Annotated in this window: 216 protein-coding genes, 8 tRNA genes, 1 pseudogene and 1 riboswitch (1 of these 226 cut by a window edge); of the genes and pseudogenes, 91 read left to right on the top strand and 134 right to left on the bottom strand. The window is 41.9% G+C overall.

The window, feature by feature from the left end:
- From B1202_RS09970 to B1202_RS10060, 19 genes and pseudogenes are all read right to left on the bottom strand, one after another.
- A partial coding sequence (locus tag B1202_RS09970) for a GTP-binding protein (protein ID WP_228145157.1) occupies positions 1–331 on the bottom strand: 331 nt, incomplete at its 3' end.
- 154 nt (positions 332–485) lie between these two features.
- Positions 486–560, bottom strand: a tRNA-Thr gene (locus B1202_RS09975).
- Positions 561–583: 23 nt separating this feature from the next.
- Positions 584–659: transfer RNA gene (locus tag B1202_RS09980), tRNA-Gly, on the bottom strand.
- A 38-nt stretch (positions 660–697) separates the two neighbouring features.
- A tRNA-Tyr gene (locus B1202_RS09985) sits at positions 698–781 on the bottom strand.
- A 54-nt stretch (positions 782–835) separates the two neighbouring features.
- Positions 836–911: transfer RNA gene (locus B1202_RS09990), tRNA-Thr, on the bottom strand.
- 98 nt (positions 912–1,009) lie between these two features.
- Positions 1,010–2,503, bottom strand: a complete 1,494-nt coding sequence (gene trpE / locus B1202_RS09995) for an anthranilate synthase component I (protein ID WP_078190666.1) — start codon at positions 2,501–2,503, stop codon at positions 1,010–1,012.
- Positions 2,504–2,620: 117 nt separating this feature from the next.
- Positions 2,621–3,289, bottom strand: a complete 669-nt coding sequence (locus tag B1202_RS10000; RefSeq protein ID WP_078190454.1) for a phosphoglycolate phosphatase — start codon at positions 3,287–3,289, stop codon at positions 2,621–2,623.
- Between the two features lie 77 nt (positions 3,290–3,366).
- Entirely contained in the window at positions 3,367–4,116 is a 750-nt protein-coding gene (locus tag B1202_RS10005) for an FHA domain-containing protein (RefSeq protein ID WP_078190455.1), read from the bottom strand.
- Between the two features lie 77 nt (positions 4,117–4,193).
- Positions 4,194–6,425 (bottom strand): type II secretion system secretin GspD, encoded by a 2,232-nt coding sequence (gspD, locus tag B1202_RS10010; protein ID WP_078190456.1) that lies wholly within the window; start codon positions 6,423–6,425, stop codon positions 4,194–4,196.
- A 42-nt stretch (positions 6,426–6,467) separates the two neighbouring features.
- The gene (locus tag B1202_RS10015) at positions 6,468–7,334 is read right to left on the bottom strand and encodes a type II secretion system protein N (protein ID WP_078190457.1); all 867 of its coding nucleotides are present in this window, start codon (positions 7,332–7,334) and stop codon (positions 6,468–6,470) included.
- Entirely contained in the window at positions 7,334–8,077 is a 744-nt protein-coding gene (gene gspN, locus B1202_RS10020; RefSeq protein WP_078190458.1) for a type II secretion system protein N, read from the bottom strand. The genes B1202_RS10015 and gspN overlap by 1 nt, the downstream gene beginning before the upstream one ends.
- Positions 8,078–8,244: 167 nt before the next feature.
- On the bottom strand, positions 8,245–8,571 hold the full coding sequence (locus B1202_RS10025; RefSeq protein WP_078190459.1) for an H-NS family nucleoid-associated regulatory protein: 327 nt from the start codon (positions 8,569–8,571) through the stop codon (positions 8,245–8,247).
- A gap of 142 nt (positions 8,572–8,713) precedes the next feature.
- Positions 8,714–9,145, bottom strand: a complete 432-nt coding sequence (locus tag B1202_RS10030) for an acyl-CoA thioesterase (RefSeq protein WP_078190460.1) — start codon at positions 9,143–9,145, stop codon at positions 8,714–8,716.
- Between the two features lie 9 nt (positions 9,146–9,154).
- Positions 9,155–10,348, bottom strand: a complete 1,194-nt coding sequence (locus tag B1202_RS10035; RefSeq protein WP_078190461.1) for a hypothetical protein — start codon at positions 10,346–10,348, stop codon at positions 9,155–9,157.
- A 6-nt stretch (positions 10,349–10,354) separates the two neighbouring features.
- A complete protein-coding gene (locus B1202_RS10040) occupies positions 10,355–11,197 on the bottom strand; it encodes a hypothetical protein (protein WP_078190462.1) in 843 nt (280 codons plus the stop codon).
- Positions 11,194–11,973: a uroporphyrinogen-III synthase gene (locus B1202_RS10045; protein WP_078190463.1), complete on the bottom strand. Its 780-nt coding sequence runs from the start codon at positions 11,971–11,973 to the stop codon at positions 11,194–11,196. Before B1202_RS10045 ends, B1202_RS10040 begins: the two co-directional genes overlap by 4 nt.
- Positions 11,974–11,976: 3 nt before the next feature.
- Positions 11,977–12,894, bottom strand: a complete 918-nt coding sequence (gene hemC, locus B1202_RS10050) for a hydroxymethylbilane synthase (protein WP_078190464.1) — start codon at positions 12,892–12,894, stop codon at positions 11,977–11,979.
- Positions 12,895–12,989: 95 nt separating this feature from the next.
- Positions 12,990–13,730 (bottom strand): LytR/AlgR family response regulator transcription factor, encoded by a 741-nt coding sequence (locus B1202_RS10055; protein ID WP_078190465.1) that lies wholly within the window; start codon positions 13,728–13,730, stop codon positions 12,990–12,992.
- A 53-nt stretch (positions 13,731–13,783) separates the two neighbouring features.
- Positions 13,784–14,937: pseudogene (locus B1202_RS10060) on the bottom strand (sensor histidine kinase).
- Here B1202_RS10060 and argH point away from each other — a divergent pair.
- The gene (argH, locus tag B1202_RS10065; protein ID WP_171262638.1) at positions 14,928–16,358 is read left to right on the top strand and encodes an argininosuccinate lyase; all 1,431 of its coding nucleotides are present in this window, start codon (positions 14,928–14,930) and stop codon (positions 16,356–16,358) included. The pseudogene B1202_RS10060 and the gene argH overlap by 10 nt on opposite strands.
- Positions 16,359–16,385: 27 nt before the next feature.
- A complete protein-coding gene (locus B1202_RS10070) occupies positions 16,386–16,655 on the top strand; it encodes an oxidative damage protection protein (protein ID WP_078190466.1) in 270 nt (89 codons plus the stop codon).
- Between the two features lie 662 nt (positions 16,656–17,317).
- Here the strand turns inward: B1202_RS10070 and pgsA are convergent.
- From pgsA to uvrC, 3 genes are all read right to left on the bottom strand, one after another.
- Entirely contained in the window at positions 17,318–17,905 is a 588-nt protein-coding gene (pgsA, locus tag B1202_RS10075) for a CDP-diacylglycerol--glycerol-3-phosphate 3-phosphatidyltransferase (protein WP_078190467.1), read from the bottom strand.
- Positions 17,906–18,009: 104 nt separating this feature from the next.
- The gene (locus B1202_RS10080; protein ID WP_078190668.1) at positions 18,010–18,804 is read right to left on the bottom strand and encodes a thioesterase family protein; all 795 of its coding nucleotides are present in this window, start codon (positions 18,802–18,804) and stop codon (positions 18,010–18,012) included.
- A 136-nt stretch (positions 18,805–18,940) separates the two neighbouring features.
- Entirely contained in the window at positions 18,941–20,740 is a 1,800-nt protein-coding gene (gene uvrC, locus B1202_RS10085) for an excinuclease ABC subunit UvrC (RefSeq protein ID WP_078190669.1), read from the bottom strand.
- A gap of 178 nt (positions 20,741–20,918) precedes the next feature.
- On the opposite strand from uvrC, the gene B1202_RS10090 reads away from it, so the two are divergent.
- Positions 20,919–21,974: an AAA family ATPase gene (locus B1202_RS10090; protein ID WP_078190468.1), complete on the top strand. Its 1,056-nt coding sequence runs from the start codon at positions 20,919–20,921 to the stop codon at positions 21,972–21,974.
- A gap of 49 nt (positions 21,975–22,023) precedes the next feature.
- Here B1202_RS10090 and B1202_RS10095 read toward each other — a convergent pair whose 3' ends face one another.
- The 3 genes from B1202_RS10095 to B1202_RS10105 form a co-directional block, all read right to left on the bottom strand.
- Positions 22,024–22,980, bottom strand: coding sequence for a hypothetical protein (locus B1202_RS10095; RefSeq protein WP_078190469.1), 957 nt, complete (start codon positions 22,978–22,980; stop codon positions 22,024–22,026).
- A 77-nt stretch (positions 22,981–23,057) separates the two neighbouring features.
- A complete protein-coding gene (locus tag B1202_RS10100) occupies positions 23,058–23,477 on the bottom strand; it encodes a PH domain-containing protein (RefSeq protein ID WP_078190470.1) in 420 nt (139 codons plus the stop codon).
- Between the two features lie 181 nt (positions 23,478–23,658).
- Positions 23,659–24,741 carry a diguanylate cyclase domain-containing protein gene (locus B1202_RS10105; RefSeq protein WP_078190471.1) on the bottom strand — a complete coding sequence of 361 codons (1,083 nt, stop codon included), beginning with the start codon at positions 24,739–24,741 and terminating at the stop codon, positions 23,659–23,661.
- Here B1202_RS10105 and B1202_RS16710 point away from each other — a divergent pair.
- Positions 24,740–24,865, top strand: a complete 126-nt coding sequence (locus B1202_RS16710; protein ID WP_265733747.1) for a hypothetical protein — start codon at positions 24,740–24,742, stop codon at positions 24,863–24,865. The genes B1202_RS10105 and B1202_RS16710 overlap by 2 nt on opposite strands.
- Before the next feature lie 256 nt (positions 24,866–25,121).
- Here the strand turns inward: B1202_RS16710 and lpxO are convergent, their stop codons facing one another.
- A complete protein-coding gene (lpxO, locus tag B1202_RS10110) occupies positions 25,122–26,036 on the bottom strand; it encodes a lipid A hydroxylase LpxO (RefSeq protein ID WP_078190472.1) in 915 nt (304 codons plus the stop codon).
- A gap of 473 nt (positions 26,037–26,509) precedes the next feature.
- Here lpxO and fadB point away from each other — a divergent pair, with 473 nt between their 5' ends.
- Both fadB and fadA read left to right on the top strand, forming a co-directional pair.
- Positions 26,510–28,663, top strand: coding sequence for a fatty acid oxidation complex subunit alpha FadB (gene fadB / locus B1202_RS10115; protein ID WP_078190473.1), 2,154 nt, complete (start codon positions 26,510–26,512; stop codon positions 28,661–28,663).
- Between the two features lie 12 nt (positions 28,664–28,675).
- Positions 28,676–29,848 (top strand): acetyl-CoA C-acyltransferase FadA, encoded by a 1,173-nt coding sequence (gene fadA / locus B1202_RS10120; protein WP_078190474.1) that lies wholly within the window; start codon positions 28,676–28,678, stop codon positions 29,846–29,848.
- 49 nt (positions 29,849–29,897) lie between these two features.
- Here fadA and B1202_RS10125 read toward each other — a convergent pair whose 3' ends face one another.
- The 3 genes from B1202_RS10125 to tehB form a co-directional block, all read right to left on the bottom strand.
- Complete coding sequence (locus B1202_RS10125) at positions 29,898–32,672, bottom strand: ATP-dependent helicase (protein WP_078190475.1); 2,775 nt, start codon at positions 32,670–32,672, stop codon at positions 29,898–29,900.
- Positions 32,638–33,879 (bottom strand): DNA cytosine methyltransferase, encoded by a 1,242-nt coding sequence (locus tag B1202_RS10130; protein WP_078190476.1) that lies wholly within the window; start codon positions 33,877–33,879, stop codon positions 32,638–32,640. Before B1202_RS10130 ends, B1202_RS10125 begins: the two co-directional genes overlap by 35 nt.
- A gap of 79 nt (positions 33,880–33,958) precedes the next feature.
- The gene (gene tehB, locus B1202_RS10135) at positions 33,959–34,837 is read right to left on the bottom strand and encodes an SAM-dependent methyltransferase TehB (protein ID WP_078190477.1); all 879 of its coding nucleotides are present in this window, start codon (positions 34,835–34,837) and stop codon (positions 33,959–33,961) included.
- Between the two features lie 296 nt (positions 34,838–35,133).
- Between tehB and B1202_RS10140 the strand changes: the two genes are divergently transcribed.
- Positions 35,134–35,790, top strand: coding sequence for a hypothetical protein (locus B1202_RS10140; RefSeq protein ID WP_078190478.1), 657 nt, complete (start codon positions 35,134–35,136; stop codon positions 35,788–35,790).
- Positions 35,791–35,845: 55 nt separating this feature from the next.
- Here the strand turns inward: B1202_RS10140 and B1202_RS10145 are convergent, their stop codons facing one another.
- The 10 genes from B1202_RS10145 to B1202_RS10190 all read right to left on the bottom strand — a co-directional run bounded on the left by B1202_RS10145 (position 35,846) and on the right by B1202_RS10190 (position 42,677).
- The gene (locus B1202_RS10145; protein WP_078190479.1) at positions 35,846–37,207 is read right to left on the bottom strand and encodes a GGDEF domain-containing protein; all 1,362 of its coding nucleotides are present in this window, start codon (positions 37,205–37,207) and stop codon (positions 35,846–35,848) included.
- 376 nt (positions 37,208–37,583) lie between these two features.
- Complete coding sequence (locus B1202_RS10150; protein WP_078190480.1) at positions 37,584–37,862, bottom strand: hypothetical protein; 279 nt, start codon at positions 37,860–37,862, stop codon at positions 37,584–37,586.
- Positions 37,863–37,941: 79 nt separating this feature from the next.
- Positions 37,942–38,691 carry a hypothetical protein gene (locus tag B1202_RS10155; RefSeq protein WP_078190481.1) on the bottom strand — a complete coding sequence of 250 codons (750 nt, stop codon included), beginning with the start codon at positions 38,689–38,691 and terminating at the stop codon, positions 37,942–37,944.
- A 192-nt stretch (positions 38,692–38,883) separates the two neighbouring features.
- Entirely contained in the window at positions 38,884–39,411 is a 528-nt protein-coding gene (locus tag B1202_RS10160) for a hypothetical protein (protein WP_228145158.1), read from the bottom strand.
- Between the two features lie 193 nt (positions 39,412–39,604).
- Positions 39,605–40,339 (bottom strand): class I SAM-dependent methyltransferase, encoded by a 735-nt coding sequence (locus tag B1202_RS10165; protein WP_078190483.1) that lies wholly within the window; start codon positions 40,337–40,339, stop codon positions 39,605–39,607.
- A gap of 105 nt (positions 40,340–40,444) precedes the next feature.
- Positions 40,445–41,170 carry a hypothetical protein gene (locus B1202_RS10170; RefSeq protein WP_078190484.1) on the bottom strand — a complete coding sequence of 242 codons (726 nt, stop codon included), beginning with the start codon at positions 41,168–41,170 and terminating at the stop codon, positions 40,445–40,447.
- A 30-nt stretch (positions 41,171–41,200) separates the two neighbouring features.
- On the bottom strand, positions 41,201–41,641 hold the full coding sequence (locus tag B1202_RS10175) for a hypothetical protein (protein WP_078190485.1): 441 nt from the start codon (positions 41,639–41,641) through the stop codon (positions 41,201–41,203).
- 152 nt (positions 41,642–41,793) lie between these two features.
- Positions 41,794–41,869 (bottom strand) — tRNA-Phe (locus tag B1202_RS10180).
- Between the two features lie 137 nt (positions 41,870–42,006).
- Positions 42,007–42,082 (bottom strand) — tRNA-Phe (locus B1202_RS10185).
- 205 nt (positions 42,083–42,287) lie between these two features.
- The gene (locus B1202_RS10190) at positions 42,288–42,677 is read right to left on the bottom strand and encodes a GNAT family N-acetyltransferase (RefSeq protein ID WP_078190486.1); all 390 of its coding nucleotides are present in this window, start codon (positions 42,675–42,677) and stop codon (positions 42,288–42,290) included.
- 97 nt (positions 42,678–42,774) lie between these two features.
- Here B1202_RS10190 and hisB point away from each other — a divergent pair, with 97 nt between their 5' ends.
- From hisB to B1202_RS10230, 8 genes are all read left to right on the top strand, one after another.
- Positions 42,775–43,368, top strand: a complete 594-nt coding sequence (gene hisB / locus B1202_RS10195; RefSeq protein WP_078190487.1) for an imidazoleglycerol-phosphate dehydratase HisB — start codon at positions 42,775–42,777, stop codon at positions 43,366–43,368.
- Positions 43,368–43,985 (top strand): imidazole glycerol phosphate synthase subunit HisH, encoded by a 618-nt coding sequence (gene hisH, locus B1202_RS10200; RefSeq protein ID WP_078190488.1) that lies wholly within the window; start codon positions 43,368–43,370, stop codon positions 43,983–43,985. Before hisB ends, hisH begins: the two co-directional genes overlap by 1 nt.
- Before the next feature lie 130 nt (positions 43,986–44,115).
- The gene (locus B1202_RS10205) at positions 44,116–44,625 is read left to right on the top strand and encodes a DUF805 domain-containing protein (RefSeq protein WP_078190489.1); all 510 of its coding nucleotides are present in this window, start codon (positions 44,116–44,118) and stop codon (positions 44,623–44,625) included.
- Between the two features lie 228 nt (positions 44,626–44,853).
- A complete protein-coding gene (locus tag B1202_RS10210; protein ID WP_171262639.1) occupies positions 44,854–45,327 on the top strand; it encodes a DUF805 domain-containing protein in 474 nt (157 codons plus the stop codon).
- A 174-nt stretch (positions 45,328–45,501) separates the two neighbouring features.
- Positions 45,502–46,167, top strand: coding sequence for a 3'-5' exonuclease (locus B1202_RS10215; RefSeq protein ID WP_078190491.1), 666 nt, complete (start codon positions 45,502–45,504; stop codon positions 46,165–46,167).
- 433 nt (positions 46,168–46,600) lie between these two features.
- Entirely contained in the window at positions 46,601–47,365 is a 765-nt protein-coding gene (locus tag B1202_RS10220) for a hypothetical protein (RefSeq protein WP_078190492.1), read from the top strand.
- Between the two features lie 193 nt (positions 47,366–47,558).
- Positions 47,559–48,290, top strand: a complete 732-nt coding sequence (hisA, locus tag B1202_RS10225; protein WP_078190493.1) for a 1-(5-phosphoribosyl)-5-[(5-phosphoribosylamino)methylideneamino]imidazole-4-carboxamide isomerase — start codon at positions 47,559–47,561, stop codon at positions 48,288–48,290.
- A gap of 69 nt (positions 48,291–48,359) precedes the next feature.
- Positions 48,360–49,247 (top strand): DMT family transporter, encoded by an 888-nt coding sequence (locus tag B1202_RS10230; protein WP_078190494.1) that lies wholly within the window; start codon positions 48,360–48,362, stop codon positions 49,245–49,247.
- A 90-nt stretch (positions 49,248–49,337) separates the two neighbouring features.
- Here B1202_RS10230 and B1202_RS10235 read toward each other — a convergent pair whose 3' ends face one another.
- The 3 genes from B1202_RS10235 to B1202_RS10245 are packed head-to-tail and all read right to left on the bottom strand — an operon-like array spanning position 49,338 to position 51,376.
- The gene (locus tag B1202_RS10235) at positions 49,338–49,730 is read right to left on the bottom strand and encodes a DUF4870 family protein (RefSeq protein WP_078190495.1); all 393 of its coding nucleotides are present in this window, start codon (positions 49,728–49,730) and stop codon (positions 49,338–49,340) included.
- 41 nt (positions 49,731–49,771) lie between these two features.
- On the bottom strand, positions 49,772–50,398 hold the full coding sequence (locus tag B1202_RS10240) for a DUF1294 domain-containing protein (RefSeq protein WP_078190496.1): 627 nt from the start codon (positions 50,396–50,398) through the stop codon (positions 49,772–49,774).
- A gap of 27 nt (positions 50,399–50,425) precedes the next feature.
- Positions 50,426–51,376 carry a homoserine kinase gene (locus tag B1202_RS10245; RefSeq protein ID WP_078190497.1) on the bottom strand — a complete coding sequence of 317 codons (951 nt, stop codon included), beginning with the start codon at positions 51,374–51,376 and terminating at the stop codon, positions 50,426–50,428.
- Positions 51,377–51,486: 110 nt separating this feature from the next.
- On the opposite strand from B1202_RS10245, the gene hisF reads away from it, so the two are divergent.
- Positions 51,487–52,248, top strand: coding sequence for an imidazole glycerol phosphate synthase subunit HisF (gene hisF, locus B1202_RS10250; protein WP_320109244.1), 762 nt, complete (start codon positions 51,487–51,489; stop codon positions 52,246–52,248).
- 374 nt (positions 52,249–52,622) lie between these two features.
- On the opposite strand, the gene B1202_RS10255 is transcribed toward hisF, so the two are convergent.
- On the bottom strand, positions 52,623–53,243 hold the full coding sequence (locus B1202_RS10255; RefSeq protein WP_078190499.1) for a hypothetical protein: 621 nt from the start codon (positions 53,241–53,243) through the stop codon (positions 52,623–52,625).
- A gap of 111 nt (positions 53,244–53,354) precedes the next feature.
- Here B1202_RS10255 and B1202_RS10260 point away from each other — a divergent pair, with 111 nt between their 5' ends.
- Together B1202_RS10260 and aqpZ are read left to right on the top strand one after the other, a co-directional pair.
- Positions 53,355–54,365, top strand: a complete 1,011-nt coding sequence (locus B1202_RS10260) for an AraC family transcriptional regulator (protein ID WP_078190500.1) — start codon at positions 53,355–53,357, stop codon at positions 54,363–54,365.
- A gap of 166 nt (positions 54,366–54,531) precedes the next feature.
- Complete coding sequence (aqpZ, locus tag B1202_RS10265) at positions 54,532–55,218, top strand: aquaporin Z (RefSeq protein ID WP_078190501.1); 687 nt, start codon at positions 54,532–54,534, stop codon at positions 55,216–55,218.
- Between the two features lie 97 nt (positions 55,219–55,315).
- Here aqpZ and B1202_RS10270 read toward each other — a convergent pair whose 3' ends face one another.
- Positions 55,316–55,564, bottom strand: a complete 249-nt coding sequence (locus B1202_RS10270; protein WP_078190502.1) for a hypothetical protein — start codon at positions 55,562–55,564, stop codon at positions 55,316–55,318.
- A 117-nt stretch (positions 55,565–55,681) separates the two neighbouring features.
- A complete protein-coding gene (locus tag B1202_RS10275; RefSeq protein WP_078190503.1) occupies positions 55,682–56,770 on the bottom strand; it encodes a DNA/RNA non-specific endonuclease in 1,089 nt (362 codons plus the stop codon).
- A gap of 264 nt (positions 56,771–57,034) precedes the next feature.
- On the opposite strand from B1202_RS10275, the gene B1202_RS16770 reads away from it, so the two are divergent.
- On the top strand, positions 57,035–57,751 hold the full coding sequence (locus B1202_RS16770; RefSeq protein WP_078190504.1) for a hypothetical protein: 717 nt from the start codon (positions 57,035–57,037) through the stop codon (positions 57,749–57,751).
- A 202-nt stretch (positions 57,752–57,953) separates the two neighbouring features.
- Here B1202_RS16770 and B1202_RS10285 read toward each other — a convergent pair whose 3' ends face one another.
- Positions 57,954–59,834, bottom strand: coding sequence for a potassium transporter Kup (locus B1202_RS10285; protein WP_078190505.1), 1,881 nt, complete (start codon positions 59,832–59,834; stop codon positions 57,954–57,956).
- 122 nt (positions 59,835–59,956) lie between these two features.
- Here B1202_RS10285 and B1202_RS10290 point away from each other — a divergent pair.
- From B1202_RS10290 to B1202_RS10320, 6 genes are all read left to right on the top strand, one after another.
- Positions 59,957–60,047 (top strand) — tRNA-Ser (locus tag B1202_RS10290).
- Positions 60,048–60,254: 207 nt separating this feature from the next.
- Positions 60,255–61,532, top strand: a complete 1,278-nt coding sequence (locus B1202_RS10295; protein WP_078190506.1) for a tyrosine-type recombinase/integrase — start codon at positions 60,255–60,257, stop codon at positions 61,530–61,532.
- 5 nt (positions 61,533–61,537) lie between these two features.
- Positions 61,538–62,215, top strand: a complete 678-nt coding sequence (locus B1202_RS10300; protein WP_078190507.1) for a hypothetical protein — start codon at positions 61,538–61,540, stop codon at positions 62,213–62,215.
- A gap of 126 nt (positions 62,216–62,341) precedes the next feature.
- Positions 62,342–62,635, top strand: a complete 294-nt coding sequence (locus B1202_RS10305; protein WP_078190508.1) for a helix-turn-helix transcriptional regulator — start codon at positions 62,342–62,344, stop codon at positions 62,633–62,635.
- A gap of 235 nt (positions 62,636–62,870) precedes the next feature.
- Positions 62,871–63,113: a hypothetical protein gene (locus B1202_RS10315; RefSeq protein ID WP_143221597.1), complete on the top strand. Its 243-nt coding sequence runs from the start codon at positions 62,871–62,873 to the stop codon at positions 63,111–63,113.
- A 329-nt stretch (positions 63,114–63,442) separates the two neighbouring features.
- Positions 63,443–64,423, top strand: a complete 981-nt coding sequence (locus B1202_RS10320; RefSeq protein ID WP_143221598.1) for a hypothetical protein — start codon at positions 63,443–63,445, stop codon at positions 64,421–64,423.
- Between the two features lie 479 nt (positions 64,424–64,902).
- Here B1202_RS10320 and B1202_RS10325 read toward each other — a convergent pair whose 3' ends face one another.
- Positions 64,903–65,169 carry a hypothetical protein gene (locus B1202_RS10325; protein ID WP_143221599.1) on the bottom strand — a complete coding sequence of 89 codons (267 nt, stop codon included), beginning with the start codon at positions 65,167–65,169 and terminating at the stop codon, positions 64,903–64,905.
- A 117-nt stretch (positions 65,170–65,286) separates the two neighbouring features.
- Between B1202_RS10325 and drt3a the strand changes: the two genes are divergently transcribed.
- From drt3a to B1202_RS10345, 4 genes are all read left to right on the top strand, one after another.
- A complete protein-coding gene (drt3a, locus tag B1202_RS10330; RefSeq protein ID WP_078190513.1) occupies positions 65,287–66,528 on the top strand; it encodes an antiviral reverse transcriptase Drt3a in 1,242 nt (413 codons plus the stop codon).
- Complete coding sequence (gene drt3b / locus B1202_RS10335; protein WP_078190514.1) at positions 66,521–68,497, top strand: antiviral reverse transcriptase Drt3b; 1,977 nt, start codon at positions 66,521–66,523, stop codon at positions 68,495–68,497. The genes drt3a and drt3b overlap by 8 nt, the downstream gene beginning before the upstream one ends.
- Before the next feature lie 817 nt (positions 68,498–69,314).
- Positions 69,315–69,542, top strand: a complete 228-nt coding sequence (locus tag B1202_RS10340; protein ID WP_078190515.1) for a hypothetical protein — start codon at positions 69,315–69,317, stop codon at positions 69,540–69,542.
- A gap of 190 nt (positions 69,543–69,732) precedes the next feature.
- Positions 69,733–69,808 (top strand) — tRNA-Thr (locus B1202_RS10345).
- Positions 69,809–69,859: 51 nt separating this feature from the next.
- On the opposite strand, the gene B1202_RS10350 is transcribed toward B1202_RS10345, so the two are convergent.
- From B1202_RS10350 to B1202_RS10360, 3 genes are all read right to left on the bottom strand, one after another.
- Entirely contained in the window at positions 69,860–70,687 is an 828-nt protein-coding gene (locus B1202_RS10350; RefSeq protein WP_078190516.1) for an SAM-dependent methyltransferase, read from the bottom strand.
- Between the two features lies 1 nt (position 70,688).
- Positions 70,689–71,987, bottom strand: a complete 1,299-nt coding sequence (locus B1202_RS10355; protein ID WP_143221600.1) for an FAD-dependent oxidoreductase — start codon at positions 71,985–71,987, stop codon at positions 70,689–70,691.
- Between the two features lie 430 nt (positions 71,988–72,417).
- Positions 72,418–73,296 carry a pirin family protein gene (locus B1202_RS10360; protein WP_078190517.1) on the bottom strand — a complete coding sequence of 293 codons (879 nt, stop codon included), beginning with the start codon at positions 73,294–73,296 and terminating at the stop codon, positions 72,418–72,420.
- Positions 73,297–73,623: 327 nt separating this feature from the next.
- Here B1202_RS10360 and ycaC point away from each other — a divergent pair, with 327 nt between their 5' ends.
- Both ycaC and B1202_RS10370 read left to right on the top strand, forming a co-directional pair.
- On the top strand, positions 73,624–74,250 hold the full coding sequence (gene ycaC / locus B1202_RS10365; RefSeq protein ID WP_078190518.1) for an isochorismate family cysteine hydrolase YcaC: 627 nt from the start codon (positions 73,624–73,626) through the stop codon (positions 74,248–74,250).
- Positions 74,251–74,357: 107 nt separating this feature from the next.
- A complete protein-coding gene (locus B1202_RS10370) occupies positions 74,358–75,281 on the top strand; it encodes a LysR substrate-binding domain-containing protein (RefSeq protein ID WP_078190519.1) in 924 nt (307 codons plus the stop codon).
- Between the two features lie 68 nt (positions 75,282–75,349).
- Here the strand turns inward: B1202_RS10370 and ahpC are convergent, their stop codons facing one another.
- Both ahpC and B1202_RS10380 read right to left on the bottom strand, forming a co-directional pair.
- Positions 75,350–75,913 carry an alkyl hydroperoxide reductase subunit C gene (gene ahpC, locus B1202_RS10375; protein WP_078190520.1) on the bottom strand — a complete coding sequence of 188 codons (564 nt, stop codon included), beginning with the start codon at positions 75,911–75,913 and terminating at the stop codon, positions 75,350–75,352.
- 162 nt (positions 75,914–76,075) lie between these two features.
- Positions 76,076–76,714 carry a TetR/AcrR family transcriptional regulator gene (locus B1202_RS10380; protein ID WP_078190521.1) on the bottom strand — a complete coding sequence of 213 codons (639 nt, stop codon included), beginning with the start codon at positions 76,712–76,714 and terminating at the stop codon, positions 76,076–76,078.
- Between the two features lie 133 nt (positions 76,715–76,847).
- Here B1202_RS10380 and B1202_RS10385 point away from each other — a divergent pair, with 133 nt between their 5' ends.
- A complete protein-coding gene (locus B1202_RS10385; protein WP_078190522.1) occupies positions 76,848–77,312 on the top strand; it encodes a hotdog fold domain-containing protein in 465 nt (154 codons plus the stop codon).
- A 123-nt stretch (positions 77,313–77,435) separates the two neighbouring features.
- Here the strand turns inward: B1202_RS10385 and ssb are convergent, their stop codons facing one another.
- From ssb to B1202_RS10400, 3 genes are all read right to left on the bottom strand, one after another.
- Complete coding sequence (ssb, locus tag B1202_RS10390; protein ID WP_078190523.1) at positions 77,436–78,023, bottom strand: single-stranded DNA-binding protein; 588 nt, start codon at positions 78,021–78,023, stop codon at positions 77,436–77,438.
- 51 nt (positions 78,024–78,074) lie between these two features.
- Positions 78,075–79,439 (bottom strand): MFS transporter, encoded by a 1,365-nt coding sequence (locus tag B1202_RS10395; RefSeq protein WP_078190524.1) that lies wholly within the window; start codon positions 79,437–79,439, stop codon positions 78,075–78,077.
- Between the two features lie 155 nt (positions 79,440–79,594).
- Entirely contained in the window at positions 79,595–80,680 is a 1,086-nt protein-coding gene (locus B1202_RS10400) for a DUF475 domain-containing protein (RefSeq protein ID WP_078190525.1), read from the bottom strand.
- A gap of 207 nt (positions 80,681–80,887) precedes the next feature.
- Between B1202_RS10400 and tenA the strand changes: the two genes are divergently transcribed.
- Entirely contained in the window at positions 80,888–81,553 is a 666-nt protein-coding gene (gene tenA / locus B1202_RS10405; protein ID WP_078190526.1) for a thiaminase II, read from the top strand.
- A 383-nt stretch (positions 81,554–81,936) separates the two neighbouring features.
- Here the strand turns inward: tenA and B1202_RS10410 are convergent, their stop codons facing one another.
- The 3 genes from B1202_RS10410 to B1202_RS10420 all read right to left on the bottom strand — a co-directional run bounded on the left by B1202_RS10410 (position 81,937) and on the right by B1202_RS10420 (position 83,704).
- The gene (locus B1202_RS10410) at positions 81,937–82,659 is read right to left on the bottom strand and encodes a hypothetical protein (protein WP_078190527.1); all 723 of its coding nucleotides are present in this window, start codon (positions 82,657–82,659) and stop codon (positions 81,937–81,939) included.
- A 188-nt stretch (positions 82,660–82,847) separates the two neighbouring features.
- Entirely contained in the window at positions 82,848–83,186 is a 339-nt protein-coding gene (locus B1202_RS10415; RefSeq protein WP_078190528.1) for a GlpM family protein, read from the bottom strand.
- 134 nt (positions 83,187–83,320) lie between these two features.
- Positions 83,321–83,704, bottom strand: a complete 384-nt coding sequence (locus B1202_RS10420) for a hypothetical protein (protein ID WP_078190529.1) — start codon at positions 83,702–83,704, stop codon at positions 83,321–83,323.
- Positions 83,705–83,883: 179 nt separating this feature from the next.
- Here B1202_RS10420 and uvrA point away from each other — a divergent pair, with 179 nt between their 5' ends.
- Positions 83,884–86,715: an excinuclease ABC subunit UvrA gene (gene uvrA, locus B1202_RS10425; protein WP_078190530.1), complete on the top strand. Its 2,832-nt coding sequence runs from the start codon at positions 83,884–83,886 to the stop codon at positions 86,713–86,715.
- A 109-nt stretch (positions 86,716–86,824) separates the two neighbouring features.
- Positions 86,825–88,162, top strand: coding sequence for an anti-phage deoxyguanosine triphosphatase (locus tag B1202_RS10430; RefSeq protein WP_078190531.1), 1,338 nt, complete (start codon positions 86,825–86,827; stop codon positions 88,160–88,162).
- 163 nt (positions 88,163–88,325) lie between these two features.
- On the opposite strand, the gene blaOXA is transcribed toward B1202_RS10430, so the two are convergent.
- Entirely contained in the window at positions 88,326–89,177 is an 852-nt protein-coding gene (gene blaOXA, locus B1202_RS10435; protein WP_143221601.1) for a class D beta-lactamase, read from the bottom strand.
- A gap of 201 nt (positions 89,178–89,378) precedes the next feature.
- Between blaOXA and B1202_RS10440 the strand changes: the two genes are divergently transcribed.
- Entirely contained in the window at positions 89,379–90,188 is an 810-nt protein-coding gene (locus tag B1202_RS10440; RefSeq protein WP_171262640.1) for a toxin-antitoxin system YwqK family antitoxin, read from the top strand.
- Between the two features lie 59 nt (positions 90,189–90,247).
- On the opposite strand, the gene B1202_RS10445 is transcribed toward B1202_RS10440, so the two are convergent.
- Complete coding sequence (locus tag B1202_RS10445; protein WP_078190534.1) at positions 90,248–91,954, bottom strand: sensor domain-containing diguanylate cyclase; 1,707 nt, start codon at positions 91,952–91,954, stop codon at positions 90,248–90,250.
- Between the two features lie 1,099 nt (positions 91,955–93,053).
- Between B1202_RS10445 and omp33-36 the strand changes: the two genes are divergently transcribed.
- A complete protein-coding gene (gene omp33-36, locus B1202_RS10455; protein ID WP_078190536.1) occupies positions 93,054–93,929 on the top strand; it encodes a porin Omp33-36 in 876 nt (291 codons plus the stop codon).
- A 58-nt stretch (positions 93,930–93,987) separates the two neighbouring features.
- Here the strand turns inward: omp33-36 and B1202_RS10460 are convergent, their stop codons facing one another.
- Positions 93,988–94,683, bottom strand: a complete 696-nt coding sequence (locus B1202_RS10460; protein WP_078190537.1) for an ion channel — start codon at positions 94,681–94,683, stop codon at positions 93,988–93,990.
- A gap of 252 nt (positions 94,684–94,935) precedes the next feature.
- Between B1202_RS10460 and B1202_RS10465 the strand changes: the two genes are divergently transcribed.
- The gene (locus B1202_RS10465) at positions 94,936–95,310 is read left to right on the top strand and encodes a hypothetical protein (RefSeq protein ID WP_078190538.1); all 375 of its coding nucleotides are present in this window, start codon (positions 94,936–94,938) and stop codon (positions 95,308–95,310) included.
- Between the two features lie 89 nt (positions 95,311–95,399).
- On the opposite strand, the gene B1202_RS10470 is transcribed toward B1202_RS10465, so the two are convergent.
- A complete protein-coding gene (locus B1202_RS10470; RefSeq protein ID WP_078190539.1) occupies positions 95,400–97,115 on the bottom strand; it encodes a cation acetate symporter in 1,716 nt (571 codons plus the stop codon).
- A 1-nt stretch (position 97,116) separates the two neighbouring features.
- Complete coding sequence (locus B1202_RS10475; RefSeq protein ID WP_078190540.1) at positions 97,117–97,449, bottom strand: DUF485 domain-containing protein; 333 nt, start codon at positions 97,447–97,449, stop codon at positions 97,117–97,119.
- Between the two features lie 181 nt (positions 97,450–97,630).
- Here B1202_RS10475 and B1202_RS10480 point away from each other — a divergent pair, with 181 nt between their 5' ends.
- Complete coding sequence (locus tag B1202_RS10480; RefSeq protein WP_078190541.1) at positions 97,631–101,119, top strand: PAS domain-containing hybrid sensor histidine kinase/response regulator; 3,489 nt, start codon at positions 97,631–97,633, stop codon at positions 101,117–101,119.
- Between the two features lie 429 nt (positions 101,120–101,548).
- Positions 101,549–102,316, top strand: coding sequence for a hypothetical protein (locus tag B1202_RS10485; RefSeq protein WP_078190542.1), 768 nt, complete (start codon positions 101,549–101,551; stop codon positions 102,314–102,316).
- Between the two features lie 135 nt (positions 102,317–102,451).
- On the opposite strand, the gene B1202_RS10490 is transcribed toward B1202_RS10485, so the two are convergent.
- A complete protein-coding gene (locus B1202_RS10490) occupies positions 102,452–103,102 on the bottom strand; it encodes a response regulator (protein ID WP_078190543.1) in 651 nt (216 codons plus the stop codon).
- 374 nt (positions 103,103–103,476) lie between these two features.
- Between B1202_RS10490 and msuE the strand changes: the two genes are divergently transcribed.
- The 4 genes from msuE to B1202_RS10510 all read left to right on the top strand — a co-directional run bounded on the left by msuE (position 103,477) and on the right by B1202_RS10510 (position 108,008).
- Positions 103,477–104,208 carry an FMN reductase gene (msuE, locus tag B1202_RS10495; RefSeq protein WP_078190544.1) on the top strand — a complete coding sequence of 244 codons (732 nt, stop codon included), beginning with the start codon at positions 103,477–103,479 and terminating at the stop codon, positions 104,206–104,208.
- Positions 104,209–104,247: 39 nt separating this feature from the next.
- Positions 104,248–105,354 carry a dimethylsulfone monooxygenase SfnG gene (sfnG, locus tag B1202_RS10500; RefSeq protein WP_078190545.1) on the top strand — a complete coding sequence of 369 codons (1,107 nt, stop codon included), beginning with the start codon at positions 104,248–104,250 and terminating at the stop codon, positions 105,352–105,354.
- 495 nt (positions 105,355–105,849) lie between these two features.
- On the top strand, positions 105,850–107,268 hold the full coding sequence (locus B1202_RS10505; RefSeq protein ID WP_078190546.1) for a cryptochrome/photolyase family protein: 1,419 nt from the start codon (positions 105,850–105,852) through the stop codon (positions 107,266–107,268).
- Between the two features lie 125 nt (positions 107,269–107,393).
- Entirely contained in the window at positions 107,394–108,008 is a 615-nt protein-coding gene (locus B1202_RS10510; protein ID WP_078190547.1) for a riboflavin synthase subunit alpha, read from the top strand.
- Between the two features lie 65 nt (positions 108,009–108,073).
- Here B1202_RS10510 and B1202_RS10515 read toward each other — a convergent pair whose 3' ends face one another.
- Together B1202_RS10515 and acs are read right to left on the bottom strand one after the other, a co-directional pair.
- Positions 108,074–109,252 (bottom strand): acyl-CoA dehydrogenase family protein, encoded by a 1,179-nt coding sequence (locus B1202_RS10515; RefSeq protein ID WP_078190548.1) that lies wholly within the window; start codon positions 109,250–109,252, stop codon positions 108,074–108,076.
- A 304-nt stretch (positions 109,253–109,556) separates the two neighbouring features.
- On the bottom strand, positions 109,557–111,500 hold the full coding sequence (gene acs / locus B1202_RS10520; protein WP_078190549.1) for an acetate--CoA ligase: 1,944 nt from the start codon (positions 111,498–111,500) through the stop codon (positions 109,557–109,559).
- Positions 111,501–111,784: 284 nt separating this feature from the next.
- Between acs and B1202_RS10525 the strand changes: the two genes are divergently transcribed.
- Positions 111,785–112,363, top strand: a complete 579-nt coding sequence (locus tag B1202_RS10525) for a DUF805 domain-containing protein (RefSeq protein WP_078190550.1) — start codon at positions 111,785–111,787, stop codon at positions 112,361–112,363.
- Positions 112,364–112,486: 123 nt separating this feature from the next.
- Complete coding sequence (locus B1202_RS10530; protein WP_078190551.1) at positions 112,487–113,458, top strand: mechanosensitive ion channel family protein; 972 nt, start codon at positions 112,487–112,489, stop codon at positions 113,456–113,458.
- Here B1202_RS10530 and B1202_RS10535 read toward each other — a convergent pair.
- The 5 genes from B1202_RS10535 to prfB form a co-directional block, all read right to left on the bottom strand.
- Positions 113,444–114,154, bottom strand: coding sequence for a 16S rRNA (uracil(1498)-N(3))-methyltransferase (locus B1202_RS10535; protein ID WP_078190552.1), 711 nt, complete (start codon positions 114,152–114,154; stop codon positions 113,444–113,446). The genes B1202_RS10530 and B1202_RS10535 overlap by 15 nt on opposite strands.
- Before the next feature lie 325 nt (positions 114,155–114,479).
- Positions 114,480–115,760 (bottom strand): 3-deoxy-D-manno-octulosonic acid transferase, encoded by a 1,281-nt coding sequence (locus B1202_RS10540; protein ID WP_078190553.1) that lies wholly within the window; start codon positions 115,758–115,760, stop codon positions 114,480–114,482.
- Between the two features lie 87 nt (positions 115,761–115,847).
- Positions 115,848–116,936 carry an alkene reductase gene (locus B1202_RS10545; protein WP_078190554.1) on the bottom strand — a complete coding sequence of 363 codons (1,089 nt, stop codon included), beginning with the start codon at positions 116,934–116,936 and terminating at the stop codon, positions 115,848–115,850.
- A gap of 37 nt (positions 116,937–116,973) precedes the next feature.
- On the bottom strand, positions 116,974–117,273 hold the full coding sequence (locus B1202_RS10550; RefSeq protein ID WP_078190555.1) for an ArsR/SmtB family transcription factor: 300 nt from the start codon (positions 117,271–117,273) through the stop codon (positions 116,974–116,976).
- A gap of 154 nt (positions 117,274–117,427) precedes the next feature.
- Positions 117,428–118,523 (bottom strand): peptide chain release factor 2 gene (gene prfB, locus B1202_RS10555; protein ID WP_111884474.1). Its coding sequence is split into 2 segments (ribosomal slippage): positions 117,428–118,450 and positions 118,452–118,523, totalling 1,095 coding nucleotides; the frame shifts between segments, so codons are not numbered across the junction.
- 181 nt (positions 118,524–118,704) lie between these two features.
- Between prfB and B1202_RS10560 the strand changes: the two genes are divergently transcribed.
- Both B1202_RS10560 and B1202_RS10565 read left to right on the top strand, forming a co-directional pair.
- Positions 118,705–119,523, top strand: coding sequence for a putative porin (locus B1202_RS10560; RefSeq protein WP_078190557.1), 819 nt, complete (start codon positions 118,705–118,707; stop codon positions 119,521–119,523).
- 325 nt (positions 119,524–119,848) lie between these two features.
- Positions 119,849–120,634 (top strand): putative porin, encoded by a 786-nt coding sequence (locus B1202_RS10565; protein WP_078190558.1) that lies wholly within the window; start codon positions 119,849–119,851, stop codon positions 120,632–120,634.
- A 71-nt stretch (positions 120,635–120,705) separates the two neighbouring features.
- Here B1202_RS10565 and recJ read toward each other — a convergent pair whose 3' ends face one another.
- The 7 genes from recJ to B1202_RS10600 form a co-directional block, all read right to left on the bottom strand.
- Positions 120,706–122,409, bottom strand: coding sequence for a single-stranded-DNA-specific exonuclease RecJ (recJ, locus tag B1202_RS10570; protein WP_078190559.1), 1,704 nt, complete (start codon positions 122,407–122,409; stop codon positions 120,706–120,708).
- A complete protein-coding gene (gene pdxH, locus B1202_RS10575; protein WP_078190560.1) occupies positions 122,410–123,066 on the bottom strand; it encodes a pyridoxamine 5'-phosphate oxidase in 657 nt (218 codons plus the stop codon).
- An 18-nt stretch (positions 123,067–123,084) separates the two neighbouring features.
- Positions 123,085–124,416: a phosphoglucosamine mutase gene (gene glmM / locus B1202_RS10580; protein WP_078190561.1), complete on the bottom strand. Its 1,332-nt coding sequence runs from the start codon at positions 124,414–124,416 to the stop codon at positions 123,085–123,087.
- 118 nt (positions 124,417–124,534) lie between these two features.
- Complete coding sequence (gene guaB, locus B1202_RS10585) at positions 124,535–126,001, bottom strand: IMP dehydrogenase (RefSeq protein WP_078190562.1); 1,467 nt, start codon at positions 125,999–126,001, stop codon at positions 124,535–124,537.
- A gap of 219 nt (positions 126,002–126,220) precedes the next feature.
- Entirely contained in the window at positions 126,221–126,586 is a 366-nt protein-coding gene (locus B1202_RS10590; RefSeq protein ID WP_078190563.1) for a YkgJ family cysteine cluster protein, read from the bottom strand.
- A 99-nt stretch (positions 126,587–126,685) separates the two neighbouring features.
- Positions 126,686–127,483 carry an MBL fold metallo-hydrolase gene (locus B1202_RS10595; RefSeq protein ID WP_078190564.1) on the bottom strand — a complete coding sequence of 266 codons (798 nt, stop codon included), beginning with the start codon at positions 127,481–127,483 and terminating at the stop codon, positions 126,686–126,688.
- Positions 127,484–127,678: 195 nt separating this feature from the next.
- Complete coding sequence (locus B1202_RS10600) at positions 127,679–128,257, bottom strand: TMEM165/GDT1 family protein (protein ID WP_078190565.1); 579 nt, start codon at positions 128,255–128,257, stop codon at positions 127,679–127,681.
- A gap of 74 nt (positions 128,258–128,331) precedes the next feature.
- Positions 128,332–128,474, bottom strand: a riboswitch (yybP-ykoY riboswitch).
- A gap of 58 nt (positions 128,475–128,532) precedes the next feature.
- Between B1202_RS10600 and B1202_RS10605 the strand changes: the two genes are divergently transcribed.
- On the top strand, positions 128,533–129,243 hold the full coding sequence (locus tag B1202_RS10605) for a methyltransferase type 11 (RefSeq protein ID WP_143221602.1): 711 nt from the start codon (positions 128,533–128,535) through the stop codon (positions 129,241–129,243).
- 47 nt (positions 129,244–129,290) lie between these two features.
- Here B1202_RS10605 and B1202_RS10610 read toward each other — a convergent pair whose 3' ends face one another.
- The 3 genes from B1202_RS10610 to B1202_RS10620 form a co-directional block, all read right to left on the bottom strand.
- Positions 129,291–131,276, bottom strand: a complete 1,986-nt coding sequence (locus tag B1202_RS10610; protein ID WP_078190567.1) for a 2-oxo acid dehydrogenase subunit E2 — start codon at positions 131,274–131,276, stop codon at positions 129,291–129,293.
- A 2-nt stretch (positions 131,277–131,278) separates the two neighbouring features.
- Positions 131,279–133,981, bottom strand: coding sequence for a pyruvate dehydrogenase (acetyl-transferring), homodimeric type (gene aceE, locus B1202_RS10615; RefSeq protein WP_078190568.1), 2,703 nt, complete (start codon positions 133,979–133,981; stop codon positions 131,279–131,281).
- A 281-nt stretch (positions 133,982–134,262) separates the two neighbouring features.
- Complete coding sequence (locus B1202_RS10620) at positions 134,263–134,958, bottom strand: M23 family metallopeptidase (RefSeq protein ID WP_078190569.1); 696 nt, start codon at positions 134,956–134,958, stop codon at positions 134,263–134,265.
- A 106-nt stretch (positions 134,959–135,064) separates the two neighbouring features.
- Here B1202_RS10620 and B1202_RS10625 point away from each other — a divergent pair, with 106 nt between their 5' ends.
- Positions 135,065–135,505 carry a DciA family protein gene (locus tag B1202_RS10625; RefSeq protein WP_078190570.1) on the top strand — a complete coding sequence of 147 codons (441 nt, stop codon included), beginning with the start codon at positions 135,065–135,067 and terminating at the stop codon, positions 135,503–135,505.
- 97 nt (positions 135,506–135,602) lie between these two features.
- Here B1202_RS10625 and lpxC read toward each other — a convergent pair whose 3' ends face one another.
- The 8 genes from lpxC to gshB form a co-directional block, all read right to left on the bottom strand.
- A complete protein-coding gene (gene lpxC, locus B1202_RS10630) occupies positions 135,603–136,505 on the bottom strand; it encodes a UDP-3-O-acyl-N-acetylglucosamine deacetylase (protein ID WP_078190571.1) in 903 nt (300 codons plus the stop codon).
- Between the two features lie 125 nt (positions 136,506–136,630).
- Entirely contained in the window at positions 136,631–137,821 is a 1,191-nt protein-coding gene (gene ftsZ, locus B1202_RS10635; protein ID WP_078190572.1) for a cell division protein FtsZ, read from the bottom strand.
- Positions 137,822–137,980: 159 nt separating this feature from the next.
- Positions 137,981–139,243 carry a cell division protein FtsA gene (gene ftsA, locus B1202_RS10640; protein WP_078190573.1) on the bottom strand — a complete coding sequence of 421 codons (1,263 nt, stop codon included), beginning with the start codon at positions 139,241–139,243 and terminating at the stop codon, positions 137,981–137,983.
- Positions 139,244–139,311: 68 nt separating this feature from the next.
- Positions 139,312–140,166, bottom strand: a complete 855-nt coding sequence (locus tag B1202_RS10645; RefSeq protein ID WP_078190574.1) for a cell division protein FtsQ/DivIB — start codon at positions 140,164–140,166, stop codon at positions 139,312–139,314.
- A 3-nt stretch (positions 140,167–140,169) separates the two neighbouring features.
- Complete coding sequence (locus B1202_RS10650) at positions 140,170–141,099, bottom strand: D-alanine--D-alanine ligase (protein ID WP_078190575.1); 930 nt, start codon at positions 141,097–141,099, stop codon at positions 140,170–140,172.
- 59 nt (positions 141,100–141,158) lie between these two features.
- A complete protein-coding gene (gene murC / locus B1202_RS10655) occupies positions 141,159–142,607 on the bottom strand; it encodes a UDP-N-acetylmuramate--L-alanine ligase (RefSeq protein WP_078190576.1) in 1,449 nt (482 codons plus the stop codon).
- A gap of 14 nt (positions 142,608–142,621) precedes the next feature.
- On the bottom strand, positions 142,622–143,719 hold the full coding sequence (gene murG / locus B1202_RS10660; protein WP_078190577.1) for an undecaprenyldiphospho-muramoylpentapeptide beta-N-acetylglucosaminyltransferase: 1,098 nt from the start codon (positions 143,717–143,719) through the stop codon (positions 142,622–142,624).
- 301 nt (positions 143,720–144,020) lie between these two features.
- Complete coding sequence (gene gshB, locus B1202_RS10665; protein ID WP_078190578.1) at positions 144,021–144,965, bottom strand: glutathione synthase; 945 nt, start codon at positions 144,963–144,965, stop codon at positions 144,021–144,023.
- A gap of 326 nt (positions 144,966–145,291) precedes the next feature.
- Here gshB and B1202_RS10670 point away from each other — a divergent pair, with 326 nt between their 5' ends.
- Together B1202_RS10670 and B1202_RS10675 are read left to right on the top strand one after the other, a co-directional pair.
- A complete protein-coding gene (locus B1202_RS10670; RefSeq protein ID WP_078190579.1) occupies positions 145,292–146,194 on the top strand; it encodes a GGDEF domain-containing protein in 903 nt (300 codons plus the stop codon).
- 125 nt (positions 146,195–146,319) lie between these two features.
- Positions 146,320–146,517 carry a DUF3565 domain-containing protein gene (locus B1202_RS10675; protein ID WP_078190580.1) on the top strand — a complete coding sequence of 66 codons (198 nt, stop codon included), beginning with the start codon at positions 146,320–146,322 and terminating at the stop codon, positions 146,515–146,517.
- Between the two features lie 52 nt (positions 146,518–146,569).
- Here B1202_RS10675 and B1202_RS10680 read toward each other — a convergent pair whose 3' ends face one another.
- The 4 genes from B1202_RS10680 to pyrE form a co-directional block, all read right to left on the bottom strand.
- Positions 146,570–147,643, bottom strand: coding sequence for a macro domain-containing protein (locus B1202_RS10680; RefSeq protein WP_078190581.1), 1,074 nt, complete (start codon positions 147,641–147,643; stop codon positions 146,570–146,572).
- Positions 147,643–148,287: a DUF4433 domain-containing protein gene (locus B1202_RS10685; protein ID WP_078190582.1), complete on the bottom strand. Its 645-nt coding sequence runs from the start codon at positions 148,285–148,287 to the stop codon at positions 147,643–147,645. Before B1202_RS10685 ends, B1202_RS10680 begins: the two co-directional genes overlap by 1 nt.
- Before the next feature lie 11 nt (positions 148,288–148,298).
- Positions 148,299–148,868 carry a DarT ssDNA thymidine ADP-ribosyltransferase family protein gene (locus B1202_RS10690; protein WP_078190671.1) on the bottom strand — a complete coding sequence of 190 codons (570 nt, stop codon included), beginning with the start codon at positions 148,866–148,868 and terminating at the stop codon, positions 148,299–148,301.
- Between the two features lie 328 nt (positions 148,869–149,196).
- Positions 149,197–149,847, bottom strand: coding sequence for an orotate phosphoribosyltransferase (gene pyrE, locus B1202_RS10695; RefSeq protein ID WP_078190583.1), 651 nt, complete (start codon positions 149,845–149,847; stop codon positions 149,197–149,199).
- 40 nt (positions 149,848–149,887) lie between these two features.
- Here pyrE and B1202_RS10700 point away from each other — a divergent pair, with 40 nt between their 5' ends.
- Complete coding sequence (locus B1202_RS10700; protein ID WP_078190584.1) at positions 149,888–150,706, top strand: exodeoxyribonuclease III; 819 nt, start codon at positions 149,888–149,890, stop codon at positions 150,704–150,706.
- Positions 150,707–151,335: 629 nt separating this feature from the next.
- On the top strand, positions 151,336–151,683 hold the full coding sequence (locus B1202_RS10705) for a Spx/MgsR family RNA polymerase-binding regulatory protein (RefSeq protein WP_078190585.1): 348 nt from the start codon (positions 151,336–151,338) through the stop codon (positions 151,681–151,683).
- A gap of 107 nt (positions 151,684–151,790) precedes the next feature.
- On the opposite strand, the gene B1202_RS10710 is transcribed toward B1202_RS10705, so the two are convergent.
- The gene (locus B1202_RS10710) at positions 151,791–152,228 is read right to left on the bottom strand and encodes a DUF2147 domain-containing protein (RefSeq protein WP_078190586.1); all 438 of its coding nucleotides are present in this window, start codon (positions 152,226–152,228) and stop codon (positions 151,791–151,793) included.
- 155 nt (positions 152,229–152,383) lie between these two features.
- Between B1202_RS10710 and B1202_RS10715 the strand changes: the two genes are divergently transcribed.
- Positions 152,384–153,295 (top strand): alpha/beta hydrolase, encoded by a 912-nt coding sequence (locus B1202_RS10715; protein ID WP_078190587.1) that lies wholly within the window; start codon positions 152,384–152,386, stop codon positions 153,293–153,295.
- A 100-nt stretch (positions 153,296–153,395) separates the two neighbouring features.
- Here B1202_RS10715 and B1202_RS10720 read toward each other — a convergent pair whose 3' ends face one another.
- Positions 153,396–153,965 carry an FMN-dependent NADH-azoreductase gene (locus B1202_RS10720; RefSeq protein ID WP_078190588.1) on the bottom strand — a complete coding sequence of 190 codons (570 nt, stop codon included), beginning with the start codon at positions 153,963–153,965 and terminating at the stop codon, positions 153,396–153,398.
- A 281-nt stretch (positions 153,966–154,246) separates the two neighbouring features.
- On the opposite strand from B1202_RS10720, the gene B1202_RS10725 reads away from it, so the two are divergent.
- On the top strand, positions 154,247–155,413 hold the full coding sequence (locus B1202_RS10725) for a GGDEF domain-containing protein (RefSeq protein ID WP_228145159.1): 1,167 nt from the start codon (positions 154,247–154,249) through the stop codon (positions 155,411–155,413).
- Positions 155,414–155,447: 34 nt separating this feature from the next.
- On the opposite strand, the gene B1202_RS10730 is transcribed toward B1202_RS10725, so the two are convergent.
- From B1202_RS10730 to B1202_RS10750, 5 genes are all read right to left on the bottom strand, one after another.
- Positions 155,448–156,116, bottom strand: coding sequence for a glutathione S-transferase family protein (locus B1202_RS10730; protein ID WP_078190590.1), 669 nt, complete (start codon positions 156,114–156,116; stop codon positions 155,448–155,450).
- A 2-nt stretch (positions 156,117–156,118) separates the two neighbouring features.
- A complete protein-coding gene (gene dsbD / locus B1202_RS10735; RefSeq protein WP_078190591.1) occupies positions 156,119–157,915 on the bottom strand; it encodes a protein-disulfide reductase DsbD in 1,797 nt (598 codons plus the stop codon).
- 54 nt (positions 157,916–157,969) lie between these two features.
- Positions 157,970–158,740, bottom strand: coding sequence for a transporter (locus B1202_RS10740; RefSeq protein ID WP_078190672.1), 771 nt, complete (start codon positions 158,738–158,740; stop codon positions 157,970–157,972).
- 14 nt (positions 158,741–158,754) lie between these two features.
- Entirely contained in the window at positions 158,755–159,297 is a 543-nt protein-coding gene (locus B1202_RS10745) for an ankyrin repeat domain-containing protein (RefSeq protein ID WP_078190592.1), read from the bottom strand.
- Between the two features lie 129 nt (positions 159,298–159,426).
- Entirely contained in the window at positions 159,427–159,792 is a 366-nt protein-coding gene (locus B1202_RS10750) for an HPF/RaiA family ribosome-associated protein (protein ID WP_078190593.1), read from the bottom strand.
- 495 nt (positions 159,793–160,287) lie between these two features.
- On the opposite strand from B1202_RS10750, the gene B1202_RS10755 reads away from it, so the two are divergent.
- Positions 160,288–161,025, top strand: a complete 738-nt coding sequence (locus B1202_RS10755) for an outer membrane protein OmpK (protein ID WP_078190594.1) — start codon at positions 160,288–160,290, stop codon at positions 161,023–161,025.
- Between the two features lie 101 nt (positions 161,026–161,126).
- The gene (locus B1202_RS10760; RefSeq protein ID WP_078190595.1) at positions 161,127–161,627 is read left to right on the top strand and encodes a GNAT family N-acetyltransferase; all 501 of its coding nucleotides are present in this window, start codon (positions 161,127–161,129) and stop codon (positions 161,625–161,627) included.
- A gap of 17 nt (positions 161,628–161,644) precedes the next feature.
- Here B1202_RS10760 and B1202_RS10765 read toward each other — a convergent pair whose 3' ends face one another.
- The 8 genes from B1202_RS10765 to B1202_RS10800 form a co-directional block, all read right to left on the bottom strand.
- Entirely contained in the window at positions 161,645–162,127 is a 483-nt protein-coding gene (locus tag B1202_RS10765) for a DUF1877 family protein (protein WP_078190596.1), read from the bottom strand.
- Between the two features lie 354 nt (positions 162,128–162,481).
- Positions 162,482–163,180, bottom strand: a complete 699-nt coding sequence (urtE, locus tag B1202_RS10770; RefSeq protein WP_068532840.1) for an urea ABC transporter ATP-binding subunit UrtE — start codon at positions 163,178–163,180, stop codon at positions 162,482–162,484.
- Between the two features lie 10 nt (positions 163,181–163,190).
- Positions 163,191–164,012 (bottom strand): urea ABC transporter ATP-binding protein UrtD, encoded by an 822-nt coding sequence (gene urtD, locus B1202_RS10775; protein WP_068532837.1) that lies wholly within the window; start codon positions 164,010–164,012, stop codon positions 163,191–163,193.
- Positions 164,009–165,082, bottom strand: coding sequence for an urea ABC transporter permease subunit UrtC (urtC, locus tag B1202_RS10780; protein WP_078190597.1), 1,074 nt, complete (start codon positions 165,080–165,082; stop codon positions 164,009–164,011). Before urtC ends, urtD begins: the two co-directional genes overlap by 4 nt.
- A 4-nt stretch (positions 165,083–165,086) precedes the next feature.
- Positions 165,087–166,721 (bottom strand): urea ABC transporter permease subunit UrtB, encoded by a 1,635-nt coding sequence (urtB, locus tag B1202_RS10785; protein ID WP_078190598.1) that lies wholly within the window; start codon positions 166,719–166,721, stop codon positions 165,087–165,089.
- A 95-nt stretch (positions 166,722–166,816) separates the two neighbouring features.
- Positions 166,817–168,103, bottom strand: a complete 1,287-nt coding sequence (urtA, locus tag B1202_RS10790; RefSeq protein ID WP_078190599.1) for an urea ABC transporter substrate-binding protein — start codon at positions 168,101–168,103, stop codon at positions 166,817–166,819.
- 374 nt (positions 168,104–168,477) lie between these two features.
- Positions 168,478–170,358 carry a DNA topoisomerase IV subunit B gene (gene parE / locus B1202_RS10795; protein ID WP_078190600.1) on the bottom strand — a complete coding sequence of 627 codons (1,881 nt, stop codon included), beginning with the start codon at positions 170,356–170,358 and terminating at the stop codon, positions 168,478–168,480.
- A gap of 188 nt (positions 170,359–170,546) precedes the next feature.
- Positions 170,547–171,146 carry a YqiA/YcfP family alpha/beta fold hydrolase gene (locus B1202_RS10800; protein WP_078190673.1) on the bottom strand — a complete coding sequence of 200 codons (600 nt, stop codon included), beginning with the start codon at positions 171,144–171,146 and terminating at the stop codon, positions 170,547–170,549.
- Positions 171,147–171,389: 243 nt separating this feature from the next.
- Between B1202_RS10800 and B1202_RS10805 the strand changes: the two genes are divergently transcribed.
- On the top strand, positions 171,390–172,721 hold the full coding sequence (locus B1202_RS10805; RefSeq protein WP_078190601.1) for an alpha/beta hydrolase: 1,332 nt from the start codon (positions 171,390–171,392) through the stop codon (positions 172,719–172,721).
- A 63-nt stretch (positions 172,722–172,784) separates the two neighbouring features.
- On the opposite strand, the gene B1202_RS10810 is transcribed toward B1202_RS10805, so the two are convergent.
- Together B1202_RS10810 and gshA are read right to left on the bottom strand one after the other, a co-directional pair.
- The gene (locus B1202_RS10810) at positions 172,785–173,312 is read right to left on the bottom strand and encodes a disulfide bond formation protein B (protein WP_078190602.1); all 528 of its coding nucleotides are present in this window, start codon (positions 173,310–173,312) and stop codon (positions 172,785–172,787) included.
- Between the two features lie 20 nt (positions 173,313–173,332).
- Complete coding sequence (gshA, locus tag B1202_RS10815) at positions 173,333–174,910, bottom strand: glutamate--cysteine ligase (RefSeq protein WP_078190603.1); 1,578 nt, start codon at positions 174,908–174,910, stop codon at positions 173,333–173,335.
- A 210-nt stretch (positions 174,911–175,120) separates the two neighbouring features.
- Between gshA and B1202_RS10820 the strand changes: the two genes are divergently transcribed.
- The 4 genes from B1202_RS10820 (at position 175,121) to B1202_RS10835 (ending at position 178,318) form a co-directional block, all read left to right on the top strand.
- Positions 175,121–175,660 (top strand): DUF924 family protein, encoded by a 540-nt coding sequence (locus B1202_RS10820; protein ID WP_078190604.1) that lies wholly within the window; start codon positions 175,121–175,123, stop codon positions 175,658–175,660.
- A 60-nt stretch (positions 175,661–175,720) separates the two neighbouring features.
- The gene (locus B1202_RS10825; protein ID WP_078190605.1) at positions 175,721–176,278 is read left to right on the top strand and encodes a CC0125/CC1285 family lipoprotein; all 558 of its coding nucleotides are present in this window, start codon (positions 175,721–175,723) and stop codon (positions 176,276–176,278) included.
- Positions 176,279–176,304: 26 nt separating this feature from the next.
- The gene (locus tag B1202_RS10830) at positions 176,305–177,615 is read left to right on the top strand and encodes a DUF445 domain-containing protein (RefSeq protein ID WP_078190606.1); all 1,311 of its coding nucleotides are present in this window, start codon (positions 176,305–176,307) and stop codon (positions 177,613–177,615) included.
- Between the two features lie 109 nt (positions 177,616–177,724).
- Positions 177,725–178,318 carry a hypothetical protein gene (locus B1202_RS10835; RefSeq protein ID WP_078190607.1) on the top strand — a complete coding sequence of 198 codons (594 nt, stop codon included), beginning with the start codon at positions 177,725–177,727 and terminating at the stop codon, positions 178,316–178,318.
- A gap of 59 nt (positions 178,319–178,377) precedes the next feature.
- Here the strand turns inward: B1202_RS10835 and B1202_RS10840 are convergent, their stop codons facing one another.
- A complete protein-coding gene (locus tag B1202_RS10840; protein WP_372491143.1) occupies positions 178,378–178,665 on the bottom strand; it encodes a DUF2798 domain-containing protein in 288 nt (95 codons plus the stop codon).
- A gap of 177 nt (positions 178,666–178,842) precedes the next feature.
- On the opposite strand from B1202_RS10840, the gene argS reads away from it, so the two are divergent.
- Positions 178,843–180,633, top strand: coding sequence for an arginine--tRNA ligase (gene argS / locus B1202_RS10845; protein ID WP_078190674.1), 1,791 nt, complete (start codon positions 178,843–178,845; stop codon positions 180,631–180,633).
- Between the two features lie 244 nt (positions 180,634–180,877).
- Positions 180,878–181,477, top strand: coding sequence for an SPOR domain-containing protein (locus tag B1202_RS10850; protein ID WP_078190609.1), 600 nt, complete (start codon positions 180,878–180,880; stop codon positions 181,475–181,477).
- A 144-nt stretch (positions 181,478–181,621) separates the two neighbouring features.
- Here the strand turns inward: B1202_RS10850 and asd are convergent, their stop codons facing one another.
- From asd to B1202_RS10875, 5 genes are all read right to left on the bottom strand, one after another.
- Positions 181,622–182,473, bottom strand: coding sequence for an archaetidylserine decarboxylase (gene asd / locus B1202_RS10855; protein WP_078190610.1), 852 nt, complete (start codon positions 182,471–182,473; stop codon positions 181,622–181,624).
- Complete coding sequence (locus tag B1202_RS10860) at positions 182,470–183,318, bottom strand: sulfurtransferase (RefSeq protein WP_078190675.1); 849 nt, start codon at positions 183,316–183,318, stop codon at positions 182,470–182,472. The genes asd and B1202_RS10860 overlap by 4 nt, the downstream gene beginning before the upstream one ends.
- A gap of 152 nt (positions 183,319–183,470) precedes the next feature.
- Positions 183,471–184,679, bottom strand: a complete 1,209-nt coding sequence (pncB, locus tag B1202_RS10865) for a nicotinate phosphoribosyltransferase (protein ID WP_078190611.1) — start codon at positions 184,677–184,679, stop codon at positions 183,471–183,473.
- 146 nt (positions 184,680–184,825) lie between these two features.
- Positions 184,826–185,326, bottom strand: coding sequence for an ankyrin repeat domain-containing protein (locus B1202_RS10870; RefSeq protein WP_078190612.1), 501 nt, complete (start codon positions 185,324–185,326; stop codon positions 184,826–184,828).
- A gap of 182 nt (positions 185,327–185,508) precedes the next feature.
- Positions 185,509–187,026, bottom strand: coding sequence for a catalase (locus B1202_RS10875; protein ID WP_078190613.1), 1,518 nt, complete (start codon positions 187,024–187,026; stop codon positions 185,509–185,511).
- Positions 187,027–187,255: 229 nt separating this feature from the next.
- Between B1202_RS10875 and dtd the strand changes: the two genes are divergently transcribed.
- Positions 187,256–187,696, top strand: coding sequence for a D-aminoacyl-tRNA deacylase (gene dtd / locus B1202_RS10880; protein ID WP_078190614.1), 441 nt, complete (start codon positions 187,256–187,258; stop codon positions 187,694–187,696).
- A gap of 84 nt (positions 187,697–187,780) precedes the next feature.
- On the opposite strand, the gene B1202_RS10885 is transcribed toward dtd, so the two are convergent.
- The 3 genes from B1202_RS10885 to serB form a co-directional block, all read right to left on the bottom strand.
- Entirely contained in the window at positions 187,781–188,260 is a 480-nt protein-coding gene (locus B1202_RS10885; RefSeq protein ID WP_078190615.1) for an SCP2 sterol-binding domain-containing protein, read from the bottom strand.
- Between the two features lie 156 nt (positions 188,261–188,416).
- Positions 188,417–188,749, bottom strand: coding sequence for an AciT family ciprofloxacin tolerance protein (gene aciT, locus B1202_RS10890; RefSeq protein WP_078190616.1), 333 nt, complete (start codon positions 188,747–188,749; stop codon positions 188,417–188,419).
- 414 nt (positions 188,750–189,163) lie between these two features.
- Complete coding sequence (serB, locus tag B1202_RS10895; RefSeq protein ID WP_078190617.1) at positions 189,164–190,384, bottom strand: phosphoserine phosphatase SerB; 1,221 nt, start codon at positions 190,382–190,384, stop codon at positions 189,164–189,166.
- Between the two features lie 77 nt (positions 190,385–190,461).
- On the opposite strand from serB, the gene B1202_RS10900 reads away from it, so the two are divergent.
- The gene (locus B1202_RS10900) at positions 190,462–191,718 is read left to right on the top strand and encodes a hypothetical protein (protein WP_078190618.1); all 1,257 of its coding nucleotides are present in this window, start codon (positions 190,462–190,464) and stop codon (positions 191,716–191,718) included.
- A gap of 49 nt (positions 191,719–191,767) precedes the next feature.
- Here B1202_RS10900 and ppk1 read toward each other — a convergent pair whose 3' ends face one another.
- The 5 genes from ppk1 to mhpT form a co-directional block, all read right to left on the bottom strand.
- Positions 191,768–193,831 carry a polyphosphate kinase 1 gene (gene ppk1, locus B1202_RS10905; protein WP_078190619.1) on the bottom strand — a complete coding sequence of 688 codons (2,064 nt, stop codon included), beginning with the start codon at positions 193,829–193,831 and terminating at the stop codon, positions 191,768–191,770.
- A 207-nt stretch (positions 193,832–194,038) separates the two neighbouring features.
- Positions 194,039–195,007: a bile acid:sodium symporter family protein gene (locus B1202_RS10910; protein ID WP_078190620.1), complete on the bottom strand. Its 969-nt coding sequence runs from the start codon at positions 195,005–195,007 to the stop codon at positions 194,039–194,041.
- 73 nt (positions 195,008–195,080) lie between these two features.
- The gene (gene pncA / locus B1202_RS10915) at positions 195,081–195,731 is read right to left on the bottom strand and encodes a bifunctional nicotinamidase/pyrazinamidase (RefSeq protein WP_078190621.1); all 651 of its coding nucleotides are present in this window, start codon (positions 195,729–195,731) and stop codon (positions 195,081–195,083) included.
- A gap of 70 nt (positions 195,732–195,801) precedes the next feature.
- A complete protein-coding gene (locus tag B1202_RS10920) occupies positions 195,802–196,191 on the bottom strand; it encodes a hypothetical protein (protein ID WP_078190622.1) in 390 nt (129 codons plus the stop codon).
- 150 nt (positions 196,192–196,341) lie between these two features.
- Positions 196,342–197,553, bottom strand: a complete 1,212-nt coding sequence (gene mhpT, locus B1202_RS10925; protein ID WP_078190623.1) for a 3-(3-hydroxy-phenyl)propionate transporter MhpT — start codon at positions 197,551–197,553, stop codon at positions 196,342–196,344.
- Positions 197,554–198,277: 724 nt separating this feature from the next.
- Here mhpT and dapA point away from each other — a divergent pair.
- From dapA to purC, 3 genes are read left to right on the top strand one after another with little or no spacing between them, the layout of a single operon-like run.
- Positions 198,278–199,177 (top strand): 4-hydroxy-tetrahydrodipicolinate synthase, encoded by a 900-nt coding sequence (gene dapA / locus B1202_RS10930; RefSeq protein WP_078190624.1) that lies wholly within the window; start codon positions 198,278–198,280, stop codon positions 199,175–199,177.
- Positions 199,178–199,192: 15 nt separating this feature from the next.
- On the top strand, positions 199,193–199,798 hold the full coding sequence (locus tag B1202_RS10935) for a lipoprotein-34 precursor (NlpB) (RefSeq protein WP_078190625.1): 606 nt from the start codon (positions 199,193–199,195) through the stop codon (positions 199,796–199,798).
- A gap of 36 nt (positions 199,799–199,834) precedes the next feature.
- Positions 199,835–200,554: a phosphoribosylaminoimidazolesuccinocarboxamide synthase gene (purC, locus tag B1202_RS10940; RefSeq protein ID WP_078190626.1), complete on the top strand. Its 720-nt coding sequence runs from the start codon at positions 199,835–199,837 to the stop codon at positions 200,552–200,554.
- 335 nt (positions 200,555–200,889) lie between these two features.
- Here the strand turns inward: purC and B1202_RS10945 are convergent, their stop codons facing one another.
- Complete coding sequence (locus tag B1202_RS10945; RefSeq protein ID WP_078190627.1) at positions 200,890–202,164, bottom strand: replication-associated recombination protein A; 1,275 nt, start codon at positions 202,162–202,164, stop codon at positions 200,890–200,892.
- Between the two features lie 252 nt (positions 202,165–202,416).
- Between B1202_RS10945 and B1202_RS10950 the strand changes: the two genes are divergently transcribed.
- A complete protein-coding gene (locus B1202_RS10950) occupies positions 202,417–204,213 on the top strand; it encodes an EAL and GGDEF domain-containing protein (protein WP_078190628.1) in 1,797 nt (598 codons plus the stop codon).
- 20 nt (positions 204,214–204,233) lie between these two features.
- Positions 204,234–204,710 (top strand): DUF523 domain-containing protein, encoded by a 477-nt coding sequence (locus B1202_RS10955; RefSeq protein WP_078190629.1) that lies wholly within the window; start codon positions 204,234–204,236, stop codon positions 204,708–204,710.
- Between the two features lie 27 nt (positions 204,711–204,737).
- On the opposite strand, the gene B1202_RS10960 is transcribed toward B1202_RS10955, so the two are convergent.
- On the bottom strand, positions 204,738–205,190 hold the full coding sequence (locus B1202_RS10960; RefSeq protein WP_078190676.1) for a YcgN family cysteine cluster protein: 453 nt from the start codon (positions 205,188–205,190) through the stop codon (positions 204,738–204,740).
- A 167-nt stretch (positions 205,191–205,357) separates the two neighbouring features.
- On the opposite strand from B1202_RS10960, the gene B1202_RS10965 reads away from it, so the two are divergent.
- Positions 205,358–205,516 carry a DUF1328 domain-containing protein gene (locus B1202_RS10965; RefSeq protein WP_005006601.1) on the top strand — a complete coding sequence of 53 codons (159 nt, stop codon included), beginning with the start codon at positions 205,358–205,360 and terminating at the stop codon, positions 205,514–205,516.
- 177 nt (positions 205,517–205,693) lie between these two features.
- On the opposite strand, the gene murJ is transcribed toward B1202_RS10965, so the two are convergent.
- Positions 205,694–207,235: a murein biosynthesis integral membrane protein MurJ gene (gene murJ / locus B1202_RS10970; RefSeq protein WP_078190630.1), complete on the bottom strand. Its 1,542-nt coding sequence runs from the start codon at positions 207,233–207,235 to the stop codon at positions 205,694–205,696.
- An 86-nt stretch (positions 207,236–207,321) separates the two neighbouring features.
- Positions 207,322–207,894 carry a 1,6-anhydro-N-acetylmuramyl-L-alanine amidase AmpD gene (gene ampD / locus B1202_RS10975; RefSeq protein WP_078190631.1) on the bottom strand — a complete coding sequence of 191 codons (573 nt, stop codon included), beginning with the start codon at positions 207,892–207,894 and terminating at the stop codon, positions 207,322–207,324.
- Positions 207,895–208,093: 199 nt separating this feature from the next.
- On the opposite strand from ampD, the gene nadC reads away from it, so the two are divergent.
- The gene (gene nadC, locus B1202_RS10980) at positions 208,094–208,939 is read left to right on the top strand and encodes a carboxylating nicotinate-nucleotide diphosphorylase (RefSeq protein ID WP_078190632.1); all 846 of its coding nucleotides are present in this window, start codon (positions 208,094–208,096) and stop codon (positions 208,937–208,939) included.
- Positions 208,940–209,012: 73 nt separating this feature from the next.
- Here nadC and B1202_RS10985 read toward each other — a convergent pair whose 3' ends face one another.
- Entirely contained in the window at positions 209,013–209,255 is a 243-nt protein-coding gene (locus B1202_RS10985) for a hypothetical protein (protein WP_078190633.1), read from the bottom strand.
- 150 nt (positions 209,256–209,405) lie between these two features.
- Entirely contained in the window at positions 209,406–210,122 is a 717-nt protein-coding gene (gene rph, locus B1202_RS10990) for a ribonuclease PH (RefSeq protein WP_078190634.1), read from the bottom strand.
- A gap of 176 nt (positions 210,123–210,298) precedes the next feature.
- Here rph and B1202_RS10995 point away from each other — a divergent pair, with 176 nt between their 5' ends.
- Entirely contained in the window at positions 210,299–210,976 is a 678-nt protein-coding gene (locus B1202_RS10995; RefSeq protein WP_078190635.1) for a TetR family transcriptional regulator, read from the top strand.
- A gap of 59 nt (positions 210,977–211,035) precedes the next feature.
- Here B1202_RS10995 and B1202_RS11000 read toward each other — a convergent pair whose 3' ends face one another.
- A complete protein-coding gene (locus tag B1202_RS11000) occupies positions 211,036–211,653 on the bottom strand; it encodes a thiol:disulfide interchange protein DsbA/DsbL (protein WP_078190636.1) in 618 nt (205 codons plus the stop codon).
- 182 nt (positions 211,654–211,835) lie between these two features.
- On the opposite strand from B1202_RS11000, the gene ubiG reads away from it, so the two are divergent.
- The 14 genes from ubiG (at position 211,836) to B1202_RS11065 (ending at position 223,980) form a co-directional block, all read left to right on the top strand.
- The gene (gene ubiG / locus B1202_RS11005) at positions 211,836–212,546 is read left to right on the top strand and encodes a bifunctional 2-polyprenyl-6-hydroxyphenol methylase/3-demethylubiquinol 3-O-methyltransferase UbiG (RefSeq protein ID WP_078190637.1); all 711 of its coding nucleotides are present in this window, start codon (positions 211,836–211,838) and stop codon (positions 212,544–212,546) included.
- Positions 212,546–213,244, top strand: a complete 699-nt coding sequence (locus B1202_RS11010) for an HAD family hydrolase (protein ID WP_078190638.1) — start codon at positions 212,546–212,548, stop codon at positions 213,242–213,244. The genes ubiG and B1202_RS11010 overlap by 1 nt, the downstream gene beginning before the upstream one ends.
- Positions 213,245–213,280: 36 nt before the next feature.
- A complete protein-coding gene (locus B1202_RS11015; protein WP_078190639.1) occupies positions 213,281–214,030 on the top strand; it encodes a YciK family oxidoreductase in 750 nt (249 codons plus the stop codon).
- 170 nt (positions 214,031–214,200) lie between these two features.
- A complete protein-coding gene (locus B1202_RS11020; protein WP_078190640.1) occupies positions 214,201–214,620 on the top strand; it encodes a hypothetical protein in 420 nt (139 codons plus the stop codon).
- Positions 214,621–214,839: 219 nt separating this feature from the next.
- Positions 214,840–214,995 carry a hypothetical protein gene (locus tag B1202_RS16455; protein WP_168379727.1) on the top strand — a complete coding sequence of 52 codons (156 nt, stop codon included), beginning with the start codon at positions 214,840–214,842 and terminating at the stop codon, positions 214,993–214,995.
- Positions 214,996–215,305: 310 nt separating this feature from the next.
- Positions 215,306–215,716, top strand: a complete 411-nt coding sequence (locus B1202_RS11025; protein ID WP_078190641.1) for an RcnB family protein — start codon at positions 215,306–215,308, stop codon at positions 215,714–215,716.
- Between the two features lie 243 nt (positions 215,717–215,959).
- Positions 215,960–216,370 carry an RcnB family protein gene (locus tag B1202_RS11030; protein WP_078190642.1) on the top strand — a complete coding sequence of 137 codons (411 nt, stop codon included), beginning with the start codon at positions 215,960–215,962 and terminating at the stop codon, positions 216,368–216,370.
- Positions 216,371–216,501: 131 nt separating this feature from the next.
- Positions 216,502–217,854 carry an amino-acid N-acetyltransferase gene (gene argA / locus B1202_RS11035; RefSeq protein ID WP_078190643.1) on the top strand — a complete coding sequence of 451 codons (1,353 nt, stop codon included), beginning with the start codon at positions 216,502–216,504 and terminating at the stop codon, positions 217,852–217,854.
- A 338-nt stretch (positions 217,855–218,192) separates the two neighbouring features.
- Entirely contained in the window at positions 218,193–219,155 is a 963-nt protein-coding gene (locus B1202_RS11040) for a sulfonate ABC transporter substrate-binding protein (protein ID WP_078190644.1), read from the top strand.
- 26 nt (positions 219,156–219,181) lie between these two features.
- Positions 219,182–220,171 (top strand): aliphatic sulfonate ABC transporter substrate-binding protein, encoded by a 990-nt coding sequence (locus B1202_RS11045; RefSeq protein ID WP_078190645.1) that lies wholly within the window; start codon positions 219,182–219,184, stop codon positions 220,169–220,171.
- Positions 220,172–220,204: 33 nt separating this feature from the next.
- Complete coding sequence (ssuD, locus tag B1202_RS11050) at positions 220,205–221,380, top strand: FMNH2-dependent alkanesulfonate monooxygenase (protein ID WP_078190646.1); 1,176 nt, start codon at positions 220,205–220,207, stop codon at positions 221,378–221,380.
- On the top strand, positions 221,380–222,195 hold the full coding sequence (ssuC, locus tag B1202_RS11055) for an aliphatic sulfonate ABC transporter permease SsuC (RefSeq protein WP_078190647.1): 816 nt from the start codon (positions 221,380–221,382) through the stop codon (positions 222,193–222,195). Before ssuD ends, ssuC begins: the two co-directional genes overlap by 1 nt.
- 10 nt (positions 222,196–222,205) lie before the next feature.
- Positions 222,206–223,012, top strand: a complete 807-nt coding sequence (locus B1202_RS11060; RefSeq protein WP_078190648.1) for an ABC transporter ATP-binding protein — start codon at positions 222,206–222,208, stop codon at positions 223,010–223,012.
- Positions 223,013–223,359: 347 nt separating this feature from the next.
- Complete coding sequence (locus B1202_RS11065; RefSeq protein WP_078190649.1) at positions 223,360–223,980, top strand: TetR/AcrR family transcriptional regulator; 621 nt, start codon at positions 223,360–223,362, stop codon at positions 223,978–223,980.
- A gap of 69 nt (positions 223,981–224,049) precedes the next feature.
- On the opposite strand, the gene B1202_RS11070 is transcribed toward B1202_RS11065, so the two are convergent.
- The 3 genes from B1202_RS11070 to B1202_RS11080 form a co-directional block, all read right to left on the bottom strand.
- Positions 224,050–224,616, bottom strand: coding sequence for a 5'-nucleosidase (locus tag B1202_RS11070; protein WP_078190650.1), 567 nt, complete (start codon positions 224,614–224,616; stop codon positions 224,050–224,052).
- A 118-nt stretch (positions 224,617–224,734) separates the two neighbouring features.
- Positions 224,735–225,811, bottom strand: a complete 1,077-nt coding sequence (locus B1202_RS11075) for an aromatic ring-hydroxylating dioxygenase subunit alpha (RefSeq protein ID WP_078190651.1) — start codon at positions 225,809–225,811, stop codon at positions 224,735–224,737.
- 259 nt (positions 225,812–226,070) lie between these two features.
- Positions 226,071–227,219, bottom strand: coding sequence for a TDT family transporter (locus tag B1202_RS11080; protein ID WP_078190652.1), 1,149 nt, complete (start codon positions 227,217–227,219; stop codon positions 226,071–226,073).
- 208 nt (positions 227,220–227,427) lie between these two features.
- Here B1202_RS11080 and ribF point away from each other — a divergent pair, with 208 nt between their 5' ends.
- Positions 227,428–228,429 (top strand): riboflavin biosynthesis protein RibF, encoded by a 1,002-nt coding sequence (gene ribF / locus B1202_RS11085; protein ID WP_078190653.1) that lies wholly within the window; start codon positions 227,428–227,430, stop codon positions 228,427–228,429.
- Between the two features lie 63 nt (positions 228,430–228,492).
- Positions 228,493–230,686, top strand: partial view of an isoleucine--tRNA ligase gene (ileS, locus tag B1202_RS11090; protein WP_078190654.1) — the 5' portion only. 653 nt of this gene lie beyond the right edge of the window; the window shows 2,194 of its 2,847 coding nt (coding positions 1–2,194); the start codon lies at positions 228,493–228,495; its stop codon lies beyond the right edge, outside the window.

Raw genomic sequence — 230,686 nt, forward strand, 5'->3', positions numbered from 1 at the left:
CGTCAGTCGCAGCACATACAAGGATCGCACCATCCATTTGCGCAGCACCAGTAATCATGTTTTTAACATAATCGGCGTGACCTGGGCAGTCTACGTGAGCGTAGTGACGGATTGGAGAATCGTATTCTACGTGTGAAGTATTAATTGTAATACCACGTGCTTTTTCTTCTGGTGCAGAGTCGATTGCAGCGTAATCTTTCGCTTCACCGCCGAATTTTTTTGCACATACAGTTGCAATTGCAGCTGTTAAAGTCGTTTTACCATGGTCAACGTGACCGATTGTGCCCACGTTAACGTGTGGCTTATTACGTTCAAACTTAGCCTTAGCCATGCTTTTCTTCCTCGTTTACGTCGAACACAATTCTGAGTAAAACCCAGCTCCGACATATCGCCTAAAAAAATAAACACCCAATACTTGAAAAGCAGACTAAAAAGCCTGCTTCTGGAATCTTGTGCAACATTTAAAGTTGCTAAACTGTAAAATCTGGAGCTCTTATCGAGATTTGAACTCGAGACCTCTCCCTTACCAAGGGAGTGCTCTACCACTGAGCTATAAGAGCAAATATAAGCACTTCAATAGATATGGAGCGGGAGACGAGGGTCGAACTCGCGACATGTAGCTTGGAAGGCTACCGCTCTACCAACTGAGCTACTCCCGCACGATGTTGGTACAAACCACTTATTGAAGTCTTAAAATTGGTGGTGAGGGAAGGATTCGAACCTTCGAAACTTTCGTAGCGGAGTTACAGTCCGCCCCCTTTGACCGCTCGGGAACCTCACCATTTTACACTTACTTCAGTGTCGTTCCTTCTACTCACTCTCAAACTTTCTAAGATGGTGCCGGCACACGGATTCGAACTGTGGACCTACTGATTACAAGTCAGTTGCTCTACCAACTGAGCTATGCCGGCGTTTCTTAGTGTTTCGTACGTTTCGTATCGGAACGGTGTGCAGTTTAGCAAATCTTGAAATCCTTGCAAGTGTTTTTTCTAAAAAAAACGTGAAAAACTCATAAAATCAATCCATTTGATGATAATTCAACCGCTTTGATCACTGCGCGAGCTTTTATTTGGGTTTCATTCCACTCTGATTCAGGATTTGAGTCATAAACTACCCCTGCTCCAGCTTGAACATAGACCTTATTTTCTCGAATTACACAGGTACGAATCGCAATCGACATGTCCATTTCGCCATGCCAGCCTAAATAACCAACAGCACCACCAAAAATTCCACGTTTTACTGGTTCAACTTCGTCAATAATTTCCATAGCACGGATTTTTGGTGCGCCTGAAAGCGTGCCCGCAGGGAATGTTGCCTTAAAAACATCCAAAGCATCGACATCATCACGCACTTCACCTTGTACATTTGACACAATGTGCATGACATGCGAATAACGCTCGATCACCATTTGATCAGTCACGTGAACTTTACCGATTTTAGAAACGCGTCCGACATCATTTCGACCCAAATCGATCAACATCAAATGCTCTGCAATTTCTTTTTCATCAGATAGCAAATCTTTTTCAAGTGCTAAATCTTCTTCTTTGGTTTTACCCCGTGGTCGCGTTCCCGCCAAAGGACGAACTGTTGCTACACCATTTTCTAAACGGGACAAAATTTCAGGTGATGAACCGACAATATGAAAAGGAATGTCATTTTCAAGTGTTTGCCCTTGCACCAAGAACAAATATGGAGATGGATTGAGGTGACGTAGTGCACGATAGACCTGCAAAGGCTCACCATCGAAATCAGACACCATACGATGGCCCGGGACAACTTGCATCACATCACCGGCTTTAATGTACTCTTTTACTTTTGCAATAGAGTCAATAAAGTTGTCATGTCCAGTGATGGATTCAAACTGTGGTGCAGTATGCTTATTTGCTTTGAGTGCAATTGGGGTTGCTAAAAGTTCTTCCAGCTCATCCAATTGTTGCTGCGCCTTGGCGTAGGCCTCAACATCATTTACATCGGCATGCACAATTAAGAATAAGGTATCTTTGAGGTTATCAAAGACAATGACGGTTTTAGACAGCATCATCCAAATATCTGGAATCCCGACTGGGTCAGCTTCTGGAACGTTATTGAGCTTCGGCTCGATATAACGCACAGCGTCATAACCAAAGTATCCAACCAATCCGCCGGTAAAGCTTGGTAATGCAGGCAAATCTTGCTGTGTAGGCACTTTATATTGTGCTTGGAAGTCACGGATGTATTGAAATGGGTCTGCACATTGTTGTTTTTCAATCGAGCCATCAACATGTTGAACGGTCAACTGCCCTTCATTACACGAAAATACGGTGGACTCACCCAAACCAATAATGGAGTAACGCGCCCAGTTTTCACCACCCTCTACAGATTCAAATAAATAGGCTTGTTTATGTTGTTTTAATCGCGCAAAGACAGATAGCGGAGTTTCTGTATCTGCCAAGCGTTGACGATAGACTGGAATCAAGTTATATCCAGCAGCTTTCAGTTGTTCAAATTGAGTTTGTGTAGTCATCTCGGTTTCTCTATATTTCGCGTGGTCAATTTCAGTTAATTTCTTCTCATGCTGATTGAGTGACGCCATCGAAAACCTACACACTTGCTCATTTTCACTTCCTTAACCCTACTTATTTCAACCCAATAATTCTTTTAAGTTATCAACCACGTGCTGCGGCTGACAATCTCGAATATTTTCACCATGATTATAGCCATAGCTGACCACAATACAATCAATACCCGCACGACGTGCTGCCTCTACATCATTAACAGAATCACCTACCATCAAAATTTGCTGTTTTGGCAAGGCATAATGTTCCGCACAATACTCTAGCTGCTTGGGATGTGGTTTACGCTCTTCAAAACGATCTCCACCTATCACATCATCAAAGTAATCATGCATACCCAGTGCCTGCACAATACTGCGTGCCGGTTGCTCTGGTTTATTAGTCACACAAATCAGAATTTTCTGCTCTGCTTTTGCCCAATCCAAGAACGCTAGAATGCCATCAAAGGGCTGCGTCAAGACACAAGGATCGGCATTGTAAATCTTTAGAAAAGTTTCCAGTAAAAGATGGTGCTGCGCGGCATCCACCTTTCCGGTCAAGTATTCAAGTACGCTATGACAAAATAATGAAGTCCCTTTCCCAATCCAGTTTCGCACCTGCTCTTCTGTGACCAAAGGTAATTGCAATGCATTTAGACTCATATTCATCGCACGATGTAAGTCAGATGCTGAATCGACTAGCGTTCCATCCAGATCAAATAAAATCATTTGGCGTTCTGCTAAACGAACTTCAAACATAATGTCCCTCTATTGTTTTGTAAATTTTCCCCATAAAAAAGGCATGCCCATGCATGCCTTTTGAGGAATGTCTCGGTTTATTTAAACAACACCCATGCAATAATTGCAAGAATGATTAAAACAATGACCGAGATTAAGCCTACAGATGCATTTTTTTGCGCTTCACGTTCTTGCTCTACACAAGCTGCTGGAATTTCTACATCACATGCCTCATTTTTCGGAGCAGCAGTAATGTCAATTCCCTCAGGAATTGGCGCAGGTTTAGGCACACCCACATTGGTCGGCATACCATCACGAGTCAATTGAACTGAGCCATCACGCTCTTTCAACTCTGGCATCCCTTGATCATTCATTTGTTGTGCTGCAGTTTTAACGATAGGCTCTTGTGTCTCAGTTTCAGACGTTTTAACGACAGGTTCTTGTGCCGCAGTTTCAGAAACCGCAACAGCTTCAGACGGCTGCTGAACAGGTGTAATTTCTTCTGTTTGCAACGCTTCAACGCTTTGTTCAATATCCGCAGGGATCTCCACGGCTTTAGCCGGAGCCAATAAACTAAACTTCACACTGGCAAACTGCACAATATCACCTTCTTTTAAAAGTGATTCACCAGTCAAACGGACATCATTAATAAACGTCCCATTGGATGAATTGAGATCTTGCAACCAGAGTGCCTGATCTTTCAGTACAAAGGCAGCATGTTTACGCGATACATCAGATTCTTGTAAAACAATATCTGCTTGTTGATGACGACCCACCAACATATCTCGCTCAATACTAATTTCTTGTCCTGTTAAATCACCAGAAATTGCTTGAATTTTCCAAGTCATGAAGTTAATTCTCTATTGCTCGTTTTTTTCATCATAGCATGCTGTGGTTTCAAAGCTAAACCACCCTGCTGTCTCACCTAAGGTGTGCCCGCCACTTTGCCATTCGGTACGGTAATGGTTTGGCGCTTTACTGCAGGCTCAATGGCTACTGGCGTGGAGACCACTGCCGCTGGCTGTGTGGTTTGTGGTGCTGTCGGTACCGTCTTATACACAGGGGCTGGTGCTGCACCCTTTGAAACAGGTATGCGCTGCTGATACACATCGTCCACATTTTCAGGTAGTTTCGCAAAATTACCGTCATTATCCAATGCCAGTTGCAGACTATAGAGCTGACTGTAGCGCTGCTGAGACATTTTCTTCACATCGGCAGAATTTCCAACAATGGTCGGATGAATAAAGATCAGTAAATTGCGTTTACTGTTAGATTTTCCTTCCGAGCTAAAGAGTTTACCGAGTACAGGAATAGCCCCTAGCCCCGGAACCGATTGACGCCCATGCAATGTATTGTCAGAGATCAAACCACCCAACACAATCGTTTGTCCATGCTCTGCCAAGATCGAGGTTTTAATCGCACGTTTAGTCGTAACCAAGTCCGAAGCTTGACCTTTATTGTCTTTTACATCAGAAACTTCTTGCTCGACCTCTAAACGCACCGAACCACCGTCGCCAATATGCGGTACAACTTTTAAGGTAACACCGACATCTTTACGCTCAATCGATGTGTATGGATTAGCTGTGCCACCATTGGTGGTGACCGAACCTGTCACAAATGGAACGTTTTCACCCACCACAATATAGGCTTCTTCGTTATCCATCGTCACAATAGACGGTGTAGATAATAAATTGGATTTGGTTTTTTCTTTTAGGGCCTGAATCATCGCACCATAGAGTTTGCGTGAACCATCACTACCTTCACGATAATCACCAAGGACCAAAGAAGTACCCGCACTCACCGCGCTACCTGCACCCGCAGCACCGCCAGTTAAATAACCTGCGGCAATATTTTTTAAACTAGAACCAAAGTTATCAAAGTTAATTAAGCCGATACCACTACTGATATCTCCCAATGCCCATTGCACACCGAGCTGATCGGTATCCGTGCCTTCAACTTCAATAATCGCCGCTTCGATCAGCACTTGCTGTCGACGAATATCAAGCTGCTGAATCGCAGATTCAATTTCTCGCATAAGCTGCGGATCTGCTTTTACAATCAGTGCATTTTGAGTGGCATCAGCAATAATACTCACGCCGTTGGCATTAAAGCTTGAGATACCGTTTTGCGTATTATTGGAAGAGTTATTACTGTTAAGGTTAATGCCTGAACTGGTGTTATTTTGTGAACTGAATGACTGTGAATTTGAACTGTTATTATCATTCATTAAACCGTTCATCGTGCTGCTATTTGAGCTATTCGATGAATTCGTACTCGAAACGGCCTGCCCCGTGACCAAGCCTTGTAAGATTTCCGACAAGTTTTTGGCACTTGCATACTTTAGACGAAAAACTTTCAATCCACCCAATCGATCTGCCGCAGGCACATCTAAGGTTTCAATAATTTTACGAATACGCTTACGTGTCGCTGTATCACCTTTAATGATAATACGATTGGTTCGATTGTCCGCAATAATACGAATTCGTGACCCTTTCGGGTCTTTTGAAGCGCCGGTCGAACTCATCGACTCTAACAGCCCAATCATTTCTTCGGCCTGACTCGATTGCAGCGTCACGGCTTCGATATCATTTTGACCCGTTCCATCTAAATTACGAATAATCGTTTCGAGCTGGTAAATATTACTTGCACGGTCTGAGACGATCAGCGCATTAGTCCCTGCCACTGCCGACAAATGTGCAAATTGTGGCATCAGTGGACGTAGGGCTGGAATTAAGTCATTCGCATTGGTGTTATCAAGCCAAATTACTCGGGTGACAATTTGGTCTCCAGACGCACGGTGGCGCGCATCATAAGGAATGCCCGAGCTTTTTACATTACTGTCTGGAACCAGTTTAATGGTGTTGCCCGATGGAATCGCCACCACGCCATTGACATTCAATACACCGAGAAACAGGTCATAGACTTCATTTTTATTTAAAGGCTTATTGGAAATAACCGTTACATTTCCTCGTACCCGTGGATCAACTGCAAAATTCTTCCCCGTGATATCTGCAACTTCATTAATGAAGGCTGTAAGATCTGCATCACGTAAATTGATTTTCCATGTTTGTGCATAACTTGCTGTGCTGACCATAGCAACCAAGGGCACCATGGCATAGGTAGCTAAAGTTGAACGGTTATTATTAAATAAAGCCATATACGCCTGTGTTTCCTAACCCTATAAAGTGATGAGACATCACTAAAAATCCTGTTGTATGGTCATCACCTGATCACCACGTTTGACTTCAAGTTTCACCTGCCCTTCACGGCGGGCTTGTTCTAATAATTGCGCCTCAGATTGCCCTGCACCGACCGCCTGCCCATTTAAAGACATGATGCGGTCACCCGGTTGCAAACCCAATTTATTTCTCAAGGCAGCAGGTGTTCGGTTTGAAACCTCAAACCCACCATTACCTGATGGATTTACCCCCATTTCCTGCATATATTGTTCACGATTTTCAGTCATGCGTTGTACGGCCTGACCAATCGCGGACTGCGTTGTGCTTTGCCCCGAATTTGCAGGATCAGTTGTATTTTGCATGCTGTTATTCTGCAAAGATCCGCCTGAGGTTGCATTGGCTGTAGGGACAATCGGTTGATCTAATCCGTTTTCAATGCCTTGGAAGGCCAATTCACGCCGTGCACCATTGCCCTGCGTTAAAATCACCTTATCCCAGTACACTTCAGCCAGTTGATATGATGAACCTTGAATGGTTTCTCCAACCAAATAGCGATCTGAACTCTCATTGACCTTAATCACTGCCGACGAGTAGCGACTTGGCTGTCCAACCACCACACCTTGCAACACCATATTTAACTGCGCGTCAGCTGCTGAACTGCGATTTTCCTGAAACAAGGCAAAGGAGCTAATATTAGGAACTTGCGTTTGCTGTGAACCCAATTCAACTCGGTCTAACTGCATGGCTTGTGGCGGTGCAATCAATAACCAAAATAAAGCGGCTAACTTCCAGCACAGGTACAAAATTATTAAAGCCAAGACCACAGGTGCAAGTCGATCTGTTTGCTTCCAATTGATCTCACGGATTTTGTCTAAATAGTCAGCCATCAGTTCACCCCACTCAATAGGGGTTGACGCGAACTAATCACATACGTATCTAATCCAGCTTTACCTTCATAGGAAGCAACATTCATCAAAAAGCGCTGGGTTAATTGCACATCCAACATGAGGTCTGGCTCAAGTGACAAATTCATCATTTTTTGTTCACGTTGATCTCGAACATCAATCGACAATTTGCCATTATCATCTTTTAATTGGGCCAACATGGCAGGTACATTCATTGACTCTTGACGCTGTGCAAAGCTAAAAGATAAATCCCCGCCTGCCCACTGCATCTCGCCTGATGACTGACTAAATCCCTGTTGTGGCTTATATTTAAACTGCACATCTTTTAATTGAATGGCATTCGTTGGCCATTGCCAATCGGCAAAACTTTTTAAGGTTTCAGGGGCAATTTGACCCTCTAAGTTTTTGATGCTGATACTTTTGCCAAAACCATAACCCATCACACCTTGCAGTTTGGTATTGCCACTATGAATTTCAACATTTGCACCCAAGCGCACTAAAATCAAGTCCCACGGGCGCGTGTTCCAGTTTAACGAGCCTTTCAAATTTCCTCGTGTCCAATCTGCTTGCCCGTGCCAAATATTGCCACTGACGTTATGTAGCATTTGGTTATTTTTATAAAACTTTGTAATGAGCCACGCTGCTGGCACTTGCAGCATAACGAAAATTAAAAAACTGATCGCAGCAAAAATGAGCCACCGAATATTATTAGTTTTATTGATCATCCCACCACAACCGATCCATCAATTTTTTTCCATCATTTAAACATTTTTCTTTATAGACACATTATGCATACTTTTTCTGCATAGCCAATTCAAAGAGATAAAAAAACCAGGCATTTGCCTGGTTTAATTATCCTGAACTCAGGATATGACGATTTCATGAATTGTTCTTAAATTAAGAAGTCTTCTAGTTTCGCGCCTTTTTCTAACTCAGCCACTAACCAACGTGGTTGTTTACCACGACCAGTCCACGTGTCATCTGCATTAGTTTTGCTACGGTAACGTGGCTCAACAGCTTTACGAGTTGATTTTTTACGTTTGCTTGAACCAAATTCAAGGATTTGTTCAACGCTTAAATCTAAATTTTCTGCAATTTCAACAATACGGTTGTACGCATCTTCAATCGCTTGATCTTTTTTAGATGCAATCAGTGCTTCAGCTTCTACTTGAAGCTTCTTTAACTCTTCAACTGATAAATTACTAATATCAGGCATAATCTTTAACTCCGAAATTTCATTTTAATAATGCTTATGAAAACTCGCTCATAATATTATAATAAAATTTTTATTCAATAAATAATTTTCATTTTACTACAATATTTTAACACGACTCCTTAAAATATATAAAGTTAAATTGTATTTAAATATTATTTCCCACTGAATTTTCTAAGGCTTTTATTTTGGTTTTAATATTTTCTGGAATTGAGGTTTTTTGTAGGGTAGTTTTATCCACGCACACAATAACCGCATCGCCTGTTGCAACGATTTTTTGTTGCTGTTCACTCCATAATATATAACTCATACGAAAAGCACTGTTTCTTAATTCTTCAACGCGCGTTGCCACTTTTAAAATATCAGGATAAACCACTGGGCTTAAATATTTGCACTGGCTTGAAGCAACAACCGTAACCACAGACTGATTAAATATATCCAACTGATCTAAATAACCAATCCGCGCACTTTCCATATAACGATAATAATGCACGTTATTTACATGACCAAAAGCATCCATATCCCCCCAAGCTACGTGTTGAGTATGAATCAATGAATATTGAGCTAAATTTTCTTGCATATTATGTCCTTATATTCTAATTTCCATAAAATTAGCATTATTTTCAAATATTAAATTTAATTGTTTGGTCAAATCTTCCTGCTGATTTAAAGCTGACTTGATGCGTAAATAACTCATTAATACATCATCTGGATATAATTCTAATAATGCATCTGCCTCAGCTTGGCGTGCTGTCGCTTGGTAAATATTCCATTTTGCAAAACTAAAAACAGGTAGTGCAGGATACTTTTCTTCCCAACGTTGAATCTGCTGTTCTACAGCCACATAATCAGGGTTTTGCTTCAGCATTTTTTGCTGGAACCACAAAAAGAACACTTCTTTGTTAAATTGCTGTTCCAGCAAATGAATAGCCAATTGCTCATGTTCCTGACTCATCTCTGGCATACGAGACAAGACTTTCAACCATAGCACTTTGACCGCATATTTACGCTCTGTAATTTGATCTTGCAAATCCAAATAACGCTGCTTTAAATACTGTAAGTCATCGACATCAGCTTGATCAAATGCAGATAATAATTGTTCCAACCAAGCTTGTTTTGTCAGCTCATCTAAATGTCCATAACGTGTCGAACGCAAATACAACCAAGGAAACTGCAACGCAAACATGCCCCATAGCGCGGTTAAGCGCTGCTCATAGGCAGTGCTGACTTTTTGCAACCATGGCGATAATTCATGTTGATTCAAAAATTCGAGATGCGTTAAAGCCTTTTCACCCTCTTGCTGGGATAAATAAATCTCAATCCGTTGCAATTCTGCAAGCTCAAAAGCCATTGGGTTGGTCTGAGTTAATGCATTTAATGCTGTTTCATATTGTTGCTGAATCCAATATAAACGCGCATCGATCACCCCTTTTAATAATCCAGACTCAGTAAAAGCTTGCTGAATAAAGTTTTTTTGATCTTGCGCAGCATTTAAAAGCCAAATGACAGCCAATTGCTCATAGGGATGTAATTTATTAAAACTAAAGACCGTTTCAGATTTACGCTGCTCTCGACTTAAATAGCGTTTAACCGCATACCAAAGCATTTGCACGATCAAACTCAGTAGTGCCAGCAATAATGCTAAAAACCAAATATTGGATTGAACTTGCCATTCACGCCAGTATAAATAGACATAGCCTGCACCATGTCCAAAACTCAGCAAACTAATAATGGCAACAACCAATAAGCTAATAAATAAATAGGCCAATAAAATATGTTTCATAGTCGATTATCCTATGAGTGCCCGAGTATTTAATAGCGGTACAGAAATAACCGGAATGTCCTTTAATTGTTCTAAACGTTGGCGTATCGGTTTTAATGAAGCATCTGGCAATTGCTGCATAATTTGCATAATTTCAGTGATTTCTTGTTGAAATTGAGGATATTGTCCTTGATTTAAAACCTGCTGAGCCAAAATTAAACGCAACTGCATTTCTTTTAATACCAAGCTACGCTGCATTAATACGGGACTCGGTTGCTCGACCGATTCGACTTGAATCCATTTTTGCCAAAAAGAAAGACCTTTTTGCTGCTCTTTTGAACTGTATGGCTTTAATATTTCTTTTTCTAACAATTGATCAATCGATTGCAGGGTATTTTTCACTTTATCAGATTGCAACTGACGCTCTGTCACATATTGCTTTAAGGTCTCACGGTCTTTTTGAATCACCTGATGCAAACTCATACGCAATGCAGGTGCCAAGCTCAACTGATCTAATTGTTGGTCTAATTGGTTTAATTTTTCCAAAGCGACAGCAAATTGTTGTTGCTGCATGGCAAATTCAACCAAATCAAGTTGCTGACCCACCACCACCATTGGCTCTATACTATGGGTTGCCTCTGCAGTAATCGAAGCATTCGATGTCGTTGCAGCCGACATCTCGGTCGTTGTGCCACTCAACTGACGTTTCAAAGCCACGACCTGATCATTCAAACCTGCATTGCGCTGTTGCAATAAAGTTTGTTGTTGCATCAGTTCGGTTTGTTGAGCATTGACCTGAAATAGGTCAAAACTGAGTTTAGCCAACCAAAGTACGGCGACAATGACCACAACGACAAACAACTTCTTCATGTATTTCCCTGCACGACTTGCACATGCTGCAATATGTGTGTCGCGTTTAAATCTTCGAGTTGAATAATTTTAAAATCTTTGTTCAGTGTTATACGACTTTGCTCAAGTAGCTCGAACAACCTTACACCTAAAACTAAAAAATGTGCATGACTCAGCACTGATAAATGCGACTGAATCAAGTCAAGCCAATTGAGCCAACTGGCCTCACTGGTGATCAACATACAATATGGAGATGACAACTGATGTTCAGAAATGAGTGTTTTTACTTTTTGAGTGGTCTCTTCCGGTAGATGCCGTTCGTATAGCACAAAATTGAGAACCTGAATGCCACGTGCTAGCAACTGCTGCATCATAAATTGACGACCGCCTTCACCGCGCCAAAATGCAACGCAAGCCCCAGTCTCCAATTGTTCTAAATGGCTTAAGGTGAGCATTCCCTCCGAGGTTTCCACCTGCGGTACGACACTGTGAATGCCATAATCAGCTAGCTTTGCTGCGGTTGCGTCACCGACTGCAACCCATTGAATATGTTCAAGCTGATCAAGTGAAATGCCTGCCTTACGCAAACCTTGCATACCAAAGGTGACCGCAGAGGGGCTCACTACAACCAATACATCCGCAGCACTCAACTGGGCGTAGCACGCTGCCAATGCTTCTGACCATGCCCGCGGCTTGAGCTCAAGTAATGGAAGCTCAGCCACAGCAACACCCGCAGAGCGCAGCGTCAAGCTAAGCTGCGCTGCACGATCTAACGGACGTGTATTGATAAAAAGCATGTATTAATACAGTGCCTTTAAAATGTCACCTGCACCTTGGGCTAACAAGTCTTGGGCCAATTTGACACCCAACTGTTCAGCCTGTTCGGGAAGGCCTACTTGCTGTGCTTTCAACAAGATTTGACCGTCAACGCTACCGACACGACCTTCCAAATGAATCTGACCATTTTCTAAGGTTGCATAACCTGCAATCGGTACTTGGCAGCCACCTTCTAGATATGCATTAAAAGCACGTTCTGCGCGTACACAGGCATTGGTCTCTGCGTGCATTAAGGGCAAAATTAAATCCAATACAGTTTGATCTTGGCTACGACATTCTAGGCCCAATGCACCTTGTCCAACTGCAGGTAAACTCACAACAGGCTCAAGAGTATGACGAATACGCTCTGCTAAACCCAGACGCTTCAGCCCTGCACTCGCCAAAATAATCGCATCATAGTTGCCCGCATCAAGTTTAGATAAACGCGTACCCACATTGCCACGCAGATCAATAATCTCAAGGTCTGGACGTTGTTTTAAAATTTGGCATTTGCGGCGCAAGCTCGATGTCCCCACCTTCGCACCCTGTGGTAAATCATCAAAACTATTATAGGTATTTGAAACGAAAGCATCTAATGGGTCTTCACGTTCACAAATCACGGCCAAGCTTAAACCTTCAGGCAAAGCCATTGGCACATCTTTCATCGAATGAACTGCCAAGTCTGCACGACCATCCAACAATGCCGCTTCTAATTCTTTTACAAATAATCCTTTCCCCCCAATTTTGGCTAAAGGGGTATCTAGAATCTTGTCACCTTGGGTCACAAAGGTCACCAACTCAACTTTCAAATTTGCATGAAGTGCTTCTAAGCGTGCACGAATATGTTCCGCCTGCCAAAGTGCAAGCGGGCTTTGTCGAGTTGCGATCTTAAGGATATTCATAAATTTTAAAATACAGTCTATAGGGCTATTATTCTAAACTTAACTTGCTCAGTTGAAAATGCAAGCTTAATTCGCAATGTGCTTTGACCCTTGCCCTATAATTTTTGTATTCGCTCACGTAAATTTGGTAAATGTCGACGGCTGACCGCCAAACGCTCTTCTAAATCTCGACAACGTACCTGATATTGCCCTGAGCTTACGACTTCCAAACCATCTAAAAAGCTCACAGACACCAAGGCATTGCGATGAATGCGTATAAAGCGATCACCAAATTCATGCTCTAAATCTTTCAGCGTTTCATCAATGAGTACGCTGCCGTTTTTGTGCCGAACAGTGACATATTTCTGATCCGCAAGAAAATAGTAAATATTTTCCACAGGTACCAGCTCTACACCACGATAGGTCTTTGCCGCGATTTGATGGCGGCTGATTTTAATTTCGTCCATATTTTCTTTTTGTTTTATCGTGCTCAATTGAGCTTGGGTTAATTTAGTTAAATGATCTAAAACCTGCTGCAATTCCTGTTGCATAACCGGTTTTAGTAAATATCCCTCTGCATTCGACTTAAATGCATCAAGTGCATGATGATCATATGCAGTACAAAAAATAATAGCAGGCATGGGGTCTAATTCACGCAACAATTTCGCGCAAGTCAATCCATCCATTTCAGGCATTTGTATATCTAGTAAGATGACATCAGGCTCGAGGCTTTGAGCCAAGTCAATCGCTTGTTGACCATGTGAGGCTTTCGCAACCACCTGATGTCCAAGTTGAGTGACTAAACGTGACAATCGCTCTACTGCTAGAGGCTCATCATCACAGATCAGGATGTCCATTTCTCCTCCTTATCTCGTTAACGTCATTTATTTTTATTGGTCAACTGAGATTTCTATTTATATTGATATTGCACCACAGTCGTATACATTCCCTCGCCTGCGTAGGTTTGAAAAGTGACATGCTGACCATAATATGCCTCAAGTCGCTGTTTCACGTTTTCGATGGCAATACCATTCCCCTGACGTAATTTAATTGTATCCTGTGTATAAGGATTTGTAATAACGATATTAATTTGATTTTGTAATATTTCAATCAATATATTTATCGTACTCTTTGTCAAAATCTTTTCGACTCCATGAAAAATACTATTTTCTAACAAAGGTTGTAAAGTTAATAGTGGAATTTGTACTTGAGCGTATTGGTCAATATCAGCCAGTTTCCACTCCACATTGAGCCGATCACCCAATCTCATTTGTTCGATGGCCAAATAACGCTGACACAGATCGATCTCATCTTTGAGACTCACCAGCTTCAACTCTTGAAAACTCGCCCGGAATAATCGAGATAAATTCAGCAGCATTTGCTCCGCTTTATCCGGATCAATCGCAATCAAGCTAATCACATTGTTTAAACTATTAAATAGAAAATGTGGATGAATCCGAGCTTGCATCGCCTGAATGCGTGAGTTTAATTCACTATGATGTTGTCGCCCCCACTGTTCTCTTAAATATAAATATCGAAAACAAAATGCCCCAAGTAAAACCCCATAGCTCAGATTTAAAACCACACCAGCAGTTAAAACATCTGCACTCAAGCCAGTTAAACTGAAATTTTCACCAAAATAGATCAAGACATTTAAAATTAAGGTGGTGAACAACACCAAAGCTTGCAATAAAACAAACCCGCTAAACATGAGCATTTTCATGCTTAAACCACGCGTCTTACTTTGCAAAAGCTCTGAAAATGCAGCAAATGCCAATAAAATCCAGTTAATAAACAACACATGCTGCATGACACTGGAAAAACTTAAAGCATGCCACGATTGAGCTTGGGCCAAGGCCAAGACCAAAGCCACAATATTGCCCGCAAGAAACAGCTCCCACAGATAGTGCCAACGGCCCATTTTTCCTGAAAATACAGAAATTGTCATAGGCCCAAACCTTGTCTAAAAGTTTGATCAACTTGCCCTTCGGCAACTGGGTTCGAATTTGCTATACTCTTGCTCAGTTCTATGCTTTTTATCTTATTGAGCCGACATGACCACATCTTCTAATTCCTCAAATCCGTCACAAGCCCAAACTTCAGGCATGTGGGGCGGTCGTTTTTCCGAAGCTACTGACGCTTTTGTTGCTGAATTTACAGCATCTGTACAGTTTGACCAACGCTTTTATAAACAAGATATTGCAGGTTCAATTGCACATGCAACCATGCTTGCAAAAGTTGGCGTTCTAACTGAACAAGAGCGTGACGATATCATTAATGGCTTAAATACCATTAAAGCAGAAATTGAAGCGGGTAACTTCGAATGGCGCATTGACCTAGAAGATGTGCACATGAATATTGAGTCACGTTTGACTCAACGTATCGGTATTACAGGTAAAAAATTACACACCGGTCGTAGCCGTAATGACCAAGTTGCAACCGATATCCGTCTATATGTTCGCGACGAAATCGATGCGATTTTAGAATTATTGCAAAAATTACAAAAAGGCATCTTGGGCTTAGCGGCGAAAAATACCAATACCATCATGCCGGGCTTCACGCATTTGCAAACTGCACAGCCGGTAACTTTCGGCCACCACTTAATGGCGTGGTTTGAAATGTTGGTTCGTGACTCAGAGCGTTTAATTGACTGCCGTAAACGTACCAACCGCATGCCTTTAGGTTCTGCTGCACTTGCAGGAACAACCTACCCAATCGACCGTGCATTCACTGCAGAATTACTAGGTTTTGAAGCTGTCGCTGAAAACTCTTTAGACGCTGTCTCTGACCGTGATTTTGGTATTGAATTCAATGCTGCAGCATCACTCATCATGATGCACTTATCACGTATGTCAGAAGAAATGATTCTTTGGACATCGGCTCAGTTCAAATTTGTAAACATTCCTGACCGTTTTTGCACCGGCTCTTCAATCATGCCTCAAAAGAAAAACCCAGACGTTCCTGAGTTGATCCGTGGTAAAACTGGCCGTGTATATGGTGACTTGATGAGCCTATTGACCCTGATGAAAGGTCAACCATTGGCATACAACAAAGACAACCAAGAAGATAAAGAACCACTATTCGATGCAATCGATACTGTTCGTGGCTCACTCATGGCATTTGCCGACATGATCCCTGCACTAGTGCCAAACATTGACATCATGCGTGAAGCAGCACTTCGTGGCTTCTCAACTGCAACTGACCTTGCCGACTACCTCGTTAAAAATGGCGTGGCATTCCGTGATGCACATGAGATTGTGGGTAAAGCAGTTGCACTCGGTGTTCAAGAAGGCAAAGACCTTTCAGAATTAACCCTTGAGCAACTTCAACAGTTCTCTGACTTGATTCAAGCGGATGTCTTCGAAAAAGCATTAACACTTGAAGCATCTGTCAATGCACGTAACCACATTGGTGGTACTGCACCTGCTCAAGTTGAAGCAGCAATTGAACGCGCACACGCACGTTTAGAAAAACTTTACGCATAACTTTTTCAAGTTAAATGGAGTATTGATATGTCTCGACAAGTTTTTTGCCGTAAATATCAGGCTGAAATGGAAGGTTTAGACTTTGCACCATTCCCAGGTGCAAAGGGACAAGAATTGTTTGATACGGTATCTAAACAAGCTTGGCAAGAATGGCTAAAACACCAAACTACGTTGATCAATGAAAAACGTTTAAACGTGTTTGAAGCTGACGCGAAAAAGTTCCTTGAAGAGCAACGTGAAAAATTCTTCAGCAATGATGAATCTTTAGAAAAAGCCGAAGGCCTAAAGCCTGAGTAAAACTTAAAGCGTTGCTTTAAATTTTACGCAAGACAAGCGAAGCGCGCAGCTTCAAATCTCAAAAAGGAGTCTAAAAAGGCTCCTTTTTTTGTGCTTCGGAGCACTGCTATTTTCGCAAAACAAAGATGACGTCTGTGTAAGCTTTCATTCAGAAATGATCTTCATCATTGCTGGAAAATCTTTTATCCATTGATCAATTTTATTTAAACTTAAATAAATGAATTTATTATTTAAATAATGTTAAATGTATTTTTATCATCACATATATCGATTATTATTGTTTAAATCCAAACAAAACCTACCAAAGTTATTATCCAATTTGTATCAAAAATTCTTAATGTAAATTTGTGATACATTTCTCAATAAAACACAACATTACACTACAAGAAACTCCATGTATTTCTAAATCTGCTTTCCTATAATAGCAATCAAGGAGATGGAAACATCTTCCATAATAGCGATAAGTAACCCCGATTTTCCTTCCCAGATTTCCCCCAAAATCTGGGAATTTTTTTATCCAAAATTTGCGCTAACTTCTCACATTTAACTTCAAGCTCCAATCAAATGAAGCGCTGTTAAAACTAGACAAACCCTCAATTTTTTCTAAAAGCTCGGCAATAAAAAAGCCCCGATAACGGAGCTTTTAATAACTAACTTTTAAATCAAGGTTGTTTTAAATACGGCCATGCGGCTTTCAAATATATAAACATCGACCATAACGTTAAAACAACAGCTGTATAGAGCAATCCATACGCCAACATTTCTAGGGGTTGCCAATTCAGCAAGAACACTGAAATCGCAATCATCTGAAATGCTGTTTTATATTTACCAACGGTTGAAACCGCAACACTGGTACGTGCGCCTAATTCAGCCATCCACTCACGTAGCGCAGACACTGTAATTTCACGTGAAATAATCACAATCGCTGCAAAGGCCATCGAAATGGTTGGTTGCCATTGCACCAAGACGATCAAGGCTGTTGCGACCATCAGTTTATCTGCAACAGGATCGAGAAAACGTCCAAATGCTGAAGTCTGATTTAAACTTCTCGCAAGATAGCCATCAAACCAGTCAGTGACAGCTGCGATCACAAAAATAGCGGTCAGCAATATATGACGTGACATGCTTGCAGCATGCTCACCCACGCCCATTGCAGGTGGCCAATACGCCACCAACAAAAACACAGGAATTAAAGCAATTCGTGCCAATGTTAAAATATTAGGAATATTCAGGATTCGACCTGTTGTCATAGACACCCCAGTTTTCCCCTCATGCACGATGAAAATGCAGAATAATTTGAGGATTTATCCATCGTTAGTTGCACTCACTTTATACGAAATGCCCCGCAGTGTCACTAGGCAAACACCGTAACAGTCTGACGCGCAATCGCAATCAACTGGTCATTTTCATCCCATAAATGAGCATATTCCGTGGCGTAGCCATCCGCTGCATAGTCGGTAAATACTTTATATTTAAACCAATTATGCAAGCTTGATTGCAAGGGATGCACATAGGTTAATGTCCATGTTAAAGAACTCGCAGGCGCCATGGTTTTGTACATAGGCAGCACGCCGGGCGGCCACATATCCATCGAGACCAGTAAATCAGCGACGGTCATCTTACGGTTATCATGGCGTTCTGGATTAAAACGCATCCAACCACTAAAGTCAGGCTTTTTGCTTGCAGTACACGGATACTGCCCATCTACCCAGGCCAAATCCATTTGCTGAAAACACTGTGGTGCAAGTGGATGATGTTCGGCGATCTTTAAACTGCTCACTTCAGGGAAATCGGGTGCTTGACGTTCCTGATTGACGGCAATAGTTGATTCACGTGGAACACCAAAACTCGCCAACAAAATGCTTTGTACGGCATCATCTTGCCAAAGTCGAACTTCGATGGTGGTGACGGATTTGCCCTGTCTTAAAATTTCAGCACTTAAACGCACGGGAGCCAATTGTACTGGCCCAACAAAGGTCACATTACAACTGAGTAAACGTCGCTGCGGATCGGCAATGGTAGCAACGGCTTTGTGCATCATCATGCCAGCCACTAAGCCGCCATAGATCGTACGCCCTTGTAACCATCCTTCTGGAATTTCAACCCATTCATTGTGTTCAATATGTTGATACAACTGTGCGAGTGACATCATCATCCCTGATCATATTTTTGATTTTTATATCATTGTATAAAAATCGAATGATGTGAATGATCAGTGACTCATGCGTCAATGAGCATTTTGGCAAATTCAGAATTGACCCGTCAGCGATTGGGCTTAGTTCGCTCTATTCATGCAGGATTTTATAAATGGTGCGCGCCATCACATCGCCTAAGCCCGGTACAAGTTTTAAATCATTTTCAGAAGCTTTTAACACCCCTTGAATGCCACCGAAATGGGTCAAAAGATCCCGACGACGTTTTGGCCCTAAGCCCGGAATCACCTCAAGCACCGATGAACCACGTTTTTTATCTCGTTTTGCTCGGTGTTTGGTAATGGCAAAGCGGTGGGCTTCATCACGAACCTGTTGAATCAAATGTAGAGCTTTATGGTCTTCGGGCAATTGGATTTTTTCACCATCGGTAAAGTGCAATGTTTCCAGACCTGGTTTACGCCCCTCACCTTTGGACACCCCGACCATAAAGGCATCAAGCTCGAGTTCCTGCATGACTTCCATCGCCATGTGTAATTGACCTTTGCCTCCGTCAATTAATAGCAAATCGGGCAACATATGCTTTTTATAGCGGCGGGTCAGCGCTTGACGCATGGCAGCATAATCATCGCCTTCGGTAATGTCATTGATGGAAAATTGGCGATAGTCGCGCTTTCTTGCACCGCCCGCATCAAAGACCACACAAGACGCGATGGTTGCCTCCCCCATAGTATGAGAAATATCAAAACACTCAATACTGTCAATCGGCCGCCCAACGACTTGCTCTAACTGATGAAAGCGTTCATTCAATTCAAAATGGTCAGCCAATTTACCTTTAATCGCATGTTGTACATTCATCTGTGCCAATTCTTGCCACTCTGCACGGGTTTCACGCACTTTATGTTTGATTTGAATCCGCTTTTCAAAGTGCTGGTACAACGCATCTTCCATGTCTTTGCGATCTGGAATGTCGACATTGATGATGAGTTCCGCAGGGATTTCATCTGCCACCTGAAAGTAAAAATTGGCAATAAAATCTGAGAGCATTTGCCCCAAATCATCACCCAACATGTCAGGAAAATAACTCTTTCCGCCGAGCATTTTGCCATTGCGCACATGCATGATTTGCACACAGGTCACACCGGCTTGATAAGCAATGGCAATGATATCTGCCTCACCTTTGACTTTATAAATCGCTTGCTGGGTTTGTACATCACGTAGCAGTGCCATACGATCACGATAAAACACCGCCTTTTCAAACTCCAAAGCTTCGGCAGCAGCTTCCATTTTCCCAATCAGCTCTTGATTGAGCTCTTTGGTGTCGCCTTGTAAGAACCGAATCGAGTTATTGACATCTTCTTTATAGTCTTCGGGTGAGATCAAACCCACACAAGGCGCGGAACAGCGTTTAATTTGGTATTGCAAACATGGTCGTTTGCGCTGTGAAAAATAGCTATTTTCACACTGACGCACATTAAACAGTTTTTGCAGCACCACCAAAGTATCACGCGCGTTATAAGCACTCGGATAAGGCCCGAAAAACTTACCGGCCTGATGCTTCGCTTTGCCTCGCCCTGCGGCAATTCGTGGATAGGGTTTATCGGCTGAAATAAAGATATAGACATAAGATTTGTCGTCTCGCAGCATGATGTTATACGGCGGACGATGGAGCTTAATCAGGTTTTGTTCGAGCAATAAGGCTTCCGTTTCAGAACGCACCACCAAACTTTCAATATCATAAATACGGGCGACCAAGGCTTGCGTCTTGGGATGCTCAATGGTTTTGACAAAATAACTCGACACACGATTTTTTAAATTCTTTGCTTTACCCACATACAGCAACTCACCGTCTTTACCCAACATGCGGTAAACACCGGGTAGAGTCGTCATATTGGCAAGAATTTTTTCAATATGTACGCGTGCGTTTTCGTTCACTTTTGCCTTGTTCCGTCTTCGATATTGCTCTTTGACATGATGTGATGCTTTTACCTGCATTTTCAAGCAATCCAGCAAATTTATTGTTGCTCATAACAATGATCTGATTGCTAAAAGCTATTAATGCAAAATTCTAAATTTGCTATGCTCAAAACATCCCGCTTTAGGAACATGATGCATGACGAACGCCAATCCCGCCATCCATGTCGTACACCCGACAACTTCGACGCATAGCACTGCTGAAAAAAACCGTTTGATGGGTAAGCCGCGTTTTCATTTTGAACCGCATGACGTTATGCAACGCTTAAAGCAACGGATCATTGGACAAGAAGCAGCATTAGACGAAATTGAAAAAATGCTGCATGTGGTCAAGGCTGATTTTTCCAGTCCAGAACGTCCACTCTCCGTAACATTAATGCTTGGACCGACAGGTGTTGGTAAAACCGAAACCGTGCGTTTAATCAGTGAAGTGATTTATGGCCGACCTGATGCCTTTTGCCGCATTGATATGAACACGCTCGCACAGGAACATTATGCGGCTGCCATTACCGGTGCGCCTCCGGGCTATGTCGGCTCGAAAGAAGGCCATAGTTTATTTGATGAGGTTGCCATTGCAGGTAGTCATACCCGTCCGGGCATCGTGCTTTTTGATGAACTGGAAAAAGCGTCAACCGAAGTTCTTCGCGGGCTAATGAATGTGCTTGATAGCGGAAAGTTAACCTTAACCTCGGGTACAAAAACCATCGACTTTCGTAATTGTATGATCTTTATGACCAGCAATGTCGGTGCACAAGCGGCACAGCAATATCTAGATAAGTTAAATTTTTTACCCGAAAAAATACAGAAGGTTTGTCTCAAGCGCGTGCCGGTCAGCAGCATTATTGAAAAAGTCATGCAACGTAAATTCGACCCTGAATTTATTAACCGTATTGACCGTGTACTACAATATCAACCTGTTCAAGATGATGCTTTACCTCGTTTGGTCGAAATTGAGCTGGAAAAACTCAATCAACGCCTACAGCATCAAAAACGCAGCATCAAACTCACAGATGCAGCCAAAGCACATTTTTATCAGAACCATGATATTCGTTATGGCGCACGGCATTTAGCACGAAAAATGCGGGTTGAACTTGAACCTATTTTGGCGGTGTATTTTTTAAATCATCCGATGCAAGCGACCTTGTCTTTAGATCGTCAACATGGACAATTCGTGATTCAACCACACGAGTCATAAGTCAAAAAGCACGCTTTTGCGTGCTTTTTATATGATGCAAGAACATGAATTAAGATATAGCGTTATATCGCTGTATCGCAGCAATTGCGATGTCATTGTAATATTTACAGTTATTGCCGATATAGGTCGAAATAGCCAATCGATGTTGATACGCTTCAGAAGCTGGATCAAATTGCTGTGCACGTTTTAAATAAGCCGCAGCATCTTTACTTTGCTCAAAGACCTCACCATCGACCATTTCGGCCTCAAACATCATCCCTTGGTAATTCACCACCACAATACTATTAACGACTCCATATTTATCCAGTATTTGCACCTTCGTCCATGGATAGGCATTCCACTTTCCTGATGTCACCCGTGTCGTGTAGCCATAGGATTTTGCATCTTTTTTCCAGCTTTCAATCAACTGCGGCATATAGCTATATGCAATATCTTTAAAACCACTATGCGTGAACCAAATATAGGGTTTGGTTGGGACGCTTTTCTCTAAGTGATAACACGCTGAACCGGGTGGAAATGTTTGTTCAACACCAGCATTGACATAAAGTGAGGCGATTTTTTCATTTGCATAAATAGGGGTTCCATTCATGGCTTTAAAAAAACCTTGAAACCCCGGATAAACACCATCAAAAATGGATATACCCGATAAATTCGTTTTCTTTAAATATTCAGTTCGAGCGACATTGGGAGCATCACTGAAGTATAAAGTCAGTTCATTGATTGCCCGAGTGTCTCCTTTGACTTTCATGTCTGTATATAAGCTTTGTTGTGTGAGCAAATATTCTCCCCAGCCCACATCTGTCATATAACTTCGAGTCGGTTCATTGTTGAAATAAGAAAAAGATCGGTAATTTTCAAAGTCAAAATTAAATGAATAATAACTCTGGCTCACCACCGCAGGTTCAGGCTTTGGTTCTTCCTTAACAGAAGAATCACCACCTCCACCCCCACAGGCAGTGAGATAGATTGAAAAGATTGCGATGCTGAGTTTATATTTAACGTCCATTTATATGTTCTATCTTGTTATTCATTTTTTATGATTCAACATCTTAACTTGAACGTTATATCACCACAACATCAACTTTAGGCTTCAACCTGTGTTTGCTGCAATGCCTTTGTAAATACCTGTTGATCTTTGGGTGAAACCATGACGAATTTGCGTTGTCCATTCTGTATATATTCAATTTTTAAACGTTTAATGGAAAGCGCAGGTGCCGCAGACAAATCCTGACTTGCACTGATGCGTTGGATATCCTGCAAAGGAATCTGCCAACGTAGAAACATGCTACGGATATTTAATTCTGTAGCGGAAATTTGATAACGTGTATTGAATATTGGCCACCACAGCAGTAACACCGTCAAAATATACACCGCAGTATGAAGAGGATATTGCTGCATCGTGCCTTTGGCCTGCATGGTGAGTAATAATTGAATGAGTAAACCGCTCATACAAACAATAAACGCCACCACCCACCAATCTTTTTTTGAACGAAAAACTTGCATCTTATCCCCCATCAACTGCTTTTATTCTATACAAGATTTTGAAGGATGCATCTGCTATTTCAGCTTTATTTTTTGCAGGAAATAAGCGTATTTATCACATTATTTTCAAGAATATGGATATCCATTTCGCTCAAGTGTCGCTATTCATCAATTGTCATTTTTGGCGTTCTTTACACTCGGGTCACGCTTCTTTCGACATGGGTTGTTCCTGCAAACGTTTATAGTTCTTTTTCTCTTGATACATTTTTGCATCGGCTTGTTGTACCAAACTCATGGCATCTACATAGCCTTGCTGATGGTCTGTTTGACACAATCCAATACTTAAACTTAAGCCCGCTTCCATTTCAGCCACTGCTTCTAATAAACGCGGGATAAAACTCCCTTCCACATGCTTTTCACTGCAACCGGGCAAAACCAAACAAAATTCATCGCCGCCATAGCGGAAGCAATGATCATCTAAACGTGCAACCGACTTTATGGCCGCAGCAACCGTTTGTAGTACTTGGTCTCCACGTGGATGACCTTGTTCATCATTGATCTTTTTAAAATCATTGATATCAATAAACACCACTGTCACAGGTTCATGATTACGCTGTGCAGTATATAAAATACTGGTCAATAAGGTCGATAAATGCCGGACATTTAACAGTCCTGTTAATGGGTCGCGCTGTGAAAGTTCTTCCATTTCTTGTGCACGAAACTCTAGCGCATGCGCATACTGTTCCATTTTTTCACGGGAGATCTTCACCTCATTAATCAAACTCCACACATAAGTTTCCACCACCAATGTAGTGTCGAACATAAAGAGTTTTTCCAAGGTGTTAATAATCCGCTGATATTGTTCGGTATCATTAAATGTACGCTGAATTAAGCGAAACAACATGGTCTTTAGGGTATGCACCGCAGAGAGATACAATTTCGGCTCTACACCTATACGCTTATGAACCAAACCAATCCGTAAACGGTTATTCACATAAGCGCTGTCATAGCGCCCAGAAAATAAGTCCAATAAATACTGATGCTGCGCGCGTTGCAAACGCTTCAAGGTATCAAGGTCACCAATCAAGGTGGCAATTTCAGGAATTGAGGTCTGATTTTCATAAAATTCCTCGACCATACTGTCGAGGATCGGCGCCACAATTCCACCAATCGAAGCCAGTTCCGCCAGCTCTAAATCAGTCAAGCCAAGCAACTGTTTACGTCGTTCTATATCTTGCATCGAAATATGCATTTGATGCATCAATGTTTGGTTGGTTGCTTTCATGAATCGGATCCCCTTCCCGCCAAATCTCCCCCTTCAGGTGTTTACACTGGGTTTCTATGCCGTAGCTCTTCATGCCTGCATGCAAAGCTTCCACCGTTCACCTTTGGGTTTTGGCTATCATTGATGATGACACTTTTCTTTCAGCTCAACGGTTTTGCATGGGCTTAAGTTCGGACGTCAACATCATATTCCTCGTCTATTGGCTCATTTTTTCTGGCTTATTCTGGTTCTGGCTTATTTTGGCTAACACTATTTCTGCTTTTGGCTGATTTGCTCTGCATGATTATTTTTATTCTGCTTGCACGATAACTGATATTTCGCTGACTGTCAGCATAAAAAAACGCCCCTAAGGGCGCATTTTTTCAATATTTATTCTACTTTTAAAATAAATATGGGCGTACAAAAATCAGGAAGAACAGCCCCAACATCAGGAACCACTTTAAAAAGTAATACAGTGAACGATTGGTTTTTTTCAAGGCTTTGGCTTTTATACGAATTTGATAGACATAGCCAAATACTTTATTTAGACCACCCGTTTTATCACCACTTTCATTGGGTGAACTCGCAGCAGTCATGACATTTTTACCAAACCAATGGTTAAAAGCTTCCATCCACTTTGACTTTAATGGCCGTTCAACGTCTGCAAAGAAAATGATCCGGTTCTGATCCGTTTTATTTTCAGCATAGTGAATATAGGTTTCATCAAACACCACACTCTCGCCGTCACGCCATGAGTACCGCTGACCATCGACATCAATAAAACAACGGTCGTCATTGGGCGTCAGTAAGCCCAAGTGATAACGCAATGAACCGGCATAGGGATCACGATGACGAACTAAACGACTGTCAGGCGCCAACTCAGTAAACATCGCGGCTTTAATCGTGGGTAAATTTTTTAACAAGGCCGTAGTTTTTGGGCAAAGTTCAGCAGCCGAAGGATGGGCTGAGTCATACCATTTTAAATAAAAGCGTTTCCAACCTGTTTTAAAAAACGAGTTAAATCCAAGGTCATCATAAGTACTCGATGCTTTGATGCCACCTTTTTCATATAAGGCCTTGGCTTCATCACGAATCATTTCCCAGTTTTCATCTAAGACTTTTAAATCTTTAAAATGCTGCGTGTCGATATAGGGTTGGCTCGGCACTTTTGAAAACATGTACATGAGAAAATTGATCGGTGCGAGCAATGTCGAATGATCAAAAAACTGACGATAAAATGAATGACGGACTTTACCGCGTTGCTGGATATAAAACGCAGAAATGACAAAGACCGCCAGGATAATCCACTTAATCATATGAGGACCTGGTGCTAATAAGCATTGTGCTTAATGAAAAATTAACTTTTTTGAGAACGCGGCGATTATAGCATAGTGCTCAGTGACGCCTAAATAAGCAGCATAGAACACTGTGTCTCAGCAAAGATGGATGACAATGGTAAAAGTGAATTGACCATTCTGCCGAAAAATACACTTGCTTTTTTCTTGAATTTTTCTTTCGCATCTCAATCTATAGCTTACATTTATAAAAAAATGTGAACTGAAACATAAGCTTCAACATATTTAATTAGAGCGATAGCGTTTAAAGGCAGATCCGAAGGCTATTTCCAAAAGAAATTTTGATGACCCTAGCGTCACGGCTTGATACAACTTGTTATGTTCTTTTTAGATATAGTTATCGTAAGATTAGCGAGGCATAAAGTGTACGCAGGAACCGCGTACTCGCTTCACAACATCAACTTAGAAGTCCTCCAAAATAAAGGAGATCAGGCATGATCCACGCTGGCAATGCCATTACCGTCCAAATGCTTTCGGACGGAATTGCAGAATTCCGCTTTGACTTACAAGGTGAGTCGGTCAACAAATTTAACCGCGCAACAATTGAAGATTTTAAAGCTGCAATTGACGCTGTTAAAGCAAACGGTGACATCAAAGGTTTAATCGTTACTTCAGGTAAATCTACATTTATCGTGGGTGCAGATATCACTGAATTCGGTGAAAACTTCGCTCAAGGCGAACAAGCGATTGTGGATTGGGCATTGCCTGTTCACGACATCTTCAATGCGTTTGAAGATCTAAACGTTCCTAAAGTTGCTGCAATCAATGGTATGGCATTGGGCGGCGGTTTTGAAATGTGCTTAGTGTGTGACTATCGTGTGATGTCAGAAGCTGCACAAGTTGGCCTTCCAGAAATCAAACTGGGTATCTACCCTGGTTTTGGTGGTACGGTTCGTTTAAGCCGTGTGATTGGTATCGACAATGCGGTTGAATGGATGGCAATGGCTGCACCGAAAAAGCCAGCTGCTGCGCTTAAAGACGGTGCTGTTGATGCGGTTGTTGCTGCAGACAAACTACAAGACGCTGCAATTGACCTTGTGAAACAAGCAATTGCTGGCCGTGTAGACTGGAAAGCAAAACGCCAAGAAAAATTAGATCCTGTTAAATTGAACATGCTTGAACAAATGATGGCATTCAATACAGCGAAAGGTGCAGTTCTTGCAAAAGCAAATCCTGCTCAATACCCAGCGCCAAAACTTCTTTTAGACTCATTACAAGCAGGTGCAAGCCTTCCACGTGATGAAGCATTGAAAATCGAAGCGCAAGGTTTTGCTAAAGCGGCTGTAACTCCACAAGCAGGTGCGTTAATTGGTTTATTCCTTAACGACCAAATTGTGAAGAAAACTTCGAAGAAATATGAAAAAGGTGCTCACCCTGTCAACCAAGCCGCTGTATTAGGCGCGGGTATCATGGGTGGTGGTATTGCTTACCAAGCGGCAAGCAAAGGCACACCAATCATCATGAAAGACATTGGTAACCCACAACTTGCTTTAGGTATGAAAGAAGCCAATGGCTTACTGACTAAACAAGTTGAACGTAAGAAAATGAAGCCTGCTCAAATGGGTGAAACTCTTGCGCGCATCCGTCCAACTTTAAGCTATGACGAGTTTAAAGAAGTGGACATCGTGATTGAAGCAGTAACAGAGAACCCGAAAGTAAAAGGTATCGTACTTGCTGAAACTGAGAAGAATGTTCGTGACAACACGATCATTGCTTCAAACACATCAACCATTTCAATCACTCGTTTGGCTGAAAACCTACAACGTCCTGAAAACTTTGTTGGTATGCACTTCTTTAACCCAGTTCACATGATGCCATTGGTTGAAGTGATCCGTGGTGAGAAGACGTCTGCTGAAGCGATTGCAACCACTGTAGTTCTTGCTCAGAAAATGGGTAAAACACCAATCGTGGTCAATGACTGCCCGGGCTTCTTGGTAAACCGCGTATTGTTCCCTTACTTCGGTGCATTTGACCTTCTACTGAAAGACGGTGCTGACTTCCAGCAAGTTGATAAAGTGATGGAAAAATTCGGCTGGCCAATGGGTCCTGCTTACCTCATCGACGTTGTGGGTATCGACACAGGCGTTCACGGTGCGGAAGTAATGGCGGAAGGTTTCCCTGACCGCATGAAGCCAGACTACAAAGGCGCAACTTTAACCATGTACGAAAACAAACGTCTTGGTCAAAAGAACGACGTTGGTTTCTACAAATACGAACTTGACCGTAAAGGTAAGAAAGCCAAAGTGGTTGATCCAGTGGCATACGAACTTGTGGCTTCTGTTGCAACTGCGGAAAAACGTGAATTTGATGCTCAAGAAATCATTGACCGTATGATGCTGACGTTCTGTAACGAAACTGTTCGTTGCCTAGAAGACAACATCGTAGCGACTGCTGCTGAAGCAGATATGGCGATGATCATGGGTGTAGGTTTCCCTCCATTCCGTGGTGGTCCATGCCGTTACATCGACCAAACAGGTGTCGCTGAATACGTAGCGCTTTGCGACAAATATGCGTATTTAGGTAAGGCTTATGAAGCGCCACAAATGTTGCGTGACATGGCTGCTAACAACAAAAAATTCTACGGTTAAGGAGCAACGTGAATGGCTACTTTAAATCCACGTGACGTTGTCATCGTTGATGGCGTACGTTCAGCAATGGGTAAAACCAAAAATGGTATGTTCCGTAACGTACGTGCTGACAGCTTATCTGCTGAATTAGTACGCGCGCTTGTTGCTCGTAACCAGTTTGATACCAATGAAGTTGAAGACGTAATCTGGGGCTGTGTAAACCAAACCCTAGAGCAAGGTATGAACATTGGTCGTAACATTGCATTGTTAGCAGACCTACCACGTACTGTTGCAGGTCAAACGGTTAACCGTCTTTGTGGTTCTTCTATGCAAGCAATCCACACAGCGGCTGCGCAAATTGCATCCAACCAAGGTGATATCTTCATCATTGGTGGTGTAGAGCACATGGGTCACGTTGGCATGATGCACGGCATCGACATCAACCCAGAAGCGTCTAAGCACTATGCAAAAGCGTCTAACATGATGGGCTTAACGGCTGAAATGTTAGGTCGTATGAACGGTATTTCGCGTGAAGAACAAGATGCGTTTGGTGTTGAATCACACCGCCGTGCTTGGGCTGCAACACAAGAAGGTCGTTTCAAAAATGAAATCGTGGGCGTTGAAGGCCACGATGCAAATGGTTTCAAAATCCTGTGCGATATCGATGAAGTGATTCGTCCTGATGCAAACCTTGAAGCGTTCCAATCGTTACGTCCAGTATTCGATCCGAAAGGCGGTACGGTAACAGCTGCGACATCTTCAGCTTTGTCTGATGGTGCTTCTGCAATGTTGCTGATGTCTGCTGAACGTGCTCAAGCTTTAGGTCTTAAGCCACGTGCTGTGATTCGTTCTATGGCAGTTGCAGGCTGTGACGCTGCGATCATGGGTTATGGTCCTGTACCAGCAACTCAAAAAGCGCTTAAACGTGCTGGCTTGTCAATTGCTGATATTCAAACGTTTGAATTGAACGAAGCGTTCGCAGCACAAGGTTTGTCTGTTCTTAAAGGCTTAGGCATTTATGACCAACAAGACCGTGTGAACTTGAACGGTGGTGCAATTGCATTGGGTCACCCATTGGGTTGTTCTGGTGCGCGTATTACTACAACGTTGTTGAACGTAATGGAACAGCAAGATACACAAATCGGTCTTGCGACGATGTGTATCGGTCTTGGGCAAGGTATCGCGACGATTATCGAACGTGTTTAAGTTTTAAACACATAACCAAAAGAAAACCCCGCTTATTGCGGGGTTTCTTTTATTGTATTGCACTACAAACACAAGATGGATCTGTACATACCTTATTTAAATCATCATTTTTAATTTTAAAACCTGCCTGAGTTATCTCATATTGAGCATTAATCAATAATTGATCATCAATCAGAGTGTTGATAGGAGTTTGTGTTTCCAAATCATAGATTTGTGTAAAGTCCGCCTTTTTGCCTGTTAATTCTTTATAGCCAATAGCATACAGAATTAACTGTTTTTGAATAATCTCTTGTTTTAAAAGACGATCTATTACATTCCCTGAATCTAATTTAGATTTAAAATCGACAATATAAATTTTTTCGTTATACGCATCATCTTTCTGAATAACTAGATCAATACGCCCACTAACAATAAGACCTTCTGCTAAATCAAAAACAATATCTTTTTCTGCAAATTCAATTTTTTCAAAATTATTATAGTTTTGATCATAATAATCATGAAGAATATTCAAGGCTCTCAGTCTCATAGCCTCTTTTGTCTTAGGAATAGCATATGGGAAATTAATATGTTTTTCTAAAATAGTAGATATTTCTTCTCTAGTTGGTTTGATTCCATCAATAGCCTTTTTATGGATTTCCATCAAACTATCATGTAAGGATTTACCAAAGCCAATTCTAGCTTCTAAAGGCTCTTTAAACCCATAACATGTATAATATTTAAATGCATAAGGACACTTAAAATAAGATTCTAAAATAGAGAAGTTTAAGATCATAGCATCCAACTCAAGTCGATCTTTCAACTCTGCTTGTTCTCTAGCTTTAAAATCATAAGTTGTAGTAGAAAAAATATACTGATTTTGTCTTAATAACTGAACGAAAGTGGATGGTTTTTTATCATGATTACTTGATTCAGATGGAGAGCATGAGACAAATAAGAATTTTTTAGATCTTGTAATAGCTACATAAAGAAGTCTTAACTCATCTTCTAATGTTCCTTCATATCTTTCATAATTTTTAATAACACTAGTATCAATTAGATGAGATACTTTGACTCCACCAGCCTTTTTACTCGGAAAATAATTGGTATTCAAACGAGGTATATACACAACTGGCCACTCTAGCCCCTTAGACTGATGAATAGAAGTAATTGTGACAGCATTAATTGCTATATTTGTTTTATTTAACCATCCTTCTGGATAAATATCTTTTGCTGTATATTTAAGAAAATTTAAGAAGCCTTTGAGTTTAAATACTGGATCATCTTTAAAATTAATTGTCTCAAAATCTTGAATTATTTGAGAAAACATTCCTAAGTTATAAAATGCTACCTCCCCTTTAGGGATGTTATTTACTTTATATTCACCAAAACTGCTTTCTTTTAGATCTATATTTTCTCTAAAATTTTTAAATATTCTTTGTAAATTAAAATATTCATACCAATCACCTGATTTAGGCACACTTTTTATTAATTCAGCAACTCCATATTTAATTTTATCTAAGTCTAAATAGGGGCATAATTTTATCCAATAATTTTCAAGCTCTTGTATTACTACCGTATCATTCGGATTTAAAAGAGTTTCAAAAATTTTAACACAACATATCACTTCTTCTTGTTCAAAGAGCTGATTAACTCCAGTTACAACAAATGGTATTCCAGCCTCATTTAAAGTATTCGCAATCTCTGTTGCTGGTTTCCATTTTCTTAATAATATACAGATATCACCATAATCTATTCCTCTAGATTCACTATCAGATTTATCTTTAAACTCACTCCCTATTAATGATTGTATATTTTGTATTAAATATTGATTCTCTTTTTTTCTACTTGAAAACTCATTTATTTGAAGATCACCCTCCTCATAGAATTGATGGCTAGAATGAATCATATTTTTAGACAACCGATTTTCTATTTTATCAGTCACTATTGATGCTAATCCCAATATACCTTGAGAACTTCTAAAATTATCGTCCAAACAAATTGTTAAAACTTCACCATATTTTTCATACTTCTCTTTAAATTCTAAAATATTTGCAACATTGCTTCCACGCCACTGATATATAGTTTGATCGTCATCACCTACAACACATATGTTTGCACCTAAGCTACATATATTCTCAATAATCATTTCTTGTAAGTGATTTACATCTTGATATTCATCTACAATAAGGTATTTAATTTTGTCCCTGATTTTTTTTCTTACGTCATCTTTCCCTAATTCTTTATAAAAACTTGTAAGTATCATTCCAAAATCTAAATAATTATTTTCCTTTAATACTCTCTCATAATCTTTTACTACTTCTAATAAATTTTTATCAATAACAGCATTTTCAACAAAATCTGCTTCTCGGAACATCGATATCATCGATAAAAAAATACTGGTATCTGTGAAGATCTTTAAAGGTCTAATCCCTTTAGAAGTAGTGCTATTGAGTCTATTAATACCTATTTTATTAAAATTTTTATCAACAAATATTTTAAGTTTTATATCATCTAATATTTCATATTTCTGGAATCCATAAACTTCATCTTTCAAAAAGTGTAGACACCAAGAGTGTATAGTTCCAATATATAGTTCAGCCATCCCCTGTATAGAACCTAATTGATCTCTTGATAACTTAAGTACTCTATTTTTTAGTTCAGCAGCTGCTTTCTCCGTATATGTAAAAGCTACTATCTCTGAGGGTCTTGTATTATTTCGTAATAAATTTACTATACGCTGAGCTATAGTTTGTGTCTTTCCCGAACCTGCTACTGCTATAATATGTAAATGTTTATTTATATCTATAGTTTCAATAGCTTCCGTCTGGGCTTTTGTGAAATTCATCTAATTTTCCTTCAGTAAATAATTCTAAATTTTTTCGTATTTCTAATGCAATTGCTTTCGCTAATAATGGTGGTACAGCATTACCTACTAATGTGTATTGAGGTGTTTCCTGCTTTCTTAGAATCCCACCCGTCGTTCTTTTTCCTAAAAACTCAAAACTGTCATCAAAAGACTGTAAACGCGCTAATTCACGAACCGTCAAAATTCTATTCTTGGAGTAATGAACCATATCATCAGGTAAGGTTAACACCGTTGGAGATGGTTCATTTGGTAGCATACGGCGACAATTATGTTTGCGAGTCTTATAACGCTCTTGTTGTTCTTCAGATAAATTATTATATATTTTTTTAAAATCATCGCCTGGGGAAAGTAATCCAAATCTTTCCATTACAAGCGAAGTATGTTTGCTTGTTTCATGATTAGCCAATTTCTTACTTTTGACTTTTTTTCCTTTTGAATTAAGAGTACGCCCAGCTTTTGAATCAATTTGATAATTAGACTCTGCTTGATTTTTATACTCTTCAATTTTTGAACCAATTTCTATATGCTCTAAATCAGAAAGAGCATCTCTAGCAGTGATTTTTTGAGATTTTAAAGGTTCAGGATGCACCAGTTGTATGTTGATATCATCACGTGTCCCTAAAAAGATCACACGCTTTCTTCGTTGTGGGACACCATAATCACTTGCATCTAGAGTTTTAATAACAACATTTTCGTAACCAATTTCTGCAAACTCTTTCAAAAGAACCTTAGTTACTAATTCATTTTCATAACTTTGAGTTTGACCTTGATATACAGAAAATTTTGCAGACAAAATACCTGTGACATTTTCCATCACAAAATACTTAGGCTGTACTTGTTTTAGAATACTAATATAACTACGAACAAGCTGATTTCTTAAATCATCAGGGTTTCTTTTTCCTGCCATACTAAACCCCTGGCAAGGCGGCCCACCACAAATAACATCTATATTAAAAAAATCTTTTCCTAAAAATTCTCTTAATTTTTTTTCTTCAGCTAGTTCTTGTACATCACCACAAAAATAATCAAGTTTGTAACCCAACTGTTCTCTATGACGATATTCATATGTCAATGCAGCTTGAGGACTTCTATCCGATGCAAAAGGGATGTCAAAGCCAGCTTGAAGAAAACCTTCAGCCATTCCCCCTGCACCCGAAAACAAATCTAAGACCTGATAACGCTTCATAGATAAAATTTATAAAATAACCCAGCCTAATTCTATCGAATATAACCTAGGTTATATATATTTCATAAAAAATATAATGCTACTCAATTATCCTCTGCGCCAGCAAAGTCGCAAAATGCTGTTTAATCCGCTTCCCTTCTGCATCCACCCGATGTAACTCCCCGACATTTTCATTGTATTTCACAATGTTCCAGCCTTCATACAACGCACTTAACTCCCCTGCTTTAAAGCTAAATGGAAAGTCAGGCTGCGCAGGCAGATCAGGCGTATCCATCGCACAGACAATCAAATTATAGCCATTGATATTTGTAGCTTGCTGCATCTGTTGAATCAGAGCCTTGACTGTCTTGGCCTCTAAAAACATCATCACCACGGTACAGCAAATAAAGTCGTATGTTCCTGTAATGCTTGGGTCAGCGTTTAGATCACGCTGCTGTACATGAATATTTTCAATGCCTTCCGCAGCGATCACCTCTTGCAGCTTATGCAAACTGTGTGGATTGACATCCCAAGCATCCACCTCAAAACGCTGCTCAGACAACTGACTTAAATACAGCGAATTACGCCCCTGCCCACAGCCGACATCCAAAGCTCGACCACCTTGCAAGTATGGTGTTGCTGCCAAAATCTCTGAATGTGTTGGGCTGAGTTGATACTTCTTATAAAAATAGTCCTGTGCTAAGCAATAAAAACTCAACTGACATTGCACATCGTCACTCGCAGAGACAATCTTGTGCCACGCCTGCGGTTCTATAAACGGTGGTGGCTGGTCTGGACTAAATACATGCATCGAAAGGACATTTCCAGACGCATCTAGCATGGCAAAGTTCACTTCACCTTGTAGTACGGTAAGTTTTGCCCATGTGCCTGCTTTGGTATTGTGCTGTTGTTTAAAACCTTGCGGAATCGACTGCTGTGTCCACACAGGGAGCTGTTTATAACAAATAAGCTGCTGCATCTGACGTTATCCCTCATGTGACGCTATTTTATGCCATACCTATGGCGGAAATGTATATTCACCATAACGGCTTTAATAGTGATTTTAAATTAGCTTTGAATTGAAAATTTCGAATGCTGTGCAATGCTCGCTGTTTTTGTTTGTTTTTCTGCGTTACACCATGTTATCCGTTTGTAACATTGGTGGAATATTCACACAATCAAATCCCTTACTCTGTGCCGTGTAACCTAAGCGCTGTTGATAAGGCATAAAATTTACAATGCCTTATTTTAACTAAGTTTTATAGAGTGATGACTATGAACGCGATCAAAACTACTTTAGCTGTTGCTTTAGTTGCTGCTACAACTTCTGCTATGGCAACTACTGCTGTAGAACAAAAACCTGCGACTGCTGTTGAAGCTGTAAAAGCTCAAGCTGCACAAGCGAAAACTGCAACTGTAGCTGCTGCTCAAGCAACTAAAGATGCTGCTAAAACTCAAGTGGCTGTTGCAGAAAAAGCAACTCAAACTAAAACTTTAACAGTGAAAGAAACCACTAAAGCAAAAACTGCTGACATGAAAAAAGCAGTTGTAGAAAAAGCAGCAGCAACTAAAGAAACTGCAGTTGTAGAAAAAGCAGCAGCAACTAAAGAAACTGCAGTTGCAGCAAAAGATGCAACTGTAGCAAAAACTGTAGCGGCTAAAGACGCTGTTGTTACGAACACTGTTGCAGCAAAAGACGCGACTGTAGCAAAAACTGTAGCAACTAAAGACGCTGTTGTTGCAAAAACAGTTGAAGCAAAAGATGCAGCTGTAGAAAAAGCAACTGATGCAAAAGAAACTGTTGAAACTAAAACTGAAGAAGTAAAAGCTGAAGCGAAAAAAGACTGCGCTAAAAAATGTGCAGAGAAAAAAGCTGAAGCAGCAAAAGCTGAGAAAAAAGGTTTCTTTTCTTGGTTCAAAAAAGCAGCTTAATCGTTGATTAAATGCTAAAAAAAGATGCCTTCACGGCATCTTTTTTTATGCCCATTTAGACTGCAATACTGCTTTCTGCCAACGGAATAATCTTCTGATAAACAAACTGATTTTTCCCTTGTGATTTCGCCTGATATAGGCAGGCATCGACATGCTGTAAAGTCGTGGAGTAATTGGACAAACTCAACTGTTGAAACTCGGCCAAGCCCATACTAAAGCTGACATCTAGCCTTAATTGATCTTTTCGAAACGGCACATGTTCGCAGCGTTCCAAAATCGTTTCACACAACATTTTACCCTGTTCCAAATCGGCACCTTCGAGCAGAATTAAAAATTCTTCACCACCCCAACGACTAATAAAACTCGCGCGTGGACTACAATTTTTTAAGATTTTTGCCAAATGCACCAAAACACTGTCCCCCATTTGGTGTCCATATTGGTCATTAATTTTTTTAAAATTATCGACATCGAGCAAAATGACACAGCCTTTATCAACCGCACCCTCTATAAATATTTGTTCTTTAAAAGCATGGCGATTTTTCAGCCCCGTCAACTCATCGCAAAAACTTACACGTTGCAAAGCCAAATACAGGCGTTTATTTCGTGCATACAGCTCACAAATAAACAGAAAAATGATCAAATAAATACCCAATGCTAAACGATAAGAACTGATCCGCGAGAGCATATGTACCTGTGCATCCGACCAATATTCCCCAGCCAATGGCATGGCACCAAACCAGCCACAGATCAACGTCATTAAGCCAATCAGCCAGCAAAAGGTTTTGAGGTCGTATTTAATTGCGTAATAACACATCAATAAAGGCAAGACCATGCAGGCATAGAAGATCTGATCATTTGAGATCACATATTGGACGGCCAGCGCCACGATCAGATAGCCATAATCCATCCACGGCACATTCATCCAGCGCTGAACACCAAATAATAAACACACCACAGCCAAACTTGTTGCAAATTGCTCTAGAAAATAATCAACAAAGGCAAAGTACTGGTTATCCATCTGAAAGCACGCCACGAACAATAGACTGCCTGCAAAAGCACCCACGATACTCGGAACAGTTAGCATCAGGGTTCGCTTAAAGCGGCGTTTTTTTAAATGGCTCAGCGCTAAATAGGCTTTAATAAATACCCAAATCTGAAATGCCGAAATCGCACACAGGAGAAATTTATCTTCTAAGATTTTGGCAGGATCGACCATCAGCGAAGCCACAAAGATCGCACTAAAAGCATAGAGCACGATCAGTAAATCGTGGCTTAAATGCTTCCGCATTAAAATCATGCCATAGGCCGCGAATGCATTTACCACCCAAACAGGGCTAATGAATAATTCATAGGTATAGCCTATCGACACCAATGAAACCGCACATATGGCAAGCCATAGCAGTATTAATTTTTTCATACGCTAAAAAAATCGTCTCTAAAAATGGCGATAAACCTTTCATTCAAAGCCAATCGGTCTAAGGTTAGAATGTTTGCAAGTTCAATACAGCTCAGCTTCTTATGAGTTATGGGCTGCTGGCTAAAAATTTATGTTTAAATTTTCGGCGTATTTTAAGTGATTTAAGTCACACTATTGGTTGATAGTTGTATTAAATTTGCAATTTAAACAATCGAAGACTGTTTTAAAGCCAATGTTTTTTGCGTTATTCATGCTAGTTCGGAACTCAGTTCCCAAAATGATGCTCGATAGCAACAAAAAAGCCATCCGCTAAAGGATGGCTTTCAATTGCATAACATGTCTCGAAGCTGTGCTGAATAATTTGAATGAAAAGGACTTATTTTAATATTTGTAATTGTTCCATCAACCAAGCCATGTATTTATCTTGATCCATAAAGTCAGGTGCCGTCCCTGTATCCAAACTATAAAATTGTTGATTAAATTCAATCACAATCTGTTCAGTCAGATGCCAATCTTCAATCATGCGAAAATACTGACTGAAGAAAAAACGGTTCTTGCCCCAATTGTTTAAACTTTCCAAACGTGGATATTGGCGGTTCGCGATAAAGTCGATATAGACCTGCTGAATATCATCAAAAATCTGAATAGCTCGCATGAGCATGGACCTCTATATGATGTAAAACCCTGCTATAAGCCACTTTATCGCGCAAATTTGAAAGAGTGATGACAGTCAGTTAAAGCTTTTGTTTCAACTCTGAACGGTTCTTTTGGCGGATCTCATCCATTTGCGCATTGAGCGCTAACATCTCTGTATAAAGCTGATTAAACTGCTTTAAAGGCGCATCTTCATAGAACATAAATAATTTATTTTTCTTTTCCCATTTATTGGCTTTCAGCACAGCAAAGATCTCATCAGCCTTCGCCAAGCTTTGCTTTTCTAACTCAAATAAAGCATGCGACTCATCACTATCACGACTGTCTCTTAAACTCTGGGCAATTTGCTGACGAAACACCTGTTTGACCGCCAACTGTTTGGCCTGTGCTAAACCATTTTCCTCTTGCTGTGTGGTTTTTTGTTCATAAGCATCGACCACAGCATGCACCTGTTGCAGCATTTGCTCAGTCTCTTGATATTGGTTTTTTTTATCTTGCAACAAGCGATCGATGTCGAGAAATTTATCCCAATTCAGTGCTTTAAGATCACGAATATATTGATTCCGCGCTTCTGCACGCTGCAGCATTTGGCTCAAAATAAAATCCGACATGATTTTATAATCACCCGTTAGCCGTGCATCTGTCACATTGAGTTGTATCGGCTCTTCCCAGTGCTGAGCTTGCTGAAAAATTTGCTCGGTTTTTTCACGCAAAACCGTTTCATAGGTCGAGAGTTGCACAGCTTCTTTTTGCTGTACTGAATATTGATAAAACATCCATCCAAAGACCAATACCGTAGCACTGGCCAAGACAACAAAGATACGCGGCATAATGAGCTCCGAATGCCCTTTTATTCAGTTTAACCAAAAGTTTGAAGATTGACGATAAAATAGCCATGCTTTTTAAGAAGGCTATTTGAAAACATCAATGTAAATAGACTTAAATTGCGCATATCATCAAAACGAAAATTCATGGATAAAACATGAATTTTCGCCTTCAATTTACTGTAGAGATGTATTCGATTATGGGGTCTTAATCGGATTGGTATTTAACTGACGGTCAATATTTCCGAGATTGATCTGCTCACGACTGATTTGCACATTGGTCGCATTACGGTCTATCCCAAAGGGTTGCAACATAATATATAAACCATTGCGTGGGTCAGAAGACTGCAAACCTGCGGCAATATCTAAAACATGCTGCTGCATCAAAGGTGATAAATTCGACATATCAGGCACGGCTGTCGCAGGCAAGACATCTACATTTGACACGATTGTTGCATCAACACCTTTGTTTTGCGTATCGCGCTCAAGTTGCATCACCCGTTGCTGTAAGGCTTTACGGCGATCCACCTGCTCTTGATACTCAACAATGCCCGTCTCTGCACGCATTTCACGCTCTGCCATAATGGTTAAAGCAGGCATCTGAATGGCTTGTTGTTCGGTATCCTCAGCTTTTGTAGTGGCTTTTTCCGCAGCCAAAGTATTCATAGCCGTCATTGCTGCACTAACAAAAACCAAAACGGAAACAGATTTAGGGAGATTCATCATGTTCATTCCGAGAGATTTAAAAATAGAAAATTGAAAAAATTTACACTGCCTTTATTGTACAACAATTAATCAATTCACTAGATTTAACCCCGACAAACGGCAGGATAGTACAGCTAGTTTAAACCTCACGTTGCTCATTCCAGATTTGAGATATCAACCTATGCCGATCTGCTTTGCCGCTGCTTTTTCTTTTTTATACGGTCCCGATTCTTAACAGCACAGGAAATGACAAAGCAAACTCTTGCTGCGGATGACGGCTAAAGAAATCGTGCAAAGCTGCACACGGTTGAAGTGTCGGGTGTTGCTGTTGATAGTGTTTAAGCCCAGACCATGTTTGCAGATAGTCTAAAATTTGCTGTGAACGCCACCTGTAATTTAAAAACAGCTGAGGTGTCGCTAACTCCTGAAATGGAAACGGAATACTGCGATATTCTTCGTCGATGTAACGACGTTCAGCATCCCAATAGCCCTTTAACGTGACAAAATACAGATCATGTAAAAGCTGGTTCAATTCCGCGTGTTCAAATTGAATCAGACCATAGCCCACAATGGCAATGTGACCTTGAGGTTTCAAAACGCGTCGTACTTCTGCATAAAAGGCAGTAAAATCAAACCAATGAATCGCTTGCGCGACTGTGATTAAATCTACTGAATGGTCTGCAAGCGGACAATGTTCTGCGCTGGCTTGCTCATAACGCACATTGTCTAAATTGGGTGCTTGGGCCAATTGTTCGGTACTCAGATCTGTCGCTAAAACCTGTTGAAAATAGGGTGCCAAACCTTTGGTAAATTGACCTGAACCTGCACCGCAGTCCCATGCCAGTTCACGCAGGGCAACATGCTGCAAGATGCTATCGACGACTTCAGCAGAATAACTTGGACGTGCTTGTTGATACAGCGCACTCCCTGTAGAGAAAAGGTCTTTCATTGTAGGAATTCATTGGTTGTTTTTTATCAGTTTAATCGAATTTTTAGGGTAGGAAGCTAGCACTTAAGTCATAGCTTCAGCGATAAAATTTGAGCTTCAAAATATTTACTCAATCACATGCTGTATATAAAAACTGGTCTGTGCAATCGGGCTTAATTGATCATTCATTTGATAATATTTCACATCATAATGACCAGTTTTCCATCCAGTCATAGGATAGAAACTCACCCAGTTTTGTTGCTGTTGCTCACTAACTTTGCGTGGCGTAAAGAGCAGCACTTCACCGCTATCACGATGCGTCCAACGCACCATGACTTGCATATTGTTTGGAACTTTACCCATGGTATCAAAATGTGCATACAACGGCTGTGTGACATAGATTTCACGAGGTAAAACTTGATCTACATTTGTCTGTGATTGATCTGTCACATAGGCCTGCCCAGCCAATCGCTGCTGCGGATCATTTTTAGCTTGCAGAAACTCGTCTAACATCTGCTGCGCAAATTGTTGCTTATTTTGAATCCCTGTAAAACTGTAATTGGGAAATGCCTGCTGTAAATATCGCCCCAATTGTTGATCTGAAGTCTGCTGAATAATGCTCTTTAGCTGACGATGTTGGCCTTTGAGTTGTTGCTGTATATCTTTAGAATGAGGCTGATCCGAGGCATCTTGATCTAAAGCCAAGAGTGCCACAGGATTATTCGTCGCCAAAGAGACACGCGAGTGCTCAGGTGGCGGCGACGTCAAGCTTGGTTGGTCATTCCACGATGCCGCAATATAGCCCAGTGCAAAACAGAGCAGTCCAAGCGCCGCATATTGAAGTCGCTTCAACTGTCACTCCACGAACCTATGTTCATTTGATTAAAAGCCACAGCGGAGCACTTCTGTGCCGACAATATACTCACCAGAGCTCATCGTCGTACCCGTATTAATCACCTGATTTAAGCTAAAGTTAGATCCAACTTTTAATTTAAGCAGACCATTATCACATGCTGCAGTTATTCTGCTGCCCGATTTCATATTGGATACACAGCCCGTTTTGGTCACGGCAAAAATTGTTTGCCCTGCGGAAATACTGGTGCTGCATGATGCTGTGATTATTTTATCGAGCGATGATTCACAAGAAGAACAATTGCCATTATCACAAAGCGCTGCTGCATTTTCACTTTTACATTCATAGGTCACACCATTTTGAATAATGGTTTTAGAATAGGAAGAATCGACATTACTGCCGCCCCCGCCACCACATGCGCTTAGCAAGACACTCATGCCGATCAAAACAGGAAATAATATTTTTTTCATAACCTTAACCCTTATTTTTTAATAATTTTCTAATAGCCATTGGGCTCATCATCTGGCATCGATTGTATCAGTTAAACTGTGCGAAATATCAACAACTAAAAAACAACAGGCAAAAAAAAACCTCAAACAATGGTTTGAGGTTTTTTCGAATATGGTGGCGAGACCCAGGATCGAACTGGGGACACACGGATTTTCAATCCGTTGCTCTACCTACTGAGCTATCACGCCGATGCGGTGTATTAAGCCGTATCTCAGTTAATTAGTCAATCATATTTATAAAAATATTTTTCGTGTGCATATTTTTTAGGCAAAAAAAATCCCTGATGGGATCAGGGATTGATAAACTGAAAAATCAGTTTTGAATATGGTGGCGAGACCCAGGATCGAACTGGGGACACACGGATTTTCAATCCGTTGCTCTACCTACTGAGCTATCACGCCGATGGGGCGTATTAAACAATTTCAGTCTCATGGCGTCAAGCATCTGTTGCGCTTTTTTGTGCAAATGTTTATTTTTAAATCAATATTTCACATTATTTGCTTATTTTTTGAGTGATTTCAAATTTCCACAGCTGAAATCACTGTGACGACGATGTATTTATCCAACAAAAAAGCAGCTCAATGGCTGCTTTCAATTGGGGACAGGTTATTCAGCCGCAGTAATTTTTCCAATGTGTGCCAAACAGCGGTGGATCGCGCCACAACCTGGTTCAAAAGTTTTCACCCCTTTTTCTTCTTCCATACGGGTGGCCTCACTGACCAAACGTTCTGCAACACCACGCCCACGATTTGCAGGGTGTACCACAATATATTCAAGGGTTTTGCTTTCACCTTGGCCTGTACACCAAATCGCGCCAATCAATTTTGTATTAAATTCTGCAGTATAAACTAAGGTATACTGAGCTAAGTTCTGCTCAAGTTGTTCAATCGCATCGGAACCGTCGCTAAACTCAGGGCTGGTGTCATACAGTCGCTCAAGCTGGCTGCGCACTTCATCATTTTCCAAAGAAGTATAGGCATGTACGGTAATAGGCATTGATAAACCCTCCTGAGCAATCTAATATGCGGTGACTTTTCGTCACAGCGAAAATATTTTTACATCAATCATTTTGACGTATTTGAGGAACGTGTCTATGACAGATCGTATCAGTGAAGTGGTAAGAAACACCAACGAAACCAAAATTCGAGTTCGTGTGAATCTTGATGGTACTGGTCAAGGCACTTTAAACACTGGTGTTCCATTTTTAGATCATATGATTGATCAAATCAAGCGACATGGTCTGTTTGATATTGATATTCATTGTGATGGCGATCTTGAAATTGACGATCATCATACCGTAGAAGACTGTGGGATTACACTTGGCCAAGCCTTTGCTCAAGCACTGGGCAATAAAAAAGGCTTACGTCGCTACGGTCACTTCTATGCGCCGCTGGATGAATCACTGAGTCGTGTCGTGGTAGATTTATCAGGCCGTCCGGGTCTTTGGATGGATATTCCATTCACTCGCGCGCGCATCGGGACTTTTGATGTGGATCTTTTCTCTGAATTTTTCCAAGGTTTTGTGAACCATGCGTTAATGACGCTGCACATCGACAACCTAAAAGGTAAAAACAGCCACCACCAAATTGAAAGCGTATTTAAAGCCTTTGCCCGTGCATTACGCATGGCGTGTGAAGTTGACCCTCGTGCCGAAAATACTGTTGCGTCTACCAAAGGAACATTGTAATGACCCGTATTGCCCTTCTTGACTATGGCATGGGAAATCTTCACTCAGCAGCAAAAGCCCTCGAACACGTGGGCGCAACTGTTGATGTCACTAATGATCCTAAGCTGATTGCACAAGCAGATAAAATTGTGTTCCCCGGTGTGGGGGCAATGCGTGACTGTATGCAAGGCATGCATGATGCAGGCATTGATGAAGTAGTCCGTAAAGCAGCATTTAATAAACCTGTGCTTGCGATCTGTGTCGGCATGCAAGCCCTAATGCAGCATTCCGAAGAAAATGGCGGTGCAGATGCATTGGGTATTTTTGAAGGTTCAGTTAAACGCTTCCCTGATGTAGAGGGATTAAAAGTGCCGCACATGGGCTGGAACCAAGTGCATCAGGCAGACCCTAGCCACCCGATGTGGAAAAACATTGAGCAAGATGCACGTTTCTATTTCGTACATAGCTTCTATGTAGAGCCGCAAGATTCAAGCATTGTCGCTGCAACATGTGACTATGGTTTGAAATTTTGTACCGCAATTCACAAGGAAAACTTGTTTGCGACACAATTTCACCCAGAAAAAAGTCATACAGCTGGCCTGCAATTGCTAAAAAACTTTGTGGAATGGGATATCTAAAATACCTTCCTCTCAGAAAAGCCCGCTCCTTGCGGGCTTTTTTGTACTGTTTATTTTTCATCCTTTTATTTTCTACATATTCATTTTAGAATTTGCCTACTTATAAAAATACCAAAGCCTAGGAATAATAATGAATACCTTCACATCTGACTCACCGACCCAAGCCAGTGGTCGCTTTAGCCGTCGTGCATATCTTGCATGGAATATACTGCTCGGCATTATTTTTACGTTAATTGCTGTTGTGGTCGGCCTGCTCATACCCGGTGCGCAAAATGCGCTGATTGAGGGTGCTATGTCGACGCCACTCATGATTATTTTCTTTATCATGTATGCCATCGTTATTTATTACAGCGTCATTTTCTTAATCCGTCGTTTACATGACAGAGACCATTCAGGATGGCTTGCACTGCTGATCTTAGTTCCTGTAGTGAATATATTGTTTGCGCTCTATGTGTTATTTGCACCGGGTAATAGCGGTAGTAATAGCTTTGGACAACCACGCCCGACCAAAGGCTGGGAAACCGTGCTGGCTGTTTTGTATATCGTGGTATTTATAGTCGGGATACTTGCTGCGATCATGATTCCGTCTTACCAAAACTATGTGATCCGCTCTCAACAAGCCACGATTCAACAACAATAATCATAAATCATTAGATGCCGCCTATATCACTCTAAACAGCAATACATCTGCTCAAACAAGCTCACACAAGTGGGCTTTTTTTGTACTTTACCTTTATAATCAACGCGCTTTTTTGGTTCAGGATCAAATCCTGTACTTTTTCACATTTTTATGTCTTTTTTAGCTCAATTTTTGCGGTTAAAAATGAATGATAACAATACTTTTTACGATAATTTAAGATCATTTAATATGAATAATTCACCCAATATAAACTCTGGTTGGAACCGTGACGGTCGTTTTAATCGCATGTCATTTATCGGTTGGAATGTCTTCTATGGCCTCATACTGAGCATATTGATGCTACTGATCGTCAGCATGATGCCCAATACCCTCAATGCCCTAATAGCTCACGCTGAAAATCCAATGACGCAAGTGATTGGATTTATCCTAAATGTTTTCATGCTGATCCCTTTGATGATTTTTTCAGTGCGTCGTCTGCATGACTTTAATCTCTCAGGCTGGTTTGCACTCTTAGAGTTGATTCCGTTGCTCAATATCGTCATGTGCATTGCGCTGATGCTCATCCCGGGGTCTGCAAATGCCAATCAATATGGCGAGCCGCGTGCATCCAAAACATGGGAAGTGGTCCTCGCCTTTCTCTTTATCGGTTTATTCTTACTGATCTTGGTAAATGTATTATTTACTGCGCGTTTTCTGTTTTAAGTCACTGTCTTTAAGCCTCTTGGTCACTGTGTTTAAGTGCCCTCGTCACTGTCATAGCAACGCGCTATGACAGGCAGATGAGTCAAAGGCTCATGCTCAACGCCACATCTCGGTATTTGCATTTCCCTACTAAACGCTCTAGGCTGCAACAACAAGCCTTTGAATTGAATCACAATGACTAATGCTCTACTGACACCTATTTTGCCAACTAAAGAACAGATTAAAAATTTTCCATTGTTCCAAAATTTAGTGCCAGAGCAGATCCATGTCATTCACAATGCAGAACAATGCCAACACTGGGCCGATGAATTACAGACGACTGCCTTATTCGGTTTCGACTCTGAATCTAAGCCGACTTTTCGTAAAGGTGAAGTCTCTACTGGCCCACATTTAATCCAACTCGCGACGGCGCAACAGGCCTGGTTGTTTCAAATGAACGAATGCACTTGGGATTTTTTAAGACCAATCTTGAGTAATCGTGATCAAATTAAAGTAGGTTTTGGCTTAAAAAATGATGCGCATTTATTTCGTAAAAAAGGCATCGAACTGAATAGTGTCTTGGAACTCTCCAAGTGCTTTGCTTCTTTTGGCTTAAGCCAACCCGTCGGTTTAAAAAATGCCATGGCACTGCTTTTTCGTGTGAATTTTCCAAAATCTAAATCGGTCAGTACCTCGAATTGGGCCAAAAAGCGCTTAAATCCAGAACAAATTCGTTATGCCGCTGCCGATGCCTATGCCCCTGTTTTGGTCTTTGAAGAATTATTACAACGCGGCTTATTACCTAAAACCATTCCCAATACCTCCCTCAAACTAAGAATTCGTCCGCACATGAAATTATAAACCCTTAATTATTTTAATGATTTAAATTATATTCAGCGATGTAACCGCTCTGTAACTGGATATTGCCCCAATCTATGGCATGACCAAGTGCAAAGATCGGCTGAAGAGTGCCAATGAATTTGCAGTTTATTTGCGCTAAAGATTTGAACAGTACCTTATTGCTTTAAAAATAGTCACAGCACAGCCTAAAAACAATAAAATTGCACCTTTTAAGTACATTTATATCTTTGATTTAACTCGTTTTAATTACATTAATATACATTTATATTTTTGTTCAGTTAAGGTTTTGATCTCTCTGGGTTTTCTAGCAGAATTACATGATTTATCTCATTCTTTCTATACTTTCATAATTTGTTTTCATCAATCTCCTTTTGCTAAAACAAGTCTGCCAAATACATAACACATCATAATTTAAAAACTTGGAGAACCTGACATGTTGAACTTATTTACAGGAAAAATCAGCGGCGTACTCAGCCTGACTTTACAAGGGATCAGTAAAGCAGTTGGACTGGTTTTAAATACTGTTTTGGATACAGTAGACAGCGTATTAGAGACCGTAAGTAGCTTAACCGCGCCCTTAACGGATGCACTGACTGAGCTTCCGCTCATTGGTGGGACCATCGAAAAAGTACTCGCAGTTGAAAATCAGTTGGTCGGCACCTTAGGCGAAGGCTTACATGCGGTAGCCGATCAACTGGCGACGGGTGATCTTCTTGGTGGGGTGCAAACCACTCTCAATGGCGTAACTGGTGTGGTCGGTCAAACCGTGACGGAAGTTGCGGGTTTAGTTGATCATCTCAGTGGGGTTGCTGCACCAATCACAGCCGCACTTTCTGACTTGCCATTGCTGGGCGGTCTATTGGATGCAGTAGGCGAAACTACGGGTAATTTAACTGGCTTGTTGGCTGAAACGGGCGACTATGTAGCCAGTATTGATCCTACCGAATTATTAACAGCCGTCCTGAATGATCCATTAGCAAGTGTGGGTGGTGTCGTGCAAGATGTTTCAGGCACTTTAGATGCCTTACTGGATGACATTGCACCGATTACATCGATTGCCGCTGAACTTCCTGTGGTGGGTGATCTTGTTCAAGTCGTCGGTGAAAGTACCACAGCCCTCAATCAAGGCTTATACGATGTCGGTAGCTTACTTCAATCCGTAAACAGCGATTTATTACAAACAACCACTTATGTTTAATGACTAAAAACACTAATACACAGCGCATTTTTATAGACCAAGAATAAAATCCAAACCTCTATTTGCACTAGCCTGACCTATGTCAGGCTTTTTTAATTCATCAATTCTGATATTAGCATTTAGTGAATAGCCGTTTATTTGATAAGATTAGGCACAAATTCATTCTTAATTTGATTGAGCAAGGAGCGAAAGCATGCTGATCATCCCTGCAATTGACCTGAAAGATGGCAAATGTGTCCGTTTAAAACAAGGTCGTATGGAAGACGATACCGTATTTTCTGACGATCCAGTGGCAACTGCACAGCATTGGGTAAATGAAGGCGCGCGTCGCTTACATTTGGTAGATTTAAACGGTGCTTTCGCTGGTACACCTATTCATAAGCCTGTGGTTGAAGCGATTGCTAAAGCACAGCCTGAATTGCCAATTCAAATTGGTGGTGGTATCCGCTCTCTTGAAACCATTGAACATTACCTTGATGCAGGCGTATCGTTTGTCATCATTGGTACAAAAGCAGTAAAAGAGCCTGAATTTGTTGAAGAAGCGTGCAAAAAATTTGCAGGCCATATCATTGTCGGTATCGATGCCATGAATGGCATGGTGGCAACTGATGGTTGGGCAAATGTCACTGACGTGAAAGCTACTGATTTGGCAAAACGCTTTGCAGATGCTGGCGTATCGAGCATCGTCTACACCGACATCGCACGTGATGGCATGATGCAAGGTGTGAACGTTGAACAAACCGTTAACCTTGCAACGTATTCAGGCTTACCTGTTATTGCATCAGGTGGCGTGACCAACCTTGACGACGTGCGTAACTTAAAAGGCCAACCGGGCATTTTAGGTGCGATTACCGGTCGTGCAATTTATGAAGGCACATTGAACCTTCGTGAAGCTCAGTTACTGCTTGATCAACAAAGCTTGTAATATACCCGAGCAGAAAAGAGGTCTTCGGGCCTCTTTTTTTATTTCTCCTCTTTGAATATTCAAATACACATGCCAACCGTCCAATCTGCTTGGAAAGCCAAGTTTCCGCAGCTCGCACTCATCCTGATTACCATGATTTGGGGTGCCAGTTTTATCACCGTGCAATACGGTTTAAATTTCAGCAGTCCCGTGCTGTTTGTCGGTCTGCGTTTTGCCGCAGCGACTCTGGCTGTGAGTCTGTTATCGCTCAAATATCTTAGACATTTTTCTCAATACGATGTCATTGCGGGCGCAAGTATTGGCGCTGTGATTGCGATTGGCTATACGACACAAACGGTCGGCTTACAAAGTATCAGCAGCAGCGAATCGGCTTTTTTAACTGCGCTGTATGTACCGCTGGTTCCGATTTTTATGTGGCTCAGTTTTCGGCATAAACCACATGTGATGACATGGCTGGGTGTAAGTTTGGCTTTTGTCGGTTTGGTCTTTTTAACTGGTAATGGTTTTGGCGCTATTCAGCTCAATTTTGGGCAAATCATTACGCTGCTCGGGTCGATTGCCATTGCTTTTGAAATTATCTTGATCAGCTATTTTGCACCCCGCGTCAATCTGCGCAGAGTGACGGTTCTACAGTTGGCATTTGCCTCTCTGTTCTGTTTTTGCTTTGCCCCACTGGTGGGTGAAACCACTTTGCCAAAATTTGAATGGCCATTAATCGCTGTACTCTGCGGATTGGGGCTAGCCAGCGCCGTAATTCAACTGGTGATGAACTGGGCGCAGCGCATGGTTGATCCTGCACAGGCAGCAATCATCTATGCAGGTGAACCAGTTTGGGCCGCGATCATTGGGCGACTTGCTGGTGAACGCTTAACACCGCTCGCCCTTATTGGCGGGCTTTGCGTGGTTCTCGGTGTGATTGTGAGTGAATGGCGGCCGAAATGGTTAAAGAAACGCTAATTTCTGCATCCTCTATTAGATCAAAAAAGCGACTCATACGGTCGCTTTTTTGATACCAAGATTTTTATGCCAAAAAGTTCTGAACTCGCATTAGTCATACATCGGTCGGTTGTCATTGACACGGATTAAACCTTTAATCGCGCGGTACACAATCCATAACCAAGACAGTCCGATCACCGTGACGCAGAAGGTACTTGCTCCCAGTGCCACCCCTGCAAAGGCATTGGCATTATTGCCAGTAAAGAACAGAAAAATAAAAGGCACGAAAGCAATGATGTTCCAAATGAGATACCACCAAAACGTACGAATCTGCCAAGTAAAATGGCTTTCAAAAATCGTGCCGCGAACATCACTGCGTTTGACGTAATTGATAATCAACGCGAGGACCGCAAGCAAGCCGGCAGAAAAAATCGCCACAATATAAAGAATATACAAAATAATCGTGAGCAGGCGGTTTGGATCTTTATCAATGGAATAATTCATTTCGCTCTCCGTCATGATGATTTTGCGGATCGTTCCACCTACTAAATATGCAGGATATTAAATGGTGAAATTAGCCATAAAATCAGTAGTATGTTAAAGGCTATGGTACAGAAATATATTTTTCGAAACGGTTGTTTTTGTGTTTTATGCCGCAAACGTTGCTGAGCGAGCCATGCCGCCGGCCACCCACCTAAAAAAGACAAAAGATGCAGTGTATTTTCTGGCACGCGTCGGTTCCCCATTTGCGCAGCTTCTTTATCCTGCGCATAGAACCAATAGGTCAGGACATTAATAATACTCACAAAAAGCAGCACCATGCCACTGAGTAAACCAGCCACAGACAAGCCCGCCAAGGCGAGGATATACATGATGCACAAGATTTGCATCGGCTCTGCCTGACGCGGCATCTGCACCACATTTTTTTTATTGGGGCGTTGTGCAGCTTTGGTTTGTGAGGCTTTTAAATAATGCACTTGCTGCGCACGAAAGCGTCCGCGTTCGTCTAAGATCACAGCATAATCCAACGCGCAGCCCACGATTGGTCGTGGGCCGGGACGGGAAAAGTCTTTGATGTGCAAAAATACGCGATCTTTGGTGCTATCGTTCGGTTGAATGAAGCCGTAGCCCTTATCATCAAACCATTCTACTAAGCGTCCTTGATCACGCATGCTTTTCCCTCTCGTTGTTTTTAAAATTTATGCTGTGACGAATTTTAATCGTTCAATCAGCATATTACGCATTTCAGCAGGGTTTTTCTGCAAAATATCATCCCCTGTACGGCCTTCGGCCGCATTTTTCTGTGCCACCTGTAGACGCATCATCCAGAAGCGACCCGCTGCCATCGCCAAATATAACTCTAGGCATGATTTTTCATCTGCTGTTAATGGGCGCACGCTTTCATAGGCATTTAAAAAGGCAATGGCTTTGTCTTCATTCAAATGTACATCCGGATATTCCGTACAGAAGTCATTTAAAGTAATAGCAATATCAAATAAGAGTTCGTCTTTATTTAACTCATAAAAGTCTAAAATACCGTTGAGTTGATCGCCTTCAAATAGGGTATTGTCACGGAACAGGTCCGAATGAATAAAACCGATAGGACGATTTGGATACATCGCTGTTAAGATGTCATATAAGCCCAACAGATTGTTAAGCAACATGGTATCGGCTTCATTTAATGTTGGACGAATATCCCGTGAAACTTGTAACCAATAAGCATGATCACGATATTCTGCACGTTCCAAAGGGAAATCTTGTAAAGCCACATGCATTTTCGCTTGGGCTACAGCAATCGCCTCTGCTTGCGCTAAATTCGCAGGCATGGGATGTTGACCTTGCATGCGTGGCGCAATCTGTGCAGGTTTATCCTTTAAACTATGAATCGCTTTACCTGAATGATTCAGCGGTACAGGCACAGCTAGACCCGCCTGCCCCAAGTGTTCGAGTACAGGAACCAGCTCCCCTGCACCTTGCTCGTCCATCTCTTCAAAAACGGTTAATACATACTGCGTGCCATTTTCGCAAACAATAAAATAGTTGGTATTTTGAATACCGCCTTGAATCGGAATCAGGTCAATCACCTCCAGTCCATAAGGTGCTGCAAAATCCTGAACTTCCTTTAAAGTCAAAGTGGTATAAACCGACATAGAAAACCTGCGAAAAAACTTACATATTTTTGATAGAATAACCGCTCCGACTACTAAGGTGTAGCATCTAAGTCGCGAAGTTTCATAATCGGCTGTTATTTTTGGAAAAAATTATGCTTGCTAAACGTATTATTCCTTGCCTCGACGTGGACAACGGTCGTGTAGTGAAAGGTGTTCAATTTCTTGATATTCGTGATGCAGGCGATCCAGTTGAAGTTGCACGCCGTTATAACGAACAAGGTGCGGACGAAATTACCTTCTTAGACATTACCGCAACCTCAAATGGTCGTGATACTACTTACCGTACGGTAGAGCGTATGGCTGAGTCTGTATTTGTGCCATTAACAGTCGGTGGTGGCGTGCGTAAAGTAGAAGATATCCGCCTGTTATTAAATGCCGGTGCGGACAAAGTTTCGATTAACTCTGCGGCTATTTATAACCCTGAATTTGTACAAGAAGCCTCTCAGCGTTTTGGCGCACAGTGTATTGTGGTTGCTATTGATGCGAAAAAAACCGGCGATAATAAATGGGAAATTTTCACCCACGGTGGTCGTAAAGAAACCGGTATCGATGCCATCGAATGGGCAGTAAAAATGGCGGACTTCGGTGCAGGTGAATTACTCATCACATCTATGGATGCTGATGGAACCAAAGCTGGTTATGACATTGAACTGATGCGTAACATCAATGACCGTGTGACCATTCCAACCATTGCTTCTGGTGGTGTCGGTAATCTCCAACATTTGGCCGATGGTATTTTAAAAGGTGGCGCAGATGCAGTGCTTGCGGCCTCTATTTTCCACTTTGGTCAACACACCATTCCTGAAGCGAAAAAATATCTAGCAGAACAAGGCATTGAAATGCGTCTTTAATTGATTCATTTTCAATGAAGATTGAAAAAGAGCGATGATTCGCTCTTTTTTTGTTTTAATGTTTTTGATGCAACAACATGGAGTTACAGCAGAGCATCGCCCATGCAATTCATTTACTATAGTCATAAAAAAAGGAGCCTTGTCGGCTCCTATAAACCAAGAAAAACTACAGCACTTGGTCTGATACTTAAAACAAATGAAAAAATATACATAGCAACTTCATCAATCAACTCGTCGTGTACAAGCCTTTTGATGATTTAAATATAGGGCATTTGCACTGCATTTGATTGACAGTAGATTCATAATTTATTGACAAATTGCGACAGCCTAATTGGGTAAAAAATCTTGTTGTCAAAACGCACAGCGCATTCGCATTAGACCGTTTCAAGAAGTGCAACTGGCTTTTCACGCTCAGCGACCCACTTTGCAGGAAATACCCGATTGATCCAGTGCGACAATGGCTTGGCAATCGCTGTCGGCAGTAGCACACCCAATGGGTTTTGTTCCTGTAATTTCGCCGAGGAAATCACCCGAGTCCCTAAAATATAATCAAACCACGGCTTAGTCACACACCAATTGGCATCCTGATTTGAGTTCATATGGTGGTCATAGTGCCATGGAATCTTTTTCATCGCCCACTCTGGCTCAAGATGTGCGCGACGATGGATATAATAATAATTCCCTGCGCAATACAGCACAGACAAACTCATTCCTTTGGAAATGGGATAAAACAGCGGGACAAATACCGCTGAAACTGCCACCAGTGACAATATTTCATTTTTCGTGCGCCAGTTCTGTACACCTTCAACATAGCCATGATCATGAAAATCTGTTTTTCGAACTTCACGATGATGTTCCCAATGTGATTTCATGCTTTTCGGTACTGGACTAAAACGTGGCTTACCTGAGCGATGTGTCCCATGCAAAACATATTTATGTGCGAACCATTCAAAGGCATTGGCGACGACCAACCCTGCAATAAAACCTTTTAACATGACCAATATCTCCTTTTATTAGCTCCACTATAGGTAATGAAAAGGGCTAGATATTGACCGTTTTTTTTAATATTATTGACAAAACACGACAAAATTTAGAATTAAAAAAATATGCAACAACTCAAGGACTATACAGGATCGGTCTATGGAGGACTGGGCCATTTGCTCTATGCTTATCACCAAGCTCAAGGCATTGCTATTCCTGAAAAACTGAATAAAGTTCAAAACTTAGAGCGTTTTGATTATGCCGTTTGGCGTGATTTATTGATGGATTTAGATCAAAAGATCCAAAAGCCAGCGCTGGGTTTAGAAATTGCAGAACATGTGCAACCCAAACATATTGGCATCATTGCGTATATTGCCCTGTCCTGTGAAAACTTGGGCGAAGCGCTGCTCCGCTACCATGATTTTCATCGCTTAATCTTCGATGGCAGTCCCTTGCTAATTGATATTCAAAATGATTTTTTCTCCATCGGTTGGAATGATTTACCCATGAATATGGCCAATCAATTGACCGATGAAATTGCGATTGCCTTAATGCTGCAGTTTCTAAAATTATTCATGCGTTTTGAAGATATCAATTTACACGAAGTGCATTTTCATAATCCTGCACCGAAAAATGTCGCTCAATATGAACAATATTTTCGCTGTAAAGTTCGATTTTCCCAAGAAAAGTCGAAGGTTATTGTTCCCATTCAAGAACTGTCTCGCCCTTTTTCCCAAGGCGATCAGACCTTACAAAAACTGTTAATGCAACAGGCACAGTCTTTATTAGAAAAGCTGCCGAATACCACGCAAATCGACCAACGCTTACAGCAAGCCATTTTAATGGGTTTGCAAAAAAATCAGTTCCAAATTGAACATGTCGCTACGCAACTCAATCTGTCCGTCCGACAATTACAACGCCATTTACAACAACAAGGCAGCACCTATCAGCAACGCATGCAGGAGGTCCGCTGCATGATGGCTGAAGAATTTTTAAGAGACCCGCATTTAAGTTTGCAGGAAATTGCGCTACTGCTGGGTTATTCAGAACAGAGTGCGTTTCAACGCGCTTTTAAACAATGGCGAAATTTAACCCCACAGCAATGGCGCTTATCGCAAATTGAAGCAGTAAGTTAAAAATGTGACACAGTTATCATTTTATATATTGTGATTTTCAGCAAAATCCATTAAATCTATGCATATTCGATAAATGAATAAAACAACACTTCACAACTAGATTGCACTCATGCTGAGTGAAAGATTGAAAATCTATTCCAAATGACAAAAACAAATGGAGTTTTAAATGAATAAATATTTAGCAGAACTGATCGGTACGTTTTGGCTGGTCTTTGGTGGTTGTGGTAGTGCGGTCTTGGCTGCGGCCTTTCCTGAACTTGGCATTGGCTTCGCTGGCGTGGCACTGGCCTTCGGTTTAACCGTATTAACGGCTGCTTATGCGCTAGGTCATATCTCAGGGGGACATTTTAACCCTGCCGTGAGTATTGGCTTGTGGGCTGGTGGTCGTTTTGAAGCAAAAGAACTGGCACCCTATATTATTTCTCAATTACTGGGTGCAACCCTCGCCGCATTTATTCTATTCATCATTGTACAAGGTCAGGCCGGATTTACAGGAGTCGGCGGTTTTGCCACCAATGGCTATGGTGAATTATCTCCGGGCAAATACTCTATGCTCTCAGCCTTAATCATTGAGATTGTGCTGACTGCTGGCTTTTTGATTGTGATCATGGGAGCAACGGATAAACGTGCCCCTGCTGGATTTGCTCCAATTGCGATCGGTCTTGCGCTTACATTGATCCATCTCATCAGCATTCCCGTCACCAATACTTCAGTCAACCCAGCGCGTAGTATGGGTGTAGCATTCTTTGCTGAAACTGCTGCGCTATCACAAGTTTGGCTGTTTTGGGTAGCCCCTATCATTGGCGCGGTGATTGGTGCTGTCATCTATAAACTGATGGCAAAAGACGCATAAATAGAAGAAGACACCATAAAAAAGCTCACAATCTGTGAGCTTTTTTTCATTCTTCTTGAATTGAGCATTGCTTCCTTCGACGGCCGATGACACAGCATTAAAGAAATGGATTTGCCACTTCGTTGTCTTCACCGCCCTGCGCTATTTTTTCAGCTAAGTTGGTTTCTGCCTCAAGCGTGGTCACCACATCATTGAAAAATGCCTGTAAAGCTTTCGCTGCAGCTAAACCTGCTTGGTCTTTCGTCACCTGTAAGTTGCCATAAATATTAATTCGATCTTGGCCATTTTCTAGTGTTAAGTCATGAATTGCATGCGACGCTGTGTCATTTTCAAATGCTTTGAACATGATGGATATCCTTCTTTTTTGTTGTAGTGATGCAGCAATAGAAATACGTGAAAAAGATTTCAACTGCAAGCAATGATCCTCTTCATCGCTCGCAGTTCAGCGCTATTATCTGCTCGATTATTTCAAAATCTGTAGCAGATATTGCAGAATTTCTTCAATCAATTGTTTGACCAAGGCATCTTGATTGTTGTCATTTCCACTACTTGCCATGGATGTCTCGCCCACTGAACCACCACTCGATTTAAAGTCTTTTTGCAAGCTTAAAATCTTGTCTTCTGCGACATCTGCAGCACACTGGCTTTCAGCATCCCAATGCAAATAAGCGATGTCTTGATTTGCTTTGACTTGGGTGGCTTTGAGCGGCAAACGGTAGGTATTCCGCTTTTGGTCTTCGGTTAATTCTGGAAAGAAATTAATTCCAGTCAGTTCTTCTAGCGCACAAATACTCATGACTTTGACTGTCGGTGCGGTATCACGCAAGGTATTGTCCGCATAGTACACGCCTGCAACACCTTTTTTCGGCAAATAGATCGCCTTATAAGTGGCGGTCGGCACAATGACCCCTTGCCCGATGGTTTTTAATTTTTTCGCACTGTATACCGGCCCCGTCACCACATAGACATCTTGCTTTTGTTTGGTCACTATCGCCCGTGTGGCTTCTTCTAACTCGCGCCACACTTGCTGATTATTTTTTGGGGCTTGCGGCACCATATTGGCCAAAGAAAAACTGTCTAACTGTGCAGCTTTATTGGGCATATCTGCATTGGGTGCCATGTGTCCACGGTCATAGCCTGAAGATTTATAGTCTGACAGCAAAGCCCGATATTCAGACGGCACGCGAGTCTCTTCATGAAAGTTATCTTCACGCGGAATTTTTTGACTCAGCCGTGTGGGGGTTAATGCTTCTGCAACCCAAAGCGGTGTCTTGGATATCCCTGAATACATGACATTAAAGCCATTAAAACACATTGGGAAACTGTTTTTATGTAGGCTTTCACGGACCAAATAAGGCGGTACTTCACGGTAAAACTGGTCCAAACAGGCGCTATTTGAAGTGCTGCTCATGGATACAAGTTGTTGAATTTTTTCTTGCCCGAAAGCAATTGCAAAGCTCCCTGTTGCCACCAGACCTAACAGCACTTTTATGCCATTTTGCCCAAATAACTGTGAAAGCGGATTTGCTGAATTGCGTTTCTTTTTGACCATGACTTACAACAATGACTTCTAAAAAGGACTATTTTTCCGCAGCTTAGCAAGGGTACAAATTTTAGTACACTTTTCTTTTTTAATTTGCTTAACAATCACACAAATATTGTTTAACAAAGCAGCAGTTGATGTAACTTTATGTCGCAGTTGTACAGGTCTTTATAGGAAGTCATGAAGCAGTTGCGTATGTTTCATTGAATTCGCCTCAAGAATTATGACAAGGTAAAAATACGAAAAATTGCGATAAAAATATACGGAGTGATTATGCATTCTAAAATTTTAGGTTTAGGTTTAATTTCAGGTTTAATGAGCGCAGCAGCATTTGCAGAGCCACCGATTCAACCCGGTGACACTTTAGAAAGTTTGTCTAAAGTCAAAATTGTGACCACTGTGAATGGTCAACCCGGTTCCATTCAGGACTTGGTATCAAGTGGTCAAGTTCAATTGCTTGAAGCTCCTGCCGGACAAGTCAATGCCGCTGCAACAGAACAGCCCTTAAATCCTGAACAGGCTCAGGCAAACCAAATCGATCCGAATGCCCCTGCAGTCCCTGCAAATGCTGAACAAGCGGCGACTGAAGCGGAAAATGCACTCGCAAATGAACAGCAAAGTGTAGCTGCTGCGCCTACAGAGCAGTCTGTGCCAACTGAACAAACGGCAGTGGCCAATCCACCCGAAGCCGCTATAACTGAAGCACCTGTGGAAACAGCACAGCAAGCTCCTGAAGCCGTGGCAACGGATGCCAATGCGGCACCCGTCATTGCCTCTTCTGCAGAAGCACCTGTCAATGCCGATAGCGCATCGGCTGCATTACCTGAAGCGCCTCAAGCACAACAGGATGCATTTATGGCAGCACCTGAAACTCAAAGTGCAAATCCTGCAGATGCATCAATTCAAGCCAACCCAGAAGCACCTGTTGCTGACGAAGCCATCCAAGCTGCGCCTGAAGCCTCTGCAGATGTAGACGCGACAATCAACTAATCAGCGTATTTTCAAGGATGAAATAGCGCAACATCTTCATTCTGTTGCTTTGCTCGCATACTCCTCCCAGGAAAAAGCAACAGAATGATCTCTATGTCTTTGGACTAGAAAAGTTCAATCATCACAGATAAAAAAAGCCAGAATTGATCTGGCTTTTTCGTGTCTAACTTTTAAATCTATGCCTAAAAGTTCAATCTAGGTCTTAAATTTCAATCTGACTTCCCAACTCCACCACACGGTTGGTTGGAATTTGATAAAAGTCGCTGACTGGACTGGTATTTCGCTGCATAGAAATAAACAGCTTTTCTCGCCATGGCGCCATGCCTTCACCCAAGGTATGAATAATGCGGTCTCGGGAAATAAAGAAACTGATTTGCATTAAATCAAATTCAAAGCCCAACTCACGATACGCATGCTCCAAAGCCGCAGGAATATTCGGCTGGTCTTTAAACCCATAAAACATCGTGATTCGATAGAATCGTTCATCTAATTTTTCCGTGATCACCCGCTCATTTTCAGGTACAAACGGTACATCTCGGGTATTGACCGTGACCATAATATTGCGTTCATGCAGGACTTTATTGTGCTTGATATTATGTAACATAGCATGAGGCACGATCTCAGGCGTTCCAGTTAAGAATACCGCATCGCCTGGCACGAACTTGGTTTCACTGCCCATGCTGACACTGCGAATAAACAGGTCAATAGGCAAGGCATCTTTACCGAGTCGATTGAGCACCAATGCCCGACCATCTTTCCACGTCATTAAAATCGTAAATAATACCGCACCAATCAGGATTGGAACCCAACCACCCGCTGCAATTTTTAATGATGTCGATGCAACAAAGATCAAATCAATCAATAAAAATGGCACTGCAAATATTGCCACTTTCCAAACGGGCCAACGCCATAAACCATAAGCCAAAACTGAGATCAAAATCGTACCGCAAAGCATCGTCATGGTCACAGCTACGCCATACGCACTGGCCAAATTCGCACTGTTTTCAAACAGCAAAATCAAGATCAGCACCGAGATAAACAATGCCCAGTTAATAAATGGCAAATAAATCTGACCACGTTCAACTTCAGAGGTATGTTTTACTGTCAAACGCGGCAAATAACGCAATTGAATCGCCTGATTGACCATAGAGAATACCCCTGTGATCACCGCTTGCGAGGCAATCACCGCGGCCGCTGTCGCCAATGCAATCATTGGATACAGTGCCCATTCAGGAATCAGCATATAGAATGGATTGGCTAAAGCTTCTGGATTACGCAGTAGCAAGGCACCTTGGCCTGCATAGTTCAACAGCAAGCACGGCATCACCACAATAAACCATGCCAAGCGGATTGGGAGTCGGCCAAAATGCCCCATATCGGCATAGATTGCCTCACCACCTGTCATCGTTAAGATGACCGCACCCATGGTCAAGAATGCAACATAGGGCTGCTGTACTACAAAATTGAAAGCCCAATGCGGACTGATCATGGTCAACACAAATGGCGTTTGCGAAATACTCCATAGTCCAAAACCACCAATGGATAAAAACCACATAAGCGTCAAGGGACCAAAGAATTTACCCATCGTGCCTGTGCCATGGCGTTGCACTAAAAATAGCCCCGCCAAAATACCGATCGATAAGGGTTGCAGCCATTGGTTAAACATCGGCGTCGCAATACTTAAACCTTCAATCGCGGATAACACGGAGATTGCAGGAGTAATGATCCCATCACCAAAGAACAAAGATGCCCCAATAAAGCCAAGGGCGATCAGGTAGATTTTTTTGTTTTCGGCAATTCGTGTGGTTCGCAGATTCAAGGCCAACAGCGACATAATACCGCCCTCGCCATTGTTATCTGCGCGCATGATGATGCTGACGTATTTAAAACTAATCGTCAGCATGATGCACCAGAAAATCAGGGACAGAATACCCAGCACAGACGCTTCGCTAATCGCCAAGTGTGCTGTGAGGAAACATTGGCGCAGCGCATATAACGGGCTCGTCCCAATGTCTCCGAATACTACGCCCAAAGCTGCCAAGGTGATGGCAGGCAATGCGGCTTTTTGTGCAGTACTTTGCATATAATTGTCTTCAATTTAGACAGGATTTTTGCGAATCATAGCACCGCTCAAGATGTTTTTGTCTAATTCAATTGTTTCTCTTGGCAGAATATATTTTTTTCGCTATTATCCACCGCGCAAAAGGTGAAGTGTCCGAGTGGCTGAAGGAGCACGCCTGGAAAGTGTGTAAACGTTTATAGCGTTTCGAGGGTTCGAATCCCTCTTTCACCGCCAAAATTGATTTCTACGGGACTGTACCGTAGTGCGAAAGGCTTGAATCTAAAGGGTTCAAGCCTTTTTTTACGCCTATACACTACGGTGCAATCTAATAGTATCCCGACATCTTTGTCGGTACTTTTGACGGTATCTGCTCGCAGATGACTATAATAAGGAGTGAGTCAGGTTTTTCCTGAAATTTATACCGTCAAATGAGGCTCACAATTGGCTAAGCAATCCAATAAACTAACCGCTAAATCCGTTAAGAATCTAGCTTACGATCCTGATAGCAGTAATAAGCATGCTGATGGTGGCGGACTATATCTTTTCATTCATAAAAATGGCTCAAAATATTGGCGTTTGGATTATCGCCGTCCAATCAGTCAAAAACGAAATACTTTAGCTTTAGGTGTCTATGATGAAATCACCCTAGAGAAAGCACGCCTCAAACGTGATGAAGTCAAACGTATGCTGTCGGATGGTATTGATCCTGCTCAGGAACGAAATAGCCATCGGAACGAGCTTAAAGCAAAACTTGAGAATACTTTTGAAAAGTTTGCGACAGAATGGCTCAAGATTCGTGAACTTGAAAGCAAAGTAGATCGGGAAACAGTCCGTAAACTCAATCGTGATATCTTGCCTTTTATTGGCAAACTAGCTGTAACGGATTTAACTGTAGAACAACTTGAGCGTGACGTGACTAATAGCCTTGTTGAGCGCGGTGCACTCGAGTCGGCTCGCCGTGTTAAATCTATTATGGGTATGGTCTTAAAACTTCCATTTAAACGCCGTCTAATTACGTATAACCCAGCCTATGATATTACCCTACCCAGGCCTATTAAAGGTAATCATAATGCCGTAGTAAGCGAATCAGAGCTTAAAACACTGCTCCAAAAGATTTGGCGATATCATGCGGAGAGTCCTCGTGCACGTTTAAGAACAGAGCTTGCATTGAAGCTTTCAGCATATATCTATCAACGTCCAAATGAGATCCGTGAATTGTTATGGGATCATGTCGATTTTGAAAATCAGCGTCTTTGCTTTCGTGCATCCAAAACTCACCAAGAACATATTGTCCCCCTCTCTCGTCAGGCTTTTGACATTTTGAAACAGCTTGAAGATATGCGGATAACCTCAGCATTTGTCTTTCCGAGTGTGAAGTCACCTCATGAAAGCATGAGTGAAGATACGATTCGTCAAGCACTCAATAGACTTGGATATAAAGGCAAGCACACTGCGCATGGCTTCCGAGCAACTGCGCGCACAATCTTAGGTGAAGAGCTTGAATATCGAGTAGATATTATTGAGCATCAATTAGCACATACGGTACGTGATCCTAATGGTACTGCTTACAACCGTACTAAGTTTTTACGCCGTAGACGTGAGCTGATGCAGTTATGGGCTGACTATTTGGACACTTTACGTCAAGGTGGTGATGTATCTGTGTTTAAACCTGATTACGATGACAATGTAATTAAATTCACTAAATCTAATGTAGCTTGATTTTCATGAAATATTTAACTCTAAATGAAACCCGCCAAAAATTGACAGAATATGGTCTTAAATTTGATGATTTTATAGATTTATACGAGTCCAGAGATCTTAAAATTTATCTAAAACATAGTGGTTTTATTATCAAAAATTCTGTTGACGCAAATTCTAAGGTAATTAATGGTTATTATTTGGACTCGATAAAACCCTTTAGGGGAATCGTTGAACCTTTAGATGACTTAACCAATCAAGATATAGTTTCTTCACTATTGGACAATCCAAATTCTATCATCTATGCAACCATAGATAATGATACCTACACCCTGCTAAGAACCTTTCCAACAGACATGGAACCATGTCTGTTGGAATCCTATGCCCAATTCTATACTGCATCAAATTTTTTGATCGAGGTAGAACAGTTCGATAAATTATTTAGCTTTAAAGGCTCAATGGAACTAAGGACAGAAAAATCTTTAATTTTAGAAAATCAAAAGTTATTACGAATCATAGGGGGTATGCTGGCAGGTATTAAACATTCTGATAGATATAAAGACTTAAAGCAGAACAAATTATACGAACTGATGGCTCAAGCTATTGACACTCAAAAGTTAGGATTAAGTGATGATACTGTGAAGCCTATTTTCTCAGATGCAAATAAAGCTATTAGTAAATATTTAATTAAAAACAACAAATAATCAATAATTTAAAAGAAAAAGCATCCTAATTAGAATTATTAAAATCCTAATTAGGATGCTTCTACATTCAGGCTTTTCTATCCTTTCTCACACAACGAGACACTATCAAACGTTGTGGAGAAACACATGACAAACCCTCAAATCACTAGTACTCATTTTCATGCTGATCCTGAGTTCCTTCTTACTATCTTTGATCTATCAAGTACGGCTGAAAGAAAAGAGAGAATTTACAAAGATCGAAAAGGTCATACTCGTATCATCAAAGCAAGACCACCAAAAAAAGGAATTTTACCAATGGGCGAAAGTACTATTTGGGAAAAAGTACGTCGCGGTGAATTCCCTCAACCGATCAAAATTTCATCAAGAATCACTTGCTGGCGTAAATCAGACATTGTCGAGTGGCTTAAGTCAAAACAGTAATGCAAAACGCACTATATACAACTTGGGAAGCCGCAAGGTTTTTAGCCCAATGGCTACCCTTACGCTCTCAAAAAGCTTGGTATCGGTATTTGATGATTAATCCATCTAAGTACCGCTCTCAAGATGGATACAAGCTTAACGTCCAAGTCATCAACGGCGAACGACGATACACACAAGCCACATTAGTGGCATTCATAACGGCTCATTTCAAATGAGCCAAAATAAAGGAAAAAACATGAACAATGCAATGCCCCCAAAACACTCTAAAGAGCTGTTAAAACTCAAACAGGAGATTATCGAAGATACGATTCATAATCTTTTAACAGAGAATGATGGAACATTTGATCTTAATACTGATCAGGGAATCAATGTAGCTGTCGATTATATGATTGATTACCTAATGATTAATCGGATCGAGGTAAATTCGATTGATCTGAAAGAAAAGCTCATTCGATGCTTACCTAAGAGTAAAGCCTAATGAATTTAACAATTCTTAGCACTGAGCTATTTGCAGATATTTTACGACACAGTGAAATTCTAGAAGTAGATGAAAAAAGCCCTTCTACAACCGAATACACAATCATTTATAAGGGATTAAAAACCTTATTGATCGATACTGCTGTCGAAAAATATCTAGTCGAGTAATCCACTCAGCATGTGCATTGTAACGATGCACATGCCCTCCTTGAACGAATTAGAAATACTGGTATGCACTCAGACTCTCCACGGGACAATAGTCCGAACTCTGTCACCACGACCTCTAGTATTCATGATCTAAATAATCTTCTAGAGCATTATCAATCTAAGTTGAATGACGCCGTAGAAGAAGCAGAAAATCAAGATACTATCGAAAAGGGTAATATTCATAACTATGAATTTGATCGCAAGAAATTGAAGCCAAGAACGCTTAACTTCACAAATGGTACATCCATTCATGTGAAACAAAGCCTAATCAAAATCACATCCCAAATTGATTTTATGAATGTGAGTTTCGATACCACTAAGGCGACTCAAAGAAGCTATATCAAAAAGTTTCTTACGGAAAAAATGGGGAAGAAGCATTTTATTACTCAAGAATATAGCGATAACGTTACGGCGAATACCGATAACTTAGCTTCATGCACGTTTAACATTCGCATTCATGATGTGAACAATAAAAAGTGCATTCATAAAATCGTCCATGCTCTTAAGAAGAATTACGGTGCATATAATTTTAGAATTAAGTGTATTGAGCTTGCGCATGACTTTTATAATGCACCACCTGAATTCTTAACCGCTCTATTCAAATCAATTCAGTTTGATGCAGATGCACATAGCATTCGAGTTTTTAGGCTAAAGGGTGAAAATCAGACTATCCCTTATGAGCCAATTAGATTTAAGAACTTATTACTTCAAGGCTTCAACATTGGAGTCAATGACTATCGTAAGGATGATGTTTACTATCATTTTTACTTTAAGAAAACGGATTATAACAAACGTCCCCTTCCTCATGAAGAATGGCGTTTGAGAGCGGAGGTCAGATTAAGCAACCTTAATCATGCTCTAGAGGATTTAAGCAATTTAGTTAAAAGTGGTTTCAAGAAGCTCACTTTTACTCAATTAGCCGACACAGCGACAACTGAGCAAAGAAAGTTTTACTCGCTTTATATCCGCCCATACGGACAAAAGCTCTCTTCACCGATTCTCAAAAACGGTCATTATCGAGATTTCAAAAACTTTATTTGTACAAATCAAAATCTGAATGAGCGGTTACGAGAGTCGGTAAAGAACTTGTCAAATAAGTTCTAGAGTCGCAAATTTCGGATGGGTTTTGAATGACAACCGCCGTGCTTAACGCTAGTAACCGCCTTAGCTACGGCGGTTTTTTTCTATTTAGCTCTGTCTAATAACATATAGGTATTAATTAATGTAATGTATAAACTCCATTACATTAAATGAAAGAAAATAGTCTTAAGTTTACTCTGGCTTCTCTAGATTGCTTTTCCAAGGAAATACTCCAGCTTTATTAAGTAAAACTGATTATGAGTACGGATACCGTTGTTCTTAAAAGCTAGTCTCTATCTAGTGAAATGATCTCGCTAGGTGCATTAAAATGAGCGAAGTCCTAGGAAAAATGTGATTCACTCTATATAGACCATTCATAAATCTTGTACAGATTCAAAAGGTCTTATACTTCTCCACTAAGTTTCGGAAAGTTAACTATAACTTCTCTTTTTTTAATGAGTATTTATGATTCATTTGATAGATTGATGTGTAGATGCTAATTACTAATCTTTCTCATGAGTAAAGTAGTTTCTACAACCTTTTAAAAGCTCATCATTAATATTCATTTCCGGATCATCGGCTTCATCATCGCAGTTGTCAGCTGAATTTAACTCATTAACCTTTGCATATAGATACCCATTGCAGAGTTCTGTGCCCTCTTCATAGCCACATCTGGGATCTATGTTTCTTGTTTCACCAATGCGGATGACTAATAAACCTATACCGAAGATTAGATAGGATATAAAAATTGCTATTTTTTGAAGATTCATGTTTATCACCTTTATAATTTTTATATCTTCAAGAAGGTCTAAAGAGATATATTTTTCAACTAAATATATCAAATTACAATATAATTTATTTTATATCTCTAATGATAATGAATTCAAATGGTATACGATCATTCCTATTCAAAAGATAATTTGAGTAAATATTTTTTAAACTCAGAAATTGCTAAATTTCCAGCAGCTCAAAGGAATCAGCAAAGAGAAACTATATCTAATAAAGCTTATCAAGATGTTCAAAGGCATTTGAGGAATGTTAACCTTCTCCGTAAAGTTACTATTAACAATAAAAGTGCTTATACAATCAATTTGTTAGAACACAATTTGATAGTAAGAAAGCTACATCAAAATTTGAGAAAGTCTTTTTATTACAGTGCACCCAATAGACATACTATTATTAAAAATTTACTTAGTTTGCTTAGAGAAGCAACGCCTTACAATGTATACAGATTAGATATACAAAGTTTTTTTGAGTCAGTAGATAAAAATACACTTTTTGAACATTTAGATAATAATTATTTCTTATGTGCTTACAGTAAAAAAATCCTGAAAGAGCTGTTTAAACAATTTGAAAGTTTAGGAGGAAGTGGGATTCCCAGAGGCTTATCAATCAGCAATATCTTATCTGATATCTATATGCAGTCTTTTGATCAGGCTATAAGCAAAAACAATGTAGTGTTTTACTATCGAAGATATGTAGATGACATCATCATCATCACTAGCGGCAAAGAAGATAAGGACTCTTTTCTTCCCCATCTTTCTTCAGAGCTTCCTAAAGGTCTAATATTTAATAGTGATGATAAATTTCAATTTATATCTATAAGTAAAAACATTAATAACAACTCCCTCCCTTTAAATTATAGATTTGATTATTTAGGGTATAGCTTTTCTATAGAAAACAATCATTCTAAAGATAAAAATAGGGCAATTAAAATTGATATAGCAGACAATAAAATTAAAAAAATAAAAACAAAAATTATTCGTGCTTTTATAGCATTTTCAAAAGATCAGAATTTCGAAATTCTAACAGAAAGATTATTATTCCTATCTACTAATTTCAGTATATATGACAGAAACAAAGGTAGAAAAAAACTCTCTGGAATATATTACAATTATCCAGAACTTAGTGAAAACAATGAAAGCCTATTAGAGTTAGATGAATATCTAAGAACTTTAATCTTATCTAAAGCGACTTTTAAACATTTAAATATATCAAGTAAATTATCTAAAAATCAAAAGAGAAAGTTACTAAGTTTAAGTTTCTTTAAGTCCCATACTAATAGAAGTTTTAATTATTTTAGCGGCCAACGGATTAAAGTATTAAAGGAGTGCTGGAAAAATGTTTAAAAAAAATCATTTTAAAATTAAGAGAAATGATTACTATAGAGTACTCACCACGGAAGTTTTACCTTATGAAACCCCGCTAATCTTTAATAATTTTGGTCTTTATAATTTTGTTAAATTTGACTTTAAATCTCCTACTGCTATTGAATTACAAAAAAGATTAATAAACGGACTAAAAAAGTCTAATACACATACAATCCCTTTATCATATAAAATTAAAAAGAATTCCCATGAATTTAGAAAATTAAAGTTAATTCATCCTTTATCTCAAATACAAGTAGTAAAATTTTATGAAAAATATGAAAACTTGATACTACATTATTGTGAAGCTAGTCCCATTACGATTAGATCACCCAATAGAATCGCTACGTCCTTCTATAAAAAAAACCTTTTAGAAGATATTAATAAGTATAGAAGCAACCAAATTTTAACTTCAAAAACAGAGGAAATTTCCAAACATTCACCATCCTTTTTTTCATATAGAGGCTTCAATAGACTCTATAAGTTCTTTGAATCTAGAAAATTTTTTAATATAGAGGAAAAATATTCAGAGTTCTGTAGTGTAGATATATCTAAATGCTTTGATTCAATCTATACCCATAGCATATCTTGGGCGGTAAAAAACAAAGAGTTTACTAAGGAAAACGTTACTATTAAAACGACATTTCCTAATGAGTTTGATTCATTAATGCAGAGAATGAATCACAATGAGACTAATGGAATAGTAATCGGACCCGAACTAAGTAGAATATTTGCTGAGATAATCTTACAAAAAGTTGATATTCAGGTAATAGAAAAATTAGAAGAAAAATATAAATTAGTATACGGAAATCAGTATACTATAAAGCGTTATGTAGATGACTTTTTTATATTTTCGATAAATAAAGATATTCAAAATAAGATAGTCATATGCTTGTCTGATGTTTTATTAAATTTTAACTTACATCTGAATAAATCAAAAACAGAATATCTTTCACGACCATTCATAACTAGAAAATCTAAACTAGTATATTCTATAAGAAATATTGTTAATGAATTTTTTGATAGCTTCTTAGAATATGAGAACCCTAAGACCTTAAAACCTAAGAGAGTGATAAATACTTGGAAACTAACCAGAAGCTTTATTCAGTCAATACAATATCAATGTAATACAAATGGAATTTCTTATGATGATATTTCAGCTTATATAATATCCTCAATAAATGAAAGGATAAAAAAATTAACTAATAACAAAAATTTAGAAGGAAATACTAAAAACTTTTTAGATGCTCTTGAAGTATTGATTGATATTCAGTTCTTTTTATTTAGTATAAGTCCATCAACTAATAGCTCCTACAAAATATCAACTTCACTAATTCTAGCTATCAGATTTGTCAAAGATAAAATTAATGATAGATATGAGCATATTTCTAAATTTATATATGACCATGTTTATAGATATTTAAAAAATATGGAAGATGAAAATCCTCATATAGTTGATGATTATTTTCCTATAGAAGCTATAAATATTATTTTGGCTTCTACGGAGTTGAGTCATGAATTCATGCTTCCAGAAGATTTAACTTTTAAATTTTTCAATATTACTAATGGAGATCACTTAAATTATTTACATGTAATTTCTGCTCTTTATTATTCTGGAAAGTATTCGGCACTACAACAAAGGAAAAAAGATATTTTATGTGCCATTGAGAAGTATCTGTCAGATTTGTCTGATTTCTCTACTAACACCAATAAAGCATATTTATTTTTTGATTCATTATTTCATCCTGATTTTAAAAAAACTGTAAAAACTTCTTGGCTTAAACAGGTACTTGCTTCTTTAGACAAGGATAATCCAGCTCATCCACTCACTCAAAAATCTATTATTGATCAATTTTATAATGAGATATCAAGTCATATCTGGCATGTTGACTGGCATCACCTTGATTTGCTTAGTTATCTTCAAAAGAAAGACTTGAGACAAGCATATTAAGTATATAAGATTACCAGTGGAGATAGAGTAGTTCGTCCTCCTCTGGAGACACAGAGCAATCTGTTAACCAGCATACTTCTTACGATTAACCTCGTGAGAACTTCAGATATCAAAGTGACTAACCTCGCAAGGGTTAGTCAGTTTAATATTTGAGCAACTTCGGTTGCACACACTCAGTGACAACACTCTATCTCCACCTTCTTTGTATCGCTACTCTTATAAACATCTAGCTGTATTTCAATTTGCTAAACAAATAAGCTCTCTTATTTAAACTCTCAATTTCATAATGATGTCGGTATAAATGTCGGTACATTTACAGCCCTGATTTTTTATGTTTCAATAATTCATATATTTAGATATTGAACCTGACGGACTCTTTCACCGCCAGAATAAACTGCAATGCCAAGCATAATGAAGGTCTAAATTGATAAAATTTAGGCCTTTTTTAATTTTATTGTCCTCAATATTAAATATTTCCCCCTAATTGATCTTTAAACTGTTTGGCTCAATAACTTCACAGTATTTGAGTCCTGATTGATGGATTTAAATCACACGTTTTTTTCCTAATGCACGACTTATGGATTTTTTATTGACAGCAATAAGGACACGTTTATTTACAAATACAAATTTTATATTCTAAAGACAATTACTTAAGCCTATGCTAAAAATAAATCATTCTCTCAATATAGGTGCTATTCAAAAAATTATTCATTAATTTAAACATCATAGAACTGAAACGCGATTGTGGTACTTTTAACTTGATCAACGAAAAACTTAAAAAACACCTTTCATATATCACTGCTATTCCGGAGAGAACATGAATAACAGCCAGAACTATGTTAAGCAGATCAAGAACGCCAAACGTGGTGGCTATACCCCAACCCTTGCCAAAGACATCAATAAACATAAAATTCAAAAAGCACAGCGTCTGATTGACGAATGGCGAAAGCTTGCCAATGAACTCCGCCCACAAATGCAACTTGAGATGGCATATACACTTGAGGAATGCGCACAGGATCTAGACCAAATTTTAAGAATGAAATAGCACGCAACGTCCACCCATCCTATTTTCTCGCCCACATCTTGTGGGCGAAACATTGCCTAATTTTATTTCTCTGGTTTTTAGTGCCAAACATCGGTTGAATGCTGAATAAATCAAACGTATAAATTACATTCGATTTGCTGTTTTTTTAACTTGCACCACTTCAAAAAATCTGTAGAATGCATTCCACAACGCCGGCATAGCTCAGTTGGTAGAGCAACTGACTTGTAATCAGTAGGTCCACAGTTCGAATCCGTGTGCCGGCACCATTTCTTAGCCTCGCTTTTTAGTGAGGCTTTGATGTTTTTAGAGCCTCTGTTTTATGGCTTCCTCGCGCTAATCTGCACATAACGAATCAGCCCGTCTCGATACAACTTCTCGCACAATTTTGCCGTCATCTTGATTTTGAATTGATCCACATGACTCAGGCTCATCTGACTTTGTTGTTCTTGAATATAATCAGCAAAACCCTGAAATACGAATTCACTGATATCTTCAATCTGGATATTTTCGAAACCAGCCTGTTGCAATTGTTGTTGTAAATTTTGCTTTGAATTTAAATTTTTCAAATTCACATCTGCTGCTTTCAACAGACTTTGATATTTCAGTCGCTGTAATGAATTTAAATTCAAAAACGCATCGGATAACATTAAATAGTGAAAAGCAAAGCGTCCTTTTGAATTCAAAACATCAATGACCGATAAAAGCAATAAATTCAAATCACTATGATAAGCCGCATCAACACACAACACGGCATCCATAGCGTTTTGTGGATAAATATTTTTTAAATTCAAAAATGAATCTTGCTGGATTTTGATTTTTGAATTTAAATTTTTTTGGATTTTTTCCACACATGCGGTTTGCAATTCGACTGCGGATAAGTTTTGAATTTGAAAATGTTCCATCCAAAAAACCAAGCTCGCACCCTGCCCACAACCGAGGTCTAAAACACGATCTGTAGATTTTAATTGAATGGATTCGGCAAGATGGAAAGCGAGTTTTTGACAGGCTGCAGGATAGGATGATTTTGCATCATCCCAATAGCCCAAATTACTCCAAGCAAGTTCCGCATCATCTCCGAGTAGTCGACTGTTAATCGCATATTTATGGCTAGGGATGTGCTGACGAATTGCTTGAAGCCATTTCATGTTAGTAACCGAGTTGAGGGGCAACCTCCACTTTAGGTTTTAAACCTACAAACGGCAATGGTGCACCAAAAATTTCTGCAATATGCATAGCAGACGTTACCGCAGACTCTAAAATCGGCAGACCATCGCAAGACCATGAACCACAGAAGAAGACTTTACGCTCAGGAGATAAATGTCGTTGCTGCAACTCTTTATTTAGCGCCACGGTATGTGAATCCACCACTGCACGTGTCAAACTGACCGAAGAAATCACTTTTTTAGGATCAATCGGAGTCACTGGCTGCCAAGTTTGGAACACAGGGGTTTTACCCACCAAGCTCGGTTCAATGGAGTTGAGCCATACGGTAAATTGCTGTCGGGTAAATTTACGGTCCATCATATAACTCAGTACAGACCAATCTTTACGCTTCGGCGGCATCACTGTTTGATCGGTGTGAATCACCAATTGACCTTGCTCAAATTTAAATTTCTTTAAAAGCTCAATATCATCAGCAAACTGGGTTGAATCTAAAAATTCTTCCGTTTTGGTGGTTGGTGTCGCGACTACCACGCGATCGAATAGATGATGTGCTCCGGCCTCAGTTTCCACCAAGACTTTATCGTCTTGCTCGTGCACTTTGGTAATTGCCGTACCACTTTGAATATTTAAACCTTCAATCAGTTTATCAACCAACGCAGGTGTACCACCTTGAATACGCAACAAGGCATCACCATTGGTCAATTGACGCAAGAAAATCAATAGTGGTTTCGCAGGCCATTCGCCAATCGTTTTCGGGTTACAAGTGCAAATGGTATACAACACAGGCATTACCGCACCATGCCAAAATACTTCTTCAATTTCATTTTTATTAATGAATTCGGCAAGCGTGATGTCCTGATTTTTTGATTTAAAAAATCGAGTGATCGCGGCTTTGAGTTGCAACATCCCTTTGACTAAACGCCAGCCATATTGTTGTAAGCCTTTACGGTTATTAATAATTGGGAAATTACCAATACGGCTACGACTGGTGGTCAACCACGTTTCTGTACGATCTTCAAATAGCCAACTGCATGCCATATAGGTACGGACAGGGAAAGTTTTAATCCCTAAATGGGTCGCCAAACTTAAGGTATTTTTCCAAAGATGTGGATTCATCACACGCAAAGGGGCATCGATCAAGCCGCCTTCAAACTCAGTGCTGTGGCTATCCATACCACGACCAGGCAGAGCTTCGAAAATTGTAATGTTATGCCCTGCGTCTTTAAGAATTCTTGCGGTAGCCAGCCCAGCCATGCCACTACCGATGACTGCAATTTCCAATTTTCTTTTCCATCTATAAAACACAGTTTAAAAGTATGACTGATCAGAAGTTAAAAATAGCTATTAAAAAATACCAGATTCGCACTTTTTGTATGGATTTCAGTACAGCCGTTTTTAAGTTAAATTTACAAATATTTACAGTCAAAAAGTACACAATTTAAGCTTTGTTTTTTAAACATATTTTTCTTTAAAATTTTAATTACCCTATAAAACCAAACAATTAAATTAACCATTTTTATAACTTTCGGTTTACTTTAAAGCCAAGTCTCGCTAAGATGCGCCACATAATAAAGTGATAAATTCATCACAATTTATAAAAAGTAAAATGATATTTAAATCATGACAACTATAAATACTACAGCGCTCAATAAAAAAGCCTCTGACTATTCAGAGGCTTTTTTTTCGGCTATTTCAACGGCATGATTTTCACTTAAGCTTCATGCGCCAGTGCAATTTCACCAAATTTCCCGTTATTGAAATCATCAAAGGCTTGAATGATTTCAGCTTTACTATTCATCACAAATGGGCCATAACCTTGAATCGGCTCATTTAGTGGCTCACCGCTAAGTAACAGAAATTGTGTGTCCTGCAACGCTTGTAGCTGAATGGCGATATCATCTTTGGCAAACATGACCATCGAACTGTCTTGAACTTTATGACTTTCATTCACTACAACCTCACCCTTCAAGACCACCAAAATGGTGTTATGCCCTTCAGGTACATGTAAGGTGGTTTCATATTGAGCTTTCAACTCACCATCCCAGACATTCACTGGACTAAAGGTCTGTGCTGGCCCAAGGTGACCACCCATTTCACCGGCAATCACCCGAATATGCCCTGCACCTTCATCCATGTCTATGCGAGGAATATCTTGGCGTGTGATCGCTTGATAACGAGGCTGAGTCATTTTGTCTTTTGCCGGTAAATTCACCCACAATTGAACCATCTCAAAAAGACCACCTGCTTGAGCAAATTCAGGTGAATGAAATTCTTCATGCACCAGACCCGACCCTGCGGTCATCCATTGCACATCGCCCGTTTGAATTGTGCCGCCACCACCACTTGAGTCTTTATGAGTCACTTCACCGCTGTAGGCGATAGTCACGGTTTCAAAACCACGATGTGGATGTGAACCCACTCCATGCTGTGCAGTGGTGGGATCAAACTGATAAGGTGCCGCATAATCCAAAAGCAAAAATGGGCTAATCGCCTGACCTAGACGATCATAGGAAAATAAGCTTTTGACTGGAAAACCATCGCCCACCCAGTGCATTTGCTGATTACGATAAACACCAATTACTTTTTTCATTTCTTAGCTCCTATATTCATACGATAGGATGAACATAGCGCTTATTTTAAGCTTTGAAATACTTGATGACCATCTTCCAGATAGCATTCTATATCTCAAATATAGAACAATATTCAGTAATACAGCCTGCACCTCACTCAAAACCAAGCATTAATTCAGAAATCCTAAGGTTTAAGTCATATTTAACGCTGAATTATCCCAATTTTATGATTGAGCTTCTCATTTAAACCCATTTTATTATCCCATTTTTACAACTATCCTAAATCTAGTTAACACGCAGATTTCATCTGATCCTGCGTACTTGCAAACAGGAAAGAGGACAATAAAATGGGCAAACCTTACGTTCGTTTAGACAAAGACAATGCCGCAGTACTTTTAGTTGACCACCAAACAGGTTTACTTTCATTGGTTCGCGACATTGATCCAGATAAATTTAAAAATAATGTGCTCGCACTGGCTGCAGCCGCTAAATATTTTAATCTTCCAACGATTCTCACCACCAGTTTTGAACAGGGTCCAAACGGTCCATTGGTTCCAGAACTAAAAGAAATGTTCCCTGACGCACCTTATATTGCACGCCCAGGTCAAATTAATGCTTGGGACAATGAATACTTTGTGAAAGCCGTCAAAGCAACCGGCAAAAAACAATTGATTATTGCTGGTGTGGTGACTGAGGTTTGTGTTGCATTCCCAACCTTGTCTGCTTTAGAAGAAGACTTTGATGTCTTTGTAGTGACCGATGCTTCAGGTACTTTCAACCATTTAACCCGCGATTCGGCTTGGGAACGTATGACGCAAGCGGGTGCACAGCTCATGACGTGGTTTGGTACCGCGTGTGAATTACACCGTGACTGGCGTAATGATATTGAAGGTTTAGGTGCGCTTTTCGGCAACCATATTCCAGACTACCGCAACCTCATCAACAGCTATACGCAAAATACTGAAAAGAAATAATCCTTCAGTAGTAAAAAGCGGCTTCGAGCCGCTTTTTTTATACCTCATGTATAAATTGACGTATGATGATTTGAATTGAAATAATTTTTCACTGCATAAGGTGATCCATGCATTCATTTGATGATTATTACTACTTTTACTTGGTGGTGAAACATGGCGGTTTTAGCGCTGCAAGTGAAGCATCGAATATTACAAAATCAAAATTAAGCCGACGCATTTTAGATCTTGAAGCCAAATATAATGTCACCCTTATTCAGCGTTCTACCCGACACTTTAAGGTCACAACATTAGGCCAAGAATTGTATGAAGAATGCATAAAAGTGATCGAACAAGTTGAATGTGCACATCAGGTGCTCCTGAAGCAAAAAAGTGAGCTTGAAGGCTTGGTTAAAATTAGTTGTCCACCGGTCATGATGGAACATCAAATTCGCCCCTTGTTAAATCAATTTTTAAAAGATCACCCCAAAGTTCAGGTTGAACTCGAGCTGTCTAGCCGCCGTGTAGATGTCTTGCATGACGACATTGATTTAGCGATTCGTACCAATTTTAGTAAGAATGAAGACTCGAGCATTATTGTACGTGACGTGATTAAAACCGTGCATTGCTTAGTGATTAGTCCTGAACTTTTACAAGGACGCGAGTTAAAGCATATTACGGAATTGACAGAATTTCCGAGTATCGTTTTAGGTACACAGAAAAACCGCTATCAATGGCATTTGCATCATACCGGACAACAAGAGCAGATTGAAATTGCCTTACAACCTCGGATTAAAAGCAATGACTTAGCCGGTGCTTATTATGCAGTACTGGATGGTTTAGGCATTGCAGACTTACCGTATTTAACCGTGCAAGCAGATATTGAGGCAGGTCGTCTAATTCACCTCTTCCCCGAATGGTGCTCAAATGTCGGTACAGTACAATTGGTATATGCTTCCCGTAAAGGTCAGCGCCTAGTCATGGAAAGATTAATTGACTATTTAGTCGATGGAATTCGAGACTATGCTCCAGAACATGATGGCTATTTAGTTTAATGTTCTTGACCACAAAAAAAGCCAGAACTGAGTTCTGGCTTTTTTAAATCTACGGTTGGATCACCAAATTAGATTTTACCCACTAGGTCGATCGATGGTGCAAGCGTCGCTTCACCTTCTTTCCATTTTGCAGGACATACTTCACCTGGGTGTGCATGTACATATTGAGCAGCTTTTACTTTACGCATCAATTCAGAAGCATCACGGCCGATACCACCTGCGTTGATTTCAACGATTTGGATTTTACCTTCAGGGTCGATCACGAAAGTACCACGGTCAGCAAGACCATCCGCTTCAATTAAAACATCAAAGTTTTTCGCAAGTGTCCAAGTTGGATCGCCAACCATTGGGTATTCGATTTTCTTAATTTCTTCAGAAGAATCGTGCCAAGCTTTATGCGTGAAGTGTGTATCAGTAGATACTGAATAAATTTCTACGCCCATTTTCTTGAACTCAGCATAGTGATCAGCAAGATCGCCTAATTCTGTTGGACATACAAAAGTAAAGTCAGCAGGATAGAAGAACACCACAGACCATTTACCGTAGAAGTCTTTTTCTGAAACTTCAATAAATTGACCGTCTTGGTAAGCGGTAGCGTTAAATGGTTTTACTTCAGTATTAATTAAACTCATTTGATATTCCTCTAACTCATTTCAGGGATTGCTTATCTGTTGAAGCTAGAATACGAAATATCAAACCATAGGTAAAACCGAACTTTTTTATAAAAACTATCGGATTTTTAGATTTGTTATTTAAATCAATCTTTGCCTTTCCATCGTGCAAACCTATCAAGTTCAATGAGAGCAAGGATTTATATCCATACAGAGGGTCTGCCAAGCAGCCTGTGTAAACTGTTGTTTATAGTGTGATGGTGGCGTTTTTACTTTATGTGATAACCATGCCCGACAATAATTTTCTGTTGCTCCCAAGACCAATGACATCATTAATTCTTTGGGTAAATGCTCGATCAAATGCCAATCGGGTTGTGCGGTCAACCAATCCAGCAGTGCGCTATTGCGTTGCAGATTATGTTGTTTTAACTCGGCTTGTAGCGTTTCCTTACGCATACTAAACCCTGCCGCATACAAGAATCCTGCAAAATCTGGATACGCTTCTACCCAGTCGATATACGAGCACAAAATGGCTTGAATGCCTTCCTGCAGCGATTGGGCCTGTGTCAAGGCATCTGCCCTTTTCGCAAATTGATCTTGCAACGCCGCAAAATACAATGCTGCCACTAAACCATCTTTATTTTTAAAATGATGGTAAATCGCGCCAACACTGGTCTCTGCGCGGTCTCGCACATGTTCAATCGTCGTCGTTTCAATCCCTTGCTCTAAAAAACATGCAAGGGCTTCTCCTAAGATCTGCCGTTTAAGTTCCGCTCGGCGACCACTGTAAATTCGTTGCAATAATGCTTGATTTGACGACATCGATACCTTCCCTTTGCTCGGGTCATTTTAAAACAATGTTGGCTTCTTTTAATAGCTGTGACGTCATTTACGCCATTAACAGAATATTATTCTGTATTAGAATTATATTCTGAATAATGAAGGATAATTAAGCATGAGCCAAGCATTAAAATTATGGAAGACCTTCCAAAACAAACCCGCAGGGAAATGGACTTTTTCTAAATTGCTGTGTTTGAAAGCACCGTATTTCAGTAGCATTTCGCCTGTTTTTGATGAATTAAAGCCCCAATACTGTGAACTACATATTAAAAAACAGCGCAGCGTGCTGAATCATATTGGCACTGTCCACGCGATTGCCATGTGTAATATGGCTGAATTGGCTGGCGGAACCATGACCGATGTGACCGTTCCGAGCAGCCATCGTTGGATTCCCAAAGGCATGACTGTGGAATATTTGAAAAAAGCTGATACAGATTTAACGGCCATTGCCACGCCTGTCGATGCCAATTTTACGTGGAATGCAGGGAGTGATTATTTGGTGAATGTCGTGGTGAACAACACACGTAATGAAGTGGTTTTTAAAGCCGTAATTACCATGTGGGTATCAGCAAAAAAATAAGTCATCGACTCAATTGCAGCATGAAACTGATCTTTCAAAATGAGACATGCGAAAAAAAGCCCTCAAGATTGAGGGCTTTTTTTGATGATGATCTACCGTTTTAAACGCTGTGTTTAAGGTTTATTAGAACGGTAAGTCGTCATCTAAATCTGCTGCAGCTGGAGCCGGTGTCGGTGCAGGCTGTTGTTTTGGCGCAAAACCACCTGGGTTGTTGTTGCCATAGCTATTGCCTTGAGCCGGTTGGTTATTGCCATAACCGCCTTGGTTTGAGTTATTACCGTAGCCACCTTGGTTTTGGTTATTGTTATAACCACCTTGTTGGTTATTAAAACGAGGCTGACCAAAATCGCCGCCTTGACCTTGTTCGCCTTGTTGGCGGTTATTGTCAAGCATTTGCATTTGTTCACCACGAATTTCAGTCGTGTAACGCTCTTGACCGCCTTGATCTGTCCACTGACGAGTACGTAATGAACCTTCAATATAAACTTTAGAACCTTTGCGCAAATATTGCTGTGCAATTTCACCTAAACGGTTATGCAACACAATACGGTGCCATTCTGTTTGCTCTTTACGCTCACCTGTATTTTTATCAGTCCATGAATCACTCGTTGCAATTGAGAACTGAGTGAGAGAACCACCATTTGGGAAAGTTTTTGTTTCAGGGTCACGACCTAAAGTACCAACTAAAATGACCTTATTTACACCACGCATCAGACGTATTCTTCCTATTTGTTTCTATTATTTACTTTATAAGAGTTATGCTTAAATGGCTACCTCTTTCCCTAACAAGTGCGTTAAATGTTGTCGCGCAGATTCATCCATCTGCTGCTTATCCACTTTTACATAAGCCACTTGCTGGTCAGACATCACCACAACTTCTTCAATACCACGAATTGCTAAAAGCTGAGAAGTCCATTCATCCGTTTCTTTATCTTCAGGCAAACTAAACACCATAGACGATAAATAACGCGGCTGAGCCAATCCAAAACTAATAATTAACCATAAAATGGCTAGACCTGTCAGGATGCCCCATCCCATTGCCGTATCATTTAGCAACAAAAGCTGCCCGCCAATCATACCACCAAAAAATGCCCCCAGAAACTGACTGCTGGCGTTCACGCCCATGACTGTCGCTTTAGACTGAATTGGGGCTGCTTTTGATAACCATGACGGTAATAATGCTTCCATCACATTAAATGCAATAAAGAATAATCCTAAGCCAGTAAGCAGAATATATTTAGATTCGAAACCAAAAATTAAGATACCCAATCCTAGAATAATGCCACCAATGGCGGTCAAGAAAATGCCGCGCATTTTGCGATATTTTTCCGCCAAAATAATACTCGGAAAGGCAAAAAACAGGCTTACAACCAAAAGCGGCAAATACACCAGACCATGTGAATGCAAGGGAATATTGGCGAAGTCAATCAACTGAGACGGTACATAAATAAACATCGCGGTGAGTAGTAAATGCAATGCAAAGACTGAAACGTGCAAACGATTTAGATCAGGCATTTTCAGCACTTGCTTCAACTGAGTCAGATAACCTTGTTGGAAATTTCGGTGATGACGTGTCACTTTCGGCACCAACAACAACATCGCAATCGCCGCAAGTCCCATGATGGTGGTCACCCAAAATAAGCCCGAGATGCCAACTAAACCTGTGAGCCAAGGTCCAAGGCTAAAGGCCACCACAAAGGACAGACCGATACTCATCCCCATCATCGCCATAGCTTTGGTTCGCTGTTCTTCACGTGTGACATCGGCTAACAAAGCCATCACTACCGCAGACACAGCGCCACCACCGGCAATCGCACGCCCGATAATTACGCCATAGATACTATCGGACATCGCCGCAATTGCACCGCCTAAAGCGAACAACAGCAGCCCGATCACCACCAACGGTTTACGGCTATAACGGTCTGCGATCAGACTAAATGGGATCTGTAAAATCGCTTGGGTCAACCCATAGACACCCACCGCCAAACCAATGAGTGCCGGTGTTGCCCCTGCATATTGCTGACCTGCCACTGAGAAAACAGGAATAATCATGAACAGCCCCAGCATACGTAAGGCGAAAATACTACTCAAAGCAAAAGTTGAGCGTCGTTCAAGAGCATTCATCATAGCTGGTTAAAAATTCATTAATCTTGGAATGGGATTATAGGACATTCAGCTTAAAGCGAAGCAGGATTTTTATTGATTTTAAATATCCTGATGATTGGACAAATAAAAAGCGCAGCTGATGCTGCGCTTTTTGGGAGATATTAGGCAAGTTTAAATTAGCCTAGACTTTCTTGGCGCTTTTTATATTGAATTGAGGCAATCACCGCCCAAACAATAAATGCTACACCAATCAGACCCGTTACCACTTCTGGTACATGCAGACCTGTGCCACTCGCCAACATAATGAAGGCCAAAGCACCAATCGCATAATGCGCACCATGTTCAAGGAAGATATAAGCATCTAAGGTGCCTTTATCTACTAAGTAAATGGTCATCGAACGCACGAACATTGCACCAATAGCAAGACCGAGCATAATGATCACGACATCAGAGGTAATCGCAAATGCACCAATCACACCATCAAAACTGAATGAGGCATCGAGTACTTCAAGGTAAAGGAAACCACCAAAACCTGCTTTGATCACGCCTGTCGGTACGCCATTTGCATCATGTCCAACCGCATTACCGTTTTCATCGACTTCAGGTTCGCCACCCAATAAATGACTCAGTACTTGGACACCGATATACACCACGATCCCCCAGATACCCGCCATTACAACCGCTAGACGAGAGGCTTCAGCCACGTTTGCTGCCATTACCAATAATGCAATTAGAGCAATAAACACGGACATTGCAGGAACGTTTGCAAGATTGGCCAAACGGCGCTCTAGCCAACGGAACCAATGGGTATCTTTCCCTTCATCTAAGAAGAAGTTCAGGAATACCAACAATAAGAAAGCACCACCAAAGGCCGCAATTTCTGCATGATGTGCCATCAATTTAGCTGAATACTGAATTGGATCATTCAACGCCATTTGAACCACTTCCATTGCGCCCATGTCTGCAGTTACAGCCACGATCACAATTGGGAAAATCAGACGCATACCAAAGACAGCAATCACGATCCCGACGGTTAAGAAAATCATTTTCCAAAAATGATCCCAACCGCGGAGTACAGATGCATTGACAACGGCATTGTCAAAAGACAAAGACACTTCCATCACCGCTAAAATGGCAGTGATGGTCAGCGCTGTCAGCATGGCTTGCACGCCTGCATTTGGGCCATGATTCAGACCCCAATATGCAGAAATAGCAAGACACACGATCGTAAAGACGATTGAGAAACCAAAATGTTTCATCATGATAGATCGACCTATTCATTCAATAAGATTTCAAAATGAGGGAATACCCAGTTTGAAGCTAAGTTTATGGCGCAATTATGCCGCTTTTCAGGGTTGAAACCAAAAATTATTCGTTACATTTTGAATAAACACTCTAAGATGGAGGCTCTCAATTACATCGCATCATGGTGTAGACCCGTCTTTCATTTTTAACGACAGGAATGTTCAATGCGTTTTTCTGAAGAAGTTTGGCAACGTAATACCGCGTTATATCAGCAGATACTCCATCTACCGTTTAATCAGGAGTTGGCTCAGGGCAGCTTAAGCCGCGATGCCTTTTGCCACTATGTCATTCAGGATGCCCATTATTTATTGGCCTACGGTCGTGCGCTTGCGGTATGTGCAGCCAAGGCATTTGATGCCGACGATGTGATTCAGTTTTCTGAAGCCGCCAAAATTGCCATCGTGGTGGAACGCAGTCTGCACAATGACTTTATGCAAGGTTTCAACATCAGCAAAGAACAGTTTGAAAATACCCCACTAACCCTTGCCTGCCATCATTACACTTCGTTTCTAACAGCGACAGCATGGTCAGAAAGTTACCCTGTGGTCCTTGCCTCACTCCTGCCTTGCTTTTGGATCTATGCGGAAGTCGGCAAAGCCATTGTCAGCCAATCTGTGCCAAATAACCCTTACCAAGCATGGATCGATACCTACTCAGGTGAAGACTTCAATACTGCTGTGCAAAACGTGATTCAAACCATTGATCGAGTGGCAGCCCGCTGCGATGCAGATACACTTGAAAAAATGCATGCCGCCTACACGAACGGCGCAAAATTAGAATGGATGTTCTGGGACAGCGCGTATCAACAGCGGACATGGCCCGTTGAATAAGCTATTGATTTAAGCTCTGATGTTACGCCCGTAAAAGTAATTTCGCATTTTTAATATGCTTTTTAAGTCTATTCGATGGAATCTTACATCCAGAGTTTGAATAAAGGGATCAGCCTTCGGCTGGAGGTACTTTTGTTTCGGCAAAAGTACCCAAAACCATTGTCATCCGCAAAACTCGTTCACTAGCGTCAAATTATTCAAAGTATCGCAAAAACATTTGTGATTAGAAGTCGTCCTGTCTCAAACACTTGCGGATGACTTTACCGCGTATCGTTCTTTTATTTGAATCAAATTGCGCTTCTGATTTTACTGCATAACATCAGTTAAATTTTTATACGGTTGGATTCGGTGTTTAGAATGACCTTGCACGATCATTTAAGGCATTAGCGTTTAAAACGATACCATCCGAGGAAAATCCCCATCGCGATAATCACCAAGAAGATCGCAAAACGTGCTTCACGCAATTCACTGCGCGCTGCTTTGCGTTCCTGCATTTCTTCTGAATGAAATTGTGATTTGATCATCGGATCAAGTTGAGCAATGGCCAATAAATCTTTGGGCTTTTCACCTTTACCTAAAATCAAATACAGCCCTTTCACCTGCATTTCATTGAGTTTGCCCAGTTCAATATTCAGTTGGGTAGCTTGTGCATTATAGTCAGGCACCCAATCTTCTACGCGGGCATATACATGGGCACGACTGGTATCAAAGAGTGATGCATCCTGCACTTTCTTGCCCGTTTGATCTTCCAGTTGCTCACTCAGATCGGAAAACTGGGACAATACATAGTCTTTTTTCTGTGCCAACTGCACGCCGTCAAAAGCATACTCTTGTATTTTTTGTGCAGGATTATTTTTCAATAATAAGCCTTGGGGAACGACTTTAAAGTCCAATACGGTATTGTCAGGGACTTGGTTGGTTTGTAGCACCATATATACCACAGACCATAGTTGTTCATTTTGCGCGACCGCAGGCACGCTCACGCTATAACGCTGCTCTGCTGCCGGGTCAATAAACTGTTCAAACGCGAGGATTTGACTGTCTTCAGCCCATAGGATTTGGCTTGAAAACATGAGGCAGATGATCACCCAAAATTGTTTTAACATTATTTGCTCTTATCATGATTATTTGCTGTTCTGTCAGAATTATAATTAATTATTCAAATACTTACATTTAAAATCACACATTTAACGATTGGAAATTCATCATAATTTTAGCCAAATCTATTGTTTTATAAATGATCTAAATCACATAAAAAATTGATCTGAATCAGCGCCTATATTGGCTTTGATACTTACTGAAAACTCTGCCATGCATAAATCAAAACAGCCGCAGCAAGTACCCAACTCAACGTTGCTACACTCAAACATGCCGTTAAGCTCATACGTGTTGCGAGCAGATACACCATCAATAAATAAATGAAATATGGGATGAGAGACCAGAGTCCAAACAACGCTGTTTTTTGTAATGCGGCTGCACCCTGATCATTTGCCACAATCACATGAGCAATCAGTGCAAAAGTCGGAAACAATGGGACCAGCCCTGCAATATAAAACGCCTTACTTTTAGACAGCAAAGCAATTAATACCACAACAAAGGCACCCATTAAGCTTTTGAGAAATAAGGACAACATGGTATTCAACAGTTTCGCGAAAACTGCATTTTACGCCTTTTCTGTAATAGTCCTGAGATTTTTCAATGCATTTTTATGCGCATGGCACAGGAGATTTAAACGATGAACTTAAAACAGTCATAGCGCTTTTATCTTTATGCACCTTTACACCACAGGCTAGATGTAAAGCGCGCTTTTTGTTGCTCAGCCATGTGCTTAAACTGCGCTTGAACTTTTAAATCTTCAGCGCTCATCAAATGTTGATTGTTTTCGACAATCGCCAAAACCAAATCAAACTGTTGAGGAATTTTTTCGCAAGCCAGCTGCTTTTTTTCAGCGTCTGTTTTGGCCTGACCTAATTTCGCAATATACAGATCAATTTTTTCACTTTCGGTATTCAGCGCCAAAGTTGCTTGTTCTAAGCTGTCATATTTTTGCGCTTTCGGTGTTTGGTTCGGGGTACATGCACTCAAAAACACACTACACATCAATAAACCCACCACACCTAATGTTGGATTGAGATGAAGTTGCCATTTCATGTTAAAAGTCCTAGATTGCTGATTTGCGGATGTTTCAGGGCATCGGCACAGCCAGCTATATTTTGATTCGGCCATTTTTCTCACAAAGTCACGCATAAATCTAGGTTTAAATTACACTTGAACATTTTTCATGCGCTATCATATATAGGTTTTTCGATGAATCTTTTAGGACCCCTTGCATGAGCCAAAGCCATATCCGTATTCGAGGCGCACGTACCCATAACTTAAAAAATGTGTCACTCGATATTCCACGCGACAAGTTTGTGGTCATTACGGGTCTTTCTGGTTCAGGGAAGTCCTCTTTGGCTTTTGATACCTTGTATGCTGAAGGTCAACGTCGCTATGTTGAGTCCTTATCTGCCTATGCGCGTCAATTCCTTTCGCAAATGGAAAAGCCCGAAGTCGACTCGATTGAAGGCTTGAGTCCCGCGATTGCCATCGAACAAAAATCAACCAGCCATAACCCACGCTCGACGGTGGGAACGATCACCGAAATTTACGACTATTTACGTCTACTCTATGCCCGTGTTGGCACACCATACTGTCCTGAACATGACCTCCCGATGGTGGCTCAGACTGTGTCTGAAATGGTCGATACCGTCAAAGGTCTAGAAGAAGGTACGGCGCTTATGTTGCTTGCCCCTGTGGTCCGTGACCGTAAGGGTGAATACACCAACTTATTTGAACAATTACAAGGTCAGGGTTTCGTTCGTGCCCGTGTCGATGGTGAAGTCATTGATATCGACACACCACCCGAATTAGACAAAAAGAAAAAGCACACCATTGAAGTGGTGGTCGACCGTTTTAAGGTGCGTGATGATCTTGGCAACCGGATTGCAGAAAGTTTTGAAACCGCTTTACGCATGGGCGGTGATATTGCCATTTTGTCGTGGATGAAAGGTGAACAAGAAGACCGCGTATTTTCAGCCAAACACTCCTGCCCTGAATGTGAACGTGCCGTTGGTGAACTGGAACCGCGTCTATTTTCCTTCAATAATCCATTCGGTGCCTGCCCTGTTTGTGATGGTTTAGGCACACGCAGCCATTTTAGTGCTGACAAATTGATTCCCAATAATGAAGTTTCGATTAGCCAAGGGGCAATCCGTGGTTGGGACCGTCAACGTCCGTATTACTACAGCATGATTCAAAAAGTCGCCGATCATTTTGGTTACTCACTAGATACACCGTGGAATGAACTCAATGCCGACACCAAAAAGAAATTTCTATATGGGACAGGTAAAGAAAAAGTTGACCTGAGTTATATCGATGAACGTGGTCGTTCGCACAAACGTGTACAAGCGTTTGAAGGGATTTTGCCGCACCTAGAACGTCGCTACCGTGAAACCGAATCCAACTATGTACGTGAAGATTTAGCACAGTATTTGTCAAATGCCGCTTGTGATGCTTGTGATGGTTCTCGTCTGAATGAAATCTCACGTAATGTGAAAATTTTAGATAAGACCATCGCCCAGATCACTAAGATGTCAATTGGCGATGCTGAAAGCTATTATCAAGATCTCAACTTAAGCGGTGCCAAAGGCGAAATTGCCGACAAGATTTTCAAAGAAATCCGTGAACGTTTGCACTTCCTCGTCTCTGTAGGTTTGAACTATTTAAGCTTATCGCGCTCGGCAGAAACACTTTCGGGCGGTGAAGCCCAGCGTATCCGTTTGGCCTCACAAATTGGTGCAGGCCTTATGGGCGTGATGTATGTCCTCGATGAACCGTCAATTGGTCTACATCAGCGTGATAATGACCGCTTGCTTGAAACCTTAGTTCGCCTACGTGACCTTGGTAATACCGTGCTCGTCGTTGAGCATGATGAAGATGCCATTCGAGCGGCTGACCATATTATTGATATTGGTCCGGGTGCAGGTGTGCATGGCGGTCATGTGATTGCCGAAGGAACTTATGATGAAATTTTGGCAAACCCTGACTCGCTGACAGGTCAGTATTTATCAGGCAAGTTAAAAATCGAAGTTCCAAAACAACGTGTACAGCCACCGAAACCTGAAGAACAAATCAAGTTAATGGGTGCTGCGGGTCATAACCTGAAAAATGTCGACCTGACCATTCCTTTAGGGGTGATGACCTGTGTAACGGGTGTGTCGGGTTCAGGTAAATCGACACTGATTAACCGGACATTATTGCCGCTTGCAGCAACTCAATTGAACGGTGCAACCACACTGACTGCGGAAAAATTTGACTCAATTGATGGCTTACAGTTCCTCGATAAAGTCGTCGATATTGACCAAAGCCCAATTGGTCGTACACCACGTTCAAACCCTGCAACTTACACCGGTTTGTTCACCCCTATTCGTGAACTGTTTGCACAAACTCCTGAAGCCAAAGCACGTGGTTATGCCGCAGGTCGTTTCTCGTTTAACGTGAAAGGTGGTCGCTGTGAAGCCTGCGAAGGTGACGGTATGATTAAAGTGGCGATGCATTTCTTACCCGATATGTATGTGCCTTGTGATGCCTGCCATGGCAAGCGCTATAACCGCGAAACGTTAGAAGTTGGTTATAAAGGTCGTAACATTTCAGATGTCTTAGAAATGACGGTTGAAGATGCGATGCATTTCTTTGATGCTATTCCTGTGATTCACCGTCGTTTGGAAACCTTGAACCAAGTGGGCTTGGGCTACATCCGTTTGGGTCAGTCTGCAACCACACTTTCAGGTGGTGAAGCGCAGCGTGTGAAATTGGCACGTGAGTTGGCAAAACGCGATACAGGCAAAACCTTGTACGTGCTTGATGAACCGACGACAGGTCTACACTTCCATGATATTGCCAAATTGCTCGACATCCTGCATGAGCTACGTAATAAGGGCAATACCATCGTGGTGATTGAGCATAACTTGGATGTGATTAAGACTGCCGATTGGATTGTGGACTTAGGCCCTGAAGGTGGTGCAGGTGGCGGTATGATTATTGCCGAAGGTACACCTGAATTTGTTGCGAAGAATAAAGTGTCGCATACAGCGAAGTTCTTAAAGCCGATGTTGAAGTAAACAAATAACTCCCTCTTGAAAAAGAGGGAACCTACCTCATTATCATAAACTTCAGGTTGAAAAACCTTTAAAAAACAAATTTTTACTTTATGATAAAAAGAGGTATTTGATGCTAGATCATCAGTTATTAGAAACGCGTGTAAATCATACCGAAACACAAGATAATGATTGGAACTCCCACTCTAGAGATATCGCATATCAAATTGACCGTGCTCGTATTATTCACTCAGCTTCATTTAGACGTTTACAAGCAAAAACCCAAATTTTAGGTATTGGAGACAGTGATTTTTATCGTACTCGACTAACTCACTCTCTTGAAGTAGCTCAGTTAGGCTTTGGAATTACTGAAAGTTTAAAAAGTAGATACAAAAGTAACCCAGAATATCTAGATCTAATACCATCTCAAAATGTGATTGAAAGTATCTGTTTAGCTCATGATATTGGTCATCCAGCTTTTGGCCATGGTGGAGAAGTAGCATTAAATTATTGTATGACAAAGGATGGTGGCTTTGAGGGTAATGGACAAACGCTGAGAATTGTTTCTAAATTAGCCGAATATACACCAGAAAATGGAATGAATTTAACAAGACGCACTTTGTTGGGTTTAATTAAATATCCCGTTCCATATTCTAAATTTAATAAAATATATCCACCCACAGAAAATAATAAAAATTTACATACACCTCTACAGCTCAGTGAATACCATCCACCTAAATGTATATTGGATACTGAAGCAGATCTATTTACATCATGGGTTGCTTCAATTTTCACTAAAGACGACTTAGAAAAATTCATGACCATTAACCCGGAGAAACCTAATAAACCCCTTTATACGTCCTTTGATTCTTCTATTATGGAACTAGCTGATGATATTTCATATGGTATTCATGATCTTGAAGATGCTGTAGCTTTACGCTTAGTTACTGAGTCCCAATGGAAGAACCAAGTGCTTTCTCAGATAAGTGAACTAAATATTGAACTTACTCATCATATTGAACAAATATCAAGTTTATTATTTGGAGCAAATAATAAGGAGCGTAAGCATGCTATTAGCAAATTAGTGCGTTATTTTCTAAAGAAAGCCCAAATTCATAAAAAAAATCTCTTTCAACACCCTTTATTAGATTTTACAGCAACTCTTGAAACTGAAGATGATGTTAAAGCTCTCGGAATCATCCAAAAATTCGTAGTCGACAATGTAATTAAACAACCTGAAATTCAAATTCTGGATTATAAGGGCCAAAAAATTGTCGTAGAGTTATTTGAAGTATTATCAAATAATCCAAAACAACTTTTACCAAAATCCACCTTTGAACAATATGAAAAGTCGGAAAATAAAAATAGAGTGATATGCGACTATATTTCAGGTATGACAGATGCATATGCTGCAAGACTGTATCACAAACTATTTACACCAAACATGGGATCTGTCTTTGATCGACTGTAATCAATAAAATTATTTACATGACGGCGACATGGATGTGCCCTCAGTCAAACAAAAGCATTTTGCCTACTTTTGTGCTTTCAAAAGTAGGAATCTCCTACGCAATGGAAACTCAAACCCAATGCAAAGTGAGGACATGCAAACTCAAAACTCAAAACTCATATAATTAGCGTAAATAATGAAACACACCTAACTTATCCAACACATCCAAAGTTAACTGCTTACGCTCCGCCACATCATCCCCTGCTACCATCTGCAAATTCAAACTAAACGCCGTGATCTTGCCATGACCATCATCTACCCAACCGGTATACCAACCGACTTGAGGTTCCACATCCATGCCCCAACCACTCTTGGCATACAATTTTGCATCGCCACGACTCTCAATATAAAGCATGTCTTTGACTTGCCTTTGCACCGTGACATCAAACGGTAATTTCTCTGTCGCAAGCTGATATGCAAATTTGGCTTCTTGTTCAGGCGTAATCTTTAACGGCCCAACCAACCAAAAATAATCCACCTGTTTGCCAATATTGGCATTGCCAAAACCGACCCGTTTGACTTCTTGTTGCATTAACGCCAAGTCTATTCGCCTTGCCAGTTCCTGATATACAGGAACCGCAGACGCTTGCATGGCTTCACCCAAAGTCAGGTCTTTTTCCCATGATGGGAAAGCACGTTTTTCACCTTTCCATTTAAAAACTTCAGTGGCTGTCGCCTTCTGATGCTGCAAACCAATTAATGCATTTAACATTTTAAAAGTAGATGCGGGAATGTATTCTGTCTGGGCGCGCTGTAAGTCATTGCCATAATGGCTCATGCGCTGACCATCAAATGTGACAAATACCGCCTGTGTCTGTGCTTGATTAAATAAAGACGGAATCTCACTCACCCGTGAACTTTCTAAATTGGCTTGAGCCGTCTGTTTTAAGTGTTGAGATGAATCCAACATGCCTTCATTTGTTGTACATGCTGACAAACTCAGGACAGTCATCAACGATAGATATATTTTTTTCATTGCACTATTTTTATGGTGTTTAAAGTCCATAGTATAAGATGAAGTTCAAACCTGAATTGTTTACTTTTCAACAGTCTTGTATCTGTCGAAAACTCAGCATATCGACTATTTATTTTTAAACAAAACATCCTTATGATGACGCCTATCGTGGACTCAACAACGAATATTTTTAACTTTTTAAAATATAAAAGCATACTAACAATGAATAAATTTATCTTAAGTTTCAGTCTCTTATTATGTCCAATATATAGCTTTGCCGATGGCTATCTGAATGAATACATGGTGCTGTTTGTCTCACAAGAAGACCCCGATCTTAGCCCATGGAAAGATAAGCCACAGTGTAAAGCCCTCAGTACCCCGACTTCACACAAAGGGATCTATGAAAATCAATATGTCTATGCCAATGGCAATGCCCTGACCACCATCTTTCTGAGCAACAGCAAAATTAAAAATGGTGAATGTGAACATTTAATTCACTTTCCAGATGGCATTCAAGGCTCAGGCGTATTTGAAAGTTTCTTCCCCAACGGCAAACCCCGTAGCCGCATTGCCTATAAAAATGGAGAGTACGAGGGCAAACTTGAGTTTTGGTTTGCCAATGGGATAAAAGAACAAGAAAGTAGCATCATCAATGGTGAATCTCAGGGGGATTACAAAATTTGGCATCCAAATGGGCAACTGGCTTTTTCTCAAAATTATAAAAATGGGATCGAAAATGGCCTGCGCCAACGCTGGTACAGTAATGGTAAACCATGGACCTATGCCAATTTTCAAAACAATAAACTGATTGGTGAGCTGAAAATGTGGTTTGAAAACGGCAAACTAGAACGCCAAGGTTATTATCGGAATGGCGTTCGTCATAACAGTTATAAAATTTGGTATGACAATGGGCAACCTGAAGCGGTGCTTCAGTACGATTTAGGCAAAATTACCCAAGCCCAGTGTTGGAATGAAGACGGCAGTCAAATGAACCAACAAGCCTGCAATAAATTATATAAAGATGAAGATTAATTCATTTTTCTGGCTAACTATATGAATCTATCAAGATATTTATGAATACCAAGCTGCGTTTAGGCTGAAACACGATCACGCCCCGCAGCTTTGGCTTTAAACAATGCTTGGTCTGCGCGCTCTAATAAATCGATCCAGCTTTTGGCACCCACAGCAACACCAATACTCACCGTCACGATGAGATCGGCTTCGTCTTCTGCCAAATTGAAATTCACATGCTGAATATCATGCCGTATAGTTTCAGCAATGTGCTGGGCTTTGAGCATATCAATCCCCTCGATCAGGACTAAAAACTCATCTCCACCATATCGCACCACCAAGTCAGATGAACGAATATGTTGGCGTAATTGATTGGCAACATGTTGAATCACCAAATCGCCAACAATATGCCCATAACGATCATTCACCTGTTTAAAGTGATCGATATCAATCACGATCAGTGCTGTATGTAAAAAACCTGAATTTTGGCTATCACGAAATTTAATATATTCATCTAAAGCAAAACGATTGGCAACATTGGTGAGTGAGTCCGTATTGGCAATATGTTTAAGCTGAAACTCAAAGGCATCACGTTGTTCTAGCATATTTTCAATATGCTGAATGGCGTCAAATAAACTGAGATAACCTAATTTGGTGGGCTCAATCACGCCTTGATCAATTTGTCGGTGCCGAGCCAATTTAAATAACTGATTACGTGCACGAATTAAAGGTTCAAACACCCATTTCTTGGCATAGAACATCGTTAATACAGCGGTCAGTAATGACACGAGCGAGAGAAAGAGTGTAAAGATTAATTTATTTCGTGCTTCACGTCGTTCGTCCGCAGCCACTTTTAGACTGTAATCTAAAATATAACTTTGCAATTCCACCACTGTGACAAATTTATCCACCATTGCATCAGTGAGCTGAGTGCCATCCATGTGATAACGCTGATGTTGAAGACTTTTTTGCGCCAAACCGTCGATAATCGGTAAACCTTTATCTAAAAATTCCGTCCGTACCGCATGATGTAACTGTTTAAACTCGGGTGTTTTGTCATGTTCGGACTGCACGACATTGATCAATTCCCACAGATAGCGTGTTTGACGCTGGGTTTGTAAAGTCCGCGCTAGATTTTGCTCTGGAATTTCCTGTTGAAACGATACCGCAGCCATAATGTTTGATGCGACTCGTCCCGCCTGATCACGTAATTCTGCTAGTAATAAAATCAGCGTGTAATAATTCGATACACGGGTATCTTTACCATGTGAATGATTGACCAATTTCTGCAAGGCAATATAGCTTTGATCCCAAGCTTGGAACATCGCCAAAATGGCATGATCCAATTTTTTAGCTTCACGCTGTTGTGTCGGCAGCGCAATATATTGATCGACCGTTTTGCGACCCTGCAACAAATACGGATATAAATTGGACTCTAACTGCTGGGCGATCGGTGCAAAGCCCGCTTCTTTTAAAACCTTCAGTGTGTCTTGATATTGCTGATCGACGCCTTGACGATATTCAGCCAACTCAATAATTTTTTGCTCGCGCTGTTCACCTTGACTCGACATTGCACTGTTGGCTGGCGCACGTTCACGGGAAATTTGGTTGGTTAAATCTGCCACCATTTTCAGCATCTGAATTTCTTTCAGCGCTTCGGCACTTTTGAGGTAGTTTTGATTGCTGCTCACAATCAATGGAACACTAATAAATACGATAGACAAGACGATTACTAGCATCGCAAGTTGCAAGCGCTTACTAATATGCTCTGTTCGTAATGTTTCCATCTATTTTATGCCCCACACTTGTTGCATACCCCAACCCACTTCTCAACTAAACGCGGGAATATTTAAATTAATGATCAATAATTTATTAATTTGTAAAGTGAACATTTATACCTCTAAATTCTATACAAATGTGTTTAACCTGTCACATTTTTATCACTTTAAAACGAGATAATTCGCTAAAAAAACAGCAACATATTTGAAAGGAATAAATTTTTTTATGAACTTGCTTAAATAAATATTTACAATTGCAATAAATTGGTGCAGAATGCACCGTATTAGGGCACGCTAGATTTCTTCCTCAGCAGAATATTTTAGTTTCCCGAAAATTTTGGCTAAAAAATCCTGATTTTCCATGAAAATCAGGATTTTTTTTGTCTGTGCCTACAGAACTCGATGATAAATCCAATAATATATGCACCATAAAAGGGCATTTATTTTTATTCCATGTCCGTTTTATCTATAATCTTTGCGGTAAAGTTCCACTTTTAGACAAAAAAAAGCCCAACCTTGGGGAAAGCTGGGCGAATAAAAAACAAATGATGGAGAATCAGGGTCAAAGTCACACTTTTAAACTGTGTGACGACTCGATTGGCAAATTATGAATCAAATAAAATCTGATGTAAAGCCAAGTATTTCACAAGGATATTAAATTTATCACTAAGATATTCATTTAAGTGAAGTAGACCTCAGATTTAAAACAAAAACGTCCATTTACTATGCAAATAAACAGTTTTTGCCCAACAATTCAGCAGTCAAAGCCGCAATTTATCGCTTCAAATACGTGAAAAGCGTTAGAATTTGCCCTTCGTATTAAATGTTATTTTAGATAAAAATAAATATATTGATTGTTATTTTAGATCGAAAAGTTGTTTAATTTTTCAAGCCTATTTTTTCGATTACGACTTTAGTCAAACTTATTTGATTGTTCTCAATGATTTTTTTTCAGTGACTTATTAGTTAGAGTAAAAACTGAATTTCCTATTATGAAATAAAGATCTGAGTCAGAGACTGAATAATAACCTTTAGGATCATTGACTTAATATATTGTTACAATACAATGCTCAACGTTTAATCCATTTGTAACAACTGGTAGAAAATCATGAAAAAACTCGGTTTAGCCACTGCTTTATTATTAGCCATGACCGGTGCTCAAGCTTACCAATTTGAAGTTCAAGGCCAAGCAGAATACATCGACACAACTGCAAATGACAAAGATTTCATTGGTGGTGTTCAAGGTACTTACTACTTCAAAAATGTTGACTCTACAAAAGGTCCTTTAGCAGAAGCTGCATTCTTAAACCAAGCTTCTAACGTATCTGTTGCTTACAACTACGGTGAAGTTGGTTCAAAAGGTACTGACGTAATTGCTCATAACTTTGGTGCTAAAGCTGAAGCTTATGTTCCAACTAAAGTTGTTCCTGTATATGCAAGCGCGTCTTACAGCCACACTATTCTTGACAGCAAAAACCAAAAATTCGCTGACAACAATGGCGACCGTTATGCATTAGAAGTTGGTGCGCTTCCAACTCAAAACTTCTTAGTTGCTGTTGGTTACACTAGCGTTGCTGACCAAGCTGCTGTTGACGCGTTCAACGTTATGGGTAACGGTGTTGCTAAAGCTGCTGCAGAAGCTGCGACTATTGGTCAAGACCAAGACGCAATCACTGCACGTGCTAAATATGTTGGCGCAATCGACGACACTAACATGGCAATTGGTTTCGAATCAGGCATCATCTACGGTGATGACACTGCGTACCAATTCAAAACTGATCTTTTCGTAACTCCTAAATTAAGCGTTGGTGCTTCTTACGCTGAATCTAGCTTTGCTGGTACTCCAGACTCAGCTTGGGGCGCGAACGTAAACTACTTCATCACTCCTGCTGTTGCAGTTGGTGCTAGCTATGTAAATGCTAATGCTGAAGAAGTTGCGCTTGACACTCAAACTGTTGGCGTAAACGCTAAATTCCGTTTCTAATTCATATTAGATACTGAATACCAAAAAGGACGCATTTGCGTCCTTTTTTATTCTGCCATTATTTGTCTTTGGGCTCATGGCGTTCCGGTAAATGGGCAATATATTGCAAAGCAATTAAGCGTGAAACGATGAGAGCCAAATACATCACCCCGCAGAACATTTGAAGCATCGCCAACACCCGTGCTGGCGCACTCACAGGCATGAGATCTGACAAGCCCGTGGCAGACTGCAAACTAAAACTTAAAAATAATAAATCTAACCACGACTGCATGCCCGGCTCTGCAGGGTTCACAAAACTATCCGGATAAATCAGCTGACAAATACTATAGAGAAAGGCAAAACCCCATGCGATGAGGGTAAATACTGCCCCTGCTGCAAAAAGTTCATCTTTGGTTAAATAGCGATCGGCAAACATATAGCGCAATACACCATAGGCTGCACTAAAATACGCGCAGGCTTCAAAAGCATGCGCAATAATTTGAATATTCGGATGATTTACACCGAGCATAATCAAAGTAGAAAACAATACGGCGCAGCCAACAAAACTTAGCCCAAGAATCGTAAACATCGGAGTTTGGCGAATCACTTTGGCAATGATCAACAGCACCAACACCCCAAGCACCCAAATCAGCGCACGAAAAGACAGGCTTTCTCGGGTAATCGCGGTTAATACCAAGATCAGAAACTGCACCAATAACAGCCATGCTGAGGGTAAAAGTCTAAAGCTTTTCCAAAAATCCACGAATCCTTGCATTATTTTCAATCTCAATATTTTTATCATGTGCTGAAATGATCGATCTGAAGCATCATCAACTGATTGATTTTAAATTAGCATGAAGTGAGTTTTTTATACTGCAAAGATTTGTTGAGCGTGACCTGAAAAACATCACATATGCATACTGTTCTGCCTCAGTTTTTTGATCACCCTTGAAACTCAAAAAGCCTATTGTAAGTTTCAGTTTTCAGGCGCACATTTAAAGGAATCTCCTGCGTGGTAGATTTCATTATGAAAAAACATCTCGTATTTGCGCCCCTCTGTCTGCTCATGCTCTCTGCCTGCACACAAAACAGTCCACTCCTCAAAGGCCATGAAAATTATGTGGGGACTTGGCAAAACAACCACAGTGAATTAGTGATCAAAGCGTCGGGCGAAGTCACGTATCATCATCAAGAACATACCGAAAAAAGTATTGCCAACCAAACCTTCAGTGGTGCTGAACAGTCAAGAATAAAAGCCCATTTGAGCAGTTTTGGTGATCAGAGCTTTAGCATCGGTCAGGATGATTTCTCTCAACAATTCACAATTCAGCGCTCACCTTATCAAGATGATCAGGGCCATTGGAAAATGTCGGTCAATGGAGAAAGTTATACACGCAAATAAGACAGAGATTTGTCCATGACCCACTGCTCCATAGAATTTACTCAGATATAAAAAAAGCCCCTTGTTTGGGGCTTTTTAGGCTATTCAGATTAGTGATCTGAAGCACCTGAGATACCAATACCAGTTTGTGAACGTACATACTGTGCATCAAATGCTTTACGTTCTGCTTGCGCACGTGCTGAATTATCAGTCACAGAGAACAACCAGCAGCAGATGAATGCCAATGGCATTGCAAAGATTGCAGGACCATTGAATGGGTTAACTGGTGTTTCAGAGATTGCAAATGTATCTACCCAAACTGCTTTAGACAATACAATGAGAATCACCGCAGTTGCTAGACCAACCACACCACCAATCACCGCACCACGCGTCGTTAAACCTTTCCAGAACATCGACAATACAAGCACTGGGAAGTTTGCACACGCTGCTACAGAGAATGCCAAACCAACCATGAATGCAACGTTTTGTTTCTCGAACAAGATACCTAAAATCATCGCGAAGATCGCAAGACCTAAAGTCGCGATTTTAGACATACGAAGTTCAGATTCTGGCGTTGTTTGACCTTTCTTGAATACGTTTGCATACAAGTCATGTGAAATTGCTGAAGCACCTGACAATGTCAGACCTGCAACAACTGCAAGAATCGTTGCGAATGCTACCGCTGAAATGAAGCCCATGAACAAGTCGCCGCCCAATGCATCAGATAAATGCACCGCAGCCATGTTGTTACCACCAACAAGCTCTAGCTTGCCAGTTACCGCCATTTTCGCTACATCAAGGAATTGTGGGTTATTTGAAACGTAAAGGATCGCACCAAAACCAATGATGAAAGTCAGTAGGTAGAAGTAACCAATGAAACCTGTTGCTACAACCACTGATTTACGCGCTTCTTTGGCATCTTTTACTGTGAAGAAACGCATTAAGATGTGTGGTAGACCTGCTGTACCGAACATCAATGCAAGACCTAGAGAGATCGCATCAATTGGGTTCGCAGCCAATTTACCAGGCCCCATAATGTTTGCAGCTTCAGTTAAAGATACATCATGTACTTTAGAGAAAACTTGGATCGATTGATTGAACATTTCAGAGAAGCTGAAGCCCACGCCTTTCATGACCATAAATGCCATGAAGGTTGCGCCAGAAAGTAGCATCACTGCTTTAATGATCTGTACCCAAGTCGTTGCCAACATACCACCGAAGATTACATACGCCATCATCAGTAGACCAACGATCACAACCGCAATGTTGTAGTTCAAACCGAATAATAGTTTGATCAACTGACCTGCACCTACCATCTGTGCGATTAGGTAGAACGCTACAACCACCAGCGAGCTTACTGCTGCAAGTGTACGGACAGGTTTCTCAGCAAGACGGAATGACACCACGTCAGATAAGTTGAACTTACCTAAGTTACGCAGACGTTCAGCCACCAAGAACAGTACGATTGGCCAACCCACCATGAAGCCTAATGAATACAGCAAGCCGTCAAAGCCAGAGCTGAATACCATTGCGGAAATACCGAGGAACGATGCTGCTGACATGTAGTCACCGGCAATCGCTAAACCATTTTGGAAACCCGAAATACCACCACCGGCAGTATAGAAGTCTGCAGTGTTCGTGGTTTGCTTCGCTGCCCATTTGGTAATAAACAAGGTCAAGCCAACAAAGATTGCGAACATGATAATCGCATGCCAGTTGGTCGCTTGTTGCTGTGCTTCACCTAAGTCAGGTCCTGCCATTGCCATGCTTGACATGAGCAGAGCGGGAGCCGCCAGTGCTGTTGCTTTCAATGAATTCCATTTCATCTTAGTGAAGTCCTTTTTCTTGAGTAATTGCTTCTACTTCACGCATTGCTTCTTCGTTTAATGCATCTAATTTATTATTTGCAATGTACGAATACACACCACAGAGCAGGAATGACAATACAATAATGCTCAAACCTAATGGCATACCAATCGTGGTCACACCACCACTCACGGATTGCATCAAGAACTCTTTGTTATAGCCCACAAGTAGCATGAAGCCGACATAGACCACCAACATGATGATCGTCAAAGTCCAGCTCAATTTACTTTTACGGCTAACCATTTCCTTAAATTTTGGATTCTGTAGAATTTGTTCTACCTGTCTCTCATCCATAATGTTCTCCTTACGCCGAACCTTGGCGCGCAATTTTCTAATTCGAATTATTTCGAAGCTAAACTTACCAATGTTCCTTATCTCTTGTAATTTAGACTTTGGTCGTTAAATTTTGAGCAATAACCTCCCTAAGCCTGTGGATGCGTTATCATTAAGCGAGAATTAATATGCTGCAGGCTCTATGAATAGTTGGCTTATCGTCGGGGTATTGGCCCTTTACATCGCATTACTCTTTGTATGTGCATTCTTTGGTGAAAAGCATGCCAGCAGGCTCAGTACTCGCGGCAGAATGCTTCTCTTTAGTCTAACTTTAGGGGTTTACTGTTCATCTTGGACGTTTTATGGCGCAACAGGTGCCGCGGTTCGTGAGGGCATTATTTTCCTGCCAATCTATCTGGGGCCACTGCTATTTGTTGCGCTCGGCTATGATATTTGGCGACGTTTAGGCCGTGTCCGTCAGCATCATGCCATTTCATCGATTGCCGACTTTGTAGCAGCACGATATGGTAAAAGTGGCCCCTTAGCGTCATTGGTCACGATCCTTGCCGTGATTGCCATTATTCCCTATTTAGCCTTGCAGCTACGTGCGATTGCGCTAAGTGCAACGGTCATTTTAGAACCGACCGCTGGTCTGACCGGTACCACCAATAGTGTGTTGTTTTTGACTGGTGTTTTGGCGATTTTGGCCATGATGTTTGGGACACGACAAATTGCCAATACAGAACAGCATGGCGGCTTAATGTTGGCTGTGGCATTTGAGTCTTTCGTCAAGCTGTTTGCACTACTTGCAGTCGCATTTTTCTTTGTTTTTGAATCACCTGAAAACATGGCGCAAATCAGCCATGACATCAACACCACCTTTAAAGATGTTCAGCTCAAAGGTGTGCCAGAAAGCTTCTGGATTCAAACTTTATTGGCTGCATTAGCGATTATTTGTCTACCACGTCAGTTCCATGTCGCGGTGGTTGAACTGCGAGATGAAAAGCATATCCGTGGTGCTCGTCGTTGGTTTGCCATTTATCTGATTTTAACCATTATTGCGATCATCCCGATTGCCAGTTGGGCGCTGCATGCAGCACCTGCCTACTTGGCAATCCCCGATGTTGCTGTGCTCTCACTGCCTTTAAGTTATAACCAAGACTGGTTGACCTTACTTGCCTTTCTCGGTGGTTTTTCAGCATCGACAGGTATGCTGTTGGTGTCGTCAGTGGCTTTGTCGATTATGCTCAGTAATGACTTGATCATGCCTGCACTGTGGCGTACACGCTTATTGTCACGTCATGACAAACGCCTACCACTCGTACTGAAATTTACACGTCGTGTGTGTATTTTAGCGGTCATGTTATTGGGCTTCTTGTTCTTCCATTTCTTCAATGACATTGACCAATTATCGGTCTTTGGCCTATTGGCCTTCAGTGCTGTGGCACAGTTTGCACCGGCATTAATTGGTGGTTTGTATTGGCGTGGCGGAAGTAAGCAAGGCGTATATGCAGGTCTGTTGGTCGGTTTCGGCATGTGGGCTTATACCCTGCTATTGCCAACCGTATTGCGTAGCCTGCCTGAACAATTTAAAACATTTACCGAAAATCTTTTAAGTCAGGGACCTCTCGGCTTGAGTTGGTTACGTCCTGAAGCCCTGTTAGGGTTTGAGTCTTTCGATCCCCTTACCCATGGCGTAGTTTGGGCACTTGGATTAAATATCACCCTCTATATTTGGATTTCCCGCGTCTTCCGCCCAAGCGTTGCCGAGCAAATTCAGGCCGAAAGTTTCTTTTATTATGAAACCAAACCGCTCCCGGCTCAAAGCACATCAAACGACATCAGCTATATTCACCATGATGTGGCACGCTTAAAAGTTGGTGATCTAATTACCTTGGCAAAACGCATCACCGGTGAAGGTCCAACCATGCGTGCCTTCAACCAATTTTGCGCACAAAACAATGTCGTTTTGAATGAAAATAGCAGCGCCAACGGCATGTGGTGGCGTTTTACCGAACAGTATCTTGCAGGCACCATTGGTGCGGCATCTGCCCGTACCTTACTCACCACAGCCATGGTCAATAATGGTTTAGCACTCGGTCAGGTCGCCAATATTCTTGACCAAGCGTCACAGTGGCAGCGCTTTAACCAAAATCTGATCATGACCATGATCGACCATATGACCCAAGGTGTGTCCGTGGTTGATGAAAACATGTGTTTGGTGGCATGGAATAATCAATACCTCAAACTGTTCGATTATCCAAAAGACATTGTCTATGTCGGTTGTCCAATTTCAGACTTGATTCGTTATAACGCTGAACGCGGCGAATGTGGTCCTGGTTCAGTCGAAGAACATGTGCGTAAACGTATGCATTGGATGCAAGTCGGCAGCGCACACGAATTTGAACGGATTCGTAAAGATGGTCGTGTAATTCAGATGCGCGGTAACCCGATCGAAGGCGGTGGTTTCGTCACGACCTTTGCCGATATTACCGCATTCCGTGAAAATGAAGCCTTGCTTGAAGGGCGTGTACAAGACCGTACCCAACAGTTGGCAGATGCCCTGTCCGAACAACAATTGGCACGTGAGCAAGCCGATAAAGCCAATATGTCGAAAAGCCGCTTCATTGCTGCTGCAAGCCATGACTTATTGCAACCGATGCATGCTGCGCGCCTGTTTAGTACCGCCCTCGAGCAAAGCGTACAAAATGACGATGATCGTAAAACGCTTCAGCAACTTGATCGTGCGCTGCATGGTGCGGAAAGTATGCTCTCTGCCCTCTTGGACATTGCTCGACTCGAAGGCGGAACGATCCAACCGAAACGTCAGCCTTATCCACTACATGACTTACTCAGCGATCTTGAACTGCAATTTAAATCGATTGCAGCACAGCGTAATATCAAACTGACCGTACATGATGCTCAGTTCTGGATTGACACCGACCCACAGTGGATTCGTCGCATTATTCAAAACTTCGTCAGCAATGCCTTACGCTATACGGCGCGTGGTCGTGTTGTGGTGGGTGTGCTACGTTCAGCACGTCCGGGACATATTCGTATTGGCGTTTGGGATACAGGTCCTGGGATCGCGGAAGAACAGCGCATTAAGTTGTTCCAAGAGTTTGAACGCTGTGGACACACCTCTCCATGGGGTGAACAGGGTCTGGGCTTAGGTTTAGCCATCGTGCAACGCATGACCAGCCTACTCGACTACCCAGTACATGTGTTCTCAGAACTTGGTCATGGTTCGTGCTTTATGATTGAAGTCCCTGTGGTCGCTGCGCCAAAAGTGGTCGCTGCACCGACTCAAGCCGTTCCGCTGAAAACCAAAGCCTATAAGATTCTGTGCTTAGACAATGATGAAACGATTTTGGAAGGGATGTCGACCTTACTGACCAAATGGGGCTATCAAGTCTTTAAAGCCACTGAACCTGAACAGGCCATGGAATTGATTCAACAAGAAAATATTCAAGTTTGGTTGGTTGACCAACACTTGAATAACAACAAGATCGGTCTCGACTTTATTTTAGATAACCGTCAGGAAAATGTCCCTGTGGCGCTGATTACCGCAGATTCTGATCCTGAACTACCGCAACGTCTAAAAGAGTTAAACATCGTCTTACTGAAAAAACCATTGAAACCGGCTTCACTGCGTTCATGGTTATCTGGTTTGAAAATTTCAAATCAGTAGCGCTGTTACAGGACATCGCTCTGTAAAAAATAGCCCATTTCAGTCACATGAAATGGGCTTTTGTTTACCTTGCTCTTACTTAAACTTACCGAACTTGCAAAAAAATTTGTCTCAGCGGCAAGATCATTCAAAATAACCCCGATATTTCGTCTATTTATTAGCCAGAAATATCAAATTTTGATTGCCTATGGCAAAAGATATCGAATGCGTGAGTGAACACTTGTACACTTAGTTACAATTAAAAATCTATTTGATTTAAATAAGATTTTTATAACCAAAAATAAAAACTAAAACTTTAGTCGTATATTTAGCTGTCGCCGTTCGTTTTAAAAATATTCATAAGAAGTTGATCAGTTTCAAGCCAATTCAAGAAGCATCATAACTCAACACTTGAGAAGCTGATCTCCCCCGCATATTAGGAGTGATCTTGTGAATATTTCAGAAACAATGCCGCATGGTTTTGATCAAAATCTACAGTTTCATCGTCAGTATGGTGCCAATGCCATTTTGCCAGAGATCGACTGGCGTCAATTATTTAAGTTCAGCAAGTTAAGTGATGTGCAAGTCGAAGCGCTGGAAACGCTCTATCACAGTGCCGTTCCTCTCGCTTTACAAGTGTTTGACGAACTGAATTTTGATGTCTTTGCGCCGAATGCCTACAAACCCCAAGGTCTTGGCTTATTTGATCGACTGGCAGAACAAGAAGATCTACTGCTGCAAAATTTAGAAGCCGAATCCAATGGCTTAGGTTTGGACACCCGTCATCAGATTTGGAGCATGCTACTGCGTGGTGGTGCGGTCTTGGTGTTTAAAGCGTGGCTCGGTAAAGTCAAAACCGACCAAAACCAGCTAGATAAAACACAGTTTGATGAGTTATCCGATTTACTGTTTATTAAAACAGCGCCATTTGAATTGGCACAACGTTTAAATGTCGATGCCAACTCCAAGCAAGACCATATCTTCCTGATGTATGACAATGATGTTTATCTGGACCGTTTTAACAGTTTAGAAACTGCAGCTCTATTTGTTGATTTGGGTGTTTATGATGCTGCTTTTCTGAGTTTACGTGATGACCGTGTCGCGGATTATCTCAAAGCGCGCGGCTATGTGTCCGATGAACAAATTGATGAACTGCAATGTGCGCTCAACCCTTTGTACTGTACGGATTTGACGCCTAAGCAAGACTATATTGCTTAAGTTATTGTTGGATTGATTTGTCGCTTTTAATAACCGCACGGCATTTAAAGCGAAATGATCCAGCACCAGCATTAGTACTTAAACAGCATAAAAAAAGACCTCCATTGTGGAGGTCTTTTTTTTTTGAAAAAATCCTTAGATTTTCTTTTCTTCAATATTCAATGCATTAATTGCCAATACAGCTTGAGTTCGGTTTTGTACGCCCAACTTACGGAAAATCGCCGTTACATGCGCTTTAATAGTTGCTTCAGACACATCCAACTCATAGGCAATTTGTTTGTTCAGCAAACCTTCCGCCACCATCATTAACACGCGGAATTGTTGCGGTGTTAAAGACTGAATACGTTCTGCCAATGCTGTTTCATCTGCAGCACGTGGGTCAAAGTTCATGTTGGCAGGTAAATTTGGTGGTAACCAAATCTCGCCTTCTAAGACTTGACGAATCGCTTCACCAATGTGGCTTGGATGTGCAGATTTTGGAATATAACCCATCGCACCATGTGCAATCGCACGTTGGATAATCGACGCTTCTTCATGCGCAGAGACCACAATGATTGGAATCGATGGATATTGTGCGCGAATATGCACCAAGGCAGAAAAGCCTGAAGCACCCGGCAAGTTTAAATCCAATAACACAAGATCAGGCTCAGGGCCATTTTCAAGACGTTCATAGCATTCATTGACTGCTGCAGTCTCATGAATTTGCGCCTGAGGCAAACTATAACGAACCGCCTGAATTAAAGCATGACGAAACAGCGGGTGATCATCAACGATTAAAATATTCATAAGCAACGTGAGAGATCTTGTGCACAATGACCCTATTCTAACCACACATGCTATGTGAAGGATATGCAAGAACTTATTTTTTTGCATTTAAAATGTAGATTTTCACCTAAAATGCGTCTTTTTTCGCATTTTCTATAAATCTTTAAATCTAATCATATTTTCATATAAATTTTATCAACACAGTAAAAATGCTTATATCTAAGCATTATATGTTGAAATATCAACAGTTTAAAATTTGAAATTTCACGAATCTTGAGGTTTTCCCAACATATCTAAAAATCAGATAACTTTTCTGATTTTCGTTATTTTACAGTGATCCACCCATCGGGATTAATAAAAGGCATTCCGAGAAACCACACTTTTAGGTTTAAAAAATGTCTCAAGTTAATCTACAAAAACCCCTGAATATTGTTGCTGTGTCAGGTGGTCTAAACAATCCATCTAAAACTGAAGCTTTGGTACAAGCCATTGTTGATGAGCTCGGTGATGCAACTCCAATCAATGTGCATTTTATTAAGTTTAGCGAAATTGGCAATTTATTAGGTGGGGCGATTTACCGTAACCAATTGCCACAACGTGTACAAGATGACCTTGCTGCCGTTGAAGCTGCTGATGCGCTGATTGTTGGAACGCCAGTTTACCGTGCTTCATTTACAGGCCTGTTTAAACACTTCTTTGACTTTGTCGAACAAACTGCATTGGTGGATGTACCTGTCTTGCTTGCAGCTTCAGGTGGTTCTGAACGCCACGCTTTAGTGCTTGAACATCAACTGCGTCCATTGTTCAGTTTCTTCCAAGCGCAAACATTACCGATTGGGGTCTATGCAACAGATCGTGATTTCACCCCTGAATACACCATTCATAGTGAATTACTCCGTGACCGCATTACTTTAGCTGTAGCACGTGCGCTGCCGATTTTGGAATGGGCTCCAGCCAAAGGTCAGCGTGCTGAAGTGGTGAAAGCCAAGTCTCAACAAGCCAACCAAAACTTGGGCATTAATAAGCAAATCGAGCAAGAAGAAGTCCTTCCTTCTGCAGCCGTTCCAAGTTTGGATGCTGCTGAAGCTCGACTGCATAGTAAAAAGCCAAAAACGCAAGTGGCCTAAACACCACAGCATAACAATTCGATCCCGAGGGTTTGCAAAATGTCAGTACAAGAAAAAAACATTACATTTGCGTATTGGGTACCAAACGTCAGTGGTGGTTTGGTGGTCAGTAATATTGAACAGCGTACCGATTGGAGCTATGACTATAACGTGCGTTTGGCACAAGCTGCAGAAAAAAGTGGCTTTGATTATGCGCTGACTCAAATTCGTTTTACCGCAGGCTATAACGCGGAAAATCAACACGAATCTGTCAGTTTCAGTCATGGTATTTTAGCCAAAACCGAAAAGCTCAAAGTCATTGCAGCGATTTTACCCGGCCCTTGGAAACCGGCTCTGGCTGCAAAACAATTGGCGACCATCGATCATCTTACCAATGGCCGTATTGCGATTAATGTTGTGAGTGGTTGGTTCCGTGGAGAGTTTGATGCGATTGGTGAAGAATGGCCCGAGCATGATCAACGCTATGCGCGCTCTGAAGAATTCATTCGTAGCCTAAAAGGTGTTTGGACGCAGGATAACTTTAGTTTTGATGGTAAATACTATCAATTTAAAGACTACACCCTATCTCCAAAACCGGTGCAAAAACCGCATATCGAAATCTTCCAAGGCGGCAGCTCACGTGCAGCACGTGACATGGCATCACGTGTTTCCGACTGGTACTTCACCAACGGCAATACCCCTGCTGAATTGAAAAAGCAGATCGACGATATTCGTGAAAAAGCCAAAGCCAATAACCATCAGGTCAAAATCGGCGTCAATGCCTTCATCATTGCCCGAGATACGGAGGAAGAAGCCCAAGCGGTGCTTCAAGCGATTATCGACAATGCCAATACCGAAGCGGTCAATGCCTTTGGCGATGCAACTCGTGAAGCAGGTGCATCCACCAAAGAAGGCGAAGGAAACTGGGCAAAATCTACTTTTGAAGATTTGGTTCAATATAACGACGGCTTTAAAACCAATCTGATTGGCACGCCACAACAAATTGCTGAACGCATTGTGGAACTCAAAAGTGTAGGCGTCGATTTGGTTCTCTCAGGTTTTCTCCACTTCATTGAAGAAGTGGAATACTTTGGCGAAAAAGTGTTGCCACTGGTTCGTGAACTGGAAGCTCAACAGCAGCAAGTTGTGCAGGCTAAATCAGCATAATTGTTGATGCAGTCACAGCTCATATAATCAGCATAATAATCACAACCGGCTCACTTCACTTTCCTCCCCTAAGGCTCGGCTTAGGGGATTTTTTATCGCCAGTCCAATTTAAAGACATGCTCTGTTTCTACAAAACGAACGGATCTGTAAACAAAGAAAAAGCCCGACATCCTGTCGGGCTTTTTCTATATGGATACTTAAGCATGACTCCTGTCTTGCTTCACAGTCCTGATGGTGAACACTTTGTTATTGTTTTATGTTCCGGAACGTCCTGTTCCTGTATGAGTTCATCTTAGGTAAAATTTAAAAGTGCGCCTAGCGTCAAAAACTTCGTTGCTTGTACGCTTAAGCTGACAGGATTGTGCGCAATCGGTTAACTTAAACCATAGATATTATATGGTTTTTTATAAAAATCGATATTTTTTAGATGATTTTATCACCAATAGACACCCCGTATTTCCTGTAATATTTCCAACAAAACAAGAGGCAATAAACATGCAACTGGTTTGGTTTCGACAAGATTTAAGGCGACATGACCATAGTGCTCTGTGGCAGGCGACACAGTCTGGTCCGACGGTTGCCTTTATTGCGCTTTCTCCTGAACAATGGACAAGGCATGATGATGCCCCCATTAAAATCCATCGCTATCTTGCCCAACTAGAACTTTTGCGACAACAATTGGCTGAACTAAATATTCCACTGATTATTCAGCATATTCCCGATTGGTCAGACATCGCTACTGAGCTTTTAACCTTATGTACTCAGCTCAATGTACACACGGTTCATGCACATATTGAACACGGTGTGAATGAACTCCAACGCGATCATCAAGTACAACAGTTATTAGAACAGCAGCAGATCTCTGTCGAGCTGTACCATGACCGCACCCTGTTTCCTGTTGGCAGTATTCGCAATCAATCTGGACATCCTTATCAGGTTTTCGGTGCATTTAAGAAAAATTGCTACGAGAAACTGACCATCAGTGTGCCCAGTTGTTATCCTGCGATCGAAGCCCAAACGGCTCTCGCCCCGCATCAGCTATGGCAAAATGAATTTGATCTGCGTCCTTTTTATCCCGCAGGGCTGTTAGCTGCTCAGATCGAGCTTTGGCCGATTGGGGAAGATCATGCACAGCAATGCTTAGATGAATTCATAGAACAACATCTGCGTCGTTATGCTGATGATCGGGACTATCCAGCGCTCAATGGAACCAGTCGAATTGGCTTGTATCTCAACTTGGGCATCTTGTCTATTCGCCAATGTCTGCAAGCCCTGTTTCGTGAACAAGGTGGCTATTTCCAGATCGACCACAGAGGGCAACAAACGTGGCTCGATGAACTGCTTTGGCGTGAATTTTATCAGCACATTTTATTTGACTACCCGCAGGTTTCTCAGCGCCAGCCGTTTCAAACCAAAACCTTAAAAATAAAATGGCGCCATGCACCACAAGACTTGGCTGCATGGCAGCAAGGTCAGACAGGCATTCCAATTGTCGATGCAGGAATGCGTCAACTACGGGCTACGGGTTGGATGCATAATCGGGTGCGGATGATTTGTGCCATGTTCCTCAGCAAAAATCTACTGATCGATTGGCGGTTGGGGGAGCAATGGTTTATGCAGCACCTTGTCGATGGTGACTTAGCGGCCAATAATGGCGGTTGGCAATGGTGCGCCTCGACGGGTACAGATGCTGTACCTTATTTTCGGATTTTCAACCCGATCAACCAATCTCAGAAATTTGATCCGAACGGGGATTATTTACGTCAATGGCTACCTGAACTGGCAGATTTGGATGCCAAACAAATTCACCAACCCTTTGCCAAAAATCCTCAACAGGAATTGAACTACCCTCAACCGATCGTCGATTTAAAGCAGTCTCGCTTAGCTGCAATTGAAACTTTCCGAGCATTGTAGGCCATTGCCAAGATCGAACTGCTAGTGATCAAAATGCTGTACTGAAATGGTCACTCTAAGGCATAGCCGAGCGGTCGTTTTGTCCCTACAATACAGAAAACGCAAATCATTTTAGAGACGCTCACATGTATACAGGCATCGTGCAAGGTTTAGAAAAAGTCTTAGACATTCGTCAAGGCAATGGCTTCACAACCTTAGTGATTTCAAATCATCAGGATTTTTTTCATGATGTCTTTATCGGGGCAAGTGTGGCGATTAATGGCGTATGTTTAACGGCCACACAAATTGATTTGGCAGCCAACCAAGTACATTTTGATGTCTCAGATTTGACCAATCAACTCACCACACTAAAAGCTCTCAAGGCCGGTGATGAGGTCAATGTCGAACGCTCAGCCAAAGTTGGGGCAGAAAATGGTGGTCACAATCTATATGGTCATATCGAAGGCACAGCCACGATCAAAAACTTAGAACATCGTGGGGAAACCTTTCATCTCGATATTCACATTCCGGCAGGCAATATTAAATATTTCTTTCTCAAAGGTTTTATTGGACTCAATGGTTGCAGTTTGACTGTGAACCGTGTTGATCGTGCCAACAGTGAAATTTCAATCGATCTTATTCCTGAAACACTGCGCCTCACTACATGGAAAGATGTTCAAGTCGGTGATGCCGTGAATTATGAAATTGATCAAACGACGCGAACCTTAGTCGATACCTTAGAAAATATTCATCAGCGTTAAATCGACTGACAGCACATTGCAAAAAGCCTCCCTTTCGGAGGCTTTTTGCAATGTGCATTATACGTTTAAGAATAAAAACTTGGGTCTGGCACTTTGGCTGTGAGCACCCATTCACCAACTTCCTGATATTTATAATCAATCGGATCATGTAAGGTTTGGGTACGCACATTGCGCCAGAAGCGGTCTAAATTCAATTTGGCCGTCGTGGCACGTGCGCCCATCACTTGGAAAATATTTTGCGTAATGTACAGCGAGCTATTGGTGGCTGCGATTTTGGCTGTTGCAATCGCAATAGAGACTTCTCCACGTTGTTCCGCCGTCAAAGCTTCACCAATCTCCCAAGCCCCTTGCAAACGTTGAACCGCTTTATCTGCCAATAAACGTACACTTTCTAATTGCACATAAAACTCAGCAAAATGCTTTTGAATGAAAGGGTCATTCACTGCATTTTCAGCCAATGATTTTGACCACGCTTTTTGGTTTTGAACCGTCTGTTTTGCTGTTTCAAAAGCCCCTTCTGCCACCCCCAAAAACATATGCACAAAGATCAACTGTGCAATCAACGGACGCAAACTTGAATACGGCGTACTCAAAGGTCCTGGGTTCAGTAGTAATTCATCTTTGGAAATTTTGACCTGTTCGAAATGGCTGCTTCCACTGTCGGTTTGACGTTGTCCCATATTGTCCCAATCGCCGAGAAAACTAACGCCTTCACGTGCTGTAGGAATCACCCCGATCAATAATTTTCCATCTTCATTGAAGCCAGAACACAGCAAAATGTCTGAATCCATAGAACCCGAACAGAAGCTTTTATCGCCATGAAAGACGTATTCGTGTTCAGACAGTTGCGTCGCTGTCGTACGACGGTCTAAGGGGTTTAAGGTGTTGCCCCAAAATAAATGCTCACGTGCAGTCTGTTCAAACCACGGGCCATATTGCTCGGGCTGCGCGAACAACTGTACGGTTGCAATCAATAAATGATGAAAACCATAAACATGCGCCAATGAGCTATCCACTTGAGCAATGCTTTGAATGGTTTTAAAAATCGTCTGCCAATCTGCACCCTGTCCACCGTATTGCTGTCCAATGGACAGTGCAAGCAAACCACTTTGACGAATCAAATCACGTTCAGCTTTGGGATTTCCCCCCTGCTTATCGCGCTGAGCAGCCGTCGTGGCAAATTCTGCCGCCAGTTTTTGGGCAATATCGATCGGATCTTGAGTCAATGGAGTTGAAGCGTTCATATGTCTATCTGATTATTCTGTTACCGTTTTAGCTTAACAAAGCGCAGGCATTCAGCTTATCTCAATGCCTGCAGTCTATATCTGTAAAATCTATATCTTATGAAATCTAAGTCACCAACATTCAGGCGACTCATGGCTTGGTCTTTGTTATCCATCGTATGTACGATGGATAAAATGCATCATGAACGTCACCTCATCCTAATCAACATTTCTAGGGGAAAGGACGTTAAATATTGCCTTAATAACCCATCGCATGAGCGATAGTGAACTTTCATCAGAACCCTACCACTCACGCTCAAGTTGCTTATGCCTTCGGATAAACCGTCGCAATCAAATGTTCAACCACTTGAGGCTCTGCCAAGGTCGAAGTGTCGCCTAAAGAGTCCAGCTCATTGGCCGCAATTTTTCTTAAAATACGGCGCATGATTTTACCAGAACGGGTTTTTGGTAAGGCTGGCGCCCAATGCAGTGCATCTGGCGTTGCCACTGGTCCAAGGACTTTTCGTACCCAAGCCACCAGTTCCTGACGTAACTCATCCGTCTCAGCTGTCCCTGCTTGTAGGGTGACAAAGGCGCAAATCCCCTGTCCTTTAATATCATGCGGCATACCCACCACCGCAGACTCTGCCACAGCATCATGCGCAACCAACGCACTTTCAATTTCAGCCGTTCCTAATCGATGCCCTGAAACGTTCAAGACGTCATCCACACGGCCCGTAATCCAATAGTAGCCAGACTCATCACGACGTGCGCCATCACCTGTAAAATACGTCCCCGGATAAGTAGAGAAATAGGCTTCAATAAAGCGCTCAGGATCACCCCAAATGGTTCGCATTTGTCCCGGCCAAGAATCCTTAATCACCAAGTTGCCTTCTACGGCACCTTCAAGTTCATTGCCTTCAGCATCGACAATCGCAGGTTGTACACCAAAGAATGGACGCGTCGCCGAACCCGGTTTTAAATCAGTTGCTCCCGGCAATGGCGTAATCATGAAACCACCCGTTTCTGTTTGCCACCATGTATCCACCACTGGGCAGCGGCTTTCACCTACCACGGTGTAGTACCAATTCCATGCCTCTGGGTTAATCGGTTCACCCACCGAACCCAGTAAACGCAAACTACTGCGGTCACTTTCTCGGACAAAGGCATCACCTTCTCGCATCATGGCGCGAATCGCAGTCGGTGCCGTATATAAAATAGTGACATTATGTTTATCGACAATATGTCCCGTGCGTGCCCAACTTGGATATTGCGGCACCCCTTCAAACATTACGGTCGTAGTACCATTCGACAATGGGCCATACAATACATATGAATGCCCAGTGATCCATCCGACATCTGCGGTACACCAAAACACATCATCTTGTTTTAAGTCAAAAACTTCACGAAAAGTACAATTCACATAGGTCAAATAGCCACCCGTGGTGTGCAATACGCCTTTCGGTTTTCCAGTTGAACCTGATGTATACAAAATAAACAGCGGGTCTTCGGCATTCATGGGTTCAGGTGGGCAGATATCATTAACCGACATGATTTCCATGTGATACCACAAATCACGATCCGCTTTCATTTCGATCGGGTTACCAGTACGGTGCACCACAATGACATTTTGAACCGAAGATGTGCCTTCGATGTCGAGTGCAAGGTCGACATTTTCTTTGAGTGGAATGGGCTTACCACCACGCATCCCACAATCCGCAGTAATCACGACTTTCGCCTGACTATCATCAATACGACTAGCCAATGAGTCTGGTGAGAACCCGCCAAAAACCACGCAGTGTACTGCACCAATTCGGGTACAGGCCAACATCGCAATTGCCGCTTCGGGTACCATTGGCATATACAGCACCACACGGTCGCCTTTACCCACGCCATGTTTTTTCAGCACATTGGCAAAACGGCAAGTTTCATCATGCAGTTCTTCAAAAGAAATGATTTTATGCCGTGAAGGATGATCACCTTCCCAAATAATGGCCGGTTTATGTGGATGTTCTTTTAAATGTCGATCGAGGCAGTTGGCACTGACATTCAGTTCACCGTCAGCAAACCACTCGATCTTGAAATCATCTTGCTTAAAATTGGTATTTTTAACTTGGGTAAACGGTTTGATCCAATCGATCTTTTGCGCTTGCTCTGCCCAAAACTCATCTGGTTGTTCAATCGATTTTTGATAACGCTCAAAGTACTCCGACTCATTGATGCGCGCGGTTTTTTTGAAACTTTCAGGTACTGGATAGATCTCTTTCATATTGTATTTTCCTTGATCTGATTCATCTCATCACGAGATGCCATGCCACATTTCTACTTTTATAATTTCTGCATCACAGCAGTATGACGATTAATTTTTAATCGCAGCAATCATGCTTTGGTCGTATTATTCTTTCCCATTTAAAGCATATTTTTGAGCAAAATTTCAACAAAAACATGTTTCAATTCAGTATCTGATCAGTTCATTTGAACCTATAATGCAAAGGTAATTTTACTCAGCATTCCGCTTTTTTATTCTTCCATACACGTTGAGTTGACCCAAGCATGAATACCAATGACTCTTCTTTCTTTTCCCGTCAGACGACCACTACATCGGACAATCCCCTGAAACCAGATGGACGTTTTGGTCGACTGAGCATGATTGGTTGGTATGGCTTTCTCAACATCATCAGCTTTTTTGCCTTGATCGCTTTAAGCCTTGCCGTGGGTATTTTCAACATCAATACCATGGCGTTAAATGAGCAATTTGTTGGCATATTTACTGGGGCATCTGGCCTCGCCTATTTGGCGATTATGATTCTCTACATTTATTTTTATTGTGTCTTTGTCGTACGTCGGCTGCATGACCTCAATAAAGCCGGTTGGTTGCTACTATTATTATTTATCCCCGTGATCAATCTATTTTTTATCCTGTATTTATTATTGGCCTCAGGCACACCGACCATAAATCAATACGGCGCGCCACGCCCTGCTGCGGTTTGGGAAAAAATTCTGGCATGGTTGATGATTTTAATCAGTGTCTTGTCGCTCTTGGCTACAGGTAGTATCACGTCTTATATGATGGGTAGCGGAGAAATTGAATCGCCAACAGAAATCATTCAACAAAGTACTGAATATTTCTAAACCACTGACCGAATTTGAGCCTGTCTGAATTTTGATACATCTGTTCGCAAGCCTGTAAATGAGGGTTATTTTCGCCACTAATTTCAGGCAAAATAGCGAAAAATCTGAACATTTGGAAAACTCGTGGCTGAAAAAGAAAATGCCTTGAGTGATGTCACTCAAGGCACGACTCAACTTTTGCAAGAGGCAACAGAAAAAACCGCACAAACCGTGCTGGAACATACCTCTAAATATAATGACGCATACTCAACGATCGATAAATTTGTCGATGGATTTTGGGAACGCCTGCCATATATTTGTATCGCATTAATTGTTTTTACGATCTTCTATCTACTGTCTAAACTCTTTAGATTCTTTGTTCGTAAAGCGCTCACTGACCGTTCTTATTCAAAACAAAATCTAGTTTTGGTCCTGAACCGTGTGGGTAGCTCAGCCATTATGTTCTTCGGTTTCCTGATTGCCATGGTCATTGCGATCCCAGGGTTCACACCAGGTCAGCTCATGAGTGCCTTGGGGATTGGTTCGGTTGCAATCGGTTTCGCGTTTAAAGATATTTTCCAGAACTTACTGTCGGGTATTTTGATTCTCCTCGGCGAACCGTTCAAAATCGGCGATGACATTATTGTGTCAGGAATGGAAGGTACAGTTGAAGATATTCAGATCCGCGCAACCTTCCTGCGTTCTCCCGATGGTCGTCGTATCGTGATTCCAAACGCGACGGTTTACACCAGTGCGGTAACGGTGAATACCGCTTATCAACGTCGTCGTTGTGAATTTGTGGTGGGTATTGGTTATGAAGATGATATTCAAAAAGCTAAAAACATTGTTTTGGCTATTTTGGACAAAGACCCAACCATCTTGAGCCAACCTGCGTTTACCGTAAACGTGAATGCTTTGGCTGATTTCTCGGTCAATCTGAATGTCCGTTGGTGGGTAGATACCACAGAAACCACCACTGCGAACTCAATCAGTGAAGTGCAAGAACACGTTATCCAAGCATTCAATCAAAATGGTATTTCAATTCCTTACCCTGTACAGGAAGTGAAAGTTTACCGTGGTGATCAAGCTGAGGCAGAAGCTTCAACAGCTAAATAATCGCCCTAAAACGTACGGAATCACTGTTTCTGTACGGATAATTCGGTTGCCTAAGCTGACTGCTTGGCAGCCGTTTTTTATGAGTAAATCCACCTCATAAGGGATAAATCCACCTTCAGGACCAATGATGATCGTACATCCATGTTGAATCCCTGTAGGCATCACATCTTCGACATAAGGATGCGCCACATAAGCGGGATAGTCCGATGAAATCATGCTCGGTAAAACATCCTCCACAAAGGGTTTAAAACGCTTATACAGTTCAATTTTGGGCGCAATGGTGTCACCTGCCTGCTCCAAACCCAACGTCACATAGTGATCGAGCTGCTGTAAAAATGGGGTCTGCCAATAGCTTTTATCCACGCGATAACTGTGCAGCAAAATGATTTTTTCTACGCCTAAGGTGACGGCATCCATGATCAGACGGCGCAACACTTTCGGACGAGGCATCGCCACAATTAAAGTCACCGGATGCTTTGCAGGTACTTCTTCTTCTTGTAAGGGTTTAAGTTGAATGCCGTTATCCGTAATACTGACGATTTGGGTTAAATAACGCTTTCCTTCCCGAATCCCGACTTTGAGGGTATCGCCCACTTGTACATCGACATGGGTTTTTAAATGCTCAACTTGGCGTTTAGCACTGATATTCCACAGCTCAGATTCAGTTTGACGTGGGTCAAGCAGGACGATGTTCATAAAAATTCTCTTACCCAGCTCAATGGGATACGTGAAAACGTCATCCACAACTGTTCGAGGCAACACTCAATATAATCACTCAAGTTGCAGCGATTATTTGTTAGACATAAAAATGCAACGCGTTTTGTCGGTGAGGTGCATTGCACCGCAAGATGGTTTCCTTGCGAAGCTTCGCCTCCCATTATGCCGAATGAGAAACAACGTTTCGTAAGAGTACCTCCAGCCGAAGTCTAACCCCTTTCTTCAAACCTTAGATGTAAGACCCCATCGAGCCTATTCATTCATCTATTTAAAACAACAACCAATTTAAATCATGGTTGAAAAATCAAAGGTATTGATCAATCACCTGAATATGCTTTTGCAGCGACCCAGTATTCTTTTGCATAATCAGCTGCGCTGCATCATTTAAAGCCTGCGCTTTCGCAGTATTTTGAATGATCTCAACCAATGCTCTTGCCGCCTGCTCAAAATCCTGCACAACCACAACCGCATGGGCCGCTACAAATTCATCCACAATGGTTTGGAAATTAAAATAATGCTGACCTAATACTGTCGGGACATGCAGCGCGATAGGCTCCAAAATATTATGTCCACCGCCCGGTTCATTTAAAGAACCGCCGACAAAACACGCCTGACTCAGTGCCAGCCATAGCCATAATTCGCCCATACTATCCGCCAAATATACTTGCGTTTCAGGCTGAATCGTTTGCTTTAAACTGCGGCGCTGTGTACGTAAATTCAGTTTCTGCGCTTCTACAAAAACCTCATCAAAGCGTTCAGGATGACGTGGTACGACGATACATAACAGCTCAGGCTGTTGTTGCAAAATCGGCTGCAGTGCTGCGAGCAGCTTTTGTTCTTCTGGTGCATGCGTACTGGCAATGGTAATGATTTTACGGCCTTGCAAATCCCAATCTTTTCGTAACTGCGCTGCTTGTTGCACAAAGCTATTGGGCGCATGAATATCAAACTTGATACTTCCCACGACCTGACTGGTATGCTGGTTTGCACCCAACTCAATAAATCGCGCTAAAGTTGCCTGATCTTGCGCCAATAATTGTTTCAAACTCTTTAGCATCGGCTGCGTCAAACTCGGGACTTTGCTATAACCCTTCGCCGATTTTTCAGATAATCTGGCATTAATCAATAAACACGGAACCTTGGCCTGATCGGCTTCAATCATCAAATTTGGCCAGAGTTCTGTTTCGACCAGAGCCAACATTTTCGGTTGATATTTTTCGATAAAACGACGGACTAATTTTTTTTGATCTGCTGGCAGATACACTGCCTGAAACAGCGATTCATACGGTGCTTTTAAAAATAATTGTTTCGCACGCGCTTGTCCGGTTTTGGTGGTATTGGTGACTAAGACTGGATGGCCTGCTTTGAGATAATGTTCAATCAGCGGCTGCGCAGCGTTGGTTTCTCCTACGGAAACCACATGAAACCAAATTGCATTACGGTTTTTAACTGGCTGAAATGGCCCAAAGCGCTCAAGACACTCTTGCTGATATAGTTGGAGATCTTCAGCACGTTTTTTGATGCGCCATTGATATAGCGGCTTAATCAGCGCCAAAGCTGCGTTATACCAAAAAGGAGTAGTCAAATTATTACGCTCAAAAACGGTTTGAATCGGCAGAATATATCAGAGCATTATCCACATGTTAATGGATAATGCGTATTCAAGTGTCGATTAATACGTTGAACGTCCTGAACCAAATTTATTTTTCATGCTTGGATAATCAATATAGCCTTCGGCAACATCTGTTCCAATCATATTTTCCAACTGCAATTCATTTAGTGCAGCATTCGCTAGCAAACGTTCAAACAAATCTGGATTGGCAATATAGGCTTTACCAAAAGACACCGCATCGGCTTTACCTGAGGCCAATAAATCAACGGCATCTTCACGGCTTAAACGCATATTGGCAATGTACGGCACACCATTTGAGCGCTGTTTCAGATAGTCACTAATACTGTCATCCGCCAGATATTCACGGGTAAAGAAGAATGCGATCTTCCGCTGCCCCAACTGCTCTAAGGCATAGCCAAAGGTTTCACGTGGATCATGATCGCCCATGTCGTGTTCATCACCACGCGGCGCAAGATGCACACCTACACGACCTGCCCCCCACACTTCGATCAGCGCATCCACTACTTCAAGCAATAAACGTGCGCGGTTTTCGACAGAGCCACCATACTCATCTTCACGTAGATTGGTTTTGCTTTGTAGGAATTGATCGATCAAATAACCATTGGCCGCATGCAATTCCACACCATCAAAACCGGCTTCTTTGGCTTTGATTGCAGACTGTTTGTATTGCTCAACAATGCTTTTGATTTCTGCAATCTCTAAAGGACGTGGCACGACATATTCGCGTTTTGGACGAAGCAGACTGACATAACCTGCCTGTTGTACCGCACTGGCAGACACTGGTGTATCACCATCCAACAGATCGGGATGTGAGACACGTCCGACATGCCACAATTGCGCCACAATTAAACCTTGCTGTTCATGTACGGCTTGGGTCACCAGTTTCCAGCCTTGAACTTGAGCATCGGTAAATAAACCCGGCGTCTGCAAATAACCATTAGCTGCTTCTGAGATCACCGTTGCTTCTGAAATGATTAATCCAGCACTTGCACGCTGTGCATAGTATTCAGCCATCATCGGCGTTGGAACACGGTCAGTGGTCGCACGACTACGGGTCAGTGGCGCCATCACAACGCGATTTTTGAGGTGTAAATCACCCAAAATGAGAGGAGTATTGAGTTCAGCCATATATGTCTCGCCTCACACTTCAAATGCGAAATACGATTTAAAGTGAGTTTTGCAGATAATCGATATATTGCTGAATGAGTTCTTCATTGCGTGAGAAATACGACCATTGACCATATTTCTCGGCTTGAATTAAGCCCGCCTGTTGTAACACAGACAAATGATTAGACATCGTAGACTGCGAAACATTACCGAGTTTTTCGATATTGCCAGCGCATACACCACGATTAAAGCCGCCACATTGTTCTTCTGACAAAAACTGTTCTGGTGTTTTCAACCATTCCAAGATTTGACGTCGAGTCGGATTGGCAAGTGCTTTAAAAATTAAATCAATATCCATAATTTAAACGGGTTTAATTAAATAAAAATTTGGACAACAAAGTTCTATTCAGCATCTTGAATACACTATATCGTATTTTTTCGATTTTTATATCGATTTTTTTAGATATATTGATCAAAAACAGATAGAACTTTGTTTTCTATATAAATTTAAATTACAAACCTTGTTTGAGGCTGGCTTCAATAAACTTATCTAAATCACCATCAAGTACTGCACCGGTGTTTGAACTTTCCACACTAGTACGTAAGTCTTTAATGCGCGAGTCATCTAAAACGTATGAACGAATTTGGCTGCCCCAACCGATATCGGACTTGGTGTCTTCCAACGCTTGTGCCGCATCATTACGTTTTTGCATTTCAAGTTCGTACAATTTTGCACGTAACTGTTTCCATGCATGGTCACGGTTGGCATGCTGTGAACGTTGGTTCTGACATGCCACCACAATCCCTGTTGGAGCGTGAGTTAAACGTACCGCAGAGTCTGTTTTGTTAATGTGCTGACCACCGGCACCAGATGCACGATAAGTATCAGTACGTACATCAGCTGGATTGATTTCAATTTCAATATTGTCATCAATTTCAGGCGATACAAAAACCGCTGAGAATGAAGTATGACGACGGTTACCTGAGTCAAAAGGTGACTTACGGACTAAACGGTGTACGCCAGATTCTGTACGTAACCAACCATATGCATACTCACCTTCTACACGGATCGTTGCAGACTTGATCCCTGCCACATCACCATCAGACTCTTCCATCACTTCAGCTTTAAAGCCATGACGTTCAATCCAACGTAGATACATACGTAGTAACATCGATGCCCAGTCCTGTGCTTCAGTACCGCCAGAACCTGCTTGAATTTCGACATAGCATGGGTTCGGGTCCATCGGATTACTGAACATACGACGGAATTCTAATTTCGCAAGTTCTGCTTCCGCTGAAGTTAACTCTGCTTGCACATCTGCAAGTAAGCTTTCTTCTTCTGCTTCAACCGCAAGATCCAACATCGCTTGGGCATCTTCTAGTTGAGTTGACAGCCCTTCGAGCACGTTAATGACGTTTTCGAGTTCACCTTTTTCTTTTGCCATTGCTTGCGCACGGCTTTGATCATTCCAAATTGCTGGGTCTTCCAGCTCACGTAGAACCTCTTCTAAACGCTCTTTTTTCAGATCGTAGTCAAAGATACCCCCGTAATGTTTGACCACGGTCGTTTAAGTCTTTTAGCTGTAATAGATACGGATTAATTTCCACGTGAATTACTCTCAATCAAAAAATTTGGCTTAAATAGCCGCCTATTATATCACAGAGCATTTGCACAGTTTCAGCCAGATTGATCATCCAAATCATTGACTTCAATGCACATAATATGAACAATACGCTCGCATTACTATTTATTACATTTTTTTTACAACAATAATGTTTCGAGGGTTTTATGAAAAAGACATTACTTGCACTAGGATTAGCTGTTATCACTTCATCAACTTTTGCTTATGACGGCCAAGTTGATGGCGGTTTTACTTATACAGATTGGGATAATGATATTATTGATACTGATAATACATTCAATCTTACAGGTACTTTGTATTTTGACTCAGTACAAACTGGTAATGGTCCATTAAATGAAGCTGCTTTTCTAGGTCATAACAGCAATGCCTATCTTGGGTATTCATATAACACTATGGAAAGTAATGAAATTTTTGGTTACAAAGCTGAATCTGATGCTCACAACTTAACTGCAGGCATTGAATATTTTGTCGATCAATTCTACCTCAATGGTGAAATCGGTTTCGGTCAATACAATGAAAAAGCAACAGAATATGGTCAAACTCTTTATGATGAAGACTACGATGTGACTACTTACCGTGCATTAGTGGGTTATCTTCCTGTTTCTAACCTTTTACTTGCTGTTGGTATTGATGGCTATCAAGGCGACAATGATGAAGACGAAGACAACCGTTTTGCTGTAAAAGCAAAATATGTTGCGCCTTTGAACAATGGTCAATACATCAACCTTGAAGCAGATGGTGCTTTTGGTGACATTGATTCTGCAACGATTGGTGCAGACTACTACTTCGACCAAGCATTTAGCGTGGGTGCAGCTTATAACATCGTTGATAACGGTGAAGAAGATACAGATTACTTCGCTATTCGTTCAAAGTACTTCCTTAACCCGAACCTAGCAATCGGTGGTCAAGTTGGTTTTGGCGATGACGTTCAAGCGTTCAACATCAATGCAACTTTACGTTTCTAATTTCGTTTGAATTAAAAATGTGCATAAAAAAGCGCCTCAATTTTGAGGTGCTTTTTTCTTTTGGATGTAATATTTACTTTAAAAAAAGTCGAGTTATTGACCAAATAATCTACAAATTCATAATATCTACACAGTTTTAATAAAACAAAACATTAATAATAATTATATATTTTTCAATATGTTAAATTATTAAAATTACATAAAATTACCGAATACACAGTTCTGCAACTTTGCAGCGATTGACCATCTTTAAAAATTCTCTAGACTAAAACTTGTAACAAAAAATGTATTAAATTTAGCCAAACAATTTAGAGGGGTAGTTTCCATGAAAAAACTCGCAATTGCTTCAGCACTTCTTTCTGCACTTGCTATTACAGGTACAGCTCATGCTTATCAAGCAGAAGTAGGCGCTTCAGCTGGTTACATCGACCCAGATAATGGAAGCTCTGGCAGTGAATTTGGTGTAAACGGTACTTATTACTTCAACCCTGTTCAAACTCGTAACGCTCCTCTTGCAGAAGCTGCATTCTTAAACCGTGCAAGTAACGTAAATGCACATGCAACTTTCGCTGACCGTGGTGATGTTGACGACAATACTTATGGCGTTGGTATCGAATACTTCGTACCAAACTCAGATTTCTATGTATCTGGTGATGTAAGCCGTAATAATGTCGAAGTTGACACTCCATTCGGCACAGTAGACAACGATACAACTTACTACGGCGCTGAAGTTGGTTATCTTCCTGCACCAGGCTTCTTAGTTGCAGTTGGTGTGAAAGGTTGGGATAACGATGAAGATGACGGCGTAGATCCAACTTTACGTGCTAAATACGTAACAACTTTAAGCAATGGTAAAGACATCAACCTTGAAGCGAGTGCAGCATTCGGTGATCTAGATGAATTCAATCTAGCAGCGGACTACTTCATCGATAAAACATTCAGTGTTGGTGCTGACTACTACAACAACGATGTCACTGATCGTAATGAAGTAGGGATCAATGCACGTAAATTCTTCAACCAACAAGTAAGCCTTGAAGGTCGTGTTGGTTTCGGTGAAGTTGGCAACAATGACTACAATTCATTTGGTGTAGCAGCGAAATACCGCTTCTAATCCATTGAAGTCAAAACCATAAAAAAAACCGCTCTTCTGAGCGGTTTTTTATTTGCCTGTAAAAATAGAATTTATTGAGCCAAGTGTAAAACTCTCAATTGAACACTGACATTTCCTCTAAATTCATTTTTATCGAGTTCGTAGACCAAGCGGATTTGATCTTGCATAGGATTAAATTCATACTTTTCTGCCGCATTAAATGCAATTGCGTCCACCATTAAGCCATTCTCTAAAGCAAGTTTTAATTTCAGATGCACATCTTTCAACCAACGATAATCTAAAATTTTAAATAGACCTTCATAGACCGGTGCAGGAAATTTTTGTCCCCATGGGCTTAAATTTTGCAGAAGATCAACGGTTTCGACATTAATGGCTGAATCAGGCAATTCACCATCTGTCCAAATAGTGGCCTGAAATAAACTTTCATCTTGCGCAGCGATCAGTGCCTCAAAGGCAGTTTTAAATTCAGAAAAATGCTGCTTTTGAATGGTTAGTCCTGCCGCGGCAGCATGCCCGCCAAAATGACTCACCAAATGCGGATGTAATTCAGCAATACGCTCAATACTGTCTCGAATATGAATACCTTCAATCGAACGCGCAGAACCTTTGATATGTACGCCATCTTCATCTGCAGCAAAGACGATTGCAGGTCTATGGAATTGTTCTTTTAAACGCCCTGCAACAATCCCAATCACCCCTTGATGCCAATGCTGTTCAAACATGATCAAGGCTGCAGGTAGGTTATCCTGATCAAGCTGAATATATTCTAACTCAGCCAAAGCTTCTTGTTTAATCTGCCCTTCGACTTGGCGTCTTTCGATATTGAGTTGATTCAACTGCTGCGCAATCGGATAAGCGGTACTTAAATCCGCCGCAATCAAACACTCAATCCCAATATCCATGGTCTCCATACGCCCAGCAGCATTGAGTCGCGGGCCGACCACAAAGCCCAAGTCTGGTGCTTTTAACTGTGCGGGATCACGGCCGGCGATATCCAATAATGCACTGATCCCTGGACGACATAGTCCTTGCTGAATCCGCTTCAAACCAGCATCGATCAAGATCCGATTATTCAGATCTAGACTTGCAACATCGGCATAAGTGCCTAAAGCCACCAAGTCCAAATATTGGCTGAGGTTGGCTGTGGATTTAGCATTTTTTTTACGCATACTGGCCAAATTTGCCAACACATAAAATGCAACACCTACGCCAGCCAAGGCTTTACTTGGAAATTCACATCCCAACTGATTCGGATTTACCACCGCTTCTGCTTGCGGTGTTTCTTTCGTGGTCAGGTGATGGTCGGTAATGATCACCTGCATACCATGCGCCTGTGCCTGCGCTACACCAGCATGGCTCGAAATACCATTATCAACTGTAATCAACACATCTGGGGTAAAGCTCACGAAGGCCAAATCGGCAATGGCGGGTGTCAGGCCATAACCATACTTAAAACGATCTGGAACCAGATATTCAACATCCGCGCCCATATCACGCAGTGCCAAGACCATCAATGCAGTACTGGTCGCACCATCGGCATCATAGTCGCCCACAATGACGATTTTTTTATGTGCATCAATGGCTTGGTCGATCAACTCTATGGCTTGCTGCATGCCTTTTAAGGTCGGGGCATGTAAATGCTTGAGCTTCAATTCCAGCTCTTGTGCGGAAGAAACCCCGCGACGTGCCAATAAGTCAGCAATAAACGGCGCAACGCCCTGAAGATATTCAGGGCGTGTCAAATAGGGTCGTTGTTGAATTAAAAGTTTAGACATTTATGGCATCAGTCGCTGTAGAACCCATTGACCACCCTGTTGTTCATAACTCAAACGGTCATGTAAACGATTCGGACGGCCTTGCCAAAATTCATAATAATCCGGAACTAAACGATAGCCACCCCAAAACTCAGGTTTCGCCAATACGTCTTTGCTTTCCACTTGATCATGCAAATTTTGGAATCGCTGTTGTAATTCTTCACGACTGGCGATAACACCACTTTGTGGAGTGCTAATGTGTGCTGCGATTTGGCTGTCACGCGGTCGCTTATGGTAATAATCCGTCGACTCTTCGAGAGATATCTTTTCCACACGACCACTGACCCGAATTTGACGTTCCTGCTCTTGCCAATAAAACAATAATTCTGCATAAGGATTATCGAGCAGATCATTGCCTTTTTGACTGTCATAGTTGGTGTAGAAGTCATAACCTGCATGGGTCGCACCGCGCAACAAGACCGTCCGCACGTGCGGACGACCTTGGGCATTTGCCGTAGCCAAAGACATAGCATAGGGTTCATGCAGTTGTGCTGCTAAGGCATGGTTAAACCATAATAAAAACTGCTCATGTGGATCACGGTTCACCTGATCTTCATGCAACTCACCTTTTTGATAAGTTAAACGCAGTTCACTTAAGTCCTTAATCACATCATTCATGCAATTTCCCCTCTTCATTTAAGCTGCATTGGCACGAACAGCATCGGCCAAATGATTTGCCAATGCGGTGACTTCTTCAAGGTCATTACCTTCAACCATGACACGAATCACCGGCTCTGTGCCTGATTTACGAATCAAGATGCGACCACGCCCTTTAAGCTGAGCTTCAGCTTTTTCAAACTCGCTCACCAGTGCAGGTACAGCGTAGGGATCAAACATCGCAGCCAAGCGAACATTTACCAGAACGTTAGGTAATAACTCAAAACCTTCCACCAATTCATGCAAAGCTTTACCTTGCTCAACCATCACCGTTAACACCTGAAGTGAAGCAATGATCGCATCACCTGTGGTGCTCTTGTCCAAAGTCAAGATATGACCTGATGGCTCACCGCCCGTTACCCAACCCTTTTCTTCTAGGCCTTGTAATACATAGCGGTCACCAACTTTGGCACGAAGCAAGGGCACATTGGCTTGATCTAAAGCAATTTCAAGCGCCATATTGCTCATCACAGTACCCACGATACCCGCAGGTTTTTGACTCGCTTGAGTGGCTAAAATATACAGAATATGGTCACCAGTAATTTGCTGACCGTTTTTATCGACCATAATCACGCGGTCGGCATCACCATCAAAGGCAATCCCTAAATCGGCCTGATGTTCAACAACGGCTTTTTGTAAAAACTCAGGATGCGTCGAACCACAATCTTTATTGATGTTCAACCCATCCGGTTCGTTAAACAGCGCAATCACTTTTGCACCCAGTTCACGATATACCGATGGACCGACGCTATAGGCTGCACCATTGGCACAGTCCACCACAATTTTTAAGCCTGTCAGGTCAAAATGGTACGGAAAAGTTGATTTACAAAACTCGATATAACGACCATTGGCATCTTTTACACGCACACTTTTACCTAAGTTTGCAGGGTCTTCGATCACCAAGTCATTTTCAAGTTCTTTGTTAATGGCTTCTTGAATTTCATCCGGCAATTTTTTACCTTCGCTCGAGAAGAACTTAATGCCATTATCAAAATACGGATTATGCGACGCCGAGATCACGATGCCTAAGCTGGCATGTAATGCACGGGTTAAATGGGCAATTGCAGGTGTAGGTAATGGACCCAACAAATGAACATAAACACCTGCTGCGTTTAAACCGGCTTGTAATGCTGACTCTAAAATATAGCCCGATAATCGGGTATCTTTACCTAGTACAACGATGGGCTTTGCTTTTTTACTGTATTGTTTTAATACTTTACCTGCGGCAAATCCTAGTTTTAATGCAAATTCAGGGGTAATAGGCAATTCACCGAATTTGCCACGAATGCCATCTGTACCAAAATAACTCATGTTGTACTCACTTCTTAATGGTGATCTTAATCATCACTTTTTACTGCAAATACTTTACACCAAAAACAAAAAGGCCGTCATATTAATGACGGCCTTTTCGGCTAAAAGCTACTAAATATCAACCAACACGGTAGTTTGGTGCTTCTTTAGTAATAGTCACGTCATGTACGTGAGATTCAGACATACCTGCCGCAGTAATTTTGACAAACTGTGCATTTTTACGTAAGTCATCAATCACCGCAGAACCGGTATAACCCATAGATGAACGTAAACCACCCATCATTTGATGAACGATATTACCCATTGGGCCTTTGTACGGTACGCGACCTTCAATACCTTCTGGTACCAGTTTTTCAGCGCCGGCTTTTGAGTCTTGGAAATAACGGTCAGCAGAACCTGTTGCACCTGCCATCGCACCCAATGAACCCATACCACGATAAGCTTTGTAATAACGACCTTGGAAGAATTCAACTTCGCCCGGTGCTTCTTCCGTACCCGCCATCAATGAACCTACCATGATGGTACTCGCGCCTGCACCAATCGCTTTTGCCATATCACCAGAGAAACGGATACCACCGTCTGCGATCAATGGAATTTGATCTTTTAGTGCATTGGCAACGCTGTCAATCGCAGAGATTTGTGGCATACCAATACCAGCAACGATACGTGTAGTACAGATTGAACCTGGGCCAATACCCACTTTCACTGCATCTGCGCCAGCATCTAATAATGCAAGAGCTGCATCACCAGTCGCGATGTTACCGCCAATCACTTGAACTTGTGGATAGTTGGCTTTAACCCAACGTACACGTTCAATTACACCTGCAGAGTGACCATGTGCTGTATCAACAACAATCGCATCAACACCCGCTTCTACCAATGCTTCTACACGGCTTGGTGTTTCTGCACCTGTACCAACTGCAGCACCAACGCGTAAACGACCCAAGTCATCTTTGCAGCTGTTTGGATAGTTTTCAGCTTTACGGAAATCAGTAACCGTGATTAAACCTTTCAGTTCGTTGTTGTCATTTACAACAAGGACTTTTTCAATACGGTGCTTTTGAAGTAATGCTTGGATGTTTTCTTTTGATTCGTTTTCACGAACAGTTACCAAACGATCATGACCTGTCATGATGTTACTAACAGGTTGCTCAAGATTGGTTTCAAAACGAGTGTCACGACCAGTAACAATACCCACCACTTGACCGTCTTTCACCACTGGTACACCGCTGATGTTATTTGCTTGAGTTAAAGCAATCAGCTCACGTACAGTCGTTTCTGGTGTAACGGTAATTGGGTCTTTCACCATACCTGCTTCAAATTTTTTCACGCGGCGAACTTCTGCAGCTTGTGCAGCAATATCCATGTTTTTATGCAGGATACCGATACCACCGTTTTGCGCCATTGCAATTGCCATACGTGATTCAGTCACAGTATCCATCGCAGCAGAAACAAGTGGAATATTCAAATTGATGCCACGTGTGAAACGTGTCTTAAGAGAGACATCTTTTGGGAGAACAGTAGAATAGGCAGGGAGTAATAAGACATCATCAAAGGTTAGGGCTTCTTGAACGATGGTCAACATAACAGTCTCGCTGGTAATTTCCGTGAGCCATTATATACAAATTTCCGTTCAATTTTCATTTTAATTGCGGCAATTCTTTACGGAGTTTTCAATATTAACCATCGAATATGCTGTTTTCAGCAAGAATACTCTGAGGGTTAGTCAGCATCCTGTGCAATATAGGCAGAATCCGAAGACTCTACCGCTTAATTTCAATAAATTTATTCTGGAACTAAAGCCTTAACTGACTTGATCGAAATCTTCATCATTTTCAGCGTCATGCAGTGGAATACTGATCAATGGAATCATTTGATGCGCGATGCGTGCTTTATTACATTGCTCATCAGCTATCTGCACACTTTTACATGTGGAACTGCGCGCCTCGTACACCCTACAACTCACTGCTTGCCCAATTTCCCCACCCAAAGCGATACAACGAGACTGTGTTTGATTGGTGCCCGCCATACATGAATACACGGCGTTAACCGGCTCAGTATAATGTTCGGGCATATTCAGCCCTTCTGCCCAATAAAAAGAAACGCGATAGTGGGCACAACATGCTCCACAGGTTAAACATGCATCCTGAGTCGGTATTTGAGACAACATTTTTATCTATTCTCGTCATCTAAAAGCTTATTTTATGGACAAAAAATATTAAAAAATGTTATCTGCAAACTCAATTATTTTTTCTGAATTTTCAAGTCATTATACTGGGCAAGTAAAGACTGTTTCATCCATTAAATCGACACCACATTGCAAGGTTTCGATCCAATCTAAGAATTGGTTGATCTGTTCTTTACCAATAAATGGCGTGCCGTGCTGCGGTACGATCATTTCCACATCCATCGTCCGTACCATATTGACCCAAAGACGGATCACTTTGTTTGAACACATATAGCGCTGATGGAAGCCTTTCATTTTAGGAATATGAGCGGCAAAATTTTCTAAAGGTTTAGAGGCATCATCCACCATAGATGCGCCCATATCCCCTGAGAATAAAATTTTGGCAATCGGGTCATAAAATTGGAAGTTACCAACCGAATGTAGGAAATGTGCAGGAACAGCCACCAAATGACTGTTGCCTAATGGAATCACCTGACCATGATCTGGCAGTTCGATCAGACGATCCAACCAGTTGCCTTTCATCCGGTCACTCATAAATGCAGAGTTTAAATGCGGTAAGAAACGCGCCCACAGCTTAGATGCCACCACTTTGGCGTCGGTATAAACCAACCAACGTGGCATCGAGGTAATAATGTCTGGGTCCTGATGCGAGGCCATCACATAGTCAAGATTGGTCAAACGCGTATATTTATTCAGTTCCATAGTCAGTGGGACATAGGTCAAGTCACCACCCGGATCAAGCACTGCTGCGCGCTCATTATCCAAAATCAGGAACTGGTTCGCCTGTACGCCCTCGCCTTTTACCAAACTGGTAAAGCTAATACATTTATGCTTTCCATCATCATAAAGTACCTGTGATGTTGTGCGTTCGAAAGCCATTCCCATTCCCCAAATTTTTTATCAAAAAATATATATTCTATAGGTGAATAACATATATTTATTTAGGGAAACTTACAATAAATATTCAGTCAATATTATCTGAAATATCAGTGAATTGGGTCTCATTTATTGGCAAATAATCCTGAGTTTTTAACTCAGGATTTCATGTATTTTTTAATATGGTGAGATTGCTATTTAAAATAAATAGTGTTGTGCCAACGCAGCCAAACCAATCACCAAGAATACCAAGGCGCCAATTTTATGAATCAGTGAAATCGGTAGTTTTTCAGCTAGCTTGTTCCCAATAAATACCGCAGGCGCATTAACCAACATGATGCCTAGTGTCGTCCCTAATGTGACCCAGCCAATACTGTCAAAGCGTGCAGCCAGTGCGACTGTGGCAATTTGGGTTTTATCTCCAATTTCAGCCAAGAAGAACAAAACGAAAGTGGCACCAAAAACCCCATATTTTTGCCATTTATTGATACTTTCAGATTCATCATCCAATTGATCGGGGATCAACATCCACACCGCCATAGCAATAAAGCCCAGAGAAACGATCCACAATAAAACGGTTGGGCTTAAAACAGTGGTAATCCATTGACCCAACACAGCAGAAACCCCGTGGTTCACCACAGTCGCTAGGAAAATTGCAATTAAAATCGGAACGGGTTTACGAAAACGTGCAGCAAGCAGTAAGGCAAGTAATTGTGTTTTATCGCCCATTTCCGACAGGGCAACAACAGCAAGGGAAATGAAGAAAGCGGTTAACATGGTGCATTTCTCTGGCTAGCAATAACATATACCGATGACTTATCCCTCCTGCTAGCCAATGTGCAGAGTGATAAATCAAAGGTCTTGCCAACAAAAGAAAGCTACGAAGAGCTCATTTGGTTCTTTGCTATGATGACCATGCTCGTTTTAGAGCAAATATGTTGACCATCACCTTTTTACTTTGCGTAAAAAGCGGCTACTCCCCAATGAAGTAATGCTATTCTAGCGAGGAATGCATGTTTTCGCAATTTTAATTTTCGATGACTCAGTTTGATATGCAAAACAATAATCAAAAATTTCAAGAATTTATTCAACACTATATGCATGTGCAGGATGTATTGATCATTGCAGGTGGTCCATCTCAGCTCAATTTCGACTTAACCACCATTCACCCTTCAAAAAAGCTGCTGATCATTTGCTGTAATCAAAGTTTTCTTCAACTTCCTCAGGCTCAGATTGCCCATCATTCAGACTATGCATGGTGGTTACAGTATCAACCCATGCTTAATGCATCCTTTCAAGGTAACATCATTAGCGGATGTGGTTTAGGTCACAACCGACCATATCCTGAACATGAAGTGATCAACCTCAAAACCGTTCGCATCGACACGCAAACAGAGTTATTTCATTCACCGCACTTTGTTTATGGTAATAATTGCGGCCTTCAAGCCTATTCACTCGCACATCTCTTTCAACCACAGCGTATTTGGCTGATGGGCTATGACTTTCAGCACCAACAGGGCCAAACACATGCGTATCAGCATCAACATGCGCAAGAACTGGAGCATTATGAAAAGTTTTGGGGCTTATTTTTAAAAGACTTCCAACGTTTTGAACATTTAAGACATAAGCTTTGGTCGACGGCGCACCCACATCGTACGCTTCCACTCACCTATAACCTCAATGCAAACTCAGCATTAAAGCTCTACCCCTCACCCATTGAGCTTCCTGACTGGCTTTGTCAGCCCACCACCACGACGCCATAAAAAAAACCCTGCCAAAGCAGGGTTTTTTGAAACTTAAGCGGGTCAGATTAGATCAATAAAGTTCGAATATCTTTGAGCAGCTTCGTCAGCTTATTGGCAAAACGTGCAGCGTCCGCTCCATTAATCACACGGTGATCGTATGACAATGACAGCGGCAGCATTAGGCGTGGATCAAAGCCTTCACCATTCCATACCGGCTGCATGCTTGCAGGTGAAATACCTAAAATCGCCACCTGAGGCCAGTTGACCAACGGTGTAAATGCCGTACCACCAATTGAACCTAGACTGGTAATGGTAAAGTTCGCACCTTGTAGATCTTTCGGCGACAGTTTTTTGTCACGTGCTTTTTGACTCAGTTCACCCAGCTCAATTGCAATCTGCTTAATCGATTTTTGATCTGGGTTACGCAGTACAGGCACGGTCAAACCATCAGGCGTGGCAACGGCAATCCCCATGTGGATTTCATTGCGTAACAATACTGACTTGCCATCATCAGACAAATGACCTGCAAATTCACGCTCTTCTTTCAACAAGTAAGCCACTGCTTTGATGATGAAAGCCATAATGGTTAAGCCAATACCTTCTTTCTTAAAGTTGGCTTTTAAATCATTACGCCAAGCTTCAAGATCGGTAATATCCGCAGCATCGAACTGCGTTACTTGCGGGATAAAGTTGTTTAAAGACAATTGCGGGATCGACACTTGCTGTAAACGTGTCAAAACTTTTTCTTCGACACCACCAAAAGCATCAAAACTTGGCAGCTTTGGCAAACCTGAAACCTGTGCCACAGCTTGTGCTGCAGGTGCAGCTTGCGGAGTGGTCAAACGGGTTTTTACATAAGCGAATAAATCTTCTTTCATTAAACGCTCATGCGGGCCAGATGCTTTGACTTCTGCCAAAACCACACCTAATTCACGTGCAAGCTTACGAACGGCCGGACCTGCATACACTTTGGCATTGGCAGCATTTTGCTCTTTGGTGAGTTTATCTGCGCCTTGTGGTTGCGGTGCTGCGGCTTCAACTTTGCTTTCAACTTTTGGAGCAACTGTCGTAGGCTGTGCTACAGTTGGAGTAGGTTTCGCTGCTGGCGCGGGTGCTGCAACAGCTTGACCTTCGGCTTCAATCGTCACTAAAGCGACGCCTTCAGAAACACTTTGCCCTAACTGAACATGAATCGCGGTGATTTTACCCGCGGTAGAGCTTGGCACTTCTACCGTTGCTTTGTCTGATTCCACCACGATGATGCTTTGGTCTTTTTCAACCACATCACCCACAGCGACTAAAATTTCAGCCACCGCTGCTTTATCAACACCTAAATCAGGCACTGTAATTTCAACAGGTCCAGACGCTGTAGCTGTAGAAGGTACAGATGCAGACTCTGCGACAACAGGTGCAGCAACAGGCTGTGCAGTTTGTTGCACAGCAGCCGATGCAACCGCAGCAGATGAAGCCGCCGTTTTCACCGTTAAAATCACTACGCCTTCTTTCACTACATCGCCAGCACTGATCGTGATCGATTCAACACGGCCTGATACAGTACTTGGGACTTCGACTGTCGCTTTGTCTGATTCCACCACGATAATGCTTTGATCGACATCAATCTCATCACCAACAGAGACCAAAATCTCACTCACCGTAGCTTTCTCTACGCCAATATCAGGGACTTGCACATCGATACTTTGCGACTGAGGAGCATTGGCTGCAACAGGTACTGCTGCAGCTTGTTCTGCTTCCACAACCGGAGTTGGTTCTGCTGCTTGGTCTTCCGTTGCATTTTGTACTGGCTCAGCGGTAGCAGCACTTTGACCTTCTGCTTCTAACTCGATCAGCACAGCACCTTCAGCAACACTGTCACCCAGATTAACTGCAATGCTTTTCACCACGCCTGCCGAAGTGCTTGGCACCTCAACAGAGGCTTTATCAGACTCTAACAACACAATGCTGTCATCGACGCTAATGGTGTCGCCGACTTTTACTAAAATCTCAGCGACCGTTGCTTTATCTACACCAATATCAGGAGTCGTAATTTGCATGATTAGTTCTCCTCTTTGTAGTCAGCCACAGCATGCAGTTCCGGCGTTTCCTGCGGAGCCCATGCCACTGGACGGTCAGTATCTAGCTCAAAGCTTGAGATGGCATCTTTAACCAAACGTGCATCAACTTCGCCTTCATCCGCGAGTTTTTTCAATGTTGCTACCACAATATGTGCGGCATCGACACCAAAGTAGCTACGTAAGTTGCCACGTGTATCTGAACGACCATAACCATCTGTACCTAATGCAACGAATGGACGATTGTCTGGAAGATAAGCACGGATTTGTTCGCTATACGCACGCATGTGATCGGTTGCCGATACCACAATACCGTCTTTTTCACGAAGTAATTGAGAGACCCAAGCTTCTTTCGTATCTTCAGCCAACGGATGTAAGCGGTTGTATTCTTCACACGCCATACCATCACGAGCTAATTCGTTAAAGCTAGTGACGCTCCACACGTTTGAATGAATTTGATATTCATCACGAAGAATTTTCGCTGCTTTGATTACTTCGCGCAGAATCACACCTGAACCCATCAACTGAACCGTTGCTTTCTCATCTTCTTCGAAGAGATACATACCACGTTTAATGCCTTCTTCAGCACCTTCAGGAATAGCAGGGTGTTCGTAGTTTTCATTCATTACTGTTAAATAATAGAACACGCGCTCTTGGTTCACGTACATGCGTTTTAAACCATCATGTACGATTACTGCCAACTCATAACCAAAACATGGGTCATAAGAAATACAGTTTGGAATCGTATTTGCCAAGATATGTGAATGACCATCTTGGTGCTGTAAACCTTCACCGTTCAGTGTTGTACGACCCGCAGTTGCACCGAGCAAGAAGCCTTGCGCCTGCGCATCACCTGCAGCCCATGCAATATCGCCAATACGTTGGAAACCAAACATCGAGTAGTACATATACATCGGAATCATTGGCAAGTTATTGGTTGAATAACTGGTTCCTAACGCAGCCCACGCACTCATCGCACCTGCTTCGTTAATCCCTTCTTGTAACATGTGACCATCTTTGGCTTCACGATAATGCATTAATTGTTCTTGGTCTTCAGGGGTATATTTTTGACCATGCGCAGCATAGATACCCAACTGACGGAACATACCTTCTAAACCAAAAGTACGCGCCTCATCTGGCACGATTGGCACGACACGGTCTTTAATGGCTTTTTCTTTCAATAACGATGAAATCAAACGTACCATCAACATGGTCGTCGATTGCTCTTTACCGCCACTGCCTTTCAGCACCGCATCAAACACAGACAATTCAGGAATCGCCAGCTGCTCACTTTCTTTACGACGTGCCGGCAAATAACCACCCAATGCCTCACGACGCGCCTTCATGTATTTCAATTCAGGCGAGTTTTCGCTCGGACGATAGAATGGCACTTCTTCAAGCTGTTCATCGGTAAATGGCAAGTTGAAACGGTTACGCACGTATTTCAACGATTCAAGCTGCATTTTCTTGATTTGATGCGTCTTGTTGACTGCTTCAATCTCTTCAGACAAACCATAGCCTTTCACTGTTTTCGCTAGGATTACAGTAGGCTGACCATTGGCCTTCATCGCTTCTGCATAAGCCGCATAGACTTTGTATGGGTCATGACCACCACGGTTCAGGTTATCAATATCTTCATCACTTAAGTTGCGAACCAACTCTTCAGCTTCAGGATATTTACCAAAGAAATGCGCACGCGTATACGCACCACCTTTCACTTGATAGCGCTGGAAGTCACCATCAACCGCTTCTTCCATCACAGCTTTTAAAGCACCTGTATCATCTTTTGCCAGTAGCGGATCCCAATGACGACCCCATACCACTTTAATTACCCGCCAACCTGCACCACGGAACAATGATTCAAGTTCTTGAATAATTTTACCGTTACCACGAACTGGGCCATCTAGACGCTGTAAATTACAGTTCACGACCCAAATCAGGTTGTCGAGCTTTTCACGGCCTGCAAGTGAAATGGCACCTGTACTTTCAGGCTCATCCATCTCACCATCACCGAGGTAAGCCCAAACTTTACGGTTTTCTTCTTTGATCAGGCCACGGTTCATCAAGTACTTTTGGATGTGTGCTTGATAGATCGACATGATTGGGCCTAGACCCATCGATACGGTTGGGAACTGCCAATAATCTGGCATCAAATATGGATGTGGGTATGAAGGCAAACCTTTACCGCCAACTTCACGGCGGAAATTATTTAAGTGTTCTTCAGTCAGACGACCTTCTAAGAACGAACGTGCATAGATACCCGGTGCACAGTGACCTTGATAATAGATCATGTCACCGCCAAAGCTATCGCTATTGGCACGGAAGAAGTGGTTAAAACCCACGTCATATAAAGTTGCAGATGATGCAAAACTTGCCAAGTGACCACCTAAGTCATCACCTGTTTTATTGGCACGCAGTACCATCGCTAAGGCATTCCAGCGGATCAGCGCACGAATACGGCGCTCCATATCCGAATCACCCGGCATAGGCGGTTGTTCTTCAACTGAAATGGTATTTAAGTAAGGAGTATTTAGTCGCTGAATGGGAACGTGCTTAGCAATCGCTTGTTGATAGAGTTTTTCAAGCAAAAATGCAGCGCGGTCAGTTCCCATGTGCTGTAAAACTGAATCAAATGCGTCCTGCCATTCTTGGGTTTCTTGCGCATCTGTATCGCCATAAAACGCCATACTTCACCTATCCTATGTGCTAAATATATGGCTCTATTAGTACCATATTTTGGCTAGGCTCAGTTATCGCCACAGATGAATACGAAATAGCTCTATTATTTATTTACTAAATACTTATTGATTAACAATTACACAAATTTACATTTTTGGGTCAATTTTCGCCATATTTCATACAGACAATATTTTTTAGAATGATAATTTTATAGTTATTAGCGATAAATAAAAAAGCCATTGTCTGTAGAGGTTCAGACAATGGCTTCGTATACAGATGTTATATGCGCTTATGGCAACATCGCTAAATACGTCGATGGGTTTTTACGTTGACCATCTTTCACTACTTCGTAATGCAAATGTGGGCCAGTACAACGACCAGTACAACCAACGTTAGCAATATGCTCACCCGCAGCAACACGGTCGCCTACACGTGCAATTAAGCGTGATGCATGTGCATAACGTGTCAGGTAACCATTACCATGGTTGATTTCAACATATTGGCCATAACCTGTGCCCCAACCTGATTTGGTTACAATGCCAGGGCCTGTTGCATAAATAGGTGTGCCACTTGCCGCAGAAAGATCTAAACCTGAATGATTTTCTGCACGACCACCCATGGTACGACCACCATAGTTTGAACTCACACGCTTCATGTCTGGAAGTGGGTGGGCAATTAACCATGAATATGGATTATTTGAACTTGCTGAATAGTTTTTAGAGGAAGTGCTTGAACCGTATTTTTTTGCGATTGTCGCATTGTTGAGTTCAATTGATTTTTCACGAATTTGAACATTCAACTTGGTTTCCGCTGGAACATCAATATCATTGCTTTCAGAGTAAGCACCTTGAGACAAAGTGCGAGTTAACTGTTCAATACGATCTGATGATGAGTCTGCTTGATTTAATTCAACTAAATCTGCAAAAGCGACTGAAGCGGCCGAAGCTGCCAATGAAAACGCCAATAAAATACGTCGTAAATGCATAAAAAACCTCTATAAACTGTTCTCTTTTGTTCCTTGTGTGATTTCGTCCTTGATATCAGCCGAAAGGAGCGCATAAGATTAAGACATAAACATGTAGGAAATATGTATGTCAGAACCTGTCAACGTCTTTCAACCAACAAGAAAACACATAAAAACAGGAAACTTGTCGTTTCTCTCAACGCAAGTTGCTGTATGGCAGAAACTTACGAAAATTGTTCAACCGCTATTGCCCCAACCGGATCAATGGCAAGTTGTTTGTTATATAAATGGTGTACTTATATTAACTGGAGAAAATCAGGCACTGATTAGTCAGTTGGCCTATTTGCAAAAGCAATATATTGCACATTTATCACAAATATACGAATTCAAGGATTTGCACAAGATTCAAGTCCGTCTGAGAACTCCGTCTCCAACGCCCCATTCCCCTGAAAAAATTTCAAGAACCCTCAGTACAGAAACTCAGGATTTACTCCGTAATGCTGCTGACTTTGTGAGCGACCCTAAGCTTAGCCAAGCAATGCTGCGTTTGGCAAGCAATAAAAAGTAACTACCCAGTTGTAACTGACAAATTTGAAAGCTCAGAATGTGACAGACTTAACACTTACAAATGATACAATATAACATCACCATTATAAGACAATGACTTATGTCACATTCACATAACTAATTGGGCAATCATTAATGTCATCAAATGTTACAATTTCATAGCTGTCTGGATCACTTTTGACATTGCGTAATAACTGATTATTTAATGCATGACCTGACTTATAGGCATCATATTTCGCAATAATTTGATGACCGAGCAAATATAAATCACCCACAGCATCTAATATTTTGTGACGAACAAACTCATCCGAGAAGCGTAAGCCCTCTTCATTGACCACACCATTATCATCTACGCCAATGGCATTTTCGAGACTCGCCCCCAAAGCTAAATTATTGGCTTTGAGGTAATCCAAATCTTTCATAAAGCCAAAAGTCCGCGCTTCACTGACTTCATAGACAAATGTTTCGGTTGAAAAGTCGATGGTTGCCGATTGAAATTCTTTCTTAAATGCAGGATGGTCAAAATCAATCGTAAAATTTAATTGGAAACCATCATGCGGTTGAAAGGCAGCACGTTTATCATCAATCAGTGCTTCAACAGGTTTAAGTATTTTTATGAATTTTTTAGGTGCATTTTGTTCTTGTAGTTCACCTTGCATAAGTAAATAAATGAACGGTCCCGCACTCCCATCCATAATAGGCACTTCAGACGCCGACACTTCCACGATCAGGTTATCAATCCCTAAACCCGCAATCGCACTCATAATGTGCTCAATTGTGCCCACCTTGGCGTTTTCTTGCACCAAGTTAGAACACATGAATGCTTCTTGAATCAGCATAGCATCAGCTGGAATATCAATCGGTGGATTTAAGTCTATACGACGAAACACAATGCCCCCATCGGCATGATGTGGCACAAAGTTAATCATCACTTTTTGCCCACTATGCAGTCCGATGCCACTCGCTTTCACGATGCGTTTCAGGGTACGTTGTTTCAACATGTGTCTTCTATCATCAGTTCACAAAACCGCTATACGTTAGCATATTTAGCCATTGATAAAAAACAAAAAGGTAGCTGATCAGCTACCTTTTGTAATCAATAGACATTTAAGTCATTGAATTTGTTTTATTTACGTTGCTGATTTTTCAAGTAGTCTTGAATACTCATTGGCGTAGGACGTGAATTCGATGCTGACGCCGCCGCAGCCGCCGGAGCTACTGCTTCATTGTGCTGACGTTGAATCGCTGGTACATCATCTTCATCTACAGGAGCTTGTGCAGAAGCGACTGTACGCGTTGCTTGTGCAACTGGGCGTTTCACAGGCTCAGCAGAATCGGCAGAATTACGGGTTAAACCCGTTGCAATCACCGTTACGCTGATTTCATCACGTGCATCTGGATCAAATACCGTACCGTAGAACACTTGACCTTCATCAAGATCCACAATTTGGTTCACTACATCTGTGATTTCTTCAATTTCACCGAAGGTTACGTCATCGCCACCTGTTACGTTAATCAAAATGCCTTTTGCATTCATGATGGTCACGTTATCTAACAATGGGCTGCGGATCGCTTGTTCAGCAGCTTGACGTGCACGGTTTTCACCACGGCCTGAACCTGCACCCATCATGGCATAACCACGTGTACTCATCGCAGTTTTCAAATCGGCGAAGTCAAGGTTGATATGACCAGGACGCACCACAAGATCGAAGATACTACGTACAGCATTTAACAGTACGTCGTCTGCTTTTTTGTAAGCATCTTTCATCGAGATATCACGGAACACTTTTAGCAGGCGTTGGTTCGGAATAATAATCAGAGAATCAACATGTTGCTCAAGTGCTTCGATACCTTTCTCAGCAGATTGCTGACGACGTTTACCTTCAAAGTTAAACGGAGTCGTCACCACACCTACCGTTAAGATACCCATTTCTTTGGCAATTTCAGCAACAACTGGCGCAGCACCTGTACCTGTACCACCACCCATACCTGCAGTCACGAACACCATGTCCGTTCCTTCAAGGTGTTGGCGAATCAACTCACGGCTTTCTTCAGCAGCAGTTTGACCCACTTGTGGATTTGCACCTGCACCCAAACCACGGGTACTTTGCTCACCCAGTTGGATTTTAAATTGTGCATTCATGCGATCGAGTGCTTGTTTGTCTGTATTGGCACAAACAAATTTCACACCCTCGATATCTGATTCCAACATGTGTTGCACAGCGTTACCGCCAGCACCACCTACACCGAATACTGTGAAACGGGCTTGACCGTTGCTGTCGCTTTGATCATCTTCTAAAAATTCAAATGAGGCCATGCCTAAAAAATTCCTAATTCATAATTGGCAGACACTTCAGCCCGTATACTGCCTTGATCTTAATAAAAATTGTTTTTTAGAATGCTGTCCAAGTTCCAGCTTGTCAAGTACAAGCAATAATCCGTACAACTTCCCAACAATATTCCCAAATATTTCAACTTAAAAGATCGACTTCAAGGTGTCATTGAAGCCCGACCATGCACGTTTTACCCGATTCAATACTGAAAGTTTTTCCGTATCTTCTGGCTCAACGATCGTATCTTGTGTTTCGCTTTGACTGAAAATTAACAGACCTGCGGCAGTCGCGTATTGTGAACGACGTAAAGCGGCTTGCTGTTGATCATCGGCATACACTTGCATAGGTGGATTACCTAAATGTGCAGAGACACCTAAAATCCGACGTGCAAATGTCACCATCCCTTCAATTTGGCAGGCATCACCTGTGAGTACAACACCATGGTATAAACCATGAATCGCACCATGATCGACCAATTCATTACGCACTTGATTAAAGATTTCTTCATAGCGCGCAATAATAATTTCGGTCAGTTCAATTCGGCTAATGGTTTGTGGACCATCAATCCCTTGGAACTGAATCATACTTTCAGGTTTAACCACTTTCAGGTCAACACAACCATACAACAGCTTAATGCGTTCCGCTTCTTCTGTTGTTGTTTGCAATACAGCAGCAATATCACGTGTTACATGCTCACCGCCACGTTGCAAGGTGTGTGTCATCGCCAAGCGACCATCTAAATACACCGCGATATTGGTCGTACCTGCACCAATATCAACCAAGCACACACCATATTCTTTTTCATCTTTAAGCAAGCTGGCTTCAGCTGTTGCTAATGATGAAATGACCATGCGTTCAACACCAATATTGGCGCCTTTTAATGCACGATCCAAATTCTGCATGGTGCTGATGGGCAACATCATCAAATGATAATGCCCTGTCATACTCCGTGCTGACATGCGAATCGGGTTTAATACCCACTCAGGTTCATCATCTAGTTCAAAACCTAAAGGTACAGCACTCACCAAATAGTGGTCAGACGTTAAATGACTGGCTTTGGCCAGTTCTAATGCACGCACCACTTCATTGGTGGTAATCGCATGGTCATTATTTTCAATTGGAGTGCGACCAGAGGCATAAAAACTTTTTAGTTCAGCACTTGGAATGGAAATCCACGCAGAATGTACACGACATTCCGCCATATCTTCCGCTTCCTGCACTGCATTTTTAATTGCGGTAACAACTTTATCGAGACTGACAATTTTCCCTTTATTCATGCCGCGGTTACGAGCGGTCGCCATCCCTACCACTTGGATATTGTCTGGCGCGTGTACCTTACCAATCAAAACTGAAACTTTGTGTGTCCCAATGTCAATCGCAACAACCGAGGGAACAGCTTCATTCATTATTTACTACTACCATTCACATGTTTGTTTAATTTATGGCTTAAAGCCTCTACTTATAAAGCCGATCATTATGGCTTTACCGGCGCTGCATTCGCAATGCCTATGTCATCACTGGTTACAACAAACTGACCATTTACCGACTTTGCTGGCACAGAGTTTTTCCATTGAATCGCTAAACCATTTCGGTAGCGCAAATCGATGGCAGAAATTCGTGGCCAAACAGGTTTTAAGTCACTGTGTGCTAGATAACTTAAACGCTGCAACTTACTCATGGTCTGATCTTGATCGACAATCACGCGTAAGCCTGAATCAAACTGCATAAACCAAGTCATTCGTTCGGTTAAATATAATTCTTTTAAACGAATGCCAACAGGTATAAATAATTGATTAATTTCATTATAGCGACGCATCATCATTTTGGACTGACTCGTCGGCCCATGCAATAACGGCAAATTCTGATGATTGGTCGGGGTTAATTCGGCAAATACATCACCACTGTCGCTTAACAGTCGCCCAGTTCCCCAACGTGCAATCGCCTGACGCGGCATCACCCGTACACGAATTGCATTTGGCCAAGCACGCGATACCACCACGCGATCGACCCAAGAGATTTCTAAAGTACGGTCACGAATGACACGTAAATCAGAGGTAAAATAATTTTGAGTCATCATCGGTGAAACGTATGACATCACTTGTTGTTTTTCTTGGGCGCTACGCACACCCACCACATCAAGTTCAGCCACACGTGCATCCGTCATGACTTTATATAGCCCCCAAATTCCTGCAATCAAAACCACACATGCAATAAACAACAACAGCCATCCACCCACATTGGTAAGCTTTTCCTTACGTGTCGGTGGTTTGTCATGTATCGATGTCGTTGCTGCACGTTTACGGCGCATAGACGCAGGAAGTTGAGCCATAATTTAGTGTGCCGCACCTGTTAGGGTTTGTTCCAAAATTGCGACACAAAGATCATCAAAACTAAAACCTACGGCATTGGCTGCTTTTGGCACTAGAGAATGACTGGTCATACCCGGAACGGTATTTACCTCAAGTAACCAGAAGTTTCCTTCTGCATCTTGCATCGCGTCAATACGACCCCAACCACTCGCACCTACCGCTTGGAAAGCGCGTAAAGATAAAGCTTGTAGACGCTTTTCTTCATCTTCAGTCAAGCCACATGGAATACCATATTGCACATCGTTACGGTTATATTTCGCTTCGTAATCGTAAAAAGCCACATCTGCAGGCGGCTCTAAACGAATCACAGGTAATGCCTGACCATTTAAAATCACAATGGTAAATTCACGTCCGGTAATCCATTTTTCAGCCATCACGACGGCATCATGCTGGGTCGCTTTTGCAATTGCGGTTGCAAAGTCTTCAATTTTTTCAACTTTGCTCATACCAATGCTTGAGCCTTCATGCACCGGCTTGATGATAAATGGCAAACCAATTGAATCTACAATTTCTTGTAAATCTGAATCTTTGCTGACAATACGATAAGGTGCTGTCGGTAGTTCTGAACCTTGCCAAACTTGTTTAGTTTTGACTTTATCCATACCAATCGCCGAGCCTTGAACGCCCGTTCCAGTGTACGGAATGTTTAACCATTCTAAAGTACCCTGAATTTGACCATCTTCACCACCACGGCCATGAAGGACGATAAATGCACGGTCATAAGCCACCAACTCAGTTACACTGCGTTGCTGCGGATCGAATGCTTCGGCATTTACACCCGAACGCACCAATGCTTCAAGTACAGCTTTACCACTATCGAGAGAAACCTCACGTTCGGCAGATTTCCCACCTAATAACACGGCAACTTTGCCGAATTTTGAAGCATTTGACACGTTTATATCCTTAAACTTTTATCTACGGTCTAAACAAACTTTGGATCACCCAGCGGTAATCATTTTACATAGAGATTGTTTTGAGCAAGTTCGATTGAGATTGCTCCAACATTACCTGCGCCCTGTGTTAATAACAAGTCATTTGCTTGTAACACTTTTTTCATTACTGCTTGTAAGTTGCCTTCTACTGGATCGATGAGAATCGGCTCAACCTCACCACGTAGACGAATGCTTCGAGCCAATGCACGGCTATCCGCACCCACAATTGGCTTTTCACCCGCAGGATAAACTTCTAATAACAACAATTGATCGACTTGTGACAAGACATCGACGAAGTCATCAAAACAGTCACGCGTACGACTAAAACGGTGTGGCTGGAACATCATCACCAAACGACGATCTGGATGACTTGCACGTGCCGCTTTAATGGTCGCTTCCACTTCTTTTGGATGGTGACCATAGTCATCGACCAATTTCACCAAGCCATCTTCAACTTCAAATTCGCCTTGTACTTGGAAACGACGACCTACGCCACTGAAGCTTTCTAAGGCACGCGCAATCGCAGCATCAGAAACGCCTTCATCCGTTGCAATACCAATCGCTGCCAAGGCATTTAAGATATTATGAAGACCCGGCAAGTTAATGGTTAAACGTAACGGCTCACGGTCTTTACGCAAAACGGTAAAGTGTGATTGCATGCCTTCTTGAGCCACATCAACAGCACGAATATCGTTGTCTTCATTGAAACCATAAGTCACGACAGGACGACCAATACGCGGCATAATTTCACGGATGTTGGCATCATCACCACACATCACAGCTAAACCGTAAAATGGAAGACGCTGTAAAAATTGTACGAAGGTATCTTTCAATACATCGAAACTACCGCCATAGGTATCCATATGGTCAGCATCGATATTGGTGACAATCGTTGCCATCGGCTGTAAATGCAGGAATGACGCATCTGATTCGTCCGCTTCAGCTACGATATAACGGCTTGCACCCAATGCAGCATTCACACCGGTACGATTCAACAAACCACCAATGACATAAGTTGGATCCAGATTTTCTTCTGCCAACATGCAGGTCACCAGACTGGTTGTCGTGGTTTTACCATGCGTCCCAGCAACGGCAATACCATGACGGTAACGCATTAATTCACCCAACATTTCTGCACGACGTACAACAGGTGTACGGGTTTCAATCGCCGCTTTCACTTCTGGGTTTTCAGAATCAATGGCTGTCGATACCACGATGACATTGGCGCCTTGAATATTTTCAGCAGCATGACCGATGAAAACTTGAATGCCGTTTTCTTCAAGCTGAGCCGTGGTTTTCGACGCTTTAATATCTGAACCTGAAACTTTATAGCCTTGGTTTTTCAATACTTCGGCAATACCGCACATGCCCGCACCACCAATCCCAATAAAATGGATGTGTTTAATACGGCGCATTTCTGGCACTTTAATGAGCTTTTTCGCTTGATCGGCAGGCGTTGATGGAGACATAGATTACTCGAATTTTACAAATCTTGAATTAAACCAACCACGTGCTGTGTCGCATCGGGTTGTGCCTGTTGTCGAGCCTTAACCGCCATTTCCATAAGTCGTTGGCGATTCATCAGCGGCTTCAACAACGCTGTTAAACTTTCTGCGGTCATGTCCGCTTGTGGGCAAATTTTTGCGGCATTGATATTGGCCAAGAATCCGGCATTTGCAGTTTGATGGTCATCCACTGCACTTGGCAGAGGAACAAACACGGCTGCTACACCCGCTGTCGCAATTTCGGTGACGGTTAGCGCACCAGCACGGCAGATAATTAAATCCGCTGCAGAATAGGCTGCTGCCATATCTTCAATAAACGGCTGAACGTCAACTTGCATATGTTCAGGTGCATTTGCATAACGAGCCAATGTGCTTTCAGCATTATTTTGACCACACTGGTGATATACACTGAGGGGCTGTTCTAATTGCTGCAAGGCAGCCGGCACACATTCATTTAAGGCACGTGCGCCCAATGAGCCACCCACAATTAAAACCCGTAATGGCAACCCAGCTTTTTCACGCTCTTGGTAACGCCATGACGGATTTAAAATTTCTGTAATTTCTTTACGCACAGGATTCCCTGTGGTCACGATTTTATCTTGTGCAGGAAAGGTATTTGGAAATGCCTGACAAACAATTTTGGCTACACGTGACAACTGCGTATTGGTAAAACCTGCCACCGCATTTTGTTCATGGATAATGACCGGAATGCCCAATGCACGAGCCGCCAAGCCACCCGGCCCAGCCACATACCCCCCAAAGCCTGCAACTGCATCCACTTTGAGTTGTTTCATATAACGCATGGCACTCAAAGTGGCTTTGAGAATTTTAAACGGTGCCATCAGCTTACGCACGACTCCATTGCCGCGCACGCCTTGGATATCAATTTGATAAATTGGAATATTATGATTTTTAAGCAGGCGATTTTCCATGCCTGTTGGCGTTGCAAGCCAAGAAACTTCACAACCTTGTTGTTGCAACTCTTTGGCAACAGCGAGCGCTGGAAAGACGTGACCACCGGTTCCGGCAGCCATCATCATGACATGTTTCGGCTTTACTTGCGTTACTTCGGTCACTGTCTAATTCTTCAATTCTAAAAGAGGCTAATGATATTCGATTTTAAGCAAACAATTGTAATCACAAACGCATGACCGTGAAAGGTAATTTACTTTTTTTCAACAGGCGTATGATTGTTTTTTTCTACTATTTTAAAAGTTTAAACTAGTTTTATTATTAATCTATGAGAATTGAAAAAAAATCAGACAATTTTTCACTTTAATTGCATTCACTTACAGTTTTTTTGCTTTTTAAGCTCCCCTCCCCTTAGCGCAGGACAAAAAAGAGCCCGTTAAGGACTCTTTTAAATCTAGTGCAAAATTAAGCTTTTAAACCTGCCTCAAGGACATCAAATAAATCATCGGCAATCGAGGTACCAAATTGCGCATCAATTTCACGTACGCAGGTTGGACTGGTGACATTGATTTCAGTCACGTAATTACCAATCACATCCAAACCAACAAACACTAAACCTTTTTCACGAAGAAATGGCCCGACTTTGGCTGCAATGGCTTTATCATTTTCAGTCAATGGACGTGCTTCGCCCAAACCACCTGCCGCCAAGTTGCCACGCACTTCACCATTTTGCGGAATACGCGCCAAACAATACGGTACGGGTTCGCCATTGATCATCAAGATGCGCTTGTCGCCATCCACAATTTCTGGGATGTATCGCTGCGCCATAATCGGCTGTGTGCCGTTATTGGTCAGGATTTCAATAGTTGAACCAATGTTTACGCCATCTTGGTATAAACGGAAAATGCCCATACCGCCCATACCGTCTAATGGTTTCACGATCACATCGCCATGTTCTTGTAAAAATTCACGAATCAGACTTTGCTGTGAAGTCACCAAGGTTGGTACTTGAAGTTCAGGGAATTGCGTCGCAAACAATTTTTCATTGCAGTCACGTAGACTTTGTGGCTTGTTAATAATCCATGCGCCTTCGCGTTCAGCCTGTTCCAAAATATAGGTGGTGTAGACAAAGTTCATGTCAAACGGCGGATCTTTACGCATCAAAACCACATCATAAGCAGCAATTGATTCTTTTTGCTTTTCGCCGAGTTCATAATAGTGATTGTAGTCTTCAAAAACTTTTAGCGGTGAAATCAAACCAAAGGCTTTGCCTTGATCGATATATAAATCTTGCTGTAATGCATAGCCTAGCTCATGTCCACGACGTGCTGCTGCCCATAGCATCGCCATTGAGGTATCTTTTTTTAGGTTTACATTTTCGATGGGATCCATCACAACAAGTACACGCATTATTCAGTGCTCTGTTCATTATCAATTTATGAATGAGTATAGCCGAGATTTTTCTTTTGTTTATTCTGATTTTGCATGTGTATGTATATTCGTGTGATGCAGACGATAATTCAAAACATTTCTATCATCGGCCTTATCTCAATAAAGGAAATAAGCCGTGAAAGCATTATGGCGTTAGACCTGCGTAAATCGATACCAAACAATCGAGACAGATATTCATCACACCTACATCTCACTCATCACTATTTTTGGTGAAAAAAAACGTGCTTTTTATTTTTTTTTAGCTATTGTGTTAATTATTGTAAATAAAGAAATAGAATTAATTAATGATCAACATTGAGCAGATGGCTATCATTCTTGATGCTTTGCCAGACCCTGCTTTTATCATATCGCGTAGTGGAAAATACGTTGCGGTTTTTGGTGGACGCGATAATCGCTATTACCACGATGGTTCCGGTCTTGTTGGTACCTATATTTCAGATGTGATCAAGCCAGATAAAGCCAACTTGTTTATGCAACTGATCGACCAAGCTCTAACATCAGGAAATCTACTCATCGAAGAGTATGAACTGAGCAATAGGGATGTAAAAGGTCTGCCCGATTATGGTCCTGAAGAGCCCATTTGGTTTGAAGTACGCATCCAAGCCCTCAGTTTTTCGGTAGATGAAGAAGACGTTGTACTTTGGGTCGCAAGTAATATTTCAGCGCGTCACAACTTGGAAATCAAGCTGAAAGAACTCAGCCATACAGATCAGTTAACCGGTCTTTTCAACCGAAGAAAATTAGAGCATGACTTAGCATTACATTATGAGTCATACCGACGGCATTCCATACAGACCTCGATCTTGATGTTCGATCTTGATAACCTCAAAAAAATCAACGACAGCAAAGGCCATCATGTCGGTGATGAGGCAATCCGAGCAGTCGCAGATATTCTTCGTTTAACGCTGCGCAAGACTGATTGCGCCTGCCGCTTAGGTGGAGATGAATTTGTAGTCGCCTTGCCCAACACGGGCTGCGAGCAGGCCATTCAGTTTGCCAAACGGATTCATGAACATTCCAGAAAAGAGTTAAGCCGGTTTTCAATAGATAACGCGCATGTCACCGTGAGCATAGGAGTGACAACCATCACGCCTGAAGATTGTTCCTACGAAGATACAATTAAGCGTGCTGATCTAGCGCTGTATAAAGCCAAACATGGCGGGAAAAATAGAATTGTTGCGGCCTAAGCGTGCGGCAGAAATAAACCAAATTTCACAGTCTATTTTGCAATTTGATATTCAAGCCGTTGTGATTGCTCAACATGAGCTCTCTTCCCTTTTCGGCATCATTTTAATTTAGATAGGTGTTAGATATGCAGCAAGCTATTGTTGATTTTGCCTTGGATGATGAAAATCATTGGTATGCCATTTTAGCTTGTGGCCATACACAGCATGTCCGACATGATCCGCCTTGGCAAAACCGTCCTTGGGTTTTGACGGAGCAAGGACGGAAAGAAAAGTTAGGGGTAATGTTGGAATGTAAGAAGTGTGATGAAGAGAGTTTCGTATAAGAGATTTTATGTTAAATGAGTAGTAAATAAGTGATCTACTACTCATATTTAATTAACTACTTAGTTGTGAGGACTGCAAGCGCTCTAATGCAAAATTAATACTATTATCATCAAACAGACTAAGCTTTCGATCTGCCCATTTCTTTCCAGCAGGCCATTTAGATATATGTCTTCTAACGCTTTCTACAGTTGGTTCACTATCCATTTCATGTAGTATCCAATCAACTGTTGCTAGAAGTTCTAATCCAAATGGAGACTCAAAACCATCTATTAAGTCTGAAGCTTGATTTAGAATTGGTAAATATTCCTTTGCTTCAGTTTTTAAATAAATAGAAATATTTTCCACTTTTTCTTGTTTAAACCAAATTACATCGAGAGGTTTACAATCTGGTATCCGTTTTTCAGATGTCAAATAACTTCCATCGAGAGAATTCAATAAGTGATTGAGATTATAAGCATAAGGACCATAATTTTTAGCTTCAAAATTTAATTTAAGACCATTTTCTAGTTCATTTTTTTCAATGAATCTTTGAAGAAACCAAGCCAATTTTTGGATTTCTAATAAGCTACAATCCATTCCCAAGGCCCAGTAACGTCTTATCAATTCAGATATCATAGCTCGAGCAGGTGTAAGCTTCTGTACACCCATAGATTTAGCTACATTTTGATATTCAACACTTGGCTCGTAGATTAAGATATTAACGTCATTTAAGTCACCTAAAGCTTCTTCAATTTTAGGTTTAACATCTGCCCAGTTAAGTCCACCATTACCTGCACCAAGAGGAGGAATCGCAATTGATCTAACCTTATTTTTAATTAGAAAATGACGTAATTCAATTAAGCCTTCTTCAATCCATTCAATTTTGGAATTTGCTTTCCAATGTTGTTTTGTTGGAAAGTTGACGATCCAACGTGGGCCGACTAATTCTTGTGGCTCAGTAATAAACATTTTCCCAGTTTTTACAGCACCTACTTTACATGCTTTAGCATAGGCATCCATATTTTGTGGAAATCGCTCTTTAAACATTAGAGCTATACCTTTACCCATTACACCTACTGTATTAACGGTGTTAACTAATGCATCAGCAGGAGCTTCTAGTAAATTGCCTGTAGTATACGTGATCATTAGAAGTACCAATTTGGATTAGCATAGATAGGAATATTTATATTTCTTTCAGACATTAAATCTTTAAGAGATGATTTCACTTGTTCATTATAACATAGCACTCCTTGTAGAGCTGTTAGAGGGCAATGCTGATGAATTAAGGCTTCCGCTTGATAACGTTCGAACTTTAAAGGATCATTTTGGTCACGTTTAAAATCTCTATTCTGCAATAGAGGCCAATCTATTTGATCCAAATCATTTAAATTATTATAAAAATTTGCCCACTGATAGTAAGCATGCATGTTAGAGAAAACAAAATTAAGCCCTAATGTCTGAATATGATGAAGTGACGATACTAAAATTACGATCTCTTCATTGGGACGTTGAGGAACTCCACGGCCCGTTTTTATATTTAATAACATTGGTGAAAAAGGGGTGAAATAGAAAGGGATATAATCGTTCAAAAACCCGAATGGAGAAATTGGTACAGGGTGTGTTGCCCTTCTATCAATAAGCCCCTGATTTCCGATAGATGTTAAGGTTGGTGCATTTGTATGACTTCGACAATATAGGCCATTATCTAAAATGGAGGCCATATTAGAAATATGAACTATACGCCAAATAAGGGCCTTTTTTGCATTAAGTGCTTTACTATGATCCTTCATGTTTATCTCTTTCACACAAACATTTTAGGATTAATATTTACGTGGCAGTCTATACTTTTTGCTTGTAACATTTTTGTTACACGTATAGCAGATTTTTGGTCCTTAACGTAAATAGAAAAGAAAGAGTGAGCAGAAACTACGGTAGGTGATAGGCATTCAGCCATACAAACATTCCTACTATGGTTGTCACTATAATCTCGTTTATCCATAGCATCCCAATCAATTGCAGCAATTCCATCTATATAGTTTAGCAATTCAACTTTTGCTAATGATAGAGGATGCTTAGGAATAATAGACCAGTTATTAGCCTCAGCTAAACTTCTATGAATCGCAATTAAAATAAAAATTTTAGCAGGATTAGATTGTTGAACAGCACCATCAAAAGGGCTTCTCGCGAAAAAATGAAAAGGTACATAGTTTTGAAGATTAGCTTTTTCTCGTGAGCCAATAATTTCATGATCAGCAACATCTGCAAAGCTTGTTAAATTACTTCTCGGTTGAAGTCCTCTACTAAGAATGGATGGTAAATTATCAATATCAGTTAAATGATAGATAAATTTTTGATCTTTGATTGAAGTCATGTTTAATTTTAAGAAATTAGTATTGTTTATCATTTTAAATCAAATGGTTAAAAAAACTAAGAGATTTATCCTTTAGTTATTCTAAAATTAACATAATACACCTTATACGAAATGCTGTTTTTTATTTATTATAATTCAATGTGTTAATTGATATCATAAAGCCGAACTCAGCTGAGTTCGGCTTTTTTAATGATTTTCACGTTCCACGCATTACATTTGATCAATATTCCACGTTAGTGTTTAGCTTGACTAAACACTGCTATGCTCAAAAACAAATGAAACAATAGGCTTCCGCTTCCTTTTTAACAACCTTAAAATCTAAAAAATCTTAGATCCCATACTTCACACGGTACGCTTCCATTTTCGCTAAAGCTTCAGTTTCACCTTTAGCCTCTAAGAAAGTCATCAAATCTTTCATGGTAATTAAGGCATGAACTGGGATTTCGAGTTCTTTTTGTACTTCTTGAATAGCAGACAAGTCGCCTTGACCTTTTTCTTGGCGGTCTAGTGCAACCAATACGCCCGCAATTTGCGCGCCAGCATTTTTCAAAATAGTCACCACTTCACGAATTGCTGTACCCGCAGTGATCACATCATCAATAATCCAGACTTTTTTACCTTCAACAGACGCACCAACCAATACACCGCCTTCACCATGGTCTTTCGCTTCTTTACGGTTAAAGCCCCAAGGTACGCTCACACCATGGTTTTGTGACAATGCCACAGCAGTTGCAGCTACAAATGGAATACCTTTATAAGCTGGGCCAAAGACCACTTCCACGTTATCGCATTCTGTTAATTTTGCTGCATAGCCAGAAGCCAATAATGATAAGGCTTCACCATCATTCAGTAGACCTGCATTAAAAAAATAAGGACTCACACGACCCGATTTTAAAGTAAACTCACCAAATTTAAGCACACCACGTGATAATGCGAGTTCGATAAAAGCTTGTGGATTAAATGCCGCTTGCGCTGTCATGAGGTGCTCCATTTTTTTAAGTTTGAGGTTAAACCTGAGCATGATACCAAAGAGTAGCTATCCAAGTGATCAAAAAATTCTTCGTGTCGTTTCAATTAATGTGAATGGTCTACGTTCGGCAGAAAAGAAAGGCATCTTTGACTGGATTTCCCAATCCGATGCAGACGTCATTTGTATGCAAGAAAGCCGCATTACCCATGAACAATGGACCGATAAATTTAAACCCGAAGGTTGGTTTACACACCTTTTCCCTGCAGAGCGCCCAGGCTACGCAGGTACAGCCATTTATAGCCGCTTGCCCTTTGTTTCGGTGACGGATGGTTTAGGTTTTGAATTAGCAGACACTCAAGGCCGCTTTATTTCTGCTGAGTTCGATTTAGGACTTGGACAAACTGCGCATATTTGCTCGCTCTACCTGCCTTCAGGTTCATCGGGTGAAGAAGCTCAGGCGCGCAAAGACCTATTTTTAGGCGAATATCAACAAATTTTGAAGCAATGGCGTGCTGAAAATAAGTCAGTGATTGTTTGCGGTGACTACAACATCGTACACAAACGTATTGATATTAAAAATTGGTCTGGGAACCAAAAGGCTTCAGGCTGCTTACCACATGAACGTGCATGGCTCGATCATATTTATGATGAACTTGGCTATGTCGACACCTTCCGAGAGGTACGCAAAGAAGCCGAGCTTTACTCTTGGTGGTCTAACCGCGGACAAGCGCGTGCCAAAAATGTGGGTTGGCGTATCGACTACCATGCATGTTCTCCTGACTGGAAAGAACGTACTGTAAATGCTTGGGTATTTAAAGATGAGTGGTTTAGCGACCATGCCCCAGTGATTATTGACTATAAAATTTAAGCTTTTATCAATTAATTGAGTGAACGATTGTTTACTCAATTAGAGGTTATTTCTCACATTACATGACGAATTTGTGGATTTATCTCACAACTCGAACGTAGCATTATGGTCGCACGGCAAAGGGACATGTCAGGATGACACAAAAGGATTGGACGCCGAAGGAAGTATAAAAACAAACTAAATGATTTAGCTTGTTTTCAAGGATGTGACAATGGACGTTGGACTGAGACCCGCATGATCAGGATGATTAAATGCGGGTTTTCTCTTATCTAGTCCCCACATCTATAGACTCAAACATCCCCCAAATAAAACAGCTAAAAATTCGATCTGCACAGCAATTTCTTATTCTCGCTTTATTTCTACTTCTGACTGTGCAACCTTAGGCTAAATTTTCTTGTTATCGCAGCGCTTTCTTTTCTGATTCGTTTTGTTCTGTAGGCTATTCTAAAACGCTAAAATGTCGTTTTGATGACAATACCTCATATATACAGCATGCGACTTTTACAGCAAAACATTTATTTCTCAATCCACATCACGATCGGGCTTTGAGCATTGATGAATTAGCCTGTAGGATAATGCTGAATTGTATTTTTTATCTTATTGTTTTGAATAATTGAGGACACCTGTTCATGCTTAAAATTTATGGCATCAAAAACTGCAATACCATGAAAAAAGCTTTCGACTTGCTCAACGAATTTGGCCTGACCTACGAATTTCATGACTATAAAAAACAAGCGATTGATGCTGAAACCGTAAAAAAATGGCTCGATGCAAAAGGTGCTGATGTGATTCTCAACAAAAAAGGCACCACATGGAAAAAACTCAGTGAAGAAGAGCAACAGACAGCCTTAGCCAGTGAAGAAAATTTAATTCAGTGCTTAACTGCGCATAGCAGCATGATTAAACGCCCAGTACTCGATACAGGTAGCGATTTATTGGTTGGCTTTGATGAAAACGCTTACCGTGCATTGAAATAAATTTTTTCATCACACTCCTCATGCACTGCCCTTGTTCCATGTTGACTCAGCAAGCAGTCATAAAAAAAGCCTGACATCGTCAGGCTTTTTGTTGGAATCACGTCAAATTAGTTGGCGCGGATCCATGTTTGGTTACGACCTAAAGCAGCAACACCAATAAAGCCTCGAAGCTCTAATTTTTTGCCACCATCAGCCAATTGACCTTTTAACTTGTAAGTTTTACCTGATTGAGGATCCAAAATTGAACCGCTCTCATAGCTTGTACCACCAACATTTTTAAGACCGGTCACAATACGCAAGCCTTTTAATGATTTGTTGTGATATGGGCCTTCACATTTTTTACATGCATTCTCTTCACCTGGTGTCAATACTGACTGAATGCTCGCTGAAAGCGTACCATTTTTTTGCTCAGTGAATTTTACAATCGCTTTTGGCTGCTTGGTTTTATCATCAATGGTTTTCCAAGTTGTACCATTTAGCGGGTCTGCAGCATTTGCAAATGCGGCTAAACTCATCAATCCTAATGCTAGTGCAATTTTTTTCATTTTTGTTTATTTCCCTGGTCTGATATAGACGACATTAGTATCCAAAAGTCACAACAATTTATCAATTTTTGTATGTGACCGTTTAGTGTAACCTTGTAATTTGTGTTGGTAAATATGCTCACACGATTCCAAAAATAGAAAAAGATGGAAAGACAATGAAGATATCGCCACTGACGAAACAACTGATTACAGAAAGCATTTTAAAAACCACAATTCGTGGACCGAGCCAGTTCAATTTACCACCCAATACTTTACGTTTTGCTTTGGAACAAATGTGTCGTGCATTTCCCCAAAACCCGGATGTACAAATTCGTCCAATTCGCTTAGCCGGCTTAAAAGCCGAAGAAATCAAACCGCAACAGGCATCGACCCAATTAATTTTTCATATTCATGGGGGCGCATTTTTCTTGGGTTCGATGAACACACATCGGGCGTTTCTGACTCAAGTTGCCGCACGCACGCAAATGCAAGTGTTACATTTGGATTATCCTTTATCCCCAGAAGCACAGTTTCCTGAAGCACTCGATGCCCTTTTTGATGTGTATGCCGTGTTATTAGATCAAGGGGTTCAAGCCAAAGATATTATTTTATCAGGCGACTCTTGTGGCGCAAACTTGGCGCTTGCCTTAGCCCTTAAAATTCAACAGGAACAACTTCCACAAGTCAGTGGTTTGGTGTTGATGTCACCGTTTTTAGACCTGACGCTGAGCAGTGAGTCCCTACGCTATAACCGTAAGCATGATGCGCTGTTAAGCATAGAAGCCCTCGAAACAGGCATTGATTATTATGTACCACGCTCGGTCGATCGAGCTGATCCATTGGTCTCGCCTTTTTTTGCCGAGCTCAAAGGACTGCCTCCGATTCATATTCAAGTGGGTTCTAAAGAAATTTTATTGGATGATGCGCAGCGCTTTAAAGTCAAAGCAGAAGAAGCCGGCCTAGATGTCGAATTTAAGCTGTACACTGGCATGTGGCATAACTTCCAAATGTTTAGCCCATGGTTTGAAGAAGGACAGCGTGCGCTGAGTGATTTAGCTGATTTTGCACACCGACTGGATCAAGACTAATCCCTGAAAACCAATTCCTGAAAACTGATCCCTGAAACTAATCAAAGTCACCATAAAAAAAGGTCAGCAGATGCTGACCTAAGAGGGAAATGTCAATCTATTAAATGGCTTGAATTTGAGCCTGAGCTGTCGCCATTGCTTGTGCTTTCATATCAGGCCCCATATTGACACCTTCGGCACGAATCACATCAATATCGCTGACACCTGTAAAATTAAACACGGCTTTTAATAAACCTTCTTGATAATCTACAGGGCTGTTATCGCCATACACACCGCCACGACTGCTGGCAATATAAACTTTTTTGTCACCTGCCAAGCCCACTGGACCTTGTTCTGTATATTTAAAAGTACGACCTGCAACACTGATACGGTCAATCCATGCTTTCAAAGTTGATGGCAAACCGAAGTTATACATAGCAGCACCAACCACAACCACATCGGCATCTAAATACTGTTGTAACAACTGCTCGCCTAAAGCCGATTGTTCTGCATTTTGACCCATCAAAATTTCACTGCTGAGATGTGGAATCTGCTGTACTGCTAAATCGAGATGTTGAACCTGTGCCGCATCACCATGTTTTTGCTGTAGCTGTTGTACAATTTCAGCGCTGAGTTGACGTGAAACTGAAGCGTCGCCCATGATGCTTGAATCAATATGCAGAATTTTCATGACTAAAACCTAAAGCTGTTGTTATTAACTTGAGCCTAGTGTAATCACTTTTCATAAATAGAATAATCCCGATTCTTATGACACTATGTTTTATTTTTAGAACAATCTTTTTGAACTCGCAAAAAATATAAAATTACTGAGCGGTTCTTGACCGTTATCAAGTGTAAATTTTCATGCTAATGTAAGCCTATAAAATGATATCTATATAAACTTTAAGAAAAAAACTGATAACTCGAACAGGGCAATGACACAGGATGACGGTGAAATCAAGCATACGTGACATGATCCTCCGCAATAGAATCGCCCAGTATTTACTGGAAGATGAAGTGGTGATGAATTGGAGTATCCTGAAAAAGTGTATGCTCATGCTGATGCTTGGCTCAGCCATTCATCTGCTTTGGATCATTTGGAAATTTTATGTTTATGTCACGCCAGAACTTTGGCAGTGGGTTAACCTTGATCTCATCCACTCTCAATTGTGGACCAACATCGTCTTTTTTTGCTTAATGGTGCTGCTGATTTGGCCTTGCTATGCTGGAAAAGATAATCCCAAGATTCAGCTAATTTTACCTTATCTTTCGGTCGGCTTATTCGTCATTTCTTTATGTCGTGACGGTTATTTAATTGGCGTTATGAGCCCCGCTACCATGATCTCCTACGTGAGCCTTGTGACCGTTGGATTGGTGCTATTTACACGAAAAATCGTCTATAGCATGCTGATTCCAGCCACGATTTTTTTATCCATTTGTATGTATTTAAGCATCCGCGGCATTATCCCCTATGCCCCGATTTTTCAACCTCATGCCTATGGCTATCAAAATAGTTTTTGGCTCTTCTCAATGATCTTTTTCATTGTTCCTATTTTATTAACCTGTTTGGCTTTATTTGAAATTTTACTCAGCCAATGGCGTCACCGAGAGCATCTGATTCAAAAACTTAGTCAAGTCGACCCGCTGACCAATTTATTTAATCGACGCAGTATCAATCAGTGTTTGGAACAGCTCGATAGTGCTAAAACAGATACATATGCACTGGTCTTATTGGACTTAGACCATTTCAAACGCATCAATGATGAATACGGACACGATAAAGGCGATGAAACCTTGATTCTCGTCAGCCAAGTATTAAACCAACATTTACGCGGTAGTGATGTAGTTGGGCGTTTTGGCGGGGAAGAGTTTATTTTGGTGTTAAAAAATTCCAACTTAGAACAAGCGATATTCATTGCAGAGCGCTGTCGAAAAGCCATTGAGCAGCTTGAAATTTGGGGGCATGACGGTCAGTCGATTCATGTGACAGCCAGTTTTGGCATTGCGATTTCTACGCCAGAATTGGTACCGCAACAATTGCTGACCCATGCAGATCAGGCGCTATACGCAGCTAAAGCAGGCGGTCGTAACATGGTGATGGCCTACACTGAGCAACAAAGCTTTAGCCATTTGGTTTAAAACTTTTATACAGATCAGATGCGGCGTTGAGCTTTTAACGTGGATACTGTTCCATACGACGGACTGGCTGTTCCAGTTGAGCAGCCGTGATCCATGCCACCACAGAAGGATGCTGCAAAATCTTTTGCATATAACGCTGTGTGTTGTCACTTACAGGTAACTGAAAGGTCTGTAAACGTGTCACCACGGGTGTAAAAAATGCATCGGCAATACTAAATTCACCGCATAGAAAGCCATCCACCGCAGCACGATTCGACCAAATCTGTTCGATTCGCGCTACTTCAGCACGTAATACAGCATGTTCAGACCATAATCTCTGACCATGACGACCATAATCCGGCTGAAGATTCATACTGCATAAGCTACGCAATTGCATAAAACTACTGTGCATTTCCGCGCAAATACTCCGTGCCCATGCACGTTGTGTGGGATCTTTGGGCCACAGTGGAAGCTCTTGAAACTGCTCTGCCAAATATTCACAAATCGCCAATGAGTCCCAAATCATCACAGCGTCATGTTGCAGTAGGGGCACCTTGCCATTGGCATGTAGGGCTAACATTTGCTGCTTGAACGCTCCGCCATCTGCTTCTTCAGAAAAAGGGATCAAGATCTCTTGAAAGGGTAAATTAAACGCGTGTAACACCAACCACGGTCGCATAGACCACGTCGAATAGTTTTTATTGGCAATATATAATTGCATCATTTTTATTCTCCACGCGATTTAAATTTTTCCAATTGCGCTAACAATTCTTTCTCGCTAAAAGCACCCGTCAAGCGTAGTCCACGTATCTCTTGATGCGCTGTATCTAAAAATAAATAGGTTGGTGGCCCTAAAATATCCCATTGATTGAGCAGAACTTGATGGGTTGCATCATACTGACTCAAATCCAACTTAATTAAATAATACGGTGCCAAAGCCTGTTGTACTGCTGTCGATTTTAAAACTTTATGTTCAATCGGCTGACAGGCCACACACCAATCGGCATAGACATCAATAATCGCGGATTGACCTTGAGGAATTTCACTTAATAACCGTTGAAACTCTTCCGCTGTATGTGCCACATGCCAAGCACTTTGTTGTAGATTTTCTTCGACTAAAAAACGTTGGCTATGTTGATATTGACTGTACACAATATAAGGTACGGCTGCACAGAACACCAAGATATACAACCATTTGAGCTGAGTACTGCGCCATAAAATGCGCCAAAGCACATAAGCGCTAAACACCAGACCCAGAGCAAGGGATAACCACTGTAACCAAGCTTCACTGATCAATGGTCGAATAAAATACAAAGCCAATGCCAACATAATGAAAGCAAAGAGCACCTTGATTTGATTCATCCACAAACCCGCTTTAGGCAATACCCGTGAGCCAAGGACACTGGCCAACAATAGCGGGGTACCCATGCCAAAGCCGAGAGTGAATAACAATAATGCACCTTGCCACTGACTTTGGGTTTGCGAAATAAATAATAATGCGCCTGCCAACGGTGCTGTCATACAAGGACCGACCAGCAATGCTGAAATCATCCCCATGACCCCAGCGCCAACGAGACTACCGCCCTTTTGCATCGACTGCGCTTGGTCTAAGCGATTGACCCAACTGCGTGGCAATTTCAGCTCAAATAAACCAAATAAATTCAGGGCAAAAACCACAAAGAGCACGCTAAAGGCAATTAAAGTCGAGGGTTGTTGCAACCAACGCTGGAAATTCAAACCTGCAGACGACGCCACCAAGCCAAGAATGGCATACACCATCGCCATACTGGTGACAAAAGTCAGTGCAATCATCCACGCTTTTAAACCTCGGCTGTCGCGAACAATCAGTGAGGTTAAAATCGGCAGCATTGGCAATGAACAAGGGGTAAAAGCCAGCAAAAAGCCCAGGCCAAAAAACAGCAAAAGTCCATAAAATATAGAGCTTTGTGCTAATTTTTCAGACCACATTTGGTCACTTGCGGTATAGCGTTCAGAAGCCAATGCAGCATTCTCTGCCCTTTGCTGATCTAAACGATTCGCCGTGGGCTGTTCGGCATTATTTTCTGCTGCGAAGTCGAGTAAGCGTTTATTTGGACTGGCAAGATTTTGCTGTGTGACCAAGCCAGAAGCATCCGTTTCAAAGCTGATGCTCTGTGGTGGATAACACACCCGATCCTTGGCACAGCCTTGCCAACTGACTTGATAGGTCTGCAGTTTTTGAATCGGAATTTTAAAACTCAACTGTTGGTAATACACCTGCGTATGACCATAGTTATCGTCTTTTAAATCCTCAGCAGCAGGCAAATCCAAAGCTAAAACTTGATTGCCCTGCTTCACCTCTATTTTGTGCTGATACAGATAATAATGCGCTGGAATATCCCAACTCAGCTCCGCCTGATCTGCACGATCAGAGACAACCGAGAAAGGAAAAGCATCTTCAGCTGAAAGTAATGCATCCTGAGCAGAGACGCCCATACTGAACGACAGCACAGCCGCTGCCGCAACATAAGTCCATTGTTTCATTCAGCTGAATTCATCCTCAGTCTGTATTAATACGTTTTAAAATTTAGGGTTCTTTTAGAACAGGTAAGATACGCCCAAACCTGACTGATAATTTTTATGACCGCCAGTGAGTTCTAGACCGACGCTCGCATCCAACTGCATACGATCCGAAACGGCATATGTCAGACCTGATGCCAAAGACACTTCCTGATCGGTACTCTCTGCTTTGCGATAAACCAGCTCAGAGAAACCCGATAAATTACCCGCTATTTGATATTCCAATCCAGGAATAGCACTCACAGCCCAATCACCATCTTGAACTTCGTAACGCATGGTCATTGAAGTCCCAATTGTATCGCTATAATCATAAGCCACAGCGGAAGTCAGACTATAAATATCGTCCTCAGCACTAAAACCTTCATTGCCTGTCGCAATAATCGCTTCAGCAAGAATGGCCATCGACAACTTCTCATCATTCAAATCAATGGCTTTTTTCAGGCCAATGCTGACATCACCCAAACCATCGTCTTCAACTGAGCGACCCGCAACTTTGGTTTTAGACCATGTAGGACCTTGCCAACCCAATTGCAATTCCAAATCTTTTGCCAAACCAGTACGGAATAACATGTCTGCATTTAAAGTGGTGTTTTTTACTTTTTCACCATTTTCATCACGACTTTCACTATAGCTCGCTGCTGGCAAACTTTGTTCCCATGCCAAACGACCTACAGGGGTAATGCCTGTGCCCATACCCGCGCCCGGACGGTCAAATGAAAAATCCGCCGCAAATGCAGACAGGCTCAAACTGGATAATGTTGCAATGCTTAAAACTTTAAATACAGTCATGTTTTTACTCACAATTATGCTAATTCTTTGGTCATTTTTGCGCCATGGCTACGCAAAAGCTCCAAGGTTTGTTTTTCTTCTTCCAATGCTTCTGACCAATTTACCGCGTCAAAATCACAGTCAAAAAATAATTCACTAATCGACGATAAAATGGTTAAACCATCGCTATCAATCATATTTGGATTCACTTTTTCATCCAATAAGCGCTGTACCGCAGGGACACATGCTGCACTCGCGGCGTCCCATAATGGACCATAAATTTCTTCAGCATCCCATAAATGCACATTGGCTTTGGCTTGAATCAGCGCTTCCAAGATTTGCATATGTACATCTAAATGTTGTGTTTTCTGTTCTGCTGTTAAGGGTTGGCCTGCTTCATACGCTTCGCAAACCATTTCCCACCATTTAAACAAACCATCAGACCATACAGAAACCGCAGGTCCTTTTTCAAAGTCGATAAAATTTGGATTAAGACCATCTGCCAACAGGCGTTGCACCTGTGCAAGATCTTGTTCTTCTAACGCTTGCACAAAAAGCTGTTGTTGCGCTGTTAACATCTGGAAAACTCACTTCAATTTATTTTGATCTATTATGCCGAATAAAGCTGCGTTTGTTTGAATTTCATGTAAAACAAAATATAAAACACACAAAAAAAGCCCCGCAGGGCTTTTTTTAAATTTTGAGACTTATTCGTCGTCTACGCTGTCATCCGCTTCAGCAAAAGCAGGTTGCGTACTGCGTGGGTTCTCTTTCTTTTCGAATACATGTTCAAGACTACGTTTAAGTCGATCAATTGCACCGTGAATAGCTGTATCTACATTATGACCACGATGGTTGACCACGACAGGCTTCAAACCTGCTGGACGCGCTTCAATCATACATTTAATGTCGTCGCTGCCGCCCTTATCCCCATTTTCATCACTTAAATGCACCGAAAAGTGGGTAATGCGTTCACTATGGCGCTGAAATTCTTCATTAAGTTCTGCACGAACGTATGTAATTAGTCGATCACTGTTTATAATGTTTTTATCTGTACGGATTTCAATGTTCATAATATCATCCTCATATCTATCTGTATTAGCTATAAAAATTTGTGCAAAACTTATTATCTTGGCACGTTACATTTGCTGTAAATGTTACAGCAATGACCATCTTCAACTTTGTATGGAACGTCGTCCTCCACATTGAATGATGAACACTTTAGAGTCTGCAGATCCGTGTCCTTATACTTCGAATATCGGTCTTAAGTTAGAATTTTGCAAGTGCTATTTTGATATTTTTTTAATATCCATACAAAAAGTAAGACTTTATTGTAGATTTGCATTGTTTTAATTGATTTGGGTCATATTTTTGTGCATTTCCTCGACGTCCACCTTCTATTTGCACAATTCCATTCAAACTCAAAATCTCGCTTTTACCATCATCGATCATTCACAGCGTATTTCCCCTTCAAATTACAAAACAATTTTGCCGTTGAGTAAAATTTGGCTTTATTTTTGCTTAATAATCTGTATGCTTTCAGTGCTTCTCGGGGGAGATATTTTTTAATGAAACTTACACAAATCGTTGCATCATGTGCATTAGCATCTGCTGCTGCTTTCACTCAAGCTTCACCTATCGTATGGCAAGATTTCAGCTTAACTGGCTTATATGGTGAAAACTATGAAGTTGGTACTGAAGACCGTACAACGATCACAGCCGAATATGCAGCTAAATTGAAATATTCAGATGTATTCTTCTTCGTTGACCAACAATTGGATGGTAACGATGATCAATCAACTTATGCAGAATTAGCGCCACGTTTAAGCTTAGGTGAAGTTTCTGGTAAAGACCTTTCTATGGGTCCAATCAAAGACGTTCTTATTGCAACGACTTGGGAACATAATGCGGGTTACGATCACCACAACTCTGAATTTAACAACTTCTTGTACGGTGTAGGTTTCTCTCTCGATATTCCATATACACAATATGCGAATGTGAACTTCTATAAAGCGGCAAACGACAAGACTAAAGATGATTATCAAATGACGATCACTTATGCAGTGCCGTTCAAACTAGGTTCAGAAGAGTTTTTAGCAGATGCCTTCCTTGACTGGTCAACTGCTGAAGCAGACCATGCAAGTGAATTAAACTGGACATCTCAATACAAATGGAATGTGGGTAAACACATTTCACCAAAAACTAAGTTATATGTTGGTATCGAACATTCAGTTTGGAACAACAAATTTGGTATTAAAGGCGTAGACCAAAACGATGTCAGCGCATTGGTGAAATACCACTTCTAAGTTCGACTCAGAACACTATGAAGAAAAAAGCAAGGTTCATGACCTTGCTTTTTTTATGCCTAAGTTTTTAAATTGACTTTATTTTTATCAGAAATTTGCGCATGTCTTTTCTCATTCGACCTGCAATTCCACAAGACTTAGCGGCCATTCTCGCAATATATAATCATGAAGTTCTCAACGGCTTTGCGACATGGAATGATCAAGCTTATACCCTTGACTCTTTTCAACAGAAATTGCTGGAATTCCAAAAGCAAAATTTTCCATTTGTGGTGATTGAAGATCAGGATCAACAGCAAATCGCCGGTTATGCTGACTATGGTTCTTTCCGTCATTTTGCTGGCTATCGACATACTGTTGAGCATTCTGTCTATATTGACCCAAACTATGCTCGACAGGGTCTTGGTCAGCAACTATTGGAGCACCTAATTCAGCATGCCAAAAGCCAAAATATACATGTGATGATTGCAGGCATTGATCACGGCAATAGCGCCTCGATTGCCCTGCACAAAAAATTAGGCTTTAAGCAAACAGGTTATATGCCTGAAGTGGGACAAAAATTTGGTGAATGGCGTGATCTGGTCCTGATGCAACTTCAGTTATAGCCCGTGTTGAGCTGTGTTTATGGTAATTTATCCAAACGAATACCATCTTGTATCACACTCAGCACCGATAAATTATGACGCACCGCATCACGATAAAGATCTTGTAACTGTAAAAAAAGCAGTTTTAATTCGGCCAATTTAAGCTCTTGCTCAGGTGCGGTTTCTGCAATCGTGACCAAATAACGTTTTTTGATTTCATCCACGCTTAACTGTTGTAATGCCTGATGGATTTCTGCAACGCGAACTACAGTATTGTAATGCACTGCAAGGCTCAGTCCCGGTCGTCGCTCTGACAATGGATGTTCTGCCTGAATGGCATAACTCAGTGCCGCAGCTGAGTCACTGTTCACACTTAATAATGGATTCAACTCTTGCCATGCCTCCCCTAAAAAAAAGGAGTGTTGTACAAAGGGTGAATCCAAGACATCTTGAGGGGTTTCTGCTTCTAAAATCAGTGTTTCCAAATCATTCGGTGGGATCAAATATAATATCGCGTCCATATTCTTATCTTCTTGTTATGTCGTACATTTAGATTAATGTAATCCACACAAAAATAAAGCAGATATTTTGTATATTCGGCCGCATTTGATCGAATACTGATGGATTCCAATTCGCCTTTTACCCAAGTTTCAGTACTGCGCTTAGCATCATTTAAGCACTAGATGCTGAAGCTTCAAATAACGATGCTGAGAACAACTTAAGCTTATGGCTTAAAACAAATTTTTTTTGAAGCCCCTCGTTTTTTTGATGCCACTGCCATGACCAGCAACGATTTTTTGATCGTAGTAAATTGAATGAAAAGAGTAACGAGCTTGATTCATACAAGCCCGCCACACATCGCAGTCAACTAAATGTTAAATCGCCACCAGTTCCCGAATGCCCTTTTCAGGCATTTCACTACCTACACCTTGCGCAATCACTTGCCCCCGCGCCATCACGGTATATTCATCTGCCAGTTCTTCTGCAAAATCATAAAACTGCTCAACCAAAACAATCGCCATTTCTCCGCCATCGGCTAACTGACGAATCACACGGCCAATGTCTTTAATAATCGAGGGCTGAATGCCTTCGGTCGGTTCATCTAAAATCAATACCCGTGGTTCGGAAGCGAGCGCACGGGCAATCGCCAATTGTTGCTGCTGACCACCAGATAAATCTCCACCTCGTCGATGTTTCATTTCATCCAATACGGGGAAAATCTCATAGAGATGTTCTGGCACTTTTCGGGTCTTAGCGCCCTTAAATTTTGCCATCCCAATCAGAATATTTTCTTCAACGGTCAAGGTCGAGAAAATATCCCGCCCTTGCGGTACATAAGCTAAGCCTTCACGTACACGTTGCTCTGGACTCAGCTTAGATATGTCTTTGCCATCCAGTAAGATCTGCCCTGACTTGATCGGTAAAATGCCCATTAAACATTTTAAGAGGGTGGTTTTACCCACACCATTTCGCCCGAGCACCACCGAACATGCGCCCACAGGAGCGGCAAATGTCACATCTCTTAAAATATGACTGCCGCCATAGAACTGATTGACGTCTTTGACTTCTAACATGGTCTGCTCCTTAACGTCCGAGATATTTTTCAATGACATCTTCATTGGCTTGAACTTCGGCCAATGTACCCTCTGCCAAAATCGCACCTTGCGCCAATACGGTGACTTTTTCACTGATGGTGTCAATAAAGCTCATGTCATGTTCAACCACGATAAGGGTATGGTTCTTTTTCAACTCTAAACACAGCTCAGCAGTGCGCTCTGTTTCAGCATCGGTCATCCCTGCTACGGGTTCATCTAGCAGAATCAACTTTGGACGCTGCATCAGTAGCATGCCTATTTCTAACCACTGCTTTTGACCATGTGACAACAGCCCTGCCGGTTTATGGATTAATTCTTCTAAGCGGATTTGTGCTAAAGATTCGTCCAAGGCGTTTTGCGCATCTGGATCGAGTTTGCTGAAAAAACTCTTTTTCACCCGTTTATCTTTCGGTGCTGCCAATAACAGGTTTTCCATCACAGTAAAATTTTCAAATACAGTAGGCTTTTGAAACTTACGACCGATTCCGGCTTCAGCTATTTGCTCCGTGCTCATTTTTGCCAAATCATAGGTTTGCCCAAAAAAAGCCGAACCTTCTGTTGGGCGAGTTTTCCCCGTAATCACATCCATCAGCGTGGTTTTGCCTGCACCATTGGGACCAATGATGCAGCGAAGTTCACCCTCTTTGATATATAACGACAAATCATTTAATGCGCGGAAAGAATCAAACCAAACGCTGACTTTTTCCAAATACAGGGCAATCCCGTGACTGAAATCCGCACCCTGCTCCTTCGGTCGTCCATAGCCTTCAGCGGCATGGCCGCCATGCGGTTGAACCCATTGATCATTCATTCGCTGCGCTCCTTTTTAAACCGCTCTAATAGCCCAATCACGCCTTTTGGCAGGAATATCGTTACCACAATAAATAGCGCACCTAAAATCAATAGCCATGCCTCTGGATAAGCCACCGTGAAATAGGTCTTCACCCCATTAATTAAACCTGCACCCAAAATTGGGCCAATCAGCGTACCGCGCCCCCCTGCAGCCACCCACACCGCCATTTCAATCGAATTGACAGGGTTCATCTCACTCGGGTTAATAATGCCGACTTGAGGGACATACAGAGCGCCTGCAATCCCTGCGATCACTGCGGACAAGACCCATGCAGAGAGCTTGTACCATAAGGTGCGGTAACCCAAATATTGCAAACGGTTTTCACTGTCACGAATTGCACCAAGTACACGACCATAGGGTTTATTCATCAGGTGACGTAAACCGACAAAACAGATAAGCAAAGTCAGTGCCGTGAGGAAACACAGGGTTGCACGCATTGGTGCAGCGGTAATATCCATGCCTAAGATGGTTTTAAAACCGGTAAAGCCGTTGTTACCGCCAAAGCCTGTTTCATTGCGGAAAAACAGTAGCGCCGCAGCAAAGGTCATGGCTTGGGTAATAATTGAAAAATACACGCCTTTAATTTTGGAGCGGAAGGCAAAGAAGCCAAAAATGAAGGCAATCAGTCCCGGGACTAAAACCACCAAAGCCAATGCCCACACGATATGTTCAGTGCCCATCCAGTACCACGGTAGCTCAGTCCAACTCAAAAAGCGCATAAAGTCGGGTAAGCCATCGCCTGCCGCTTCACGCATGAGATACATACCGAAGGCATAGCCGCCCAAGGCAAAGTACAGACCATGCCCCAAACTTAAAATCCCGGCATAGCCCCAAACCAAATCTAAAGCCAATGCCACCAAGGCAAGACACATAATCTTGCCAATGAGCGTGACCCAATACGCTGATAAATGCAGTGCTGAATCGGCGGGTAATACATGTAACCAAGGTAAAATCAGTAAAATGGCAAAGCACACGGCAATCGCCATACCGCTATAAGGTTTATCCGATAATAACGAAGTGATTTTCATGCGCTTACTCCACAAAACGGCCTTTGATGGCAAACAAACCTTGTGGACGTTTTTGAATAAACAAAATCACAAGAACCAGTAGAATAATTTTCGCTAAGACCGCACCCATGCCGATTTCCAACACTGTGCCACTGACACCTAGACCTAAGGCCGCCAATACTGCGCCCCATACTTGGCCAACACCGCCAACCACAACCACCAAGAACGCATCGATAATATAGTTTTGACCTAGATCAGGACCGACATTTCCGACTTGTGCTAAGGCACAGCCTGCAAGACCTGCAAGACCCGAACCTAAGCCAAAAGCCATCATGTCAATGCGGCTAGAACGGATACCTACGGCCTGTGCCATTTGACGGTTTTGCGTCACGGCACGAACAAATAAACCAAAACGGGTTTTATTCAGCAAGTAAACCAGCAACAACAGTACCGCAACGGTAAAGCCAATAATGGCAATGCGGTTATAAGGCAGCATCAGGCTCGGTGTCACAGCGATCCCTCCTGACAGCCAAGAAATATTTGACACCTCGACATTCTGCGCACCAAAAACCATGCGCACCACTTGCATTAAAATTAAGCTCACACCAAAGGTGGCTAATAGTGTTTCCAATTGACGGCCATACAAGGGACGAATAACAGTACGTTCAATCAACATGCCGATCAAAGCGCTTACAATAAATGCGGCAGGAATCGCGGCAATGAGGTACCAATCGACATAGCTACTGAGATAACTCTTAAACAGGCTTTGCACCACATACGTGGTATAGGCCCCGATCATAATCAGTTCACCATGCGCCATGTTAATTACGCCTAGCAGACCATAAGTGATGGCTAGTCCCAACGCTGCAAGCAGTAAAATACTGGCCGTGCTGAGACCTGAAAAGACATGTCCAGTCCATTCACTGGCCTGAATACGGGTTTTAATATTGCTCTTGGCTTCTGTCAGTGCAGCTTTTAACTCGGGATGCAGATTGGCTTGTTGTAATTCCTGCTCCACCATTGCCAACACATCGGGACGGTTAGAATCTTGCAGCACTTTAGCCGCCTGTATTTTTTGTAATACATCGGGGTTTTGATAATCCAAGCGTGCTTTGAGCTGCGCTAAACGGGCTTTAACTTTGTTATTTTTTTCATTTAAATACAATTGATTAATATTTTTAACATCCAACTCAGCCAAGTTATTTTCTAAAATATCGATCGCATCTAAACGCTGGTTTAAATCATCCGATTGAAGCTTTTCTTTCGCTTGCGCAAAAGTTAAGGCTTTACGAAGGGTATTCACCAAGGTGACTTGGGATAAATCGGCAGGCCAATCCGTCACGGTTTGCAAATCCGGATAGCTCAATAATTTTTCGTCAGTTTCTAAAATATAGGTTTGACCACTTTGACCACTATATAACTGGTCTTTTTCGACCAATGCAGCCAACTGATCTAAGGATTCAATATCGCCCGGCCATTGATTCAATAAACTGCGTCGCTCGGTAAAACTCCCGCGAACAAATTGCTGAATGGCGTCGCCTTGCTGCACAGATTGCACCGTAGGCACCACATCCGCTGCTGTTTCTGCATGCACGATTTGCAGACAAAATAATTGGCTCAGGAATAGAAAAAGGATCGGGAAATTGCGTAATTTTTTCATCTTATAAGCATCCCTATTGAGTAATAGAACAACCCCATCTAGGGATCACATCAAAACATGCCCACTACACAATGGCAGCAGGCATTCGGATTGAATTATTTCGGGATGTACGGGCTCCATGGCTCTGCAGCAATGGTTTTTGCCGTTTTGTGTACCACATCAAACTGACCATCGGCACGGATCTGACCAATCATGACTGGTTTATGCAAATGATGGTTCGACGCATCCATTTGCAAGGTATAGCCCGATGGCGCTTTAAATTCTTGGCCGGCCATAGCTTCACGCACTTTATCGACATCTGTGCTTCCTGCTTTTTCTACCGCTTGTTTCCACATATTGATGCCGACATAGGTAGCTTCCATCGGGTCATTGGTCACAAATTTATCGGCATTTGGCAGTTTGTACTCCACCGCATACTGCTTCATTTTGTTGGTGAATTCAGTATTCACTGGATTTTTCACTGACATGAAGTAGTTCCACGACGCTAAGTGTCCGACCAGCGGCTTGGTATCGATACCGCGTAATTCCTCTTCACCTACAGAGAAGGCCATCACTGGAATATCCGCAGCTTTGATGCCTTGGTTGCCCAATTCACGATAGAACGGCACATTTGAATCGCCGTTAATGGTCGAGATCACAGCAGTCTTTTTCCCTGCCGCAAACTTCTTCACATTGCCCACAATGGTTTGATAGTTGCTATGACCAAATGGGGTATATTCTTCCATGATGTCTGCATCGGCAATGCCTTTCGACTTCAAGAATGCACGTAAGATTTTGTTGGTGGTACGTGGGTAAACATAGTCTGTGCCCAATAGTACAAAGCGTTCTGCCTTACCACCCTCTTCACTCATCAGATATTCAACAGCAGGAATCGCTTGCTGATTCGGTGCTGCACCTGTGTAGAAAATATTTTTAGACTGTTCCTGACCTTCATACTGAACAGGGTAGAACAATAAGCCATTTAATTCTTCAACCACGGGTAAAACCGACTTACGAGATACCGACGTCCAGCAACCAAAAATCACGGCTACTTTGTCTTGGGTAATCAACTGACGGGTTTTTTCCGCAAATAATGGCCAGTCCGATGCTGGATCAACCACCACAGGTTCTAATTTTTTGCCCAAGACCCCACCATTGGCATTAATTTCATTAATCGCCATCAAGGCCGTATCTTTCAGAGAAGTTTCTGAGATCGCCATCGTGCCTGACAGCGAATGTAAGATCCCAACTTTAATGGTGTCACCACTTGCTGCAGCGGCTTTTGGTTCAGATGCAGCGCTTTCTGTTTTTTCTTCTGTAGGTTTTGAACAGCCCGTTAAAGCAATCGCCCCAGTCATCGTTGCCGCTAAAATACTTTTAGCAAATACATTGCGTTGAAACATTATTCACACTCCCAACCTAAGCTTGTATGTCACATTTTTAAAATGCATTTGTTGTCTTTCATCACAACAGAGCAATTCAATAACTGTGCCAAGCCTTATTTTTTATTTTAATTGAGTGCTTTTATTTATTTTTAAATGTTATTTTTCATATAGTTACAATCATAAAATTTGCTTTTAATTTTTTATGGGTCGATTCAAAAATCGTAAAATCACCGCAAAGATGCATACAAACTTGTATCCAACATTTGACCTATAATTGAACAATTTTGCGACGTTTTTCAAAAAACACGGTGTTTTGGCACACAAATCATGCAGCTTTTCCTAAATTTGAAGCAAAAAAAAACCACTTGCGTGGTTTTTTCCTTGTTGCAATTTTAAACCGCTAAATCGGCCAAATTACCCTTCTGTTCCAACCAATGTTTACGGTCTGAAGAGCGCTTCTTCGCCAATAATTTGTCGAGTAAACCTGAAGTAAACTGTACGTCATCCAAGTCCAGTTGCACTAAACGACGTGTATCGGGATCCATAGTCGTTTCACGCAGCTGACTCGCGTTCATCTCGCCCAATCCTTTAAATCGTGTGATTTGAGGATTTTTGGTTTTACATTTCTTTAAGATGCTTTCTAGTTCATCTTCATCCAAGGCATAGTGCACATCTTTATTGTCATCTATACGGAACAGCGGTGGCATCGCCACAAACAGATGTCCTTCCTCAACCAAAGTATGGAAATGTTTGACGAACAATGCACAGAGTAAAGTCGCAATGTGCAAACCATCTGAGTCGGCATCGGCCAAGATACAAATCTTGCCATAACGTAGTTCTGATAAATCATCACTGCCCGGATCTACACCAATCGCAATCGCAATATCATGTACTTCTTGCGATGCTAAGACTTCATCAGAAGACACTTCCCAAGTATTTAAAATTTTACCGCGGATCGGCATGATCGCTTGGAAGTTCTTATCACGTGCTTGCTTGGCAGAACCACCTGCAGAATCCCCTTCCACAATAAACAGTTCTGATTCTTCGAGGGTATGGCCCACACAGTCGGCCAATTTACCCGGTAAAGCTGGACCTGAAACGATCTTTTTACGTTCCACTTTTTTCGCAGCTTTTAAACGGCGACCAGCCTTAGCAATCACCATTTCAGCCAGTTGCATGGCAATATCGGAGTTTTGATTCAGCCACAGTGCAAAAGCATCTTTGGCAATATTTAACACCACACCAGAGGCTTCACGGCTTGAAAGTCGTTCTTTGGTTTGACCCGAAAATTGTGGCTCTTGGAATTTCAAAGACAGAATAAAGTTGACACCATCCCATACATCTTCGGCAGACAGTTTCATATTCCGTGGCAATAAATTCCGTAATTCACAGAATTCACGAATCGCATCTGTCACACCTGAACGTAAGCCGTTGACATGGGTACCGCCTTGCGCGGTCGGGATGAGATTGACATACGACTCTTGAATGGACTCACCGCCTTCCACATTCCAACAAATCGCAAACTCAGCGCTGGCACGCTCTGCCTCACCAGTCGCCACAAATGCAGGAGCAGGAACGATATCACGGTCTTGCAGTTCATCCATCAAATAGTCAACCAGACCATTTTCAAACTGCCATTCAATTTTTTCGTTATTGATTTGATCGACATAAATGATTTGTAGACCGGCTGCCAATACTGCTTTAGCTTTTAAATTATGTTTAAGCGCTTTTAAGGCAAATTTAGGTGAGTCAAAATATTTCGCTTCAGGCCAAAAATGCACAGTCGTTCCTGTCGCACGTTTGGCACATTTACCTTCTAAAACCTCCAGTGGCGCAACTGGTTCACCGTGTTCAAAGGCCATTTTATACAGGTTGCCATGACGTTGAACTTCTACCTCAACACGGTTGGACAATGCATTGACGACAGAAATCCCTACACCATGCAAACCACCTGAAAATTGATAATTGTCTGTGCTGAATTTACCGCCGGCATGTAGTTTGGTCAGAATGATTTCAATCCCGCTTTGACCATACTCAGGATGGATGTCAACTGGCATCCCACGACCATTATCTTCAACTGACAATGAGCCATCTTTATACACTGTCACGGTAATTTTATTGGCATGTCCTGCAAGCGCTTCATCGACGGCGTTATCTATCACTTCCTGCGCCAAATGGTTTGGTCGTGTAGTGTCTGTATACATCCCCGGACGACGACGTACCGGATCTAGGCCAGATAAAACTTCAAGTGATTGAGCCGTATATTGCGTCACGTTGCAAAATTCCCTGCTTTTTTGGTTAAAACATTTCTTCAAGCGCTACAGTATATGCTTTTTTATTAAAATGCATATCTCTTGCGATCAGCCGCCATTTTCTTAAACAATTTAAACGTCAAATGATGTCGTAACTGCCCATTTTTTGTATGTTAGATCTAGCTGGTCAGCATTTGTATTGGATCATTTTATTTAGGCATATTTTTGACAGCATCGGACAAAAACTGCAAGAGCATCGGTATTTTTTCTGCAAAATCATCCATGCCATGTGTTCCACCCACCTCAGTGATCAGCATGGCCATGCCGGCTTGAGTCGCACTATAAAAATCAGCGGCATCTCGATAATCCAAGGTTTCATCACCTTGTTGGAGCAAGACCAACAGTTGATCTGCGTTCTCAACCTTAGATACAGCCAAAGCCTGCATTTGATTGAGCTGTGCATCATCTAAGCACCACGTTTCCGTCACCTGATAAGGCAATGCTGTCTCGCCAAATAAATCGCGAAATAATTGCCATGGATAGACCGCAGGATTGATGAGCACCGCAGGAATGTGATGGCGCGCCATCCACTGCGTCGCATAAAAGCCACCTAAACTACTCCCCACCAAAACCACATCATCCAAACCTTCAATCAGCTCTGACATCTGCTGCATCACCTGTAACGGTGGCATATTCAAATCTGGCAAATGTACGTGCACACCAATTAAGTCTGCGCAATAGCGCCGCAATATCTGTCCTTTCACTGAATTTGAGTTACTTTGAAAACCATGCAAATACACAATATTCATCATTTTGATTCCAAATTGATCTTTAAATTGCTTTAAAAGTGGCATATAAGTGTTAACTGCGTCACATTTTATAAATTTGAATTTTTAGTAAAATTGTCAGACAAAAGGCATTCACCGACTGGTCTGTTATCGGTATTGTAAAAGCTGTTCGTGAGAATTTTATAAAATAAACAATGAAACTTCAGGCTATTCCAGTAATAAATACAATCGAGGGATAGCATTGAATGTAAGGATAGGAACATTATGCCTAGCTTAACACCATTGCATGAAACCTATTGTAAATGGGATCGCACACCACCCAGTCAAGCTGATGTTCTGGAAGGTTTGGCACAGCTCGTGACAATGCGTTTTAGTGATGTCGTGCATGACTTGATCAAAAACATTCAACGTGAAATTTTAATCAGTATTTTTGGAATGAGCGAACAAGGCTCGAAAGCCTTTCATAAGCAGCCGACCATTGCACGGATTTATGAATTTTCTTACAACACCTTTTTCAATTATGGCAATTATTTACTCGCACCTACGCTGCGTAGCATTATTGAAAAATTCCCACGCTTACACGACAAACCCCTCACCCCGTCTTTACATTTTTTAGTGGGCGCGCTGAATGGGGTCTTGGGCGACTATTTACTGAAATATCACAACCCGATGGCCTTACCGATGGTGGTTTACGACCATTATGGTGCGGTACAAAAAGGTGAATTAACTGGTCGTATTACCCTGTTGATTCATGGGCTCTGCATGAATCATCTGTCATGGTCGACAGCCAAATATGGCGGCATCGGTGAGAAATTACTGTCACAACGTGACCACAACACCATGCTGTATTTAAATTACAACACGGGTCGTCGTATTTCGACCAATGGCCGTAGCCTTGCCAATACATTAGAAGATTTGGTCCGCCGCAACCCGGGTATTACCAGTATCGACTTAATTGGTCATAGTATGGGGGGCTTAGTGTCCCGTAGTGCCATTTTTTATGGCAAACAAAATATGTATCAATGGATTCATCAAGTTGAAAATCTAGTCTGCTTGGGCTCACCACATCATGGTGCGGTACTTGAACGTGTCGGATTTCATCTGCAAGATCAATTGGGACGTTTCCCCTTGGTCAAAATCGTGGGGCACGTGGTGAATATTCGCAGTAACGGCATTTTAGATTTGCGCTATGGCAGCGTGCGTGATGATGATTGGGAACATAATGATGTCCGCATTGGGTTCATGGATGACAACCGTAAGCCTGCCCCGATTCCATCACATATCAATACCTACCTCGTGGCAGGAACCATCGAATATGAACATCGTCGCAATAAAACGCGACATGTAATTGGAGATTACTTGGTCAGTGTAAAAAGTGCATTGGGGGAACACCCAAATGCACGTTATCAGCTTAAAGTGCCAGATTCACATAAAGCGATTTTTTATGGCCTGAACCATTTTGAAATTCAGCATCATCCGCAAGTGGCCGAGCAAATCGTGCATTGGTTCTATCCAAACAATGACGATAAAGCTTGTGATCATATCTATGAATTTATGATGGACTTGGAAAGTATGGAAGGCATTGCCCTAACGTAAAATTTCCACCATGTGTATGCGTAAAAAAGCCCTCAACTGAGGGCTTTTTTATATATCACTGAATTAGAATTTATCACGTAAACGTGGCACTGGTTTGCTTGGGTATTTACGCAATAACTGCCAAAGACTGAGCAAAGTTAAGACCGCAAAAAACACCAATGACCAAACCGGTAAGGATTGCCCCAAGAACGTCCAATCTACTTTGGCGCACTCACCAGAGCCGGTCAGTACTTGTTCAAAGACTGATTTTAAGGGCAGCGTTTCTACCCAATAATCCAGTCCCGGGCCACAGCTAGGTACTTTGTCTGGCGGTAAATTTTGCAGCCAAATATGACGCGCAGCCACCCCAGCAGACCATAGAATTGATAGTGTCCCCAACAATGCGTAAATGCGTTTACCCCAATTCGATGCTGGATTGTGAATCAACGCAATCAATGAAATAATGCCGAGTCCAATCAAACCAATACGTTGGAATACGCACAACGGACAAGGTTCTAAGCCTTGTACATGTTCTAAAAACAGCGCAAAAGACATACCGATCACGCTGGCTAAAAACAACAAACCACTCACGAAGCGGAAACTCCATTTCATGGTAAATCCTCTTAAATTTTTTATCTAAAGTTTTTCAAATATTCTTCAAAACTCAAGGTGCAGTCTTGCTCAAGTTGAGCCTGTTTTTCTAAAGACTGCTCAGCAGCTTGTGCAAAGTATGCTGCAGTTTCAGGGCTCAAGACATGCTGCTCATACACTTCAGCATGTTGTAAGGCCATAAAGCTACCAAAGCCCCAAGTTCCACCTTGTTCTAAAGTATCGCTAATCATACGTGCCGACAATGTTTCATCGACTTCATCGATGCGTGATTGCATCACAGCCATTGCCTGAGTGTAAATATCTGTATTGTAAGAATCATCCAGCAATTCAGCCAACGGTTGCATCGCAGCGACATGTGTACGACACCATGTTTCAATTGGAACCGCTTGGCCTTGCTGTAAAATCACTGCGTTTGGCGCACGACCACGGTTTACCACTTCCGCCTGATTTTTCTCAATTTCATTTTGTTCGGCATCTAACAATGCTGGGCTGTCTTGCAATAAACAGTATAAAGCCACCACTTCGAGCAAGCCTGCCGTGTCTTCATTGATCCCAATCGGGCTATAAGGATTGACGTCTACCGCGCGTAATTCAACATAACCTACGCCACGATTTTGCAGGGCTTCAGATGGTGTTTCACCATCCTGTGGCACTTGTTTCGGACGAACCAAACTGTAGTATTCATTTTCAATTTGCAACACATGGTCATTAATTTGAATCGGTTCACCCTGTTCATCATTTAAACCTAAATGACTAAATGCGGCATACGGGGTATGTACCGCTTTTTGCAAACCTTCCAAATACGCCTGAATGTCGTTGTAGTGAATCCCTAACTGTTTTTGTGCTGAATTTTGATAGCCAAAATTTCCCATACGCAGCGCCGTTGCATAAGGTAAAAATAACGTGCCTTTTAAGAGTGGTAACAGCTGGTGTTCACGTCCAGTCATAAAACATTTACACACCGACGGGCTCGCCCCAACCAAAAACATCACCAATGGCGTTAAACGAATAAAATTACGGATCAGGCCAAAATAACGATGACTGCGATAATCCTGTAAGCTCAATGCTTTGAGAGCATCGTCAGTTTCGTGCTGTTGCAGTGCTTCAAAGAAATGATCTGGGAAGGATAAATTATAATGCACCCCTGAAATGGTCTGCATTCGGCGACCATAGCGCACCCCTAAACCACGACGGTACAAGGTTTTAAAGCGCCCAATATTCGAGCTGCCATATTGCGCTAAACGAATACTGTCTTCGTCTTTATCCAACATGCATGGCATCGACAACGGCCAAAGTTTTTCACCATGTTCCAAATGCGTATGCGCAACAGCATGAATATCTTGCAGATAATTCAACGCCTCGGTAATGGTTTCTTTTGGCGGTGTGATAAATTCCATTAAAGCTTCAGAATAGTCTGTCGTAATATGCGGATGAGTCAAAGCCGCACCCAAAGCTTGGGGATGGTCGGCCTGAGACAAGAAACCGTTGCTTTGCATACGTAAGCTTTCACGCTCAATACCGCGCAACATTCCTTTAATCAGCGAAGAATCTACCCAAGTCGGTAAAATGTCTTGAGAGGTCGATTCGGGTTGACTCATTGCTATCTCGCTTAAATGGAAGAAACTACTAAAATAAAATCATCAGTTTATATCAGTATAACGCGATTTGAAGTGGGCATATGACCCACTGTATAGTTTTGAGACAAACCGTGATTTTATTTTGGCAATTTTTTATCACAAACTTACTCTATATGACATTTGAAATTTGTGATTTTATAAACAAATATATGCTAATAATGCTTAAAACTTATGAATTATCAAGATATTCTCGAATTTTGGTTTAACCCAGAAAATCAGCCTAATTGGTTCGCTAAAAGCAATAATTTTGATGTTTTAATCGAAAAAAAGTTTAAAGACATCCATCAAGCGGCCAGTCAAGCAGAACTGTGGCAATGGCGTACTACTGCCGAAGGTCGATTGGCTGAAATTATTGTTTTAGATCAATTTTCTCGAAATTTATTCCGTGACTCTGGCTTGGCTTTTGCCCAAGATGCACTGGCTTTGGCGCTTGCACAAGAAGCTATCGCGCAGGGTTTAGATCTACAATTAAGCCCTGAACAGCGCTCATTTTTATATATGCCCTTTATGCATAGCGAATCGACAAAAATCCATCAAAGCGCGTTAAAATTATTTGAGCAACTGGGCAATCCGATCAACTTAGAATTTGAAAAAAAGCATAAAGTGATTATTGATCGATTTGGACGTTACCCGCATCGCAATGCGGTATTGGGCAGAACATCCACAGCAGAGGAATTGGAATTTTTAACCCAACCCAATTCTAGCTTTTAATTGACGGCTTTTGGCCAGTATCTCCCCCTTGCCATGAACCGACTGAACAGGAGTATGCGCATGAACAAACTCATTATTGCAGCAGCCTTGACCGCAGCACTGGGCTTCACCGGCTGTGCAAGCACCCCATCGAAGCCTTTAACCTTCGAACAATTGGGTCGTTATGCTGCAACGCCATTAAATGCTCAAAGCTATCGGATTAGCTTCCAAGCTAGACCCAATATGAGCTATGGCACTGCCGAAGAAATCACCTTGGTTAAAGCTGCTCAAACCACCCTACACAATGGCTTTCAATATTTTAAAGTCATGGATGACCCGAGTAATCGGAGTCAAAAACCGCCGCGCCAAGCAGTGATTTACCCAGACCCTATGCCTTATCCATATGGCTATTACCGTCGCCATCCCGGCTTTTGGCCAGGCCCGTTTTATGACGTTCCACAGGTGGTCACACTCGATCCAACTCAAGTTTCCTACAGTATTACTTGTTATAAAGATCGTGCCAAAGCCCCTCAGGATGCCTTTGATGCTCGCTTGATTTTGCAGTCACTCGGGGCTAAATATGGTTTAGACAGCCAAGGAAATCCTTTGCCTGTAGCCGCTGAGCCTACCACCAAATAAGTCAACCTATAGAGACCCGATCATTGATGAACCCAACTGAACAGCCCGCTGTTTCGCCCAGTCTGCAACGCAGTAAACGCTTCGCCACCATTGCTTTGGTGGTGGCGGTGCTGGCGTGGATTGCATTGATGATCGCAGCTAAATTGCTGCCCGAATACGTCTGGCTTATTCATATTTTAATGCTTTCAGCAGAAGCTGGCGTGGTTGGTGGTTTGGCAGACTGGTATGCGATAACCGTCTTATTTCGCAATCCTTTTGGTCGGATTCCGATTCCCAAATTTTTACGTGATCACACAGAAATTATTCCACGCAATAAAGCACGCATTGCCGAGTCGATGGGCCGCTTTGTTCAGGAAAATTTTCTTTCACCACAAGTGGTTGAAAAAAGCTTAGAGGAAACGGATCTCTCTCTTGCCGTCGGGAAATGGTTGGCCAATCCGCACAATAATGCGCAAGTGACCCAAGTCATTCAGCAAACGGTCCCGAAAATTTTCGAATTTGTCGGTCAGGAACAAATTGGACGCTTTATCCAAAATAACAGCGTGCAATGGGTGCGCAATACGCAAGTCAACCATCTTGCCAGTGAAATGCTGCGAGCAGTTTTAGAAAATGATTTCCATCAAGATGTCCTGCAACGTGGACTAGATTTAGCCCATGATTGGATGTTACAGCACCCTGAACAAACCCGTGATTTATCACGTCAGTTGTTTAAAGAACTCGGTGTTTGGAAGCTCGCCAAAGGTGCAAGCTGGATTGGTATTGATGTACAGCAGCGAACCATTGATTCACTGGTCAGTCGTGTCGAGTCAATGCTTGCTGACCATGAACATCCGTGGCGCCGTAAAATCGAAGACATGGCACAGCAGCTTATGCAGCAACTGGCGGACAATCAGAGTGTTGCCAGCCAACGCCTGAACAGCACCAAAGATGCCATGCTCGATAGTCCACAAATGTTGAATTTTATCAGTGGTGCAGTGGTGATTTTATGCGACGCGATTCGTTCTGATTTAGAAAAACCCGACTCTGGGATTGCACAAAACCTACGTGTCGCCATTCAACAAGTGGGCGAAAATATTGTCTCTAACGTCGCTGTACGCCAATTGCTGAATGAAAAAATGAGTGATATTGCCATCAATCTCTCCGACCAATACAGCGAAAAAGTCATTCGGTTTATCAGTGAGCGTATACACGAATGGGACTCACGTGAAATGATCGATAAGATCGAAAACGAAGTCGGTGGCGACCTGCATATGATCCGAGTCAATGGTGTCGTGGTCGGCGGTTTTATTGGCCTAGCACTGGGGATTATTCGTGCCTGTGTAGAATGGCTGCTTTAGCTGCCCGCTAAAGACCTCATCACAGGAGATGATAGGCCGCAGGTTTGAGCTTTATGCGTAGAACCGTTAAACTTTGCCGATCCTAAAATTTAATAGAACAATAAAATCTATGCATTTACCTGCCATCTATACACTACCTTTCATTCTGATCATCAGTAGCTTAAGCGCTTGCCAGACCATTTCCAAAACCAGCAGTACAGTCAGCGACAAAGTGATGGGGATGCTCGGTAAAGAAAAAGCCCCTGAAATCGATAAAAAAGGCACGGTCGATATCAGCAAAAGTACCCAACAACAGTTAGAAACCCTACTGACCAATATGCCGAAAAATCAGTGGGTCTATATTGAAAATGATCAACAAGGTACATCTACCCTCAAAAATAAATCGGCAGACAGTTTCACCTTGAGCCTCAAATTGAATTGCAAAATCAGCACTCAGCGCCCAACGTTCAGTTTAAGCAATGCAGATGGCCAAGATATTCTAAAAGCCCATGACACGAATGTGGGACAAATTCAAATTCTGCTCGACAATAAAAACTTTGGAAATCCGTTTGAGACAGCCAATCAGCAAAAGTTTCAAAACTTTAAAACCGCTATCGCTCAAGCCAAAGTCATTAAAGTGTTTAATGCCTCAAAACTCTATACCTTCCAAAACAACAAAGCCGAGTTACTCTCTAAAGCGGTGAGTTGTCGCGATAGCCTATAAATATTCGGGGCGAAATGCAGTAAGTCACCGTTTGACTCAGCTGTGACTTACATGCAGGCTTATTTTGCAGGTGGCTGTGGCCCTGACATATCGACCAACAAGCCTGTAAATTTTCGAACAAACGGCAATAAAATCAGCACAATGGGGAAAGCAATTGCCCAAGAAATCATCCAATTATGCAGCCATAGGGTAAGAAAACCCTCAAACCAACCTAAATTTCTGAGCATATTAATAAACGAAATAATGCCGCTCATGAGACAGGACAAAATAAACGGCACGATAATCAGCGCCCAACGTGCAGCTAACTTCGGCACATTGCCAAAAATTTTAGGGGTGGGTTGTGACATGTCCATATACTCGAGCAGTGATCCTGAATCGCTAAACCACTTATATCGTTTTACTTCGATATAAGCAATGCTTCACTTTTATCGAATATTTTTTATTCGCAACAAATGGGTTCACCTAAAGAGCCTGAAATTTGCTATATTTACCGTTTTTCTGCGACATTTATTTTTCGACTGATTATGAATACGGCAATACAAGCAGCGCTCGATCATGCAGTGCAATCCCTTCAAGCTGAAGGTGTACTCCCAACTGACTGGAACAATACTAGCAATTTGACCCGAACCAAAGACCGAAGCCACGGTGATTTTGCGTCAAACATTGCCATGATTGCCTCTAAAGCTGCAGGTATGAAGCCGCGTGATTTAGCCGAAAAAATTCTGGCGAATCTTCCAGAAGTCGCAGATATCAGCAAAGCAGAAATTGCAGGTCCTGGCTTTATTAACTTCTTTTTAAATGCTGACCAACGTTTTGCTGTCTTAGACCAAATTCAAGCTCAGAAAGATCAGTTCGGTCGTACACAGGCCAATGCTGAAAAACGTGTTCAAGTGGAATTCGTTTCAGCCAACCCTACATCTAGCCTACACGTTGGTCATGGTCGTGGCGCAGCTTACGGTATGACCGTTGCCAATCTTCTTGAAGCAACAGGTGCCAAAGTTGACCGTGAATACTATGTCAACGATGCTGGCCGTCAAATGGATATCTTGGCGACATCGACTTACTTGCGTTATTTAGAATTGACCGGTCAACAACTGGTCTTCCCTAAAAATGCATACCAAGGCGACTACGTTAAAGAAATCGCACAAAGCATTATCGACAAAGATGGCGATGCTTATGTACGCCCTGTTGCCGACATCTACAAAGATGTTCCTGAAGATGTGCAATATGCTGCTGAACTCGATAGCGAAGGCAATAAAGTCGTTGTTTCAGGCGATAAAGAAAAACACATTGATGGCCTAATTCATAATTCACAAAACCATTTGGCTGCGGGTTACCGTGTGTTCCATCAAGCTGCGCTGAAAGCCATTCTTGATGACATTAAAGATGACCTCGGTGAGTTTGGCGTGACTTTCAATCAATGGTTCAGCGAAGCAACCTTGACTGAAAAAATTGATGAAGCATTACAAATGCTCGATCAACGTGGTTTCTTATACGAAAAAGATGGCAACATCTGGTTCAAATCAACTGAATTTGGTGATGAAAAAGACCGTGTTGTAAAACGTCGTAATGGTCAAACTACGTACTTCGCATCTGACATTGCTTATCACTTAAATAAACTGCAACGCGGCTATACCGATATCGTGGATATCTGGGGTTCAGACCACCACGGTTATATCGCACGTGTGAAAGCAGCGATTGATGCGCTTGGCTATGATTCTAAAAAATTGACTGTGCTATTGGTTCAATTTGTGAGCCTATGGCGTGGCGGCGAGATGGTTCAAATGTCATCTCGTTCAGGTCAATTCGTGACTTTACGCGACTTACGTAAAGAAGTGGGCAACGATGCTGCTCGTTTCTACTACGTCATGCGTAAATCAGAACAACACATTGACTTCGACTTAGACCTTGCTGTATCTCAAAGCAAAGACAATGCGGTGTACTACATCCAATACGCACACGCACGTATCTGCCGTATGCTCGAAAAAGCGGCTGCGACAGACGTTCAATTCTCTGCTGAAGCTGCACGTCAATTTGCAGCTAAACTTGAGTTAGAAGCTGAAACTGAAGTTCTTGCTAAACTTGCAGCTTATCCTGAAATTGTGGTTCGTGCAGCAAACAGCTATGAACCACATCAAGTGGGTAACTACTTGAAAGAATTAGCGGCGTTGTTCCATGGTTGGTACAACGAAAATAAAGTCTTGGGTGATGATGCAGAACTGACTCAAGCGCGCTTATTACTGTCTGTAAACGTACAGCAAGTTTTACGCAATGGTCTTGAATTATTGGGTGTGAGTGCACCTGAATCAATGTAAGCCATTCTTAGCATACGTTAGAATCCGTCCATGTATGACCATATACATTGACGCCTATACAGGCTCTTTATGAGCCTGTATTTTCATGGATATTCAGTCTTCTTTTAATGAAAAATTGAAGATGTTGAAATTGTGAAAATTAAACATAAACAGCATGACAGTCATGTAATATATAATAATCAGAACTTGGTTTTGGGTCAGTTCCCACTAGGTTCGTAACAATTACAATTAAAGAGGTTTCCTCGTGTTTGGAAAAACGCAACGCGGTGTATCAGAGCGGCCGAATCAGCCTAAAAAACCATTGATTCCTGCATGGTTAGGTACACTTGTGATCATTTTAATCGTGTTGAGTTTCTTGGTGGCCTTGATGTTATGGAAGCCATGGGAGCCGGTAAAACCGAAAGGTCAAATTACCTCTGAACACTACCAAGAAGAAACCAATAAAGATTACCGTTTTTATGATCTGTTGCCTCAGCAACAAGTCACCCCGATTCCAGATCAAGCTGTGCCTGAAACAGATACCAAAGAAACCGTGGTGATCGTTGAAGCACCTGAAACGGCTACCACTACACCGCCTGAGCCGGGCATTGAGGCCACAGAAACGACACCAGCTGCTGCAAGCTATATTTTGCAAGTGCGTAGCTATGATGACCCTGACCAAGCTGATGCCCGTCGTGCAGAAATTATTTTAAATGGCTTATCTGCCGATGTGATCCAAAGTAATGAAAATGGCAAAGTTTGGTATCGCGTCGTGTCTGGTCCCTATGATTCACAAGAAGCTGCCGTGATTGCACAGCAAACTTTGCGTCATAGCAGTATCGACTCGATTGTCGTAAAACGCTAAATTTTGAACTTAAAAAAAGCGCCTGATGGCGCTTTTTTTATTCCTTCCTTTAATAAAGGGAGTTTAGAAGGGATTCTTTTTTGAATAAATCAGCTTAGCTCAAAAACCTCTCCCTACCCCTATCCTAAAAGGAAAGGGAATTGCTTAAATGGTATGTCCTAAAGCTTCACCCATTACCACAGTAGAGTTGGCTTTAAAGGTCGCATCCCATTGCATTTTGTTTTCTTCAAACAATACAACCGCTGTTGAACCTAAATAGAAACGGCCCAATTCTGCACCTTTTTCTAAGAATAAATCGTGTTGATTCAGTTCCAAACGCCCTGTCGGTTTAACTTTACCTGTAGCCACGGTTTCAATACCTGCCACGATCATTGCACCCACCAGTACAACCGCCATACGACCAACTTCTGTATCAAATAAGCAGACCATGCGTTCATTACGAGCGAATAAACCCGGAATATTTTCAGCAGTGGTTTGGTTTACAGAGAATAATTCACCCGGTACATACAAGGTTTCTGTCAATGTCCCTGCAAATGGCATATGTACACGGTGGTAGTCTTTTGGAGACAAATAAACCGTAGCAAACTGACCATTTTTAAACGGCTCAGCCAATTGTGGATCGGCAATTAGGTTTTCAACAGTGAACTTCTGCCCTTTGGCCTGAAATACATCACCATTTTCAATTTTACCCAGTTGTGAAATCGCACCATCTGCGGGTGAAACAACACTGGATGGATCTGCATCGACTGCACGCACGCCTTCTTTTAAAGAGCGAGTGAAAAATTCATTGAATGATTTAAATTTTAGAGCATTGCTTTGCTCAGCAATCGACATGTCGATGCCATACTGCGCTTTAAATGCGGTAATCACGGCATTTTTCACCACAGGGTTTTCGCTTGCAGCCAATTTACCGACGATACGTGATAATTTGTGCTGTGGAACAACACGCTGAGCTTGAATAAAAATTTGTTTTTTTAACTGAGATGTAAGGCTCAAGACGGCAACTCTCCGGTGATCACAGGACTATCGAGTCGGTTGCCCCACTCGCTCCACGCACCATCATAAGCTTGAATATTCCAACCGAGTAAACGTCCCAGTATATAAGCTAGGCCCGACCGATGATGGGACTGACAATACACCACCACAGGTTCGTTTAAATTGAATCCCAATTGTTCTAAGCGTTGTTGTGTGCGTTCTAAAGGATGCAATTTTAAATGATTTTCTCGGTTAAGGGCAGTACTCCATTCAAAATGAAGTGCCCCCGGAATGTGACCGCCGCGTCGCGCTGCTAAACGTAAGCCTGTATATTCATCTTCGGTACGGCAGTCCCACACTTGGATCTGCTCCTGCTGCACACGAGCCAATAGCTCTTCATAGTCGGTTTGATACTGAGCACGCGCCTCTGCACTGACTTCAACCAATGGGCTCACGGGTTCAAATTGCTCAATTTCAGACGAGGTCGGTAAGCCTGCCCCAAGCCAAGCATGGATGCCGCCATTGAGTAGACTGGTATGTTCAAAACCGAGGCAATGTAAGTTCCAAATCAGTCGGCCAGCCCATGCCCCACCTTCATCGTCATACACCACCACATGATGTTCTGGACTGATATTCAGATAGCGAATGAGCTGTTCTAAGCCAGCTTGGTCAGGTAATAGTCCCATCGCTTGTTCTTCTTGGCGCACCAACAATTTTGGCTGGACATGCAGTGCATGTGGAATATGCAACTGGTCATAAACCGAACGACGACTCAAATCGACGATCCGTAGTTTTTCATTGCCCAGATGTGGAACCAATTCTTCCGCTTCAATCAGCAGACCAAAATTCAGTGTAGATGCTGTCATCGTTGTTCGTGTTGTATTTTGTGCGATTAAATTCGATCTTAGCATAAGTCATTTTCACTATTATTCTGAATTTTTGCATTCCTTTAGCAATATTTTAGATAATAAAAAACCGGATCTCAGATCCGGTTGTTGATACATCGCGACATTCGCAATTATTTGGCATCTTCTGGGATGTCAAACACCTGACGTAGATACGCCAAGAAAGTATCGTTATCCGTCATGGTTTTACCCGGACTATCTGAGATTTTTGCCACGGATTGACCATTACATTCCACCAGTTTCAGTACGATATTCAGCGCAGTTTGCCCCATATCATTGGTCAAGTTGGTACCAATACCAAAGCTGACTTGGAAACGGTCTTTGAAGTAATTATGCAGATCCCAGGCTTTTTCGATATTTAGACCATCACTAAAGGTCAGCATTTTACTTTTGCTATCGACTTTAAGCTTTTTGTAATGTGCATAGGCTTTATCGCCCCATTCATACGGGTCGCCACTGTCATGACGTAAACCGTCGAATAATTTAGCAAAGTACAAATCGAAGTCACGTAAGAACGCATCCATACCAACCACGTCAGTCAAAGCTATCCCAAGGTCACCACGGTATTCTTGAACCCAAGTTTCCAGTGCCGCTTTTTGAAAGTCACGTAATCGAACATCGAGCGCTTGGAACGCCTGCAAGAATTCATGTGCCATAGTACCGATCGGAATAATATTCAAATCTTTGGCAATCAGGACATTACTTGTGCCACGGAAAATATTTGGAACGGCTTGATAAAATTCAGCAATCACATGTTTTTGCCATTCGTAGCTATAACGACGGCGTGTCCCAAAATCAGAGACTAAGAATGGTGGATCTTTTGGATTTTGTGCCGCTTCGTATTGTTTTAACAGCGCAATTTTATGTTGAAGACGACGCTCACCTTCAACCAATATCTCTGGGGTACGAATACGTTGGAAATACAGTTCATTGACGATCGCCAAGACAAAGATTTCAAACATCATCGCTTGAACCATTGGGCCTTCTACCCAAATATCTAAACGACCTTCTTCATCAATGCCGGCTTTAATAAAACGACGTTTGAGCTGGAATAATTCAAGATAATCAACAAAATCGCTTTTAATAAAACGTAAACTGCGTAAATACTGCAATTCATCTTCTTTAAACTTCAACTGACACAGCATGTCGAGTTGCGTGTTTAAATCATCCAAAATTTCGACCAGTGGATAGGCTGTATCATCCAAGTTACGGCAGCGAAAGTGATACACACTATGGGTTTGCGGAAATTTGTGTAACACCACCTGAAGCATGGTGAATTTATACAGATCTGTGTCTAATAAGGATTGGATGATTGGAGACATAAAGACTTTCAGTTTTTATCAACTCTTTGCATTAAAGCATACTTTATTGATAAAAAGCCGATTGATTTAGTGGAATAACTTATAAATCACCACGATTCATCGACTTTTTTCAATTTTTTTGCTAAAGCTGAGCGCGATCAAGCTCACTATTTTTTGAGCAACTGTCGATATTTTTCTTCTTGACCAAATTCACGTGCAAACTGCTCTGCAGTCTTTTGCCCCGTTTTTTTGGCATTGGCATCACAGTCCACTTGGCGTAATTGCTTTGCAATCGCCCATTCCAATTTAAACATGGCACCCATCAATGCAGTATTGCCTTTATTGTCCCGTGCGCAGCGGTCTGCACCATGTTCCAGCAAACGAGTCACAATATTTTGATGACCATAATAGGTCGCCATCATTAGTGGTGTAAAACCCGAGGCATTGCGTACATCGACTGGAAAACCATGCTTGAGAAACTCATTGATGACTTCTTCATTGCCGGTTTTGGCTGCGGCAAAGAAGATCGCAATCAATTCCTGTTGTGAGGTCATCTGATCGCTTGCAGACGCTTTAGCGGGGGAGATATCTTCCGCGATTGCCACGTTTGCGAATGCGGAACCAAACGCAAGAAGACTGGCTAAAGTCAAATGCTGCATAACTTTCATGATGAACTCCAACAGAAATCGAATGTAGAATTGAATTGGAAATAATTCATTTCATTAAAAATAAATATTTAAGGAGTGCCTATGAAACTCCCCCTAGGGTGCAGGAAAGGTATGGAGCTTCATAGGACTTTTTTGAGGTAACGTTCTAGACCCTAGTTACCAATCCTTCAGACTGATCGAAATTAGTCTTTCAGTTGTGCTGCTTTGGCTTTTACAGTTGCAAGGTTACCGTTTACTGCTTTGGTCATACGCATACCGTAATCTGCATCTGCTTTGTAGAAGTAAGACAACATGATGTGCTTGGTCTCAGAATCTTTTACGTTGCCAAGATCCGCAGCCAAATTCATGATTAAATCGTCTTTTTCTTTAGCAGTGTATGAACGGTAAAGCTCACCCGCTTGCTTGAAGTTTTGCTCTTTGGTACCGATCTGTTGAACTGTGCCTGTCAGCGGTGTTTGAACTGCACGTGCTTTCTCAGTTGCAGCTTTAGGCTCTTTACGGCTTGGCTCGTAGTTCACGTCAGAATCACGCTCGCTAACATTCATGTAGCCATCTTGGTTGTTGTTGTTAACAGCAACAAGCGGACGGTTTACTGGAATTTGCTGGTGGTTCGCGCCTAAACGGTACATTTGAGTATCTGAGTAAGAGAAGATACGACCTTGTAATAGACGGTCTTCTGAAGGCTCGATACCTGGAACTAAGTTACCTGGAGCCAATGCCACTTGTTCAGTTTCATTGAAGAAGTTTTTCGGCATACGGTTCAGCGTTAAAGTCCCCACTTTGGTTTCTTTCACTAGATCTGTAGGCCAGATTTTTGTTGGATCAAGCGGGTCAAAATCAAAGCTGTTTAAATCTTTAGGATCTAACACTTGGATATAAAGATCCCATTTCGGGAATTTACCAGCGTTGATGTTGTTATAAAGATCGTTAGTCAAGTGGTTGAAATCTTTACCTTGTTGCTCAGCAGCTTCTTTAACGTTCAGACCTTTCACGCCTTGTTTAGAGCGGAAGTTGAATTTAACGTATTTGTATTCGCCTTTGTCGTTATAAAGCTTATACGCATGTACACCAAAGCCGTCTTGTTCGCGGTAGCTGGTAGGCACACCTTGGTTACCATACACATAAGTCAACATGTTGGTTGCCCATGGCTGGCTAGACAAGAAGTCAAATACGCGGTTTGCGTCTTGAACGTTGTTGATTGGGCTAGGCTTCATCGCATGGATGAAGTCTGGGAATTTGATCGCATCACGGATGAAGAATACTGGAGTTTGGTTACCCACTAAGTCCCAGTTGCCTTCTTGTGTATAGAACTTGATCGCAAAACCGTGCGGGTCACGTAAAGTTTCTGGAGAACCTTTACCGTGAATTACAGTCGAGAAACGTAAGAAAACTGGAGTCTTGGTACCTGCTTTGAACAATGAAGCAATGGTTAGATCAGATAAATCTTTAGTTGCAACGAATTCACCATAAGCACCTGTACCACGGGCATGTACCACACGCTCAGGAATACGCTCACGACCAAAACGTTGTAATTTTTGAACCAATTGTACGTCTTGAAGTAGAACTGAACCATTAGGACCCGCAGTAATCGAGTTTTGGTTATCGCCTACTGGTGCACCATTGTCTTTGGTTAATGGCGCTGCTTGAGTCGCCGCTGTTGCTGTTGCTAACATCGCAACCAATAAAGAACGCTTAAACATCGTCTTAATCTCTCTGTTAAATACCTTTCCTGCCCCGCAAAGATACTGGCATTCAATAAATAGATAAAACAGATTATTTTTATAAATTCAATCGTATTATTAGATTTATAAAAAATATACAGTTCATTTTCAAATATTTGAGCACAAAATTTCCTACACATCGCCTCGAAAGAATGCTGTCTTTGCTACAATTCCTGCCCTATGTTCAATTTTCTACTCGGAAGAAGTTATGCGGGCCTTGTTACAACGTGTTTTAGAAGCCAAAGTGGTGGTCGATGGTGAGATCACGGGTGAAATTAATCACGGTATTTTGGTGTTTTTAGGACTTGGCAAAGCTGACGATTTAGAAAAAGGCAAAAAGCTGATCGATAAGATCTTGAAATACCGCTTTTTTGATGATGAACAAGGCAAGATGGGCTGGAATGTCAGTCAAGCCGGCGGCGGTATCCTCTTGGTGTCTCAATTTACCCTGATGGCGCAAACGCAAAAAGGCCTGCGCCCCGATTTTGGCCCTGCCATGCCGCCAAGCGATGCCAAAGCACTGTATGAACAGTTGGTCGATTACACCACGAGCCAATATGACCATGTACAAACAGGCATCTTTGCTGCCGACATGAAAGTGCATTTGGTCAATGACGGTCCAGTGACCTTTAATTTAGAAGTTGAATAACCACTGAAGCATTAAAAAAAGCCCTCAAAAGAGGGCTTTTTTTTAAATCCTCCCCGCTAAAGGAGGGAAAGCAAGGCGTAAATCTTACTTACCTGTTTTTTCTTTAATAAACGCACGTGCGATTTTAATTTTTTCTTTAACAGGTTTTGGAAGTTTAGGTGGAATTAATTTCGCCACTTGGTTAAACCACACCAATAGACCAAAATCACCTTCCATTTTAATACTGCCATTTTGCATACCGGTCATAAATGCTGTTGGGTCACCTTTCATCAAGGTTTTTACGCCCTGTTCGCTGTCCGCAAATTGCAAAATAAAGTCTGCTTTTTCAGCATCGCCTGAAACAGTATCAATCTGTCCATTATTTACAATAATTTGACGTGCAACACCCAAATCTGTACCGATTTGAATGCGGAATTGACGTTCATGAACCAATTCAATGAATTTAGGGCTAGTACGTGCAAGCTGTTTCATACGAAGCGCTAAACCTGCCACGAGTAAATCAAGTGGATCCGTACTGACATCAACTAAAGGTAGTTTTACGACAGGAATTGATGATAGTTTCATGACTTAAAGCCTATTGTAATTGTTGGAAAATTGACTGGCTTCATCCTACCATAACTTGGCTTTTGAGAAGTAAGGCTTTGTATCTCAAATCGGACTAATGCGTTCATAAAAAAATGCGCCCTTAGGCGCATTTTCATTGAAATTTTGTTCTGGCACTTATCGGCTCGAACATTGCTGTTCTTCATCATATACAGGCGTGTGCTCTATACATTGGCGCTTTGCCATCGCACGCTCTGCACGGCGGTCTTCACGTAACAATACTAAAGTGAATACCACCATTGCGGCCATTAATGCCGTTAAATAACTATAGGTCACTGATAATTCAAACATGGTTTGTGTGCCAAATCGAATCACTTCAATGAGTCCCCACACCAGCATCCCCGCCAGCATAAAACTTAACCAGCGACGATAAGGCGAGAAGAAAACAGCAATCACAGCCGCCGATACCAAGCTCAGGCCAACGATTGTTGCTAAATTCGCTGTTAACATAAAAACCTCCGTCATTTGACAGCTGACATCTCTTGTCCTACAGGATGCTGAGCCATCTCACTACTGTATCTTCAGTAAATAGATTTGGTCGATCTCAATCTCTTGCAAGCATTATGCTGAGTTTTTTGCATAAAAAAAGTCTCGTTTTTTGTCCATGCGACACACCTTGTCGCAACATTATTTTGTCATTACATTTTTTCTTTTTAAAGAATTTCTAGAACAATGATGGCATCTCGTTTCGAGTGTCATTACAAAAAAAACAGCTGGTTTTAGGCTAAAAAAATTAATTTTTCGAATGCTGTTAATCGTTGTTTTTATCGACAATTTTCTTCTACCGTTCATCGGATGAGCTGAATTCTTGGCATAAAAAAACGCAGCCTTTTGGCTACGTTTTTTAGTATGACTTAAATGGTTTTAAGCACGATTTAAATCTTTATCATGCACACCAAGCAGGTAAAGAACACCATCTAGACCCACGCTTGAAATGGCTTGATTGGCATTTTGACGAACCAAAGGTTTCGCACGGAAGGCAACGCCTAAGCCGGCTAAAGACAACATAGGTAAGTCATTCGCACCATCACCGACAGCAATGGCTTGTTCTAATGAAATCCCCATTTCCTCAGCGATTTGTGTCAACAAGTAGGCTTTGCGAGCACCATCCACAATATGACCTTTCACTTCACCGGTTACCGCGCCATCTTGGACGTCCAGTACATTGGCATGGACTTCATCGATACCCAGTTTTGCTTGTAGATATTCAGCAAAATACTGAAAACCACCTGACAAAATAGCCGTGCGATAACCCAATGATTTCAGCGTTGAAATCAGACGTTCCGCACCTTCTGTAACAGTCAAACGTTCTGCAATTTTAGGTAATACCGAAGCATCCATACCTTTGAGCAGTGCCACACGTGCACGGAAACTTTGTTGGAAATCGAGTTCACCTTGCATAGCACGTTCAGTGATTTCAGCCACTTGAGCGCCGACACCCGCTTCAATCGCCAATTCGTCAATTACTTCTTGCTCAATCAGCGTCGAGTCCATATCAAAGCAGACCAAACGACGATTACGACGGTAAGCATTGTCCTCTTGAACGGCAACATCTACCCCAAGTTCGGTAGATAGACGTAAACATGCTGCACGCATCGCAGTAGCATCCAACATTTGGCCTTTTAAACCAAATTGAACACAGGCACGGCGCGGACCTTCGCTTGATCCATCTAATTCTGGACGGCCAGATAAACGAGTCACAGTTTCGATATTGAAGCCTTGGCTCGACACAATATTTGTAACTGCCTGTAAATGAGACGCCTGTAATTCTGGCGCAAGTGCCGTCACGATATAGCGTGTGCGGCCTCCCTCATTTACCCATTGTTGATATTCTGTTGTAGAGATTGGTTTAAAGCGCACAGTTAAGCCAATATCATGTGCTAAAATCAACATCTCCTTCATGGCTAATGCTGTCGCAGTCTGGTCTTCCGACGAAACAACAATACCTAAAGTCAGCTGATTGTGGATGACTGCTTGTCCGACATCTAAAATCTGTAAGGAATGTGCGGACAAAACCTGCATTAATCGTGTAAATTGATTAGGTTGGTCAGGTCCTAAAAGTGATATAAGAATGATTTCTCGCATGAATTGACTCGGGTCTGAGCTACAACTAATGTAAGAATCATAATCTAAATTGAATAGAATTGCCTTGGAAGTTTACGTTGAATGCGCCTAGACAAGGGCTATTTGCTAGCCTATTAGTAGTTTGTTTTGCTTTGCATACCTTTTTATTGGTATTGGCAACAACCCACCAACTGAACGAAAACCGTGCCAGTCAGGGACAACTGATGACCAGTCAATTGGTTACAGACAGCCTATCTGAGCTTGAGCCGGCCAATACCGTATCATTAGCCTTACTTGCTGACCGCTATGCAACCAACCCGAGCGTGGCTTCCATCCGCATCTTAAATGCCAATAATCAAGTTTTGGCCACAGGCGGTTTGACCAAAACCCGTGACGGTGAAATCTTTGTTCGAGATGCGCTGCAAAACGAAAAGAAAGTCGGAACGGTTGAAATCACCTTAATTAAACCAAGTATTGGTGAAATCTTACGTACGCAATGGGCCGCGATTCTATTTTCATTATTCTTACATGGCTTGTTGTGGTTGGCGTATCGCGCTATTGCACGTCCAAGTCGTACTGAATATTTAGCGCGAATCAACAATGAATCACGTCTAAAACACGAAATTCAAACGCTAGCGCAGGCTTTAGAACAAGAAAAACATAATGCCGCTGTGGCGATTGCTCAAGCGCAGCAAAATGCGCAAGCCAAAGCAAAACAGCATAAAGACATGAAACCAGTGGTTCTCGACAGCAACAGCTTGGCATTAAATATTCAATTTTATGATCCGAAACAACTGCTCGATAGCGTCAACAAAACCGTGTCTGTGCCGTATTTTAATCTCTGCCAAATTTTCTTGAATAAAACCACAGAACTCTGTGTTCAACATTATAAATTGAACAGTTCTGACATCAGTACGGTACATAAGTTTGATGAACATGGTGCAACCATCAGCATGACCGCTGACACTCCAGATGCGCTGCGTTGCCTCACCATGATCAGCTCAGTATTCCAATTGCTTTCTGATGTTTTATATAAACGCTACCGTGAAGAAAAACGTTTCGTTTTACAAACCCGTAGCGCGATTTCAAGCTCTGTCGAAGCCATGCAATTGTCTTCTGTACAAGCGGCTGAACGTTTAGTCCAACAATTGGTTGCCAAAGAAAGTGCCATTCATGTGCCGACAACTTTGCTCAAAGAGATTTCAGATCATTTCCAATTGGTCAGCTTGCCAAATCCGACCAATGTGCTCACTCGTCATGCGTTTATGCTCAATGGAATGGACAGTGATGCCGCTGAATTGGCTCAAAACTTCAGAACTGAAATTTTAAAATCCAAACAATCAAAAGCCTCTTAAAGGTTTGAGCGAAATCAAAAATCCCGACTTAAGTCGGGATTTTTTTGTCTTAAACGGTCGAAATTTTCTGTGCAATCAAATATTTTTGCGCATTCTGCGGTTCGGCACCTGCTTCAACCACGACTTTCTCCCATTGCCCATGCGACTGCATTTCCCATGCATTTTGATTATCGTCCAAATAGTTAAGTAAACCATCCTTCATAATGCGTTTTTTCAAACGGCTTTCCAAAATGGGAAAACATGTTTCGACCCGTGAAAATAAGTTACGTCCCATCCAATCGGCACTGGCACAGTACAATCGTTTTTCGCCTGCATGCTCAAAATAATACACTCGAGTATGCTCTAAGAAGCGTCCGACGATGGATCTCACATGAATATTCTCAGACATCCCTTTGACCTGAGGAATCAAACAACAAATCGAACGGATAATTAAATCTACACGCACCCCTGCTTGCGATGCACGATACAAAGCAGCAATCAGTTGCGGTTCCGTGAGTGCATTGACCTTCACAATAATTCGTGCGTATTTTCCCGCTTGTGCAGCAACAACTTCCTGTTCAATTAGTTTCAATAATTCAGTATGCAGGGTAAATGGTGCATGCAATAAAGCTTTTAGTTTCGCCATCTTGCCCATGCCGGTCAGTTCCTGAAACATACGATGCACATCCTCGCAAATATCGGGATGCGTCGTCATCAGGCCATAATCGGTATACATCCGCGCATTGCCTGCGTGGTAGTTACCTGTTCCCAAATGGGCGTAGCGTAACAACTGATTATTTTCACGGCGTACAATCAAAATCATCTTGGCATGGGTTTTATAGCCCACAATGCCATACACCACGACAGCCCCAGCTTCTTGCAATATATTGGCCACAGTAATATTGGATTCTTCATCAAACCGCGCCCGAAGTTCGATGACGGCGGTTACTTCCTTGCCGTTGCGAGCGGCCTCCGCCAAAACTTGTACGATGTCTGAATCTGGCCCACTGCGATAGAGCGTCTGCTTAATGGCTAAAACCTGCGGATCTTTTGCAGCTTCACGTAATAAGTTGATGACCGGTTGAAAGGAGTCAAACGGATGATGTAACAACACATCTTGTGTTTTTAATACATCAAAAATCGCGGTTTGTTTACGAAAAACTTTAGGAATAATCGGTGTATAGACCGGATATTTCAGTTCAGGTCGATTAAAACTGGTACTGAGACGTGATAAATTGATCGGGCCGTCAATGCGATAGAGTTCCTGCTCACTCAAATCAAATTCATCTAACAAATAATCAATAATGCTTTGCGGACAATCATCTTCAATTTCTAAGCGAACTGCCCGACCAAAACGCCGTGAAGACAATTCATCTTTTAATGCCACAGCCAAGTCATCCACATCCTCAGCCAAAACCAAATCTGCATTGCGTGTCACTCGAAAGGCATAACAGCCTGTCGCTTTCATCCCCGGAAATAAATCATTGATATGTTGCTGAATAATGGCGGTCAGGAAAATTTGTGTCTCTGCACTGCCTTCAACTTCGACGGGCATTTTGATTAAACGCGGCAACGAACGTGGCGCAGGCACAATCGCCATTTCAATGGCACGACCAAAGGCATCTTTGCCTTCTAGGCTCACAATAAAGTTGAGGCTTTTATTGACCAAGCGAGGAAACGGATGCGATGGATCTAAGCTAATCGGCGTTAAGACCGGTTGAACTTCTTTACTAAAATAATGGCTAATCCACGCCCGATGTTTTTCTAAAATATCTTTAAATTGAATAAAGCGAATGCCTTCACTTTGTAACGCAGGCAATACAGCATGATTAAGGGTCTGGTATTGCTGTGCAACCGTGTCATGAATCACTTGGGAAAGTTCATCTAAGACCACTTCAGTCGGAATGGCATCTGGCGTCCGTGCAATCGCATTCAAATCTCGTTGTTTCATTAGCCCCGCAATACGAATTTCAAAGAATTCATCTAAATTGCGTGAAAAAATGATGAGAAAATTCAAGCGCTCAAGTAAAGGTAAACTTGAATCGAGTGCCTGAGCCAAGACCCGCCGATTAAAATCTAAAAGTGACAATTCACGATTATAATAGGTCTCTGATGAATGCTGAAAATGTGGCATACCCTCTCAATGCTGTTTGAAACAGTCTATATCTAAAGTGTTTGCCGGCATGTTAGGCAGCGGATATGACACTTATGTTACAAATAGCATTAATCCATTAAAAAAGCATGCAATTCCCTAAAGCCGTGTTCATCAAATCGTAAAATTTATTTTCGACATCAAAAAAAGAGGGACTTTGCCCTCTATTTTACTGAATTGTTTTTTTGTTTATTGCACAGGCTTGTCTTGTTCCGATGCTTTGGGCTCACTCGTCCGTGCTGCCCAATAGGTTGCCAGTGCAGGACCCGAGATATTGTGCCACAAACTAAAAATCGCACTCGGCACAGCGGTCAGAGGTGAAGCGGCAAAATGGGTGGCCGCCAATGCCACACCTAGACCTGAGTTTTGCATCCCAACTTCAATCGACACTGCTTTACAGTCTGCATAGGGCAATTTAAATAGTCGGCTGGCCCAAAAGCCCAATAGATAGCCCAAGCCATTATGTAAGGCCACTACCCCCAGAATCAGTAAACCTGATTGCAAAATCTGTGTTCGACTACCCGCAATGATTGCTGCCACAATCGCCACAATTGCCACAACAGAAACCAGTGGCATGACCTGTATATAGGCATCCACTCGGTGCTTAAAGACAGTTCGAATCATTAACCCCACAATGATCGGAAATAAAACCACTTGTAAAATTGAAACCAACATCGATGCCGCATTAATTTCAATCCATTGGCTTGCTAACAAATAGAAAATCGCAGGGGTTAAAACCGGTGCGAGTAATGTCGAAACAGAGGTACAGGCAACAGATAATGCGGTATTGCCTTTTGCCATATAGGTGATGACATTAGAGGCCGTTCCACCCGGGCAGCAACCGACAAGAATGACCCCGATCGCGATTTCTGTCGGCAGTTGCAATAATTTACACAAGAAAAATGCCAATCCCGGCATCACAATAAACTGTGCCAAAACCCCGATCATCACAGCTTTAGGACTTTGCAATACACTTTTAAAATCTTGCAGTGTCATGGTCATGCCCATTCCCAACATAATGATGCCTAGCATCCATGGGATATATGCTTTTAACCAAACAAATACATCGGGAAAAAACATGGCGAGCGCTGCAAACAGCACCACCCAAATCGCAAATGTTTTCTGCACAAATTGAGTGAATTTTAAGAAAGCCGACATAGGCATCTTCCATTTAAAAACAGGGACAAAAAAAGGCACACCCTTGTGCCTTTTCTCAACTGAGCCCACTGGGTCATGCCAAAGATAATGCCTGTGCATGCTGCTGCACAATATCTTTCAGGTAAATACGCTTCACCCCATTCGCCAACATGTCTTGCCATGCATGCTGAAGCGAACCCTGTAAATCGATCCCTTTGGTCAAATCAGCAATCACAAAAGTTTCAAAACCAAGCTTACGTGCATCCATTGCCGTCCATGCAACACAGAAATCCGTGGCGATCCCCACCACAAAGACCGTATCAATACCACGTTCGCGCAAATAGCCCGCCAAACCTGTTGAGGTTTTATGATCCGCTTCCATAAACGCAGAGTAGCTGTCGATATGTTGATGAAAACCTTTCCGGATAATCAGCTGCGCCGTCGGTAAATTTAAATCAGGATGCAATTCGGCATCCTGTGTGCCTTGTACACAATGCGTCGGCCACAGTACTTGCGCCCCATAACTCAGCTCTATGCTGTCATAAGGTGCATGCTCAGGATGATTTTCAGCAAAAGAAATATGGTCGGCTGGATGCCAATCTTGAGTCAGCACAATATTCGCAAAGTATTGTCCCAGTTGATTAATCCCTGGAATAATTTGATCTGCATTGGCAACAGCCAACTGACCACCTGGGGTAAAACCATTTTGTACATCGACCACAATCAGCGCTGTATTTTTTTGCATATCTCTCCATCCGTTGTCATGCATTGTCGGCGACTCTACTGATTCGCTCATATTTTAAAAGCCTTAGTATTCAGTCCTGTGCATAAAAATAAAATGACTGTCCTTCCTGACAATACCGATACTTGGGCAAATGCTCAACCAAACGCTGTGCAAAGCGTGGGTAAATACGGGCTTTTCGCCGAGTCGAGGCATGAAAATAAAAATATCGCGGTTGATGTTGAAAGATATATTTTAATAAATGGCTGCGTGTCTGTTGCATGACCTCAAACGCATTAATATTTTCAGCAACATCTTCTAGGGTAGGTTCATCGGCAAAGGCCAACCACGCATTTTTTCTCGGCTGTTGGCGATTTCTTTGAAATACAGGTTTGAGTTCCAAGATAAATTCGTATTGATGTAGATACAAACTGAATTCACGTTGATCAACTTTAAAAATTGCGACCAGTTTTCTTGCTGACATAGCCCCTCTACGTTGATTTTTTATTTTCTCTTTCTGCTGTATTTTTACATAAAATACATTTATTTATCTTGATTTAAAGCATTAGCGCGACTTCAATTGTCGCCATAAAAAAGCCCGCAATATGCGGGCTTTTTTGATATGACATGTTCCTTAAGATGGAATACGACGTACCAACAACAACATAAATACTGCAGAGATTGCGATACATGGAATTGCAGCGGTAATCACCCCTGCCGCACCAAAACCTGCTGCCAATAGCTGACCGGCAATTGCAGGGCCTAACATTGCACCGACACGACCAACGGCTGAAGCTACACCAACACCCGTACCACGTAACTGTGTTGGATATACGATACCACCGAAGGCATACAGCACCCCTTGGCAACCAATCACGAATGCACCGACTAAAGCTGATGCCATGTACATTTGAGTCAATGAACCTGCACCATTCAGCGCAAATAGACCTGCCAAAATACCGCCGTACATCAAAATGATCACATAAGCTTTCTTCCAACGGTCAGTCAACATACCTAAAATGATCGTACCAATGGTTGCACTCACCATGAAGTAGAACTGCGCAGTTGCACCATCTTTACGTGTGAAACCGAGTTCGGTGAACAACGACGGTAACCAGCTCAACATGATGTACACCACCATCAAGGTGAAGAAGTAGCTCACCCAAATTGAGAAGGTACGTAAACGGTTTTCTGTGTTGAATAGGTTTTTGAAAGCACCTTGTTGTACTTCGCCATTGGCAGTCGCTTGAACCGCTTGATCTTTGGCTTTCAAGAATTCACGCGATTCAGGCAAGAACCAGATCATCAATGGAATGACAATGATCGGTAATAAACCACCTAAATAGAAAATATTTTTCCAGTTTGCACCGAAGTCTGTCATTGCAACCAATGACAAAATTGCCGCACCCACAGGCATACCACAGTACATCAAACCGACTGCACGACCACGATTTTGTGGCGTTACCGCTTCAGATGCCAAGGTAATTAAAATTGGCATTGCTGCCCCTAAACCCGCACCGGCAAGAAAACGTACAGCTAGTAAGCTATGGAAGCTATTTACCCATACCGTACATAAGGTAAAGATGGCGAACATCCCCGTAGACCAAATTAATACTTTTTTACGGCCCACTCGGTCTGCAATACGACCACCCACCAAAGCACCAGGTAATAATCCTAAAATACCGGCACTAAAAAACACCCCTAGCTGCGAGCTATCCAGCCCGAAATATTCACGAATCCCTGCTGCTGCAATACCTGCAGCCTGAATATCCAGACCTTCGATTACGGCAATAAGGAAACAGATTGCTACCGTGACAATAGCATGCTTGTTATCTGACTTTTCCATTGGAGAATCCTTGTTGTCATCAGCGTTCAAATTAAGTTCGCATCATCGCTGAGCCGTATAGAGGATATAACTACCAATAAGTTGAAGCCTTTCGTCTGAAATTCGATTACGTGCATGGTGTAATAGTTTTTGTGCTTTAAGTCACAAAGTCGTAAAAACAATTAAAGATTTGAAATAAAAAAATATGAATCGTGCAATGAACAGTCAAATCAAGCGATTTTTTTATACGCGCATAAAAACATGTCCACTTCTATTAGATAAAAAAAAGATTATTACCCAAGTTTTTAACAATCATTTGTAATAAAACCCGAGCGAATTGATATAGTTTTTAAATCTTTAGTCATTGTTATTTAATCTTAAATTCTGATTAAAAAGCACGGAATACAGATAGATCAACCTTTTGCTGATGATTTAATCAATCCCCATCAGCCATGCCAACCCTCTCGATTGAGTAAAACATTTTCAAGATTCAGCCCTGCTGAACAATTTTCAGGCTGCAAAAAAACCGCTATTTTACACTTGATTGTTTTAAGTTTGATTTGTATAAAGAATTTTATGGCTTTGACCAAAGCATATTGTTCTTATGCGTTTGATCAGTCATAATTTGCGTAAGCATTATTCAATTTGGGTATAGCCCAATGAACATGCTACAAATCAAAATTCGAAACCATCCAGAAATCTATATTTCATCTTGTCGGATGGACAAATAGGATAGCTTTTCAAAATGACTCAGCAAGCTCAGACCATTCAAGGTTCAATTGTCGCAATCGTCACCCCAATGTTTGAAGATGGCAGCGTAGATTGGAAGAGCCTCGAGAAGCTGGTTGAGTGGCATATAAAGCAAGGCACCAACAGTATTGTTGCTGTAGGGACTACAGGTGAAGCTTCTACCCTAAGCATGGCCGAACACACTCAGGTGATCAAAGAAATCATCCGTGTGGCGAACAAACGCATTCCAATTATTGCCGGCACAGGTGCAAACTCAACCCACGAAGCAATTGAACTCACCAAAGAAGCCAAAGAATTAGGTGCAGATGCGGCATTATTAGTTACACCTTACTATAACAAACCGACCCAAGAAGGCCTGTATCAGCACTACAAAGCGATTGCTGAAGCTGTTGATTTACCTCAAATTCTATACAACGTACCTGGCCGTACCGGTGTAGACATGCACAATGACACCGTGATCCGTCTTGCTGATATTCCACAAATCGTGGGCATTAAAGACGCAACTGGCGATGTTCCTCGTGGTCAAGAACTCATTGAAGGCCTAAAAGGCAAAGATATGGTGGTGTACTCAGGTGATGATGCAACGGCTTATCAGTTGATGGGTTTAGGTGCTCAAGGCAACATTTCGGTTACTGCGAACGTGGCGCCAAAAGAAATGAGCGAAATGTGCGCAAGCGCTTTGGCGGGTGATGCAGCTCAAGCCGAGCAACAAAACAATACTGTTGCAAATTTACATCAAATTTTATTTTGCGAATCGAACCCAATTCCTGTGAAATGGGCACTTCATGAGATGAACCTGATTGAAACAGGCATTCGCTTACCATTAACACCCCTTGCAGAACAATATCGCACTCCGCTTCGTGAAGCACTCATCACTGCGGGCGTTATCAAATAAAGAAGAGCAAACATCATGCAATTACGTTTAGGACTTAGCCTGGCACTTTCAGTGTTTACATTAGCCGGTTGTAGTTCACTTGCCTTTAATAACGGCACACTGGACTATAAACAAACCACAGATGTTGAACCACTGAAATACCCTGAAGGGTCGATGGTTCGTCCTGCAACGCCTTTGTATCCTGCTCCATCGGTTGACCCGCTTGCAATTGAGCATGCGCCAAATCTTGAAAACAAGCGCGGCAACCGCTATGCCCTTCCTCGTCCAGCCGAGGAAAAAAATAATGTCGTTGCTGATTCCTCAATAGACAGTACAAATATTAGCCGTCCTCAACTATTGGTGGATGGAAATCAAAATCCGCTGATCAAAGTTGAAGGAAATTCTGCTACAATTTGGCAATACACACTTGCTACCCTCAGCAGCCTTAACCATACCATTGTTGGTCAGAGCAAAAACCGTTACGAAGTAACCGTCAAGGTCGATCAACAGACCTATGTTTTAAGACTTTCTTCTGTAGGTTCAAGCAATAACATCGCTGTGTTCAATGCCGATAACAGTTTTGCAGACAAAGAAAAAGCTGCAGATCTGTTAGCTCAGATTTACCAAAATTGGCCAGCCTAGTCGTACTAGGCATTTTTTCTCGAAAAAGGTTCCCTCATGTTAAAACAAACCTTGCTCTATACTGGTAAAGCGAAATCTGTTTATGAAACAGATAGTTCTGACCACCTCATCCTAGTTTTCCGTGACGATGCTTCTGCATTCAACGGTGAAAAAATTGAACAACTGGATCGCAAAGGTAAGGTGAACAACCGTTTTAACGCCTTTATCATGGAAAAATTGGCTGCGGCTGGTATCGAAACTCATTTCGAAAAACTTCTTTCTCCAACTGAAGTTTTAGTGAAAAAATTAACCATGGTTCCTGTAGAGTGCGTAATCCGTAACTATGCAGCAGGTTCACTTTGCCGTCGTTTAGGCGTTGAAGAAGGTAAAGAACTTACTCCGCCAACTTTCGAATTGTTCTTCAAAGACGATGCGTTAGGCGACCCAATGGTGAATGAATCACAAGCGATTGCTTTAGGTTGGGCGACTGCTGAACAACTCGCTCAAATGAAAGAATTGACTTATAAAGTAAACGAAGTACTTAAAGGTCTATTCGATGCAGGCAACATGTTGCTTGTTGACTTTAAACTTGAATTTGGTGTGTTCCACGACCGTATCGTACTGGGTGACGAATTCTCTCCAGACGGCTGCCGTCTATGGGACAAAGACACTAAGAAAAAACTCGACAAAGACCGTTTCCGTCAAGGTTTAGGCGGTGTGGTTGAAGCGTATGAAGAAGTTGCTGCACGTTTAGGTATCGACCTTTCTGATATCTAAGTCGTTCATCGATTTGAAAAACCGAGCTCTTTAGCTCGGTTTTTTAATGAAATATTACTCGATTAATCCATGATCGAAAAAACAAATGTTAACCATAAAAATCCTCTGTTTCACATTTAACCAAGTTCACACTAAGATAGCCACATACCAGGCAGCACTAGGATCTATAAGTTTCCAATGTGTATGCCGACCAGATTTTCCATCTACCCTCTAGGATGTATCTCCCCAAAGACATCCTATTTTTTCAGCCCAGCTCGCCTTGAGTTGGGCTTTTTTTTGCGTGAAATAGACATAAAAAAAGGCGCCGAAGCGCCTTTCCATTATGATCATTCAAATCATTGTTGCTGTTGTTGTTGCATCCAACGGCGTTGCTGCAAACGCTCACCTTCGACTTCACGTTTATTGCGTGCAGACTCATACAGCTTAGTGCCTTTCAGTTCAGGCGGCATATAGTCTTGCATGACAAAATGTTCAGGATAATTATGTGGATATAAATAGTCCACGCCATAGCCTTGCTCTTTCATCAATTTGGTTGGTGCATTTCTCAAATGTAATGGCACGGGTAAATTCGAGGTTTTTTCTGCCAAATCTAAAGCTTTGTTGATGGCCAAATAAGTGCTGTTACTTTTTGCACTGGTTGCCAAGTACACCGCACATTGCCCCAAAATGATTCGACATTCAGGCATACCAATTGCCTGCACAGATCGGAAGCATTCTCCTGCCAACAGCAAAGCATTTGGATTTGAGTTGCCAATATCTTCAGATGCCGCAATCAACATACGACGGGCAATAAAAACAGGATCTTCACCTCCTTTGAGCATTCGAGCCATCCAATACAAAGCGGCATCTGGATCACTGCCTCGAATCGACTTAATAAAAGCCGAAACTAGATCGTAATGCTGTTCGCCCGATTTGTCATAGCGTGCAATATTTTGCTGCGCAACTTTGACCACCACCGCATTGCTAATAATATTTTCCAAATCTGGCTCAAACGTACTGGCGATTAAATCTAAAAGATTTAATGCTTTACGAGCGTCACCTGCGGCAAATTGAAATAAAGCTTCATATTCTTCGATTTGAATATAACGCTCTTTTAAAAACGAATCTTGCTGAATGGCTTGATCCAATAAGCGCTGAATTGCGTCATTATCCAGAGCATTTAAGGTATAGACCTGACAACGCGACAATAAGGCATTGTTGACTTCAAATGAGGGGTTTTCTGTGGTTGCACCGATCAGGGTAATTTTGCCCTTTTCGACGGCATTCAGTAAGGCATCTTGTTGTGACTTATTAAAACGATGAATTTCATCAATAAACACCACAGGTGTCAGTAAATCTCCACCATCGGCGATGATTTCACGTAATTCTTTCACACCAGTATTGAGCGCAGATAAACTAATAAATGGTCGGTCAACAGCCTGCGCCAACAACAACGCAATCGTGGTTTTACCTACACCCGGTGGTCCCCAAAAAATAATCGATGGTAAATGCCCTTGGTCAATCATCTGACGTAACGGTGCATCTTCACCTAATAGGTGATCTTGTCCAATAATTTGCGATAAATCATGAGGACGCATGCGTTCAGGAAGAGGAATTTGGCTGTCTGACATCTTATTATTTCGTTTCCGGCAATTGGGGACGTTTTTTCTATTCTAACACTGCCTTGGCAGAATCTTTGCTTTATTCGATATTCAATTTAAGAGGCTGGTTTAATGTCGTTATTTAAGTATCTTGCATGTAAAAATCCTTAGGCGAATGTTAACTATAATGTAACAAGAGATCCTATCCCTTATCGATCAAATTAAAGTATGATCGGCTAGATATCCCATTTTTAGCTTGCCTGACCCAATTGGACAGATTGTATGAAGCAATCATTAAAGCAAAAGCAAATACCTCAAGTTCAACAAGGCATTGATCTACCTATAAATTCATTTCAACAAATGCCTCAAGCCAAGAATATACAATTACAACATACCCAATGTGCAGAATTACGCGAAAAACTCGACAGCCGTAATCAAATGTTAGATGCCAGTGTCGACTGTATTAAATTATTAAGCCTAGACGGTCATATTCTGCATATGAACCGCGCTGGTTGCTTAGCTCTCGGTGTGTCCCCGACCGAAACTGAGTTTGGTATGTCATGGCACAAATTATTGCCTGAAGAAGTCCGTGACGCGTGTCTGAATGCTTTTGCAGAAGCCAAACAAGGAAAAACTTCTCGCTTTGTTGGCATGAGCCAAGTGGCCGATGAACCCGTGGCTTATTGGGATAACATGCTCAGCCCAGTATTCAATGAATATGGCCAAGTCAAAGAAATCCTCTGTGTCTCCCGTGATATTACGGTACAGCGACTGGCCGAAAATAAACTTCAACGCATCATTGAACAAGATGATTTAACGGGTTTATTAAACCGCCGTGCCTTTAGTCGAGTCTTTAAAAGTCACTTAAGAGTGGCGCGAGAACATCAGCAACAACTGGGTTTGTTATTGATCGATCTGGATTATTTTAAGCATATTAATGACACCTTAGGACATAGTGCTGGAGATCATTTACTGCATACCCTTGGGCAGCGTTTTCAGCACTGTTTTGATGCAAATATCGTGGTTTCACGCTTAGGTGGTGATGAATTTGCCATTTCTATTCCCAACTTAAAATCGCAACAACAATTAACAGATATTGCCAGTATTGCTTGTCAGCAAATGGATATGCCGATTTTCTATAATGGGCAAAGCATCAATATTGGGATGAGTATTGGCTGCGCGATCTACCCACGCGATGCACAAAATTCCTCGAATTTACTTAAATGCGCGGATATTGCACTGAATGATTTAAAAGGCAGTGGTCGAGGTGGGGTCCGAATGTTTAACCACACCATGTTCAAAATCCTTGAAAACACCACTCGTCAATTAACATTAGCGCGCAGCCTGATTAAGTCCAATCAAATTATTCCGTTTTATCAACCCAAAGTTCGCCTTTCTGACAGTCAAGTGGTCGGCTTTGAAGCTTTGCTGCGTTGGTACGATAAAGACCAACAATTACAATTACCTTCTCAAATTTTTGCTGCATTTCAAGATTATGAATTGGCTTCACGTATTAGTGAAATGATGCAAATTAAAATCTTTCAAGATATTCAAAAATGGATTGAACTCGGACTACAACCGCTACCAATTTCAATAAATGCTGCCCCTGTCGAATTTTTACGTGATGATTATGCGGAAAAACTACTGAATCGCTTAAAGCAGTTTGGTATTTCACCGGACATTATTGAAGTCGAAATTACCGAGCAAAGCCTGTCGGAACGTGGCTCAAATTATGTGATTCGCGCCCTCAATTTATTGAAAGACCATGGCATCCACATTTCTTTAGATGACTTTGGTACAGGTCATTCATCATTAACACGCCTGAGTAATTACCCTGTCGACTGTATTAAAATCGACCGTAATTTTGTGGAACGTATGCACACCGACTGTTCAGCACTGGCGATTGTCAAAGCGATTACCCAAATTGGTGCGAGTGTTTCCCTGAATATACTGGTTGAAGGTATAGAGAAACCGGAACAGGTCGATACCTTAAAAGAATGTAATTGTCATACTGGACAAGGTTTTTACTTTTATCGCCCGCTCAGTTATGACCATGCGATGGAACTTTTAAGTCGCTAAAACTTGTGGAGCATGACACGATGACACTGAAGTATTTAGTCAGTGCCTGTCTTGCAGGCCAACCCGTTCGCTATGATGCCAAATCAAATACACAAGAAGCGATTTGCCAACTCATGCAGACCCATCAGGTCATTACCGCATGTCCTGAAATGATGGGTGGCCTTAGCTGTCCACGTTTTCCTGCAGAAATTCAAAATGGTCAAGCCAGTGATGTGCTCAATGGCACAGCCCAAGTCAAAGATGTCTTAGGCACAGATGTCAGTGCTGAATTTATCGCGGGTGCCCACCGCATGTTGGAATTGGCCCAATTACATAAGGTTGATGTGGTGGTCTTAAAAGATCGTAGCCCGTCGTGCGGCAGTCATTATATTTATGATGGCAGCTTTACGCGTACGAAAATTGAAGGCTATGGAGTAACCACAGCACTCCTCAAACAGCATGGTTTTCAGGTTCTGTCAGAACAAGACTTTCTGGCCATGATACAAGATCAATTCTAGCCCCAAAATTGAGCGTATCTGTGTCCTTTAGCGTACCCAACGCACAATATAATCTTCAATATCATCAGGGTTGACGTCTTCTTCACTGATGCAACGCCCTGCGGCAGACTTTCGTGCCTTCAAAATACTGTCACGATTTCCCGTCACGAGATGATGCCAACGTGGTAAATCTTTACCTTCAGAAATTCTACGATAAGCACAGCTCGGCGGTAGCCAATGAAATTGGTGAATTTGTTCAGGTGTCAGCTGTATGCAGTCTGCAACGTGTGATTTGCGATTTGGATAATCGGAACAACTGGCCGTTTCACAATCTAAAAGTTTGCATGCCACTTTGGTGTAAGCCACCTCTTGCGTATCTTCATCTTCAAGCTTGATTAAACAACACAGCCCGCAACCATCACAGAGGGACTCCCACTCTAAATGGGTGAGTTCAGTCAAAGCATGCTTTTTCCAAAAATGTGGGCGTAGAGTATCGGTCATCTTCTCGCTCGCAACGAAGGTGGCAGGCATATTAACTGAACCCGCACATAAATTCCTTGTTTAAGTTACCGAATATTGAACATTAAATAAACAAAAGAATACATAGCATGCTTTCTGTGACTCCTATACTGATGAGACAGAATAAAAAATCACATGGAGATAAAACTATGTTCCGCTGGGCTATTATTTTCGCTGTAATTGCTTTGATTGCGAGTCTGCTAGGTTTTGGTGGTGTGGCAGGCTTATCCAAAGACTTTGCTGTTATTCTTTTGGTTATTGCAGTCATTCTCGCAATTGTTGGTTTCCTCTCTCGAGGAAAAGTTTAGGCGACTGATTGAATGTCGTTTTAAACTACAAATTACTCCCCTCAGACTCATGAATCAGAAACCTATGTTTTTATCATCTTGAGTCTCAATCAAAAAAATAAGAGCCTATGGGCTCTTATTTTTTACATCAACGGAAAACGTACTACGTAGTATGGTTTTAGCTCGATAATTTTAGCTTTATGGTTTTAAGTGACGAGGTCTAAAGCCTGTTGCAATTAAGGCAATACCATATGCAGCAACGCCAACCACACATAAGATGATCACTTCCGCTACACGCATCCACGCAGACACATCACCGTTGTACCATGTTAAGCCATACCACAGAGCAGCAATCATCACAGCATTGGCAATCGCAAACTGAATCACCAACTTTTTCCAATGCGCACCAAAACGGAAAATATTGCGCTTATGTAAATAAAAATACAGCATCCCTGCATTCACTAATGCGGAACCCGATGATGCCAAGGCCAAAGCCATATGCTCGGCATGCCAATCAATCAGTTTAAAGAACCCAATAAACACCACGTTCAGAATAGCATTGGCTGCGACCGCCATTAAACCTACACGTACTGGAGTTTTGGTATCTTGCTGCGCATAAAACCCTGGTGCAAACACCTTGATCAACATGAATGAAATCACACCAGCACTCATACACTGCAATGCCAATGCAGTCATTTGTGTATCTTCAAAGCTAAATTGACCACGTTCAAATAAGGCCTGAATAATAGGTGTCGAGAGCATGAACAGTGCAATACTGGCAGGCACACCTACCAAGATAATGACCTTAGCCGCCCAATCAATCATACGGCGGAATTTATCTTGATCCTGTTCAGCATGGCGTGCAGACAATGACGGTAAAATCACGGTACCAATGGCCACCCCAATCAAACCTAAAGGCAGCTCTGTCATACGTTCAGCACTATACAGCCATGACACTGAACCATCTTGCATGAAAGACGCCCAAATGGTGTTCAACAGCAGGTTGATCTGCGTCACTGAGACACCAAACAGCGCTGGCAGCATCAACTTCATGATGCGATCAACACCTTCATGTTTGAAGTCAACTTTCGGTGGAATCAGTAATTTTTTACGCCATAGCTCAGGAATCTGAATCGCCAATTGCAAGAATCCTGCAGCGACAACAGACCAACCCAAAGCCATAATTGGCTCAGCCATATAAGGGGTTAACCATAGCGCACCGGCAATCATCGCGACATTAAGTAACACTGGAGCGAACGCAGGTGTACTAAATGAGCCATAACTATTCAAAATACTGCTGGCAAATGCCGTTAAAGACATAAACAGTAAGTAAGGAATCGTTAGGCGGAACATATCGGTGGCTAACGCAAACTTGTCTGCATCACCATGGAAACCCGGTGCATAGATATAAATAATCGCGGGTGCGGCCACCATCGCGATAAACGTCAAGCTGGTCATGACCAGACCTAAACAGCCAAAAACACGGCTAATCAGAATCTGGACTTCGGCATGGGTTCGACTGGTTTTATATTCGGTCAATACAGGAATGAAGGCTTGTGAAAATGCCCCTTCTGCGAATAAACGCCTAAAAAAGTTAGGAATACGAAAGGCTACTACGAAGGTGTCGAAGTCTTTACCTGCACCAAATACATTTAACAGGACAATATCCCGTACCAGTCCCAATACACGGGACAACATAGTCATTGCACTGACAATGACTGTCGAACGCCAAAGCGCCATCGGTATTTCTCACTTTTGAAAGTGCGCCTATTGTAATGAAACTCGTCAAGGAATTTCATTGATTTATTAAACGCAGTGTGTATTGTTTATTTGTTTTTAAAATGATGCAGCTGCTGACGAAAAGCGTTCCACTCAAAAAATGGACCCGGATCAGTTTTACGTCCCGGTGCAATATCTGAATGCCCTGCAATATGTTGTTGAATTTTAGGATAAGCCTGTTGTAAACATGCCACGACCTCGGTCAGCACGGCATATTGTGCAGCCTCAAAAGGTAAATCATCACTTCCTTCGAGTTCAATGCCTATCGAATAATCATTACATTCTTTTTGCGCTAAATAGGTTGAGCGACCTGCATGCCAAGCCCGATCATTAAAATTGACAAACTGTAGGACTTCACCCGTACGCAGAATCAATAAATGTGTCGATACCTGCATCCCTTCAATGGTTTGAAAATAAGGATGTTTCGACCAATCCAACTGATTTTGGAAAAATTGTTCGATATAACCACCGCCAAACTGAGAAGGTGGCAAACTAATATTATGAATGACGACAAGCTGAATTTCGGTATCTTCAGGACGCTGGTTAAAATTCGGTGATGGAATTTGACGCGCACCTAGCAATTGCCCATCCTGCACCTGAAATGTTGTTGCTTGTGACATAAAAGAATCCTGTGTCTAAGCCGGCCTGCAATGCTGCAGATCAAAATGCCGAGCCCTACTTGAAAGTTTTAATGCTAAAACTTTCACATTGAAATCTCAATTCAAGTCTGTGAAAGTAGTTAAAAATCGCTCATTTTTCAGGAACAATGCTAATATAACGCGCACATTTTCCTGGGTTAAAAAAGATACGGAACTTCTTATGAGCATATCGCAATCTTTGCTTGAACAATCAATCCAAATCAATATTCAACACGCATTACAAGAAGATATTGGCGAAGGCGATATTACTGCCCTATTAACTCCAGAAGATGAACAAGCCACTGCAACGATTATCAGCCGTGAAGAGATGATCTTGGCAGGTCAGCCTTGGGTCAATGCACTCATTCAGGCTTATGATGCCACTGTCCAAGTCACTTGGTTGAAAAATGATGGTGACCGTGTGGCCGCAGGCGAAGCCTTTTTAAAACTCGCAGGTTCTGCGCGTAGCTTACTTACGGTTGAGCGTCCAGCCTTAAATTTTGTGCAAACCTTATCTGCGGTTGCAACCAAAACCGCTGCCTATGTCCAGCAGCTTGAAGGTTTGCATACTCGTCTACTCGATACCCGTAAAACCTTGCCAGGCCTACGTATTGCACAAAAATATGCGGTTGCTGTCGGAGGTGGTCAAAACCATCGCTTAGGTTTATTTGATGCATTTCTAATTAAAGAAAATCACATCATGGCAGCAGGTGGCATCCAACAAGCAATTGCCAAAGCACACCAGATTGCACCGGGTAAACCTGTGGAAGTTGAAGTCGAAACTTGGGATGAACTCAACCAAGCATTGGAAGCAGGTGCGGATATTGTGATGTTGGATAACTTTAGTCAGCAACAAATGATTGATGCTGTCAAACACGTGAATGGTCGCTGCAAACTTGAAGCCTCAGGCAATATCACCATTGCAAACTTACGTGAAGTGGCAACGACAGGGGTTGATTATATTTCGATGGGTGTGCTCACCAAAGATGTCACAGCGATTGATTTATCGATGCGCTTTAATGCCTAACGCTCTAGACTTACTCTAAACATAAATAAAGGGTGCTGTTGCACCCTTTTTGATGCTTAACCTCTAGCATGATTTAATCATCATCTTTCTGTTGTTTAGCTCGTTCAGCTTCATCTTCATGTTCAGAGTCCTTTTCATGCTCCGAATCGTCTTCATGCGGCTCGCGCTCATCTTGATCATCGTCCTGATCTTTTGAGTTTTCACTTTGTTCAGAAAAACGACCACCTTCACTCTCTTGATCCTGATTCCCAAAAAAATCACAACCACTGATCAACAATATGCTGAACAAAGAAAAATACATCATCCAATTTTTCATTTTTAGTCCTTCAAAGCATCCTGATCCTATTAATTTGAGTCAAAGACATACTACTGAATAGCCGATTCGTGTTGGATTTTCTATATTCAACGCATAAAAAAACGCATCCGAAGATGCGTTCTTTATTCAGTTGGAACTGAATCAAACAACTTACCAGCCTAAAGCTTCTTGTTGTTTTTTGATCAATTCTTGAATACCTTTTTCAGCCAATTCAAGCATTTCATTACACTGTGTACGTGTAAATGGTTTGTCTTCTGCTGTGCCTTGAAGTTCAATGAACTCACCAGCTTGTGTCATCACCACGTTCATGTCTGTTTGGCAGCTTGAATCTTCTTCATAGCAAAGATCAAGTAATGCTTCGTCTTGATACATCCCTACAGAAATCGCAGCAACTAAACCTTTTAATGGATCTTGTTTAATTTTTTTATTTTCAAGCAAGACATTCATTGCATCGACCAAAGCAACTGCTGCACCTGTAATTGATGCTGTACGTGTACCGCCATCTGCCTGAATCACATCACAGTCGATGCTGATGGTATTTTCACCCAATTTTTTCAAATCGACCATCGCGCGTAAGCTACGACCAATCAGACGTTGAATTTCTTGAGTACGACCGCTTTGTTTACCACGTGCCGCTTCACGGTCAGTACGTGTATGTGTTGAACGAGGTAACATGCCATATTCAGCAGTCACCCAACCCTGACCTTTTCCTTTAAGGAAACGCGGCACAGAGTTGTCGACACTCGCAGTACAAAGAACTTTTGTATGACCAAATTCAACCAATACAGAACCTTCCGCATAACGTGTGTAGTTACGGGTAATTTTTACTTCACGTAATTGATCTAATGCTCGTTGGTCGATACGCATAATGAGTCCTTAATCTGACAAAATTGATTGCGGCACATTATAACAGAAGGTACAGCCAGATTCGGGACGCATTCGTGTGCATTTACAAAATCCATTCATCCAAGTTTTGATAGGCCCATCGTACGACATCAGGAAATTTGTTAGACTGAAGCCACGCAAAATTCAGGACGAATTGCATGTCGATACGGGAAGAACGTAAGCAACAAAGTCGTAAAGCCATCCTTGATGCAGCGCTTGCATTGAGTACCACGGGCCGTTCTTTCAGTAGTCTGAGCTTACGCGAAATTTCCCGTCATGTTGGCTTGGTTCCCGCTGCGTTTTATCGCCATTTTCAAGACATGGACGAACTCGGTTTGGAACTGGTCGACCAAATGGCCCTGCACCTTCGCAATGTCCTCAATCAACTGAGTCAGCAATGCTTTCAAGCGCCAGATGCACGCACACGACAGAGTCTGGATTATTTATTTCACGCCGTTGAACAATTTCCTGAGGCATGGATGTTTCTCATTGCAGAGCGTTGGGGTGGTTCAGCATCCTTAAGACAAGCCATTACACGTGAGTTTAATTTTCTCAGTACCGATTTGGCCCATGCACTGGCTCAAGTTGAAGCGACTCAACACATTCAATCCGAACAAGACCTCAAAGTATTGGGACAAATTTTGTTTGAATTGGCCTTAAGTTGGGCAATGCAGTGGATTGACTTACATCGACATGTTGAACTTCCACAACGTACTGATGCGCTGCAACAATTTCGCCGCCAAGCTCAGACCCAAGTTCAGCTCTTATTTCGTGGCATCTTGCATTGGGATCGATCTTTGGCTCAAATCGCTGATCCGCAAAATTTATCAACATAAAACGCAAAATGTGCTGTCATAAAAAAGCCGCATCGAGTGCGGCTTTTTCAAAACATCTGTTATTTCGCTTTGCGTTCTTTATCAACAAGGAATTTCACGATTTCAACGGTACGTGCATCTTCACCTTGTACGATGTATTTACCATTGACGGTAATCGCAGGCACGCCACTCAATTGATATTGAGCCGCTAAGTTTTTCGCTTGAGCAATTTTTGAAGACACAGCAAATGATTTAAATGTGCTGTTAAATTTCGCTTCAGGAACACCATAACGGGTATAGAACTTCGCAAATGCGCCTTGTTCTAAGATATTTTTCTGACCCACATGAATGTCATGGAACAATTGTAAATGTGCTTTTTGACGAACACCCAGTGCTTCTGATGCATAGTAAGCACGTGCGCCTTGTTCCCAAAGTGGGTTCATTGCTGCAGGTGTACGGACAAAACGCACATCTTTAGGCAATTGTTTTAACCACGTTTGCATATGCGGTTCTAATTTAAAGCAATGTGGGCAACCATACCAAAAGAACTCACGAACTTCGATTTTACCCGGACGTTCGACTTTAATCGGTTTTGGAATAACCGTGTAATCAGTCCCCGCGACAAATTGTGCTGCCATCGCACTGCCGGAAAAAGCCAAAATAGCTGTTGTAATCGTGCCTAAAAGGAATTTTTTCATTGAACTTATCGTCCTCAAAATCATTATGATTAGTTTATGGCAACACTATAAATCAAATCTGTCGATTTCGTTTTCATTCTGTGAACTTTTTTAAGGCTTTTATCGCTTTTTTTTCAGGACGCGCTACACTAACTCCCATAAACTTTTTTCTAAAATATAAAGACTTGATTGAGGTGCAACCGATGTCGCAATTGAATGTTGATCCACAAGAAATTGCCAAATTTGAAGCTTTCGCAGCCATATGGTGGGATCAGCATTCTGAGTTCCGCCCTTTGCACATGATTAATCCTCTGCGTTTGAACTGGATTGATGAGCATTCAAATGGCATCACTGGCAAGAAAGTATTAGATGTGGGCTGTGGCGGCGGTATTTTAGCTGAAAGCATGGCACGTCGCGGTGCGCAAGTATTGGGTATCGACATGGGCGAAGCGCCATTGAATGTTGCACGCCTACATGCCGAACAAGAAAATGTGCAAAATATTGAATATCGCCAAGTGCCTGTAGAGCAATTGGCAGAAGAACAAGCCGGTCAATATGACGTCGTTACCTGTATGGAAATGCTCGAACACGTACCTGATCCAGCATCAATCATTTTAGCCTGTCAAAAGCTGGTAAAACCGGGTGGTCATGTGTTCTTCTCAACCATTAACCGTAATCCTAAAGCCTATTTGTTTGCGATTATTGGTGCGGAATATGTTTTACGCATGTTGGCAAAAGGCACACATGATTATTCGAAGTTTATTAAACCTTCAGAATTAGCTCATGATATTCGTCAAGCCGAGTTAAAACTCAAAGATATGACAGGTTTACATTATAACCCTATCACCAAACGCTATTGGCTCGCACCAAATGTGGATGTGAACTACATGGTTCATACGGTGAAAGAAGCCTAATGAAAGCTGTACTCTTTGATCTTGACGGTACATTGATTGATACCGCGGCTGATTTTATTCGTATTATTCAAGACATGTGCCGTGACAAAGGCATTGCGGTGGTCAGTGCAGAAGACATTCGTGTACAAGTGTCTGAAGGCGCGCGTGCCATGGTCAAACTGGTCTATCCAGAGTTAGACGTTGAAGACCCTATTTTTCTGGCACATCGTCAACGTTTTTTAGCGCTTTATGGTGCGGATATTGCCGTCGATACAGACCTTTTTGAAGGCATGTATGCCCTACTCGATGAACTGGAACAGCATCAAATTCCGTGGGGTATCGTCACCAATAAACCGCGCTCACTCAGTGAAGCGTTGCTTAAAGCGCTGAATTTGACTGAGCGCTGCTCGGTATTGGTTTGCCCAGATGATGTCAGTAAAACCAAGCCAGACCCAGAGCCGATGTATTTAGCCGCCAAGAACATTGATCTAGATGCTCAAGACTGTATCTATGTCGGGGATCATCCACGTGATATCGATGCAGGTCGTAATGCGCAGATGTATACGATTCTAGCGGCTTATGGCTATTTACCTTTACAACACAAAGATGACTTAACAGCTTGGCATGCAGATTGTATAGTGAAGACTGTTGCTGAACTGCATGAAGTCATTCATGATTTGGTCATCAAACCGAAAACGCTCAACACAGCGACTTTATAACGATAGAACACAACACAATAAAACGAGGAGGTACGGATGAAATATTCAGAATATCAACCTCGCCCCGATCTGCTCAAAGATCGCATTATCCTGATTACAGGTGCGGGCGATGGTATTGGCCGTGCGGCTGCCCTCAGTTATGCCTTACATGGCGCAACCGTGGTCTTACATGGACGCACACTGAATAAACTAGAAGTGATTTACGATGAAATTGAAGGTTTGGGTGCCCCCCAACCGGCGATTTTACCGCTACAACTGTCTAGTGCCTCTCCTCGTGATTATGAGCTGTTGGTCGATACCTTAGAAAAGCAATTTGGTCGTCTAGACGGCATTTTGCATAATGCAGGGATTTTGGGTGAGCGAACTGAACTAGAACATTATCCTGTGGATGTTTGGGATGATGTCATGGCAGTGAACCTTCGTGCGCCCTTTGTACTGACTCAAGAGCTGATGCCACTACTGCAAAAATCTGAGCATGCCTCAGTGGTCTTTGCCAGTTCAGGTGTGGGACGTGAAGCCCGTGAACGTTGGGGCGCGTATTCGGTCTCAAAAATTGCCATTGAAGCCGTGAGCACATTGTTCGCCAAAGAAAATGAGCATCCCAATATTCGTTTTAACTGCATTAACCCCGGTGCGACACGAACTGCCATGCGTGCAAAAGCTTATCCAGACGAAGATCCAAAAACTTTGCCTACGCCTGAAAGCATCATGCCTGCGTATTTGTATTTGATGGGTGATGACAGCTTGCATTTAACCGGTGCCAGCATTGATGCTCAAGATGAATAGGCCACAAAGCCGATTAAAAAAAGGAAGCGCAAGCTTCCTTTTTTTATGTATTGAATGCTTACAAGACAACATCAACCGACTGATTTCGTGGTGTCCACGCGAAAGTCGACTTGAGTTTTTAGCAAATTTGCCGATACTTGGGGCATTCTTTAAAAACATTGGATTGATACATGTCTGACTTTAGCAATATTACAGTGACTCCAACTGAGGATGGCATGGTTAACCTACTGGTCGATGGTCAACCGATTTCAGCAAAATATGGCATGAAATTCGACCCGAGTATCGTGGACGATTTAAAAGGCTTAGAGGTTGGTCAAAATGCAAAATTATTTGAACAATTTATTTTTTCGCATACTGACTTAAACTTTGAGCATGCCTATTTCTATGTCACTTGCATTCAAAAGCAAGAAGCAGGCTATCAAGTGATCACTAACTTTGTTTATCGCATCATTGCGCAAGATCAAGCACCGTTTGAGCATGTGATTACCAAACAAGGTGCAGCAATGACACCTGAAGATATTAATGAATTTATCCAAGCTCACATTCAAAAATCATTAACGGACTATACCGATCTGAAGTACGCATACTAAGTGTGTTTGAAGTGACACATTCAGAAGTAAAAAAGGGCCATTTGATGCCCTTTTTTTAACCTTGAAATTCAACAAGCCTTGATCAACAGACAACTTCATCACCCCACTTGCCAATAATCGTATTTTTAAATTATTTTTATAATAATATTCGGTTTTTCACATCAATCATAAAAGCATAGACTGCTGGGCATGACATAGACCGACGGCAAGGAGACCCAAATGGCTGATCAAACACGTAAAATTGAAACCATTCGTTCAATTGAAAACTTACAACTGACTGAAAATTTGATCTCTGCAATGGACGATGCCGAGCAAGCTGAATCTGTGGCTCAAGCGATTTATTCCCTCCAATGCCTAAATGAGCAGTGGTACTAAAACCCGAAGTTACTCAACATTTTCAGTCCATCGTCACTACCCCATTTGCCCATTAAGACTTGATGGGCGTTTTTGATCGTGCTTACAATAGCCCTCAAATTTGATCAAAGCTGAATTGTAAGGATAAAAAGCACGCATTATTGGACCATCGCTTTCAAGATGGAAAGATTGTTCTCAGCGCTAAATTTATCGCATAATATCCGCAATCTCTTCGTTTTATTTAAAGAAATATTCATCTTTCTTCACAGTTTCTCTGCATTTAATGCGTACAGTAGTGATATTGAAGATAAATTACTCATGAGGGTTGAACATGAAAAAGATTTTGCCAATTTTGGCTCTTTCTTTCAGTGCTTTAATAGCAAGCAGCATCACGTCTGCAGCGCCTCACTTCAAGAACGATGAACGTGGCTTTGATGGCCCACGCGGCAATGCATATGGTCAAGTGAAAAAAGATCGTGATTTCCGTGGTTATCAGGACGATGAAGATCTTGAAGATCGACGCCGTATGCGTGAACAACGTGGAGTCAAACGTTTGCAACAACATAAATGGCAAACGGGCTATGTGATGCCACAGCATTATCGTGGTAATGGTTATAAAGTCGATTATAAAGATCATAACTTACCTAAACCATCGCGTAATCAGCAGTGGTATAAAATCAATAATGACTACATATTGGTCAACTCAGACAGTAACAGTATTCTGAAAATTTTAGGTATGTAAGCCATTTTGAATTAAATTTCGCCATATTTTTTTAAAGCCCAGATCAACTCTGGGTTTTTTTATGAGGTTTTTTCAATATTTAACCGCGAAGCCTGATGCTGCCTAGCTCCTAGGTCATTTACACACCTTCAAATTTCCTCCATACATTTCACAATTCAACTATATTGCCCCCACGCTTTCTCTGAACTTTCTCGCTAATTTTGAATCATCGAAAAACAGATTAGAAATGTATAGAGGTGTCCCATGAACAAAATCGTATCGACTTTAGTTCTTTCAGTATCGGCTTTAATGGCAACGACAGCAGCGATTGCTGCGCCAGACCATCGTCAAGATGACCGCCGCTACCATCCGTCATACCAACACCAAGATAACCGTTGGGACAATGACCACCGTCCGAGCAATTGGAATAACAACAACCGTTATGACAATAATCGCTACGACCGCAATGACTCTCGTCGCGTAAACCCAAGCCGCGATTGGCGTGTTGGTCAAAGCTTGCCACGTGTCTATGATTCAAGCCGTTACAAAGTCAGTGATCGTGAAGCACGCCGCTTACCGAACACCGGTCGTTATCAACAATGGTACAAAATCAATGGTGACTACGTGCTAGTCAATGATCGTACCGATCGCATCATTCGTATTAAGAATGGCTAATCATTCAACGATCTCTTGAGTCCCTTTCCCAACACCTGAACACTGTTCAGGTGTTTTTTTATATTTGCTTTCCGCTGTCATATGTTTTTGTTTAGAATCATCCATAACAGAGCGAATAAACAGGCATAGGCATGCAAACGAATATCACTGAACCATCTTCCAGCACAACCTTACAGTATGTGCATTGGTTCCGTCATTCTGCACCCTATATTAATGCGCATCGCAACAAAACCTTTGTCATCATGTTTGATGGTGAAGCGCTGCAACATGAAAATTTTCAACATATTATTCACGATATTGCCTTATTACATTCGCTTGGTATTCGTCTAATTTTAGTACATGGTGCCCGTCCGCAAATCAATCATAATTTACAAATCAGCGGCATCAAGACACCATTTCATCTTCATCGTCGCATCACCACTCGCGAATCTTTACCTGCGGTGATGAATGCCGTCGGCTCCATTCGTCTGCAAATTGAAGCGCTCCTGTCTATGGGTTTAGCCAACTCACCGATGTACGGCGCGCGCATTGATGTGGTCTCAGGCAATTTAGTCACGGCAAAACCGTATGGCATTCGTGACGGTATCGATTTTCAACTGTCTGGTGAAGTTCGTTCCGTCGATATTGATGCGATTCAACGTCATTTAGAGAGCCAAAACATTGTGGTGCTTGGGCCGACAGGTTATTCCACTACAGGTGAAGTATTTAATTTATTGGCTGAAGAAGTTGCGACCAAAACCGCCATCAGTTTAAAAGCGGATAAGTTAATTTTCTTGGGCAAACAACATGGTTTGCACAATGAACATGGGCAACTACAACGCGAAATTACGCCTCATCAACTTGATCAGCATATTTTGCAATATCAAGATTCGAACCCCGATATTGCCCTGCATTTAAGCGTTGCCAAAGATGCCTCCCTACAAGGCGTACACCGTGTTCATCTTATTTCCTATGCCTATGATGGCGCATTGATCGAAGAATTGTTCACGCGTGACGGTTCTGGCACCATGATCACTGATGCGCATTATGAAGAAGTGCGTACTGCCGATATTCAAGATGTGGGTGGCTTAATCAATCTCTTACGCCCTCTCGAACAAGAAGGCATCTTGGTTTATCGCTCACGCGAACGTCTGGAAAATGAAATTGGACAATTTGCAGTGATTGAACGTGACGGTACGATTTTGGCCTGCGCTGCGTTATATCCGATTCCTGTCACAGGGGAAGAGAAACGTTCTGCTGAAATCGCATGTGTGGCTGTGCATCCGGGGTATCGAAAATCGAATCGTGGCAGCCAAATTTTGCATTATTTAGAAGAAAAAGCGCGAGATTTAGGTATTGAACAATTGTTTATTTTGACCACACGAACAGCGCATTGGTTCCTTGAACAAGGTTTTGAACAAGTCAGTGTCGATGACTTACCGAATGCCCGTCAGGCCTTATACAACTACCAAAGAAACTCATTGGTTTGTAAAAAGTCACTTTAAAGTGGCTTTTTTTATGCGCTGAATAGCATTATTTTGCATAAGGTTATGCCGAATCCCTTGGCTACCCCCTCAAATCACTTTGCAAGCCACAGAATAACCATATCTACCATTTAAATAACCACAATAAATGAAATAATTTCAATAACTTAAAATAATACCTCGACACATTATATGTTTTTCTAAAATCATAATTTTTCATAAGTTTTGCTGATTTTTATTTATCTTTTTTCCTGATTTTAAATTTAAGTTTTCTTATTTTTTTCGAAAAAGAAAACTCTTTAGCTTATGTGTTCATAAATCAACAGTTCTGCAAATTTAGACCTTTATAGGAGCAACACATGCGTACTCACAAAGCAAAACTTTGGACAAAAACACTTGTACTGTCTACAGCGGTTGTGGGTGCCATGATGATGTCGGGCTGTGGCAAAAAAGAGGCTGAAGAAAATGTCACCTTAAATATCGGCTTCCAAAAATATGGCTTATTGCCAATTTTAAAAGAACGCGGAACTTTAGAAACAGCCTTAAAAAGCCAAGGTGTAAATATCAAATGGGTGGAATTTCCTGCGGGTCCACAGCTGCTTGAAGGGCTCAATGTGGGCAGCGTGTCATTTGGTGAAGTCGGTGAAGCACCGCCTATCTTTGCTCAAGCCGCTCAAACCGATTTGGTTTACATTGCCAACCAACCTGCTGTTCCAAAAGCTGAAGCGTTAATTGTGCAAAAAGATTCGGCTATTCACAGTATTCAGGACTTAAAAGGTAAACGTGTGGCCTTAAACAAAGGCTCAAACGTGCATTACCTCTTGCTCAAGCTGTTGGAAGCCAATCAGCTTAAATTTAGCGACATCAATGTCGTGTATTTACCGCCTGCCGATGCACGTGCTGCTTTTGAAAAAGGTGCAGTTGATGTATGGGTAATTTGGGACCCGTTCCTTTCTGCTGCTGAGCATCAACTTAATGCTCGCACCATTGCCAATGGTGAAAACTTGGTGAAGAACTACCAGTTCTATTTGGCCGATCGTAAATTTGCTCAGGAAAATCCAAAAGTCCTGCAAGCTGTGGTGAATGAGTTGAATTTGACCACGCAATGGGTCTCAAAAAATCAAGATGAAGCGGCCAAGTTACTCGAAGGCAAAACCGGCTTAGGTCTAGATGTGCTTAAAACATCAATTTCTCGCTTAGGCAATCAAGTGACGCCGATTACTGCACAAGTGGCGCAAGAGCAGCAGCAAGTCGCTGATGCGTTTTATAACGAAAAATTAATTCCCAATAAATTAAATATTGAGTCGGCCATTATCAAATAAGCCGACCACAGCATAAGGGCGATGCCATGCGTATTCTAAGAACATTTTCCATACTGACTTTAGCCACTTTGGGCCTTGGACTCAGTGCTTGCCAAAAACAAGAAACAGCACAGCAGGATCATGAAAAACCAACTGAAACAGCCGTAAAAACCTTGGTTATCGGTTTCCAAAAATCAGCCTTAAATTTGTTGGTTGCCCGTGAACAAACGCTCTTTGAACAACAATTTCCCGGCGCTCACATTGAGTGGAAGGAGTTCCCTGCTGGCCCACAAATGTTAGAAGCTCTTGCGGTTGGTGCAGTGGATTATGGCTATGTCGGCAACACACCGCCTATTTTTGCCCAAGCTGCCAATAAAGACCTAAATTATATTGGCTATGAAGTGGTGCCTGATCAGTCGCTTGCTGTCGTGATTCCTGCGGATAGCTCAATCAAGACCATTCAAGAATTACGTGGCAAACGCGTTGCTGTACAAAAAGGCTCGAGTGCGCATGAATTATTAGCCAAAACTTTAGAAAAAGCCGGTTTGACTTGGAGCGATATCCAACCAATTTGGATTCCACCAGCAGATGCTCGGGCCGCATTTGATAAAAAATCAATTGATGCATGGGCCATTTGGGACCCGTTTTTATCTGCAGCGGAGTTGGATGCTCAAGCTAAAGTGCTAATTCAATCTGGTGATTTTCCAAAGACCTATTCATTTTATGTGGCAAATCCAAAGGTCGTTCAAGCACACCCTGATGCCCCAGCTAAATTTTTAAAGGCCCTAGATGCTTCCGATCAGTGGATCGTGAAAAACCAAAATGTGGCTTTAGAGATTTATCAAAACAGCACTGGGCTGCAAAAGAACATTGCTGCGCAAGCCTTTTCTCGCCGATCTAAACCATCTCCTGTGCGCCCGCTGACACCTGAGGTCATTCAAGCACAGCAAAATATTGCGGACTTATTTAAACAAGTCCAACTGATTCCAAACAACATTCAAGTCCAAAAGCAAGTTTGGACACTTTCATCACATTGATACCCGAGCCTTCAAAAATACAAGGAACTGAACATGAAAATTTTCTGGTTTATCCCTACCCACGGTGACAGTCGCTACTTAGGAACAAGTAAAGGTGCCCGCCAAGTCGATCATGCCTACATGAAGCAAATTGCGGTAGCGGTGGATAATCTTGGCTATGAAGGCGTTCTGATTCCGACAGGTCGTTCATGTGAAGATCCATGGCTTACAGCTGCAAGCTTGATTGATGCCACGAAAAATTTAAAATTTCTAGTGGCGCTACGTCCGGGGGTGACAACGCCTGCACTAACTGCACGTATGGCTGCAACCTTTGACCGTTTATCTGGCGGCCGTATCTTACTGAACTTAGTCACAGGCGGTGATGAGCAAGAACTCAAGGGTGATGGTGTCTATGAAGATCATGCGACACGTTACCAAACTGCTGCTGAATACACCACGATATGGCGTGAAATTTTAACCCGCTCACATACCGGTGAAAGCTATACCTTCCATGGCAAACGTCTGAGTGTGGACGACGCCAAACTACTCTATCCACCGGTACAAAAACCGTATCCACCACTATGGTTTGGCGGTTCGTCAGAAGCTGCTGTTGAACTCGCGACAGATCAAGTTGACACCTATTTGACTTGGGGTGAGCCACCTGCTGCGGTAAAAGAAAAAATTGCAGTAGTGCGTGAAAAAGCCAAAGCCAAAGGACGTGAACTGAATTATGGCATTCGTTTACATGTCATTGTGCGCGAAACCAATGAAGAGGCATGGAAAGCAGCAGAAGAGCTGATCCAATATGTCGACGATGCCACCATTGCAGCCGCGCAAGCCAAGTTCAAAACCATGGACTCTGTAGGGCAACGCCGTATGGCTGAACTGCACAATGGCGACCGTAGCAAATTAGAAGTATCGCCAAACTTATGGGCAGGTGTTGGATTGGTTCGTGGTGGTGCAGGTACGGCACTCGTTGGTGATCCTGAAACCGTCGCCGCACGTATCCAAGAATATGCCGATCTCGGGATTAGCACCTTTATTTTCTCTGGTTACCCACACCTTGAAGAGTCTATTCGTTTTGCAGAATTGGTGTTCCCACTACTGCCATTGGAAACACGTCAAAAATTGGTTCAACCTAACTTAACCGGCCCATTTGGTGAGATTGTCGCGAACAACTACACCCCAGATGAAAATAAAAAAGCTGAAAAGATTCAGGAGCCGGCCTAATGTCCAAAACTGTTTCTGTTGAAACCTTCAAAGCACCGAAGGTTTCACGTGGAACACAACTCGGGCAGCGTTTGCTGCCTTGGTTGTTTCCTATTGCATTAATTATTGTGTGGCAAATTGCCTCTGTTACAGGGCTGTTAGAAAGTCGTATTTTGCCTGCGCCAAGTGCGGTGGTGGTGGCCTTTTGGAACTTACTGATCAGTGGTGAACTGTGGAAGCATGTTCAAATCAGTGCGGGTCGTGCTTTGGTTGGACTTCTAGTCGGTGGTGGTTTAGGTCTTTTTTTAGGGCTGCTAAATGGTTCATCCAAAACAGCATCGACGTTACTTGATACCACGCTGCAAATGATCCGCAACATTCCTGCTCTTGCCCTGATTCCCTTGGTGATTTTATGGTTTGGGATCGATGAATCGGCCAAGTTGTTTTTAGTCGCTATTGGCGTATTCTTTCCCATTTATATCAATACCTATCATGGTATTCGTTCTGTAGACCCTCAACTGATTGAAATGGGCAAAAGCTATGGTTTGAGTGGCTGGCAACTGTATAAAGAAATTATTCTGCCGGGAGCGATGCCGTCTATTTTGGTTGGTCTGCGTTTTTCACTCGGTCTCGTTTGGGTTCTGTTGATAGTGGCAGAAACCATTTCTGCACAAGCCGGCATCGGTTATATGACCATGAACGCACGTGAATTTCTGCAAACCGACATCGTCTTGGTCGGGATTTTATTGTATGCCCTACTCGGTAAATTGGCCGATGTACTGGCTGTTGCCTTAGAAAAATATTTACTCCGTTGGCACTCGGGTTACCAAAAATAAGGAGCATGTGATGACCGATTTAAGCATAAGCCGTCATGCAGACGACTCAACCCAACCTCAGCGTTCCTCTGTCGAGGATATCAACCCTCATGCGGTGTTGGGCGCAGAGATCCTAATTGAACAACTACACAAATTTTATGGCGATGTTAAAGTCCTTGAGGACCTTGACCTGCATATTCAACCCGGTGAATTCTTGGCGATTGTTGGTCGTAGTGGCTGTGGTAAAAGTACCCTGCTTCGCCTCATCGCCGACTTAGAAAAACCGAGTTATGGCGAAATTAAATTTAAGTCTGCACGTCATATTCGTGAAGGTATCACCAGCGATGATATTCGTGTGATGTTCCAAGACCCTCGCCTCCTGCCTTGGCGTAGCATTGAGAAAAATGTACAACTCGGTTTAAGCAAAGACCAACATGCCAATGCCACTGCACTCCTCGAAAAAGTCGGTTTAAAAGACAAAGCGGGGCTTTGGCCAACACAGCTGTCAGGGGGGCAACGTCAACGTACTGCTCTGGCACGTGCCTTGTCACATAAACCACGCATTTTGCTGCTAGATGAGCCACTGGGTGCGCTCGATGCCTTAACACGTTTAGATATGCAGAATTTGATTGAAAAACTCTGGACTGAACAAGGTTTTACCGCAATTTTGGTCACGCATGATGTAAGTGAAGCCGTGCAGTTGGCAGACCGAATTATCTTGCTCGATAAAGGCCATATTGCCAAAGAATTTCGTGTCGATTTGGCCCGTCCACGAAAAAAAGGCATTGAATTTACTGAACTTGAACAACAAGTCTTACAAGCAGTCTTGGCCACTTAAGCTGTACTTGTGCAGGAAATCATCACTTAAACCGTGTGACTTCCTGTCCTATTCAAGAGCAATATCGCAACATAACCACGTTTGGCATTGAGGGGAGATTTATCGCCTGTTGACAAATACATCACAAAAATTACGACAAATCATATAAATCCATGACTAAAAATAATGATTTATTTAAATTTCACCCTAAAATGATTATTTGAAATATTATGGCATTCGTCGTATTTATTTGACCGTTGAACAGAATAAACTGCCAAAATTCATAAAATTAAAAACGATGATTGTGCACAAATCTGTTGATTTGCCGTACAATTCAATATTCCCTTTTCATTTTCTTAAAAGAGCTAATGGAACAAAAAAAGAGTACCCAGAAACGCCACCAGTTGCTTAATGCAGCACTGGATGTCTTTTCCCTGTATGGCTTCAATGGCGCCAGCTTGGATGAGATCGCACAGATTGCAGAAATGCATAAATCGAATATTTTCTATTACTATGAAAATAAAGAAGCGCTTTATGTTGAAGTTCTGACAACGGTTCTACAAAAGTGGCTTGCTCCGCTACAAATGTTGGAAGCAGACCTTGAGCCTGAAGAAGCGATCACCAATTATCTATTGCAGAAAATTGAAGTATCTCGTACGCAACCGAAAGCCTCACGTTTGTTCGCACTTGAAGTCATTCAGGGCGCACCACACATTCTTGAAATTTTAAAAGGCCCACTAAAAAAATTAGTGAAACGCAAAGCCAAAGTCATTAGCAACTGGCAAGAGCAAGGCAAAATTTCTAAAGATATTGATCCAGAACTTTTAATTCTGAACATTTGGGCAATTACGCAAAACTATGCTGACTTTGCAACCCAAATGGAAATGGTCACTGGAAAAACCTTACGTAATCGCAGTATGCAACAACGGATTATTCAACATACCGTGCATATGATGCTTTACGGTGTAATTCCACGCCCAGAAAAGTAAATTGAATTGGGTCGAATTGGCATACGACCATAGCATTCTATGGTCGCCGACCGAAATTAGCTAAATGCCTTATTTTACTGTTTGATATAATTCCAATAATTTCTTTGCGCCGAATAATAAATTTTCTTCCCAATCCAGATGTGCTGTGTCATTCGCACCATCGGTAATATATTTTACCGATACAAAGCGAACACCCAGTTTTTTACATACTTTAGCGATTGCGTAGCCTTCCATATCGACAAGATTACACGGTACTTTCGGCAGCCCAGTTTCAAAGCTGTCGCCTGTACCACAAATTCCTTTAGGCAAATGACTAAACATGCTCTCTGGCTGAATTTCAGCAGGATGATCGGTATCCATCGGGGTCACCCCCACATCAAAACCCAAAGGCGATACATCCATATCCCGTTGTACAAATTGAGCCACTTCAACCAACGCATGTGCATCAAAATGTGAACTTCCCGCTGTGCCCAAATTCAGTAAGGTATGACATCCGGTTTTTTGAATCACATCAAAGGCTTTAAATGCGGCATTGACTTTACCAATACCACTGTAATGCACTTCAATACCTGCAGCTTCAAATAAGCCTTTAGATTCACTCGGCAATGCCATAATTAAAGCGATTTGCTGACGCATAGCGGTCTCCTCAAATTGATGCCTTCATATAGCATACATTTGCACTTGCGCAGAAAAAATCATCTTCAAAAATCACATTGCTCAGAAAAATAAATTGCTCAAACATATTCCACTACTATCAAATTTGAAATTGCATCGGACGTTTGCCAATAAAAGACGGTGCCAATTGTTGGTCATGACGTAAGGCATCTAAAATCTTTTCTAAGGCAATATGTGCCATATCCCCTCGTACACTATGTGAATGGGTCATTGGCATATGCTCGATGCCAGCTCTTCGCGCTGACAAAATTTTAATGTCTTGTTTGTTGACCACCCAAGTATAGGCATTCACAGCCGGCATCAATGCCTTAGACAGCAATTTTGGAATGGGAAATTTATAACTGACACAGGTATAAACCCGTGACTCATACGGCCCCACAGGGCTAATCAGACTATTAAACACCATGCCCGATGGCTCTCCCCAATGGTATTCCACCAAGGTAATATTCGGCGCGATAAAACTGTCGCGGTGGACTTGTTCAGCACCATGCGGGTTGGTCAGCCATGGCATCATGCCGACATCTGCATCATGGTCATGGTAGTCAACGACTACTTTGCGCGGCCCCACATCTATGGTGGCATTCACGGCTTTTCCCGACTCTGAACGAAACCAGCCTTCATGTACAAATATGGTATGGGTCACATCCATAATATTCTGTGCAACAGCGCCCATCTCGCCATCATAACTGCCGACCATGTAATAGCTGACCCAGCCGGCTTGATCATAAAACGGTAATTTAAATATTTCCGGGCGTTCCTGTTTGGGCTTTTCACCGAGATAAATCCATACCACCCCATCTTGCTCACACACATCAAAACTACGCTGTTTAAATGGATGCGGTTTTTCTGGAAAAAATTGTCCATTGACACTAGGAATATGCGCCACATGGCCATCGCCCTGATACGACCAACCATGATATGGACATGTCACGCAGCCATCAGTCATTTTGCCCTGAGACAAAGGCACGCCACGATGCACACATTGATCGAGCAATGCTGCGGCAGTTCCATCTTTTTGTCGGAACAGGACAATTTTTTTACCATACAGGGTGGCTGAAAAAGGCTGATCTTTTTTGAGTTCTTTAGAGGTACAAGCGACGTACCATTCTTCTAACAATCCTTTGGCATCATCCCAAAAACGGGTTTGATTACACATAATTCGATCCTTATTTTTATCTTTTTTGTTTTAATCCATAAGCCTTGCTCTAGCACCTACACTACAAGCAAGTTTATATCTCGAAGCCAGTTGATCTCTCGAAAATACGCGCAAATTTTATACATGAATGTTTTGCTTGGATAGCAAAATAACGTAACTGCATCACACGCTTGCACAAGCTCTATATTTGTTTGCTGAAATCCGTCAAAGCCAACACGCTATAGTTTTCTTCAACGGATTTACATTCACCCGACATAATTTAAGATGCGCGCTGAGCATCACAATACGCTTTTAAACACGGAGAAAAAAATAAGCTGCCGCGATAAAACCCTTGTATGGTTTTCAGCATCACCAATAACCAAAGCGTACAGAGCAAAACTGCAAAAAAGTTGCCGCACTGTTGGATAGCATTTAATTGCGTATGTTCCGCCAAATGGATGACCGCCAAACTAAAAACGCCGAATGGAAACGTCATCGCCCACCACCCGAGATTAAAGGGTAAATCTCGCAAGTGTTTTAGCGTGATGAGTATAGCGATTCCGAACCACCATATACCAAATCCGAGCAAAACAAGGGCTGCAAACACACCGCCTTGAAGCAACACCTGTCCTAAATCTGCCAAGTCTACCGCTGTCAAAATACGAGGGGCTTGCTCTCCTAAAAGTAACAGCGCTAAAGCCCCTGTCCCAATCGGTCCTAAGGCCAACCAACTGCTGATCGCCATTTCCTTACTTGGAAGTTGATGTAAAGCCAGACGCAGCAACAAGATGCTTAAGATGGCAAATGCTGGAAATACTGAGATTCCCCAAAGCAGATAACTCCCAAACAAAATATGGACAGCATGGGCCTGTGCAGGTAAATGCGCCAACAATAAACCGCCTGAACTGGCAGCCACCTCGCAAGCAACTATCGGCAATAACCATACTGCGGTCATGCCCTGCAGCGCATGTTGCTGACGACTAAACATCAGAAATGGAACACACCATGCAATCGCAATTGCCATCAACACATCGACATACCATAAATATTCAGCCCATGTGATGATGCTCACGCCCAAAAACTCAGTGTACAGCGTGGTGCCAAATTTCAATGCGCCATTGATCAAGGTTGCCAGTGCCATGGGGATTGCCCCAAGAAATAAACTCATCACCGGATGCTGGAAAATCTGCTTGGCTTCTTGTGGGTATAAGATCCATCGGCTGAGATACATGCTGCTAAACAATATGAACAACACGATGCTGATCTGCCATAGCCCTGCTCCAAAGGACCACATCCACTGCGGCGCCACCGCTATAGATGGTAAAATGAGGGCGACCACACCTGTGCCCATTACCACCGTAAACCAGTTTGGGGTGAAATGACGAATCAAGTCTTGTTTATGCTGGAGTTGATAAAATGGCATTTTCATCGCATGATGCTCATCAAAATGGAATGTCTATAGTTTAAGCACACTATTAAATAAGAAAAATTGATTAATATTTATTTTTATAATTTATTTTATTGATAATAAATTCATCTCTGCATAAAAAAACTTGAGTAAAAACACAACAACAAGACGAACGCAGAAGATTATGGCAATATATAGCCCTCAAACATTTTCAACAATTGATTCGCCCATGAAGCTGCTCCGTCTGAATGCTTTAGCGCCCCACTTAGAACTCCCCAAAACTGCCGTGACCATTGGCAATTTTGATGGCGTACATTTGGGTCATCAAGCGATGGTCAGCCAGCTCAAAGACATAGCACAGCAACAAAACTTAAAAACAGCTGTGATGATTTTTGAACCACAACCGCTTGAATTCTTTAAAGCTTATGACGCACCGCCTCGAATCAGTTCACTACGTGAAAAAGTCGAATATTTAACTGAACTGGGCGTCGACTATATTGTGGTGGCGAAATTTGACAATGCCTTTCGTAATCTCAGCGCCGAAGAATTTGCCGATATTTTAAAAAATAAACTCAATACACAAAGTTTAGTTTTGGGCGAAGATCATCACTTTGGCAAAAACCGCCAAGGCAATAGCGAATTTTTACGCCAATACGGCTTCCAAGTCACAGCCCTGCAGAATGTCGAAGTCGATGGCGAACGTGTCAGTTCGACACTGGTTCGTCAGACTTTACAAGCAGGTGACCTTGCCCATGCCGCAAAACTTTTAGGTCGTCCTTATAGCATCACAGGTCGTGTGCATTACGGCGATCAAATCGGTCGCACCATTAATTTTCCTACCATTAATGTGCGTTTAAACCGTCATAAACCTTGTTTAAATGGCATTTATGCAGTCGATGTCATTTGTGAAACCGAATCTTTAACAGATAAAGTAAAAAACGAAAATGCTGACAAATTAGGGGTTGCAGGTTATGCACCCTCTGCCCTGTTTGGTGCAGGGCATGTTGGTACGCGTCCCGCGATTAAACAGGAACATCCTGAATGGCGATTAGAAGTACATTTTCCTGATGTTTCTGCTAATCTGTATGGCCTGTTAATGCGGGTGACGTTCTTGAACTTTTTACATGGCGAAAAGGACTACCCTTCGCTTGAAGCATTGAAAGCGGGAATTGATGACGACGTCGAAAAGCTCCTTGAGTTTCGAGGTCAGCACCCTCATTTCCCCTTTTAAACCCCGATTATTTATTGTAAAACGCGTCAGTCAACGGGCTGATAAATTTGGAAGACAACTTGCATGAGCGATAAGCAAACTCCTGAAAATGCAGTGGATTATAAAGCCACGCTAAACCTCCCAGGTACTGAATTTGCGATGAAAGCAAATCTCGCAGTACGTGAAGCGAAATGGTTAGAAGAGTGGTATGCCGACAACATTTATCAGCAGATTCGTGCATCGCGTATTGGCAAGAAAAAATATGTGCTTCATGACGGCCCTCCATACGCAAATGGCCAAATCCACTTAGGCCATGCGGTAAATAAAGTCCTCAAAGACATCATCATCAAAAGCCGTGTAATGGACGGTTTTGACGCGCCGTATGTACCAGGCTGGGACTGTCATGGTCTGCCAATCGAACTGAAAGTTGAAGAAAAAGTCGGTAAAGTCGGCGTAAAAGTAGATGCCTCAACTTTCCGTAAAGCCTGCCGTGAATATGCCTACACGCAAGTCGAATTACAAAAGAAAGACTTCGTGCGTATGGGTGTGTTTGGTGATTGGGACAATCCGTACCTCACCATGAACTTCAAGCAAGAAGCCGACATCGTTCGTTCGCTCGGTGCAATTGCCAAAGCAGGTCATATCGAACCTGGTCTTAAACCTGTGAACTGGTGTTTAGACTGTGGTTCAGCATTGGCAGAAGCTGAAGTGGAATATGAAGACAAAAAATCAGATGCAATTGACGTTGGCTTTAGCGTTGTTGATTTAGCTGATTTATCTGCACGCCTAGGTGTTACAGTTAGCGATTCTACAGATATCGTGATCTGGACAACTACGCCTTGGACCATGCCTGCCAACCAAGCGGTTGCTCTACACGCTGAACTTGAATACCAATTGGTGAAAGCAACTGGCGAAGACAAAGCAGCGCAAAACTTCATCCTTGCAAAATCATTGGTTGAATCTGCAACTCAGCGTTATGGCTTTAACGCAGTAGAAGTGATTGCTGAATTTGCTGGTGCAAAACTTGAAAACCTAGTACTACAACATCCGTTAATTGCTGAACGCCAAGTGCCAGTAATCTTAGGTGAGCATGTAACTGATGGCAGTGGTACAGGTGCTGTACATACCGCGCCAGGCCATGGTGTGGACGACTATAAAGTTGGCCTACAGTACAACCTGAAAGTCGACAATCCAGTCGGCGGCAACGGTGTGTATTTACCAACTGCGCCAATTTTTGCAGGCGAACACATCTACAAAGCCAATCCCAAAATCATTGCTGCTTTAACCGAAGCAGGCAAACTTTGGGCACATGTGGTGATCAAACATAGCTATCCACATTGCTGGCGCCATAAAACACCGATTATCTTCCGTGCAACACCACAATGGTTCATCAGCATGGATGCAAAAGGTTTACGCCAAGGTGCATTGAACGCGATTGAAAATGACATCAGCTTCGTACCGGATTGGGGTAAAAACCGTATCCAATCGATGATTGAAGGCCGTCCAGACTGGTGTATCTCACGTCAGCGTACATGGGGCGTGCCGATTCCATTCTTCGTGCATAAAGACACCAACGAACTTCACCCGCGTACGCCTGAGCTGATCGAAGAAGTGGCGAAGCTGATTGAACAAGAAGGTATTGATGGTTGGTATAACCGTGATGCGTCTGAGTTTATCGGTACAGATGCAGAGCAGTACAATGCAGTTCGTGACACTCTAGACGTTTGGTTTGACTCTGGAACAACACACTTTGCAGTACTTCGTGAACGTGAAGAATTGCAAGACCCTGCTGACTTGTACCTTGAAGGTTCTGACCAACATCGCGGCTGGTTCCAGTCTTCATTGTTAACGTCTATGGCGATTAATAACCGCGCACCGTACAAAGGCTTATTAACTCACGGCTTCGTTGTGGACGAAAAAGGCCGCAAAATGTCGAAGTCGATCGGTAACGTGATCACTCCACAAGACATCATCAAAGACATGGGTGCAGATGGCCTACGTTTCTGGATTGCGTCTGCAGACTACCGTTATGAAATGACAGCGGGTAAAGAAATCTTCAGCCGTGCATCAGATGGTTACCGCCGTATCCGTAACACATTGCGTTTCTTGTTGGCTAACTTGAATGGCTTCAAACCATCGACAGATGCTTTGCCTGTCGATCAATTGATCGCACTGGATCAATACATCTTGCAACGTGCTGCGGAAGTACAAAAAACCATTCAACAAGCGTATGAAGATATGAACTTCCATATCGTGACTAGCGCATTGACCAACTTCT

It is taken from the genome of Acinetobacter amyesii (assembly GCF_002018365.1).
GTDB classification, from domain to species: domain Bacteria; phylum Pseudomonadota; class Gammaproteobacteria; order Pseudomonadales; family Moraxellaceae; genus Acinetobacter; species Acinetobacter amyesii.

Bases quoted from the DNA above. Each gene is read 5' to 3' on its own strand.
- B1202_RS10475 (WP_078190540.1), bottom strand. From the start codon at position 97,449: ATGGATGAGAGACAGGTAGAACAAATTCTACAGAATCCAAAATTTAAG.
- B1202_RS10715 (WP_078190587.1), top strand. From the start codon at position 152,384: ATGAAGATATCGCCACTGACGAAACAACTGATTACAGAAAGCATTTTA.
- B1202_RS11045 (WP_078190645.1), top strand. From the start codon at position 219,182: ATGCGTATTCTAAGAACATTTTCCATACTGACTTTAGCCACTTTGGGC.
- B1202_RS10370 (WP_078190519.1), top strand. From the start codon at position 74,358: ATGCATTCATTTGATGATTATTACTACTTTTACTTGGTGGTGAAACAT.
- B1202_RS10145 (WP_078190479.1), bottom strand. From the start codon at position 37,207: ATGAAAAAATTAATACTGCTATGGCTTGCCATATGTGCGGTTTCATTG.
- B1202_RS10805 (WP_078190601.1), top strand. From the start codon at position 171,390: ATGCCTAGCTTAACACCATTGCATGAAACCTATTGTAAATGGGATCGC.
- ribF (WP_078190653.1), top strand. From the start codon at position 227,428: ATGAAGCTGCTCCGTCTGAATGCTTTAGCGCCCCACTTAGAACTCCCC.
- ssuC (WP_078190647.1), top strand. From the start codon at position 221,380: ATGTCCAAAACTGTTTCTGTTGAAACCTTCAAAGCACCGAAGGTTTCA.
- B1202_RS10030 (WP_078190460.1), bottom strand. From the start codon at position 9,145: ATGCAAGAAAATTTAGCTCAATATTCATTGATTCATACTCAACACGTA.
- urtA (WP_078190599.1), bottom strand. From the start codon at position 168,103: ATGTTTCAACGCAATGTATTTGCTAAAAGTATTTTAGCGGCAACGATG.
- B1202_RS10095 (WP_078190469.1), bottom strand. From the start codon at position 22,980: ATGGACGTTAAATATAAACTCAGCATCGCAATCTTTTCAATCTATCTC.
- B1202_RS10385 (WP_078190522.1), top strand. From the start codon at position 76,848: ATGAGCCAAGCATTAAAATTATGGAAGACCTTCCAAAACAAACCCGCA.
- B1202_RS10675 (WP_078190580.1), top strand. From the start codon at position 146,320: ATGCAGCAAGCTATTGTTGATTTTGCCTTGGATGATGAAAATCATTGG.
- B1202_RS10595 (WP_078190564.1), bottom strand. From the start codon at position 127,483: ATGGCTTTCGAACGCACAACATCACAGGTACTTTATGATGATGGAAAG.
- B1202_RS10415 (WP_078190528.1), bottom strand. From the start codon at position 83,186: ATGTTGTCCTTATTTCTCAAAAGCTTAATGGGTGCCTTTGTTGTGGTA.
- argA (WP_078190643.1), top strand. From the start codon at position 216,502: ATGCAAACGAATATCACTGAACCATCTTCCAGCACAACCTTACAGTAT.
- B1202_RS10835 (WP_078190607.1), top strand. From the start codon at position 177,725: ATGCATTTACCTGCCATCTATACACTACCTTTCATTCTGATCATCAGT.
- urtE (WP_068532840.1), bottom strand. From the start codon at position 163,180: ATGTTAGAAGTCAAAGACGTCAATCAGTTCTATGGCGGCAGTCATATT.
- B1202_RS11030 (WP_078190642.1), top strand. From the start codon at position 215,960: ATGAACAAAATCGTATCGACTTTAGTTCTTTCAGTATCGGCTTTAATG.
- B1202_RS10765 (WP_078190596.1), bottom strand. From the start codon at position 162,127: ATGGACGCGATATTATATTTGATCCCACCGAATGATTTGGAAACACTG.
- B1202_RS10470 (WP_078190539.1), bottom strand. From the start codon at position 97,115: ATGAAATGGAATTCATTGAAAGCAACAGCACTGGCGGCTCCCGCTCTG.
- B1202_RS10490 (WP_078190543.1), bottom strand. From the start codon at position 103,102: ATGAATATTTTAATCGTTGATGATCACCCGCTGTTTCGTCATGCTTTA.
- B1202_RS10340 (WP_078190515.1), top strand. From the start codon at position 69,315: ATGAATAACAGCCAGAACTATGTTAAGCAGATCAAGAACGCCAAACGT.
- dsbD (WP_078190591.1), bottom strand. From the start codon at position 157,915: ATGAAACAATGGACTTATGTTGCGGCAGCGGCTGTGCTGTCGTTCAGT.
- aceE (WP_078190568.1), bottom strand. From the start codon at position 133,981: ATGGCGTTTTATGGCGATACAGATGCGCAAGAAACCCAAGAATGGCAG.
- lpxO (WP_078190472.1), bottom strand. From the start codon at position 26,036: ATGATTAAGTGGATTATCCTGGCGGTCTTTGTCATTTCTGCGTTTTAT.
- B1202_RS10505 (WP_078190546.1), top strand. From the start codon at position 105,850: ATGCAACTGGTTTGGTTTCGACAAGATTTAAGGCGACATGACCATAGT.
- B1202_RS11025 (WP_078190641.1), top strand. From the start codon at position 215,306: ATGAAAAAGATTTTGCCAATTTTGGCTCTTTCTTTCAGTGCTTTAATA.
- murC (WP_078190576.1), bottom strand. From the start codon at position 142,607: ATGTCTCCATCAACGCCTGCCGATCAAGCGAAAAAGCTCATTAAAGTG.
- acs (WP_078190549.1), bottom strand. From the start codon at position 111,500: ATGAAAGAGATCTATCCAGTACCTGAAAGTTTCAAAAAAACCGCGCGC.
- B1202_RS10565 (WP_078190558.1), top strand. From the start codon at position 119,849: ATGAAAAAACTCGCAATTGCTTCAGCACTTCTTTCTGCACTTGCTATT.
- B1202_RS10210 (WP_171262639.1), top strand. From the start codon at position 44,854: ATGAATAATTCACCCAATATAAACTCTGGTTGGAACCGTGACGGTCGT.
- B1202_RS11040 (WP_078190644.1), top strand. From the start codon at position 218,193: ATGCGTACTCACAAAGCAAAACTTTGGACAAAAACACTTGTACTGTCT.
- B1202_RS10235 (WP_078190495.1), bottom strand. From the start codon at position 49,730: ATGAATTATTCCATTGATAAAGATCCAAACCGCCTGCTCACGATTATT.
- B1202_RS10755 (WP_078190594.1), top strand. From the start codon at position 160,288: ATGAAACTTACACAAATCGTTGCATCATGTGCATTAGCATCTGCTGCT.
- B1202_RS10700 (WP_078190584.1), top strand. From the start codon at position 149,888: ATGATACCAAAGAGTAGCTATCCAAGTGATCAAAAAATTCTTCGTGTC.
- ubiG (WP_078190637.1), top strand. From the start codon at position 211,836: ATGTCGCAATTGAATGTTGATCCACAAGAAATTGCCAAATTTGAAGCT.
- dtd (WP_078190614.1), top strand. From the start codon at position 187,256: ATGCGGGCCTTGTTACAACGTGTTTTAGAAGCCAAAGTGGTGGTCGAT.
- B1202_RS10245 (WP_078190497.1), bottom strand. From the start codon at position 51,376: ATGTCGGTTTATACCACTTTGACTTTAAAGGAAGTTCAGGATTTTGCA.
- B1202_RS10155 (WP_078190481.1), bottom strand. From the start codon at position 38,691: ATGCCGCGTATCTTTGTTGTCTTGGCCAGTGCTACGGTATTGGTCTTT.
- B1202_RS10690 (WP_078190671.1), bottom strand. From the start codon at position 148,868: ATGACTTCAATCAAAGATCAAAAATTTATCTATCATTTAACTGATATT.
- ampD (WP_078190631.1), bottom strand. From the start codon at position 207,894: ATGTCACAAGCAACAACATTTCAGGTGCAGGATGGGCAATTGCTAGGT.
- B1202_RS10985 (WP_078190633.1), bottom strand. From the start codon at position 209,255: ATGAAAAATTGGATGATGTATTTTTCTTTGTTCAGCATATTGTTGATC.
- B1202_RS10760 (WP_078190595.1), top strand. From the start codon at position 161,127: ATGTCTTTTCTCATTCGACCTGCAATTCCACAAGACTTAGCGGCCATT.
- B1202_RS10240 (WP_078190496.1), bottom strand. From the start codon at position 50,398: ATGCGTGATCAAGGACGCTTAGTAGAATGGTTTGATGATAAGGGCTAC.
- B1202_RS10605 (WP_143221602.1), top strand. From the start codon at position 128,533: ATGCAAAACAATAATCAAAAATTTCAAGAATTTATTCAACACTATATG.
- uvrA (WP_078190530.1), top strand. From the start codon at position 83,884: ATGAGCCAAAGCCATATCCGTATTCGAGGCGCACGTACCCATAACTTA.
- B1202_RS10035 (WP_078190461.1), bottom strand. From the start codon at position 10,348: ATGAAACATATTTTATTGGCCTATTTATTTATTAGCTTATTGGTTGTT.
- B1202_RS10725 (WP_228145159.1), top strand. From the start codon at position 154,247: ATGATCCTCCGCAATAGAATCGCCCAGTATTTACTGGAAGATGAAGTG.
- B1202_RS10420 (WP_078190529.1), bottom strand. From the start codon at position 83,704: ATGAAATGGCAACTTCATCTCAATCCAACATTAGGTGTGGTGGGTTTA.
- B1202_RS10045 (WP_078190463.1), bottom strand. From the start codon at position 11,973: ATGCTTTTTATCAATACACGTCCGTTAGATCGTGCAGCGCAGCTTAGC.
- B1202_RS10950 (WP_078190628.1), top strand. From the start codon at position 202,417: ATGAAGCAATCATTAAAGCAAAAGCAAATACCTCAAGTTCAACAAGGC.
- B1202_RS10260 (WP_078190500.1), top strand. From the start codon at position 53,355: ATGCAACAACTCAAGGACTATACAGGATCGGTCTATGGAGGACTGGGC.
- nadC (WP_078190632.1), top strand. From the start codon at position 208,094: ATGAGCATATCGCAATCTTTGCTTGAACAATCAATCCAAATCAATATT.
- B1202_RS10590 (WP_078190563.1), bottom strand. From the start codon at position 126,586: ATGTTGTCTCAAATACCGACTCAGGATGCATGTTTAACCTGTGGAGCA.
- B1202_RS10745 (WP_078190592.1), bottom strand. From the start codon at position 159,297: ATGTTAACAGCGCAACAACAGCTTTTTGTGCAAGCGTTAGAAGAACAA.
- ftsZ (WP_078190572.1), bottom strand. From the start codon at position 137,821: ATGGCCTCATTTGAATTTTTAGAAGATGATCAAAGCGACAGCAACGGT.
- B1202_RS10000 (WP_078190454.1), bottom strand. From the start codon at position 3,289: ATGTTTGAAGTTCGTTTAGCAGAACGCCAAATGATTTTATTTGATCTG.
- hisA (WP_078190493.1), top strand. From the start codon at position 47,559: ATGCTGATCATCCCTGCAATTGACCTGAAAGATGGCAAATGTGTCCGT.
- B1202_RS10410 (WP_078190527.1), bottom strand. From the start codon at position 82,659: ATGTTAAAACAATTTTGGGTGATCATCTGCCTCATGTTTTCAAGCCAA.
- B1202_RS10935 (WP_078190625.1), top strand. From the start codon at position 199,193: ATGCAATTACGTTTAGGACTTAGCCTGGCACTTTCAGTGTTTACATTA.
- B1202_RS10860 (WP_078190675.1), bottom strand. From the start codon at position 183,318: ATGACAGCATCTACACTGAATTTTGGTCTGCTGATTGAAGCGGAAGAA.
- B1202_RS10190 (WP_078190486.1), bottom strand. From the start codon at position 42,677: ATGCCTATTACCGTACATGCCTATACTTCTTTGGAAAATGATGAAGTG.
- B1202_RS10430 (WP_078190531.1), top strand. From the start codon at position 86,825: ATGCTAGATCATCAGTTATTAGAAACGCGTGTAAATCATACCGAAACA.
- omp33-36 (WP_078190536.1), top strand. From the start codon at position 93,054: ATGAAAAAACTCGGTTTAGCCACTGCTTTATTATTAGCCATGACCGGT.
- B1202_RS10750 (WP_078190593.1), bottom strand. From the start codon at position 159,792: ATGAACATTGAAATCCGTACAGATAAAAACATTATAAACAGTGATCGA.
- B1202_RS10175 (WP_078190485.1), bottom strand. From the start codon at position 41,641: ATGAAAAAAATATTATTTCCTGTTTTGATCGGCATGAGTGTCTTGCTA.
- B1202_RS10710 (WP_078190586.1), bottom strand. From the start codon at position 152,228: ATGAAAAAAATTGCACTAGCATTAGGATTGATGAGTTTAGCCGCATTT.
- B1202_RS11020 (WP_078190640.1), top strand. From the start codon at position 214,201: ATGTCTGACTTTAGCAATATTACAGTGACTCCAACTGAGGATGGCATG.
- ahpC (WP_078190520.1), bottom strand. From the start codon at position 75,913: ATGAGTTTAATTAATACTGAAGTAAAACCATTTAACGCTACCGCTTAC.
- aqpZ (WP_078190501.1), top strand. From the start codon at position 54,532: ATGAATAAATATTTAGCAGAACTGATCGGTACGTTTTGGCTGGTCTTT.
- trpE (WP_078190666.1), bottom strand. From the start codon at position 2,503: ATGACTACACAAACTCAATTTGAACAACTGAAAGCTGCTGGATATAAC.
- ftsA (WP_078190573.1), bottom strand. From the start codon at position 139,243: ATGAATGAAGCTGTTCCCTCGGTTGTTGCGATTGACATTGGGACACAC.
- B1202_RS16455 (WP_168379727.1), top strand. From the start codon at position 214,840: ATGGCTGATCAAACACGTAAAATTGAAACCATTCGTTCAATTGAAAAC.
- B1202_RS11080 (WP_078190652.1), bottom strand. From the start codon at position 227,219: ATGAAAATGCCATTTTATCAACTCCAGCATAAACAAGACTTGATTCGT.
- B1202_RS10215 (WP_078190491.1), top strand. From the start codon at position 45,502: ATGACTAATGCTCTACTGACACCTATTTTGCCAACTAAAGAACAGATT.
- mhpT (WP_078190623.1), bottom strand. From the start codon at position 197,553: ATGGAAAAGTCAGATAACAAGCATGCTATTGTCACGGTAGCAATCTGT.
- gshA (WP_078190603.1), bottom strand. From the start codon at position 174,910: ATGAGTCAACCCGAATCGACCTCTCAAGACATTTTACCGACTTGGGTA.
- B1202_RS10395 (WP_078190524.1), bottom strand. From the start codon at position 79,439: ATGATGAATGCTCTTGAACGACGCTCAACTTTTGCTTTGAGTAGTATT.
- B1202_RS10680 (WP_078190581.1), bottom strand. From the start codon at position 147,643: ATGATCACGTATACTACAGGCAATTTACTAGAAGCTCCTGCTGATGCA.
- B1202_RS10670 (WP_078190579.1), top strand. From the start codon at position 145,292: ATGATCAACATTGAGCAGATGGCTATCATTCTTGATGCTTTGCCAGAC.
- B1202_RS10360 (WP_078190517.1), bottom strand. From the start codon at position 73,296: ATGAAAAAAGTAATTGGTGTTTATCGTAATCAGCAAATGCACTGGGTG.
- tenA (WP_078190526.1), top strand. From the start codon at position 80,888: ATGCGTTTTTCTGAAGAAGTTTGGCAACGTAATACCGCGTTATATCAG.
- B1202_RS10445 (WP_078190534.1), bottom strand. From the start codon at position 91,954: ATGGAAACATTACGAACAGAGCATATTAGTAAGCGCTTGCAACTTGCG.
- B1202_RS10005 (WP_078190455.1), bottom strand. From the start codon at position 4,116: ATGACTTGGAAAATTCAAGCAATTTCTGGTGATTTAACAGGACAAGAA.
- fadA (WP_078190474.1), top strand. From the start codon at position 28,676: ATGGCTACTTTAAATCCACGTGACGTTGTCATCGTTGATGGCGTACGT.
- B1202_RS10955 (WP_078190629.1), top strand. From the start codon at position 204,234: ATGACACTGAAGTATTTAGTCAGTGCCTGTCTTGCAGGCCAACCCGTT.
- guaB (WP_078190562.1), bottom strand. From the start codon at position 126,001: ATGTTGACCATCGTTCAAGAAGCCCTAACCTTTGATGATGTCTTATTA.
- B1202_RS10610 (WP_078190567.1), bottom strand. From the start codon at position 131,276: ATGCAAATTACGACTCCTGATATTGGTGTAGATAAAGCAACGGTCGCT.
- B1202_RS10125 (WP_078190475.1), bottom strand. From the start codon at position 32,672: ATGAATTTCACAAAAGCCCAGACGGAAGCTATTGAAACTATAGATATA.
- B1202_RS10535 (WP_078190552.1), bottom strand. From the start codon at position 114,154: ATGAACATCGTCCTGCTTGACCCACGTCAAACTGAATCTGAGCTGTGG.
- B1202_RS10830 (WP_078190606.1), top strand. From the start codon at position 176,305: ATGAACCCAACTGAACAGCCCGCTGTTTCGCCCAGTCTGCAACGCAGT.
- B1202_RS10720 (WP_078190588.1), bottom strand. From the start codon at position 153,965: ATGAAAATTCTGCATATTGATTCAAGCATCATGGGCGACGCTTCAGTT.
- B1202_RS10995 (WP_078190635.1), top strand. From the start codon at position 210,299: ATGTCGATACGGGAAGAACGTAAGCAACAAAGTCGTAAAGCCATCCTT.
- B1202_RS10875 (WP_078190613.1), bottom strand. From the start codon at position 187,026: ATGTTTAAGCGTTCTTTATTGGTTGCGATGTTAGCAACAGCAACAGCG.
- hisH (WP_078190488.1), top strand. From the start codon at position 43,368: ATGACCCGTATTGCCCTTCTTGACTATGGCATGGGAAATCTTCACTCA.
- B1202_RS10600 (WP_078190565.1), bottom strand. From the start codon at position 128,257: ATGTTAACCGCTTTCTTCATTTCCCTTGCTGTTGTTGCCCTGTCGGAA.
- B1202_RS10380 (WP_078190521.1), bottom strand. From the start codon at position 76,714: ATGTCGTCAAATCAAGCATTATTGCAACGAATTTACAGTGGTCGCCGA.
- hemC (WP_078190464.1), bottom strand. From the start codon at position 12,894: ATGAATATCCTTAAGATCGCAACTCGACAAAGCCCGCTTGCACTTTGG.
- B1202_RS10080 (WP_078190668.1), bottom strand. From the start codon at position 18,804: ATGTCACTCGCACAGTTGTATCAACATATTGAACACAATGAATGGGTT.
- B1202_RS10515 (WP_078190548.1), bottom strand. From the start codon at position 109,252: ATGAACGCTTCAACTCCATTGACTCAAGATCCGATCGATATTGCCCAA.
- ssuD (WP_078190646.1), top strand. From the start codon at position 220,205: ATGAAAATTTTCTGGTTTATCCCTACCCACGGTGACAGTCGCTACTTA.
- B1202_RS10400 (WP_078190525.1), bottom strand. From the start codon at position 80,680: ATGATGAAACATTTTGGTTTCTCAATCGTCTTTACGATCGTGTGTCTT.
- B1202_RS10300 (WP_078190507.1), top strand. From the start codon at position 61,538: ATGAAATATTTAACTCTAAATGAAACCCGCCAAAAATTGACAGAATAT.
- gspD (WP_078190456.1), bottom strand. From the start codon at position 6,425: ATGGCTTTATTTAATAATAACCGTTCAACTTTAGCTACCTATGCCATG.
- B1202_RS11070 (WP_078190650.1), bottom strand. From the start codon at position 224,616: ATGCGTCAGCAAATCGCTTTAATTATGGCATTGCCGAGTGAATCTAAA.
- drt3a (WP_078190513.1), top strand. From the start codon at position 65,287: ATGGTATACGATCATTCCTATTCAAAAGATAATTTGAGTAAATATTTT.
- rph (WP_078190634.1), bottom strand. From the start codon at position 210,122: ATGCGTATCGACCAACGAGCATTAGATCAATTACGTGAAGTAAAAATT.
- urtC (WP_078190597.1), bottom strand. From the start codon at position 165,082: ATGAAAATCACTTCGTTATTATCGGATAAACCTTATAGCGGTATGGCG.
- B1202_RS10800 (WP_078190673.1), bottom strand. From the start codon at position 171,146: ATGAATATTGTGTATTTGCATGGTTTTCAAAGTAACTCAAATTCAGTG.
- B1202_RS16710 (WP_265733747.1), top strand. From the start codon at position 24,740: ATGAATCGGATCCCCTTCCCGCCAAATCTCCCCCTTCAGGTGTTTACA.
- B1202_RS10560 (WP_078190557.1), top strand. From the start codon at position 118,705: ATGAAAAAGACATTACTTGCACTAGGATTAGCTGTTATCACTTCATCA.
- pncA (WP_078190621.1), bottom strand. From the start codon at position 195,731: ATGCAAAAAAATACAGCGCTGATTGTGGTCGATGTACAAAATGGTTTT.
- B1202_RS11010 (WP_078190638.1), top strand. From the start codon at position 212,546: ATGAAAGCTGTACTCTTTGATCTTGACGGTACATTGATTGATACCGCG.
- urtB (WP_078190598.1), bottom strand. From the start codon at position 166,721: ATGAAAAAATTACGCAATTTCCCGATCCTTTTTCTATTCCTGAGCCAA.
- serB (WP_078190617.1), bottom strand. From the start codon at position 190,384: ATGCGAGAAATCATTCTTATATCACTTTTAGGACCTGACCAACCTAAT.
- B1202_RS10285 (WP_078190505.1), bottom strand. From the start codon at position 59,834: ATGCAAAGTACTGCACAAAAAGCCGCATTGCCTGCCATCACCTTGGCA.
- B1202_RS10620 (WP_078190569.1), bottom strand. From the start codon at position 134,958: ATGCATTTACGACGTATTTTATTGGCGTTTTCATTGGCAGCTTCGGCC.
- B1202_RS16770 (WP_078190504.1), top strand. From the start codon at position 57,035: ATGCATTCTAAAATTTTAGGTTTAGGTTTAATTTCAGGTTTAATGAGC.
- purC (WP_078190626.1), top strand. From the start codon at position 199,835: ATGTTAAAACAAACCTTGCTCTATACTGGTAAAGCGAAATCTGTTTAT.
- B1202_RS10255 (WP_078190499.1), bottom strand. From the start codon at position 53,243: ATGTTAAAAGGTTTTATTGCAGGGTTGGTCGTCGCCAATGCCTTTGAA.
- B1202_RS10220 (WP_078190492.1), top strand. From the start codon at position 46,601: ATGTTGAACTTATTTACAGGAAAAATCAGCGGCGTACTCAGCCTGACT.
- B1202_RS10625 (WP_078190570.1), top strand. From the start codon at position 135,065: ATGTCAGAACCTGTCAACGTCTTTCAACCAACAAGAAAACACATAAAA.
- drt3b (WP_078190514.1), top strand. From the start codon at position 66,521: ATGTTTAAAAAAAATCATTTTAAAATTAAGAGAAATGATTACTATAGA.
- blaOXA (WP_143221601.1), bottom strand. From the start codon at position 89,177: ATGAAAAAAATATATCTATCGTTGATGACTGTCCTGAGTTTGTCAGCA.
- B1202_RS10150 (WP_078190480.1), bottom strand. From the start codon at position 37,862: ATGCGAGCTATTCAGATTTTTGATGATATTCAGCAGGTCTATATCGAC.
- B1202_RS10825 (WP_078190605.1), top strand. From the start codon at position 175,721: ATGAACAAACTCATTATTGCAGCAGCCTTGACCGCAGCACTGGGCTTC.
- B1202_RS10885 (WP_078190615.1), bottom strand. From the start codon at position 188,260: ATGAAACTATCATCAATTCCTGTCGTAAAACTACCTTTAGTTGATGTC.
- B1202_RS11015 (WP_078190639.1), top strand. From the start codon at position 213,281: ATGAAATATTCAGAATATCAACCTCGCCCCGATCTGCTCAAAGATCGC.
- B1202_RS10820 (WP_078190604.1), top strand. From the start codon at position 175,121: ATGAATTATCAAGATATTCTCGAATTTTGGTTTAACCCAGAAAATCAG.
- B1202_RS10140 (WP_078190478.1), top strand. From the start codon at position 35,134: ATGAACGCGATCAAAACTACTTTAGCTGTTGCTTTAGTTGCTGCTACA.
- urtD (WP_068532837.1), bottom strand. From the start codon at position 164,012: ATGAATGATCAATGGGTTCAACCGCATGGCGGCCATGCCGCTGAAGGC.
- tehB (WP_078190477.1), bottom strand. From the start codon at position 34,837: ATGCAGCAGCTTATTTGTTATAAACAGCTCCCTGTGTGGACACAGCAG.
- B1202_RS10545 (WP_078190554.1), bottom strand. From the start codon at position 116,936: ATGGCTGAACTCAATACTCCTCTCATTTTGGGTGATTTACACCTCAAA.
- glmM (WP_078190561.1), bottom strand. From the start codon at position 124,416: ATGAGTTATTTTGGTACAGATGGCATTCGTGGCAAATTCGGTGAATTG.
- pyrE (WP_078190583.1), bottom strand. From the start codon at position 149,847: ATGACAGCGCAAGCGGCATTTAATCCACAAGCTTTTATCGAACTCGCA.
- B1202_RS10685 (WP_078190582.1), bottom strand. From the start codon at position 148,287: ATGAAGGATCATAGTAAAGCACTTAATGCAAAAAAGGCCCTTATTTGG.
- ssb (WP_078190523.1), bottom strand. From the start codon at position 78,023: ATGCGTGGTGTAAATAAGGTCATTTTAGTTGGTACTTTAGGTCGTGAC.
- B1202_RS10810 (WP_078190602.1), bottom strand. From the start codon at position 173,312: ATGAAATGGAGTTTCCGCTTCGTGAGTGGTTTGTTGTTTTTAGCCAGC.
- B1202_RS10100 (WP_078190470.1), bottom strand. From the start codon at position 23,477: ATGCAAGTTTTTCGTTCAAAAAAAGATTGGTGGGTGGTGGCGTTTATT.
- B1202_RS10550 (WP_078190555.1), bottom strand. From the start codon at position 117,273: ATGGATATTGATTTAATTTTTAAAGCACTTGCCAATCCGACTCGACGT.
- B1202_RS11075 (WP_078190651.1), bottom strand. From the start codon at position 225,811: ATGTGTAATCAAACCCGTTTTTGGGATGATGCCAAAGGATTGTTAGAA.
- hisB (WP_078190487.1), top strand. From the start codon at position 42,775: ATGACAGATCGTATCAGTGAAGTGGTAAGAAACACCAACGAAACCAAA.
- fadB (WP_078190473.1), top strand. From the start codon at position 26,510: ATGATCCACGCTGGCAATGCCATTACCGTCCAAATGCTTTCGGACGGA.
- sfnG (WP_078190545.1), top strand. From the start codon at position 104,248: ATGTCAGTACAAGAAAAAAACATTACATTTGCGTATTGGGTACCAAAC.
- B1202_RS10350 (WP_078190516.1), bottom strand. From the start codon at position 70,687: ATGAAATGGCTTCAAGCAATTCGTCAGCACATCCCTAGCCATAAATAT.
- B1202_RS10740 (WP_078190672.1), bottom strand. From the start codon at position 158,740: ATGACTGTATTTAAAGTTTTAAGCATTGCAACATTATCCAGTTTGAGC.
- B1202_RS10705 (WP_078190585.1), top strand. From the start codon at position 151,336: ATGCTTAAAATTTATGGCATCAAAAACTGCAATACCATGAAAAAAGCT.
- B1202_RS10230 (WP_078190494.1), top strand. From the start codon at position 48,360: ATGCCAACCGTCCAATCTGCTTGGAAAGCCAAGTTTCCGCAGCTCGCA.
- pncB (WP_078190611.1), bottom strand. From the start codon at position 184,679: ATGTCTCCAATCATCCAATCCTTATTAGACACAGATCTGTATAAATTC.
- B1202_RS10440 (WP_171262640.1), top strand. From the start codon at position 89,379: ATGAATAAATTTATCTTAAGTTTCAGTCTCTTATTATGTCCAATATAT.
- B1202_RS10870 (WP_078190612.1), bottom strand. From the start codon at position 185,326: ATGAAAGTTATGCAGCATTTGACTTTAGCCAGTCTTCTTGCGTTTGGT.
- B1202_RS10055 (WP_078190465.1), bottom strand. From the start codon at position 13,730: ATGGACATCCTGATCTGTGATGATGAGCCTCTAGCAGTAGAGCGATTG.
- ppk1 (WP_078190619.1), bottom strand. From the start codon at position 193,831: ATGCCACATTTTCAGCATTCATCAGAGACCTATTATAATCGTGAATTG.
- B1202_RS10040 (WP_078190462.1), bottom strand. From the start codon at position 11,197: ATGAAGAAGTTGTTTGTCGTTGTGGTCATTGTCGCCGTACTTTGGTTG.
- B1202_RS10325 (WP_143221599.1), bottom strand. From the start codon at position 65,169: ATGAATCTTCAAAAAATAGCAATTTTTATATCCTATCTAATCTTCGGT.
- B1202_RS10510 (WP_078190547.1), top strand. From the start codon at position 107,394: ATGTATACAGGCATCGTGCAAGGTTTAGAAAAAGTCTTAGACATTCGT.
- B1202_RS10910 (WP_078190620.1), bottom strand. From the start codon at position 195,007: ATGTCGGCTTTCTTAAAATTCACTCAATTTGTGCAGAAAACATTTGCG.
- B1202_RS10965 (WP_005006601.1), top strand. From the start codon at position 205,358: ATGTTCCGCTGGGCTATTATTTTCGCTGTAATTGCTTTGATTGCGAGT.
- B1202_RS11060 (WP_078190648.1), top strand. From the start codon at position 222,206: ATGACCGATTTAAGCATAAGCCGTCATGCAGACGACTCAACCCAACCT.
- B1202_RS10105 (WP_078190471.1), bottom strand. From the start codon at position 24,741: ATGAAAGCAACCAACCAAACATTGATGCATCAAATGCATATTTCGATG.
- B1202_RS10090 (WP_078190468.1), top strand. From the start codon at position 20,919: ATGACGAACGCCAATCCCGCCATCCATGTCGTACACCCGACAACTTCG.
- B1202_RS10960 (WP_078190676.1), bottom strand. From the start codon at position 205,190: ATGACCGATACTCTACGCCCACATTTTTGGAAAAAGCATGCTTTGACT.
- B1202_RS10205 (WP_078190489.1), top strand. From the start codon at position 44,116: ATGAATACCTTCACATCTGACTCACCGACCCAAGCCAGTGGTCGCTTT.
- B1202_RS10730 (WP_078190590.1), bottom strand. From the start codon at position 156,116: ATGATGCAATTATATATTGCCAATAAAAACTATTCGACGTGGTCTATG.
- ycaC (WP_078190518.1), top strand. From the start codon at position 73,624: ATGGGCAAACCTTACGTTCGTTTAGACAAAGACAATGCCGCAGTACTT.
- B1202_RS10160 (WP_228145158.1), bottom strand. From the start codon at position 39,411: ATGATGAATCTCCCTAAATCTGTTTCCGTTTTGGTTTTTGTTAGTGCA.
- gshB (WP_078190578.1), bottom strand. From the start codon at position 144,965: ATGCGTGTACTTGTTGTGATGGATCCCATCGAAAATGTAAACCTAAAA.
- B1202_RS10465 (WP_078190538.1), top strand. From the start codon at position 94,936: ATGAAAAAACATCTCGTATTTGCGCCCCTCTGTCTGCTCATGCTCTCT.
- dapA (WP_078190624.1), top strand. From the start codon at position 198,278: ATGACTCAGCAAGCTCAGACCATTCAAGGTTCAATTGTCGCAATCGTC.
- B1202_RS11065 (WP_078190649.1), top strand. From the start codon at position 223,360: ATGGAACAAAAAAAGAGTACCCAGAAACGCCACCAGTTGCTTAATGCA.
- B1202_RS10070 (WP_078190466.1), top strand. From the start codon at position 16,386: ATGTCTCGACAAGTTTTTTGCCGTAAATATCAGGCTGAAATGGAAGGT.
- pdxH (WP_078190560.1), bottom strand. From the start codon at position 123,066: ATGAATGATGTGATTAAGGACTTAAGTGAACTGCGTTTAACTTATCAA.
- B1202_RS10305 (WP_078190508.1), top strand. From the start codon at position 62,342: ATGACAAACCCTCAAATCACTAGTACTCATTTTCATGCTGATCCTGAG.
- lpxC (WP_078190571.1), bottom strand. From the start codon at position 136,505: ATGTTGAAACAACGTACCCTGAAACGCATCGTGAAAGCGAGTGGCATC.
- B1202_RS10645 (WP_078190574.1), bottom strand. From the start codon at position 140,166: ATGGCTCAACTTCCTGCGTCTATGCGCCGTAAACGTGCAGCAACGACA.
- argS (WP_078190674.1), top strand. From the start codon at position 178,843: ATGAATACGGCAATACAAGCAGCGCTCGATCATGCAGTGCAATCCCTT.
- B1202_RS10460 (WP_078190537.1), bottom strand. From the start codon at position 94,683: ATGCAAGGATTCGTGGATTTTTGGAAAAGCTTTAGACTTTTACCCTCA.
- B1202_RS10275 (WP_078190503.1), bottom strand. From the start codon at position 56,770: ATGGTCAAAAAGAAACGCAATTCAGCAAATCCGCTTTCACAGTTATTT.
- B1202_RS10165 (WP_078190483.1), bottom strand. From the start codon at position 40,339: ATGAAAGACCTTTTCTCTACAGGGAGTGCGCTGTATCAACAAGCACGT.
- B1202_RS10130 (WP_078190476.1), bottom strand. From the start codon at position 33,879: ATGAAGCGTTATCAGGTCTTAGATTTGTTTTCGGGTGCAGGGGGAATG.
- murJ (WP_078190630.1), bottom strand. From the start codon at position 207,235: ATGGCGCTTTGGCGTTCGACAGTCATTGTCAGTGCAATGACTATGTTG.
- B1202_RS10920 (WP_078190622.1), bottom strand. From the start codon at position 196,191: ATGTCAGCAAGAAAACTGGTCGCAATTTTTAAAGTTGATCAACGTGAA.
- gspN (WP_078190458.1), bottom strand. From the start codon at position 8,077: ATGATCAATAAAACTAATAATATTCGGTGGCTCATTTTTGCTGCGATC.
- B1202_RS10840 (WP_372491143.1), bottom strand. From the start codon at position 178,665: ATGTCACAACCCACCCCTAAAATTTTTGGCAATGTGCCGAAGTTAGCT.
- pgsA (WP_078190467.1), bottom strand. From the start codon at position 17,905: ATGACAACAGGTCGAATCCTGAATATTCCTAATATTTTAACATTGGCA.
- recJ (WP_078190559.1), bottom strand. From the start codon at position 122,409: ATGTCTAAACTTTTAATTCAACAACGACCCTATTTGACACGCCCTGAA.
- B1202_RS10480 (WP_078190541.1), top strand. From the start codon at position 97,631: ATGAATAGTTGGCTTATCGTCGGGGTATTGGCCCTTTACATCGCATTA.
- B1202_RS10945 (WP_078190627.1), bottom strand. From the start codon at position 202,164: ATGTCAGACAGCCAAATTCCTCTTCCTGAACGCATGCGTCCTCATGAT.
- B1202_RS10015 (WP_078190457.1), bottom strand. From the start codon at position 7,334: ATGGCTGACTATTTAGACAAAATCCGTGAGATCAATTGGAAGCAAACA.
- B1202_RS11000 (WP_078190636.1), bottom strand. From the start codon at position 211,653: ATGAAAAAATTCCTTTTAGGCACGATTACAACAGCTATTTTGGCTTTT.
- aciT (WP_078190616.1), bottom strand. From the start codon at position 188,749: ATGTTAACAGCGAATTTAGCAACAATCGTTGGCCTGAGCTTGGTATCG.
- B1202_RS10525 (WP_078190550.1), top strand. From the start codon at position 111,785: ATGAATACCAATGACTCTTCTTTCTTTTCCCGTCAGACGACCACTACA.
- msuE (WP_078190544.1), top strand. From the start codon at position 103,477: ATGTCTCAAGTTAATCTACAAAAACCCCTGAATATTGTTGCTGTGTCA.
- argH (WP_171262638.1), top strand. From the start codon at position 14,928: ATGACCACATCTTCTAATTCCTCAAATCCGTCACAAGCCCAAACTTCA.
- B1202_RS10315 (WP_143221597.1), top strand. From the start codon at position 62,871: ATGAACAATGCAATGCCCCCAAAACACTCTAAAGAGCTGTTAAAACTC.
- B1202_RS10270 (WP_078190502.1), bottom strand. From the start codon at position 55,564: ATGTTCAAAGCATTTGAAAATGACACAGCGTCGCATGCAATTCATGAC.